200 protein-coding genes, 4 tRNA genes, 2 rRNA genes, 1 other RNA gene, 1 pseudogene and 1 riboswitch (2 of these 209 running past the window's edge) are annotated in these 230686 nt (G+C 55.4%); of the genes and pseudogenes, 80 read left to right on the top strand and 128 right to left on the bottom strand.

Going from position 1 to position 230686, the window contains the following annotated elements; genetic code table 11:
* Positions 1-3884 carry the 5' portion of a cadherin domain-containing protein gene (locus AC0J4F_RS08755; RefSeq protein WP_473025985.1) on the bottom strand. 5638 nt of this gene lie to the left of the window's left edge, so only the first 3884 of its 9522 coding nucleotides appear in the window; its start codon is at positions 3882-3884; its stop codon lies off the left edge, out of view.
* Between the two features lie 174 nt (positions 3885-4058).
* Between AC0J4F_RS08755 and AC0J4F_RS08750 the strand changes: the two genes are divergently transcribed.
* Genes AC0J4F_RS08750 through AC0J4F_RS08740 form a run of 3 tightly spaced genes read left to right on the top strand, consistent with a single transcriptional unit; the run spans position 4059 to position 9419 of the window.
* Positions 4059-5834, top strand: coding sequence for an ATP-binding cassette domain-containing protein (locus AC0J4F_RS08750; RefSeq protein ID WP_133951569.1), 1776 nt, complete (start codon positions 4059-4061; stop codon positions 5832-5834).
* 1 nt (position 5835) lies between these two features.
* Positions 5836-8022: an ATP-binding cassette domain-containing protein gene (locus tag AC0J4F_RS08745; RefSeq protein ID WP_133951567.1), complete on the top strand. Its 2187-nt coding sequence runs from the start codon at positions 5836-5838 to the stop codon at positions 8020-8022.
* Between the two features lie 56 nt (positions 8023-8078).
* The gene (locus AC0J4F_RS08740; protein WP_133951565.1) at positions 8079-9419 is read left to right on the top strand and encodes an HlyD family type I secretion periplasmic adaptor subunit; all 1341 of its coding nucleotides are present in this window, start codon (positions 8079-8081) and stop codon (positions 9417-9419) included.
* Positions 9420-9490: 71 nt separating this feature from the next.
* Here the strand turns inward: AC0J4F_RS08740 and AC0J4F_RS08735 are convergent, their stop codons facing one another.
* From AC0J4F_RS08735 to AC0J4F_RS08720, 4 genes are all read right to left on the bottom strand, one after another.
* Positions 9491-10522, bottom strand: a complete 1032-nt coding sequence (locus AC0J4F_RS08735; RefSeq protein ID WP_133951563.1) for a quaternary amine ABC transporter ATP-binding protein — start codon at positions 10520-10522, stop codon at positions 9491-9493.
* On the bottom strand, positions 10515-11402 hold the full coding sequence (locus AC0J4F_RS08730) for an ABC transporter permease (RefSeq protein WP_133951561.1): 888 nt from the start codon (positions 11400-11402) through the stop codon (positions 10515-10517). The genes AC0J4F_RS08735 and AC0J4F_RS08730 overlap by 8 nt, the downstream gene beginning before the upstream one ends.
* A gap of 74 nt (positions 11403-11476) precedes the next feature.
* Entirely contained in the window at positions 11477-12469 is a 993-nt protein-coding gene (locus AC0J4F_RS08725) for a glycine betaine ABC transporter substrate-binding protein (RefSeq protein ID WP_133951559.1), read from the bottom strand.
* A 461-nt stretch (positions 12470-12930) separates the two neighbouring features.
* Positions 12931-13827 carry a LysR family transcriptional regulator gene (locus tag AC0J4F_RS08720; protein WP_133951557.1) on the bottom strand — a complete coding sequence of 299 codons (897 nt, stop codon included), beginning with the start codon at positions 13825-13827 and terminating at the stop codon, positions 12931-12933.
* Positions 13828-13917: 90 nt separating this feature from the next.
* Here AC0J4F_RS08720 and AC0J4F_RS08715 point away from each other — a divergent pair, with 90 nt between their 5' ends.
* The 3 genes from AC0J4F_RS08715 (at position 13918) to AC0J4F_RS08705 (ending at position 16192) form a co-directional block, all read left to right on the top strand.
* A complete protein-coding gene (locus tag AC0J4F_RS08715) occupies positions 13918-14331 on the top strand; it encodes a VOC family protein (RefSeq protein ID WP_473025984.1) in 414 nt (137 codons plus the stop codon).
* On the top strand, positions 14328-15275 hold the full coding sequence (locus AC0J4F_RS08710; RefSeq protein ID WP_473025983.1) for a 2-hydroxyacid dehydrogenase: 948 nt from the start codon (positions 14328-14330) through the stop codon (positions 15273-15275). Before AC0J4F_RS08715 ends, AC0J4F_RS08710 begins: the two co-directional genes overlap by 4 nt.
* A gap of 98 nt (positions 15276-15373) precedes the next feature.
* Positions 15374-16192: a sugar phosphate isomerase/epimerase family protein gene (locus AC0J4F_RS08705; protein ID WP_473025982.1), complete on the top strand. Its 819-nt coding sequence runs from the start codon at positions 15374-15376 to the stop codon at positions 16190-16192.
* A gap of 12 nt (positions 16193-16204) precedes the next feature.
* Here AC0J4F_RS08705 and AC0J4F_RS08700 read toward each other — a convergent pair whose 3' ends face one another.
* Positions 16205-18871 carry a hypothetical protein gene (locus AC0J4F_RS08700; protein ID WP_473025981.1) on the bottom strand — a complete coding sequence of 889 codons (2667 nt, stop codon included), beginning with the start codon at positions 18869-18871 and terminating at the stop codon, positions 16205-16207.
* Between the two features lie 109 nt (positions 18872-18980).
* On the bottom strand, positions 18981-19601 hold the full coding sequence (locus AC0J4F_RS08695) for a TetR/AcrR family transcriptional regulator (protein WP_473025980.1): 621 nt from the start codon (positions 19599-19601) through the stop codon (positions 18981-18983).
* 133 nt (positions 19602-19734) lie between these two features.
* Here AC0J4F_RS08695 and AC0J4F_RS08690 point away from each other — a divergent pair, with 133 nt between their 5' ends.
* The gene (locus AC0J4F_RS08690; RefSeq protein ID WP_473025979.1) at positions 19735-20475 is read left to right on the top strand and encodes an SDR family oxidoreductase; all 741 of its coding nucleotides are present in this window, start codon (positions 19735-19737) and stop codon (positions 20473-20475) included.
* 75 nt (positions 20476-20550) lie between these two features.
* Here the strand turns inward: AC0J4F_RS08690 and gndA are convergent, their stop codons facing one another.
* On the bottom strand, positions 20551-21975 hold the full coding sequence (gene gndA / locus AC0J4F_RS08685; protein WP_473025978.1) for an NADP-dependent phosphogluconate dehydrogenase: 1425 nt from the start codon (positions 21973-21975) through the stop codon (positions 20551-20553).
* 241 nt (positions 21976-22216) lie between these two features.
* Here gndA and AC0J4F_RS08680 point away from each other — a divergent pair, with 241 nt between their 5' ends.
* Genes AC0J4F_RS08680 through AC0J4F_RS08670 form a run of 3 tightly spaced genes read left to right on the top strand, consistent with a single transcriptional unit; the run spans position 22217 to position 25459 of the window.
* Positions 22217-23197, top strand: a complete 981-nt coding sequence (locus AC0J4F_RS08680) for an ABC transporter substrate-binding protein (RefSeq protein ID WP_473025977.1) — start codon at positions 22217-22219, stop codon at positions 23195-23197.
* 6 nt (positions 23198-23203) lie between these two features.
* On the top strand, positions 23204-24919 hold the full coding sequence (locus AC0J4F_RS08675; protein ID WP_473025976.1) for an ABC transporter permease: 1716 nt from the start codon (positions 23204-23206) through the stop codon (positions 24917-24919).
* Positions 24920-24943: 24 nt separating this feature from the next.
* Positions 24944-25459, top strand: a complete 516-nt coding sequence (locus AC0J4F_RS08670; RefSeq protein WP_133951539.1) for a GNAT family N-acetyltransferase — start codon at positions 24944-24946, stop codon at positions 25457-25459.
* A 9-nt stretch (positions 25460-25468) separates the two neighbouring features.
* Here the strand turns inward: AC0J4F_RS08670 and AC0J4F_RS08665 are convergent, their stop codons facing one another.
* Together AC0J4F_RS08665 and AC0J4F_RS08660 are read right to left on the bottom strand one after the other, a co-directional pair.
* Positions 25469-26515 (bottom strand): ABC transporter ATP-binding protein, encoded by a 1047-nt coding sequence (locus AC0J4F_RS08665; protein ID WP_473025975.1) that lies wholly within the window; start codon positions 26513-26515, stop codon positions 25469-25471.
* Positions 26516-26574: 59 nt separating this feature from the next.
* A complete protein-coding gene (locus AC0J4F_RS08660) occupies positions 26575-27483 on the bottom strand; it encodes a phosphotransferase (protein ID WP_473025974.1) in 909 nt (302 codons plus the stop codon).
* A 265-nt stretch (positions 27484-27748) separates the two neighbouring features.
* Between AC0J4F_RS08660 and AC0J4F_RS08655 the strand changes: the two genes are divergently transcribed.
* From AC0J4F_RS08655 to AC0J4F_RS08645, 3 genes are all read left to right on the top strand, one after another.
* Positions 27749-29329, top strand: a complete 1581-nt coding sequence (locus AC0J4F_RS08655) for a trimethylamine methyltransferase family protein (protein ID WP_473025973.1) — start codon at positions 27749-27751, stop codon at positions 29327-29329.
* Positions 29330-29391: 62 nt separating this feature from the next.
* Positions 29392-31827, top strand: coding sequence for a GcvT family protein (locus AC0J4F_RS08650; protein ID WP_473025972.1), 2436 nt, complete (start codon positions 29392-29394; stop codon positions 31825-31827).
* A gap of 53 nt (positions 31828-31880) precedes the next feature.
* Positions 31881-33251 (top strand): M24 family metallopeptidase, encoded by a 1371-nt coding sequence (locus tag AC0J4F_RS08645; RefSeq protein WP_473025971.1) that lies wholly within the window; start codon positions 31881-31883, stop codon positions 33249-33251.
* 25 nt (positions 33252-33276) lie between these two features.
* Here AC0J4F_RS08645 and AC0J4F_RS08640 read toward each other — a convergent pair whose 3' ends face one another.
* Positions 33277-33573, bottom strand: coding sequence for a hypothetical protein (locus AC0J4F_RS08640; RefSeq protein ID WP_473025970.1), 297 nt, complete (start codon positions 33571-33573; stop codon positions 33277-33279).
* A 105-nt stretch (positions 33574-33678) separates the two neighbouring features.
* On the bottom strand, positions 33679-34590 hold the full coding sequence (locus AC0J4F_RS08635; protein WP_133951526.1) for a LysR substrate-binding domain-containing protein: 912 nt from the start codon (positions 34588-34590) through the stop codon (positions 33679-33681).
* 170 nt (positions 34591-34760) lie between these two features.
* On the opposite strand from AC0J4F_RS08635, the gene AC0J4F_RS08630 reads away from it, so the two are divergent.
* Complete coding sequence (locus AC0J4F_RS08630; protein WP_286183412.1) at positions 34761-34895, top strand: hypothetical protein; 135 nt, start codon at positions 34761-34763, stop codon at positions 34893-34895.
* 16 nt (positions 34896-34911) lie between these two features.
* On the opposite strand, the gene AC0J4F_RS08625 is transcribed toward AC0J4F_RS08630, so the two are convergent.
* A complete protein-coding gene (locus tag AC0J4F_RS08625) occupies positions 34912-35739 on the bottom strand; it encodes a phosphate/phosphite/phosphonate ABC transporter substrate-binding protein (protein ID WP_473025969.1) in 828 nt (275 codons plus the stop codon).
* The gene (locus tag AC0J4F_RS08620) at positions 35736-36593 is read right to left on the bottom strand and encodes a fatty acid desaturase (RefSeq protein ID WP_473025968.1); all 858 of its coding nucleotides are present in this window, start codon (positions 36591-36593) and stop codon (positions 35736-35738) included. The genes AC0J4F_RS08625 and AC0J4F_RS08620 overlap by 4 nt, the downstream gene beginning before the upstream one ends.
* A gap of 349 nt (positions 36594-36942) precedes the next feature.
* On the opposite strand from AC0J4F_RS08620, the gene AC0J4F_RS08615 reads away from it, so the two are divergent.
* The 3 genes from AC0J4F_RS08615 (at position 36943) to AC0J4F_RS08605 (ending at position 39475) form a co-directional block, all read left to right on the top strand.
* Entirely contained in the window at positions 36943-38103 is a 1161-nt protein-coding gene (locus AC0J4F_RS08615) for an NAD(P)/FAD-dependent oxidoreductase (RefSeq protein ID WP_473025967.1), read from the top strand.
* An 11-nt stretch (positions 38104-38114) separates the two neighbouring features.
* Positions 38115-38270, top strand: coding sequence for a hypothetical protein (locus AC0J4F_RS08610; protein ID WP_473025966.1), 156 nt, complete (start codon positions 38115-38117; stop codon positions 38268-38270).
* An 83-nt stretch (positions 38271-38353) separates the two neighbouring features.
* Positions 38354-39475: an ATP-dependent DNA helicase gene (locus tag AC0J4F_RS08605; RefSeq protein WP_409694288.1), complete on the top strand. Its 1122-nt coding sequence runs from the start codon at positions 38354-38356 to the stop codon at positions 39473-39475.
* Here the strand turns inward: AC0J4F_RS08605 and AC0J4F_RS08600 are convergent.
* A complete protein-coding gene (locus AC0J4F_RS08600; RefSeq protein WP_209002518.1) occupies positions 39459-40100 on the bottom strand; it encodes a TetR/AcrR family transcriptional regulator in 642 nt (213 codons plus the stop codon). The genes AC0J4F_RS08605 and AC0J4F_RS08600 overlap by 17 nt on opposite strands.
* Before the next feature lie 410 nt (positions 40101-40510).
* On the opposite strand from AC0J4F_RS08600, the gene AC0J4F_RS08595 reads away from it, so the two are divergent.
* Positions 40511-42940: a Tex family protein gene (locus AC0J4F_RS08595; RefSeq protein ID WP_473025965.1), complete on the top strand. Its 2430-nt coding sequence runs from the start codon at positions 40511-40513 to the stop codon at positions 42938-42940.
* 15 nt (positions 42941-42955) lie between these two features.
* On the opposite strand, the gene AC0J4F_RS08590 is transcribed toward AC0J4F_RS08595, so the two are convergent.
* From AC0J4F_RS08590 to AC0J4F_RS08555, 8 genes and pseudogenes are all read right to left on the bottom strand, one after another.
* Positions 42956-44197: an NAD(P)/FAD-dependent oxidoreductase gene (locus tag AC0J4F_RS08590; RefSeq protein WP_473025964.1), complete on the bottom strand. Its 1242-nt coding sequence runs from the start codon at positions 44195-44197 to the stop codon at positions 42956-42958.
* 68 nt (positions 44198-44265) lie between these two features.
* Positions 44266-44964 (bottom strand): MIP/aquaporin family protein, encoded by a 699-nt coding sequence (locus tag AC0J4F_RS08585; protein ID WP_133951513.1) that lies wholly within the window; start codon positions 44962-44964, stop codon positions 44266-44268.
* A gap of 11 nt (positions 44965-44975) precedes the next feature.
* The gene (locus AC0J4F_RS08580) at positions 44976-45467 is read right to left on the bottom strand and encodes an arsenate reductase ArsC (RefSeq protein WP_473025963.1); all 492 of its coding nucleotides are present in this window, start codon (positions 45465-45467) and stop codon (positions 44976-44978) included.
* 26 nt (positions 45468-45493) lie between these two features.
* Entirely contained in the window at positions 45494-45847 is a 354-nt protein-coding gene (locus AC0J4F_RS08575; RefSeq protein ID WP_209174773.1) for an ArsR/SmtB family transcription factor, read from the bottom strand.
* A 209-nt stretch (positions 45848-46056) separates the two neighbouring features.
* Positions 46057-47661 carry an ABC transporter substrate-binding protein gene (locus AC0J4F_RS08570; RefSeq protein ID WP_473025962.1) on the bottom strand — a complete coding sequence of 535 codons (1605 nt, stop codon included), beginning with the start codon at positions 47659-47661 and terminating at the stop codon, positions 46057-46059.
* A 179-nt stretch (positions 47662-47840) separates the two neighbouring features.
* Positions 47841-49335: pseudogene (gene glpK / locus AC0J4F_RS08565) on the bottom strand (glycerol kinase GlpK).
* An 82-nt stretch (positions 49336-49417) separates the two neighbouring features.
* Positions 49418-50938 (bottom strand): glycerol-3-phosphate dehydrogenase, encoded by a 1521-nt coding sequence (glpD, locus tag AC0J4F_RS08560; RefSeq protein WP_473025961.1) that lies wholly within the window; start codon positions 50936-50938, stop codon positions 49418-49420.
* Positions 50939-51098: 160 nt separating this feature from the next.
* Positions 51099-53369: a mechanosensitive ion channel domain-containing protein gene (locus tag AC0J4F_RS08555; RefSeq protein ID WP_473025960.1), complete on the bottom strand. Its 2271-nt coding sequence runs from the start codon at positions 53367-53369 to the stop codon at positions 51099-51101.
* Between the two features lie 274 nt (positions 53370-53643).
* Here AC0J4F_RS08555 and AC0J4F_RS08550 point away from each other — a divergent pair, with 274 nt between their 5' ends.
* Positions 53644-54759 (top strand): DUF2336 domain-containing protein, encoded by a 1116-nt coding sequence (locus AC0J4F_RS08550; protein ID WP_133951501.1) that lies wholly within the window; start codon positions 53644-53646, stop codon positions 54757-54759.
* Here AC0J4F_RS08550 and AC0J4F_RS08545 read toward each other — a convergent pair whose 3' ends face one another.
* From AC0J4F_RS08545 to fliI, 3 genes are all read right to left on the bottom strand, one after another.
* The gene (locus tag AC0J4F_RS08545) at positions 54760-55203 is read right to left on the bottom strand and encodes a paraquat-inducible protein A (protein ID WP_473025959.1); all 444 of its coding nucleotides are present in this window, start codon (positions 55201-55203) and stop codon (positions 54760-54762) included. It lies immediately after the preceding gene.
* Between the two features lie 171 nt (positions 55204-55374).
* Positions 55375-55785: a flagellar export protein FliJ gene (gene fliJ / locus AC0J4F_RS08540; RefSeq protein ID WP_008193062.1), complete on the bottom strand. Its 411-nt coding sequence runs from the start codon at positions 55783-55785 to the stop codon at positions 55375-55377.
* Positions 55786-55813: 28 nt separating this feature from the next.
* Complete coding sequence (gene fliI / locus AC0J4F_RS08535) at positions 55814-57139, bottom strand: flagellar protein export ATPase FliI (protein WP_473025958.1); 1326 nt, start codon at positions 57137-57139, stop codon at positions 55814-55816.
* Between the two features lie 373 nt (positions 57140-57512).
* Here fliI and ctrA point away from each other — a divergent pair, with 373 nt between their 5' ends.
* Positions 57513-58205, top strand: a complete 693-nt coding sequence (gene ctrA / locus AC0J4F_RS08530) for a response regulator transcription factor CtrA (RefSeq protein ID WP_008194123.1) — start codon at positions 57513-57515, stop codon at positions 58203-58205.
* Between the two features lie 131 nt (positions 58206-58336).
* On the opposite strand, the gene AC0J4F_RS08525 is transcribed toward ctrA, so the two are convergent.
* A complete protein-coding gene (locus tag AC0J4F_RS08525) occupies positions 58337-59308 on the bottom strand; it encodes an MBL fold metallo-hydrolase (RefSeq protein ID WP_473025957.1) in 972 nt (323 codons plus the stop codon).
* Between the two features lie 309 nt (positions 59309-59617).
* Here AC0J4F_RS08525 and AC0J4F_RS08520 point away from each other — a divergent pair, with 309 nt between their 5' ends.
* On the top strand, positions 59618-60460 hold the full coding sequence (locus AC0J4F_RS08520) for a LytTR family DNA-binding domain-containing protein (protein WP_166672792.1): 843 nt from the start codon (positions 59618-59620) through the stop codon (positions 60458-60460).
* Positions 60461-60547: 87 nt separating this feature from the next.
* On the opposite strand, the gene AC0J4F_RS08515 is transcribed toward AC0J4F_RS08520, so the two are convergent.
* The 8 genes from AC0J4F_RS08515 to AC0J4F_RS08480 all read right to left on the bottom strand — a co-directional run bounded on the left by AC0J4F_RS08515 (position 60548) and on the right by AC0J4F_RS08480 (position 69003).
* Entirely contained in the window at positions 60548-61483 is a 936-nt protein-coding gene (locus AC0J4F_RS08515; RefSeq protein WP_473025639.1) for an IS110 family RNA-guided transposase, read from the bottom strand.
* A 261-nt stretch (positions 61484-61744) separates the two neighbouring features.
* Positions 61745-62632 carry a CheR family methyltransferase gene (locus AC0J4F_RS08510; protein WP_133951493.1) on the bottom strand — a complete coding sequence of 296 codons (888 nt, stop codon included), beginning with the start codon at positions 62630-62632 and terminating at the stop codon, positions 61745-61747.
* Positions 62629-63858 (bottom strand): protein-glutamate methylesterase/protein-glutamine glutaminase, encoded by a 1230-nt coding sequence (locus AC0J4F_RS08505; protein ID WP_166672814.1) that lies wholly within the window; start codon positions 63856-63858, stop codon positions 62629-62631. The genes AC0J4F_RS08510 and AC0J4F_RS08505 overlap by 4 nt, the downstream gene beginning before the upstream one ends.
* 15 nt (positions 63859-63873) lie before the next feature.
* The gene (locus tag AC0J4F_RS08500) at positions 63874-64239 is read right to left on the bottom strand and encodes a response regulator (RefSeq protein ID WP_133951489.1); all 366 of its coding nucleotides are present in this window, start codon (positions 64237-64239) and stop codon (positions 63874-63876) included.
* Positions 64240-64277: 38 nt separating this feature from the next.
* On the bottom strand, positions 64278-64769 hold the full coding sequence (locus AC0J4F_RS08495) for a chemotaxis protein CheW (RefSeq protein ID WP_133951487.1): 492 nt from the start codon (positions 64767-64769) through the stop codon (positions 64278-64280).
* Positions 64766-67576 carry a chemotaxis protein CheW gene (locus AC0J4F_RS08490; protein WP_133951485.1) on the bottom strand — a complete coding sequence of 937 codons (2811 nt, stop codon included), beginning with the start codon at positions 67574-67576 and terminating at the stop codon, positions 64766-64768. The genes AC0J4F_RS08495 and AC0J4F_RS08490 overlap by 4 nt, the downstream gene beginning before the upstream one ends.
* A 132-nt stretch (positions 67577-67708) precedes the next feature.
* Positions 67709-68353 carry a histidine phosphotransferase ChpT gene (gene chpT, locus AC0J4F_RS08485; RefSeq protein WP_133951483.1) on the bottom strand — a complete coding sequence of 215 codons (645 nt, stop codon included), beginning with the start codon at positions 68351-68353 and terminating at the stop codon, positions 67709-67711.
* Between the two features lie 197 nt (positions 68354-68550).
* Positions 68551-69003: a YHS domain-containing (seleno)protein gene (locus AC0J4F_RS08480; protein WP_209002516.1), complete on the bottom strand. Its 453-nt coding sequence runs from the start codon at positions 69001-69003 to the stop codon at positions 68551-68553.
* Positions 69004-69159: 156 nt separating this feature from the next.
* Between AC0J4F_RS08480 and AC0J4F_RS08475 the strand changes: the two genes are divergently transcribed.
* The 3 genes from AC0J4F_RS08475 (at position 69160) to AC0J4F_RS08465 (ending at position 72047) form a co-directional block, all read left to right on the top strand.
* On the top strand, positions 69160-69765 hold the full coding sequence (locus AC0J4F_RS08475; RefSeq protein WP_473025956.1) for a DUF1134 domain-containing protein: 606 nt from the start codon (positions 69160-69162) through the stop codon (positions 69763-69765).
* 119 nt (positions 69766-69884) lie between these two features.
* Positions 69885-71192: a hypothetical protein gene (locus tag AC0J4F_RS08470; protein WP_473025955.1), complete on the top strand. Its 1308-nt coding sequence runs from the start codon at positions 69885-69887 to the stop codon at positions 71190-71192.
* An 81-nt stretch (positions 71193-71273) separates the two neighbouring features.
* Positions 71274-72047 (top strand): DeoR/GlpR family DNA-binding transcription regulator, encoded by a 774-nt coding sequence (locus AC0J4F_RS08465; RefSeq protein ID WP_008194524.1) that lies wholly within the window; start codon positions 71274-71276, stop codon positions 72045-72047.
* Between the two features lie 80 nt (positions 72048-72127).
* Here AC0J4F_RS08465 and AC0J4F_RS08460 read toward each other — a convergent pair.
* Both AC0J4F_RS08460 and AC0J4F_RS08455 read right to left on the bottom strand, forming a co-directional pair.
* Positions 72128-72203, bottom strand: a tRNA-Glu gene (locus AC0J4F_RS08460).
* 111 nt (positions 72204-72314) lie between these two features.
* Positions 72315-72671, bottom strand: coding sequence for a hypothetical protein (locus AC0J4F_RS08455; RefSeq protein ID WP_473025954.1), 357 nt, complete (start codon positions 72669-72671; stop codon positions 72315-72317).
* Here AC0J4F_RS08455 and AC0J4F_RS08450 point away from each other — a divergent pair.
* From AC0J4F_RS08450 to AC0J4F_RS08440, 3 genes are all read left to right on the top strand, one after another.
* Positions 72670-73695: an RluA family pseudouridine synthase gene (locus AC0J4F_RS08450; protein WP_473025953.1), complete on the top strand. Its 1026-nt coding sequence runs from the start codon at positions 72670-72672 to the stop codon at positions 73693-73695. The genes AC0J4F_RS08455 and AC0J4F_RS08450 overlap by 2 nt on opposite strands.
* A gap of 167 nt (positions 73696-73862) precedes the next feature.
* Positions 73863-74750: an RNA polymerase sigma factor RpoH gene (gene rpoH, locus AC0J4F_RS08445; protein WP_040451015.1), complete on the top strand. Its 888-nt coding sequence runs from the start codon at positions 73863-73865 to the stop codon at positions 74748-74750.
* 142 nt (positions 74751-74892) lie between these two features.
* Positions 74893-77112, top strand: coding sequence for a CHASE2 domain-containing protein (locus AC0J4F_RS08440; protein WP_473025952.1), 2220 nt, complete (start codon positions 74893-74895; stop codon positions 77110-77112).
* Positions 77113-77149: 37 nt separating this feature from the next.
* Here the strand turns inward: AC0J4F_RS08440 and AC0J4F_RS08435 are convergent, their stop codons facing one another.
* The 4 genes from AC0J4F_RS08435 to AC0J4F_RS08420 all read right to left on the bottom strand — a co-directional run bounded on the left by AC0J4F_RS08435 (position 77150) and on the right by AC0J4F_RS08420 (position 82481).
* The gene (locus AC0J4F_RS08435) at positions 77150-78091 is read right to left on the bottom strand and encodes an ABC transporter substrate-binding protein (protein WP_133951472.1); all 942 of its coding nucleotides are present in this window, start codon (positions 78089-78091) and stop codon (positions 77150-77152) included.
* A 23-nt stretch (positions 78092-78114) separates the two neighbouring features.
* Positions 78115-78867: an ABC transporter permease gene (locus tag AC0J4F_RS08430; RefSeq protein ID WP_422021096.1), complete on the bottom strand. Its 753-nt coding sequence runs from the start codon at positions 78865-78867 to the stop codon at positions 78115-78117.
* Positions 78868-79021: 154 nt separating this feature from the next.
* Positions 79022-79128: riboswitch (TPP riboswitch) on the bottom strand.
* A 78-nt stretch (positions 79129-79206) separates the two neighbouring features.
* The gene (locus AC0J4F_RS08425) at positions 79207-80949 is read right to left on the bottom strand and encodes a hypothetical protein (RefSeq protein WP_473025951.1); all 1743 of its coding nucleotides are present in this window, start codon (positions 80947-80949) and stop codon (positions 79207-79209) included.
* 239 nt (positions 80950-81188) lie between these two features.
* A complete protein-coding gene (locus AC0J4F_RS08420; RefSeq protein WP_133951466.1) occupies positions 81189-82481 on the bottom strand; it encodes an adenylosuccinate synthase in 1293 nt (430 codons plus the stop codon).
* A 302-nt stretch (positions 82482-82783) separates the two neighbouring features.
* Here AC0J4F_RS08420 and AC0J4F_RS08415 point away from each other — a divergent pair, with 302 nt between their 5' ends.
* Entirely contained in the window at positions 82784-83689 is a 906-nt protein-coding gene (locus tag AC0J4F_RS08415; protein WP_133951464.1) for a DMT family transporter, read from the top strand.
* Between the two features lie 39 nt (positions 83690-83728).
* Here AC0J4F_RS08415 and serA read toward each other — a convergent pair whose 3' ends face one another.
* The 18 genes from serA to ruvC form a co-directional block, all read right to left on the bottom strand.
* Positions 83729-85315 (bottom strand): phosphoglycerate dehydrogenase, encoded by a 1587-nt coding sequence (gene serA / locus AC0J4F_RS08410; RefSeq protein WP_133951462.1) that lies wholly within the window; start codon positions 85313-85315, stop codon positions 83729-83731.
* A gap of 78 nt (positions 85316-85393) precedes the next feature.
* The gene (locus AC0J4F_RS08405; RefSeq protein WP_473025950.1) at positions 85394-86572 is read right to left on the bottom strand and encodes a phosphoserine transaminase; all 1179 of its coding nucleotides are present in this window, start codon (positions 86570-86572) and stop codon (positions 85394-85396) included.
* Between the two features lie 156 nt (positions 86573-86728).
* On the bottom strand, positions 86729-87544 hold the full coding sequence (locus AC0J4F_RS08400; RefSeq protein ID WP_166672791.1) for an outer membrane protein: 816 nt from the start codon (positions 87542-87544) through the stop codon (positions 86729-86731).
* Positions 87545-87776: 232 nt separating this feature from the next.
* Positions 87777-89120, bottom strand: a complete 1344-nt coding sequence (gene glmM, locus AC0J4F_RS08395) for a phosphoglucosamine mutase (RefSeq protein WP_473025949.1) — start codon at positions 89118-89120, stop codon at positions 87777-87779.
* 172 nt (positions 89121-89292) lie between these two features.
* Positions 89293-91209, bottom strand: a complete 1917-nt coding sequence (gene ftsH / locus AC0J4F_RS08390) for an ATP-dependent zinc metalloprotease FtsH (RefSeq protein WP_133951456.1) — start codon at positions 91207-91209, stop codon at positions 89293-89295.
* Between the two features lie 181 nt (positions 91210-91390).
* Complete coding sequence (gene tilS / locus AC0J4F_RS08385) at positions 91391-92770, bottom strand: tRNA lysidine(34) synthetase TilS (protein WP_473025948.1); 1380 nt, start codon at positions 92768-92770, stop codon at positions 91391-91393.
* Positions 92742-93677: a tol-pal system protein YbgF gene (ybgF, locus tag AC0J4F_RS08380; RefSeq protein WP_473025947.1), complete on the bottom strand. Its 936-nt coding sequence runs from the start codon at positions 93675-93677 to the stop codon at positions 92742-92744. The genes tilS and ybgF overlap by 29 nt, the downstream gene beginning before the upstream one ends.
* A gap of 232 nt (positions 93678-93909) precedes the next feature.
* Complete coding sequence (gene pal, locus AC0J4F_RS08375; protein WP_473025946.1) at positions 93910-94395, bottom strand: peptidoglycan-associated lipoprotein Pal; 486 nt, start codon at positions 94393-94395, stop codon at positions 93910-93912.
* A 130-nt stretch (positions 94396-94525) separates the two neighbouring features.
* The gene (gene tolB, locus AC0J4F_RS08370) at positions 94526-95875 is read right to left on the bottom strand and encodes a Tol-Pal system beta propeller repeat protein TolB (protein WP_209174800.1); all 1350 of its coding nucleotides are present in this window, start codon (positions 95873-95875) and stop codon (positions 94526-94528) included.
* A 46-nt stretch (positions 95876-95921) separates the two neighbouring features.
* Positions 95922-96863 (bottom strand): cell envelope biogenesis protein TolA, encoded by a 942-nt coding sequence (locus AC0J4F_RS08365; protein WP_473025945.1) that lies wholly within the window; start codon positions 96861-96863, stop codon positions 95922-95924.
* 6 nt (positions 96864-96869) lie between these two features.
* Positions 96870-97322: an ExbD/TolR family protein gene (locus AC0J4F_RS08360; RefSeq protein ID WP_133951448.1), complete on the bottom strand. Its 453-nt coding sequence runs from the start codon at positions 97320-97322 to the stop codon at positions 96870-96872.
* Between the two features lie 3 nt (positions 97323-97325).
* On the bottom strand, positions 97326-98033 hold the full coding sequence (gene tolQ, locus AC0J4F_RS08355; protein WP_133952038.1) for a protein TolQ: 708 nt from the start codon (positions 98031-98033) through the stop codon (positions 97326-97328).
* Between the two features lie 270 nt (positions 98034-98303).
* Entirely contained in the window at positions 98304-98765 is a 462-nt protein-coding gene (gene ybgC / locus AC0J4F_RS08350; RefSeq protein ID WP_133951446.1) for a tol-pal system-associated acyl-CoA thioesterase, read from the bottom strand.
* Positions 98766-98846: 81 nt separating this feature from the next.
* On the bottom strand, positions 98847-100958 hold the full coding sequence (locus AC0J4F_RS08345) for a methyl-accepting chemotaxis protein (RefSeq protein WP_473025944.1): 2112 nt from the start codon (positions 100956-100958) through the stop codon (positions 98847-98849).
* Positions 100959-101112: 154 nt separating this feature from the next.
* Complete coding sequence (gene ruvB / locus AC0J4F_RS08340) at positions 101113-102156, bottom strand: Holliday junction branch migration DNA helicase RuvB (protein ID WP_473025943.1); 1044 nt, start codon at positions 102154-102156, stop codon at positions 101113-101115.
* Entirely contained in the window at positions 102146-102391 is a 246-nt protein-coding gene (locus AC0J4F_RS08335; protein WP_473025942.1) for an endonuclease, read from the bottom strand. The genes ruvB and AC0J4F_RS08335 overlap by 11 nt, the downstream gene beginning before the upstream one ends.
* Positions 102388-103005, bottom strand: a complete 618-nt coding sequence (ruvA, locus tag AC0J4F_RS08330) for a Holliday junction branch migration protein RuvA (protein WP_422021077.1) — start codon at positions 103003-103005, stop codon at positions 102388-102390. The genes AC0J4F_RS08335 and ruvA overlap by 4 nt, the downstream gene beginning before the upstream one ends.
* On the bottom strand, positions 103002-103517 hold the full coding sequence (gene ruvC, locus AC0J4F_RS08325) for a crossover junction endodeoxyribonuclease RuvC (protein ID WP_133951439.1): 516 nt from the start codon (positions 103515-103517) through the stop codon (positions 103002-103004). Before ruvC ends, ruvA begins: the two co-directional genes overlap by 4 nt.
* A 95-nt stretch (positions 103518-103612) precedes the next feature.
* Here ruvC and AC0J4F_RS08320 point away from each other — a divergent pair, with 95 nt between their 5' ends.
* Positions 103613-104374, top strand: coding sequence for a sulfite exporter TauE/SafE family protein (locus tag AC0J4F_RS08320; RefSeq protein WP_133951437.1), 762 nt, complete (start codon positions 103613-103615; stop codon positions 104372-104374).
* 364 nt (positions 104375-104738) lie between these two features.
* Here AC0J4F_RS08320 and AC0J4F_RS08315 read toward each other — a convergent pair whose 3' ends face one another.
* From AC0J4F_RS08315 to AC0J4F_RS08290, 6 genes are all read right to left on the bottom strand, one after another.
* Complete coding sequence (locus tag AC0J4F_RS08315) at positions 104739-105485, bottom strand: YebC/PmpR family DNA-binding transcriptional regulator (RefSeq protein ID WP_420339734.1); 747 nt, start codon at positions 105483-105485, stop codon at positions 104739-104741.
* Between the two features lie 96 nt (positions 105486-105581).
* The gene (locus tag AC0J4F_RS08310; protein WP_473025940.1) at positions 105582-106409 is read right to left on the bottom strand and encodes a TIGR00282 family metallophosphoesterase; all 828 of its coding nucleotides are present in this window, start codon (positions 106407-106409) and stop codon (positions 105582-105584) included.
* Between the two features lie 40 nt (positions 106410-106449).
* Positions 106450-107028 (bottom strand): 5-formyltetrahydrofolate cyclo-ligase, encoded by a 579-nt coding sequence (locus AC0J4F_RS08305; RefSeq protein ID WP_473025939.1) that lies wholly within the window; start codon positions 107026-107028, stop codon positions 106450-106452.
* 55 nt (positions 107029-107083) lie between these two features.
* A non-coding RNA gene (gene ssrS / locus AC0J4F_RS08300) (6S RNA) lies at positions 107084-107238 on the bottom strand.
* Between the two features lie 89 nt (positions 107239-107327).
* Positions 107328-107705: a cell division protein ZapA gene (locus tag AC0J4F_RS08295; protein ID WP_409694358.1), complete on the bottom strand. Its 378-nt coding sequence runs from the start codon at positions 107703-107705 to the stop codon at positions 107328-107330.
* 6 nt (positions 107706-107711) lie between these two features.
* On the bottom strand, positions 107712-107990 hold the full coding sequence (locus AC0J4F_RS08290) for a DUF4164 domain-containing protein (RefSeq protein WP_166672813.1): 279 nt from the start codon (positions 107988-107990) through the stop codon (positions 107712-107714).
* Positions 107991-108433: 443 nt separating this feature from the next.
* Here AC0J4F_RS08290 and tkt point away from each other — a divergent pair, with 443 nt between their 5' ends.
* The 13 genes from tkt (at position 108434) to AC0J4F_RS08225 (ending at position 121353) form a co-directional block, all read left to right on the top strand.
* The gene (gene tkt, locus AC0J4F_RS08285) at positions 108434-110422 is read left to right on the top strand and encodes a transketolase (protein ID WP_133951423.1); all 1989 of its coding nucleotides are present in this window, start codon (positions 108434-108436) and stop codon (positions 110420-110422) included.
* Positions 110423-110564: 142 nt separating this feature from the next.
* The gene (gene gap / locus AC0J4F_RS08280; protein ID WP_133951421.1) at positions 110565-111575 is read left to right on the top strand and encodes a type I glyceraldehyde-3-phosphate dehydrogenase; all 1011 of its coding nucleotides are present in this window, start codon (positions 110565-110567) and stop codon (positions 111573-111575) included.
* A gap of 102 nt (positions 111576-111677) precedes the next feature.
* Positions 111678-112301, top strand: coding sequence for a LysE family translocator (locus AC0J4F_RS08275; protein ID WP_133951419.1), 624 nt, complete (start codon positions 111678-111680; stop codon positions 112299-112301).
* Between the two features lie 16 nt (positions 112302-112317).
* Positions 112318-113511, top strand: coding sequence for a phosphoglycerate kinase (locus AC0J4F_RS08270; protein WP_473025938.1), 1194 nt, complete (start codon positions 112318-112320; stop codon positions 113509-113511).
* A 24-nt stretch (positions 113512-113535) separates the two neighbouring features.
* Positions 113536-113916, top strand: coding sequence for a VOC family protein (locus tag AC0J4F_RS08265; RefSeq protein ID WP_133951415.1), 381 nt, complete (start codon positions 113536-113538; stop codon positions 113914-113916).
* 215 nt (positions 113917-114131) lie between these two features.
* Positions 114132-115199: a class II fructose-bisphosphate aldolase gene (fba, locus tag AC0J4F_RS08260; protein WP_133951413.1), complete on the top strand. Its 1068-nt coding sequence runs from the start codon at positions 114132-114134 to the stop codon at positions 115197-115199.
* Between the two features lie 136 nt (positions 115200-115335).
* Entirely contained in the window at positions 115336-115974 is a 639-nt protein-coding gene (locus tag AC0J4F_RS08255) for a thiamine phosphate synthase (protein ID WP_473025937.1), read from the top strand.
* Between the two features lie 28 nt (positions 115975-116002).
* Complete coding sequence (locus AC0J4F_RS08250; RefSeq protein WP_133952032.1) at positions 116003-117115, top strand: tetratricopeptide repeat protein; 1113 nt, start codon at positions 116003-116005, stop codon at positions 117113-117115.
* 157 nt (positions 117116-117272) lie between these two features.
* A complete protein-coding gene (gene efp / locus AC0J4F_RS08245) occupies positions 117273-117836 on the top strand; it encodes an elongation factor P (RefSeq protein WP_008196321.1) in 564 nt (187 codons plus the stop codon).
* 66 nt (positions 117837-117902) lie between these two features.
* The gene (locus tag AC0J4F_RS08240; protein ID WP_008191746.1) at positions 117903-118709 is read left to right on the top strand and encodes an inositol monophosphatase family protein; all 807 of its coding nucleotides are present in this window, start codon (positions 117903-117905) and stop codon (positions 118707-118709) included.
* 168 nt (positions 118710-118877) lie between these two features.
* Positions 118878-119867, top strand: coding sequence for a flagellar motor protein MotA (locus tag AC0J4F_RS08235; protein ID WP_040451027.1), 990 nt, complete (start codon positions 118878-118880; stop codon positions 119865-119867).
* A gap of 6 nt (positions 119868-119873) precedes the next feature.
* Positions 119874-120908: a peptidoglycan -binding protein gene (locus tag AC0J4F_RS08230; RefSeq protein WP_133951411.1), complete on the top strand. Its 1035-nt coding sequence runs from the start codon at positions 119874-119876 to the stop codon at positions 120906-120908.
* A 61-nt stretch (positions 120909-120969) separates the two neighbouring features.
* Positions 120970-121353 carry a GFA family protein gene (locus AC0J4F_RS08225; RefSeq protein ID WP_133951409.1) on the top strand — a complete coding sequence of 128 codons (384 nt, stop codon included), beginning with the start codon at positions 120970-120972 and terminating at the stop codon, positions 121351-121353.
* A 139-nt stretch (positions 121354-121492) separates the two neighbouring features.
* Here the strand turns inward: AC0J4F_RS08225 and AC0J4F_RS08220 are convergent, their stop codons facing one another.
* On the bottom strand, positions 121493-122239 hold the full coding sequence (locus AC0J4F_RS08220) for a cell cycle transcriptional regulator TrcR (protein ID WP_133951407.1): 747 nt from the start codon (positions 122237-122239) through the stop codon (positions 121493-121495).
* A gap of 155 nt (positions 122240-122394) precedes the next feature.
* A complete protein-coding gene (locus AC0J4F_RS08215; protein ID WP_473025936.1) occupies positions 122395-123399 on the bottom strand; it encodes an NAD(P)H-quinone oxidoreductase in 1005 nt (334 codons plus the stop codon).
* Between the two features lie 139 nt (positions 123400-123538).
* On the opposite strand from AC0J4F_RS08215, the gene AC0J4F_RS08210 reads away from it, so the two are divergent.
* Both AC0J4F_RS08210 and rcdA read left to right on the top strand, forming a co-directional pair.
* The gene (locus tag AC0J4F_RS08210) at positions 123539-123736 is read left to right on the top strand and encodes a DUF1192 domain-containing protein (RefSeq protein WP_133951403.1); all 198 of its coding nucleotides are present in this window, start codon (positions 123539-123541) and stop codon (positions 123734-123736) included.
* Between the two features lie 403 nt (positions 123737-124139).
* The gene (rcdA, locus tag AC0J4F_RS08205; protein WP_473025934.1) at positions 124140-124682 is read left to right on the top strand and encodes a protease adaptor protein RcdA; all 543 of its coding nucleotides are present in this window, start codon (positions 124140-124142) and stop codon (positions 124680-124682) included.
* 128 nt (positions 124683-124810) lie between these two features.
* Here the strand turns inward: rcdA and rpmE are convergent, their stop codons facing one another.
* On the bottom strand, positions 124811-125035 hold the full coding sequence (gene rpmE / locus AC0J4F_RS08200; RefSeq protein ID WP_008196026.1) for a 50S ribosomal protein L31: 225 nt from the start codon (positions 125033-125035) through the stop codon (positions 124811-124813).
* 319 nt (positions 125036-125354) lie between these two features.
* On the opposite strand from rpmE, the gene AC0J4F_RS08195 reads away from it, so the two are divergent.
* Positions 125355-127148, top strand: a complete 1794-nt coding sequence (locus AC0J4F_RS08195) for an ABC transporter transmembrane domain-containing protein (RefSeq protein ID WP_473025932.1) — start codon at positions 125355-125357, stop codon at positions 127146-127148.
* A gap of 28 nt (positions 127149-127176) precedes the next feature.
* On the opposite strand, the gene AC0J4F_RS08190 is transcribed toward AC0J4F_RS08195, so the two are convergent.
* The 3 genes from AC0J4F_RS08190 to AC0J4F_RS08180 form a co-directional block, all read right to left on the bottom strand.
* On the bottom strand, positions 127177-127581 hold the full coding sequence (locus AC0J4F_RS08190) for a hypothetical protein (RefSeq protein ID WP_473025931.1): 405 nt from the start codon (positions 127579-127581) through the stop codon (positions 127177-127179).
* Between the two features lie 111 nt (positions 127582-127692).
* Entirely contained in the window at positions 127693-128484 is a 792-nt protein-coding gene (locus tag AC0J4F_RS08185) for an SDR family NAD(P)-dependent oxidoreductase (RefSeq protein ID WP_473025930.1), read from the bottom strand.
* A 135-nt stretch (positions 128485-128619) separates the two neighbouring features.
* Positions 128620-130527, bottom strand: a complete 1908-nt coding sequence (locus AC0J4F_RS08180) for a propionyl-CoA synthetase (RefSeq protein ID WP_133951393.1) — start codon at positions 130525-130527, stop codon at positions 128620-128622.
* 167 nt (positions 130528-130694) lie between these two features.
* On the opposite strand from AC0J4F_RS08180, the gene AC0J4F_RS08175 reads away from it, so the two are divergent.
* Both AC0J4F_RS08175 and AC0J4F_RS08170 read left to right on the top strand, forming a co-directional pair.
* Positions 130695-131459 carry a sulfite exporter TauE/SafE family protein gene (locus AC0J4F_RS08175; RefSeq protein WP_133951391.1) on the top strand — a complete coding sequence of 255 codons (765 nt, stop codon included), beginning with the start codon at positions 130695-130697 and terminating at the stop codon, positions 131457-131459.
* A gap of 87 nt (positions 131460-131546) precedes the next feature.
* Positions 131547-133178, top strand: coding sequence for an acyl-CoA synthetase (locus AC0J4F_RS08170; RefSeq protein ID WP_422021035.1), 1632 nt, complete (start codon positions 131547-131549; stop codon positions 133176-133178).
* 70 nt (positions 133179-133248) lie between these two features.
* On the opposite strand, the gene AC0J4F_RS08165 is transcribed toward AC0J4F_RS08170, so the two are convergent.
* Entirely contained in the window at positions 133249-133428 is a 180-nt protein-coding gene (locus AC0J4F_RS08165) for a YdcH family protein (RefSeq protein WP_133951387.1), read from the bottom strand.
* Positions 133429-133776: 348 nt separating this feature from the next.
* Here AC0J4F_RS08165 and AC0J4F_RS08160 point away from each other — a divergent pair, with 348 nt between their 5' ends.
* The 3 genes from AC0J4F_RS08160 (at position 133777) to AC0J4F_RS08150 (ending at position 135723) form a co-directional block, all read left to right on the top strand.
* Complete coding sequence (locus AC0J4F_RS08160; protein WP_133951385.1) at positions 133777-133974, top strand: YdcH family protein; 198 nt, start codon at positions 133777-133779, stop codon at positions 133972-133974.
* A 135-nt stretch (positions 133975-134109) separates the two neighbouring features.
* The gene (gene purE, locus AC0J4F_RS08155) at positions 134110-134604 is read left to right on the top strand and encodes a 5-(carboxyamino)imidazole ribonucleotide mutase (protein WP_209179864.1); all 495 of its coding nucleotides are present in this window, start codon (positions 134110-134112) and stop codon (positions 134602-134604) included.
* Between the two features lie 24 nt (positions 134605-134628).
* Entirely contained in the window at positions 134629-135723 is a 1095-nt protein-coding gene (locus AC0J4F_RS08150) for a 5-(carboxyamino)imidazole ribonucleotide synthase (protein ID WP_473025928.1), read from the top strand.
* Here AC0J4F_RS08150 and AC0J4F_RS08145 read toward each other — a convergent pair whose 3' ends face one another.
* Entirely contained in the window at positions 135724-137124 is a 1401-nt protein-coding gene (locus tag AC0J4F_RS08145) for an MATE family efflux transporter (protein ID WP_473025927.1), read from the bottom strand. It abuts the gene before it with no gap.
* A gap of 353 nt (positions 137125-137477) precedes the next feature.
* On the opposite strand from AC0J4F_RS08145, the gene rpsU reads away from it, so the two are divergent.
* From rpsU to AC0J4F_RS08130, 3 genes are all read left to right on the top strand, one after another.
* Positions 137478-137705 (top strand): 30S ribosomal protein S21, encoded by a 228-nt coding sequence (gene rpsU, locus AC0J4F_RS08140; protein WP_008188883.1) that lies wholly within the window; start codon positions 137478-137480, stop codon positions 137703-137705.
* Between the two features lie 161 nt (positions 137706-137866).
* Positions 137867-138730, top strand: coding sequence for a tetratricopeptide repeat protein (locus tag AC0J4F_RS08135; RefSeq protein WP_209002511.1), 864 nt, complete (start codon positions 137867-137869; stop codon positions 138728-138730).
* 102 nt (positions 138731-138832) lie between these two features.
* Positions 138833-139426, top strand: a complete 594-nt coding sequence (locus AC0J4F_RS08130; RefSeq protein ID WP_286190084.1) for an NAD(P)H-dependent oxidoreductase — start codon at positions 138833-138835, stop codon at positions 139424-139426.
* A 13-nt stretch (positions 139427-139439) separates the two neighbouring features.
* On the opposite strand, the gene AC0J4F_RS08125 is transcribed toward AC0J4F_RS08130, so the two are convergent.
* The 8 genes from AC0J4F_RS08125 to AC0J4F_RS08090 all read right to left on the bottom strand — a co-directional run bounded on the left by AC0J4F_RS08125 (position 139440) and on the right by AC0J4F_RS08090 (position 147979).
* A complete protein-coding gene (locus tag AC0J4F_RS08125) occupies positions 139440-140111 on the bottom strand; it encodes a pseudouridine synthase (protein WP_473025926.1) in 672 nt (223 codons plus the stop codon).
* A gap of 82 nt (positions 140112-140193) precedes the next feature.
* Positions 140194-141588 carry an NAD(P)(+) transhydrogenase (Re/Si-specific) subunit beta gene (locus AC0J4F_RS08120; RefSeq protein ID WP_473025925.1) on the bottom strand — a complete coding sequence of 465 codons (1395 nt, stop codon included), beginning with the start codon at positions 141586-141588 and terminating at the stop codon, positions 140194-140196.
* 12 nt (positions 141589-141600) lie between these two features.
* Positions 141601-142071 (bottom strand): proton-translocating transhydrogenase family protein, encoded by a 471-nt coding sequence (locus AC0J4F_RS08115; protein WP_008188999.1) that lies wholly within the window; start codon positions 142069-142071, stop codon positions 141601-141603.
* A gap of 11 nt (positions 142072-142082) precedes the next feature.
* The gene (locus AC0J4F_RS08110) at positions 142083-143222 is read right to left on the bottom strand and encodes a Re/Si-specific NAD(P)(+) transhydrogenase subunit alpha (protein WP_133951371.1); all 1140 of its coding nucleotides are present in this window, start codon (positions 143220-143222) and stop codon (positions 142083-142085) included.
* A 61-nt stretch (positions 143223-143283) separates the two neighbouring features.
* Positions 143284-143565: an aa3-type cytochrome c oxidase subunit IV gene (locus AC0J4F_RS08105; RefSeq protein WP_008190938.1), complete on the bottom strand. Its 282-nt coding sequence runs from the start codon at positions 143563-143565 to the stop codon at positions 143284-143286.
* Between the two features lie 177 nt (positions 143566-143742).
* Positions 143743-145122, bottom strand: a complete 1380-nt coding sequence (locus tag AC0J4F_RS08100; protein WP_473025923.1) for an ABC1 kinase family protein — start codon at positions 145120-145122, stop codon at positions 143743-143745.
* A gap of 99 nt (positions 145123-145221) precedes the next feature.
* Entirely contained in the window at positions 145222-146136 is a 915-nt protein-coding gene (locus AC0J4F_RS08095; RefSeq protein WP_133951367.1) for a heme-dependent oxidative N-demethylase family protein, read from the bottom strand.
* Between the two features lie 16 nt (positions 146137-146152).
* Complete coding sequence (locus tag AC0J4F_RS08090) at positions 146153-147979, bottom strand: M3 family oligoendopeptidase (protein WP_133951365.1); 1827 nt, start codon at positions 147977-147979, stop codon at positions 146153-146155.
* A gap of 189 nt (positions 147980-148168) precedes the next feature.
* Here AC0J4F_RS08090 and AC0J4F_RS08085 point away from each other — a divergent pair, with 189 nt between their 5' ends.
* On the top strand, positions 148169-149731 hold the full coding sequence (locus tag AC0J4F_RS08085) for a sigma-54-dependent transcriptional regulator (RefSeq protein ID WP_473025922.1): 1563 nt from the start codon (positions 148169-148171) through the stop codon (positions 149729-149731).
* 331 nt (positions 149732-150062) lie between these two features.
* Entirely contained in the window at positions 150063-151775 is a 1713-nt protein-coding gene (locus AC0J4F_RS08080) for a peptidoglycan L,D-endopeptidase MepK (protein ID WP_133952028.1), read from the top strand.
* Between the two features lie 74 nt (positions 151776-151849).
* Here the strand turns inward: AC0J4F_RS08080 and AC0J4F_RS08075 are convergent, their stop codons facing one another.
* The 3 genes from AC0J4F_RS08075 to AC0J4F_RS08065 form a co-directional block, all read right to left on the bottom strand.
* Complete coding sequence (locus AC0J4F_RS08075; protein ID WP_133951361.1) at positions 151850-152116, bottom strand: DUF2312 domain-containing protein; 267 nt, start codon at positions 152114-152116, stop codon at positions 151850-151852.
* A 139-nt stretch (positions 152117-152255) separates the two neighbouring features.
* Positions 152256-152552 carry a DUF1244 domain-containing protein gene (locus AC0J4F_RS08070; protein WP_133951359.1) on the bottom strand — a complete coding sequence of 99 codons (297 nt, stop codon included), beginning with the start codon at positions 152550-152552 and terminating at the stop codon, positions 152256-152258.
* 39 nt (positions 152553-152591) lie between these two features.
* Positions 152592-153401, bottom strand: coding sequence for an N-formylglutamate amidohydrolase (locus AC0J4F_RS08065; RefSeq protein ID WP_473025921.1), 810 nt, complete (start codon positions 153399-153401; stop codon positions 152592-152594).
* A 464-nt stretch (positions 153402-153865) separates the two neighbouring features.
* On the opposite strand from AC0J4F_RS08065, the gene AC0J4F_RS08060 reads away from it, so the two are divergent.
* Both AC0J4F_RS08060 and pyk read left to right on the top strand, forming a co-directional pair.
* Positions 153866-154309, top strand: a complete 444-nt coding sequence (locus AC0J4F_RS08060) for a DUF1036 domain-containing protein (RefSeq protein ID WP_133951355.1) — start codon at positions 153866-153868, stop codon at positions 154307-154309.
* Positions 154306-155742, top strand: a complete 1437-nt coding sequence (gene pyk, locus AC0J4F_RS08055; protein WP_133951353.1) for a pyruvate kinase — start codon at positions 154306-154308, stop codon at positions 155740-155742. Before AC0J4F_RS08060 ends, pyk begins: the two co-directional genes overlap by 4 nt.
* Positions 155743-155792: 50 nt before the next feature.
* Here pyk and AC0J4F_RS08050 read toward each other — a convergent pair whose 3' ends face one another.
* The 5 genes from AC0J4F_RS08050 to cpdR all read right to left on the bottom strand — a co-directional run bounded on the left by AC0J4F_RS08050 (position 155793) and on the right by cpdR (position 158511).
* Positions 155793-156671: an alpha/beta fold hydrolase gene (locus AC0J4F_RS08050; RefSeq protein WP_473025920.1), complete on the bottom strand. Its 879-nt coding sequence runs from the start codon at positions 156669-156671 to the stop codon at positions 155793-155795.
* A gap of 176 nt (positions 156672-156847) precedes the next feature.
* Positions 156848-157498 (bottom strand): tetratricopeptide repeat protein, encoded by a 651-nt coding sequence (locus tag AC0J4F_RS08045; protein WP_473025919.1) that lies wholly within the window; start codon positions 157496-157498, stop codon positions 156848-156850.
* 166 nt (positions 157499-157664) lie between these two features.
* Positions 157665-157790, bottom strand: a complete 126-nt coding sequence (gene ykgO, locus AC0J4F_RS08040) for a type B 50S ribosomal protein L36 (protein ID WP_008196524.1) — start codon at positions 157788-157790, stop codon at positions 157665-157667.
* 152 nt (positions 157791-157942) lie between these two features.
* Positions 157943-158017: transfer RNA gene (locus tag AC0J4F_RS08035), tRNA-Val, on the bottom strand.
* Positions 158018-158151: 134 nt separating this feature from the next.
* Entirely contained in the window at positions 158152-158511 is a 360-nt protein-coding gene (cpdR, locus tag AC0J4F_RS08030; protein WP_008196017.1) for a cell cycle two-component system response regulator CpdR, read from the bottom strand.
* Between the two features lie 247 nt (positions 158512-158758).
* On the opposite strand from cpdR, the gene AC0J4F_RS08025 reads away from it, so the two are divergent.
* Together AC0J4F_RS08025 and hisN are read left to right on the top strand one after the other, a co-directional pair.
* Positions 158759-159607: an N-formylglutamate amidohydrolase gene (locus AC0J4F_RS08025; protein ID WP_209002538.1), complete on the top strand. Its 849-nt coding sequence runs from the start codon at positions 158759-158761 to the stop codon at positions 159605-159607.
* Positions 159608-159886: 279 nt separating this feature from the next.
* Positions 159887-160693, top strand: coding sequence for a histidinol-phosphatase (gene hisN / locus AC0J4F_RS08020; RefSeq protein ID WP_133951347.1), 807 nt, complete (start codon positions 159887-159889; stop codon positions 160691-160693).
* A gap of 42 nt (positions 160694-160735) precedes the next feature.
* Here hisN and AC0J4F_RS08015 read toward each other — a convergent pair whose 3' ends face one another.
* Positions 160736-161815, bottom strand: coding sequence for an alpha/beta hydrolase (locus AC0J4F_RS08015; RefSeq protein ID WP_133951345.1), 1080 nt, complete (start codon positions 161813-161815; stop codon positions 160736-160738).
* A gap of 106 nt (positions 161816-161921) precedes the next feature.
* Entirely contained in the window at positions 161922-162347 is a 426-nt protein-coding gene (locus AC0J4F_RS08010) for a hypothetical protein (protein WP_133951343.1), read from the bottom strand.
* Positions 162348-162617: 270 nt separating this feature from the next.
* Between AC0J4F_RS08010 and AC0J4F_RS08005 the strand changes: the two genes are divergently transcribed.
* Positions 162618-163064, top strand: a complete 447-nt coding sequence (locus AC0J4F_RS08005) for an Hsp20 family protein (protein ID WP_133951341.1) — start codon at positions 162618-162620, stop codon at positions 163062-163064.
* Positions 163065-163142: 78 nt separating this feature from the next.
* Here AC0J4F_RS08005 and AC0J4F_RS08000 read toward each other — a convergent pair whose 3' ends face one another.
* The 5 genes from AC0J4F_RS08000 to AC0J4F_RS07980 form a co-directional block, all read right to left on the bottom strand.
* Entirely contained in the window at positions 163143-164201 is a 1059-nt protein-coding gene (locus AC0J4F_RS08000) for a threonine aldolase family protein (protein WP_133951339.1), read from the bottom strand.
* Between the two features lie 45 nt (positions 164202-164246).
* Positions 164247-164825 (bottom strand): DoxX family protein, encoded by a 579-nt coding sequence (locus tag AC0J4F_RS07995; RefSeq protein WP_133951337.1) that lies wholly within the window; start codon positions 164823-164825, stop codon positions 164247-164249.
* Between the two features lie 42 nt (positions 164826-164867).
* Positions 164868-165659 carry an HvfC/BufC N-terminal domain-containing protein gene (locus AC0J4F_RS07990; RefSeq protein WP_133951335.1) on the bottom strand — a complete coding sequence of 264 codons (792 nt, stop codon included), beginning with the start codon at positions 165657-165659 and terminating at the stop codon, positions 164868-164870.
* Position 165660: 1 nt separating this feature from the next.
* Positions 165661-166557 (bottom strand): MNIO family bufferin maturase, encoded by an 897-nt coding sequence (bufB, locus tag AC0J4F_RS07985; protein ID WP_473025918.1) that lies wholly within the window; start codon positions 166555-166557, stop codon positions 165661-165663.
* Positions 166558-166658: 101 nt separating this feature from the next.
* A complete protein-coding gene (locus tag AC0J4F_RS07980; RefSeq protein ID WP_133951331.1) occupies positions 166659-166964 on the bottom strand; it encodes a BufA1 family periplasmic bufferin-type metallophore in 306 nt (101 codons plus the stop codon).
* Between the two features lie 534 nt (positions 166965-167498).
* Between AC0J4F_RS07980 and gltB the strand changes: the two genes are divergently transcribed.
* Both gltB and AC0J4F_RS07970 read left to right on the top strand, forming a co-directional pair.
* Entirely contained in the window at positions 167499-172298 is a 4800-nt protein-coding gene (gene gltB, locus AC0J4F_RS07975) for a glutamate synthase large subunit (RefSeq protein WP_473025917.1), read from the top strand.
* 86 nt (positions 172299-172384) lie between these two features.
* Positions 172385-173818: a glutamate synthase subunit beta gene (locus tag AC0J4F_RS07970; protein WP_473025916.1), complete on the top strand. Its 1434-nt coding sequence runs from the start codon at positions 172385-172387 to the stop codon at positions 173816-173818.
* A 90-nt stretch (positions 173819-173908) separates the two neighbouring features.
* Here AC0J4F_RS07970 and AC0J4F_RS07965 read toward each other — a convergent pair whose 3' ends face one another.
* The 3 genes from AC0J4F_RS07965 to AC0J4F_RS07955 form a co-directional block, all read right to left on the bottom strand.
* Positions 173909-174967 (bottom strand): DUF459 domain-containing protein, encoded by a 1059-nt coding sequence (locus AC0J4F_RS07965; RefSeq protein WP_133951325.1) that lies wholly within the window; start codon positions 174965-174967, stop codon positions 173909-173911.
* Between the two features lie 163 nt (positions 174968-175130).
* On the bottom strand, positions 175131-176417 hold the full coding sequence (locus AC0J4F_RS07960) for a lytic murein transglycosylase (RefSeq protein WP_133951323.1): 1287 nt from the start codon (positions 176415-176417) through the stop codon (positions 175131-175133).
* Between the two features lie 73 nt (positions 176418-176490).
* The gene (locus tag AC0J4F_RS07955; RefSeq protein ID WP_133951321.1) at positions 176491-177963 is read right to left on the bottom strand and encodes an outer membrane beta-barrel protein; all 1473 of its coding nucleotides are present in this window, start codon (positions 177961-177963) and stop codon (positions 176491-176493) included.
* A gap of 192 nt (positions 177964-178155) precedes the next feature.
* Between AC0J4F_RS07955 and AC0J4F_RS07950 the strand changes: the two genes are divergently transcribed.
* The 3 genes from AC0J4F_RS07950 to AC0J4F_RS07940 all read left to right on the top strand — a co-directional run bounded on the left by AC0J4F_RS07950 (position 178156) and on the right by AC0J4F_RS07940 (position 180974).
* A complete protein-coding gene (locus AC0J4F_RS07950; RefSeq protein WP_133951319.1) occupies positions 178156-179169 on the top strand; it encodes a KpsF/GutQ family sugar-phosphate isomerase in 1014 nt (337 codons plus the stop codon).
* A gap of 156 nt (positions 179170-179325) precedes the next feature.
* Positions 179326-180093 carry a motility protein A gene (locus tag AC0J4F_RS07945; protein ID WP_133951317.1) on the top strand — a complete coding sequence of 256 codons (768 nt, stop codon included), beginning with the start codon at positions 179326-179328 and terminating at the stop codon, positions 180091-180093.
* A 26-nt stretch (positions 180094-180119) separates the two neighbouring features.
* Positions 180120-180974, top strand: a complete 855-nt coding sequence (locus tag AC0J4F_RS07940) for an OmpA/MotB family protein (protein ID WP_133951315.1) — start codon at positions 180120-180122, stop codon at positions 180972-180974.
* A gap of 25 nt (positions 180975-180999) precedes the next feature.
* On the opposite strand, the gene AC0J4F_RS07935 is transcribed toward AC0J4F_RS07940, so the two are convergent.
* The 10 genes from AC0J4F_RS07935 to AC0J4F_RS07890 all read right to left on the bottom strand — a co-directional run bounded on the left by AC0J4F_RS07935 (position 181000) and on the right by AC0J4F_RS07890 (position 192326).
* On the bottom strand, positions 181000-181470 hold the full coding sequence (locus tag AC0J4F_RS07935; protein ID WP_133951313.1) for an NfeD family protein: 471 nt from the start codon (positions 181468-181470) through the stop codon (positions 181000-181002).
* Positions 181467-182453, bottom strand: a complete 987-nt coding sequence (locus AC0J4F_RS07930; RefSeq protein WP_133951311.1) for an SPFH domain-containing protein — start codon at positions 182451-182453, stop codon at positions 181467-181469. The genes AC0J4F_RS07935 and AC0J4F_RS07930 overlap by 4 nt, the downstream gene beginning before the upstream one ends.
* A 198-nt stretch (positions 182454-182651) precedes the next feature.
* Complete coding sequence (gene hemH / locus AC0J4F_RS07925) at positions 182652-183728, bottom strand: ferrochelatase (RefSeq protein ID WP_473025915.1); 1077 nt, start codon at positions 183726-183728, stop codon at positions 182652-182654.
* A gap of 130 nt (positions 183729-183858) precedes the next feature.
* On the bottom strand, positions 183859-185097 hold the full coding sequence (locus tag AC0J4F_RS07920; RefSeq protein ID WP_473025914.1) for a phenylacetate--CoA ligase family protein: 1239 nt from the start codon (positions 185095-185097) through the stop codon (positions 183859-183861).
* Positions 185098-185123: 26 nt separating this feature from the next.
* Positions 185124-185978, bottom strand: coding sequence for an ABC transporter ATP-binding protein (locus AC0J4F_RS07915; protein ID WP_008196185.1), 855 nt, complete (start codon positions 185976-185978; stop codon positions 185124-185126).
* 54 nt (positions 185979-186032) lie between these two features.
* Positions 186033-187361 carry an ABC transporter substrate-binding protein gene (locus AC0J4F_RS07910; protein WP_133951305.1) on the bottom strand — a complete coding sequence of 443 codons (1329 nt, stop codon included), beginning with the start codon at positions 187359-187361 and terminating at the stop codon, positions 186033-186035.
* A 107-nt stretch (positions 187362-187468) separates the two neighbouring features.
* A complete protein-coding gene (locus tag AC0J4F_RS07905; RefSeq protein ID WP_209174853.1) occupies positions 187469-188545 on the bottom strand; it encodes a branched-chain amino acid ABC transporter permease in 1077 nt (358 codons plus the stop codon).
* Between the two features lie 4 nt (positions 188546-188549).
* On the bottom strand, positions 188550-189503 hold the full coding sequence (locus AC0J4F_RS07900; RefSeq protein WP_133951301.1) for a branched-chain amino acid ABC transporter permease: 954 nt from the start codon (positions 189501-189503) through the stop codon (positions 188550-188552).
* A 13-nt stretch (positions 189504-189516) separates the two neighbouring features.
* The gene (locus AC0J4F_RS07895) at positions 189517-190344 is read right to left on the bottom strand and encodes an ABC transporter ATP-binding protein (protein WP_133951299.1); all 828 of its coding nucleotides are present in this window, start codon (positions 190342-190344) and stop codon (positions 189517-189519) included.
* Positions 190341-192326: an AMP-dependent synthetase/ligase gene (locus tag AC0J4F_RS07890; protein ID WP_133951297.1), complete on the bottom strand. Its 1986-nt coding sequence runs from the start codon at positions 192324-192326 to the stop codon at positions 190341-190343. Before AC0J4F_RS07890 ends, AC0J4F_RS07895 begins: the two co-directional genes overlap by 4 nt.
* A 166-nt stretch (positions 192327-192492) precedes the next feature.
* Between AC0J4F_RS07890 and AC0J4F_RS07885 the strand changes: the two genes are divergently transcribed.
* Entirely contained in the window at positions 192493-194535 is a 2043-nt protein-coding gene (locus tag AC0J4F_RS07885; protein WP_133951295.1) for a PAS-domain containing protein, read from the top strand.
* Positions 194532-195275 (top strand): response regulator transcription factor, encoded by a 744-nt coding sequence (locus AC0J4F_RS07880; RefSeq protein WP_473025913.1) that lies wholly within the window; start codon positions 194532-194534, stop codon positions 195273-195275. The genes AC0J4F_RS07885 and AC0J4F_RS07880 overlap by 4 nt, the downstream gene beginning before the upstream one ends.
* A gap of 83 nt (positions 195276-195358) precedes the next feature.
* On the opposite strand, the gene AC0J4F_RS07875 is transcribed toward AC0J4F_RS07880, so the two are convergent.
* From AC0J4F_RS07875 to AC0J4F_RS07865, 3 genes are all read right to left on the bottom strand, one after another.
* Entirely contained in the window at positions 195359-198025 is a 2667-nt protein-coding gene (locus tag AC0J4F_RS07875) for a TRAP transporter large permease (RefSeq protein ID WP_473025912.1), read from the bottom strand.
* 21 nt (positions 198026-198046) lie between these two features.
* Positions 198047-199042, bottom strand: coding sequence for a TRAP transporter small permease subunit (locus AC0J4F_RS07870; protein WP_473025911.1), 996 nt, complete (start codon positions 199040-199042; stop codon positions 198047-198049).
* 118 nt (positions 199043-199160) lie between these two features.
* Positions 199161-200261: a TRAP transporter substrate-binding protein gene (locus AC0J4F_RS07865; RefSeq protein WP_055672577.1), complete on the bottom strand. Its 1101-nt coding sequence runs from the start codon at positions 200259-200261 to the stop codon at positions 199161-199163.
* 189 nt (positions 200262-200450) lie between these two features.
* Between AC0J4F_RS07865 and AC0J4F_RS07860 the strand changes: the two genes are divergently transcribed.
* The 3 genes from AC0J4F_RS07860 (at position 200451) to AC0J4F_RS07850 (ending at position 203315) form a co-directional block, all read left to right on the top strand.
* On the top strand, positions 200451-201812 hold the full coding sequence (locus tag AC0J4F_RS07860) for a cache domain-containing protein (RefSeq protein WP_166672788.1): 1362 nt from the start codon (positions 200451-200453) through the stop codon (positions 201810-201812).
* Positions 201813-201819: 7 nt separating this feature from the next.
* On the top strand, positions 201820-202488 hold the full coding sequence (locus tag AC0J4F_RS07855; RefSeq protein WP_040452569.1) for a response regulator: 669 nt from the start codon (positions 201820-201822) through the stop codon (positions 202486-202488).
* 68 nt (positions 202489-202556) lie between these two features.
* Positions 202557-203315, top strand: coding sequence for a gamma-glutamyl-gamma-aminobutyrate hydrolase family protein (locus tag AC0J4F_RS07850; protein ID WP_133951287.1), 759 nt, complete (start codon positions 202557-202559; stop codon positions 203313-203315).
* A gap of 41 nt (positions 203316-203356) precedes the next feature.
* Here the strand turns inward: AC0J4F_RS07850 and AC0J4F_RS07845 are convergent, their stop codons facing one another.
* A complete protein-coding gene (locus tag AC0J4F_RS07845) occupies positions 203357-205261 on the bottom strand; it encodes a HoxN/HupN/NixA family nickel/cobalt transporter (RefSeq protein ID WP_473025910.1) in 1905 nt (634 codons plus the stop codon).
* Positions 205262-205507: 246 nt separating this feature from the next.
* Here AC0J4F_RS07845 and AC0J4F_RS07840 point away from each other — a divergent pair, with 246 nt between their 5' ends.
* The gene (locus tag AC0J4F_RS07840; RefSeq protein ID WP_133951283.1) at positions 205508-206581 is read left to right on the top strand and encodes a Glu/Leu/Phe/Val dehydrogenase dimerization domain-containing protein; all 1074 of its coding nucleotides are present in this window, start codon (positions 205508-205510) and stop codon (positions 206579-206581) included.
* A 65-nt stretch (positions 206582-206646) separates the two neighbouring features.
* Here AC0J4F_RS07840 and AC0J4F_RS07835 read toward each other — a convergent pair whose 3' ends face one another.
* The 5 genes from AC0J4F_RS07835 to AC0J4F_RS07815 form a co-directional block, all read right to left on the bottom strand.
* Positions 206647-207186: a TetR/AcrR family transcriptional regulator gene (locus AC0J4F_RS07835; RefSeq protein ID WP_133951281.1), complete on the bottom strand. Its 540-nt coding sequence runs from the start codon at positions 207184-207186 to the stop codon at positions 206647-206649.
* Positions 207187-207286: 100 nt separating this feature from the next.
* Entirely contained in the window at positions 207287-208201 is a 915-nt protein-coding gene (locus tag AC0J4F_RS07830; RefSeq protein ID WP_133951279.1) for a LysR family transcriptional regulator, read from the bottom strand.
* A gap of 45 nt (positions 208202-208246) precedes the next feature.
* A complete protein-coding gene (locus tag AC0J4F_RS07825) occupies positions 208247-208741 on the bottom strand; it encodes a DUF2937 family protein (protein ID WP_209002508.1) in 495 nt (164 codons plus the stop codon).
* A gap of 63 nt (positions 208742-208804) precedes the next feature.
* Complete coding sequence (locus tag AC0J4F_RS07820; RefSeq protein ID WP_473025909.1) at positions 208805-209785, bottom strand: WD40 repeat domain-containing protein; 981 nt, start codon at positions 209783-209785, stop codon at positions 208805-208807.
* 9 nt (positions 209786-209794) lie between these two features.
* Positions 209795-210859, bottom strand: coding sequence for a CobW family GTP-binding protein (locus AC0J4F_RS07815; protein ID WP_473025908.1), 1065 nt, complete (start codon positions 210857-210859; stop codon positions 209795-209797).
* A 233-nt stretch (positions 210860-211092) separates the two neighbouring features.
* Between AC0J4F_RS07815 and AC0J4F_RS07810 the strand changes: the two genes are divergently transcribed.
* From AC0J4F_RS07810 to AC0J4F_RS07795, 4 genes are all read left to right on the top strand, one after another.
* Entirely contained in the window at positions 211093-212268 is a 1176-nt protein-coding gene (locus tag AC0J4F_RS07810; RefSeq protein ID WP_133951271.1) for a pyridoxal phosphate-dependent aminotransferase, read from the top strand.
* 149 nt (positions 212269-212417) lie between these two features.
* Complete coding sequence (locus tag AC0J4F_RS07805; RefSeq protein WP_473025907.1) at positions 212418-214586, top strand: sensor domain-containing diguanylate cyclase; 2169 nt, start codon at positions 212418-212420, stop codon at positions 214584-214586.
* A gap of 216 nt (positions 214587-214802) precedes the next feature.
* Positions 214803-215216 (top strand): universal stress protein, encoded by a 414-nt coding sequence (locus tag AC0J4F_RS07800; protein WP_473025906.1) that lies wholly within the window; start codon positions 214803-214805, stop codon positions 215214-215216.
* A 30-nt stretch (positions 215217-215246) separates the two neighbouring features.
* Positions 215247-216884: a BCCT family transporter gene (locus AC0J4F_RS07795; protein ID WP_473025905.1), complete on the top strand. Its 1638-nt coding sequence runs from the start codon at positions 215247-215249 to the stop codon at positions 216882-216884.
* Between the two features lie 59 nt (positions 216885-216943).
* Here AC0J4F_RS07795 and AC0J4F_RS07790 read toward each other — a convergent pair whose 3' ends face one another.
* From AC0J4F_RS07790 to AC0J4F_RS07775, 4 genes are all read right to left on the bottom strand, one after another.
* Positions 216944-218035 carry a LacI family DNA-binding transcriptional regulator gene (locus AC0J4F_RS07790; protein WP_473025904.1) on the bottom strand — a complete coding sequence of 364 codons (1092 nt, stop codon included), beginning with the start codon at positions 218033-218035 and terminating at the stop codon, positions 216944-216946.
* A gap of 84 nt (positions 218036-218119) precedes the next feature.
* Positions 218120-218692, bottom strand: a complete 573-nt coding sequence (locus AC0J4F_RS07785; RefSeq protein WP_473025903.1) for an OmpA family protein — start codon at positions 218690-218692, stop codon at positions 218120-218122.
* The gene (locus AC0J4F_RS07780) at positions 218689-219279 is read right to left on the bottom strand and encodes a L,D-transpeptidase (RefSeq protein ID WP_473026414.1); all 591 of its coding nucleotides are present in this window, start codon (positions 219277-219279) and stop codon (positions 218689-218691) included. The genes AC0J4F_RS07785 and AC0J4F_RS07780 overlap by 4 nt, the downstream gene beginning before the upstream one ends.
* Positions 219280-219443: 164 nt before the next feature.
* The gene (locus AC0J4F_RS07775; protein WP_473025902.1) at positions 219444-220355 is read right to left on the bottom strand and encodes a DMT family transporter; all 912 of its coding nucleotides are present in this window, start codon (positions 220353-220355) and stop codon (positions 219444-219446) included.
* A gap of 111 nt (positions 220356-220466) precedes the next feature.
* Here AC0J4F_RS07775 and AC0J4F_RS07770 point away from each other — a divergent pair, with 111 nt between their 5' ends.
* Together AC0J4F_RS07770 and chrA are read left to right on the top strand one after the other, a co-directional pair.
* The gene (locus AC0J4F_RS07770) at positions 220467-220922 is read left to right on the top strand and encodes a methylated-DNA--[protein]-cysteine S-methyltransferase (protein WP_133951257.1); all 456 of its coding nucleotides are present in this window, start codon (positions 220467-220469) and stop codon (positions 220920-220922) included.
* A 424-nt stretch (positions 220923-221346) separates the two neighbouring features.
* Complete coding sequence (gene chrA, locus AC0J4F_RS07765; protein ID WP_473025901.1) at positions 221347-222684, top strand: chromate efflux transporter; 1338 nt, start codon at positions 221347-221349, stop codon at positions 222682-222684.
* A 40-nt stretch (positions 222685-222724) separates the two neighbouring features.
* On the opposite strand, the gene AC0J4F_RS07760 is transcribed toward chrA, so the two are convergent.
* A complete protein-coding gene (locus tag AC0J4F_RS07760; RefSeq protein ID WP_473025900.1) occupies positions 222725-223243 on the bottom strand; it encodes a MarR family winged helix-turn-helix transcriptional regulator in 519 nt (172 codons plus the stop codon).
* 282 nt (positions 223244-223525) lie between these two features.
* Between AC0J4F_RS07760 and AC0J4F_RS07755 the strand changes: the two genes are divergently transcribed.
* A complete protein-coding gene (locus AC0J4F_RS07755; protein WP_473025899.1) occupies positions 223526-224212 on the top strand; it encodes a YEATS-associated helix-containing protein in 687 nt (228 codons plus the stop codon).
* 37 nt (positions 224213-224249) lie between these two features.
* Here AC0J4F_RS07755 and AC0J4F_RS07750 read toward each other — a convergent pair whose 3' ends face one another.
* Positions 224250-225284 (bottom strand): putative metalloprotease CJM1_0395 family protein, encoded by a 1035-nt coding sequence (locus AC0J4F_RS07750; RefSeq protein WP_473025897.1) that lies wholly within the window; start codon positions 225282-225284, stop codon positions 224250-224252.
* 153 nt (positions 225285-225437) lie between these two features.
* Here AC0J4F_RS07750 and AC0J4F_RS07745 point away from each other — a divergent pair, with 153 nt between their 5' ends.
* Together AC0J4F_RS07745 and AC0J4F_RS07740 are read left to right on the top strand one after the other, a co-directional pair.
* Entirely contained in the window at positions 225438-226235 is a 798-nt protein-coding gene (locus tag AC0J4F_RS07745) for a creatininase family protein (RefSeq protein WP_473025895.1), read from the top strand.
* Between the two features lie 174 nt (positions 226236-226409).
* Positions 226410-227348: a LysR family transcriptional regulator gene (locus tag AC0J4F_RS07740; protein ID WP_473025894.1), complete on the top strand. Its 939-nt coding sequence runs from the start codon at positions 226410-226412 to the stop codon at positions 227346-227348.
* A gap of 237 nt (positions 227349-227585) precedes the next feature.
* Here the strand turns inward: AC0J4F_RS07740 and AC0J4F_RS07735 are convergent.
* The 4 genes from AC0J4F_RS07735 to AC0J4F_RS07720 form a co-directional block, all read right to left on the bottom strand.
* Positions 227586-227662 (bottom strand) — tRNA-Met (locus AC0J4F_RS07735).
* Positions 227663-228028: 366 nt separating this feature from the next.
* Positions 228029-228105: transfer RNA gene (locus AC0J4F_RS07730), tRNA-Met, on the bottom strand.
* 118 nt (positions 228106-228223) lie between these two features.
* Positions 228224-228338, bottom strand: a 5S ribosomal RNA gene (gene rrf / locus AC0J4F_RS07725).
* Positions 228339-228692: 354 nt separating this feature from the next.
* Positions 228693-230686 (bottom strand): 23S ribosomal RNA (locus tag AC0J4F_RS07720); it runs 734 nt beyond the window's last position.

Raw genomic sequence — 230686 nt, 5'->3', positions numbered from 1 at the left:
CCATCCGCCTTGATCGACACGGTGTCGATGTAGGTTCCGTGGCTGTTGTCAGAGCCCTTCTCAACAAACGTCAGCGTGTTGGAGCCGTCACCAGATCCACCAACAATGTCATAGCTGTAGCTTTGCCAGCCGCCGCCGCCATCGGTTGGATCAAGGGTGTCGATGAGCTCACCGTTCCAATATACCTCGGCAACGCCTTCGCCAGACCGATTGCCACGCGAGTTCATATTGAACGACAGTGTGTAGACATGGCCGTCCAACTGACCTTCGATTGTTTGAGAGATCGTGCCGTTGTCGTCAGCTGTCAGGTCCAGGCGGTGCGCGCCATCTGTTGTGCCCTCGCCGTGACGCGCCGATTGATGGATGTCGACGTCATTGTAGGTCCAGCCTTCAATGGTGTCCGGTGTATCGTACCAGCCGGTGCCATCTGTGCCGCTCAAGGTTCCAGAGAAATTCTCGAAACCACCATTGATCACCAACTCGTTGGACGCATTCTCCAACTCAACGATCAGATCCGGCGGCTCGTTGCCGTCCGTCACGTCGATCGAGAAGGTTTTGCTGGATGAAGATCCGTCCGTGGAGGTCGCCTTGACAGTAACGTCAACGGTCGGCTCGGTCTCCGCATCAAACTGCGCACCGTCTTTTACCGTGATGGCACCCGAGGTCTCATCGATCTCGAAGCGATCGTTGCCACCTGTCAATTCGTAGGTGACGGTGTCGGTCGCATCCTCGTCCTCGGCAAAGGCCGTGATACCGGTGTCTTCGCCGCCATCAGAAGTCTCCGAAACGGTGTTGTCACTCGTATCAACATCGGAAACCGGACCGATGTCGAACTCATCCTCATCGCCAACTTCAACCGTGAAGGTCTTCGTTGTCGACGTCCCGTCCGTAGACGTTGCTTTGACCGTGACATCAATAGACGGGGTCGTCTCGCGATCAATGTCCGCGCCCGGTGCGACCGAGATCACACCAGAAGTCGGATCAATCACAAACGGAGAGTCTTGATCAACGATCTCATACGACACGGTGTCAATGGCATCAGGATCAGTCGCGAATGCCGTGACCCCCACCACTGTTCCGGCATCGGAATTCTCAGCTACGAGGTTGTCGCTCGTATCGCTGTCGGAGAGCGGCCCAATCGGCTCTTTGCTCTCATTGACATCGATAACGTCAATGATGATGGTTTCCGTGTCGGACAGTCCACCAGAGTCGGTGGCCGTTACCGTGACACTCACCTGTGTCTCGGTTTCGTAATCAAGCGCCTGATCATCTTTCAGTTTCAGGACATACTTGTCCCCTGCGACAACAACCTCGAACCGGTCATCGGACACGGTAAAGGTGTGTGTATCGCCCTCATCCGGGTCAATGACCGACAACGGAGCCGCTTCAGCACCTTCCACTTCCTCAACGATCGTTGTCCGGTAGTCAAAGTCAGTGTTTTGTGTATCGAAGACAAAATCATCGAAATCCTGATCGCCATTGTTGACCAGATCTTCGAAGCCGATCGTGACACCACTTTCAACTGTGTGATCCAATCCGTCCGGATTAAGGCTTGCGTCTCCGGAGAAGTAGGCATCAGCGCCTTGACCAGTCAGAGGTGTCCCATCCTGCGCAACAGCTTGCCAGTTTCCATCGCCGTCTTTTTGGAAAGTAACCATGTCGCCGGCGGCAATACCCGGGTTCTGGTCAGCGCCATCCGGGATAAGGAAATAACCGATATTGGCAGCATCAACGTTCGGGAACGCGACATTTACGGTATCGCCCGGCGTAAGCTCATTGCCGTTAGTCCAAACGATTTGACCAGCAACCGGATCACCGTTTGCATCCATCACGAACACACCCAGCGAACTGCTGTAGTTTGCACCTTCTGATACAAAAGTAAGAGTTGCACTCACGCCATCGACATCGCCGGTCTCAAAGGTAAGATCAGGCGCTTCGTTGACATCCAGAATATTGACAGTGAACGTTCCCGTTGAAGATGATCCATCCGACGAAGTCGCGGTGATTTCAACGTCAACGGCTTTGGTCTGCTCGTAGTCGAAGCTAACGCCTGGCTTTACGGTTAGAACACCGGTATCCGGATCGATATCGAACCGCGGATCATCGGTCGAATAGGTCACCGTGTCGGTTGCATCCGGATCCTCGGCGAAAGCCGTAATACCGACTTCTTCACCGCCAGTTCCGTTTTCAGCCACAGCGTTCAAGTCATTGTTTGACTTATCGATATCGACGACTGGGCCAATGTCGCCCTCGTTGTCATCGCCCACCTCAACACGGAAGGTTTCCTGAGACGTCGATCCATCAGTGGATGTCGCTTTGACGGTCACATCAATGAATGGAGTTGTCTCGCGGTCAATATCTGCGTTCGGGCCAACAGTGATAACACCACTGTTCGGATCAATCACAAACGGCGAGTCGCCGACAATTTCATACGTAACAATGTCGGTTGTATCCGGGTCTTCCGCAAAGGCAGTGAGACCAACGACAGTGCCTGGATCGGAACTTTCGAGAACAAGGTTTTGCTCAGAATTGGTATCGGTTACGGGACCAATCGAGAACTCGGTGTTATCGTCGCCTACGGTGATCCGGAACGTTTCCTGTGAAGTGGATCCATCCGTGGACGTGGCCTGAACCGTTACATCAAAGAACGGTGTGGTTTCGCGATCAATCTCGGCGCCGGGTGCGACACTGATAACGCCAGTAACCGGATCAATGACAAACGGCGTATCGCCTACGATTTCGTAAGTCACCGTATCGGTTGCATCCGGATCTTCGGCAAATGCCGTAACACCGACAAGCGTCCCCGGATCAGAGTTTTCAAGGATAAAGTTGTCGGTCGTGTCAGTGTCGACAACAGGTCCGATTTGAAATTCGGTGTTGTCATCGCCAACCTCGATGACAAAGGTCTCCACGACAAACGACCCATCACTCGAGGTTGCTTGTACTGTTACGCTGATGGTCGGCGTTTCTTCACGGTCGATAACTGCACCGGGACCAACCGATATCACGCCGGTTTCCGGGTCAATGACGAATGGCGTGTCACCCAAAATCGAATAGGTCACGTCGTCTCCATCCGGATCTTCCGCAAAGGCTACCACGCCGACAGTTGTTCCAAGGTCTGCGTTTTCTTCTACAAAATTTGTGTCGAGATTGGCATCAGTTAAGGGACCGATCGGTTCACCATCATCATCGTCATCATCGTCATCGCTTACATCATCGTCATCGTCGTCATCGCTTACATCATCGTCATCGTCGTCATCGCTTACATCGTCGTCATCGCTTACATCATCGCCGTCGTCATCGGCCAAGACAGTGGTACCACCGTCGCCATCGCCGCCGCCTCCACCGCCGCCAATGCCGTCACCGATGCCATCGTCACTTGTCGGAATGCCTTGGCCGCCGAGATTGAATTGAGAAAGCCCGGCATCAAGGCCGCGTGCTTCGGGAACATCCCCGCCTCCGAGACCACCAGCATCGCCCAAACCACCGTCAGATGTTTCCGCGACATCCTGAAGATCATCCGGAAGCGGCACGTTATCATTGCGGTCCAGACCCAAGCCGTTGCTAGGACCATCGTTGCCTGCTCCGCCATTCAAGCCGCCGTCACCGCCAAGACCGTCACCATCGTGAAGAGAGGAACCGCTTCCTTCGTATTCCAATGGCACCGCCTGGAAGAGGTTGGCAACCGTTGCCTCACCTGTGTCCTCTGGATTGATGGACAAGGAGTAGTCGTTGCCATCCGCTGGCTTGTACGGATCACCGGCCTGAGCTTCCGCGCGGGCAGCATTTGGCGAGTTCGCACCTGAATTGGTTCGTGCAGCCGCTTCTGCGCCCGCGCCTTCAGTCGGTTTGCCAGATGTTTTCGGTGTGTCGTTATCAGCCATGCTCGCACAAGCTCCATTAGATCATGAAGCCATTCGCGCAGGCTTGTCTTAACAAAAACCAACCAGAACCTGTGAAATACCACTATATCTTGATGTAAATTAGCGGGTTCCATAGTTCTTGGTAAACGCTTTTGAAACACTTGCGCGCCTTAATAGAGATAGGAGGCGCCAAGTATGGTCAGTTTTATCAGCAATGCTTTAGCTAACACTGCGTTACCTCAGCTGAAATTTCATTCATCTGAGACAGGAGAGCAAGTTAAAGCCCCAAATTTGCCGCGCTCGGTGGTAATGGCCTCGATACTTATAAATGTATTGGGCTTGGCGATGCCCCTGACAATTCTTCAGGTATATGACCGAATTCTTCCAAACCAGGCTATCGATACACTGGTCGTTCTAATTGTCGGGCTTGGGATCGTCCTGGCGGTCGATGCGGTATTGAAGATTGCTAGATCATTTGTTGTCGCCTGGTCAGCAGCTTCCTTTACACACAAAGCAAACATGGAAGCGACGCACCGTCTACTCTGCTCCCGTTCTGATGCCGTGACCGATGCCAGTGTTTCCAAGCATCTGGACTCTCTGAAGTCACTTCAGTCCCTGGGAGACCAGTACGGCGGACCGGCGCGACTTTTGGCGATCGACCTCCCGGCTAGCCTTATCTTTCTCGTTGTCCTGTTTCTCATCGGCGGCCCGATCGGTTTCATCCCGCCGATCTTGTTGTTGATTTTCGTGTTGCGGACTGCTCACCTGAATTCCAAACTCAATACGCTCGTTGAAAAACGCGCTGTCCAGGACCAGCGCAAATACGATTTCATTTTTGAAGTCCTGTCCGGGCTCAACACGATCAAGGCGATGGCGCTTGAACCCGTGATCCTCCGGCGATTTGAAAGACTACAGACCCAGGTCTCCCGCCTCGGTTACGACCAGATCGACCTGAACAACAATGCGCGCAACAGCAGCGGCTTTTTCACTGTCCTGACGACGGTATGCGTTGTATCGGCTGGTGCATTGCTGGTGATGGGAGGCTTCATAAGCATCGGTGCTGTTGCTGCATGTACGCTCCTTGCGGGCCAAGTCGTCCAGCCTCTTTTGCGAGGCATCAACCACTGGACGGAGATGCAGCGGGTCAAGCACGATTATCGTGCCGCTCAATCCCTATTTGATCTGCCAGTTCAAAACAGGCAACAATCGCGGAATATTCCGATCATCGGCAATGTACAGATCCAAAACGCCGGATACGATTCAAGGCATGACGTGATCGTCCCGATCCACGGACTGAACCTGTCCGTCAATGCTGGAGAAACGATAGCCTTTGAAGGCAAAGATGGTAGCGGACGATCAACACTCTCCCGATTGATTTCAGGCAGCCTGGAACCGACTTCGGGATCAGTCTTGCTTGATGGTCATGATCTGTACGGTGAAGATCATTGGAGCCTGAGGAAACACATTGCCTACGTGGGCAACGATTCCGAGATGTTCGCCGGAACAATCTTACAGAATCTGACTTTGTTTGGGTCTCAGTCGACGCCGCAGACCGCACGAATGGCCGCAGAGCTCATCGGCCTGGAAAAAGACATTCACTTGCTCCCGCTGGGTTACGACACACAATTGGGTAACACCATCGAGGAAAATCTCACGGACTCCATGATCCAGCGGATCGCGATTGCACGTGCCTTGGCCCGAGAACCAAAAATCTTGATCCTGGATGATGCAAACGGCGCCCTCGATCACCGCAGCGAAGCTGAGCTTGCGGAAGGACTTAAACGCATCAAAGGCCAGCTCACGATGATCATTGTCAGCCACCGCCCATCCTTCCGGGCGATTGCTGACAAGCAGTATCTGGTGGAGGACGGGAAACTGAAATCAGTACCGGTAAAACCCGCCACAACAAAAAAATACAAGCTTCAGCCGCGTATACGCAAAGAAGCGCCAAAAATGAGCCAAGGAGCCTGACATGTCCCTGGCAGCGTTTGAAAACACCTCCGCTTATATTCAGGGTTCAGACCCGTCTACCCGGCGCTTAAATCTGGCAAGCCGGGTCCGCCAGCAAGCAGGCACCCATATTGACCGAAACACGGCAGCTGAAGCATGCCTCTTGCCGGTGCTGGAAGCACTTGGGTGGGACGGAATGGAGCGGCACCTGTTTGAGGCTTTGCCACATCTTGAGGGCATCACCGAAATCTATGATTTGCGGGCCGTGCTTACCCGGCTCAATTACCGGGTCACCAGCTCATCAAGGCCGATCAAGCAACTCACAGCGGAGCAATTTCCCTGCCTGTTAAAGGTCGGACAAAATGTCTGTGTTGGCCTTGGACCAAGCGGGGACGGCCGGCTTCATGTTTTCAGCGGCGAAGCTCAGCAAACGGTGAATCTTGATTACTCTGCCCTGAAGGATGCAGAGCTGTTCCTGATCGCCGAAGATGATCCAACGGCCACTTCCGGCTTCAAACATTGGTCATCCAGATTGTTTCACAGATTTCGGGGTACGCTGACCTCGATTATGGCAATCGGCTTTCTTGCCAACCTGTTGGCGCTCGGCCTGCCTTTGTTTGTAATGAACGTCTACGACAAAGCGATTGGTGCAAAGTCCGTTTCCGTTCTCATTACACTCATGATCGGCATCGCGGTAATCTTGTGTATGGATTGGCTGGTCAAGGGAACCAAATCCCGCCTCCAGGCATACCTTGGCGCACGACTGGACGCTGTCGTTGCGAATACGACCTTCCGCCATTTCCTGCACCTGCCTTTGCCATTGACGACTTCAGCACCAATTGGCGCGCAGATCACCCGCCTGAAGCAGTTTGACGGTGTCCGGGAAATATTTCACGGCAACCTTGCTAATGCTCTGATTGACCTGCCATTTTCCGCTTTGTTCGTGGTGGTTCTTTCACTGATCGGCGGCCCGCTCGCGCTGCTTCCGCTCGGCTTGCTGGGTCTCTACATCGTTGCCGCTCTTCTCATCGTTCCGCGGATGAAACGTGCGATCAACCTTGCCGGTGAGGCCAAATCCCGCGTCCAGAACATCACGGTAGAAATCCTGTCAAAGCGCGATGCGATCCAGAATTTGTCCGCAGATGACGTTTGGATCGACAAGTTTCGTGCCCTGTCAGCAGATTTCGCGCAAAAGAACCTGAAAACAAAACACCTATCTCAAATCATGCAGGTCATCTCGCAAATGATGATGACTCTGTGCGGCATCGGTGTTTTGGGTTTTGGCGCCATCATGGTGATGAACCAAAGCCTCACACAAGGCGCCTTGATCGCGGTCATGGCTTTGTCCTGGCGCGCGCTGAACCCGATGCATCAGGCCTTCTTGAGCTTCTCACAGCTTGGCCAGGCCCAGCAAACGATCGAACGGATCAACGGTCTTTTGAAGATCGACATGGAACGGCAACCGGGCAAACTCCCGAGCTTGCATCGTCAATTCCAAGGTACTGTCCGCTACTCTAACGTGGTGCTTCGCTATCCGGCCCGCCAGGAACCCGCATTGCGGAATTTCTCTTTACAGGTCGAACAAGGCGCGGTCGCTGCGATCACAGGCCCAAGTGGATCAGGGAAAACTTCTCTGGTTCGTGCGACGCTGGGGCTTTACCGGCCACAGATGGGGGCGGTCTTGGTGGATGACCTCGATATCCGCCAGCTGGATCCGGGTGAATGGCGCCATGCAATTGGCTATGCGCCCGAACACTACGATTTCTTCTACGGGACCATCGCCCAGAACTTCCGGATGGCCAATCCGCAAGCTGACAATGATCAGGTCCGCGGCGCATTCGAAGACTTTGGCCTCAACAACTACGCAGAACTGCTTCCTCAGGGAGTTGAGACGCGTCTCACAGGCCAGCTTCTGCAAGTGCTTCCAGACAACGTGAAACAGCGGATCCTGCTTGCAAGGGCCTTCGTACGGCCGGCCTCAATCTACGTTCTGGATGATCCAGCCGGCAATCTAGATGTTGATGGCGACAAGCTGCTGATGAAAAAAATTGAACAGGTTCGCGGTAAATCAACCGTCATCCTGACCACTTATCGGCCAAGCCACATGCGGATCGCTGACCAGCTCGTCTACATGCAGAACGGAATGGTCACCATGGCAGGTCCGCCATCAGAGATTTTGGATGACGTCCTGAAACAGCAATCGAAGTAATTGGAGCGTGCGCTGAGAGAAGCCGCACCTCACGACAACCGCCGAGGAAGAAACCGATGGCAGCCAAAGATACCTCAGATCCGCTTCGCAAAGCCGTTTATGGCCGAGTAGGATTGCCACTCGAATTGGAGGACGGGGTTCCACCGGCCTTCTACACCCGGCTGTTGATCGGTCTCACGATTGCGACCCTGGCACTGCTGGTATGGGCAGCCATTGGTCAGATCCGTGAAGTCGCCAACACGATCGGTGAAATCACGCCTGCAGGTCAGATCCTTGCTGTCGAACACCTGGAGGGCGGTATTGTCAGTGAGATCCTCGTTGAAGAAGGCCAACTCATCATGGCAGGCGACCCGATCGCTCGCCTCGAGAAAGAAGACACTACTGCCGAACTTGGCCGCATTCAGAGCCGCCTGAGTTATCTGGAACTCGAAGAAGAGCGGCTAAGAGCCCAAGAGTTCAGTGATCCGAACACAGTTGGACTGCGGCTGGACCCGGCAGTCAGCGGTTTGAGCACCCAACAACGGGCGGCACTCACGGCAAACCGCAGAGCAGTAGCCGATGAACAGGATGCTTATACGGCTCGTGTCGCACAAAAACGTGCGGAAGTGGCCAGCCTGGAGGCCCAGGTTGTTCTGCAACGGTCACAAGTCGAGTTGGAAAGGGAAAAATTCCAGATTCAAGAAAACCTGCTGAAAGATGGCTACACATCCCGCCGCCGGTATCTTGAATCAAAAGGTGAATACCAACGTTCCCAGGTAACGCTGGAACAGCTCGTCGGCAATCTGGCGCAAGCCCGTGAAATGCTGACCGAAGCTCAGGCGAGCTTGAACCAGGCGGGCGCTGAGGTGAACCGGGATGTGGCCGATGAGCGCGCTCGAATTGCTCAAGAGCGGGCTGAGCTGGCACAGGAAATCGCCAAACTCGAAGACAGGCAGAATCGTTTGTTCGTAAGGGCTCCAGTTGATGGCTACATCAAAACACTGGGTCAAACCGGACGCGGTGCTGTTGTGAACCCGGGCGACATGATCGCGGAGATCGTTCCGCAGACCGAAAGCATGGTGGCTGAGGTTAAGGTCAATCCACGCGACATCGGCCACATCAATGTGGGCGACAAGGCTGAAATCACGATCACCAGCTATGACCCGAACATCTATGGGACGATCGTCGCGGAGGTGGAAACCATCTCAGCATCCAGTTTCCAGGATGAATATGGCGAGTACTATTTCAAGGCTGACCTTGGCTTTCCGGGCAACACGATCGGCACCGGTAATGTAACCAGCCCCGTCCGGCCGGGCATGCAGGTGAATGCCCAGATTGTAACAGGATCCAAATCAGTCCTTGCCTATCTGCTGAACCCAGTCACCCGCGCGATGCGCACGGTGTTCTCAGAACGCTAAGCGATTGGAACATCGCAAACAAAAAACCCCGGTGAACAGACCGGGGTTTCTTTTTGTCTGGTTTCCAGCCTTCAGTGGGATGCTGGCGTCACCATCGCACTGATGGTGTCTTGAACGTTCAAAACGCCCAAGGGCTTGCCGTCACCATTCACAACACAGCATTCGCCTTGACCGGTTTCAGCAAACTTCTTGGCTGCTTCTTCCAGCATAATCCCGCTCTGCACGGTCAAACCGCCTTCGAGGGTCTTCGTTTTGTCCATGACTGTGTCGACCAGGATTACTCGCCCACGGTTCACTTCCTTGACGAAGTCCGCGATGTACTCGTCCGCCGGGTTCAGCACGATTTCTTGACCGGTTCCCTGCTGAATAACGGCACCATCGCGCAAGATCGCAATTTTGTCGCCAAGCCGAAGAGCTTCATCCAGGTCGTGCGTGATGAAGACGATTGTCTTGTGCAGCTCTTCCTGAAGGTCGAGCAAAACGGTCTGCATATCCATACGGATCAACGGGTCAAGCGCGGAGAACGCTTCGTCCATCAGTAGGATATCGGCATCGTTCGTCAGCGCGCGCGCAAGGCCGACTCGCTGCTGCATACCGCCCGACAATTGGTTCGGATAATGGTCTTCAAACCCCTCCAAGCCAACGCGTGAGATCCAGCGTGAAGCCCGTTCTTCAGCCTCCTTCATGGAGACGCCCTGAATTTCCAAGCCGTAGACCGTGTTTTTCATCACGGTCCGGTGCGGCAGGAGCGCGAACTTCTGGAAGACCATCGCTGTTTTGTGACGACGGAACTGCCTCAACTCACCCTGAGACATTTTACACACGTCTTCATCACCGTAGAGGACCTCTCCGTCTGTCGGATCGATCAGCCGGTTTATGTGCCGGATCAAGGTGGATTTCCCAGAACCGGACAAACCCATCACCACCTCGATCTTGCCGCCAGGCATCGAGATGTTGATGTCGTTCAGGCCCAAGACGTGATTATGCTTTTCGTTTAGCTCGGCTTTGGACATGCCGTCCTTGACAAGCTGCACCATGTCTTTGCCGTTCGGACCAAAAATCTTGTAAAGATTCTTGATCTCAATGCCTGTCGCCTCACCCATGGATCACCTCGGAGTGTTTCTGAAGGCGCTTGCCGTAGGCCTGGGTCGCGCGGTCGAAAATAATGGCAATCGCAACGATCGCGAGACCATTCATGACGCCCATCGTCAAATACTGGTTCGCAATGGCGTTCAGAACCGGCTGACCGAGACCTTTCACGCCGATAAGAGCCGCGACAACAACCATCGCAAGTGCCATCATGATGGTCTGGTTCACGCCAGCCATGATCGTTGGCAACGCAAGTGGCAGCTGAACATTGGTCAACTTCTGCCAAGAACTGGACCCGAAGGCATCGGCGGCCTCAAGAACGTCTTGGTCAACAAGACGAATACCGAGGTTGGTCAGTCGGATCATCGGCGGAATGGCGTAGATAACCACCGCAATCATGCCCGGCACTTTGCCAAGGCCGAAAATCATGACCACCGGAATGAGATAAACGAAGCTGGGCATGGTCTGCATGAGGTCGAGCACCGGGTTGATGACGCTCTGAATTCGATCTGAACGCGCCATCAAAATTCCAAGCGGAATACCAAGCACGATCGCCATCATCGTACAAACGGTCACCATGGCGATTGTGCGCATGGTGTCTTCCCACATGCCGAGATAACCGATGACACAAAGTGCCACCAGGGAGCCGATTGTAATCCGAGCATTCCGGCTCATGAGGTAAACAATCCCGACAAGCACTGCCAGAATAATTGGCCAAGGCGAGTTGATGAGCAGTTGCTCCAAAAAGATCAGGAAGTCCTTGATCGGATCAAACGCACTTTCGATTGCGTCCCCGTAGGCACGCGTAAAATCCTTGAAGGCTCCGTCAATTGTTTGGCGCATTTCGCGCAAGCCACCCCGGCTCATAGCGGGGAATTCTTGTAACCACTCCATCACTCTCGTCCCGTTTTTTTGCCCCTCAATGAAGAGCCCGCATCGTGATGCGGGCTCCTTTTCGCTTCAACGGATTACAGAGAAGCTTTCACTTTTTCAGCGACTTCCGGGCTGACCCACTGGGTCCATACATCTTCAAAGTTTTCAAGGAAGTAGTATGCGCCGTCTTCGTTGGTCGCCTGATTGTCAGTCATCCATGCCAGGACCTTACCGGCTGTACGGTTGTCCCAAGTCCGGCCTTTCACGTAGTCCATGGTCGGACCAGCTTTTTTGGAAAACTCTTCAGTGACAACTGTGAACACTTCGGATTTAACCCAGGAGTTCGGCTTCGGATCAGGGCAATCCTCTACAACAGTACACTTGTCCCACTCTTCCTTGTCGTGTTCGACTTCAAAGTCGAGCAGCGTCATGTCGTACTTGCCGAGGATAGCTGTCGGAGCCCAGTAGTAACCGAGCCAACCTTCACCGCGCTCGTTGGCGCGTGCTATAGAACCATCAAGACCGGCAGCAGAACCCGGATCTACGAGTTCGAAACCAGCTTCGTCGAAACCGTTTGCGCGGAAGAGGTTACCTGTCGTGATGCGGCAGTTCCAACCGGTCGGGCAAGTGAAAAAGCCACCCTTGCTGTCGTCCTCGGCACCTTTGAAGATGTCTGGGCGCTCTTTAGCGGCAGCTACGGTGTAGATGTCATGCTCTTCAGCGATAGCGGTCGGCACCCAAAAGCCTTCCACACCGCCTTCGTTGAGGATTTCACCACCGATGATCAATGATCCTTCGGCGACGGCCTTATCAAGCGGCTCACGCACAGCATTAATCCAGAGTTCTGGAGCCATGTCCGGCTCGCCCTTCTCGTTCATGGACGTGAAGGTCGGCATCGTGTCGCCTGTGACCAGCTCAACATTGCAGCCGTATCCATTTTCAAGAATGATCTTGTCGATGTGCGCAATCGCGCCGGCAGATGCCCAGTTCATTTCCGCAACAGTGACTGTTCCGCATTCTTCGGCCATGGCGGAAGACGCCATCCCGACGAGCGCAGTCGCAGCGACTGTGACAAACAACTTTTTCATGGGGTACTCCTATGCAGTCTGTTTGTTGAGTTTTCCATTGGCGCATCGCGCGAATACTAAGGTTCTAGTATTCACCTCCCGGCGCATCAATTGGTCATGTAAATTGGGAATGTGGATCAAATCACACAAAAAGGCGGGAAGATCTAAGACCTCCTCGACTGCCTTTACTCGTAGCATTTACTTCGACCCTGCTCCCTAATCTTCAGCATGAACCCATTGGGCCGCACGAGGTCGAAACAGGTATTTCGACCAAGCTCTTGGGCTCACTCTCAATACCATTGCATTATGCGACAGTCAGCACAACAGTTGACCTGCACTTCTTTTGCCGATCATTTCTTTTATTTCCCAGACATGCCAAGCAGCGACATTTTCCTGCCAATAAACGCCGCGGAAGATAACATTATGACTTTTACGTGCATTTCTGAATACACTATTTTGGCTAGTTTCGGAATTAAAACACTTTATAGTTGTACATTTGCGCGATCTGGATTGGATTCACGGGGAGCGCTTAATGCTGTGTTTTGCAAAAGCAAATCTATTTTGGCGACGTGGGACATGGTCCGTTGCAGTAAGACAATAGAACGCTGTGGGATGGATAGAATTGGCACCGCCGAAGCACACAGGTCGGAGTGATGAATTTCGAGACCGGACCAACGAGGCACAGCCGCTTGCCCAAGGCCTTCCTGGACCATCGCAGCAATGGTCTCTGGAGAATCCAGTTCACACAAAACAGGCACATGCGAAAGTGCCTTATCGAGATAACGGCTCGCCAGCCCCCCTCCCCAAGATGACCGGTCATAGATAATCCAAGGTAGAACATCGTTCTTATCCTGCCGAAGGTGCGTTTCTGGGTGGATGTGTAGAAAGGGCTCCTCTGCAACCGGGAAACACCGGATCCCCTTCGGCAGCTGAAAGGGAGGTGCGACGCAAATCACGGCATCAACATTTTCAGCCAACAAATCTTCATAGAGCGATTGGGAGCTGCCAGGCTGTACAGTAAGTTGTACATCAGGAGCCGTTTTGCGAAACTCCCGCACAACCTTTGGCACAATATCGAGCAACGCCGTTGAAATAGCCCCAATGCGATAGGGCCCGCTCAACCGGTCCTCGGATATTCCTAACGACAACCGGCCTGCATCACGAACCAGCACGCTTGCTGCCGGGAGGAGGCGCTGACATTCCGGCGATGGACGCACTGTTTTGGCTGAACGGACCAGAAGCGTGCAATTCAACTCGGTTTCCAGCACCTTGATCCGCTGACTGATTGCAGCAGCGGTTAAGCCCTGCTGGCGTGCGGCCGCAGCAATGGATCCTGTCTCGACAACAGCAAGGAGACTTTCCAAAAATCGAGTATCCAAAATTTTTTCCTATCCTCAGAGAAGAAAAAACATAGTAATTGTTTTTCTCAGGCTCTGCTATGAAACAAAGACCTCAATTGGAGACGACATATGCAGCCCTGCTTTCACCTCGCTTTTCACGTGACCAATCTTGATGACGCCCGTGCCTTTTACGGTGACCTATTAGGCTGCAAGGAAGGACGCAGCACCGACACATGGGTCGATTACAATTTCTTTGGGCACCAGCTTTCGCTGCATATCGGGAAACCTTTCGAAACCACCAACACCGGAAAAGTTGGCGAGCACATGGTTCCGATGCCGCATATTGGCGCGGTGCTTGACATGGACACTTGGAAAAATGTGGCAGACCGGCTTACAAGCGCGGGCGTCGAATTTGTTATCCCGCCTACCACCCGTTTCGAAGGGCAACCAGGGGAGCAAAGCACCATGTTTTTTCGGGACCCTTCCGGCAATCCGATCGAGATCAAGGGATTTGCCGATGAAACGGGAGTTTTCGCTGCATGATGCCCGTAATACCTTTCGTTTCCGAAGTCGGCGGTGTGGAGCGGAAAGCCTGGAAAGATGCGCTGCCCGAAGCCCTGAGCGGGATTGCGCAAGTCAAGGCGTTCGATGATCTGACACAGGTTGAACGTGAGAAAGCCACCGTCGCTATCGTCGCAAATCCAGACCCGACAAAAGTGGCCTCACTTCACAACCTGGTTTGGGTTCAAAGCTTGTGGGCAGGCGTTGAGCGTCTGGTCGCCGAACTGCCGGACACGGGTCCCCAGATCGTACGCCTCGCGGATCCGCAAATGGCGGAAACCATGTCGGAAGCGGTCCTTGCCTGGTCTCTCTATCTCCACCGCGACATGCCGGCATATATGCGGCAGCAGCGGGACCATGTCTGGCAACACCATCTCCTGAAAACGCCTCAGGAGGTAACGATCGGTGTGCTGGGGATTGGAGAACTCGGATCAGCTTCGGCACTGCGCCTGAAAGCCAATGGCTTCAATGTGCTTGGGTGGAGCCGGTCCCGCAAAACGCTCAAAGGCATCGAGACATTTACCGGAGCAGAAGAACTCGACACGGTCCTGGCCCGATCCGACATCCTTGTGCTTTTGATGCCTTTGACAGGCGACACACGCGGTCTGATCGGCAAACAGGCACTGGCTGCGGTGAAACCGGGTGCAAAGCTGATCAACTTCGCCAGGGGGCCGATCGTAGACACCAACGCGCTCCTAGCCGCGCTGGACGATGGCCGCGTCGGGCATGCCGTGCTGGATGTTTTTGACCATGAGCCCTTGGACAAGGAGCATCCCTTCTGGTCCCACCCTGAAGTAACTGTCCTGCCTCATATCTCCGCGCCAACAATCACCAGCACTGCATCTGCGATTGTTGCTCAAAACATCAAACAGTATCTGGAAACTGGCAGCATCCCGCCAACCGTCGATCGCCAAAAGGGCTACTAGGCGGCTCCCTATCCAAACACCGTCAACGGCCGTCGCAAAACTGTCACCGGTTACCGCCTATGAGGCGGACATTGATGTTCATTTTTTCAGAGCGGTATATGTCCAGTCTTCCTATCCTTGGCGCTGCCATGTCGCTGTCGTCTTTCCAACGTCACCGGGATCTCATGCTTGAAAAGCAGCGGGACCTGGAACTACAGGATTTTGTAACCGGGGAAGTCCTGAATGGAGACTGGGCGTCGGTTGCAGACCACGCCAAGAAACTGCTGGATGGACATGAAGGTAGGGTTGGCATCCATGGCCCCTTCTGGGGCTTTGCAGTTGATGCAAAGGACCCTGACATACGAGAGATCGTCAAGAAACGTCTATTGCAGGGGCTTGAGGTTTGCGAAGCCATTGGTGGCACACACATGGTCGTGCACAGCCCTTACTCGACTTGGGATTACAACAATCTCGACAACTACGATACCGGCCGGGCAACAAAGATCGAACTCTGTCATCTCACGATGAAAGAAGCGGTCAAGCGCGCAGAAGAGATCGGTTGCGAACTGGTACTTGAAAACATTGAAGACAAGGATCCATATGCGCGCATCGAACTTGCCGAGAGTTTCGGTTCGCAAGCTGTGAAGATATCCATCGACACGGGTCATGCCCACTACGCCCACGGGTCCACAGGCGCACCGCCGGTAGACTATTTCATCAAGGCTGCCGGCAACACCCTGCGTCACATTCATCTTCAGGATGCCGATGGCTATGCGGACCGTCACTGGACGTTAGGAGAAGGCACCATCAACTGGCCTAGCGTGTTTGCAGAACTTGGAAAACTGGACAGCGACCCGCGGCTGATCGTTGAACTGCGGGACGTTTCCGGGCTACCCGCCTCAATTGCCAACATGGAAGCTCTAGGGCTCGCCCAATAGATAATCGGCGTTCTATTTTGGACCTGTGTTTTTGGGAATGACGCACGGGCGAGCGTCTTTGTCGATGGCGCCTGATCCGGAAAAGATGTGACCGAGGACATTGATAGGGAGTGACAAGACTTCTCCCATGGCTCGGCCAGCTCCACCGTCTTTCACAATGAGTTCCGGGTCCGAGAGGTTCCCCTTGATCTCAAATGGAGACACAATCTCAACAAGTTGCTTTTTCTTAGCGCGCGGCAAAAAGGCCAAGTCCAGATTGCCGTTTTTGAAATTGACCGAGCCGCCTCCGACAATCTGAACATTTTCGGTTTCGACAACCAGGGAGTTGCCTGACGCGTTACCGGACTTGAACCGGAGTGGCAGAACCGCACAGACCAGCTTGGCGCCCTGTTCTGAGTTGCTGGACATCAGCCAGGTGAAAACACTCAAACCGCTGAGCTCGATCAAACGGTCCGGAAAACGCCCTCCCCACAACGATGTTGTCACTTTGCCGTTCAACGTATCCAAAAAAGCATCAAGAGAGCCGGTCTCTCCGTGGAGATCGAGACTGGCGTAGACAGTGCTGCTGATCGGAGCCGTGAGGCCAAGCTCATTCATCAGGCTTTTCAGCGGAAACTTTTCCATCCGCCCGTTGATTGAGGCCACCGGCGGTTCTGTTTTGAAGTTAAAACCGAGATCACCGCTCACCCGTCCGCCGATATATGCCAATGCCAACTCTGCGATGCTCAAAACCTCGTCCTCGAATTGAACATGTGCCGAGATGTCACCTGCTTTCTTTTTGCCCGCGACCAGGCTTTTCGCCGCGACATGAATGCTTGCCGCAAACTGGGATGCGCCACTGTCAGTAATCTCAAGTCCGGTCTCCGGTCCTTCAAACCCAAGCTCGGCAAGCTGTGCCAGACCCGATAACTCCGAGAGGTTCAAAGCTTCAGAGCGAATATCACCGCTCAAGAGCCAGGTAGAAGTCTTGGGCTTTGGACCAACATTCAGAGCGGCCGAGATAGCGCTGCTGCCGGAAACAAACTCACCGGAAATCCCGAGTTCACCCGCTTGCAGGCTGCTTTGTCCTGAGAAAGTGATCTCTGGCAAGGCTTCTGAAGCTGCCCCCGACACCAGCTCCACTACTGCTGCAGGCTCCGGAATTACAAATTCGGTTGTGAAGTTAAGCTCATCAACGCGGCGCAACTCAGGCACGGTCAGGTCAAAACTGAAATCCAACAGGTCAGTGCCTTCCACCGCCCCCTTGAAGGTGTTGAGAGCAAACCAGCTATCGGAATCGCTAAGTTCAATCTGCCCGACAAGCGTTCCAAGATCCGGTTGTGGTTCTTTGTTCGAGTTGAGAAAAAAGGACACCGGATATTCAAAACGTCCGGCAAGCGTTATCCCGTCCAATGCGATCACATCATCTATCTGACCAGCCAGTGTGAGGTTTGGACCGCGATCGGTCCCATTGTTAATAGTGAGCTCTTGCAAACCTACCCGGCCGTCTTCGGACTTTACAATGTGACCCACGGAGATTGGACCGATCGTCTCAATATCCAAGATGGCGGCATTGGTTTTGACTTGCGCATTGCGGATTGCCAGATCATTCAACGGGCCGTAGATTTCGCCGGCCAGCGCCAAAATTTCAATTGCAAGTTCGCTTTCAGCTGACGCGAACGGCGCCAAAAGCGCGTTGAACGAAAGATCCAAAGACGGATCCAGGCTGGCGTTTTCAACCGCCCCCGTTATCGTCACCTTGTCGGAGTGCCGGCTTGTGAAGTTGATCTCGATGTTGGAAATCGATAACGACTCAAGCGTTCCGGAAAACTTCCAGGACGCATCGACTTGGCCATCGACTTCACTGGTCAATCCGCCAGAGGCCAATGCCTGAGCCAACGAGCCTGAAGACAATTCCAGCTCTCCGTCAACACCGGCGTAGGCTGTCGAGGTGTTGATCCTGCCGGAAATCTTGGAGTTTATGCCGGGAAACGTAAGGGCGAGTTCAAATGCGCCGTTTTGCAGTGGCCCATTTTGCGGTGGCCGGGCAATTTCACCCGAGATTTGAAGCGGAGTTCCGTTCAAGTCGGCATCCAGCTCAATATCGAGCGTGTCCGTTTCTTCAGACGAACCAACGGTGAGCGAACGGATAAACACACGCTCATTCCAACCGCTTTGGACGCCCAGATAACGTAAGGTAACTTCAGTCAGTTTCAGGGCTTCAAACACCGGCAGATTGATAAGTTCGGAAGGCAGCTGGTAGTAGGCCATTTCCGCCTCGGTGGTCTCCCCCGGGGACGCCAGCAATTCAATGTCAGCACCGGCCATTTCAAAATTTGAGATACCGGATAAGTCTCCAAGAAGAAGTCTGTAAGGTGCATCAAACCGGACATAATCAAAGAACCTTCCGGTGCCGCCTTTTGGCTGGCTGTACCGCTCGACGACGGCATTCTCCATCCGCACAACGATCTGAGACCCGAATTCGATCCGGACAGGACCTTGCACCTCCGCAGACCGATTGAGCTGCACCGTCAGAATGCGGCTTGCGATGGATTGCCGGAGAGGCTCGAAAATTCCAAGGGTTAGAGCCGAGACCACAAAAGCAGCCAATACCAACAGACCAACCACACAGCCGGCGAAGACACGCCGGACTATTCTGATGTTCGGCCGAACCGCCACTTTCGGGGTTTGTATTGCCATCTTGGAGACCGCTTGTCTTGCAGCCCCCCGCCGGGGGATCTGAGTGCACACGGCAATTACAGATCAAACAGGTATCGCTTTCAACCGAGAAGTCTCCAAAGCGTAGATTTTAACCTTGAGCGCCCCCACGCGGAGGGTCTTCTGGCAGCACCGACAAACTGACCTCGATCATCTTGTCCAGCTCAGTCAGCGAAAGCCCAGCTTGGGCCATGGACGAAATGGCAGCCGCTTGTCCCGCGAAGAAGTCTGCAAGTGCATTGATATCGGTGCTGTCCGGCAACTCGCCTTCGGTCTCGGCCCGCCTTAAGCGGAGAAGAAAGGCGTCCCGCCGCTCAAAATTGAGGTCTTTCAGCGCCTGTTTTAATTGCTGGCTTTGGGCCGAACAAGCGAAACTGTTGTTGACGATGAAACAGCCCTCGGGCAGTCCGCTCCCTTCTTTCGCGTGCAGAACACCCCTCAAAGCGGTTCGCAAGCTCTGTTTCAGAGGTTCAGGTGAGTTCACGAGATGGTTGACAAGAGCCGCGCCAATCTCTTCCTGGTAGAGCCGCAAAGCCTTTTGGAAAATCTCGTCCTTGTCACCAAGATTGGCATAAAGGCCCGGCTTGGCCATTCCCGTAGCGGACACAAGATCCGCCATGGACGTGCGTTCATAGCCCCGCTCCCACAAAGTGTGCATAGCGGTTTTAAGCGCATCCTTCGGATCGATTTTTCTCGGCCGGCCTCTCGGCATGTGCTGGTTGTCCTGCGCGATCGCAAATTAAAATACCAATCCGTATTTTATTGTCTTGAATCTCGCTTTCAAGCACTTATTAAAATACCGTATCGTATTTTATTCGATCTACTACCAGAGAGGACGTTTGCAAATGTCGAAAATTGAAGGAAAGGCCGTCTTGGTCACTGGCGCGAACCGGGGCATCGGACGGGCGTTTGTCACTGCGCTTCTGGAACGCGGTGCCGCAAAAGTCTACGCAGCCGCACGCCAACCAGAAACACTGAATGATGTTGTTGCGGAGAGCAATGGCAAGGTGGTTCCAGTCAAGCTCGACGTGACCAAATCGGAAGACATTGCGGCCGCGGCAAAACACAAGGACGTAGCACTTGTGATCAACAATGCGGGAACGGCTGGCTTCTCAAGCTTCACAAACCCTGATGCAGCAGATCGTGGGCGGTCCGAAATGGAGACCAACTATTTCGGAACCTTGAATGTGTCCCAAGCCTTTGCTTCGATCCTGAAAGCCAACGGCGGAGGCGCAATCATCAACCTCGGATCGATCGCTTCACACGTAAACTTCCCCGTCTTGGGGACCTATAGCGCCTCAAAAGCCGCCGTGCACTCGCTGACACAGGGCCTTCGAGCGGAGCTCGCAGCACAAGGAACGCTAGTCGTCGGCGTCTACCCTGGACCGGTGGATACCGACATGGCCGAGAAGTTTGAAACCGATAAAACCTCGCCTCAGGAGGTTGTCCGGCAGATCCTTGATGCCTTGGATAAGGGGGAAGAGAATGTCTTCCCAGACCCTACATCGACGCAATTGTATGAGCAATTTCTCGCAGCGCCCGATGCAACGGCACAGTTCGTCGGTCAGACATATCTGCCAGGCTAACAAGACGGAAAACTCTCGAGCGCGCCACTCGGCGCGCTCAAACTGCCCCGCTTGGTCTGGCTCTATGATCCGCCCTTAACCCATCGCCCAAGGACCGTGATACCCACCACCCTCCTTGTCCGTACGCGCAAATCCGTGGGCTCCAAAGAAGTCGCGCTGGCCTTGAAGCATGTTCGCGGTCGAACGTTTGGTCCGCATGATATCGAAATAGGACAAGGCTGCCGACAGGGCCGGAACGGGCAGGCCGTGAAGGGTGGCCTGCGCCACAACCTGGCGCAGGCTCGCCTCGGTTTCTTTGAGCTTCCCGGTGAAGAACGGGGCCAGCATCAGATTGCGGTTCGCATCGTCCGACAATGCGGACGACATGTCGTTCAACATGGCAGAGCGGATGATGCAGCCGTTTCGCCAGATCTTCGCGATCTTAGGCAGCGGCATGTCCCAGCCATACTGTTTTGCTGCTTCGAGAATGAGACCGAATCCCTGTGCGTAACAGATGATCTTTCCGGCAACGAGCGCAGATTCCAGAGCGTCAATTCCGATCAGGTCCTTGTCCATACGCTGAAGCGCAGCACCGAACACCTGCTCGCCCTTTTCACGCTCTCCAAGCCTTGCAGACATGTTGCGCGCGGCAACGGCAGCCTCGATTGCACTGGCAGGCGTGCCAAGCATCAACGCCTCGATCGCCGTCCAGCGGCCCGTGCCCTTCTGGCCCGCGGTGTCCAGAATGATATCCAGCATCGGCTTGCCGGTATCCGGATCCGCCGTCTTGGCGACCTTCCCGGAAATTTCGATCAGATAGGACTGGAGTATACCGCCATTCCAGCGTTCAAGTACCTCACCCACGTCGGCTGCGCTCATGCCGAAGCCATCGCGCATCACACCATAGACCTCGGCGATCATCTGCATGTCGGCATATTCAATACCATTGTGTACCGTCTTGACCAGGTGACCGGCACCGGCAGCACCGAGGAATGCGGCACACGGCTCGTCCTCATACTTGGCCGAAATCGCCTCCAGAATATGCCCGACGCGGTCCCAGGCGGATTTGTCGCCCCCACCCATGATGGACGGACCAAACCGGGCCCCTTCCTCACCGCCAGACACTCCGATGCCCATGAACCGCGGCCCCTTTTCATCGGCTTCTTCCGCCCGCCGATTGGTGTCGTGGTAGTTGGCGTTGCCCGCATCGATGATGAGATCATCCGCATCCAGAAGCGGACGAAGAGCTGCGATCTGCGCGTCAACGGCCTCCCCGGCCGGCACCATCAAAATGATTGCGCGCGGTAAAGCGATCGATGCAACGAATTCCTCAAGGGTCTTGCTTGGCACGAGTTTCTCAGCCAGCGGACCAGACTTTTCCATGAACTGATCAGTCTTTTCCGGAGTCCGGTTAAACACGGCAATCCGAAAACCGTTTTCGGCAATATTGAACGCCAGATTGCCACCCATCGTTCCAAGGCCGATCAGGCCGATTTCCGCTTTAGCGCCGTCAGTTGTCATGCAATGTGCCCGTAAGTTTTCTTTAAATCGATTTGACGTGGTGATAGCCGACCTCATGACAATCGGCAATTGCCTGGTGTCATCGTCAGTAGTGGGGGAGCGTGTTTTCTTTATCGTCCGCCAATAGGACGGAAGCCCCAATCACGTATTTTTACCTAACAGCCAAAAAAATCTGTCACACAAGCCTGATAGCCAAGGCCATCTGTTAACCACCAGTGGCCTTTCGCAAAGGATCCGTGACATGAAAAAGTTCCTGATGGCTGCCGGCATTCTTGCCGGTGCAACCGCATCCGCATTTGCCGGCGACGTTTCCGGCAAACTGGTTCTTTATACCTCCCAGCCCAACCAGGACGCCCAGGCAACGGTCGACGCGTTCACCGCAAAACACCCGGGCGTTGAAGTCGAATGGGTGCGCGACGGCACCACAAAAATGATGGCCAAGCTGCGCACGGAATTTGAAGCAGGCGCGCCGAAGCCGGACGTTCTCTTGATTGCAGACATGGTCACCATGGAAGGGCTGAAGCAGGAAGGCCGTTTGATGGCCCACGAAGGCGCTGATATGTCCGCCTATGATCCGGCTCTGATGGATGATGACAAAACCTACTTCTCCACCAAGCTGATCACCAGCGGCATCGTCTACAACACCAATGCGCCGATGAAGCCTTCCTCCTACAAGGATCTCCTGAAGCCGGAGGCCAAAGACAAATTGGCCATGCCGTCTCCGCTGACATCCGGTGCAGCCACCATCCACATGGCAGCTCTGACCTCCAACCCGGATCTCGGCTGGGCCTTTTACGAAGGCCTTGCTGATCAGGGCGCCAATCCGAAAGGTGGCAACGGTGGCACCTACAAGGCCATCGCCGGCGGTGAAAAACTCTATGGTTTCGTCGTGGATTTTCTTCCGATCCGCGAAAAGCTGAAAGGCGCTCCGGTCGAATTCGTGTTCCCGGAAGAAGGTGTTTCTGCTGTCACCGAACCGGTTGCGATACTCTCTACGGCCCAGAACCCGGATGCTGCCAAGGCTTTTGTTGACTTCCTTCTTTCCGAAGAAGGCCAGAAACTGGCGTCGTCTCAAGGATATCTGCCAGCCCATCCGGCTGTTGCAGCACCGGAAGGTTTCCCGGCTCGTGACCAGATCAAGCTGATGGACTTCGATCCAGCACAGGCCCTCGAGCAAGATCAAGCAAACAAGATCAAGTTCACCGAGATCTTCGGTGGCTAAGACTTGATGGCGCAAGCCCAGAATTCAAAACTGCTCAATGGCGAGAGGATCTCTCTCGCCATTTTGGTTCTCTGCGCGACGCTCCTGTGCGGGTTGCCGCTCCTCCTTTTGTTCAAGATCGGATTGACCCAGGACGGCGCGCTTGCTTTGACGCCGCTGGCAGAAGCCCTATCCAGCCGGTCTGTTCAAAGGGCGCTCTGGCACTCCATGGAAAGCAGCCTTTTGTCGGCGCTCGCGGCAACAGTCTTGGGAACAGTTCTGGCCCTGATTGTCGGACTGACAGATGTTCGCGCCAAGGGACTACTCGTCTTTTTGATCCTCCTACCGATGATGATTCCGCCGCATGTCACGGCAATTGCCTGGATCCAGGCACTGGGGCCGGCAAGTCCGGTGCTTCGATGGATTGGGCTGGCACCCGAAATCGGGTCGACGCATCCGCTTTATTCACGCGAGGGTCTTGTTCTTCTTCTGACACTCCAGCACAGCCCCTTGGTCTTCCTGCTGGTTCGAGCAGCGCTCCGGTCCTTTCCGAGGGAATTGTCTGATGCTGCGCGCGTGTCCGGCGCAGGGGCATTCCGTCTCTTGACAAGAATTACGCTGCCACTCCTCGCGCCGGCTTTGCTCGCCGGATTTGCTCTTGCATTTATCGCAGCGCTTGGAAACTTCGGCATCAACGCGCTGATCGGCGTTCCGGCACGCTACACGACGCTGCCGGTTCTGATTTGGCGAAGACTGGCGAGTTTCGGGCCGGATGTCCTCCCGAATGTCGCAATCATTTCGGTCATCCTGGCGCTGGTCGCTCTTGTAGCCCTCCTCATACAGGGGATGTTGCAACGACGTATGCGCGCCAGCCTCATTGGCCTGCCCCAGGACCCGCTTGCAATCTCGCTTGGCTCAAAACGCAAATGGGTAGAAGCAGGTCTGTGGAGTTTTGTTGGCCTGGTTTTGTTGCTTCCCGCTGCATCGCTTCTGGCGACTTCCTTGGTGAAGACATACGGGCTCCCGCTTTCAGCAAGCACCGTGAATCTGGACAACTTCGCAGAAGTTCTCTGGCGCCAGTCTGTGACGCTAAGAGCCTTTGCGAATTCGACGTTGATTGCTGCCATTGCAGCGGGCGTCATCGCGGTCATCAGCATCTTCTTGGGGTACTTCCTCAGTCACCGGCATAAAGCTTATCGCCGTGCGGGGACCGCAACGGCCGCACAAGCAGAGATCGCTTTTGCCGTGCCGGGTCTGGTCATATCCATCGCCTTTATTCTGGCGTTCATCCATCCCCTACCGTTCTTGAATATCTCGCTCTACAACACGCTTTGGATCATTTTGATTGCTTATATCTCCGCTTTTCTCGCGGTCGGATTAAAACCCGTTGCAGCTGCCTTTGTGCAGATGGACAGATCACTGGAAGACGCCGCCCGTGTATCCGGCGCGGGGTTTTTTCGGCGCATCAGGCGGGTATTTGCGCCGCTTGTTGCGCCGTCTGCAGCTTCCGGCGCCATTCTCGTGTTCCTCACTGCCTACAACGAGGTCACTGTCTCGGCACTTCTGTGGTCCACGGGAAACGAGACAATCGGAACCACCATTTTCAATTACGAAGATGGTGGTTACACAACGCTCGCAGCTGCCATGTCTGTGGTAGTTGTTCTGGCAACAATACTGGTCATGCTCGGCATGAATGGTCTGGCAAAACGCGTGCCCTCTGGAACGATCCCCTGGAAGGACTAGTATCAGTCTTAGAGAGTGTGAGATTTGAAGATCAGACAAACACGCAAAAGCGATATCTCAGTTCTTCAGGCCGTGGAGATTTCCGCGAGCAGAGCCTTTCTAGAAATCGAAGGATTGGAAACCTTCGCAGATGGCAGTTGCGCGACCGAGGAGCAGCATCTGTCTGCAATCGATCCCGGCACAAGCTGGACCGCGGAAACAGACGACGGACAACAGGTCGGCTTTCTGGCAGCGATCCCGGAAGACGACGCTCTCCATGTCTATGAGATTTCCGTTCATTCCGATTGCCAGAAACAAGGGATCGGCAAAGCGCTGATGGAATACGCTGAAGCCCATGCAAGAGCGCTCGGACTGTCGGAAATGACATTAACGACGTTCAGGCACGTACCCTGGAATGCGCCGTTTTATGAAAGACTGGGGTTCCAGATCCTGAAGTTGGAAGAATGTGATGCGCGGCTTGGAAGTATCCTTTCAAAAGAACTTGGCCGCGGATTGCCTATGCCCGAACACCGCTGCGCCATGCGCAAGATCCTGACTTGAGCAGACCGATTAATCCGGAAGGATCCATCCGCGAAGAATGTCCAGAAACAGAGTTTCACCGGTCACAGCCGGGCGATTGAGGGTCATCAACAACGGCATCGAGAGCCCATCGAGGGCCACAAAAACCTCCCAGAAACCGCCGCGGTAAATTGTTCTCTCAACGGTTGTTTTAAGACCGTGCCCACCAACAGATGGAACCAAGTGCTCGGGCCGCAGCATCAACATGGCCGACCCGGTTCTAGTACCAGCAGGGCAGTCCACATCGATCAGGTGCCCGGCAAGTGTAATATTCGCGTGCCCAGCTTCGACATGGTTGACCTCAACGCCAACCAGACTGCTGCGCCCGATAAAACTGGCAACCTTTCGCGATGTCGGCCTCCGGTAAAGCACATCAGGCTCGGCAACCTGCAAGATTTCTCCGTCCCACATAACCGCGACCTGGTCGGCGAGTGCCATCGCTTCACGCTGATCGTGGGTGATGAACAGGGTCGTTGCGCCACTGGCCTTGTGAAACGCAGCAAGCTCTTCCTCCATGGCACCGCGCAAGTGCGGATCGAGGTTTGCAAGCGGCTCGTCCATCAACACTGTTTTTGCGCCTTGCGCCAAACATCGGGCGAGCGCAACCCGCTGGCGCTGCCCGCCGGAAAGGTCGGCCGGTTTCCGGTCGCGAAACGCCGTCAATTCCACCGTGGCAAGGTGTTCATTGGTGCGTGTTTTGATGTCGGACTTTTTCAAGCCAGACGTTTCCATCGGAAAGGCGACATTTTCAGCAACACTCATGTGCGGCCAGAGAGCGTAGGACTGGAACACAACGCCAGTTTGCCTCCGTTCAGGCTCCATATGGTACCCGTCTCCAGCGACTGGTGTGCCGCCCAGCGCGATTTCTCCACTGTCGATGGACTCCAGTCCGGCGATCGTGCGCAACAGTGTAGACTTGCCGCAGCCGGAAGGACCAAGCACCACAAAAAATGTGCCCTCCGGGATCGAAAGAGATACGTCCTTCAGAGCCTTGTGTGCCCCGAACGACTTGGTAACAGACGCAATTTCAATAGACATATGACCCCGTTACCGGCTTCCTATGACAGCCGGATTACACTCGTTCATGGTCGCTTCGTTCACTTTCCGCGCAGTCTGAGGAGAAGGTCGACCTCTTCTTCCAGGGCACGTGCATAGGCACGTGAGGCCGGAGCGTTTTCGTGGGTCAGGGTTTCCTGCCGAAACAGACAATATGCGGCCAATCGCCAATGGTAGGCGGATCGTTCAGCCAAAAAACGATCAACAATCTCGCGGTCCGGATAATGCTCCAAAAACAGGTCCTCGGCATAAAGGACGAGTGGCTTTAGGCCATAAAGCGTGAGGAGACCAGGGGAGAGAAAACAAACGATGTCTTCAACGGGATCTCCGAGACCAGCATATTGCCAATCGATCAAAGTGGGTCCTGCCGCTGTCATTTGCACTGTGCCGAGGCAAAGAGACCTGTGAATCAGGATGTGTTGGGGTGCCGTAGATACCTCGATTGAACCATCGTGGGGCCGGAGACGTTTCAAATTAGCAGCCCGGCGGCTATCCGGAATTTTTTCCAGAATAGTATCAGAATGAGCGAGCACCTGGTGATACCCGGACGGCACCATTCTGACTTCCTCTGGCGCAAGCTCCAGAGCTGCAAAGCGCCCAAGCAGAAGAGCCGCATCACGCACATCAATTTCAGCTTCCGAGCCGCGTTCATATCCATAAATCACCAAGGGCGACCCAGCTGGACTGTCCAGAAAACACTCCAAACGCGGCGCCAATCGATGACGCTCCAACAAGGTCAGAGCAGTCGCTTCTTCCTGGGGCAGCGTCGGATAGAGCGGATTGTTCTCAAGGCCAGGAAAATACTCCTTGATGACATAATCCCGTTCGCGCGTCTGGAGGCGCCAAAACCGATGTGTGTAGGAACTCGGAAGAGGTCGTAGTCGCGCTCCGCCAAGATCCCCGAACGGATAGCGGCCTTGCAAAAAGTCCAGCAATTCAGCGTCGGTCATCCTGTCAGTCACGCAACACCTTCAAAATTCACTTCATTTTTTGAAGCCTTTGCAACGCAGACGTCAAGCTTCGTCAATAGCCGGGCAGACCCTATTGACCGCCGGATCTGGAAATGTCGCGAAAGTGGCAACCGCCGTCGTTCTGAGACGCCGTAGAAAAATGACCCTCTCGATTAAGGTTGAACGACAGGTTTGGGCAGAGATCTGCTCACGGCCCCAAAATCTTTCACGCTCTGCGTATACGGCCTCGGAAAGGTGTCTCGCCATGTCCAGTCAGCTCGATCTTGTTGAGACCACCGAAGCGGCGCCGGTGAGGCGTGGCCGCCGCCGGCGAGGCGGTGGAGACAAAGCGGGCCCGGAGCTTTTCCCTCAAAAGCCATTCAAACAACCCCGCCACATCTACAAGCCTGTGGAGGCTGTCTCAGCTGATGAGCTGGAGTCCATTCACGAAGCTTCCATGCGGGTGCTCGAAGACATAGGCATTGACTTCCTTCATGAGGAAGCAAAAGGTATTTTGAAAGCTGCTGGCGCGGATGTGACACCGGGATCAGACCGGGTTCGCATGGACCGGGCTATGGTTGAAGAGCTGGTCGGAAAAACACCGGACCAGTTTACGGTTCATGCCAGAAATCCGGCGCACAATTTGACCCTTGGCGGCGACCATATTGCCTTCTCCTGTGTCGCAAGTGCACCGAACGCTGTCGACCGCGAGGGCGGGCGCCGCCCCGGAAATCAGACGGACTATCGCAATTTCCTAAAGCTTGCGCAGTTCTTCAACATCATTCACTGCGTCATGGGGTATCCGGTCGAACCGGTCGACATTCACGCCTCTGTCCGGCATCTGGATTGTGTGTCCGACATGATCCGCCTGATGGACAAGGTGTTTCACATCTATTCGCTCGGCAAAGAGCGGAACCGCGACGGCCTGGAAATGACCCGCATCGCGATGGGATTATCGGAAGAAGAGTTCCGAAAGACCCCGAGCGTTATCACAATCATCAATTCTTCCTCCCCGCTTCGGCTCGATACGCCGATGCTCCAGGGCCTCATCGAAATGGCACGGGCCGGACAAGTGAGCGTTCTGACGCCGTTCACATTGGCGGGCGCAATGGCTCCTGTGACGGTCGCGGGAGCATTGACACTCCAAAATGCCGAAGCACTCGCCGGCATCGCCTTCACCCAGATGGTCAATCCCGGCGCGCCGATGGTCTATGGCGGTTTTACCTCGAACGTGGACATGAAATCCGGCGCACCGGCCTTCGGAACGCCGGAATACATCAAAGCCGCCCTCGTCAGCGGACAGCTTGCCCGGCGCTACGGTCTTCCCTTCCGAACCTCCGGCGTGTGCGCAGCCAATACGGTCGACTATCAAGCTGCACTTGAAACGACATTGTCAGAATGGGGTGCGATCAATGGCGGCGGCAACCTGATCAAGCATGCCGCTGGATGGCTTGAAGGGGGCCTATCGGCCGGGTTTGAGAAATTCATCACGGATATCGACCTCCTCCAGATGCTGGCCGAATATCTGACGCCCCTCGATGTGTCAGAAGAGGCGCTTGCAATCGAGGCTATCCGCGACGTGGGCCCGGCTGGGCATTTCTTTGGGACCGAGCACACTCAGGCGCGCTACAAGGATGCATTCTACGCTCCGATCGTGTCCGATTGGCGCAATTATGAGACTTGGCAAGAAGCTGGGAGCCCGGTCGCCTACGACAAGGCGAACACGCTCTACAAGAAGGCACTTGAGGCCTACGAAGCCCCGGCACTTGATCCTGCAATTGATGAAGAACTCTCTGCCTTTGTCGCAAAACGCAAGGAAGAAGGCGGCGCGCCAACCGACTTCTAACGAGCCAATTTTGACATGCCGCGCTTTAAGCGGATGAAACTGACTTTTTGGAGCAATTGAGAATGAAGTCCCATACTCAGGTCGTCGTGATTGGTGGCGGTGTCGTTGGCTGCAGTGTGCTCTATCACTTGACCAAGCTTGGCTGGAAGGACGTGGTCCTGGTCGAACGGAGCGAACTCACATCAGGTTCCTCTTGGCACGCGGCGGGCGGCTTTCACACCCTCAACGGTGACCCGAACGTCTCCCAGCTTCAAAGCTACACGGTCGATCTCTATAAGGAACTGGAAGAGATCTCGGGCCAGTCCTGCAGTTTGCATCTGACCGGTGGCGTGATGCTGGCAGACACTCCCGAGCGGATGGATTTTTTGCGCCTCGCCCAGGCCAAGGGCCGGTATCTCGGCATGGATCTGGAACTGATCTCGGTCTCTGAGGCCAAGAAGATGTTTCCGATCCTCGATGAGAAATACTTCATCGGCGCCTTATGGGATCCGATCGAAGGGCATCTCGATCCTTCGGGCACCACCCATGCCTATGCAAAGGCGGCGCGGATCAACGGCGCTGAGATCTATCGGCATACCAAGGTCGAGGAGATGGTGCAGACCCCGGAAGGTACCTGGGATGTCATCACGGACAAAGGCACCATCCGGGCTGAACATGTCGTCAACGCGGGCGGTCTCTGGGCCCGTGAATGCGGCCGCATGGTCGGGATCGAATTGCCGGTGCTCGCCATGGAGCACATGTACCTCCTCACCGATGAAATGCCCGAAGTCGTTGCGCACAACGAGGCGACCGGCAAGGAGCTGATTGGCGTCCTTGATTTTGGCGGTGAAATCTACACCCGACAAGAAGGCAAGGGCATGCTGCTTGGCACTTATGAGCAGAATTGCCGCCCCTGGAGCCCGAAGGAAACGCCTTGGAATTTCGGGCACGAGCTCTTGGCACCGGACCTTGACCGGATCTCTCCGGAACTCGAAGTCGGCTTTGAGCATTTCCCAGCCCTGCAAAACGTCGGCATCAAGCAGATCATCAACGGCCCGTTCACCTTTGCCCCGGACGGCAATCCATTGGTTGGCCCGGTGCGGGGCCTCAAGAACTACTGGGTTGCTTGCGGGGTCATGGCCGGCTTCAGTCAGGGCGGCGGCGTCGGGTTGACACTTGCCAACTGGATGATCGACGGCGATCCGGGCTACGACATCTGGGGCATGGATGTCGCCCGCTACGGCGACTGGGCGACACTTGCCTACACGAACAAGAAAGTTCAGGAGAACTACAGCCGCCGGTTCCGCATCCGCTTCCCGAATGAAGAATTGCCCGCCGGGCGTCCGCATCAGACAACACCGCTCTACGACAAGATGTTGGCGCAAGGGGCGGTCATGGGCGACAGTTGGGGGCTTGAAACTCCCCTCTGGTTTGCTCGAGATGGTGAGACAGCTGAAGATGTCGTCTCGTTCCGGCGATCAAACGACTTTGAAGCGATTGGAGCGGAATGCCGAGCGGTACGAACAGGGGTTGGCATTACCGAAATCGCTAACTTCGCCAAGTACAAGATCACCGGCGAAGGTGCTGAAGATTACCTGTCCTACTTGATGACCAACACTATGCCGAAGGTGGGACGGATTGTGCTGACGCCGATGCTGAACGAAGTCGGCAAGCTGATCGGTGACTTCACCATCGCCCGCGCCAGTGACGAGACGTTCTACATGTTCGGGTCAAGTCAGGCCGAAGTCTATCATATGCGGTGGTTCGAAAAGCATTTGCCGGATGATGGCAGCGTTGCAATTGAGGCCATCAACCTTGGCTGGGTGGGTCTTTCCATTGCAGGCCCTAAGGCCCGCGATGTCCTTGCCAAAGTTGCCGGTGACGATGTCTCCAATGACGCTTTCCGGTTCATGGACTTTCGTGAAATGGACGTCGCGAATGCGCCCTGCAAGGTCAACCGCATCAGCTACACCGGTGACCTCGGCTACGAGATCTGGATGACACCTGAATACGAGCGTCAGGTCTACATGGCTCTAATGGAAGCCGGGGCGGAATTCGGCATCCAAAACTTTGGCATGCGCGCGCTGCTCGCCATGCGCCTGGAAAAAAACTTCGGGACTTGGTTCCGGGAGTTCCGCCCGATTTATGGTCCATTCGAAGCCGATCTTGGGCGGTTCGTAAAACTTGGCAAAAACAATTTTATTGGCCAGGAAGCCGCGCGCAGGGAATACGAGGATGGACCGAAACGATCCCGGGTTGCCTTCGTCGTAGATGCACTCGATGCCGATGTAATGGGCGATGAACCGATCTGGCACGACAACGATGTGATCGGCTGGATCACGTCGGGCGGCTACGCACACCATGTCGAGAGGTCTTTGGCTCAGGGCTATGTCCCCAGTGAGTTTGCGGGAAACACGGATGACGGAGCCTTCGAGATCGAAATTCTCGGAGAGCGCCGCAAGGCCACCCTCATCACGGATCCATTGTTCGATCCCAAAGCGGAACGTATGCGGATGTAGGCGGGACACGGCATTTACGGGATTGACCAATTGGCGGAGGAGAGCAGGCGGTCATGAATACGGAACACTTTGGCCGGCACCGGCGAAAAATTATGCCGGCCGTCTTGCCCGATCATCCTGGCGATGCAGCTGGATACGAGGCGCTGTCGTCCTATGCGACTGAAAAAGCCTCAGCACTCAATCGTCATGCCCTTGGATATGGTGAGCTTGCAGAAACCGAGTGGTCAGCGCTTGGCCTTGCCGCACCTGACCTAAATGCCGTTCGCGAATACCGGCTTCAACGGATTCGCCAACAGCTCCAGGCCTTCGACTTGAGCGCAGCCATACTGTGTGACCCGCTGAACGTTCGGTATGCGACCGACAGCACCAACATGCAGGTTTGGAGCACTCACAATGCAGTGCGCTACACGCTCGTGCCGCTGAACGGCCCGGTCATCGCCTTTGACTTTCACAACTGCGAACACCTGTCCGCGCACAACATGCTCGTTGATGAAGTCCGCCACGGTGTGCCCTGGTTCTATTTCGAATCCGGACCGCGGTCTGCGGAACTTGCGCAGAAGTGGGCTGATGAGCTGGCCGATCTGATCAAGACTTATTGTGGCCCAAACGCCCGGATCGCCGTCGACAAATGCCGCCGGGAAGGCGTTGCAGCACTTCAACGCCATGGTTTGACGCTACATGACGGTGAAGAGGTTATGGAACTTGCCCGTGCCGTTAAAAGCTCCGACGAGATTAAAGCGATGCGCCGGTCCATTGCTGCCTGTGAAGCTGCAATGTCGGAAATGGAAGCGGCCCTCCGGCCAGGCATGACGGAATGGGATCTTTGGGCGCTGTTGCATGCAGGGAATATCCGACGCGGCGGCGAGTGGATTGAAACACATCTGCTCGCTTCCGGCCCACGCACAAATCCCTGGTTTCAGGAGGCCTCAGCGCGCGAAATCCAATTTGGCGAGTTAGTCGCCTTCGACACCGATCTTGTTGGGCCCTACGGCATGTGCTGCGACATTTCCCGCACGTGGCTGTGCGGGGACGGACAACCTACCAACGAGCAGAGATCGCTCTATCAAATGGCGGTGGATCAGATTGAAGCGAACATAGAAATGCTCGCGCCAGGGCGCAGTTTCTTCGAGCTTTCACACAGCGCCAAGAACCTACCGGATGACTATCAGGCGAACCGGTACTCGGTTCTGTTTCACGGTGTTGGCCTGTGTGATGAATACCCGGCAGTCCCCTACCCCGCAGACTGGGCGAGCGGTGGATACGATGGGGTACTGGTACCTGGAATGGTGGTCTGTGTGGAAAGCTATGTTGGCCGCCACGGCGGACATGAAGGCGTAAAGCTGGAGGAGCAACTGCTCATCACAGAAACTGGCTATGAACGCCTCAGCACGTATCCATACGATGACCGATTGATGGGCCGTTAGATCCGACGGCCTATTCCAACCAACACTATTTCAGACGGACAATCTTGGCACCAAGGCCACGCACGTAGTGATCTTGGCTCATGACGACCACGTTGGTCTCATTGATTTCTGTTTGCCGGAGCTCCAGTGGCGTCTTGCCGCCTGGATTGATGATCACCTTGCGGGTTGGCGGCAGACCACGGAAAACCAACACGCCCGCTTCCTTGGTCACAATGGCGCCGTACGGCTCGTCATGAAGGATACGGGTTGTGTCGCCCGCATAAGCCGATCCGGCAACAACGATCGCCGCCGCAGCGACAACAGTTTTTGTCAGGATATTCATTTGAGCGCCTCTTCGCTGAACACACTTTTGCAATTCGCGAAAGAGTAACTCTTTGTTAACCATGTGGCGATGTGTTTTTACGATCTGTTAACTTTATGGTTAACGTTATCCGGACGCGGGCGCACCGCCAAGCGTGATCTCCTTGAAGCATTCCTCAACATGCTCGGCGAATGCATGGGTCGCCCGCCCAGCCCGCGGACGCTGCTTCATGACGATATGATAGTCGCCAATCTTTGGCAGCCCGTGACGATCATCCAGCACTTGCAGAGGTGGCTCTACAACACTGGCCGGAAACGGTGCAACTGCGAGATCCGCCAACAAGGCCGCCTCCTGCCCTGCGCTGTGAAAGCTTGTGTATGAGATGCGATAGGGTTTCTGGGCCCCATCCAGCGCAATCCGGGCCGCACGCCGCCATGGACACCCAGGGGTCGACACGGCCAATGGAAGTGGATCCCGGTCGTAGGCAATCCCCCCCTCCAAACCCACCCAAACAAGCGGTTCGGAAAAGACAACATCCGTTCCCGTTGGCATCGGTGCTCCAGGACGGACCGTTGACAGTACAAGATCCAATTCGCCCTTGCGGATTTTTTCATCCAAGGCTGGACTGCCATCCAAATGCACGTCGACATTCACCCCGGGATGAGACCGGGCAAAGCGTGACAGGAAATTTGGCAAGAAGCGGGTCCCAAAATCCGCCGGTGCGCCGAACCGCACTTCACCCTCGACTGATGGCGAAACAAACAGACTCACAGCCTCTTCGTTCAACATCAATATCCGGCGAGCGTATCCCAGCAATGCCTCACCTTCTGAAGTTAACCGCACAGCGCGACCCTCCCTTGCAAAAACTGCAACGCCGAGAATGGTTTCCAACTTCTTAATCTGCATGGAAACGGCAGATGGCGTCCGGCCAATCAGGTCAGATGCTTTTGAAAAACTTGAGGTTTCAGCGATGACAAGGAACGTTCGATAAAGATCCATATCGATCAGTTCAGTTCCTGTCCCTGGCAATTTTTCCATAGGTGAATTCCGGATTTTCTGAGTTCAATTTTTTTGAACAAACCGATGAATACTATTCGATTGATTGAACCGCAAGTTATGCCCATATAGCAGTCAAGCGGCCCGTTATTTAAGCAGCGGACCGCACTTTCAAAATCAAACTTCGAACTGAACTCAGGATTGGGAAGACCATGACCTATCTTGCACAAGCCCTCGGCACCAACCTCATGGGTGTTGTCTCCGGCCGCTCCGCTGCTGAACTCGCCCGTATGAACCAGACCTTGCGTCTGGGCGAAGCTGCAAAAGCTCGTATCCTCGGCCGCTAATTGCCGAGTGGAAGCATCAAACAAGGACGCAGTAGTTTCGCGCCCTTGCATCAGCTTCCATATCCAGGATGACTTGATAGTCAGCCAAAGACAGTTTTGAAAAGCCGCAAATGCGAAGGCGTTTGCGGCTTTTTTCTGTCTGCGGATTTGAAAGAACACGCGTCACTGCGGCGGATATCTCCGCATGTGTTTCCGCGCCCAGATGCATTGAGGTTATGAACGGCAAACCCGGAACTTGCGCGGTTTGCGCTAAAGCCCGCAGTTGGTTGGCAAGCCCAGGCTTTTCTTGTTCAGCAAGGGCCCAGCACACCCCGTCAATGGCCGCAACATCAGCCCGCCCCTTGGCAACAGCGTCCATCGACGCCAAGTGACCACCACTTTCTACGACGCTTTCAAAAAAGCGCCCCCCATCCGACATCGGTGCGATGGTATCTCGAAACGCATTCATGCCAGATTGACTGTCCGGACCGTTGAAGACAGCGCGCGCTCCCTTCAGATCGGCCAACGATTGAAATGGGCTGTTTTTCTTGACCACGATCTGGCTGCAATACTTCGCACCAGTACAACCAGTGGCCCTGTAGTGCGGTGCCCCCAGAAGATAGACCTTGCCAGCCAGTTTGTGCGTGAGCGGATATCCGCAGGTCTGCGCGAAAAGCAAGGCTGGATAGGTCCACAAATCATAAAGACTGATCTCAGGATCCCAGGGTTCCAAAGCAGACGGAGCAATGGCCAGCGCGCTGCAGATCTCATCCGTCAGCGCTACTTCTAGTTCTTGTGTTTCACTAGCCACTTCCGGCCAATCGTACATCGGCAACCGAACCGGCCGGAATGATCTTTGGGTCATGATGGTGGCAGTGCGCGACCGGCGTCGGCATTCCGAACGAGAGGATGTGGAACAGGTTCCTTGACCTTGAAAAGGAAGGCTTTGGCCATTTGCAGATAACTCTTGAACACATACCCCTGATTGCGCGCCTGCCATTCGTCCCGAGCGTCGTGGTACAACTTTGGAAGCGTATACCAAGGCGCCCGTGGGTGCGAATGGTGCACGATATGAAGATTGTTGTTTAAGAAAAGCAGCGAAAACAGAGGGCAAAACTCTACGATCACAGATCGCGCCTCGGGATTTTCGTGAGCCCTGTGCTCTGCGTAAGTGCGCAACATCAACAAACTCATTCCAGGATAGGCTACTCCAAATAGGTAGAGCCAAAGGGGGATGCCGCCAACAACCGATACGAACGCCAGCACGAGACCCAGACCCGCCAGATGATGCGCCCATGCTCCTGCAACACCGCTGTCTCCGGACGCTACCGCGCGAATTTCCGATCCATAGAACCCGACCAAAGACACAGCCGGACCAATCAGCAAGCGGCCGGCAAGTGTGTTGTTCAAGGTCAATACAAGTTGCAAGACCCAAGGCAATTTCTGCCAGTCTCCCCAGGCGAGGTAAAAACTCTCAGGGTCATCGTAGGGATCCGTCAACCGGTCATCATTGTGGTGGCGCAAGTGCAGCGTCTTGAACCGGCGGTACGGGATAAACAGTCCGAAAGAACAATAAATCAGGGCTTCATTGAGCCCCGCATTTCGGGTCGGATGACCATGCAGGACTTCATGCTGAAGGGAAGATTGAAGCGTCACAAGCAGGGCAGCCAGCGGACAGACGATCCAGCCGCCCCAATCTGAATAGAACGAAATAACCATAGTCCAAGCCGCCGTCGTGGCCAAAATCAGCCCCAACGTCGGCCACTCGCAGGATTTCCCAAGCCGCACGCTTTCCCCCAAATAACTGATACATTTTGAAAAACCGAAATAGTTTGGGGAGGATGCGGAGTTGGTAATTTGCATTCAACGAGAGACTTGGGAACAAATTCTACAATGTGTAATTTTTAAAATAACTTGATGAATATTTTCTATATTGCTGAATAATTTCTGCAAGTTTGCCAACTCGACACGTCTGTGATGACCGAAAAGCGACAGTCGTGGCCGGATTTCTTTCTGGACAAATCAAGCCACAGGTCATGATCCTGTCATCGCTGTACTGGAGACCATCATGAACGCCCAATCAAACGCCGGCAAAGCTTTTCAGTTCGATGCCGTTATCATCGGAGCCGGGGTCATCGGTTGCGCAATCGCATTCAATCTCGCCAAACGTGGCTATCGTACGCTGAACATCGACAAATTACCCGCCGCTGGCTACGGATCGACATCCAGTTCTGCAGCCGTTATCCGGACGTATTATTCGACCCTTGATGGGTCTGCGATGGCCTATGAGGGCTACCACACCTGGAAAAACTGGACCGCTTATCTGGAAAGCGATGATGCCTCCGGCCTTGCCCGGTTTCTCGAAACCGGCACACTGGTCATGAAGACCGAAGCCAACGGATACTTGGCAAAGGTTCTCAAAAGCGCGGACCAGCTGGGCATTTCCTATGAGCATTGGACTGCTGATCAGATCCGAGACGCGATGCCGGGCTATGACCTTCGGCGCTTTGCGCCAGCCAAGTCTATGGAAGACGACACGTTCGGCCAACCAGCTAACGGCGAGATTTCAGGCGGAGTTTATTTCCCGTGTGGAGGGTATGTCGACGACCCGCAGCTCTCGGCCCGTAATCTGAAGGATGCGGCTGAAAAACACCGTGCAACCTTCATGTTCAAGACTGCCGTGACCGAGATATTGGTCGCAGATAATCGCGTGACTGGGGTTAAGCTGGAAACTGGACAACAAATCTCTGCGCCAATCGTCGTGAATGCTGCAGGCCCGCATTCCGGTAAGGTGAATTCCCTGCTGCCAATCGATCCCGGCATGACAATCCGGACCCGCCCCCTTCGGCAAGAAGTGGTTCAAATACCTCCACCTGACGATCTGGGCTATTCGCGGGAAGGTCTGATCGTATCCGACAACGACATTGCCTGTTACATAAAGCCTGGAAGCGGCGGCCAACTGATGATCGGCAGCGAAAATCCGGCCTGCGATGCACCTCATGAAGTCGATCCGGACGATTTCTCCAGAGACTTGAGCGACCGCGCACTCACATATGCTTACCGCTATTCCCAAAGACTGCCGAGCTTGGGTGTCTCACAACACCCGGTCGGCAATGCCGATCTGTACGACGCGACGGACGACTGGCTACCCATTTACGACTGCACCGATGTTGGGGCTACTATCTTGCGATCGGAACCAGTGGCAATCAATTCAAGAATGCCCCTGTAGCCGGTCAGCTGATGGCCGAACTGATCGGCTATTGCGAAACCGGCAATGCTCACGATGAGGCCCCTTTGCAGTTTCAATTGCCAAACATCGGTTACACGATCAACACGGCGACTTTCTCCAGAAAGCGTCCGGTCAATAAGGACAGTTCATTCTCGGTGCTCGGGTAATACATCATCGACCGCTTTCCCTTGGCGCGCACTGCCAAATCAGGTTATGGAGGCAGCTCGTTTGAAGATCCCGGAGATACGATTTGGCTTGGTCGCCTCAACAAGATACCGCCTTGAAGGACGCCGCAGCCTGGCTGAAACGCGGCGACAGGCAGGTATTCAGGCTGTTCGGGTTTGCAGGCACCGGAAAAACCACGCTAGCGCGGCATCTGGCTGAAGACATTGACGGAGACGTCTGCTTTGGTGCTTTCACAGGCAAAGCAGCACATGTTCTGCGCCAGAAAGGCTGTGAAGATGCCGGCACCATTCATTCCCTGATCTATCGCCCCCGTTCCGCCAAGGAAGAAGAAGCCGTCGATGACGATGAGGAAGACGCAGGCCCGCAGTTTGCCATCAAGCGGGACAGCGCGGCGGCCACAGCCCGGCTGATCGTTATCGATGAATGCTCTATGGTCGACGAGGAGCTTGGCCGCGATCTTCTATCGTTCGGCACACCCGTTCTGGTTCTGGGCGACCCGGCGCAGCTCCCACCGGTTAAGGGAGGAGGCTTCTTCACCGAGGCCGAGCCGGACATCATGTTGACGGAAGTTCACCGCCAGGCGCAGGACAATCCCATTGTTCGCATGTCGATGACCATCCGCGACGGCGGCAAGCTGGACTACGGGGATTTCGGCGAGAGCAAGGTGATCAATCGCCGCCAGATCGACAAGGATCAGATCCTTGCCGCCGATCAGGTTTTGGTCGGGACAAACAAGACGCGGCGGCTGTACAACAGCCGTATTCGTGAACTGAAGGACTTCACCACTCCGATGCCGGCCGTTGGTGACAAGCTTGTCTGCCTGCGCAACGACAAAACCAAAGGTTTGCTGAATGGTGGCCTCTGGACGGTGAAACGCCTACGGCAGCCGCGCGGAAACACATTGCGTTTTGATGTTGTTTCAGAAGACGAGCTCATCAAAACGGCGGTGAAAGTAAAGGTTCTCCCGGCCATGTTCGAAGACGGGGCTGAGAGCATTCCATATGCCATCCGGCGCAAGGCAGATGAGTTCGATTATGGCTACGCCTTGACGGTTCACAAGGCGCAAGGGTCCCAATGGGACGATGTCGTGCTGTTTGACGAAAGCTGGGCTTTCCGTGAGCACCGGGACCGCTGGCTTTACACGGCCGTGACCCGCGCGGCCGAACGGATCACTGTCGTAAAGTGAATTCTGGAAAATCGTCGAAATCAAACGGTGTTGCAGAGGGCAATGCCTTGACCGCCGTTTCGACAAACTGGTCTATCCGGACCTTATTTGCTCCGGTTCGAGCCAGAATGGACACGGCCCCAAGTTGACCATCGACGTAGGTCGCCAGGGCATCGATGTCAGCGTCTTCTCCCAACTCGCCAGAGTCGACGGCCTTCAACAAGCGGGTCCGGATACCCTCGTATCTGGTCTGCCCCAGATCCGACAACAGAACCTTGTGCTTTTCTGTTCCATAGGCGTTTTCAACCTGTGCGTTGAAAAGGAAACAGCCCAGCGGCGTGGCCTTGTCCGCGGCAAGATATCCGACGGTTTGAATAAGGTTCCGAATGTCGATGAGATAGTGTTTTTCAGCCCTCATCAAGGGGCCAAAAACCGTATCGCCGTAACAGTCGAAATAGTGCAGAAGCGATTTTTCAAACATCGCTTCCTTGTCACCGAAAGCGGCATAAAGACTGGGCTTCGCCATCCCCGAAGCATCGACAAGATCATTCATGGATGTCGCCTTGTAGCCGTTCTGCCAGAAGGCGCGCATGATGCCATGTAAAGCGTCTTGCGTTTCCGTTTTCCGCGGTCGGCCTCTTGTCACACCCACATCTCCACTTGCCAATGTTTGCTCACAACGTCAGCGCCCAAACCAACAATGAGCCCAAAGCAGCATTATTCGCTATTCAGCACTGTCGAAACTACCAAATAACAGCGGCGCAAGAATACGCAAAACTAAGCAAATCGTTCGATTGTTGAAATTTTAAGCAATATTACTGACCAATCGCCGAACAAAACTGCACTCTATACGCGATTTTTATCAAACATCCATCTTGAGTTTTCACCGTCCAGGTCTGTTGCTGGCCTTCAAAGTTTTCAAATTTGGAAGCGCATGGCGATCGACTCACCAGATATCGAGAATTGCCAGTGGATCATAGATCGGACCTCTTTTGCGCGGAGAGTGTCCGAATTATCGTCCCTGTCTCGTTTCCAGTCCTGAAAGTGTAGACCCAGATGACAAGCGTCGCTGCTCCAGACCCGACATCCCAGAAGTCAGCTAATTCCCTCCCCGCAGAAACGGCGCTGCGGATCGCAAGAAGAATTGCAGGCGAAATCGGCTGCCAGGCCGGTCAGGTGAATGCAACTGTTCAGCTACTGGACGAAGGATCGACAGTGCCGTTCATCGCCCGGTACCGGAAAGAGGCTACGGGCGGACTGGACGACAGCCAACTGCGCAAGCTCGAGGAGCGGCTGATTTACCTGCGCGAATTGGAAGACCGGCGCGGTGCGATTACCAAGTCCATCGATGAGCAGGGCAAGATGACCGAGGCCCTCGCTGCAAGCATTCAGGCAGCTGAGACCAAGTCGCAGCTCGAAGACATCTACCTGCCCTTTAAGAAGAAGCGCCGCACCAAGGCTCAGATTGCGCGGGAAGCGGGACTGGAACCGCTCGCGGACCTGCTGCTGGCTGATCCTGGAAAAACACCGGAAACGGAAGCTGCGGGTTTCATCGACGATGCCAAAGGCGTCGCGGATACGAAAGCGGCACTTGACGGCGCGCGTCAGATTCTCATGGAACGGTTTGCAGAAAATGCCGAGCTCGTCGGACGGCTGCGCCGGTATATGGAAGAGCGCGGCGTTGTACAGTCGAAGCTGATCGACGGCATGGGCGACAAGGGCGCAAAGTTCGCCGATTATTTCGACTATTCGGAGAGCTGGTCCAAAATCCCGAGCCACCGGGCGCTTGCCCTGTTCCGTGGCCGCAATGAAGGCATTCTGTCAGTCGATCTGACAGTCGACGCCGATGATCCGGCACCAATCCTGCCAGCTGTGAAGATGGTCTCAGACACCTACGGCATCGCCGATCGAGGCCGCCCGGCCGACAAATGGCTGATGGATGTCGCGCGCTTTGCCTGGAAGGTCAAACTGGCCCTTCATTTGGAACTCGACCTGATGGGTGTCCTTCGGGACAAGGCCGAAGAAGAAGCCATTCAGGTGTTTGCCAAGAACCTCAAGGATCTGCTGCTCGCGGCCCCTGCGGGATCGAAAGCAACGCTTGGTCTGGACCCAGGCATCCGGACCGGGGTCAAGGTTGCCGTGGTCGACGAAACCGGCAAGCTGATCGACACCGCAACGATCTATCCATTCCAACCGCGCAATGATCTTGCCGGATCCCGCAACACACTTCTGGCACTGATTGCAAAGCACAAGGTCGGCCTGATCGCCATCGGCAACGGCACAGCAAGCCGGGAGACCGACAAGCTGACCGGCGACGTCCTCGCCGATGTTCCGGCGGCACAACGGCCGGTAAAGGTGATCGTCAATGAGGCGGGCGCATCGGTCTATTCCGCTTCGGAATTGGCCGCCAAGGAAATGCCGGACGTTGATGTCTCCCTGCGCGGTGCCGCGTCGATTGCCCGGCGCCTCCAGGATCCTTTGGCAGAACTCGTCAAGATCGAGCCGAAGTCCATTGGTGTTGGGCAGTACCAGCATGACGTCAACCAGACGAAACTTGCCCGCGCCCTGGATGCAGTTGTCGAAGACGCGGTGAACGCGGTTGGTGTTGATCTCAACACCGCCTCCCCGGCCCTTCTGTCCCGGATTTCAGGTCTGTCCGATAGCCTTGCAAAAGCGGTCGTTGAACATCGCGATACAATCGGTCGGTTTGACAAGCGCTCGCAGTTGAAGGACGTACCGCGTCTGGGAGCAAAGGCGTTTGAACTCTGCGCCGGCTTCCTGCGCATCAACGACGGAACCGAACCTCTCGATTCGTCCTCGGTGCACCCGGAAGCCTATCCGCTCGCCAAGCGCATCGTGAAAGCCTGCGGCCGGGATGTCCGCCAATTGATGGGCGACAGCGGCATTCTCCAGAACCTGGAGCCCAAAGACTTCATCGACGAGAAATTCGGATTGCCGACGGTCAAAGACATCCTGTCCGAACTTGAAAAGCCAGGCCGTGATCCACGTCCCGAATTCAAGACCGCAGCCCTTCAGGATGGTGTCGAGGAAATCTCGGACCTGAAACCGGGCATGAAACTGGAAGGCACGGTGACCAACGTCACGAACTTCGGAGCCTTCGTGGACGTAGGTGTACACCAGGACGGCCTGGTGCATGTCTCCCAGCTTGCGGACAAGTTCGTTGATGATCCGCACACGGTCGTCAAAGCGGGTGACATCGTCAAGGTCACCATTCTGGAAGTCGACATTCCGCGCAAACGCATTTCAATGACAATGAAGTCACAGGCGGATTATCAGGGGCAAAAGGAGCGGAATGTGCAAAACCGGCCGGGTGGTGCTGGCGGGAAAGGATCAGGTGGTGGCCGGGGCCCGGCTAACGCCTCACGCGGTGGCAAGGGCGGTCCTCAAAAGTCCTCCGGCAATGACGGCGGAAACAACGCCATGGCCGCGGCTCTTGCGGCAGCCATGAACAAGAAGCGTAAGTAACTGTTTCGATTCTTGTCAAAACCGGTCGGCGCGAAATGGATTCGGGTCGACCGATGGCGTTGCGCCGTCGATCATGTCGGTGATCATCTCCCCGGTCACTGCGGCTTCCGTCAGACCATGATGGGCATGACCGAAGGCATAAAAGACCTCATCAGCCTGTAGCGCTGGACCAATGACTGGCAGACTGTCCGGAATGGAGGGGCGGAAGCCCATCCAGCGCTTCCCCCCTTCAGTTTTGAGATCAGGAAAGAAGCGCCGCGCCTTAGCAACCATGGCATCAACCCGCTTCCAGTTTTCCGGCAGGTCCAATCCGCCGAACTCGACGGCTCCGCCGACCCGCAATCCCGTGGACAGGGGCGACAGGACAAAGCCGTGTCCCGGCAACATGATGAACCGGTTGACGGCAACACCGGGCTCCGGGATCGTGATGTTGTAGCCCCGCTCTGTATCCAATGGAATCTTGTCACCAAGTTGTGCCGCAAGTTTTTTGGACCAGGCACCACAAGCGATGACCAACCGATCCGGATGAGCGGTTCGGCCATCTGTGAGCGTCAATTCCGGGCCTGAAGAGCCGGACTGAACGTTCACGACATCCCCGACATCGAAAGAAACGCCCTGGCTTTTCAACCAATCGGCCAGAGACAGGCACAACAGTTTCGGATCATCAACCTGCGCCCATTCTGGCACGAGAGCACCGCCCACAACGCGATCAGACAATGCCGGCTCCATGTCTCTGATCGCCGTAAGATCGAGCTCCTGAACATCAATGCCGAAGGCGCGCTGTTCCTCCCATCCCGAATGCGCATCTTTTAGTGAACTGACGGTATCGAACAGCTCCAGACAACCATCCTTGCGCACTTGATTGTGCGTTCCGGAAACCCGCCACAAACGCTCCCACGACGGCCAGGCTTCCGCATTGAGTGCGGCCAAAGCCTCGGTACTACGCTTCATCTGGCTGTGATTGGAGGCGGCCATAAAGCGAAGCATCCATGGCAAGATCTTGACGGCATAAGCCGGTCGAACTGTCAGCGGCCCAAGCGGATCCATCAACCACTTGATCGCCTGTTTCCAAAGGCCGGGACTCGCGAGTGGGGCCACATCAGTCCAGGCAATAGCACCCGCATTGCCCTGACTCGCGCCAGCCGCTGGTCCTTCGCGATCGATGATTGTGACACGATATCCGCGTTGCAGGAGATTTGCCGCCGTCGCCAGCCCAATGATGCCAGCTCCGACGATGGTGACGTCAGGTTTGCTCATGCATCCCTTCAATCAACCCGAACCAGATTTTGCAAGCCAAGTATCAGGTTTAAAGCGCGCGTCGCCGATTAAACCTCAGAGGGTTTCAGGGCTTCCTTCTCCGACGTTTTTGATTGCAGAAGCCAAGAGAAAACCGCAAGGGCAAGCGCCGCCCCGATAAGCTGGGCAACAATAAACCCAGGCACATCAACCGGCCGGATGCCTGCAAAGGTATCGGTAAACGCACGGGAGATCGCGACCGCCGGATTGGCGAAGGATGTGGAAGCGGTGAACCAGTAAGCTGCGGTGATGTAGAGCCCTACCAGCCACGGCACCGCATCAGCGCGGAACCGGATACCCGCCAGGATACTTGCAAGCAGGCCAAATGTGGCGACCACCTCTGCGACCCATTGGGCACCGCCGGTTCGAACTGTGGTCGATGCCTGCCAGACCGGCAATTCAAACATGACATGCGCGATCAGCGACCCGCAAATGCCGCCGAGGATCTGGACAACGACATAGGCCGCTGCCACCGGAATTGTCAGTTCACGCTTCAACCAGAACACAAACGTGACCGCCGGATTGAAGTGTGCTCCTGAGATTGGCCCGAACAAGGTGATCAGGACCACCAAGATCGCACCGGTCGGGATCGTGTTGCCCAGAAGGGAGACCGCAACATCCTCGGACAAATTGTCTGCCATGATGCCGGACCCGACAACGGTTCCAACCAGCATCGCGGTTCCAAGCGCTTCAGCGACGAGACGCCGTGAGAGAGAAAATTCTGACATGAGACGTAATCCTAGTCGTCGGCCGAGGCGCCGATAGCGGAGAGTTGGTGTTTTCCATCAGCTTCTGAGAAGACATCATCGCCAAGCGCGAGCATCGCAGCGATCCGGCGCTCAAGACGCTCATAAGCAAGGTCGAAAGCCTCAGCGCGGGTCGCAACATCGCCCTCAACGGAGGCCGGATCGGCAATACCCCAATGCACGACAAACGGATGCCCAGGCCAAACCGGGCAGGCCTCTCCGGCTGCACTGTCACAAACAGTGATGATCAGATCCATTTTAGGTGCATCAGCACCGGCAAACTGTTCCCAGCTCTTCGATCTAAAACCGTCTGTTGGCAGGTTCTTGCGCTCCAGGCAGGAGAGTGCGTCCGGATTGACCATGCCCCGCGGTGTCGAACCCGCTGAATAGGTGTTGAATTTGCCCTCGCCCATATGGCGTAGGATCGCTTCGCCTAAAACTGAGCGCGCAGAATTGGCCGTGCAAACAAACAAGGCGTTACGCATATTATGAAGCCCCACTTTTTCCGGTTCTAACACCGGTCCTTTTCAACGCTCACACTATCGCCGAGCATGGTCATGATCGGGGCGCACATTTCCGGATTTCCGCCGCAACAATCTTGCAGCAGATACGTTGTGAGCGCGCCCATGGCGGAGAGATCCGCGCGGTAATGGATTGAGCGCCCGTCCCGTTCGGCGTGCACAAGGCCGGAGCGGGACAGGGCGCTCAAGTGGGTCGATAGGGTATTCGGACGCACGCTGAGAGCATCTGAAATGGCGCCCGCTGCCATGCCTTCTTTTCCCGCTCTCACCAACAGGCGAAAGACGTCGAGGCGGGTTTCCTGACCCAAGGCCGCCAATGCTCTCAAGGCATCTTCTTTTTCCATATTTCGAGAATACTCGAATTATGGAAAAGTTCAACCCAAACTCCAGCCAAAAGAGAACCTCAAACGGAGAAAGCCGCCCACCATACCAATGGAAGATGTAAGAGTTTGGTTTGGAGACCAAACGCCAATAAAGAACTGATCAAAAACCGGCCCGCCGCCATGACTCCCCAAACCCTGATGGGGCCAACTGTCTTTAATGGCGTTTGCGCTTAATCGGTCAGGTCTACGCCCTTGAAAGAATGGCCACCGACCGGATCCATAACGTATCCGGTGACTTTCGCGGACATCGGAACATAAGCCATGGAATGCGCGATGGTCACCCAAGGGGCTTCTTCCTTGAAGATCCGCTGAGCCTCTTCATAGAGCCTTGCGCGTTCTGCCGTGTCAAATGTAGTCCGAGCCTTCTTGATCAGCTCTTCAAATGCGTTGTTACACCATTGCGCTCTGTTGGAACCCCCGACACGCTCACAACTCAAAAGTTCGCTCAAGAAGTTGTCCGGATCACCATTGCGACCGGTCCATCCGAACAGCACAGCACCCTGCCGATTAACGTCTTTCGACAACGACAGGTACTTGCCCCATTTGTGGGAAACGATCTCGACGCGCACACCAACCTTCTCCAAGTCAGCTTTGATGTATTCAGCCATCAAACGCGCATTCGGATTGTACGAGCGCGGAACCGGCATCGACCAGATCGTCAGGGAAAGATCTCCAATGCCGGCTGCGGCAAGCATCTCCCTCGCAAGATCCGGATTATAGGCATCGTCTTCGATCGCCGTGTTGTAGGACCAGACTGTCGGCGGGAACGGATTTTTCGCAACGTGACCAGCTCCCAAGTAAACTGCCTCAAGTATCTCTTGCTTGTTGATGGCGTGATACAGAGCCTTGCGAACCTCCTTGCGATCGAACGGAGGCACTTTGGTATTGTAGGCCAGATAGCCAATGTTCAAGCTCGGCTGCTCCATTAGAGTGAGATCGCCGTCTGAGCGAATATCATCGATATCCGTCGGAGCCGGGCGGGACATCACATGACACTCGCCCGCCTTGAGTTTTTGAAGCCGGACTGCTGCATTCGGGGTGATTGCGAAAGTCAGGTTGTCGATGGCTTGCTTGCCATCCCAGTAATCGGAATGCGCGGAGAAGCGAACGATCGCGTCTTCCTGGTAGCCAACAAAGACGAAAGGCCCCGTGCCAACCGGCTGGACATTCAACTGCTCTTTGGCACCCGCATCCTCAAGCTGATCAGCATATTCAGCTGACAAAATGGACGCGAAATCCATCGCAAAGTTTGCCAAAATCGGAGCTTCCGGGCTTGTCAGAACAAATTTCACTGTGTGGTCGTCGATCTTGACGATGTCCTTGATGAACTCCGGCATGGACATAGCATCGAAAAACTCCCAAGCAGTGCCAGGCATGTAGGCGTGCCAGGAATGGCTTTTCTTACGCTGGCGCTCGAGAGAGAACAGCACGTCGTCAGCATTCAACTCACGGCTCGGCGTAAAAAATGGGGTGCTGTGGAATGTAACGCCTTTGCGGAGATAGAACGTGACTTCCCGCCCATCATCAGACACGTCCCAGCTCTCAGCCAAACCAGGTTCGACTTCAGTCGTTCCGGGTTTGAATTCGACCAAACGATTGTAGAGGGGATTGGAAGACGCGTCGAAAGTGATCGTAGAGGTATGAAGAGCCGGGTCAAAACCTTCTGGTGAGCCTTCCGAGCAAAACACCAGCGTCTTTGCTTCCGATCCCGAAGCGGTGGCCACCACCAAGCAAACACCCAGGACCGCGTACTTCAAAGTTCCCGAAAAAGTCATCAAGCGCATCTCTTCTTTAGTCAAAAAGCATAGCCCTCAACCATTGGAACGTTCTCTTTGAGAAGAACTTGAGCCCTCAGGAAACAGGATGCAACGGCTCGAAAGATAACCAGATTCGATATGTTGGAAATGCGTAATTACAAAAAAGCCCCGGCAATGCCGGGGCTTTAACTGTCTAACTAGTCCAGATTGGAGCGCGTTCTTCTGACCGCGTCTTTCCAACCGGCCAGAAGCTGCTCCCGCCGATCCTGGTCAAGGTGGGGCTCAAACCGTTTTTCCAGTTTCCATTTGGCGGAGAATTCCTTCTGGCCAGGCCAAATCCCGGCCCGACTTCCTGCGAGCCAGGCGGCGCCGAGGGCTGTGGTCTCAGCTACGGTCGGACGATCCACTGGCGCACCAAGGATGTCGGACAGGAAACTGCATCGTCCAATCGGACGCTGTCATACCCCCGTCGACCCGCAATACGGGCGAATGTGCATCCGGCCAGTCAGACTGCATCGCAGAGATGAGGTCACTGGTCTGATAACCGACACTTTGCAGTACCGAACGGGCAATTTCCTTCGGCCCGGTGTTCCGGGTCAACCCGAACAATGCGCCACGCGCATCCGCGTCCCAGTATGGCGCACCAAGACCGACGAAGGCCGGGACCAGATAAACGTCCTGGTTCGGGTCGGCTTGCTCTGCAAGAGCCTGAGAGTCGGCGGCATTTTCAATGAGGCCGAGGCCATCACGGAGCCATTGGACCGCAGCACCTGCAACAAAGATCGACCCCTCGAGCGCGTATGTTGTTTCCCCATTCAGCCGGTACGCTATCGTCGTCAACATCCGGTTTGCAGAGGCGACCGGCTTCGCACCCGTATTCATCAAGGCAAAACAGCCTGTGCCGTAGGTCGACTTCACCATGCCCGGTTCAAAACACGCCTGTCCCACAGTGGCAGCCTGCTGGTCCCCAGCAACACCAAGGATCGGTAATTCCCGTCCGAACAGATCCGCCTTGGCAACACCGAAGTCATCCGCACTGTCTTTGACGTCAGGAAGTAGGCTCACAGGGATCTTCAAAAGCTCGCAAAGCTCGGCATCCCAGGTATTGTCATGGATGTTATAAATCAGTGTCCGGGATGCATTGGTGGCGTCAGTGGCGTGTACCTCGCCCTCGGTCAAATGCCATATCAGCCAGCTATCAACCGTTCCGAACGCAAGTTCGCCGCGTTCGGCTCGTGCACGAACGCCGTCGACATTGTCCAAGATCCAGGCGATTTTTGTCCCGGAGAAGTAAGGATCAAGCAGCAAGCCAGTCTTGGCTGTGAATTTTGCCTCAAGACCGTCTGCGCGAAGTTTTGCGCAAAAGTCGGCGGTCCGGCGGTCCTGCCACACAATCGCATTGTAGACCGGCTCGCCGGTTTTGCGATCCCAGACCAGCGTTGTTTCACGCTGGTTCGTAATCCCGATCGCTGCAACATCGGCACCGTTGCCCGGTGCATTTGCCATCGCCTCGCGGCAAACACGGAGCGTGCTGGTCCAAATATCGGATGGTGAGTGCTCAACCCAACCAGACTTTGGAAAGTGTTGCGGAAACTCCTGCTGCCCGACACTTACCGGCTGAAAATCCTCACCAAAGACAATGGCACGGCTTGACGTAGTGCCCTGGTCAATCGCCAACACACATCCGGCCATGGCGCTCCTCCCAAATTTCATGCTTGTTGTTTTTTAGAAAACCGCCGGCGGCTCCCGGCGGTTCGGTCAGGTTTTGACAGCACTATGCAGCAGTGCCAACCAACTCCGCAAGATGAGCAGAGAGGTAGTTGTCGAGCGCGGCTGTTTCCACTTCGCTCAAACGCAAACCCAATTTGGTCCGCCGCCACAAGACATCTTCTGCGGTCCGGGCCCATTCGCGGCTGACGAGCCATTTCACTTCGACTTCATAGAGATTGTAGCCAAACAGCTGACCAAGATCAGAAAGTTGCGCTGCCTTGCCTAGGATAGACCGGGCATCAGTGCCGTAAAGGCGGATCAGACGCGTGGCGAAGGTTTTGTCGAGGAAAGGATAATGGGCCTGTAGCGCCGAGACTTCTTCTTCAAAAGCCAGAACGTTGAAGTTTCCGCCTGGCAACACGTCCTGATCCGTCCACTCATCGCGTTTGAATGGCAGATGTGGTTTCAGTTTTTCCAGAACGTGTTCGGATAGCTTCCTGTACGTTGTGATTTTCCCGCCAAACACAGACAGAACGGCCGGTTTCTTGTCCCCGGCATCCAACTCCAGGACATAGTCGCGTGTGGCGGCCTTCGCATCTTTCGCGCCGTCATCATAAAGTGGGCGCACGCCCGAATAGGTATGGACGACATCATCCGGAGTAACCGGCGTCTCGAGATATTCGCTCACCGCTTTGCACAGATACTCAACCTCGTCTTGAGAGATTTGCACCTTGCCAAGGTCATCCTGGTAATCGACGTCGGTGGTCCCGATGAGCGTAAAGTCATTTTCATACGGGATCGCAAATACAATCCGGCCATCTCCGTTCTGGAAAATGAAGCACCGGTCGTGCTCGAATTGACGCGGCACGATGATGTGGCTGCCTTTAACGAGGCGGATGGCCGACGAATTGTTGGCTCCGACGACCCCGCGCAACATTTCCGCAACCCAAGGCCCTGCAGCGTTGACCAAAACGGAGGCTGTCACGGTGCGCTCAGCGCCGGTCGATAGATCTTTCAGGACAACTTGCCAATGATCTCCCTCCCGGCGGGCGCTGACGCATTTTGTGCGAGTGAGGACTTCAGCCCCGCGATCGGCAGCATCGCAGGCATTCAGAACCACCAGACGCGCATCGTCGACCCAGCAATCTGAGTACTCAAAACCCTTCTTGAAAAGCTTTTTCAAACCCTTGCTGTAGGCCCCTTGATCCAGGGGCACGGTCTTTGTCGCCGGAAGAAGTTTGCGGCCGCCAAGATGGTCATACATGAACAGGCCAAGGCGCAGCAGCCACGCCGGACGCAGATCTTTATGATGGGGCAGAATGAAACGCAGTGGCCAGGCGATATGCGGCGCCAGTTTCCAGAGGACCTCGCGTTCCTTAAGCGCTTTGCGCACCAAATCGAACTCGTAATACTCAAGGTAGCGCAAGCCGCCATGGATAAGCTTGGTCGATGCAGACGAGGTTGCTCCCGCAAGATCTCCCATCTCAACAAGCATGACCGACGCGCCCCGACCGACGGCATCGCGGGCGATTCCTGCACCATTGATCCCGCCACCAATTACCAAAAGATCGTAGTCCGCCGCCATGGTCCTCTAAGGCTCCGTATATTTCGCGCGATTTCTAAAACGAAAATAATTCGAAACCAGTCGAAAATCAATCACAATTCATTCACGCATAAGAAAAGCCCCTGCCAGAGGACAAGCCAGCCAGCAGAGGCTCCGAAAAATGCAAATGAGAAGTGTGCGGCTAGCGGTCGCCATCCTCCGCCGGCGCGTCGTCGGCGAGCGGTTTCGGTTTCTTGGTGGCCTTGGCTTGCGTGACCTTTGGCACATCGTCCTGCGCATAAGCTGGCGTTGCTGCATGATAGGTCACTTGTGGGAACGGAATTTCGATATTGCGCTCGTCAAAAACCTGTTTGACATACTCGTTATAAGCCCGGCCGACAGACCATTGATCACCTGGCGTGGTTTTGATCCGGGCACGAATGTCGATAGAACTTGCGCCGAAGTTTGTGACCCCGTGCATTTCAAGATCTTCATATATCTTGGAACCGTAGTCGGTCGCCTTGAGACGCCGGAATGCTTCCTGCATCGCCTCTTTTGCCTCGGCGATATCTGTATCGTAAGAAACCCCAATCAAGGCCACGTGATACGAGAAACCGCGCATGAAATTGGACACCATGTCCACAGATGAGAATGGAATGATGTGTGTCGTCCCATTCAGATCGCGAATCCGGACAGATCTCACGGTAATGCCCTCAACAGTGCCGGTGATGCCTGCCACGGTAACAACATCTCCCTGGTTGATTGCATTCTCAATCTGAATGAAGGCGCCCGTGATGATGTCTTTAACCAGGGTCTGCGCGCCAAATGAAATCGCAAGACCCACCACACCGGCACCGGCGATCAGCGGGCCGATATCAATGCCGATTTCCGACAGTCCGAGCAAAACGGTCATCACGAGAATGACGACGGTCGCGGCATTCCGAAACAGTTGGAAAAGTGTTCGCTCACGCGCGGTAACGATGTGCCCGCGCCGCGATTGCAGGCGCAGGTCAACCCAAGACATCAACGCCAACCAGATTGCGAAACCAACCAGAACAACAAGGAATGCGGACCCGTAGCTGCTGACGAGACGATTGCCGGTTTCAGACGACAACCAATCCAGAATGCTGAAGAGCCCCCAAACCTCAAAGAGTAGCAGGACCGTTGCGATAAAGACGAAGAAGCGAACCAGCTTAAGCAGTCTAGGAACGAAGGCATTTAGCCGGTGTTGGAGTGCTGGAAGCTTTGTGTTCAGGTCTTCGGGCAGTCGAATTCCGCCCTTGATGGCTCGGGTAACGATCAACGACAGCGCCATCCCTGCCATGATCGTGACAATCGACAGGACGGTGGCCCGCAAGATGATGGTTGTTGCATCAAACGGCCGGGTTACCCAGACGACAAAAATCGCGATGATGTAGCCAAGCGCGCCAACATGCCAAAGCTTTCCAAGGTTGGACAGTGCCCTTTGCGCAAGATTACTCTGCAGCGTTTCCGCATATCCTTGCGTTCCCTCCCGCACCCGGACGCGGTTCCGCACAATCAGCACCATCAAGTAGATCATGCCGCTGAGCACGATCAGAAAGCGAAGCGCATTCCCAAGAACAAACGAAACAGCAATGTTGGAAACGGGAACCAGCAGAAATATACCGAAGTTGTTCCAGTACATATACAGACGAAGCCTTGTGTACCAATAAAGGGCATTCTGGTCGTCGAAGGGAAGCAATCGCAACTCCGGACGGCGCGGCGCAAACACAAACCGAAGCGCGACATTGGCCATTCCAGTTATGAAAAACGCATTGAGCGCAAGACTTTCCTGAATGGTGACACCAGCTGCAAACCCGCCATACGCCAGAAGAGCAACAAAATAGCCAACGCCCAAACCGATTGCGACCGTGATGCCGTCAATCACGGTCGACAAGACCAGAATGGATGTCCGCATCAGCCCGCCACCATACCGCGCCTTGAGAGCGAGCCCGGCATACGCTTTTCGAGCAACCAACTGACCTGACCAGAAAGCCAAGTATGCGGCAATCAAGACCGCTGCAACTTGCACAAAAACCGTCTGAACCCGATCCCACTTGATCGGAATATCCCCTTTGAGGATCAAATACAGTCCGTTCAGCGAATGCCCGGCTCTATCGAGGAAGATGCCAACTTCATCTGCAAGCTTGCGGGTGTATTCCCCCACCCTCAGCACAAAGCTCTCATTGGCCTCAACAGGTGTCGCCGTAGCGGGCTCTGACTGCGCGCCAGTTTGATCACTGCCGTTATCCGACGACTGCTGGTCTTCGCTTAGTTGTTTGATGAGTGCCGCGCGGGTATCGGGATCCTCCAAAATCTTGATCAGGGCATCCCGCGCCTGGCTGATTTCGTCTGCTTGCTGGGTGGTGTCCGCAGCGTCTTGCGCAATTGCCGCACCTGGAGCAAACATAAGAAAAATGATCAGGCAAAGGCGACGCAAAAGGACGGTCATAAAGGCTTCCACCAGCACAGAATTATCGTTGGAAAGACAGTATGCTAGAGGTGACGTAGGCCCACGGCAATCCCGGCTTGATGTCTTTAGCGGTTCGCTCAACAGAAGTCATGTCTGCTCCCGGTCAGTCAATACATTGCGATTTATGACGATACACGTCGCAAAATATCAAGAAATATCCTAAATTTCCGCAAGGTCATCTTTGACTTTCGGGCTAAATGGTAACGTATTAATAACAGTATGAAGCTTTCCTTCCGTGTTAAGAGGAGGAAAGATGTCAGTCACGCTGTTAAAACTTGCCGAGGAAGGTACAGATTCCGCACGGGCGGCGCTGTTCGGTGAGCTTTGCAGGCTCGTTACTGATGATCTGGACCAGCGCACCACACCGGAACTCACAATATTTGCTGAGGTAACACTCAAGCTTTACAGCGACGCCACGGCCGACGACCGCGTACGCCTCGCGCAGAAATTGTCAAACTGCCCAGACGTACCCGATACGCTGGCCAAAAAAATCGCGGAAGATGATGCACCAATTGCATCCCCCCTCCTGGCATCCTCTCCTGTCTTTTCACAGGAAGATCTTCTTCAGTTCATTCAAGAACTGAGCAATGCGCATCTGCAAGCCATTGCTCACCGTCCGGACCTCAGTTCTGAAGTCTCCGACGCACTTGCGCAAAAGGGTGATACCCCGATCCATCGTATCCTTGCTGGAAACCGGGAAATTCGATTGTCCCGAGATGCCATGGTTTGCCTCGTACGGCTTGCTGCCGAAGACACCAAAGTTCGGGAAAGCTTGTCGCATAGATCGGATCTGACGCCCGCGATCTGTCAGCAATTGCTGCCAATGGTCAATGAAGACGCAAAGAAGCGTTTGACGTCAATCATTCAAGGCGCCCTGTCACAGGAACAGCTCGATCAGATTGCGAAGATCAAGAAACTGAGACGAGAACTTGGGCATGCTTTGGACAATCACGACATGAGCTTGTTGTGGCCCGATGCACAACGCGCTGGCGCAACACCAGATGAGCTGATCACGCTCTTGCTCCAGGACCAGCGGTTCAACCACGTCATTGAGCTCATGAGCTTGCGCGGACGGATCGCGCAAAAAGCCTTCAAGGACGCCGTTTTTAACGGAAAGCTGGAAACTGTTATGCGGACTGCTGCCCGTTGTGGCCTTCAACCTCAAACTTTCGCATTGTTTGTGAAAGCTCGGTGCGACCACCTTCGGATCCCTGCCAAGAAGGGCTCCAGCTGGATCGGCGCGTACGCTGCGCATCTCAAGGAGCTGGAAGCGTCCAAAGAGGGCCGGTGCTCCGACTTCCAGGCAAATCGCAAAGGCAAAAAATCAGACGCGGCTGCGACCGTTTCTAGCAGGCTCGCTTTTGCATAATCATCCTCCGGTCGCCCACCGGCACAAGGCTGCAGCAAGTGCGGTCGCAACAGTAGCGCTGGCATAAAACCATAACCCCGGCAGGATCGAGGCGGCCGCCAAACCGCTGGTTTTTGCCGCAAAGAGGACCAGCGCGACAAGCATCACATCCAGCATGGACCACTTACTGAGCGTCGACAGCAACGCGAGCGATCTCAGCCGTGCGCCTGTTATCACCGCGACATGTACTACGATGATCTTTGCAGCAGGAAACACGACGGAAAACAACGCGATGATCACCGCTAGCGCTCCATCCCCTTCCAGCCACAAACCATGAATGACCTCTAGCAGAGATGGCCGCTCCTCCAGAAAATAGAGTTTTTCAATACTCATCAGCGGGAGGGTAATGCCGAGTGTGAATGAAAAAGTTGCGATTGGCAGGAGTAGTGCAATCATCAACCGCATATTGGTTGCTCCTGCAGAATGTTTATTCAATTTCAAAAGACGGCTTCGTCCCGCAATTTATGTCGCGGGAATAGTATTCCAAATATATCTTTATAAAGGCGAGTGGGTCACACAATTTACACGCCGTGGCCAAAACCGCCGCGGCGCCTGTTTCACAAACCGTTCTTGATCTCAGTATCTGGACCGTCCACGCGCAGCAACTTCATCAAGTTGTTCCTGCTCTGCGGCTTCCTGAGCAGTGCGTTCGCGCTGCTGATCCCGCTCTTCCAGCTGTTCGAACTTCTTCAGATCTTCAATAGCCTCGCTGAGCTCGTCCTGAGCGCGCTGCAACTGATCGTCCAGTTCATGGGCCGAATTACGCAAGTTGTCTCTACGATCAGCAGCAGCCTTTGCGAATGTCGGGTAGGCGAAATGACTGACGTCGGTAATCCCTGTCCGCTCCTGCTCGGTGCGAATCTGATCATCAAGCTCGTCCGCCATCCGGTTGAACTCGGATATCATGCTCTCGATCTGGGCGAGCTGCCGCCGTTTTTCGTCAACCTGAAACCGCTTCAAACGGATCAAACTGTCTCGGGTTTTCATTACTCAATACTCCCCTTACACGGGTAGTCTATCCCTGAGTCATTTCCAAAAGGTTGGCAAGCTGCGCATAACCTTCAATAATTGTTGTCGATTCGTCTTTGCCCTGATTCAGGAAATCATCAATTGGCCCGAATCGAAAGACTGCCTCATCAACAGTCGGGTCCGATCCCCGCCTGTAGGCACCAAGCCGAATGAGTTCTTCCATATCCGTATAGGTGGAGAGAAGCTGCTTTGCCTTTCTCAAGACAGGTTGCTGCTCCGGAGGGACACAACGCGGCATGGTCCGCGATACGGATTTCAAGACATTAATTGCTGGATACCGTCCCCGTTCCGCGATCCCGCGCTCCATCACAACGTGCCCGTCCAGGATCCCGCGCACAGCATCAGCAACAGGTTCGTTGTGATTGTCGCCTTCCACAAGAACAGTAAAGAGCCCCGTAATCGAGCCTGATCCAATTTTTCCTGGGCCAGCCCGCTCCAGAAGGCGCGGCAATTCGGTAAAGACCGTCGGTGTATATCCTTTTGATGTCGGCGGTTCCCCGATGGAAAGGCCGATTTCGCGTTGCGCCATAGCGAATCGGGTTACCGAATCCATCATGCACAGGACTTTGTCGCCCTCGTCCCGGAAATATTCTGCGACCGTCATGGCAAGATAAGCTGCCTGCCGCCGCATCAACACACTCTCATCGGAAGTCGCGACCACAACCACCGACCGGGCCAAACCTTCTTCGCCAAGATCGTCTTCAATGAACTCTTGTACTTCCCGGCCACGTTCACCGATCAACCCGATCACGGCCGTGTCGCACTGGGTGTTTCGGGCCAGCATTGACATAAGCACAGATTTACCAACGCCCGAACCGGCGAAGATACCCATACGCTGACCTTCACAGCACGTAACGAAGGTATTGAGTGCCCGGACACCTAGATCCAGCGGCGGCCCGACCCGGGCCCGTTCAGAGGCTGGCGGAGGTGCGCTTCGCAATTTGCGAGGCAGACCGCCATTTGGAAGAGGTCCTTTACCATCAATCGGTTCACCAAGAGCATTAATCACTCGGCCAAGCCAGGCATTACTCGGATGAACAACGCTCTCCCGGGAGGTGATTACGGCCTTGCATCCCATCCGCACTCCTTCAAGACCGGAGAAAGGCATACACAAGGCGTGTCCTTCCCGGAACCCTACAACTTCTGCAGGAACCTGCGGGTTATCCTCACCACTGTCGATCAACAAACGGGATCCGACACTCATTTCGTGAATGGGTCCGGCAATCTCGACAAGCAGCCCCTGAACGGCGGCTACACGGCCATAAATTTCCGTAGCCATAAGCGAATCAATTTCCGCAAAAAGCGCCTTCACCTAAGAATCCTCTAACCATTAATGGTTTTGGTAACCGATCGTTTACGAGTCTGGTTAATCTTAACCTTTGAAAGGCAGACGAGCGAGGGTCATTTCTAAGTTAATCTGGCTTTGTTGAAAGGAATCTGAACGGAATCGGTTACGCCGGTTTCTTAACGCACCACTTTAAGAAAGATGAATCGGGATTCTTTCCGGGGATTCAATTAGTTGGGTGTTGTTCACAGAAACGTTCCAACGAGCCTTGCCGCTATGAAAGAGAATTTGTTAACCATTAACCGATAACAAATGAGTCGGGGTTAACAGCAGTCCTTCGTAGCAGGCGCCGACACAGCCGTTGCGACTTGCCCAGGAAAGGCAGAATAAGGGGATTGGCATGCGTGTATTGTTGATTGAGGATGATAACGCGACAGCGCAAAGCATCGAATTGATGCTGAAGTCCGAGAACTTCAACGTCTACACGACAGATCTTGGCGAGGAAGGTATCGACCTCGGCAAACTGTACGATTACGACATCATTATGCTGGATCTGAACCTGCCGGACATGTCCGGGTACGAGGTTCTCCGCACACTTCGGGTCTCTAAAGTTAAGACACCGATCTTGATCCTGTCCGGTAACGCCGGCATCGAGGACAAGGTTCGCGGCTTAGGCTTTGGCGCCGACGACTATATGACAAAGCCGTTCCACAAGGACGAGCTTGTGGCCCGCATCCACGCGATTGTGCGCCGCTCGAAAGGTCATGCACAGTCCGTCATCGTCACTGGCGATCTGAAGGTCAATCTGGACACCAAGACCGTTGAGGTCGGTGGACAGCGTGTGCATCTGACCGGCAAAGAATATCAGATGCTTGAACTTCTCTCTCTTCGGAAGGGCACGACCTTGACCAAGGAGATGTTCCTGAACCACCTGTATGGCGGCATGGACGAGCCCGAGCTGAAGATCATCGACGTCTTTATTTGTAAGCTGCGCAAGAAATTGGCCGCTGCGACGTCTGGAAAGAACTACATCGAAACGGTCTGGGGCCGTGGATATGTTCTGCGCGAACCGGATGTTGAGGCCGCCGCATAAACACGCGGCTCAATAAGATCGAGAAAAAACCCGGCTGAAATAGCCGGGTTTTTTTATTGTTCAATATAGAAGCGGCTGGAACGAGCTCCAGCCGCTTCCGCCTCTCTAGTTTCAGGGATGGGGCCTGTGCACTAGAGGCTAAGCTGATAGGACGCTGGTACGTAACGGAAGCCGTCACCGTCCGTTGCTACATATCCGACTGCTGGGAATGGCATATGGTAGCCGACAAATGGGATGCGATCGGATGCGAGCATGCCCAGGACAGATTTCCGGGTTGCTGCCGCAGCTTCCTTGTCCATATCAAACCGAACTTCCCAGTCAGGGCGCGCCAACGACCAGACATAGTGGTTTGCCAGGTCAGCAGCGAGAAGAAGCTGCTGACCACCATCTTCCAACATATAAAGTGTATGACCCGGTGTATGACCGTAGGCAGCCATTGCGGTGATCCCACCGGCAACGCTGCCACCTTCATCCAGGAAAGTCATCTTATCCGCGAGCGGCTTTACGTTTTTGGTCATCAGTTTGGTAACACCGTTCGATTCCGGATCCATGCCCGCCCAGAAATCATATTCTTTTTGAGCGATCACATACCGCGCATTCGGGAAAGCTGGCGCACCGCCTTCCATCAGGCCACCGATGTGGTCGGGATGCATATGGGTGATGACCACGACGTCGACCTGTTCCGGAGTGTAGCCTGCGCTTTCCAGGGCCGCACGCATGTTGCCCCGTGCTGGGCGTCCACCTTCGCCAACGCCGGTGTCAAAGAGAACCAACTCAGAGCCTGTGTTGACCAGAGTGGGTGTGAAAAACGCTTTGAAAGTGTCGGCAGGGATAAAGGACTCTGACGATTTTGCCGCAAATGTGTCCGCATCGACGTTCATGCCGAAGGTCTTTTGTGGCTCACCAACGGTCACGGCACCATCCAGCAACGTGTTGACCTCAAAAGAGCCAACATTGTAGCGCGCGACGGGTGCAGCCATAGGGCCTTGCTTCTCGGCAGCAGCATGCACTGCTCCAGAAGACAACACTCCAGCTCCTACTGCAGCAGCCCCTGCCCCGAGAAGCGCAGCGCGCCGCGTCAGTTGGACTTGGATATCACTCATGTGTATTTCCCCTGATTGATCAAACTGGGTCCAAGGCTTTTTTTAACTCGTCATACAACGAAGCCGTGAACGAACACATTTGGATAACTGGGACACAATAGCTGACGGGAAACCGCCTTAGACCAATTGAGCCCTCATTAATTCGTGAATTCTTAAGCGTAAAAATAATATCAAACTTTTCAGATGCTTATTGAAGTTTTCCATTCATGCATCATCAATGGTATGATGAATCCTGTCCGATGGAAGGAATTCTGAATGACGCGGCACGGGTCGCTAACACTGTTTGGGCTGACCCTCGCCGCAGCGGGATTGCTGGCTGCGAACCAACAGACGCGGCCAGAGGGATGGCCAGTCATCGGCGTCTATGGCTATTGGTTGGTACGGATCGGAATTGAATCCACGCTGTTTATAGCCTTTTTGCAGCTGCTCAGCTTGTTGCCCAGAATTGCCAAGCATACCCTTTGGGCAATCAGCCTCGCTGCACTCGCAAGCTACATTCCCTTTGTCCTATCTGTAACCGCACTGGATATAGTTCTTGGACTCCCAGAGCTAGACGCGCCAGCATTGGGTGAAGCCGGATCCGCAACTCGGCTTGGGGCGTTTCTGCAAGAGCTTGTCTATCTCTTGGACAACCATGTCGTTTTATGCGCGTTGCTGAGCATTCCCATGGTACTCCAGGCGTGTTGGATACCGGCACAGCTTCAGCCACTCAGCGGCAAAAAGACTGGCTCAACGCAGATGTCCGCTGCAGAACCATCCGGCCCGGCAATTACAGAACCAGAGAACACCTCGACAAAATCATCTTTGCTGGAAAGCCTGTCACCACCATTTACTGACCGCATTCTCCGCGCAGAAGCTCAAGAGCATTATGTAAAACTGGTCGGCTCGAATGACACACAAATGGTGCTCTACAGGTTCAGCGATATTCTCCGGGAGCTTCCGGAAAACACTGGCATGCAGGTTCACCGGAGCCATTGGATAGCCCACGAGGCCATTCAGCAGGTCCAGAAAGAGGGCAACAATACGCGGCTCGTGTTGAACGACGGAACTCAAATCCCGGTTAGCCGACGCTATGTCAGCACGGTAAGAGCCTGGGCAGAGCAAAATCTGCGACAACCGTCAGCTGATGATGGTTCTCAAATGGATAAATAGGACTTATGGCCGTCAGGACAAACTGGCGCGGACCTCCGCCGGCAATTGCATCGTTCCAGATCAAAAGAAAAGCAACGGTGTTGGTAGTCAAGCGGAGACCATCATCGTTTCTTTTAGCCTTGCATTGAGAATGATGATCATTTTTCGCATGACTGCGACGAGGGCGACCTTTGACGGTTTTCCATTTGTTTTGAGGCGTTTGTAGAAGGCCTTCATGACCGGATCAAAGCGGATGGCTGGCAGAGCTGCGACGTAGAGAGCATCTCGGATTTGCCGCCGTCCACCGGAGATCATGCGTTTGCCCCGCATGAGGCCGCTATCCTTGTTGAGCGGGGCCACGCCGACGAGCTTGGCGACCTGTCCTTTGGACAAGCTCCCCAGCTCCGGCAAGTCGGCCAGCAGGAAGCAAGCTGTTCTTAGACCGATGCCTTTGAGGCACATGAGAACATTGGCCCTTTGGGCAAGTGCCGGGTCCGACCTGATGCAAAGCTCCATGTCGTCGATAACAGCCTGGCGCTGATTGGTCAAAAAGCGCAGACTTTCTTCGATCCAGGCTATCGTCCTGCCGGTCTGCTTTTCCCTGCGGTTCTTTTCTTGAACGATCATATGGCTCAGTTGCCGGTATCTTTGAACCAGCTCCTTGAGCAGGGTCTGGGCCGCGGAGCTGGGAGTGAGGAGGCGTGTCTCCAGGCGTTGGCCATAGTCGGCCAGAATGAAGGCATCAATCTTGTCGGTCTTGGAGAGCTGGCCACAGGCCCGGGCAAATTGCCGGACTTGCTTGGCGTTCACCTTGGCAACTGGCCGGCCAACCGCCAGAAGGGCAGCCTCAACGGCACGCTCATAGCCGCCGGTCGGCTCCAGGATCAGCCGTTCTATCGAGTTGAACCGCATGAGAAAGGTCAGGAATGCATCGATCCCTTCCTCCGTGTTGGTGAAACTCGCACGCTGCTCATCGGGCAGAACGCAAACGTCAAACGTGGATTTTGATATGTCGATGCCGACAAAACGGCTAGCATAAGGCATGGCTTGGTCTCCCTTATACGCGAGCGCGAAGCTCTCTCAACGGTTCGACGAAGCCTCAAGTGTGTGAAGGGTTCTGCTTTTTTGCGAACGCAAGGTTCATGCCCGCAAGGGCTCAACCACTTCACACACCGTCATAAAGGTAAGGCCATACCTCAATGACAAAGAGGCCGGAGCATCAAACCATGCTCCGGCCTCATAATGTATAAGCCCGCTAAGTTTTCGGGAAAACCAGCGGGCGTTACAGAAATTTGGAGTGTCGCTTTAACGGAGCGTTGTTGCACCAACTGCCAGCCGTGATGTTGCCCCTGCCAAAGCAGGACGTGTCGCTGTCTGAGCAGCCTGCTTTTTCTGAAAAAGACCGCGTTTCCCAGGAACCGGTTTGAAAGCATCAGTCAAGCCAACCACCGTTTCAGCTGCGCCCAGAACCAGGAAACCATCGTCCGGGAGAGCCTTGGCGATCCGCTCTAGGATCTCAGTTTTTGTCGGTTGATCAAAGTAGATCAAGACGTTCCGGCAGAAGACGATATCGAACTCCCCGATATGAGAGAACTGCTCCAGAAGATTTAGTTTCTTCCATTCGATCATAGCCCGCAATCCGGCATTGATCTGCCACATATCGCCCTTTTGATCGAAGTATTTCAACAGCAGCTGGATCGGCAGTCCGCGTTGAACCTCGAACTGGCTATAAAGCCCGGTTTTCGCCTTTTCCAGCACTTCCTGCGAGAGGTCTGTGCCCAGGATGCGAATCCGCCAACCACCAACTTTTGCAGCCGCCTCTTTCAGGCAAATCGCAAGCGAATACGGTTCTTGGCCGGTCGATGCCGCCGCGCACCAGATTTTAATCTGTTTACGTGTTGCACGGTTTTGCAACATTGCCGGAAGCATCGTTTCTTTGAAATGCTCAAACGGAGTCTTGTCGCGGAAGAAGAACGACTCATTGGTCGTCATGGCTTCGACAACTTCCGTTTCCAAAGCCCGATTGCCACCTTTTTGCAGTGACTGAATCAACGCACTCAAGGTTTCCAACTTGGAACTACGGGCGATCGGCAACAGCCGGCTTTCCACCAGATATTGCTTGTCGTTTGACAGAACGAGACCGGAGCGCGTTTTCAAGAATGTCTTGAGAAAATCAAATTCCATAGGGGTCATCGTGTGCTCCCCTTCAAGACGCGGGACACCTTCGGTCCGATTGCCTTCAATGGCAGAACTTCAGAGCACATGCCGGTGTTGGCGGCTGCTCCAGGCATACCCCAAACAACACTTGTTTCTTCATCCTGAGTGATAATGCTACCGCCTCCTGCGGCAATTGTCCGGACGCCATTGGCCCCATCGGAGCCCATGCCGGTCAAAATCAAACCAAGGCAGGCCGACCCAAAGGCCTTCGACACGCTGTCAAAAAGCGGATCAACTGCTGGCTTACAGAAATTGACAGGCGGTCCGTCATTGAGCCGTATTTTTACAGCTCCACCCTCTTTTTCGACTGTCATGTGCTTGCCACCCGGAGCGACATAGATGTTTCCGGGTTTCAATACCTCGCCATCCTCACCTTCTTTTGACGGGCGCAGCGCGGCCTTCCCCATATGTTCAGCGAGAATCGCCGTAAACGTCGGCGGCATGTGCTGTGTAATGACCACCGGCACATCATTCATTGCCGTGCCAATTTCCTTCATGACTTCCTGCAAAGCCTGAGGTCCACCGGTCGATGACCCGATTGCCAGGATCCGCGGACGCGCTGAGGAATACGGCCGGAGTTTAAACTTCGGCGTCGCGGCTGCCCCTTGCGGACCAGCTCCGCGAAAGCTTGCACGCGTATCAACAGCTGGACGAGCAGCCGGAGACGTTGGTGCGGATGGCCGTGATGTCTGGCCGGCACGCGTCTCCGCACGCATCGTCCGCACTGGTGCACGCATCCGAATAGCACGGGCGCCAAGGGCTTTGACCTTGTCGATCAGTTCCCGGCGGAAATCGACAGATGTAGTGACTTCAGAAGTCGACTCCGGCTTAGGAACGTAATCGGCGGCGCCCAATGACAGGGCCTTAAGACTGACTTCCGCGTTTCGACGCGTCAGTGTGGATGCCATGATGACAACCAAGTCCCGTTTCTTTGCCAGCATGAGCGGCAAAGCGGTCATCCCGTCCATTTCCGGCATTTCAATATCGAGGACCACAACATCAGGGTTGCTTTTCTCGATATCCTCCACGGCCAACCTGCCGTTTCGGTGAGAGCCGACAACTTTAAGCGCCTTGTCCTCACCGAGCCACCTGGTCAAAAGCCCACGGATCACGACGGCATCATCCACCACCATGACCTTAATCGGGTCTGCACCCGGCGTGACCCCAGCCGTCACATTTCGTTGAGCAAATGCCATATTGATCGACCAACTCTGTACTTAGATAAGCCCAACTTCTTGAAACTTGGCTTCCACGATCTCACGATCAAACGGCTTCATAATGTATTCATTTGCACCCGCACGAATTGCCCGGGCGATATGAGCAACATCATTTTCCGTCGTACAAAACACGACCACAGGACTTTCGCCGCCTTCCTCTGCGCGCAGGCTGGTCAAGAACTCCAGCCCATCCATGACAGGCATGTTCCAGTCCAGAAGGATGGCATCCGGCATTGTCTTCCGGCATTCTTCAAGCGCCTTCTGACCGTCCTCTGCCTCGACAATCTCGAAGTTCATATCTTCAAGGATCCGGCGTGCGACCTTTCGAATGACGCTAGAGTCATCGACGACAAGGCACTGTTTCATCGGGCGTAACTCCACTATCGACCGTCTTGCAGGTCTTTTTATGCTGCTGCCATGGGTTCGGTGAACATTGCGCCAAGCAAGCGGTCCACGTCCAAAATTACCATCAATTGACCATCAAGCCGATGGACACCGCCTGCGATTTCCGCCCAGCGGCGGTCCAGGTTCGATGGGTTTGGTTCAGCTGAACTGGACGGCAGGGTCAAAACCTCACCGACCGTGTCGATAACCAATCCATAGCTCTCATGTTTGTACTCGATACCGACAGCCATCATCTGCTCATCCTGAAGCGGCGGCAGATGCAGCCGGCGCCGCATATTGATCGCAGTTACAATACGTCCACGCAGGTTTAATACACCTTGTACTTCCGGCGCGGACATCGGGACCCGTGTCACGCTCTCAGGAACAAACACATCGTGAACCTGAGAGATCGGCAATCCAAACAACTGACCGCCAATCACTACGGTCACATATTGGATCATGTCGTTGCCGGCATTTTTGTCTCCGGCAACCTTGTTCTCCAACATACTCATGCGGCAGCTCCCAAATCACCGGCAAAGATATCTTTCAACGCTGCTATCAGACCTGGACGGTCGAATTTTGCGACGTAATCATCAAATCCAGCCTGACGGCCACGCTCGATGGACGCGGGCGTCACGAGCGAAGACAGTGCTAGGATTGGCATCTGTCGGAAACGCGGATCACGACGGATTGCCTCGCAGAACTCGAAGCCGTTGATTTCAGGCATCTCGATATCGCTGACAATCGCATGGAACTTGTCACCGTTTTCCAACAGTTCGAACGCCTGCGATACACCAACACAAGTGGTTACATCGTAACCGGCCGCTTTCAGAACGGGTGTCAGCATATTGCGGAAGAAAGACGAGTCATCGACAAAGAGAACTTTCTTCGTCAGCGCCTCAATGTCCATTTCTTTCCGCATGAACCAGTCTTCGAACGCCTGCGGCAGATAGAAGCCAAGGTCGATGATCTCGGTCGCACGTTCTTTGACAATCGCGGAGCCGAGAACGCCCGGGCGCTCCGACCCGACTTCGATGTTCATCCGGTCCTCGACGATGTCGACGATTTCGTCGACCACAAGGCCCATGGATCGACCCGCATCGGAGAACACCAGCATCGGCTGGGTGCCTTCGGTCTTGTGGCTGTCGCCGTCGTTGACGTAAACGAGCGGCATGAGCGCACCGCGGTATTGCACCAGATCGCGACCATTGGAACGTTCGATCTTGGAAATGTCGAACTCTTCCAAACGCGTGACCAGCGACAGCGGAACTGCCTTCGGTTCTGGAGCACCGGCGCGGAAAAGAAGCAACGAAATCGCGTTCTGTCCCGTCATTGCCTTTTGCTGCAAGTCCTCTTGTTCGTCTTCGCTGTTCTCGGCGACAGCACTGGATGCATGGCTTGCCATTGCGCCCGCAATGCCGTTCGGGTCGATGATCATGATCACCGAACCATCGCCGAGGATGGTGTTGCCCGAGAACATGTCGAGATTACGCAGCATGGTGGACATCGGCTTGACCACGATTTCTTCCGTGTGGAAGACACCGTCTACGACAACACCGAATGTCTGGCTGCCGACCTGCATCACAACGATGAAGCCGTTGTCAGCATCAATCGCTTCGTCCGCGTTCTCACCCTCATAGATACCCAAAAGTTGGGACAAGTGGACGAGAGGAAGCAGCTTGTTGCGCAACCGAAGGACCGGCGTGTCCTTGATGCGTTCAATCCGATGCTCGGAGTTCTTCTGAACACGCACCAACTCCACGACAGAAAGCTGCGGAATTGCAAACCGGTCACCACCAGCCTCAACGATCAACGTGGAAACGATCGCGAGGGTCAGCGGGATCTTGATAATGAAGCTCGAACCCTTGCCCGTAACAGACCGCAGATCAACGGTTCCGCCGATCAATTCGATGTTGTTGCGGACAACGTCCATCCCGACACCGCGGCCGGAAACGCTGGTCACTGCCGCCGCTGTCGAGAAGCCTGCATGGAAGATGAACTTCTGAACCTGAGCATCCGTCATCTTCTCGACTTCAGCCTCGGTCGCAAGACCACGCTCGATGATCTTGGCCTTTACACGCTCAACGTCGATACCCTTACCATCATCACGAACTTCGATGATGATGTGGCCACCTTCGTGATAGGCAGCAAGGGTGATGATGCCCTTCTCCGGTTTGCCCGCTGCGCGGCGCTCTTCCGGACGCTCCAATCCGTGGTCGGCGGAGTTCCGAACCATGTGCGTCAACGGATCCTTGATCATCTCAAGAACCTGACGGTCAAGTTCGGTGTCAGCGCCGATCATTTCCAGTTCGATCGGCTTCTCCAGATCCTGGCTCAAATCGCGGACGATCCGAGGCAGTTTCTGCCAAGCATTGCCAATCGGCTGCATGCGGGTCGCCATCACGCCCTCTTGCAACTCGGCAGTCACGTTTGACAGGCGCTGAAGCGGAACCTTGAATTCACTATCTTCATGGCGGCGTACAATTTCCAGAAGCTGGTTCCGGGTCAGTACCAACTCGGACACCATCGTCATGAGGTGTTCAAGCGTATCGACCGCAACACGGATGCTCTGGTTGGAGACACCACCGCCGGATGCTTTCTTCTCGCCGCCCTCACCAGAAGGCTTGGCTTTTGCCGCTGGCTGCGCCTCTGCAGGCTTTTCAGGGGCTTTTGCTGCCGCTGGAGCCGGGGCCGGCGCCTCAATTTCTTCCGGCTGCTCGTCCGGAGCCTCATCTTCAGCGCTTTCGGCAACCTCGACTTCAATCTCGGTCTCACGGAAGGCACGCTCAAGCTCATCGAGCGAAACTTCGCCAGGTCGCAACGGCCGTTCAATGGTTTGTTCAGGCAGTGTAAAGTCGTCACTGTCGGTCGCAGCTTCGGCTTGCGGCTCAGCATCCGCCGCCGTTTCATCGGCTGCGCCGCCGCCGGCCATCGCGGCATCAGCCGCTGCAGACATCTCTTCCAGCTTGCCGATCAGCTCGCTGTCATCGCCTTGCGGTTCTTCGCCTTCAGCAGCTTCCAGCTCACCAAGAATGTCCTTGATCTGGTCAATGGAAACCAAGATCAATGACACCGCGTCTTGGGTGACCGGCGCACCGTCGCGGAACTTGCCCATAAGGGTTTCAGCCGCGTGTGCAATTCCTTCAAGCCGGGGAAGGCCCAAGAACCCACAGGTACCCTTAATCGTATGTACCAGACGGAATATGTTGTCTAGAATCGTAGCGTTGTTCGGTTCTTGCTCGAATTTTACGAGCTCCACGTCTACAACGTCGAGACTCTCATTGGTCTCGGTAATAAATTCCCTGAGGAGGTCGTCCATGGCCTGCTCTCACCCGACTTGTTACTGGTTCCGCACCCTGAAAAGGATGTCTGGACCGGGAAGTCCATGAGAGTAGATTGGCGTCAAAGCGTTAAGATACGCTGAAGCAAAAGGATTCTTTTCGGGCCTAAGTTATTCGGTCGGAAGAGCTGTTATTTTTACGCAGTCTTCATCTTTATCTATTGTTAACTCCATCCCGCACTCACGCGCCAGAAGCAACGAGTAAATCGGCTGAACAGAGTGTGCATCAACGCGCTCAGGCTCTTCTCCGCTCAAGGTTTCCTTCATTCCAAGTGGAATTCGCGGGTTCAAACCAGCCGCATTCAAAGTAAAGGACGGAGATTGTGGTGTCCCACTCATTTCAACCTTGATCTCGCCCCCACGCGGAACACACTGATTGGCGATCAGGATGAGATTGAGAAGCAACTTCACAAAATTTTTCGGCATCAAGTGCCGGTCCAGTTGCCAATTGAGGTTGGATTTTTCATTTTCCATAAACCCGGTGGCAACCACTTGGGCATCGCCAAGATCAATCTCTGCGCCGGCGGATCCGGCAGCACCAAAGGCAAGTCGTGCAAACTGCAGCTTGGCAGACGCCTGTCGCGCACTTTTCCGGATCAGATCCATGGCGAATTCGCGCATGTCCTCAGACCCTTCTTCATCCAGCACTTCCAGTCCATTGGTGATCGCACCAACCGGACTGATGATGTCATGACAGACCCGGCTTGCCACCAGGGCTGCAAGATCCATGGATGAAAGCTCTTTAAGTGCGGACATTGCTCGACGCTGCTCTTTGTAAAAAACCTGCCAAAACGACCTGATTCGCAAGCCGATATGCCAGCGTTACACATCCGCAAAGGCCCTGCCAAGGCGGCAAATCAGCCGATTTCCCGGTCATCCAAGCTATTTTTGGAGATAAGTCCGCCGAAACCGGCAAACCAAACTCAAATCCGTCCCAACGGCCACATCAACCGTCATTCCGGCAGGCAGCCGACAGTTTCAGCATGCGACCGAGCTTCGGTGAGCCTTTGGGTGCCATTCACAATGAATAGAAACCGGTTGACCACCGAATAGAAGAACATCAGCCGCCCTTCGACTATCGCATAGATAAACGGATTTCCGGCCGTCGCGAAGCCTTCCGACAGGCCATATCCGCCGCAAGCCGCAAACATCGGGGCATAGGCATTGGGGTGCAGCTTGAAGGCTTCCATATTGCCCTTGTTGACGAAAACCCACTCGGTGTTGCCCCATTTATATGTGTATTCCCGGCTTCCCTTCCGCGGGTATCCATCAACAAAATAGCTGACTGGGTCGTGCCCACCAATTGCGTACCCAGTAATCGGATCCGGCACAAAACTCCTGGGGCGGGCCTTTCCGTCGACGCTCCACAGGCAAATAGCCGCTGCAAGGATTGCAGAAAGACACATCCAGGTCTTTTTTGGGGGCCAACGTTTCATTGATTCGGCGGACACGTCTTTCATCAATTGAACTGCGAATCATCACTGTATTCGTTAAGTTTAACATCGAAGAGACGCAACGCAGCGAGAAAGACGTCGCCTGTCTGGCGACAAGGAGTTTACTGGATGGCACATATGTCACGGCTCATATTTTCAATTCTTCCAGCCGCCGCAGTCATTCTGCTTTTGTCCGTTGGCCCCAATGTTGCGTTCGCACAGACCACGACCAACACGCAGTCTCCTCCCGTCAACACTTATGGCCAAGATCAGATCCTGCAAACGGGGCATCAGTTTTTCGGATCTGTGTCTGGTGGGCTGGCCTCCGTTGTGGAGAGAGCTTTTGCAAGTTATGGCGAACCAAATGGGTATATCCTTGGGGAAGAAGGCTCTGGTGCATTCGTTGCAGGTGCCCGGTTTGGAGAAGGTCAGCTTTACACCCGCAATGCAGGCAACCACAAAATATTCTGGCAAGGACCGTCTATAGGTTTCGACTTTGGAGCTGACGGCGCACGCGTCATGATGCTGATCTACAATTTGCCGAGCATTGACCGGGTTTACGACCGGTTCAGCGGCGTAAATGGGTCCGCCTATCTGGTTGGCGGCGTCGGCATGACAGTCCTTGCAAAAGACTCAGTCTTCGTGGTCCCGATCAAGGCCGGGGTCGGCGCACGCCTCGGGTTGAATCTCGGTTACTTGAAATTCACAAGAGAACCGACTTGGAATCCTTTCTAGAGACCTGCAAAAACTATCAGGGTCCAGCCTCAACTGGAGCCCAGACTTGGCTATTAAACCGATGTCCTCTAATGATGATGTAACGTCTTGATGCTTTGAACGGCCACCGGGAGCCTGATGTGATAGAAGCGGCGATGTATGTGGCACTAGGGTTTTGCACGGCCGGGCTGATTTGCCTTGCGATCCTGCCAGCTTTCTATCGCCGTGCCGCGAGACTGACCGAAGAGGCTCTGCGGGCTGTCAATCCATCCAGTTACGCAGAGGTCCGAGCTGCGCAGGACCAGGCACGCGCACAACATGCCGTCGATCTACGCCGCGTTGAACAGTCTCTGAACGCCGAGCGGGAAAAGGCTGCAAAGTGGCACGTGGATGTGACACGGCTGAAGACAGAAATGGCTGCGTTGGAAAAACGCCACGAAGGCGAGATTTCCAAACTGAAAGAAGAGCTATCTGCGAAAGCCTCCGATGAGAAATCAGCTGACATGCTGTCCTCGGAAGTCGCACAACTAAAGCAAAAACTCGCCGAAGCTGAGAAGGCTCTAGCGGAAAGCTGGTCACAGAAACCGGAATCCGGCGAAGATGTGCCCGCAAAAGGCGCGCAAGGCGAAGAAACTTCCGATTGGCTGCCTGCCACAGACACGATGGCGCTTGCGACCATCACGGGGCTGGAAGCTGAAGTTGCGACCTTGAAAGCGCGCCTGGCCAAGGCGGAACCGTCTGTTGCCGGTGAACTCGACGCTGAACGAACAGAGACGGCGCGGGCCCGACTTGCAGAGCTGGAAGCCCAGCTTGTGGATACTGAGGCAAAGTTCATAACTGCTCAGGCGGAAGTGACCCGGCTTTCCCTGCAGCTGGACGCAGCCGACATCAAAGACAGCGATCTTCAGAAGCATTTGACCGAGCAGTTGGAAGCGCTGGCAACAGAAAACGCGCAAAGACTTTCTCAGCTAAAAAACAAGGACCGCACGGTCAATCGGCTAACCGGGGAGATCAAGAAGCTTCGGCAGGATCTCGCAGCAACATCTGCACTCACACAAGTCCGTCAGGACTTCCGGCAGCTGGTCAAACAAGTGTCAGCGGACCCTAACGATAAAAAGAAAGCCGCTTCCAAGCCCTCCCCCAAAGCAGCCGGCAAATCGGCACCTGTGTCAAATAGCGCTGGTGACATGAAGCCCAAGAGAAGAACACGCCGCGCTGCCACCGGTGCCGAAAAGCCAAACACAGCGCCTCCACCGGCTCCCAAAGCCGCAGAAAGCTCGTCTACCACAGATATCGCCAACGCGGCGGAAGCCCTTGTTAGCCGGATTGTTGCGTCGACCCGAAAAAACAAAGAGCCCTCGAGTGACAACGATCAAGTGCCCCCTGAAAAGACAGATCCGCCAACTGTGAAAAAGCCGAAACAACGGCGGACCGCCGGGGCTGCCTGACAAGAGTTCTGCTGCGACAGAAGGCGTCAGTTTGTGTGCGTTTTGAATTATTGAACTAACTTCCTACCGGACCAATACCTCATGCTTATCGAACGCCATAACGCCATTCTCGAACTGGCCCGCCAGATGGGTCGTGTCAGCGTGGACGACTTGGCAAAAAGATTCGAAGTCAGTCCGCAGACCATCCGTAAAGACTTGAATGAGCTGTGTGAGCGCCGACTACTCGCACGCACGCACGGCGGAGCCTTGCTCTCATCTGGTATTGAAAACGTCGGCTATGAAGCAAGACGCATCATTTCCAGCAAGGAAAAGGCTGACATTGGTTCCAGTGTCGCTGCACTCATTCCTGACAATGCGTCTATTTTCATCAATATCGGCACGACAACTGAGGCGGTCGCACAGGCGCTGTTGCAACACCACGGACTGATGGTGATCACCAACAACCTGAATGTCGCCAGCTTGATGCGGGGTTATTCCCAGATTGAAGTGGTTGTTGCCGGCGGGGTTTTAAGGCATGCGGACGGCGGAATTGTCGGCGAAGCCGCAGTTGATTTCATGCGCCAATTCAAGGTGGATTTTGCAGTGATAGGCGCATCTGCCATTGATCCGGACGGGTCTTTGCTCGACTACGATTATCGCGAAGTCAAAGTCACCAAAACGATCATGGAAAATGCTCGGCATGTGATCCTGGCAGCGGACAGCACCAAGTTTGAGCGCACCGCGCCCGTCCGGGTTGGCCACCTCTCGCAAGTTACGACGCTTGTAACCGACCGTTGCCCGAGCCCGGAATTCGCGACGATTGCAAAAGACTCAGATACGCAGCTTATCGAAACTGAAAACCTGCCGGCCATCTAGAAGCGGCCAAGTGGTAAGGCTTTTCGAAACCAGCCACTTTTGACCAGTTGAAAAATAGACCCTAGATATCGAGAGAAAGTTGGCACGCCCAACGGGACTCGAACCCGTGTTTCCGCCGTGAAAGGGCGGCGTCCTAGACCGCTAGACGATGGGCGCGCGGGGCTTGAAAGTTGTTTGTTTCAAGCCGAGGACCGTGCGTATAAAGGGGGTTAGAGCAGGACGCAAGCCCCCTTGGTCATTTTTTTGAAGTCAACCGGTCTATATCCACTACCGGCCGACGAAAACCGTCCGGCCCAATAATTTTCCATCTTGCGGATCAAACCGGAGCAAGGCGGTAGTGGTGCCTTCACGCACGAGAACGAGCATGATCCCTTCTGATATCGTTGCCTGCAGAACTTCGGCATCAGCACCGACATTTAGGGTTTCAACGATTGCGGCCTCAGATGGATCGGCCTCATAAGTGTTGATCTTGTAAAGGATTGCTGCAAAGACAGCGATAAACCCGGCAAACATGATCAGGGACGACCCGAGCAACAGGCGCTTCAGTTTTGCCTGAACGCGTTCGGTCGCAGGATCTAAAGGGGCTTCTTCCGGACCTTCATCCCGGAAATCAGGTTGAGACATGACAGACAATTCCCAAGACGATCCGGCCAGCTTTGACGCGGATTTCATTTTAACGGTTGATCCTGAGGACGCCGGGAAGCGGATAGACGCCGTCCTTGCATCGCATTTGGAAACATTGAGCCGGAACAGAATTCAGTCACTGATCAAGGCGGGCGACGTTTCCATCGGAGGCGCGAAAATAGGGGAGCCGAAATACCGGGTCAATGAAGGTGACGAGATTACTTTGCATCTTCCTGAACCGGAGGATCCGGATCCCAAAGGCGAAGACATTCCGCTGAATGTGGTTTTCGAAGATGCACATGTCATCGTAATCGACAAACCGGCTGGGCTGGTCGTTCACCCTGGTGCCGGCAACTGGACCGGCACACTTGTCAACGCCTTGATCCATCATTGCGGTGACAGCCTGTCGGGAATAGGCGGAGTGAAACGTCCCGGCATTGTTCACCGGATTGACAAAGACACGTCAGGTCTGCTGGTTGTCGCTAAAACAGATCAGGCACATCAAGGGCTAGCAGCACAATTTGCAGATCATGGCCGCACCGGACCACTGGAGCGCGCATATTCCGCGCTTGTGTGGGGCGCGCCGTCCAGCCTCAAGGGTACGATTGATGCCAACCTGGCCCGTTCCCAGGCAAACCGGCAGAAGATGGCGGTTGTGAAAACGAGCGGACGTCATGCAATCACGCATTGGCAGGTCAAGGAACGTTTCGGCGCCGCGGACCAGCCTCCACTTGCCTCACTCATGGAATGCAGACTCGAGACAGGCCGAACTCATCAGATCCGGGTCCACATGGCCCATATTGGCCATCCATTGCTTGGCGACGATGATTATGGCTCCGGCTTCAAGACGAAAATCAACCGGTTGGAAGAGCCATTAAAGAGCCTTGTCGGCGGTTTCACCCGGCAAGCTTTGCATGCTGGACTGTTGGCATTTGAGCATCCGGTTTCAGGCGAGACACTGCGCTTTGAGAGCCCATATCCCGATGATTTTGCAAATCTTTTATCCGGATTACAAAAATTTTAGAAAGCCAATTCGCATTGAAGCCATGCAATCGGCTAAATTCAACCTATATTAGCTGTTCGCGTGTGCCGATAGGACACGCATTGTAACTTGGTTGCCTCAGCCAAACGCCTGCGCTCTGCGGGGCAAAGTGGGGAACCGGGTGATTTCGACGAGAGGGGGTGCATTCAATGGCCCAGAACTTACCGACACTCACTGCAGGGGAAGGCGGACTTAGCCGCTACCTTGATGAGATTCGCAAGTTTCCGATGCTTCAGCCGCAGGAGGAGTACATGCTCGCCAAGCGGTACAAGGAGCACGAAGACCCGGAAGCTGCCGAGCGCCTTGTAAATTCACACCTGCGCCTCGTTGCCAAGATCGCCATGGGATACCGCGGGTATGGTCTCCCGATTGGCGAGGTCGTATCCGAAGGCAACGTTGGCCTCATGCAAGCCGTTAAACGTTTTGAGCCCGACAAAGGGTTCCGTTTGGCGACCTATGCCATGTGGTGGATCAAGGCCGCCATCCAGGAATACATTCTCCGTTCTTGGTCACTCGTCAAAATGGGGACGACAGCCAACCAGAAACGCCTGTTCTTCAATCTGCGCCGCCTGAAGGGCAAGATACAAGCGCTGGAAGAGGGCGATCTGAAGCCGCACCAGGTACAGGAAATCGCAACCCGTCTCGGCGTTTCGGAAGAAGAAGTCGTGTCGATGAACCGCCGCCTCGGCGGCGACGCGAGCCTGAACGCGCCGATCCGGGCGGAAGCAGATGCTGGCGAATGGCAGGATTGGCTCGTCGACGAAAGCGATAGCCAGGAAACCTTGCTTGCCAATCAGGAAGAACTCGACATGCGCCGCAAAATGCTCAGCGACGCGATGGACGTTCTAAATGATCGGGAACGCCGGATTTTCGAGGCCCGCCGTCTGTCGGAGGACCCAATGACGCTGGAAGATCTTTCCGGAGAGTTTGGTGTCAGCCGGGAGCGCGTGCGGCAAATCGAGGTCCGTGCTTTTGAAAAGGTTCAAAAAGCGGTCCGGAACAGTGCTCGCACGCTTGACCAACAACCAGCCGCGTAAGCGTCTGGAACATGGATTTACTGAAACGCCGGGCAAAACGCCCGGCGTTTTTTGTTTACGGGTCCGTCTGCGCTTGCTCCTTGGCGCCTTACCACCCTAGGGTCAGGGCCACTGCTGGTTAGTTTCAAGACATCAGGCACCAATGGCGTTTCGGATAGACCCTTTTTTTTCACGGCGCGGTTTTGTTGCGCTCACCGCAACCATCGTCCTGATTCTCATGACCGGGCTTCGGATTGCCAATCCGGACTTTCTCGTTGCCGTTCGGGAGCTCACATTCGATTACTATCAACGTTTCAGTCCGCGCGAGTATATGCCCGCCCCAGTTCGGATCGTTGACATTGACGAGACCTCCATCACCGAAATCGGGCAATGGCCGTGGCCACGCACCAAAGTTGCCGAGCTGGTCGAAACCCTGACTGAAATGGGCGCAGCCGCCATTGCATTCGACGTTGTTTTCGCTGAACCGGATCGAACGTCGCCAACGCAAATTCGTGCCTCCCTTCCCCCAGAGACGCCAGTGAGTGTTCAGGAAGCTCTGCAACAGCTGCCGGACAATGACGAACGTTTCGCCGCAACAATAGCCAGCGCACCGGTGATTCTCGGCTTCGCGATCTCGGATCAGTTAACCGGCCGATCGCCTCTGAAAAAAGCTGGCATTGCCTATGGGGGAGCAGATCCAGTTACGATCCTGCCGCCCTTCCCAGCCGCAGTCCCCAGCCTCGACTCACTTCAACAAGCAGCGAGCGGAATTGGATCGATTTCTGTTTCTCTCGATGACCGAGACGGCGTCATCCGCCGCATTCCGTTGATTACGAGCGACGGAACCAACGTTTATCCAGGCCTGATCACAGAGGCCCTTCGGGTGGCCCAGGGAGCCAGCGGCTTGATAGTCCGAACGACCAGTGCCAGCGGCGAAGTGGACAGTGGCACTCCAGCAATAACCGACCTTAAAATTGGTGCTTTTGAAGTTCCAACAACAGCTGCAGGGGAAATGTGGGTCCATTACACACCGGACCAATCAGATCGATATGTCCGGGCGATGGATTTTTTTAAACCAGAGCACTATGGCGTACTTGCGCCGTTGATCGAAGGGCAAATTGTGCTGGTCGGCACGTCTGCAGCAGGCCTCCGCGATATCCGCGCAACTGCGATCGGTGAACTGGTTCCAGGCGTGGCAGTACATGCTCAGGCGCTTGAGCAAATCATCAACGGTCAGTTCCTGACCCGGCCAGACTGGGCAAGTGGCCTTGAGACACTCACGACTTTTTTGGTCGGTGCAGTTTTCATTCTCATCTTGCCCATCATTGGCAGCCTTGGAACAGCCTTGCTTGGCGGTATTGTTGCCGCGGTGCTGATCGGCGGTTCTTTCTACCTCTTTTTGGACAAAGGGCTTCTCATCGACCCGATATACCCAAGCCTGTCTGTGTTTCTTGTCTTCGCGGCAGCAACGGTCATGCTCTATTTCCTGACCGAACGTGAAAAGCGTTTTGTCCGGCAGGCATTCAGCCAATACCTTTCTCCGGATCTCGTGACCCAGCTTGAAAAAGCGCCGGAGCAACTGACTTTGGGCGGTGAGATACGGCCAATGACCATACTGTTCATGGACATTCGCGGCTTCACGCCAATCTCCGAGCAACTGACGCCGACAGAGCTCGTTACCTTCCTCAATACTCTGCTCTCTCCTCTGTCCGATGCCATCCAGGCCGAAGGGGGAACGATCGACAAGTATATCGGTGACAGCATCATGGCGTTTTGGAATGCCCCAATACCCGTGCCGGACCACGCAGAAAAAGCAGGCCGGGCCAGTCTCGCTATGCTTAGAATTGTCGATGAACTGAATGAAAAAGACGCATTTGGTTTCAAGGCGCGCGGATTGAAAGCGCAGACGGTTCAGATCGGCATAGGTCTGAACAGTGGCGATGCCTGCGTTGGCAATATGGGCTCAGAGCACCGGTTCAATTATTCGGTGATCGGCGATGCGGTAAACGTAGCATCGAGGATTGAATCAAGTTGCAAGGCGGTGGGCGCAGATCTCCTCGTCTCGGAAGAGACAAGAAAGCAGGCACCGGAGCTGGCCTACCTGGAAGCCGGCGAGATTTCTCTCAAGGGTAAAAGCGAAACCGTTACACTGTTTGCGCTGTTGGGCGACGAGAACTACGCAAGATCCGAGGACTTTCAGAAGCTCGCTCAAACTCACGATTCACTTATAAGAGCGATCGAAGCAGGCAATGTAACTGCCGCACATGGTGCTCTCACTGCCGCCCAGCAGTCCGCCTCACGGCTCAGCAGCTTTTACACCCCGTTTGCCGCCCGGATTGCAGACCTCCCCTTGGCGCAAGACGAAAGCAGCGCGGCATCCTGAGACACCACGCTGCTGATTTCCGAGAAGTTAGTGATGATCAGCGAATCTCGACCGCATAGGTATCGACAGGAACCACTTTAGAGATCAGGTCATTTTCAGCCATGAACTCCGCAAAACGCTGATAACGGCCTTCATCAAGGGCTGCCGGGCGTTTTGCGAAACGCGGCAGCGTATCGGCCCAGGCGCGTTTGTTCAGCTCGTCATTCAGGTTCGGGTAGGCTTCGATGAACGCATTCCAGGCTTCGTCCGGATGGTTCGTCAGGAAAATCGTGGCCGCTTCGATGGCCGCCATGAATTTTGCGTAGCGCGGATCATCTGTCTTGTCCTTGTGAACAACGTAGATCAGCTCGTCAAAAATCGGCACACCATTCTCTTCCGGATAGAACGCCTTGCCTTCCTTGCCTTCAATCTCGATCTGAGTGAGCTCGAAATTCCGGTAAGCACCGATGACCGCATCGACTTGGCCGGACATCAGCGACGGTGACAGAGCAAAGTTGACGTTGATCAGCTCGACATCGTCGACACTGAGGTCGACAGACCGCAGCATCTGGCCGAGCATGGCGTCTTCAAATCCGGACACAGAAAAACCGATCTTCTTTCCCTTCAGGTCTTTCAATTCCTTGATCGGACCATCTTTGAGGACGATGAGAGAGTTCAATGGTGTCTCTACGAGCGTTCCGATCCACTTAAGCGGAAGTCCTTCCTCGATCTGGGCGTGCAAAGTCGGCTGATAGGAAATGGCAATGTCGCCCTGTCCTGCTGCAACCAGTTTCGGCGGCATCGCGGGGTCGGCAGGTTCTATCAATTCGACATCCAGACCTTCTGCCTCAAAGAATCCCATCGCTTGGGCGGTGATCAGCGGTGCGTGGTCGGGATTGGTGAACCAATCCATCAAGACCGTCAGTTTTTCGGCTGCTTGTACAGGTGCCGACGCAAACAGAGCGGCTGCGAAAGCGGCAGAGAGCAGTGTTTTTTTCATTCAATCCTCCAAGGAAAAGCAGATCAGTCTTCAACCTGCCAAGGAACAAGAAACCGGGTGAAATGGTCTACGGCGAACCGCAATGACAGAACCATGAGAGCGAGCAGGATCAGCGCGGCAAACATCACGTCCGTCTGCATCCGTGCGTTGCTTTGAAGCATGATGAAAGCGAGCCCGCCCTTCGCGCCGACCCACTCCCCAACAATCGCACCGATTGGCGCGAAAACAGCCGCGATCCTCAAGCCGGACGCCAAGGCAGGCATGGCAGACGGCAGCCGGAACACCCAAAGTTCCTTGAGGCGGGATACACGATAAAGGCGGCTGAGGTCCGAAAGCCCGGGATCAAGGCGGCGCAGCCCATCATAGAACGTGGAGGTCACGGCAAAGAAGATCACCAAAACCGCCATGACAATTTTGGAGGCTAGGCCAAATCCGAGCCACAAAACGAGGATCGGCGCGATCGCAAAAACGGGCAAGGCCTGGGTGACGAGGATCGTCGGCATAATCGCCCGTTTGGCCACGGGAAACACCCAAATCAGGATCGCCAAAAGGCACCCAGCAGCGACCCCAAAGACGAAGCCGAGAAGTGTCTCGGAAAAGGTGATGCTTGCATGGTGCAGGAGAAACAGGCCTTGGTTCTGAAACGCAACAAAAACGCGCTCAGGGCCAGGCAGCATATACGGCGGGATTTCAAAGAAACGGACCAAGGCCGCCCAAATGAAAACGGCGACCGCAACGCCGGCACAGCGTTTCAGCAGGAAAACCAAAACCATCATATATCGCCGCTCCCTACCGGGATGGCGTATGGTTTTGTGTTTCTATAAAGGGCTGAAAGCTGTTGTACAGCGTGTGCCCCGCGCTTTAGCGCATAAGCAGACATAAGGATCTCCTGTCTTCAGCAAAGCCGAAAATGACACTGGAGATCCGGGAAGAGGCTAAGGTTTCCGTCCCTTCGCCGGCATGACCCGGATCAGGTTCTAAGGGTTCGGCGCGATGCCATCTCAGTTCCGGAAACCGGAACACCCCTCGGACCAAGCGGGACAATGCCCCGCCAATTTACAAATTGCAAGAGAAACCGCGGAGCACCCGCTAAAAACGCAAGATGCTGAATCTGCTTACCCGGCTTGCCAGGCGGTGACTGCTTTTTCAACGGCATCTTCGCCGATCGGGCCCTTCTCGAGCGTGAGAATGCCGCGTTTGCCATTCTCATAAAGCATCGGGATGTCGATCCAGCCACGCTCACGCAAAAGTGCCAAATTGCGTTGTTGCTCATTGGGCAAGCTGGACAACGCAATCCAGAAAAAGCCGGGAGAGACCTTCACGGATGCCCCGATCAAGGCATCGCCGCGCGCTTCCTCGGTCGGCTTCATGACCAAGCCGGGAACATTGACGATATCGCCGCCGGAAAACCCTTCTGGAAGTTCATATTTGATCTCAACAAGATGGCTTGCCGGCAGGGACGTATCATCGTTGGGCTTGATACGGATATCGACTTTGATATCCCGCTCCGGAATTTCGACGGCAGCGGAGAGGACAGACTGCGCTTCACCGCCAAGATCGGTCTCTTCGCCAAGTGTCCAGATGACGGCTCCTTGTGCCGCAGTACCGGTAGAGCTGGCATCTGCCCCTTCCTCATAAAGGATGGAACGTTGCGCTCCGGAAGCCGGCACCTGGGCTGCCGGTGCCGGTTCGGATTGCTCTGGGCTCACTGCAGCAAGACTGTCCGGTTGAACGCCCTGACTTACTTCGGCGCTATCCGTCGCTGGCGTATCGACATCGGCAGATGGGGTACTTTCCACATTCGTCACGATCGACGGCTGAGCAACAGTTCCCGGTGCTGTTTCTTGCGGGTTGATGGTCGTCGTTGTCACTGCGCGCGCGTCAGGTGCAACCACATTTGCATCGGTCTCATTCAAAAGACGATCAGTGTTCTTGCTCGCCTCGTCTGCATCTTCCGAGGATGCGGCCACGGTGTCTTCGACGGGTGCCGCTGGTTCGGTAACAGCCGTTGTTTCCGGCTCTTGTGAAACAGCCGGTGCGGCGTCGGTCACAGCCTCATCAGACGGCCCGGACAAGAAGAAATAGGCAGCGGCTCCAAGAACCAGAACGGCAACCACAGCAGCAGCTGCAATCGGCACTGTCCGGCTTTTTTCGTCCGAACCGCGAAGCGCCGCTGAAGCAGACGATCTTGAACGGCTGGCGCGGGACGATACTGGGGCGTCTGTTAAGCCTGCTGTTCCGGTCTGCGGCTGAACCACCTCATCTTCAAAGAGCGGTTCTGTTTGAGAGACTTGATCATCCGAGACCGGAGCCGGTTCGAGTGAAACAGGGTCATAGGCCGGAGGTGTCTCAGGTGAGGATACTGGACCTTCGGGCTCAGCCAGACTTGAACCAGTCGTTCCTGATAGAGGCGCGGCTTGTGGCGGGCTGTCATATGAAGCATCGGACGAAGGAGCACTTGCGGGCTCTTCGACTGGATAGGCAGACGGCTCCGGAGATGTCACCTGCGGTGCAGGCGCCGCCGGGGTCTCAACTGGAGAGGTCGTTGTGGCCGCAGGGACAGACGGTGCCGGCTCCGGCTCGCGAACCGGCGGTGCAGCTGGGGTGGCAGGCGCCGGCGGTGCAGATGGCTGCAATCCCAGGCTTTCTCTGGCAGCTTCCGCCTCGACCTTCCGGATTGCCTCTTCCAGACGAAGTTGTTCTGCTGTGATTTCCGATGGCGACAGTGGCGGCTCATAGGCCTTGAGCTGATTCACGATGGCATTGCGCGCACGGCTGTAAACGCTGCGCCGCGCTGCACCGTTGCTTTCGGGCAAGGACGCGATTGTTTTCTTTAATATCGAATAGTAATCAGCCATCTTCCTGCCTACCGGCCAACTGCACTCCTGCGTCTCCTGGATCAGATTCGCGACTTCTTCGTGACTTATACCAAGCTTTCGAAGAGATTTTCGCCTATCAGATCGCGCGAGACGCGCACAATTGTCGCTCCATCTTGCTTCTGATGCCGGAGACCCCGGACTTCAAAAGCTGCCGAGTGCGTAGCGATTCGCAACGCACTCTAAGCATCTTTTATATTGTCTTGTTTACGTCAATTCGCTCAGTCTTGGAAAGGATTCTGCACAAGAATTGTGTCATCGCGTTCCGGACTGGTCGACAAGATCGCGACCGGTGCACCAATCAGCTCTTCAACATGCCGTACGTATTTGATCGCTTGCGCCGGAAGCTCAGCCCAAGTCCGCGCACCTTCAGTGGATTCTTTCCAACCCGGCATGCTCTCATAGATCGGCTTGACCCGTTCCTGGGCGCCTTGTGACGCTGGAAGATAGTCGATGCGCTCGCCGTCGAGTTCGTAGCCAACGCAGATCTTGATTTCCTCAAGACCATCCAGAACATCAAGCTTGGTCAGCGCGATCCCATTGATACCGGACGTACAAACGGTCTGACGCACAAGAACCGCATCAAACCAGCCACAACGGCGGCGGCGGCCGGTCACAGTGCCGAACTCATGACCACGGGTCCCTAGAAACTCACCAACCTCGTTTTCCTGCTCGGTCGGGAAAGGCCCCTCGCCCACACGCGTAGTGTACGCCTTTGTAATACCGAGAACATAGTCGACCGACCCAGGTCCAAGGCCGCAGCCAGTTGCAGCCTGCCCGGCCACTGTGTTGGACGATGTCACGAACGGGTATGTACCGTGGTCGATGTCGAGAAGAGCGCCTTGTGCCCCTTCGAACAGAATCCGTTTGCCCTGGCGGCGTTGTTCGTCGAGCAAATACCAAACCTTGTCCATGTAAGGCAGAACCTGATCTGCAACGCTGGACAGCTCTTCGAAAATGACATCCGCTGAGATTTCGTCCTGCCCAAGCCCCCGGCGCAAAGCGTTGTGGTGGGTCAAGAGCCGGTCGATTTTCGCCGGAAGCGTTGTAAGGTTTTTCAGATCCATCAGACGGATCGCACGGCGGCCGACCTTATCTTCGTATGCCGGACCGATACCGCGTTTTGTTGTGCCGATCTTGGTGCCGGTGTTGGAGTTTTCACGAAGAGCGTCCAGTTCCCGGTGCAAAGACAGGATCAAGGTTGCGTTCTCAGCCACCCGCAGGCTTTCAGGCGTAACAACAACGCCTTGCTCGCCGAGCCGTTTGACCTCTTCGGCCAACGCGTGTGGATCCAGCACAACACCATTGCCGATCACAGACAACTTGCCCGGCCGAGCCACACCGGATGGCAGCAAGGAGAGCTTGTAGCTCACACCGTCAATAACGAGTGTATGTCCAGCGTTGTGTCCGCCCTGGAACCTTACAATGACATCGGCTTGTTCCGACAACCAGTCGACAATCTTGCCTTTGCCTTCGTCACCCCATTGCGAACCGACAACAACCACATTCGCCATCTAGCTTTTGCTCTCCTAAAGCAGGTTCGTGACGTCCTTGACGCCAACACAACAAGCCCCGGACAAGGCCCCGGGGCAAACGGCGCGGACTATAGACAGGATTGGTTTGCCGCGCGAGTCTTCCCAGTCATTTAATTGAAGAATTGCGCAAGCTACCGAACAAACTCTCCCCAATTCCGGTTCTTGTTCGTTTTATCGCTGTGCAAGACAAGCCTGAAAGTCCAACATTCGCTCGGTTTTCGGGTGTCGGGAACCGAAAACACATGGTACCCGGGAGACATTCACCTGGTTGGAGCTCCCACATGAAATTGCAGCATTGGATCTTGCTGATTTGTCTCGGCGCGATTTGGGGCGGATCGTTTATCTTTGCCAAGGTTGCGGTTGCCGAGATCCCTCCGCTGACGTTAGTTTTTTTCCGCGTCGCCTCCGCCTGCCTCGCCCTTTGGCTTGTGCTCTGGGCCCAAGGCACCCTGAAGCAGTTTCCTATCAAGATGGCGGGCTCGTTTCTGGCAATGGGCCTATTGAACAACGTTATTCCGTTTTCGCTGCTCTTTGCAGGACAGACTGTGATCGGGGCAGGTCTTGCGTCTATCCTCAACGCAACGACACCGGTCTTCACCGTTTTGGTCGCCGGAGTCCTGTTCCGCCAGGAAACTCTCGGCATTCACAAGATCGCCGGGATTGTTCTCGGGGTCGCCGGCGTCGCAACGATGCTTTCCGGCAGTTTGTCCGGCATAGTCTCAGACCCCTTATGGGCTCAGGTGGCGTGTTTGGGAGCGGCGCTGTCCTATGCCTTTGCAGCAACCTTTGCAAAACGCTTCAAAGGCCTCCCGCCCCTCATCTCGGCAACCGGTCAATTGTCCGGATCAACCCTGATCATGGCCCCGATCGCTCTGTTCGCATCCGGTTCATGGAGCGTGGCGAATCCAAGCGTCATTGCCTGGCTCAATGTTCTCGCGCTCGGGATTTTCGCGACTGCACTCGCTTACCTGATGTACTTCCGGCTTCTGGCCGAAGCTGGCGCGACCAACGCGTCGCTGGTCACGCTTCTGGTGCCCGCCAGCGCCTTGTTTTTTGGATGGTTATTGTTGGGCGAAGAATTGTCGGCAATCCAACTGGCCGGCTTCGCACTCTTGTTAAGTGGGTTGGTCGTTCTTGATGGGCGGCTCTTCGCCAGTTTCAAACCAGTATCCACACCAACCAAATAGCAAGCGCCCGGATGACATCTCATCCGGGCGCCATTGGTGTCAAAAGCGAAGCGGCTTGACTTGCTTCACATGGGAGACCGTCTCCAATCTGGCCATGACCTCTTTTGAGACCGGAGCATCCACTTCAACGAGACATATCGCTTCCTCTCCCGGCGCTGTCCGGCCAAGGTTGAAAGTCGCAATATTTACCTCGTTGTTGCCCAATTCCATCCCAAGGTGACCGATAAAGCCCGGTTTGTCTTCGTTGGTGATGTAAAGCATGTGCTCGCCGAGCTCAGCTTCCATATTGATGCCCTTCACCTGGATGATCCGAGGCTTGCCGTCGGCGAACACCGTCCCGGCAACGGAGCGGCTTTGGCGCTCGGTTTCCACAGTCAGGCGGATGTAGGTCTCATACGCCCCTTGCTTGTCCCGCCGGACCTCTTCGATCTGCATGCCCCTTTCTTTCGCCAGGATGGGTGCAGAGACCATGTTGACGGTCTGCAAAAGCGGTGTCAGCAAACCAGTGAGTGCTGCCGACGTCAGCGCCTGAACGTTCATGTCGGCGACGGCACCGGCATATTCCAGGCGAACGCGCTCAATCCCGGTTTCAGTAAGCTGCCCAGCGAAAGACCCCAACTGCTCGGCCAACCGGACAAATGGCGCCAGTTTCGGCGCTTCTTCCGCCGTGATTGACGGCATGTTGAGCGCATTCCGGACAGCACCGCTCAAGAGGTAGTCGCACATTTGCTCGGCAACTTGCAGAGCAACGTTCTCTTGGGCTTCCTCCGTTGAGGCTCCAAGATGCGGTGTCGACACGAAGTTCGGCGCGCCGAAAAGCACATTTTCCTTGGCCGGTTCATCGACAAAGACGTCGAAAGCGGCGCCCGCAAGTTTCCCGCTATCAAGTGCATCACGGACAGCCTGTTCATCAGCAAGACCACCGCGGGCACAGTTGATGAGGTAAGCCCCGTCCCGCATTTGGGCGATCGCGGCCGCATCAATGATGTTCCGCGTCTTATCAGTGAGCGGTGTGTGCAACGTGATGAAGTCAGACCGGGAGAGAAGCCCTTCCAGTTCCACCTTCTCGACGCCGAGCGCAAGCGCCCGTTCCGGCGTCAGGAACGGGTCAAAGGCGATTACCTTCATCTTGAGACCGATACCCCGCTCGGCAACGATCGATCCAATGTTTCCACAACCGATCAGGCCCAAGGTTTTGCCGGTGATCTCACGCCCCATGAACCGGGACTTTTCCCACTTGCCGGCCTGGGTCGACGCATCAGCGGCCGGGATTTGACGGGCCACCGCCATCATCATGGAAATCGCGTGTTCGGCCGTCGTAATGGCATTGCCGAACGGCGTGTTCATCACGATGATGCCGCGTGCCGTGGCCTTGGGAATGTCGACATTGTCGACGCCAATCCCTGCGCGGCCGACAACCTTCAGGTTGTCCGCAGCTGCGATAATTTTTTCAGTCACCTTCGTGGCAGAGCGGATCGCCAGGCCATCATATTGACCGATGATCTCGCGCAGCTTTTCCTTGTCCTTGCCAACATCTGGCAGGAAATCCGCCTCCACACCGCGATCCTTGAAGATCTGCACGGCAGCTGGAGACAATTTGTCAGAAATCAATACTTTCGGGGCCATATGAGCCTCTCCTTGACATCAATACCTGACCGGGCAGCGTACCGCCCGGCATTGGACTTAGCTGTTCAAAGAACAGGCTCAGGCGGCCTGAGCGTGTTTCGCTTTTTCGGTTTGGAAGGCCCAATCCAGCCAAGACGTCAGCGCTTTCAGATCGCTGGTCTCAACGGTTGCCCCTGCCCAGATCCGAAGACCGGATGGTGCATCCCGGTAAGCGCCGATGTCATAGGCAACGCCTTCACTGTCGAGCAGGGAAACCATGCCCTTCGCGAAAGTGGCTTGCTGCTCATCTGACAGCGCCAGAATGTCCGGATCAACCACGGTCAGACAGACGGACGTGTTGGACCGGTTGGCAGGATCCTTCGGCAGAAAATCGACCCAAGACGTCTGATCAACCCAGTCAGCCAGAACCTGAAGGTTGCCGTCAGCGCGCGCCACAAGACCGGCCAAACCACCGAGATCGTCAGCCCATTTCAGAGCATCGAGATAGTCTTCAACGCACAGCATAGACGGGGTATTGATCGTCTCGCCGCGGAAAATCCCTTCAATCAGCTTCCCGCCTTTGGTCAGGCGGAAAATCTTCGGCAAGGGCCAAGCCGGAGAATAGGTTTCAAGGCGTTCGACAGCGCGCGGGCTGAGGATCAGCATGCCATGTGCGGCTTCACCGCCAAGCACCTTTTGCCAGGAAAACGTCACCACATCGAGCTTGGCAAAGTCCAGCTCCTGCGCGAATGCGGCCGAAGTCGCATCGCAGATTGTCAAACCTTCACGGTTCGCTGGAATCCAGTCTCCGTCCGGCACACGGACGCCGGATGTGGTCCCATTCCAGGTGAAGACGACATCATTCGAAAAGTCGACCGTCGAAAGGTCCGGCAGCTCGCCATAAGGCGCTTCTATCTTGCGGACATTTTCCAGCTTCAGCTGTTTGACCACATCGGTCACCCAACCAGATCCGAAGCTTTCCCAGGCAAGCATGTCGACGCCGCGGGCACCGAGCAGCGACCACATGGCCATTTCAACTGCGCCGGTATCGGAAGCCGGAACGATGCCAATGCGGTAATCGTCCGGCACGTTCAGCACCTTGCGTGTCAGCTCAATGGCTTCCGCAAGTTTGGCCTTGCCCGGCTTGGCGCGGTGCGACCGTCCAAGCGGCGCATCGGAAAGCGCTTCCAGCGACCAGCCGGGACGCTTGGAACAGGGACCAGAAGAAAAATTAGGATTGGCCGGACGCACGTCCGGCTTGGAGATTACTATGCTCATTTCAAGTCTACCCTCACAGATAGGAGCCCCTCGTTGGGGAGGGGTGGCCCACCTATGGGGATAAAGCTGAACGGCATTTACGTCAATTCAATTGCGAGAAAGACGACAAAAAGGGCTGGTCGATGACCAGCCCTTTCGTCAACGTATGCTGAATGATCAGAAATTACTCGTGATCGGCCCGGCTGGATAATATGCCGGAGCCGCTGCAGGTGCGTTGAATGTGTAGCGCGCACCAATGCGGAATTCGTGAGCGGTCAAGTCTTCCCACACTTCACGGGACTCACCCGTACCAACGTTATAAAGCTTCACGGTTTTTGCTTCGCCAAGGTCCTTATACCGGTAACCCGCATCAATGCTCCAATTCGGCGTCACAGCGTATTCTGCACCTGCCATCAAGGCCCAGGCAAAATTCCAATCGCCGTTGCTGCCGTCGTAGCTGGAGAACGTACCGTCCGGGTTGAGGGACGTTTTGTTGCTGGCGCTCACGTATGACGCACCGATACCGGCACCGACATAAGGTGTGATCCGGTTCCAGGTCGCAAGATCGACATAACCGTTCAGCATGACGGTCCAGACGTCGATATCGGCCTTCTCGGTTGAGAATTGGCCTGCAGCCGCACAGCCACCACACGGCGCGTAGCCGGTTGCAGTTGCCTTGGCTTCATAATCGACCGTAACATCACTTCTGAAGTAGCGGTTGAACTGATAACCGACACCTGCGCCAATCATCCAGGTGTTGTCGAGGCTTTCGCGCTCATAGCGCAGCCCACCGATCGCGGAGTCGCTGAAACTTCCACTGGGGTCGCCGTAGACTTTGTAGCCGATATCACCGCGCAAGTAGAAACCGCCAACGGCCGCAGGGGCGACCGGAACGTGTTCAATGACCGGCGTCGGCAAGTCTGCTGCAAAACCCGCAGTGGACAGCACAACAGCAAAGCCGGTCAAAGACAAACGTTTAAAAAATTTATCCATGTCTTCGTCCTCTTTCGATGTAGCGTCTGCATTTCATTGCCGACACACCAATCTCGAGGCCAAAGATGACGCGTATTCATTAAGGTTGACTTAACTGTGTTCTTTAACCGAGTTTTTTTACGTAAATGAATGGTAAATTCTACACCTTGCTTTTTACCAAACATTAAAAAAGCCAGCTGAATCAGCTGGCTTTATTGTTAAGAACGTAAGTGAATCTCAGAGGGGGCAGGCGCTACGCAGCGGAAGATGCAACAACCCCTGCAATATCGTTCACAACTTGTTTAACCAAATCCGCGTCATCGCCTTCAGCCATAACCCGAATCAAAGGTTCTGTACCAGAAGCCCTGATCACGAGACGGCCGGATGTACCCAGACGGGCTTCACCGTCCTCAATCGCAGATTTTACCTCGGAATGCTGGAGCGGCGCGCCGCCTTTGTAACGGACGTTTTTCAGGATTTGCGGAACAGGTTCAAACCGGCGGCAAACTTCTGACACGGGTTTATCCTGCTGCTTGATGCAAGCCATAATCTGTAGTGCCGCGATCAGCCCGTCACCCGTGGTCGCGAAGTCCGACAGAACAATATGGCCAGACTGCTCCCCGCCCACGTTGAAGCCATTGGCGCGCATATGTTCGACCACATAACGGTCGCCGACCTTCGTGCGCTCAAGTCCGAGCCCCAGATCCCCCAAATACCGTTCCAGGCCAAGATTGGACATAACAGTTGCAACGATGCCATTGCCTGCCAAGTGGCCATTGGCTTGCCAGGATTGGGCGACCACCGCCATCAACTGGTCACCGTCAACTACGTCCCCGTTTTCATCTACGATGATCACCCGGTCCGCATCGCCATCAAGAGCGATGCCGATGTCGGCGCGCACTTCATGAACCTTCTTGGACAATGCATCTGTGGAGGTCGACCCGCAGTCCTTGTTGATGTTGAACCCGTCCGGAGACACGCCCATCCGGATTACATCCGCACCGAGCTCAAAAAGAGCATCCGGTGCGACTTTGTAGGCGGCGCCATTGGCGCAATCGACGACGACCCGCAGGCCTTCAAGGCTCATCTTACGCGGCAAGGTACGCTTGGCCGTTTCAATGTAGCGCTCTTGAGCCCCGTCAATTCGTTTGGCCCGTCCAAGCTCCTGAGCGCTTGCAAGATGTGGTGTCAGATCACTTTCGACGAGTTCTTCGATGGACTTCTCGATATCGTCACTCAGCTTGAATCCGTCAGGCCCAAAGAACTTGATGCCATTGTCCTGGAAGGGATTGTGAGACGCGGAGATCATGACACCAAGATCGGTACGTAAAGAACGGGTCAGCATCGCAACGGCAGGGGTTGGAAGAGGCCCGAGCAGGAAAACATCCATACCGACCGACGTAAAACCTGCCACCAGAGCGTTTTCCAGCATGTAACCGGACAGTCTTGTGTCTTTTCCGATGACAACACGATGGCGATGACCGCCATTCTTAAACACCAGGCCCGCCGCCATGCCGATCTTAAGAGCCATTTCCGCGGTCATAGGATAGGCATTCGCCTGTCCGCGAATACCGTCGGTGCCAAAGAACTTGCGCATAAACCAAACCTTGTCGTTTTCGAATCTTTGTCGTTGTAACCGAGATTACCGGCGCCGTGTGTCACATCTTATGAGCAAATGTTACCACCGGCAGCCAATTGATATCTATCCAAACACATGAAAAATGCCCGGTGAGACACCGGGCACTTTAATTGTTCAATAGAGGAGCGTTTTAGGCCTGAGGCTGAGGCTCCATGCCGCCGCTCGGCTCATCGCCGCCGCGCTTTGCGCCCGCTTTCGGCACCGCAGACGACCGACCGATCGGCTGATCGTCATCGGTGTCGCGCACCGGCGGCTTGCCATCGAGAAGATCCTTGATCTCATCGCCTGAAAGCGTCTCGTATTCGAGTAGACCTTTCGCAATGCTGTGCAACTGGTCCTCGTGATCACCAAGGATCTTCTTCGCTGTCTCATATCCCTGATTAACGAAGGATTTGATTTCAGCGTCGACTATCTTCTGGGTCTCATCCGCAACGCTCTGGTTTTTCGCAACGGAATGACCGAGGAAAACCTCTTCCTGGTTTTCGCCGTAGAGCAACGGACCAAGCTTGTCCGACATACCGAATTGGGTTGCCATCGCACGGGCGAGTTTGGTCGCCATCTGGATATCGCCAGATGCACCTGAAGTCACCTTCTCATATCCGAAGATCATTTCTTCAGCCACACGACCACCCATAGCAACAGCGAGATCGGCCTTACACTTGGCACGTGTCAACGACACCTGATCTTTTTCCGGCAACCGCATAACCATACCAAGCGCGCGGCCGCGCGGGATGATCGTCGCCTTATGGATGGGATCAGAAGCTTCCTGATGAAGAGCAACCAGAGCATGGCCAGCTTCATGGTAGGCAGTGAGCTTCTTCTCTTCCTCAGTCATTACCAAGGTGCGGCGCTCTGCACCCATCATGACCTTGTCCTTGGCGTCCTCGAACTCGGCCATCGTGACCAAGCGCTTGGACCGGCGTGCTGCAAGTAGGGCAGCCTCGTTTACGAGGTTCATGAGATCTGCACCCGAGAAGCCCGGTGTGCCGCGTGCCAGTGTGCGCACATCGACATCCGGAGCCAGTGGTACTTTCCGCATGTGAACCTTGAGGATCTTTTCGCGGCCAGTCACGTCTGGGTTCGGAACGACAATCTGGCGGTCGAAACGACCAGGGCGCAAAAGCGCAGGATCAAGAACGTCCGGACGGTTGGTGGCCGCGATGATGATGATGCCCTCGTTCGGCTCAAAGCCGTCCATCTCTACGAGAAGCTGATTGAGCGTCTGCTCGCGCTCATCATTACCACCACCAAGGCCTGCACCGCGGTGACGGCCAACGGCGTCAATCTCATCGATAAAGATGATGCAGGGTGCGTTTTTCTTGGCCTGCTCGAACATGTCGCGGACGCGGCTTGCACCTACGCCAACAAACATCTCGACGAAGTCAGAGCCGGAAATCGTGAAGAACGGTACGTTTGCTTCACCTGCAACCGCTCGGGCGGTTAGGGTCTTACCAGTACCTGGAGGGCCGACCAGCAGCACGCCGCGCGGGATCCGACCGCCAAGCCTCTGGAATTTTTGCGGATCGCGCAAGAATTCGACGATTTCCTGCAAATCTTCCTTGGCTTCGTCGATGCCGGCAACGTCTTCGAATGTGACCCGGCCGTGCGCTTCGGTTAGCAGTTTCGCCTTGGACTTGCCAAAGCCCATGGCCTTGCCACCGGAGCCTTGCATCTGCCGCATCACGAAAATCCAGATGCCAAGAATGATCAGCATTGGAAGCCAAGAGAACAGCGCGCCGAGGAGCGGTGAACTTTCGGCCGGCGGACGCGCGTTGATCAACACGCCTTTGGTGCGGAGTTCTTCGACATATTGCGCACCTTCGGGCGCGTACGTCTGGAACGGACCCGTCGTCGAGCTGCCCGAGATCTTCTGTTCCTGAATGGTCACCGATCGCACGTCGCCGCGATCGACTTTATTCATGAACTCGGAGAAAGCGATCTCGTCCGTTGCACTGTTCTGTGTTGGGCTCTGAAACAGCTGGAACAAAGCGATCAGCAGAAGGGCGATTATCACCCAGAGCGCGAAGTTGCGAAAATGTGCGTTCATTTCTATCCCTTAACCGCCCGACGCGACTTTATTAGAATGCGCGCGGTTACATTTCTTTCAGCGAAGATAGGTCGCCCATAGCCCTATGCCAAGGTGGTGCGCCATATTGCGCATGCACACTGACTATTTTCTTAAGAGACACCCCTAACAGATGTTTGCGCCCGCGAAAACCGCGGAAATCCTAAGACCCCTCAAGATCGGTCCTATAGTTACCGGCCAATTTTGCCGGAACGGGGATCCGCTGAAGTGAAATTTCGCACCCTCCACTCCGCGCATCATGCCAAATCAAAGATGCCGCAGAGCGAACACCCACCGGCCCGTTTCCGATCCAGAACACCGGCGCGCTTTCAAACGCCTCCTTTGGCCACCCATTTGGCCAGGAAATTTGCCGCCGGTCGACCGGCGCATTGAACAGCGGGCCGAGGCTGACTGTCATACCGTTCGGCGGCGCCCCCTCGGCGGCTTGAACATCGAACAGATAGCGGGCGTCCCATTTCCCCTCTCCGCTGAGGTTCTCAAGAACCACAGGCGGTGATCGGCCGATTTCTTTCCAAACAAATAGAGTATCCCGTTTCATTTCCACAACGGCCCCACCCAGTGTTTGGCGCCCCACCTTGTTGTTCAAAATCCAGTGATCGAGGGCTTCGATCTTCCGCAACTTCGGCTGATACACCCGGCCAGTCACCCGCTCGATCATGAGTATGAGCAAACGCAGCCTGAATTCTTCTGACTGAGCGCGAAACATCTGCGTCGACGTCTTGACCGGTCCCGCCGGATGTTCCTCGACATGCTGACGAAAAAGCTCCGCTAGGACCGTTTCCAGAGCCTCGCGCGCACGCCTTAGCTGCCGTGCTGTTGTGGCAATCCGGCTCGGCGACAAACCCTCTTCGGCGAGACTGCTCGAAATCGACCGCAACCGGCTGCGCTTGTACTTCAAACTCTTATTTGAAGGATCTTCACACCATTTTTGACCTCGGTCTTCCAAGGTCGCCAAAAGACGGCCTTTGGGCACACCGAGAAACGGGCGTAGCAAACGAAGACCGGCGGGTCCGTCAGGTTCATCTGATGCCATGGCGCCAAGCCCGTTCAATCCGCTCCCACGGGTCAAACGATCGAGAAACGTTTCAGCCTGGTCATCTAGATGATGCGCGAGAAGAACGGCTTCAAAACCCGACACAGCTGTCTGTTTTGCGATCAGTTGGTACCGCGCGTCGCGCGCCGCCTCTTGGACGCCAGTTTCCGGTTTGTCATCCGTCCATTTCAAAATATGGCAGTGCAAACCATGTTGTTCGCTCAATTCCCGAACGAAGCACGCTTCTTCAGCGCTTTCTGGGCGCAGCTTGTGATCAACAACGACCACCTCGCAAGCTCCTTCCCAGTCTCGTCTCGATCGCCATTCACAAAAGGCGATCAGCAGGCAAACTGAGTCTCCACCGCCAGAGACAGCAAGAGCAATCTTTGAAAAGTTGTTTAATGAATGAAATAGTTGGTCAATTTCCCGGTCAGTGAGCCCGGAATAGGGATCCGGCTGGTTACGAACACTGGGCACTTTGGCGTTCATCCCGCGCTTGTGACAAAACCGCCGGCGCAGCATTTGGAAATTTGCTCAAGAGTTCGGAAAACGTCGCACAAGCAACATCGGTTTCGCCGAGCCCGCGCAACGAAACTCCGAGTTTCAGCAAACTGTCCGGACTTTTTGAATTGCCGGGATGATCCCGGTAGGTTTTCAAAAACGCGTCCGCAGCCTCGCGATAGTTCTGCTGGGCCAGGAGGCTTTCGCCGAGCCAATACTGCGCATTGGCCGCCAGCTGATTGTCTGGATAACTTTCCAGGAATGTGCGAAATCCGGCCTCAGCCGCTGCATAATCTCCATTCACTGCCATGGAATACGCGCGGTCGTAGTCCGTCCGCGGGTCACCACTTCCAATGATACCGGCAATCTGGTCATCGTCTGTCGAAAACTCAGGGCTGGGTGTGGAGTCTGAAGCTGCCCCGGGTGGCACGACTTGACCTTGTGCCAGAGACGATAAATCAATCGGTCCATTCAAAGGAGTACCTGTACCGCCTTCATATCCGCCCGATTGGGACCAATCACCGTCCCCAGAGCCATCAGCAGGAAGGGTCGCAAATCCGCCGCCGGATGCGACCAGGCTTCCAGACTGAGGTGTACCATCCGGCGCCAGCCCAGGTGAAGCGTCTGACCGTTTGCCGGGGGTCCCGCCTTCAAGCTGCTGAAAACGGTACTCGTTGTCTTCTTGCATCCGGCGCATTTGATCTTGCAATTCACGCATTTGAAACGCCATTTGCTCGAGTTGACCGGTCAAGACCCGAATTTGTTCTTCCAACTGACCGATACGGACACTGGAATCGTCATTCCGTTTTCCGAAAAGCTGCGCATGAGATGGCGTTGCCACTGAGATGAGCATTACGGCCAATACAGGGCATACCAGCCTGTAAAATTGTTTCATTCGTCCCTCCGCTGTGCAGCCACTTGTCATATACCAATACCGATAAATGGAAAGCCATCTGATTGGCAGGGAGAGGTTCTCACCCGTATGGCCACACGCTGAATTCTAGCGCAAATGGCGCTCCGAGTTCGGCCAAATTTTGACAAACAAACCGGGAAAGGGCGTGTTTTTGCTCCGGGCAAATAAAAACGCCGGGCTGAACCCGGCGTTTTTAGCGTTATTCGGACACTGATCAGTTGGTCGCGTTGTTCAGCACGGTGACCGCCCGCCGGTTCTGTGACCAGCAGCTGTTGTCGTTACAAACGGCGACCGGCCGCTCTTTGCCGTAGGAAATCGTTTTGATCCGCGACGCTGAGACACCCTGGGATACGAGGTAGTCCCGCGCGGCTTGGGCGCGCCTTGCACCAAGCGCAATGTTGTATTGGCGCGTACCACGCTCATCAGCATGACCTTCCACGGTAATCGTGTACTTCGAATACCGGTTAAGCCACTTTGCCTGGTTGGCAAGCGTGGCCTGCCCCTGCGAATTCAGGGTGGATTGGTCTTCTTCGAAGAACACCCGATCCCCGACATTCACCACGAAATCCTGCCCGGTCCCCGGCTTGACGTTGGTCGCCAACCCGTCCGGCTTGGTTTGCGCGCACGCTGCGGCAAATAGGACTGCAAAACAGACTGCAATCCAACGCGCCCCGCTGGAGGCACTCACCATATTGAACATTCCTGTCTCCTTACCCCAGCCCGCTAAACCGGCTTTCCAAATGCGCCCCCACATTTTGGTAAACGCTTTCTAGCCAAAGTCGGTTAATGCGCTCTCAATAAGGCTGGTAAACACTTCGTTATTCGTTGTCTCAGTCGATCAATGGCGACCAAGACGGATCTGATGCAAATGCCGGTGTTTCCAGCCTTTGTTCATTGTAGCCGGTCAAATCGACGGTCCAGACCTGCGGACCTCCGTTTGCGCCCGGCGTATCACGGAAGAACACCAGAACCCGGCCATTCGGAGCCCAGGCTGGTCCTTCGTTGTGATATCCCTCTGTCAGAATCCGCTCGCCTTTGCCATCCGGCCGCATCACACCGATCATGAACCGGCCTTGGTGCTGTTTGGTAAAGGCAATCAGGTCGCCCCGCGGAGACCAGACCGGTGTCGAGTAGCGTCCCGGGCCAAAGGAGATCCGCTGAGCCTGGCCGCCAGCTGCACTCATCACATAAAGCTGCTGTGAGCCCCCCCGATCGGATTCAAAAACGATACGGCCGCTATCCGGAGAGAAAGACGGGCTGGTATCAATGGCGGCTGTGTTGGTCAAGCGGGTCGTCTGCCGCGACCGCAAATCCATTTTGAAGATGTTTGCGTTGCCTCCCTGCTGCAAACTCATGACCACGCTCTGTCCATCGGGTGAAAACCGCGGCGCAAAGGTCATCCCCGGAAAATTGCCCACGATCTCGCGCTGCCCGGTCTCGATGTTCAAGAGGTACACACTTGGATCCGCACCTGCATAAGACATGTAGGTGATTTCCTGGCTCGTCGGCGAAAAACGCGGTGTCAAAACCAGATCATCACCCCGGGTGAGGTAACGAACATTGGCGCCGTCCTGATCCATTAGTGCCAAGCGTTTTACGCGCTTGTCTTTCGGCCCCGTCTCGTCGACAAACACGATGCGCGTGTCAAAATAGCCTTTTTCGCCGGTGAGACGCTCGTAAACGGCATCCGCAATGATATGGGCGAGCCGCCGCCAGTTTTCCGGTGTCGTATAGAACTGTTGCCCAAGCATCTGCTCTGCCGCAAAGACATCCCAAAGCCGGAATTCAGCGCGCAAGCGGCCATCCGCCTGCTTTGTCACGGTTCCCGTCACAAGCGCCTGTGCACTGATCGTGCGCCAATCCCCAAAGCGCGGGGTGGAATTCACGCTCATGTTCTTCTGTATGAAGCTCGCTGGATCGAGAGGATTAAAGAGACCGGACCGTTTGAGATCCGCCGCGATCACCGCGGTCATGTCAGCGGCCAGTTTGCTGTCGCCACCTTCTGCAGAGAACTGCGGCAAGGCAATCGGCAGCGGTTCGACATTCCCCTGAGTGATGTCGATTTCAACCAGCGCAGCAGCCGGGATCGGACTGAGTACTGCTAGGAGTGCAACAAACCCACCGCGGACGCGGGCCGAGGACCCGACGAACCCTAAAAAATGTTTCCAAATCTGACGCATGAGCAATACAGCTCCTTCACCTTTGGGTTCCGACTGCGAAATCGGCTTAGCCCCCGAGCATCTCTCTCGGGTCAAAATTGATAATCACTTCCTGCCAGGCATCATATTTCGCAATTGGCAGGCTGTATGGCTGGCAGCGCATCACAGCACGGACCGCACTGCTTGCTGCTGCGCGGAAGGCCGGATTTGCATTGGAATTCATGACTTCCGGACCATTGGACACTTCGCCGTTCTGCGACAGGTTGAAACGAACCCGCACATTCAGATCTTCCGCACCCACGGCCCCAACAGGAGGGCTCCAACACATAGCAACTTGGGAGCGTAACGCATCCAACTCCGATTGGGTCATGCGGATGTTCGGCGCACCTTGCCGTGTTCCCAGAGATGCAGGCGTATCAGGTTGTCCCCCGGCCTGGCCGGCTGGCTCCACCTTGTTGAGCAGGGCCGCAACGTCGTTGACGATAGATTCATCCCGCGGCTCCTGTCGCTGCGGCCGTGGCGGCGCCGGTTTTGTCCTTGGTGCAACGCTTGTCAGAATCGGCTGCACAGCCGGTGCGGCTTCCTGCTGAGGTACAGGCTCCGGTTCAGGAGCCGGCTCTGGCTCAGCAGCTGGTACCGGTTCGGGCGCAGGTGCAGGTTCCGGGGCATCTTCAGGCTCTGCGACTGGTTCCGGTTCAGGCGGCGTCGGAGTTGGCGCTGGTGCCGGCGTGGGAGGCGAGGGCTGCTGAACTTGACTGTCACCAGGTTTGTCGGCCGGTTGCGGGGTGTCTTCAGCCGGTGTATCGCTCGGCTGCAGCGCCGCCACGTCCCGGACTTCAGCCGTTTTCTCACCTAAGCGAAGCTGCGTAAATTCCTCGATTGGAACGAGATCCACCGGCAGCGTTTCGACTTGAGGAACGGAAAAACTCTTTGCGTCCGGAAAGGCTATCAAGCCCCAGACCAAAAAAACCGAGTGACCGGTCAAAGACGCAATGAGACCTGCGCGCATTCTGCGTTACGAGTCCCGTTCTTCCAGAGTGACAAGGCCGAGCCGTTTAAAGCCGGCCGCGTTGATCCGGCCCATGAGTTTCATCATGGTGCCGTAATCAGCATCCTGATCTCCACGCACGTAGATGCGTTCTTCGTACCCGTTGGCCGCAATTGCCTCCAATTTGGGAACGACCTCATCAATGAGGATCGGAGTATCCTGAATAAAAATTTCGCCTGCCGAATTGATGGAAATCGTTATCGGCTCGGTGTCCCCTTCCAGGGCCTTCGCACGTGTCTCCGGCAGGTCAATCGGCACACCGACCGTCAACAATGGCGCTGCGACCATAAAAATGATGAGCAACACCAGCATCACATCGACGAAGGGTGTGACGTTGATCTCACTTATCGGCAGACTGCGCCGCCGGCGCCGTCCGCGGCGGCTGCCACCTGCTTGTCCACCACCGGCCTGCATGCCCATGGATCAGGCCCTCTCGTCGATCTGCCGCGACAAGATCGCGGAGAACTCGTCAGCAAAGCCTTCCATACGAGCAACCGCCCGGCCGACATCCGAGGAGAATTTGTTGTATGCGATAACCGCAGGAATAGCGGCCAGAAGACCCAGAGCCGTCGCAAACAGAGCTTCCGCGATACCAGGAGCCACGACCGCAAGGTTCGTGCTCTCAGACGCCGCGATCGCCTGGAATGCAGTCATGATGCCCCAAACTGTTCCAAACAGTCCGATGAACGGAGCAGATGACCCAACGGTCGCCAGGATCAGCAACCGGTTTTCCAGCCGCTCCTGCTCGCGCTGGATTGTGACATCCATAACGCGGTCGATCCGTTGCTGAAGGCTTCCAATCGCCGGGCGCGCGCCCTCATGACTGCGCTTCCATTCCCGCATGGCCGCAACAAAAAGCGCCGCCATGGAATGGTTCACCCGATTGTGCAGCGTTCCGTAAAGCTCTTCCAAAGACTGACCGGACCAGAACACGGTTTCGAACCGGTTCATTTGCCGTTTTGTCTTTCCGAAAATCATGATCTTGTCGACAATGATTGCCCAGCACCAAACCGATGCAGCAAGCAGTCCCAACATTACGATCTGTACGACAATGTGCGCTTGCCAGAACAAGCCATAAAAAGAAAGGTCGCCTTTCGGCGCCGCCAATGTCGTTTCGACTAGTGTTTCCATAAACCCAATGACCTCTCGGCCGAATGATGCGTGTTGCATTCAGAGTACCGGCGCCCCGATTGCACCGATCACGGGGGAATTCGCCCCTATTCGCCGACCGCTTCTCTGACGTTTGATTTTGTCAAAACTGGGACTTATTACGCGCAATTGCGCGCTTTTCTAAAAGAATCAATTAAGGTTACTGCAAGATTAACGCGACCCGGTCGCACCGCTTATTTTTGCCGCTGGCGCGCTCAATTATGCGTCAGCGTTTGCCCGCAAACAGCGAAGTCAGTCTAGCTCGGAAGGCCTGTGTTTTAGCAGCTTTTCCGAAAGGGCTGACGGAAGACGGGTTGGCCGACCTTCAGATGAAATGACAGCAACGGTCACTGCCGCCGACACAAGCAGTTCATCACCTCTGTAAATGAGTTGATCAAGCTTGATCCTGGCGCCTTTATACTCAGCTAGAGACGTCTGCACTTCCAGGACATCATCGATCTTCGCAGGTTTCTGGAAATCCAAGGTCATTGTGCGCACGGCAAAAGCCAGCGATGTGCCATCGTCCCCTTCTGCCAACTCACTGTGGTGAATACCGATCAGCCTCAAAAAGTCGGATCGGGCCCGCTCAAAGAAACGGACATAGGCACCGTGGTAGACGATCCCTGTGAAATCGGTGTCCTCATAGTAGACGCGTACGGGCAGAACGTGACCGCTTTGGTCCAAACGGCCTGCGAGATCCGGCCAATCACTCACGATAGTGTCTCCACAAATCCAAAAAGGGCTTCCCGATCAAGAGACCGGAAAGCCCATAACTCAACTGATTTAGGAAGACGGTCAGGCTGCTGCAACCTCGTTGAGAAATTTTTCGACAGATCCTCTCAAGCGATCCGCCTGTTGTTTCATCTCAATCGTCGCAGACAACATGTCATCAACCGCGCGAGAATTCTCAGTTACACCGTCGTTGAGAGACGCAACCGTGGTGGCAACAGAACGGGTCCCGTCGGCAGCTTCGGCGACGTTTCTGGAAATTTCGTTCGTCGCAGCGCCCTGTTGCTGTACCGCATCCTGGATGGTGGATGTGTACTCATTGACTTCTCCAACGGACTCCGAAACACGCGCGATTTCCGCGACCGCCTCTGTGGTGGACGCCTGAATGGCTGCAATCTGCGTTGAAATCTCTTCGGTCGCCTTGGCCGTTTGCCCCGCAAGCGACTTCACTTCAGAAGCAACAACAGCAAACCCGCGGCCCGCCTCACCAGCGCGTGCGGCCTCAATCGTCGCATTGAGTGCCAGCAGATTGGTCTGTTCGGCAATCTCGGAGATCAGGGAGACAACGTCACCAATCCTGTTGGCAGCTTCAGCCAACCCAGAAATTTTACCGTTAGACACCTGCGCAGCAGTGGTTGTTTGAGCCACGATGCCGGCCGTGGTTTCGACCTGGCGGGAGATTTCTGAAATCGAAGCATTCAGCTCTTCTGTTGCAGAGGCAACAGCCTGCACATTTGCAGATGCGTTTTCGGACGACACCACGGCGGTTTGTCCTTCGTCTGCTGCAGCTCCAGATCGCTCACGTAATTCTGCCGTGACGGCTTCAACCCGGCCAATATTGGCTTCAACCAACTCCAGAACGCCTTGGGCTTCTGCGCGGAACCCATTGATCAACGCATCGATATGTTTCTCGCGCTTTTCGCGAGCAATATGGCCAACTTTCCGTTCAGCAGCCAACCTCTCGCGCTCAACCGAGTTGTCTTTGAAGACTTCAATACAGCGCGCCATCTCGCCGATCTCATCCGAGCGTTCGGTCGCATGCACAGGGACTTCAAGATCACCGTCTGCAATTTGCCGCGCTGCCGCAGATAGTCCTTGGAGCGGCGCAAACATTCGGCCCGTCACCCACCAGATGACACCAACGATTGGGACCAGGCACAAGAACCCGGAAATGACCGCGCCATAGGTAATCCGGTCGGCAGCAGCAGACAGCTTGGTCTGGAGAACAGCATCCACAATCCCGTAAGGCATGTTTGCGAATGAGGCGTCAGCTTCTGCATACCGATAGTCGTTCCCATCCAAAACAAGTGTTTCATTGCCCGCATAGACCGTTTGCTTGTCGTGGACAACTTCAGCAGCCCCTGCCGCGTCCAGACCGACCAACTGCCCGGCAGTGTCAATCAGGAATACCTTTTCGCCATCTTCAAGTTCACCAGATCCGCTGACCAGGTTTGCGAAGTTTGCCATGTTCACAGAGAAGGCCGCGGCACCAAAAAACCGGTCGAGATAGAAAACCGGCGTAGCGATGATCATGGAAACTTTGCCGTCTTCGCCGGTCGTGAACCCTGATGTAAAGATCTGACCCGCTTCGATCGTCTCATTCGCCACCGCATCGAACAGTGGGCTGAATGCGATTTGCACAGGGTGCCCGGAGATCTCAGCATCGCCGATGTGAAACGCGAACTCATCGCCTTTGGCATAAGTATAGGTAATTACACCATCCGGAGTTGCCAGCGCCACATCCGAGAACACGCCCTGGCTGACCAGATCCTGGAAGATCGGGTGCACCACTTTGTGGTTGTTCGTGTACTGGTTCCCTTCCGCGGGCTCAATCAGCAAGTGCCGCTCGTCCGGAGAATGCGGGTTGTTGGTGACGTAGATCCCGCGCAGGATCGCGTTCTGGCCTTCTTTGAGGTTCTTCCAGCCAACAAGCGTTTTCATCAGGCTGTTCTTGGCATCTTCGAGCGATGCAAAGAATTTGGCACTGTCAGCTGCCTGACCCAAGGCGAGTTCAGCGACTTTCAATTTCGCTTTGGTTCCGCTTTGCAAAGCGGCATCCGCCTGACCATTTGCTACATCGCGCGAAAGCGTCGATGTAACTGTGACAATCGCGATGCACATTGTGAGTGCACCGGCCAAGAACATAACAGCAAGTTTAGTTGAAAGCCGCTTACGCATAGGTCCCCCCAGAATTCGAGCGAACCCTAGGAAAGAATCGGAAATTATTGGTTAACTAGTAAAAATCCCTACCGTTAAAACTGCAGACATCTTTAGAAGCATTTGCTCCAGTGTAAATGTCTGCCGAAACCTCGAGGAACGCTCGGTTTAAGGGTCACTGATCAGAATCGAGGAACAAACCCATTTGCGGCCCATCCGGCCGCGACGGCACAGCAAGACCAAGATGCGAGAATGCGGTTGGCGTCAATATGCGTCCACGCGGCGTCCGCTGCAAAAATCCGTTTTGTATAAGGTAGGGTTCCACGATTTCCTCAATCGCGTCGCGCGGTTCCGATAGGGCGGCTGCAATCGTCTCAATCCCAACCGGGCCACCGCTGAAGTTGACGGCGATCTGATTGAGATAACGCCGATCCAGGCTATCGAGCCCGGCGCCATCGACCTCCAGCTGCCGCAAGGCCTTGTCCGCCAGGGCTCGGTCGACCTTCTCAGCACCTTCAAAAACTGCAAAGTCCCGAACCCGGCGCAGCAGGCGACCCGCGATCCGGGGCGTTCCGCGGGACCGTTTTGCGATCTCATGGGCGCCGTCTTCCGCCATACCAATCCCAAGGATGGACGCGCCACGTTTTACGATATGCTCCAGCTCCGGCACCGTATAGAACTCAAGACGCACCGGAATACCAAACCGGTCGCGCAGAGGCGTTGTGAGAAGTCCGAGACGCGTGGTGGCTGCAACCAGTGTGAATTTCGCAAGATCAATCTTCACTGAGCGCGCGGCTGGCCCCTCTCCGATGATCAGATCCAGCTGATAGTCTTCCATCGCAGGATAGAGGACTTCCTCAACGGCCGGATTGAGTCGATGGATCTCGTCAATAAAAAGAACGTCGCGCTCTTCCAGGTTTGTCAGAAGAGCTGCCAGGTCACCCGCCTTGGCAATGACCGGGCCGGAAGTCGCCCGGAAGTTCACGCCAAGTTCGCGCGCCATAATCTGGGCAAGGGTTGTTTTGCCGAGCCCGGGAGGCCCGACGAACAAGACGTGGTCCAGCGCTTCCCCACGCGCCTTGGCCGCACCAATGAAGACCTTCAGATTCGCTCGGGCTTGCGCCTGGCCGACAAAGTCATCAAGCGCTTGCGGGCGCATTGTGCTGTCGATCTCATCGCCCCGGATTTCCGGAGAGACGATGCGCTGGTCATCCGACATGGCTGACCACCACGAACAACAAGACGAGCAAGGACAGAGAGTAGGCGACTCGGATGGCATAGAATTTCCGGAACTGTTTCCGGACAAAAGGGTCATCGGTCTCAATCCGGCGCCCCTTGATCGCAAACGGCCGATCACCAACCGTCAGAGAAAACCGATGGTCCAGATACATGATCCCGCCGATCCCGAGCACGACGAAAGAAATCGCAATAACGGCATAGGTAAAAACAATCATCCCGCTAGCTCCTTCAGCCCAAGACGTATCAAGGTTTCCGTTGTCGCATCTTCACCCGCAGACTGCATCGCCTTGGCAACAGCGGCACTCGCCTGAGGTTGCCCATAACCAAGATTTGTCAAGGCCGATACGGCCTCTGCCACAGGACGAGCCGCCACATTGTCCGCCACCGTCTGAGAGACAGCTATCGTATCCTGATCAATGCTCGCAAGGCCGGGCGCCTTGTCTTTCAGCTCGCTGAGGATCCGCTCTGCAACCCGCTTGCCCACACCTGGCGCACGCGAGATCGTGGCCTTGTCGCCCAGCGCGATCGCATTGGCAACTTCGCTTGCCTTCAAAATCCCGAGTATGCCCAGCGCCACCTTTGCACCAACGCCCTGCACCGTCATCAGGATGCGGAACCATTCCCGTTCGGTTTCCGCTGCAAATCCATAAAGGCGAATCATGTCTTCGCGCACGATTGTCTCGATAAACAGAACGGCTGCTTCCCCAGCCCGCGGCAGCGCTTGCAAAATCCGGGACGGGCAATGCACCTGGTACCCGACGCCATGAACATCAAGGATCACGTGATCCTCTCCATAGCTGTCGATTGTTCCCTTCAGTTTCCCGATCATGCAGCCCCCAAGGCTTTGAGTTGCGCAGCTGTGCTCGCCCGGTGCTGGGCATGACAGATGGCAATCGCAAGTGCATCTGCTGCGTCATCTGAATTGAAGGTTGCCCGTGGCATCAAGACCTTCACCATAGCCCGGATCTGTTCTTTTTCCGCGTGCCCGGTCCCGACCACGGTTTTCTTCACCAGATTCGGAGCATATTCCGCGACCGATAGCCCGGCCAGCGAAGGAACAAGAAGCGCCACGCCGCGCGCTTGACCGAGCTTCAGAGTTGCCCCTGCATCCTTGTTGACAAAGGTGTGCTCGACGGCGGCCTCTGCCGGATTGTGCTGACGCACAACAGCGGTCAACCCGTCATGCAACTCGACCAGGCGCTCTGCAAGGCTCTTCTTGTTATCGGAAGTCACCGTCCCTGAGGCAATGAAGGAGAGCCGGTTTCCAGCCGCCTCGATCATGCCCCACCCGGTCCGCCGGAGGCCGGGGTCAATGCCCAGCAATCGAATCGCATGTGTCATGGAACAAATCGGTAACAAAACTTGCCCATTGACGCCAGCTAAAGCGCTGCTTACGAACATTTCCCACAGCGCCCTGCCGCAAATTGCGAGATTGCATGTTCGACACTCTGGCGTCTTTTTCCCCGCAGTTGCTGGTTTTTCTGGCGGTGATCCTGTTTGTTGCCGGGTATATCCGAGGCTTTGCAGGATTTGGCGCAGGAATGATTTTCATGCCGGTCGCCGCAAGTGTGATGCTCCCCTCAACGGCGGCCGCCACATTTCTCTTTATCGACAGCATCGTCTCCTTACCTCTGGTCCGCCGGGCGATCCATTTGTGTGACTGGTCGACGGTGCTTCCTGCAGTGATTGGATCTGTCCTATTTGTCCATGCCGGAGCGTGGCTTCTGGCGACTATGGATGTATTGACCTTGCGTTGGATAATAAGTGCTGTCGTCGCAGGCACCCTGGCGCTCGTGGTGTCCGGTTGGCGCTATCAGAAACACCCAACACCTCAGGTTTCATTTGGCGTTGGAGCAGTGTCCGGAGTTCTGGGCGGTGTCTCACAGGTATCTGCACCGCCGGTTGCTGCTTTCTGGCTTTCCGGCAGGAACGACACACCAGTCATCCGCGCCAACCTCATTATGTTTTTCCCGCTGGCAAGCATAGGAACTTTTGCCGCCTACATACTGAATGGATTTTTCACGGTTGAAGTCGCCCGGCTTCTCGTCCTCGCCATACCGGTATACGGAATTGCGCTTTATCTCGGGTCCAAAGGCTTTACCGGTTCAAATCAGCGGACATACAGATGGATCGCAAACCTGCTCATCGCCATTGCAGCCATTACCAGCCTGCCACTACTAGACCCCTTACTCCGTTAGTTTCGCCTGCCACTTGGTAGACTTTTCTCGCATCAAACGGTCAAGTTCTGCCGAAAACTCTTCCGAAGTTTCGCACGTTTGAGCCAAAACACTTAAGGCAACCAATGCCGCATCGGCCGCTTCCTCGCGCACATCGTGAAGGGTATGCACTTTGTAGGCACTTCCGGGCGCATCAGTGACAGACAGCACAGCTTCAGCCAATTCGCCGGTCTACTCGGACAGTTTCAAGGTGCGTTGAAGGAGAGACTTCGGATCCGCTTCGGTGAGTTCGAAAATTTGAAACATATCGTTGAGCCTTGGATTCAATGATCAAAATGAAAAACCCCGGAAAATCCGGGGTTTGACAATCGGTGTTTTAAAGATCTTAGGAAGCCAGTTGCGCCATGGTTTCTTCATCAACATCGAAGTTGGTGTAGACGTTCTGGACGTCATCATCATCTTCCAGCATGTCGATCAGTTTCATCAGCGTCTGGGCCTTGTCGGCATCAACGGGAGTCAGGTTCTGCGGCTTCCAGATGATTTTTGTGGAGTCTGCTTCGCCCAGCGCCTCTTCCAATGCCTTTGCGACATCGTTGAGATCTTCAAATGCTGTATAGATCGTGTGTCCGTTTTCATCGGATTGAACGTCTTCAGCACCAGCTTCGATGGCCGCTTCAAGAACAGCATCCGCCTCGCCAGCTTCCGGCTTGTAGATGATCTCGCCAACACGGTCGAACATGAAAGACACAGAACCGGTTTCGCCAAGAGACCCGCCACACTTGGTGAAGTAGGAGCGAATGTTGGACGCCGACCGATTGCGGTTATCTGTCAGGGCTTCAACGACAACAGCAACGCCAGCCGGACCATAACCCTCATAGCGAATTTCGTCATAACTTTCAGCATCACCAGCTTGCGACTTGTTAATCGCGCGCTGAATGTTGTCTTTCGGCATGGACTGAGCTTTGGCGTTGTTCACCGCCAGGCGCAAACGCGGATTGGAGTCCGGATCAGGGTCTCCCATCTTCGCTGCGACAGTAATTTCCTTGGACAGTTTAGAGAACATCTTGGAACGAACGGCGTCCTGACGTCCCTTGCGGTGCATGATGTTCTTGAATTTTGAATGGCCTGCCATGGCTCTTCTCGGCTCTCAGTCGGATTTGCTTTTAACGAAAACTGCGCCGCTTATATGCAAGTTGGCGCGGAAAATCCAGTTCCTGAAAATGCGGAACTAGCTTGCGGCCCAGAAAGGCGGCAGGACCGGCTCAAGACGCCCGCCGATTCTGACCGGCGCTATCGCTTGGGCCAGTCCGGTCCGATCATCTGTTTCGATCGCTACACCACAAATGGTCGGGGCACCTGTCGCCGGCGTGAATCTGGAGCCTGGGATCTTGCGCTGAAAGCGATTGACCGGCTCTTCCTTATCCATGCCCAGCACACTGTCATAAGCACCGCACATGCCGGCATCCGACATGTAGGCCGTGCCGTTTTCCAAAATCTGGTGATCTGCCGTCGGAACATGGGTATGCGTGCCAACCACCAGGCTGACCCGGCCGTCAAGGAAGTGGCCCATCGCCTGTTTCTCGCTGGTAGCTTCTGCATGAACATCAATAATAATGGCATCTGCGACATCTGCGAGCGGGCAATCGCCAACCACCTTGTCAATCGCCGCAAACGGATCATCGAGAGCATCCATGTAGACACGCCCCATGACGTTCGCGACCATGACCTGGGCGCCATTGCGCGCTGTAAAAAGATGCGCGCCCCGGCCAGGCGTCCCGGCCGGGTAGTTGACCGGCCGCAGCAAACGGTCCTGACGTTCGATGTAGACGAGTGTATCCCGCTGGTCCCAAACATGGTTGCCAGTGGTCACCACATCTGCACCAGCATCCAACACGTCTTGGAGGATCACTTCGGTGATGCCGAAACCGGATGCTGAGTTTTCACCGTTGACGATGACAAAATCGAGCTGCTGTTCTTCTACCAGGTCCGGCAGTTGTTCAATGACTGCCGTTCGGCCGACACGGCCCACCAAATCCCCCAGAAAAAGAATACGCATCAAACCTCACAGCACGCGGACTTTGCCAAACGGCCATCCATTAGCAGAACGATCGGTAGCCGTCTTCCGTTAATATCCCAGCGAGGGGTCTGTCGTGCTCTTCTGCCGGGACAAGCTCCACTTCCTGCAAGGCAAACGCAAGGCCAATGCAAAGAAGCGGCCCTGATTTCTCAAGAGCAGAAATCGCGGTGTCATAATGGCCTTTGCCGTACCCGATCCGATTGCCCTGCCGGTCGAACCCCGCAAGCGGCATCAACAGAACATCCGGGCGCAACTCTTCTGCATCTAGTCCGGGTGCCATTGTGCCAAAACCGGCATCTTCCATTGCACATCCACGGTCCAGCTTCCGGAAAATCAAATGAGGGTCTGCGACAACTGGCAAACACAAGGTATGGCCGCTTTGACGAAGACGGTCGAGCAGCGGACGCGGATCGATCTCGTCCCGGATCGGCCAAAAACCTGCAACGATTGCCCCAGCGGGGATCGGGAGATCAGAAACGTGATCGGCGAGCGCCAAGCTTTTCTCGATCCGCACGACCTCGGCCATGGCCTTGCGGCGCGCCAAAGCTTCTTTGCGGAGCTGATGTTTTTCGTCTGCGAGTGAAAGGTTTGAAGTCATGGGCGCTCATATCATCTAATTTGACCGGCCCGGCTTGAACGAGACATGCTCAAGCTGCGTAGCCACCCGACCGTTGGATGTGCAATCCCGGAGAACCTACAAAGTAGGTGGGCGCCGTATGCAACGGACCACGGCCCAAAGCAGGGACAGCTCCCTAAGGAATGCGTAAGGCCCCGGGGATAAGTGTCCTGACAAATCGGGCAGCCACGATTACCGCATATAGAGGCAAGCCCGCGCAATTACCAGTGCGGCGCCGCGTTGATCACAAACGAAGTCTTGGGAAGTGCGGATTTGGCCGCTCAGTCATTGGCCGTTCGCAGGCTCTTCGTAAGTCCGTCGGCAAGGCTTTCGATGCGCGCCGCAGCGGTGTTTACGGCTCTCGAAAGATCCTGTTCATTCTGGCTCATATTATTGAGGGCAGCCACTTGCTGATCTTTGGCAGCCGCCAATTCCTGCTCAAGCCGTGTGACTTTACGTTCCAGTTCCGACAACTGATCGGTTGCCATGATGCCGGCCATCACAGTCAGGCGCTGATCACCGATCTCACCAAAAGCCGATTTGAGCTCGCCAATCCAGCCATCGAACCGCGCAGCCAACCCTTCGAGGCGCTGCTCTTCGCCATCATCACACGCCATCCGAAAAGACTTGCCATTGATGGTTACGCTAATCTGAGCCAAACCGCATCAGCCTCCGTGGGTGTCCAAAACGCTGCGGATCGTTTCCATGGCCGTAACCAACCGGCGGGAAACATCTTTGTTGGCTTCTTCAAGCCGGGACGCGCGCGCTTCACTTTCGTCCAAAAAGGCAGCCAACTGAGACCTGTCCTCGCCCATACGCTGGAGGTCATCCTGAAGTGAGTTAAGAGAGCGATCAGCATCCAAACGGCGCTGGACGGCAGTCTCCAACTGGCCGAGGGCGGATTCAAGGCGCTTTACGGCATCGGACAGGCTCGTCTTTTCCATGACATCGACTTCCGCCATATAAAGCGTCACCTCAATCCCTCTTGGAGCGGTTTTTACCGCTTTGTGTTATGCCTTACCCTCAGCGTAGCTTTTCGCATAAAAAAAGCAGCGTCCGCAAACAACCAGCGGGTTTCGCGCTTTTCCTGGCAACCTGATAAATCAAAAAAGGTAAATCCGGCTCCGGCAGCTGAGATTAGGTGCACCATATTCTTCCCGTCAATGGCGCCATTGTTAGTTTCCTCAATTCGATAACCCCCAAATGCGGAATTTATTCCCTCTTTCGCTATTCAGGGCTTTATTGACTCGCTGACCGTTCCTGATATTTGTCTGGCGCCTGATCGGAACTGACAACAGTTGCCTTTAAAGAAACACCGCACCTTACAACTCCACGCCGGACGGTCCACGCTGGCGGCAGGGGCTCCAACGCAAGCGACGGGACACAGATGAGCGATCTTGAAAAACACCAGCGCATGGCGAATGCAATCCGCTTTCTTGCCATTGATGCCGTGGAACAGGCCAAATCCGGACACCCCGGATTGCCAATGGGCGCGGCCGATATCGCCACTGTCCTTTTTACAGAATTTCTGAAGTTTGACCCGACCGCGCCGAACTGGGCTGACCGCGACCGGTTTGTTCTGTCGGCGGGTCACGGATCCATGTTGCTTTACAGCCTGCTATATCTGCTCGGCTATGAAGACTTCCCGCTCGAAGAATTGAAAAACTTCCGTCAACTCGGCGCAAAGACCGCCGGTCACCCGGAGTTCGGTCATGGTGCGGGTATCGAAACGACCACAGGCCCGCTGGGTCAGGGGCTCGGCAATGCCGTCGGTATGGCGATCGCAGAGCGGTTACAAGAAGAGCGTTTCGGCAAGGAACTCGTCAATCACTATACCTACGTTCTGGCCGGCGACGGTTGCTTGATGGAAGGCATCAGTCAGGAGGCTCTGTCGCTGGCAGGTCACCTGAAACTGAACAAACTGATCGTAATCTGGGATGACAACGGCATCTCGATCGACGGCGCTGTCAGCATTACGGACTCCACGGATCAAGTTGCCCGTTTTGCTGCTTCTGGATGGAACACGCTGAATGTCGACGGGCATGACCCTGATGGCATCGCGGCTGCAATCCGGCAGGCACAGGCCAGCGACAAACCAACACTGATCGCAGCGAAAACAACCATCGGCTTCGGCGCCCCGACAAAGGCCGGTACGGCCAAGGTACACGGCGCTCCCCTCGGTGCTGAGGAAATCGCAGGTACCCGCGAAACACTGAACTGGCCGCATGAGCCGTTTGAGGTTCCAAGCGATATTCTGGACGCCTGGCGCATTGCCGGCCTTCGTTCAGCCCACGCTCACAAGAATTGGCAGAAACGCTTCAACGATGCGGACACCGAAACCCGCGCCGAATTTGAACGCCGCAATCGCGGTGATCTTCCGGCAGGATTTGAGCAGGCGGTCCTAGACTACAAGAAGAAGCTTGCCGAAGAACAGCCGACAATGGCAACGCGCAAAGCGTCCGAGGCTGTTCTTGGAGTCATCAACGGCGTTATCCCGGAAACGATCGGTGGTTCTGCCGATCTGACCGGGTCCAACAACACCAAAACGGCCCAGACCAACCCGGTCACCCCGGAGGACTTCTCAGGCCGCTACATCCACTACGGCATTCGCGAACACGGCATGGCAGCCGCGATGAACGGCATGGCCCTGCATGGCGGCCTGATCCCCTATTCCGGCGGGTTCCTGATTTTCTCCGACTACTGCCGTCCATCGATCCGCCTCGCAGCCCTGATGAACCAGCGCGTCATTCATGTCATGACGCACGATTCGATCGGTCTGGGGGAAGACGGCCCGACCCACCAGCCGGTTGAACACTTCGCAGCCCTTCGGGCGATCCCGAACCTAACGTTCTTCCGTCCCGCTGATATCACCGAGACACTGGAATGCTGGCAATTGTCGCTGGAGAACAAGGATGGACCGTCCGTTCTTGCCCTGACACGACAAAACCTGCCATCTCAGCGCAAAACTTATGAAGAGAAGAACCTAAGCGCAAACGGCGCCTACGTTCTGATCGAAAGCGAAGATGACGCTGCGGTCACGATCTTTGCCTCAGGTTCTGAGGTGGAGATCGCCGTTGACGCGCACAAGGAACTGACGGACTCAGGCGTTACCGCTCGCGTTGTTTCCGTGCCAAGCTTCGAGCTCTTCGAAGCACAGTCTGCAGATTACAAAGAGGCCGTCATCGGCTCCAGTCCGGTCAAGATTGCCGTCGAGGCCGGCATCCGCATGGGGTGGGACCGGTTTATCGGCAATGACGGTCTGTTCATCGGCATGACCGGATTTGGTGCCAGCGCGCCTTACAAGGAATTGTACGAGCACTTCGGCATCACAAAGGATGCCGTCGTTGCGGCGGCCAAGGAAAAGCTCAACGTTTAATGTATTGTGTCCCGGCAGTGTGCGGCGTCTCTTCACACTGCCGGGACTTTTTTGGCAATTATTTTGCCTTTTAAATCGATTAGATATAGTAACCTATTGATAGGCGCAGGGCCTAAGCTGGCCCCAAATGCGGGAGAAAACTATGGTAACCAAGGTAGCAATCAACGGCTTTGGCCGCATCGGCCGCAACGTTCTGCGTGCCATTATCGAATCTGGCCGCACTGATATTGAGGTCGTCGGCATCAACGATCTCGGCCCGGTCGAGACCAACGCGCACCTGCTGCGCTACGATTCCGTCCACGGCAAATTTCCGGCAACGGTCACAGTTGACGGGGACACGATTTCCATCGACGGCGGCAAACCGATCAAGGTAACCGCGATCCGCGACCCGAAAGATCTTCCCTGGGGAGAACTGGGTGTCGACATCACCATGGAATGCACAGGCATTTTCAATTCGAAGGACAAGGCTGCCGCGCACCTCGATGCTGGCGCAAAACGCGTCCTCGTATCTGCACCGGCGTCTGGCGCCGACAAGACAATTGTTTACGGCGTCAACCATGACACGCTGGCGGCTGAAGACCTTGTCGTTTCCAACGCATCCTGCACCACCAACTGTCTGGCACCGGTCGCCAAGGTCCTGCACGATTCCGTCGGCATCGAAAAAGGCATGATGACGACCATTCACTCCTACACCGGTGACCAGCCGACATTGGATACGATGCACAAGGATCTTTACCGTGCCCGTGCAGCGGCCATGTCCATGATCCCGACATCAACCGGTGCAGCGAAAGCTGTCGGCCTCGTCCTGCCGGAACTGAACGGCAAGCTGGACGGCTTCGCAATGCGCGTTCCAACCCCGAATGTTTCTGTGGTTGACCTCAAGTTCATCGCCAAACGCCAAACCACGGTTGAAGAAATCAATGCAGCTGTCAAAGCGGCAGCTGGCGGCGCACTCAAAGGCGTTCTCGGCTACACCGAAGACAAGAACGTATCCGTTGACTTCAACCACGACCCGCACTCCTCGATCTTCCATATGGATCAGACCAAGGTCATGGACGGTACGATGGTGTCGGTGCTGTCCTGGTATGACAACGAGTGGGGCTTCTCCAACCGGATGGCGGACACGGCCATCGCCATGGCAAAACTGATTTAAAACATGGTCTGGATGGACAGCCATCTGCTATGACATATAGGCGGATGCAGGTCTCCTGCATCCGCTTTTTGTTTGCTTAAAACATCCAACCTGGGGGCACGCTTGCTCGAGCTTTTCACTGTAATTTCACTGACGATTGTTGTTGCCATTGTTCCCGGCCCCGACTTCGCCGTTGTTCTTCGCAACGCGCTCATCGGTGGTCGTTTGGCCGGTATCATGACCGCACTTGGCATCGCCCTCGCCTTAGGCGTTCACGTTACCTACGCCCTCGCCGGAATTGGCCTCATCGTCTCGCAATCCATTTTTCTCTTTAATGCACTCAAGCTCATCGGCGCAGCATATCTGGTGTTTCTAGGTGTCACCATGTACCGGACAGCTTCAAGGGAAATGCCGGCAGACAGCGCGCTTGCTGGTATGCCCCCGCTAAAGGCTCTGCGCTGGGGTTTCTTCACCAACGTGACCAATCCCAAGGCGACAATGTTCGCTCTCAGCGTCTTTCTGCAGGTCACCTCCCCGGAAACACCGCTTTGGACCAAGGTCAGCTATGGCGTGATCATGGCAAGCGGCGTATTCCTTTGGTTCGTGCTCGTCACTTTCTTCTTCACGCTGCCGCCAGTGCGCCAGCAATTCATCCGCGCAAAACTCTGGATGGAACGGTCCTTCGGCGTTCTCTTGACCCTTTTCGGGATCGGTATCGCTGTTACAACCAGTTCAACCCGCCCCTGACAACTAGGTGGATCTCATGACTTTCAAGACACTCGACGACATCACCGATCTTGCTGGCAAACGTGTCCTCGTGCGCGTTGATCTCAACGTTCCGATGGACAACTACAAAGTCACCGACACAACCCGTATCGAACGGGTTCTGCCGACAATCAAAGAACTCTCCGAAAAAGGCGCCAAGGTCATTCTGCTCGCGCATTTTGGCCGACCGAAAGGTGAAAAGGTCAAGGAAATGTCCCTTGCGCCGGTCACACGAGCCGTTTCTGATTTGCTTGGCAAGACCGTTGGCTTCGTGGAAGACTGCATCGGCCCCTCGGCGGCCGGCGCGGTTGCGGTCATGCAAAACGGCCAGGTTCTTCTGATGGAAAACACGCGTTTCCACAAAGGCGAAGAAAAGAACGATCCGGAGTTTGCAAAAGCGCTCGCAGCCAATGGCGACATATATGTGAATGATGCGTTTTCCGCCGCTCACCGGGCGCATGGTTCGACGGAAGGCATCGCCCAGCTGCTTCCGGCATATGCAGGCCGCACGATGCAGGCAGAGCTAGTAGCACTCGGCTCCGCGCTTGGTGAACCCGTCCGCCCTGTTCTGGCTGTTGTAGGCGGCGCTAAGGTGTCGTCCAAAATCGACCTTCTGGAGAACCTCGTTGCCAAAGTGGACATGCTGGTGATTGGCGGTGGCATGGCCAACACTTTTCTGGCCGCCAAAGGCGTAGATGTCGGCAAGTCGCTGTGCGAACATGACCTCGCCGGCACGGCAACTAAGATCATGGCCGCTGCAGAAACAGCTGGCTGCGAAATCGTGCTGCCGGTCGATGCCGTTGTCGCCAAGGAGTTCAAGGCAGGCGCGGACAACGAGACCGTGTCGGTGGACGCTATACCAGCGGATGGCATGATCCTGGATGTTGGCGCGGCGTCCGTTGAGGTGGTGAAGTCGAAAATCGACGCTGCCAAGACCCTGGTCTGGAATGGCCCCCTCGGTGCCTTTGAAATCGCCCCGTTTGATATTGCGACTGTGGCGGCTGCCAAACACGCGGCCGAGAACACCAAATCCGGCAAACTGAATTCTGTTGCCGGTGGGGGTGATACGGTGGCAGCCCTCAATCATGCAGGAGCTGCAAGCGATTTCTCTTATGTATCGACCGCAGGCGGCGCGTTCCTTGAGTGGCTTGAAGGCAAGGAACTGCCGGGCGTAAAGGCTTTGGAGAGCTGATCTACAACGCTTTGGGAGATTGAAATGCAACGCGCCTTCACAAACATCCTGACAGAAGAGGTCGCGGTCACCGCGGCCTTTTATCAGCAGCTCTTTGGTTACACGGCGAAGTTCTCTTCTGACTGGTTTGTAAACTTGGAGGCCCCTGATCAAACGGGTTTGGAGCTCGGCATACTTCTCGCAAGCCATGAGATTGTGCCCGAGGCCGCTCGGCATCAACCCGCAGGCATCATCTTGACGTATGTCCTTGATGATTGTGATGCTGTTCACAACAGAGCATTGGAGTTGGGTGCAAACATCATCGAAGCGCCGCGCGACATGCCATATGGACAACGCCGGATGATCTTGAGCGATCCATCAGGAACAATCATTGATGTGAGCTCACTGATCCAGGCTGGCAGTTGAGTTCTTGAAAACACCTCAATTAATTCACAGGTCAAATTAATCACAACCGGGTAGAAACCGGCATCACCTTGAAATTAAATTGATTTAAGAAACCTCTCGCCCCTTTTCCTCTGCCGGATTCTTGATAGAACCACCGGAGATTGACGCACCGCAACACCCGGATCGTAAAACAACCCCAAAGTGGACGCTGCGATACCGGCTTCTGGGAGACATAAATGGCCCGCATTACACTCCGCCAGCTGCTTGATCACGCTGCCGAAAACGACTACGGCGTGCCGGCATTCAACATCAACAACATGGAACAGGCGCTGGCCATCATGTCCGCCGCTGACCAGACCGATTCTCCGGTGATTATTCAGGCCTCCCGCGGTGCCCGGGCCTACGCACATGATGTTATGCTGAAGCACATGATGGACGCGGTTGTCGAAATCTACCCGCACATCCCAGTTTGCGTTCACCTGGACCACGGCAATGCGGCCCAAACCTGCATGACGGCCATTCAGGCGGGCTTTACATCCGTCATGATGGACGGCTCTCTGGAAGCGGACGGCAAAACTCCTGCGTCATGGGATTACAACGTCGGCGTTACAAAAACCGTGACCGACATGGCGCATCTCGGCGGCATCTCGGTCGAAGGTGAATTGGGTGTCCTCGGCTCCCTTGAAACCGGCATGGGCGACAAGGAAGACGGTCACGGTGCAGAAGGCAAGCTGACAGAAGATCAGCTCCTGACCGATCCGGATGAAGCGGTAAAATTCGTCAAGGAAACTAAGGTGGACGCGCTGGCAATTGCCATGGGCACAAGCCACGGCGCCTACAAATTCACCCGCAAGCCAGACGGTGATATCCTTGCCATGCACGTGATCGAAGAGATCCACCGCCGCCTGCCGGACACACATCTTGTGATGCACGGGTCCTCTTCGGTACCCCAGGATCTTCAGGACATCATCAACCAGTATGGCGGGGAAATGCCGCAAACCTGGGGTGTGCCGGTTGAAGAAATCCAGCGTGGGATCAAAAACGGCGTGCGCAAGGTCAACATCGATACCGACAACCGCATGGCGATGACGGGCCAGATCCGCAAGATCTTGCAGGAAAACCCTGGCGAATTCGATCCTCGCAAATACTTGAAGCCGGCACGTGAGGCAATGCAAAAGCTCTGTGTGGCCCGTCTGGAAGCGTTCAACACCGCAGGCCAAGCATCCAAGATCAAGAAAATCGTTACGCTGTCCGACATGGCAGTCCGCTACGAGAACGGCAGCCTGGATCCGAAGATCGCCTAAGAACTGGCAGCATCTGGCAAGCTGGTCAGATCAAAATCTTGAAAGAGGGACCTTGCGTCCCTCTTTCGCCGTCTTTAGGGACAAGAAACAGCGACAATGAGTTGCCAGGTTTAAAGATACATCAGGACAGACATTCGTGAACCGACCCCGCCTATTCCTTGTGACACCGCCTGCGTTCGATACGGCAACGGTTGCAGATCAGCTGAAGCAAGCTTTCACGGGCGGAGATATCGCATGTGTGATGATCTACATGCCAGGTGCGTCAACAAAAGACATTCAGGCTGCGGCAGATATTCTTGTCCCGATCATCCAGGACGGCGGCGCAGCTGCTCTGGTCTATGGTGACACACAAGCGGCGGGTCGCTCGGGCGCCGATGGGGTCCATGTCGACAAGTCCCTTGAGGATGTGAGACTGGCAGTGGAGAGCTTTCAGCCAGACCGGGTCGTCGGAACAGGTGGAACCAAAACGAAACATGATGCCATGGAATGGGCAGAGACCGGCGTCGACTACCTGCTCTTCGGCAAGCTGGATCTGACGGAAAAAGAAACTGCCCACGACAAGACCCTGTCCGGTGCCAATTGGTGGGCGGAACTTTTCGAGACACCTTGTGTCGCCCTGGCGGGCAACACACTTGAAACACTTGCCGAGGTGGCGGCCACTGGCGCCGACTTCGTTGCCCTGAAGGACGCTGTCTGGCATTCTGAAGACATCGCCAAGACAATTTCAGATGCCAACACGGTGCTTGAAGCGCACCCGTTCCCGGAGGTTGACTGACAGCCGTATGAGAGGTCTCAAACCGGCCATGGATAAACTGACCACCACCCCCGTGGTTCGGCATACTGCAGCGGCAGCATTCGTGTCTGCAGCTTTGATTGGATTGCCCTTAGCCGCATCCGGACAAACGGAAACACCGGCGGCAGATATCTCGGCAGTTGAAGCTCCAGGCACTGCGAAACTTCCTGCACTTGTCGATGTCACGACACGGGACAAAACCATTGCCAGCCTGATCGATTCTGGGCCCCCGTCTCTGGCCGATGGGGAAACGGCTTCCTCGGACACAGCCTACAGCGCATTCCAGCGCGGCTGGCATTTGACCGCTTTGGCCCTGGCAACGCCGCTCGCGGAGAACGGCGACCGATCCGCGCAAGCGTTGTTGGGTGTTCTCCATGAGGCAGGGCTTGGCATCAAGCAGGACAAGGCAAAAGCTGCGGACTGGTATGGTCTTGCAGCGGCACAAGGCGACAATGGGTCTGCGCTTCAGCTCGCGCAACTATACCTGCTCGGCGATGCCATACCGCAGGACAAGGCCAAGGCAGCCGAACTCTTCGAACAAGCTGCCGAAGCGGACAACCCTTCCGCGCTCTATAATCTTGCGATCCTTTACAAGGAGGGCGAGGGGCGGCCTTACAATGAGGAAAAGGCACGGGAACTTCTCGAAGAAGCTGCTCAATTGAACGACCCAGAAGCGCAATACACGCTCGCATTGGCGTATCTTGAATCTGGTGACGGTCTCAATGATCCTGGCAAAGGTGCCTTCTGGATGGGGCGCGCTGCCCGCAGAGGTCATACCTTTGCGCAAGTCTACTACGGCATCCTCCGGTTTCAGGGCCGCGGCGTAGATCCAGATGAAAGCGAAGCTGCAGATTGGTTTGAACGCGCAGCAACTGCTGGAAACCCTGTTGCCATGAACCGGCTTGCCCGGATCTATGCGTATGGCCGCGGGCGCGAGCATAACAATGCTGCGGCTGCTGGATGGCATCTTATTGCCCGGACACTTGGAGTTTCCGACCCGACACTGGACGGCATCTTCGGGACCTTGGATGACGAGACGCTTGCTGCCGCAAGAAAGCTGGCTGAGCAGTATTCCGCGACCTTGATGGCACCATCGGACGAATCGTACCTGAACTCTCCGTAATCCTGGCAATTGCCCGACTGTTTGTGGCCGGAGCTCGCTTTTTTCCTTGAAAGAAGCGAGCATTTATGGTGGACAGGCGCAATCCATTGTTGGCGCGGTCTATTGAACTGATTTTTGCGCCGTACAAGATCCAGACAAATCAAAAATCGGTCGTTCCATGAAAATCAACGGTAACGAAATCAAGCCGGGCAACGTGCTTCAGCATCAGGAAACCCTGTGGGCCGTCGTCAAGGTTCAACACGTAAAGCCTGGAAAGGGCGGTGCGTTTGCGCAGGTCGAAATGAAAAACCTGCTCGACGGCCGCAAGCTCAATGAGCGCTTCCGGTCTGAAGATAAAGTCGAGCGCGTCCGTCTTGAGCAGAAGGACTTCCAGTACCTTTACACGCAAGACGACATGCTGATCTTCATGGACACAGAGACCTACGAACAGCTGGAATTGCAGACAGAGTTTGTCGGCGATCGTGCCGCCTTCCTGCAGGACGGCATGATGGTGACCGTGGAACTTCATGAAGAGCGCCCGATCGGTATCACTCTGCCGCAACACGTCACGCTGGAAATCAGCGAAGCCGATGCGGTCGTGAAAGGCCAGACCCAGTCTTCATCCTACAAGCCGGCGCTCATGGAAAATGGCGTTCGCGTGATGGTGCCGCCGTTCATCACCGCTGGCGAAAAAATTATCGTCGACACCGGTACGCTGGAATACGTGAAGCGCGCAGACTGACGCCTCAACCAGCTGAAAATCTGGCGCAGCGGATCTGCCGTTGCGCCCAACAACAAGTGAAACAACATGGCCCGCACAGCAATCCTCAACGTCATGGTTCAAGCCGCGACCAAAGCCGGTCGCAGCCTCGTCCGTGACTTCGGTGAAGTTGAAAACCTGCAGGTATCCCGAAAAGGTCCTGGAGATTTCGTTTCGGCTGCCGACCGGAAAGCTGAGGAAATTGTGCGGTCCGAGCTGACCAAGGCCCGTCCGACTTTTGGCCTCGTTATGGAAGAAAGCGGTGAAGTTGAGGGAACGGACGGTCAGCATCGTTGGCACATTGATCCTCTCGACGGCACGACCAACTTTCTGCACGGCATTCCGATTTTCGCAACATCCATTGCACTTGAGCGGAACGGCGAGATCGTTGCCGGTGTGATCTACAATCCGGTCATGGACGAGCTGTACACCGCCGAACGTGGCCGTGGCGCTTTTCTCAACGACCGCAGACTTCGTGTTGCGGGACGGACAGAGCTGCCGGAGATGGTGTTCGGGACCGGCCTGCCATTCATCGGACGCGGTGATCATGGCCGCACACTGCGCGAGCTGCGCCACATCATGCCGGAAGTCGCTGGCATTCGCCGGGCTGGCGCCGCAGCGCTCGATCTGGCCTGGACAGCATCCGGCCGGCTCGACGGCTATTGGGAGCGCGACCTCAATTCCTGGGACATTGCAGCCGGCCTGTTGATGGTCCGCGAAGCGGGCGGCTTCGTCAGCGATCTGGACGGCAAATCCAAGATGCTGGAGACCGGCGATGTTGTGGTCGGCAATGAGGATGCCCATAAGCACCTCCTGCGCTTGCTTAAGAAAGCAGCGGCCCCGCAACAAGCATAACACCCCACATTCGCCCGCAAATGTCATTTACCGGCAGCCCCATGAGGCCTGCCGGTTTTTGGGCTTTCCAAATTTAATTGGGGTTGCCGGGCCGATTCACGGTTTCCAAGACGTTAAAAATCACGCTATCAATCAATGACCTCTGCAGAATGGTGATTGACAGCAAACATGGCACGTGAATTTGACCCCTACAGCTTGTCGAGCCCGAGGGCCTATCTGACGTTCATGATCATCTTTCTGGTGATCGTCGCTTTCATTGCCTTCATTCTATTTCCGCAAGTCTCAACAGCTTTCATGAGCAACCCGGGCCTTAACGGCCTGATTGTGTTTGTTGGTGCCTTTGGAGTTCTCCTCCTATTTGGCCGTGTCATTCGTTTGTTTCCGGAAATTGCATGGGTCAACAGCTTCCGTATCGGAGATCCTGCACTCGACACCCGGTCTCCCGTTCTGCTCGCACCAATGGCTGCCCTCCTTGGTAACAAATCCGGCGACATGGCGCTGACCCCGACGATTGCTCGTTCCATTCTCGATTCCATTGGCATGCGCCTTGAAGAATCCCGGGAAATTTCCCGTTACCTAACCGGGCTGCTGGTTTTTCTCGGTCTGCTCGGGACGTTTTGGGGCCTCTTGCAGACAGTGAGTTCGGTTGGCGCGACGATCCAGTCCTTGGATGTCGGCTCTGGCGATGCGAATGTCATCTTTGAGGACCTAAAAGCCGGCTTGGAAGCCCCATTGTCCGGCATGGGCACTGCGTTTTCATCATCCCTCTTCGGTCTGACAGGGTCTTTGATCCTCGGCTTTTTAGATCTGCAAGCAGGTCAGGCACAAAACCGCTTCTACAACGAACTGGAAGACTGGCTATCAACCGTCACGGACATCGATCCGGAAGACGGTATGTTTGCCTCCGGAGATTCCCCGGGCGTCGAACAGATCCAGGCTTCGATCTCAGCCTTGCAAAAAAGCGTTGAAGAAGGCGGCAGTAAAACCGCCTCCCAGGCCATGGCAAACCTCGCTGAAGGTATTCAGGGACTGGTCAAACATGTGCGCTCTGAACAGCAGATGATGCGCGACTGGGCGGAATCACAAGGCGAACAGCAAAAGCGGATCGAGGGTCTACTGGCCTCGATCTCCGCCGCATTCGATCGGGCGAAGGAGTAATCGCGGATGGCTGGCAGCCTCAGGTCGCGCCGCCGCGCCCAACAGACCGACTACTGGCCCGGCTTCGTCGATGCGATGGCCACACTCCTGTTGGTTATCATCTTCCTTTTGTCAATATTCATGATCGCGCAGTTTTTTCTCTCGCAGCAACTGTCCGGGCGCGACACGGTTCTGAACCGGCTGAACGCCCAAATCAGTGAACTGACTGAGCTGCTTGCACTGGAACGGGCCTCCTCTGGCGAACTGGAAGACACCATTCTTGGACTTCAGGCCAGTCTCAGCAGCGCTGAAGCTGAACAGTCTCGCCTGCTGGGCCTTCTGGAAAGCAGCTCGGGAGATGCCGAGGCAGCCGGCGGCAGAGCAGCACAACTCGAGAACCTCCTCGATGATGAGCGGCAGGTCAGCCAGGAGGCCTTGGCGCAGGTCGAACTGCTCAACCAGCAGATTGCAGCTCTTCGCCGTCAAATCGCAGCAGCCAACGCTGCCCTAGAAGCCTCTGAAGCCAAGGAAGCCGAAAGCCAGGCGAAGATCGCGAGCCTTGGCAGACGGCTGAACGCCGCTCTGGTGCAGCGGGTTCAAGAACTCTCGCGCTACCGTTCAGACTTTTTCGGAAGGCTGCGGGAAATCCTTTCCCAACGCTCCGACATTTCGGTTGTCGGCGACCGCTTTGTCTTCCAGTCGGAGGTGCTCTTTGATTCCGGCTCTGAGGACATCAACCCGGAAGGCCAGCAGGAACTGGACAAGCTTGCGGAGGCAATCCTCGAACTAAGCGGACAGATCCCGGATGAGATCAACTGGGTCTTGCGTGTGGATGGTCATACCGATGCCCGGCCGCTGTCCGGTACTGGACGCCTGCGCAACAACTGGGAATTGTCGGCAGCCCGTGCCATCTCGGTTGTCCGGTATCTCATTGAGAAGGGTGTCGACCCAAAACGGCTGGTAGCTGCGGGCTTTGGCGAGTTCCAACCTCTGGAAGAAGGTGAAACGCCGGATGCTTTGGCGAAAAACCGCCGGATCGAGCTGAAACTAACCGAGCGCTAAACCGCCGGACCCATCTCGATCTATGAAATCCGTTCTTTAAGGATAATTTCAGGAGGCAGTATTGCTCAAAGGTCGCTGCGATTGCGGAAAAGTCCGGTTTGAAGTCCCGGAAGTTAGAAAAACAGTCACGATCTGCCATTGCGGGCAATGCCGCCGCTCAAGTGGGCACACTTGGGCGTCGACCCACGCGCCTTTCAAGGAATTGCAGTTTACAACTGACGAAGGCCTGACTTGGTATGAGTCATCTGATTTTGCCAAACGCGGCTTTTGCAAATTCTGCGGATCCAGCCTGTTTTACCGCATGAACACCGAAGAAGGCATCGGAATAGCTGCCGGTTGCCTGGAGAGCCCGACAGGGTTGGAGATTGGCAAGCACATCTTTGTCAAAGACAAAGGTGACTACTATGACATCACCGACGATGCCCCACAGATCCAGAAATTTTAGCCGGCGCCTCCACCTCTACGAAGGTTAGGAAGAGAGAGAGACTCCGGGCTGGTTTGATTTCCACCATTGACATGTGAAACAAAAAACCACCGGATGACATGTCCCCCGGTGGCTCCAGAACTGTTACTGTAACAGGCGTTTAGAGCTTAGTTGAGCTGTCGTCGTCTGTTTCGCCGTCGCCATCTGTGTCTTTCGGGGAGTTCAGATTGGCGAACACGGCGTCGACATCGATCTCTTCTTCTTCCTCGCGCTTCGGCGCGGTAGTCGGATCGAGCGAGAACGCTGCAGCAATTGCATCTTCGCTGGTGCTGTCATCAACCGACATCAGCGTTTCCGCCGGCTCGCCTGCCATCGGCTGCGGTGCATTCTTCGCAGCCTTTTCGACTTCAATGTCGAGCTCAAGCTGGCTGCAGAGACCGAGCGTCACCGGATCGGATGGCGTCAGGTTCGCCGAGTTCCAGTGGGTCCGGTCGCGAATGGCGGCAATCGTCGGCTTGGTGGTTCCAACAAGACGCATGATCTGCGCGTCTTTCAACTCCGGGTGATTGCGCACCAGCCAGAGAATTGCATTCGGGCGGTCCTGACGGCGCGAAACCGGCGTGTAGCGCGGGCCTTTGCGTTTGGTTTCCGGGACAACAACCTTTGAGCCTTGCAGTTTGAGTTGGTAGTTCGGATCGTTCTGAGCACGTTCGACTTCTTCACGCGTCAACTGGCCGGTCAGAACTGGATCCAAACCCTTGATACCCTGAGCCGCTTCACCATCTGCAATGGCTTTCACTTCAAGCGGATGCAGCTTGCAGAATGTCGCGATCTGCGTGAAGCTCAGCGCAGTGTTGTCCACGAGCCAGACGGCAGTTGCTTTCGGCATAAGCGGCGTGTTCGCCATCGGTCAAATTCCTCTTGTCTGCTCCCCCCGGCCGGCAGGTCGGAAGAGCGGTGTTCCATTTCAATTTAATGGGAATTGGCGCGAATATAGGCTGAACGCGGCGGAAACGCAAATGATCTTGCGAACCACCACAGCGCCCAGGTCCGGTCGGTCTTCTAGGATCCGACCGTCATGACGATTTTACCAATGTGGCCAGAGCTTTCCATGCGCCGATGAGCTTCGGCAGCCTCACTCAACGGAAAGGTGGAATCGATCAACGGCTTGATCTGACCCGATTCGATCAATGGCCAGACTTTGGATCGGAGACTATCGGCAATGGCAGTCTTGAACGCATCATCTCTTGGCCGCAGCGTCGTACCGGTGTGTGTTAGCCGCTTCACCATGAGGCGCGAGAAATTCACGTCATGGGAAACACCGTTCAGGGTCGCGATCTGGCATATCCGGCCTTCAATGGCCGCAGCTTTCCAGTTCCGCTCAACATAATCTCCGCCAACCATATCCAGGATAACATCAACACCCTGTCCGCCAGTGACCTCAAGGATGACCTTCTCGAACGCCTGTTCCCGGTAATTGATGACGTGATCCGCACCAAGGGCTTTCACCGCTTCGATCTTCTCTGATGAACCGACCGTGGTGAACACTTCAGCACCGAAGGCTTTGGCCAACTGAATCGCACATGTGCCAATTCCGGACGCTCCACCATGAACCAGAAAGCGCTCGCCCTCCTGTAGACCGCAACGGTCGAAAACATTGGTCCATACAGTGAAGAATGTTTCCGGCAGCGCAGCCGCTTCCAGCACACTCATACCCGCCGGCACCGGCAAGGCATGACCCGCTGGCACCTTACAATACTCCGCATAGCCTCCGCCCGGGCAAAGAGCTGTCACTTTGTCACCGACAGAGTGCCCATGAACCGCTGCTCCGACAGCAACCACTTCACCGGCAACCTCAAGGCCTGGAAGATCCGATGCGCCCTTCGGAGGCGGATAAGCGCCCATTCGCTGAAGGACATCGGGGCGGTTCACACCTGCGGCCTCAACCCGGATCAGGATATCTCCGTCGCCCACGTCCGGCAGTGCGCGCTGTTCCAAAATGAGAACCTCCGGTCCACCCGGTTCTGAAATCGCAACAACTGTCATGGTGTCCGGCAAATTCTGCATATGGAACTGTCCTTATGATCCAAATTGGGACATACGGCTGCGCTTGTCCCGGTTCTATGGTAAATAATGGCCGAGTTTATGAGGATCAAACACGGGTGAGCAAGATTGCCATTCGCGTAGATCCAGCAGGAGATATGACATGGGCCTCTTTGACGATGATATCCCCAAAAAGCAGGAACCGAATGTGGTTACCGTTGGCGAAGATCTGAGCCGCTTGTCAGAGGACGAACTCCAGGACCGGATCGAGGCATTAACCGCGGAAGTTAACCGTACAAGAGAGGCGCTTGAGCAACGCAGCACTATTCGCAATGCTGCAGACGCATTCTTTCAGAAGTAACCTTGTAACTATCTGCAAAAATTGTGAATTTATTCGAAATCGACAGCCTTTATCCTTAACGTCTTTAATAGATTTTTATTCATTTACCAATCATTAATCTTTCCAAATTATAAATTTATGCATCCAGTCATCTGGATAGGAGTGGTTCAGACCACTCTGTTTGACGCCTCCCTGTTAAAGACTTAGAGCCGCAACCGTGCGGCTCTTTTTTTTGCCGTTCGAGCGTAGTACTCTGCGGTAGTTCTGGTTAACGCGGCTCAAGTGACTGCATCTGGCACACGGATTGCTGTGTAAAGGGCACACGGGCTCGCACTGTTTCAAATGTGCACACCTGACCAGAGGTGACACAAACGGGACAACAACCGCGGGCAACCAGAATAAGTAACCGAGGCGTAGTAAGCTCATGACGGAAGATATCAAGACAACGGACCGCACTTCTGATGCCGTACACATCGCGCATCATCTGGCCAGCTCCGACAACTTCCAGACGCTTTTTCAGGAAGGCATGTCTCTGGTCGAAGAGACAGCACTTTATCTTGATGGCGATGGGCGTGAAGAAGCCAAGAAGCTTCCACGTCCAGCCTCGCTGGCTTATGCAACTGAATCCATGCGCCTGACAACGCGCCTTATGCAGCTGGCTTCCTGGCTGCTGCTGCAACGTGCCGTCAACGAAGGCGAGATGTCCCGCGAACAAGCCGGTAGCGACAAGAACAAGGTCCGCCTAGACAAACTCAGCAGCGCAATGGGCGGCCCGGCTTGGGACGACCTGCCGGAAAGCTTGCGCAATCTTGTAGAACGCTCGACCCGGCTGCAGGAGCGCGTCGTTCATCTCGACAAGATGCTCTACAGAGCCGGAGAAGCCGCACCGCAGGAAGAAGCGAACAACGACAACCCTGTGGCATCTCAGATCAACCAGCTGCACGCCGCCTTCGGCAAAATCGGCTGATAGATCGTCTTCACGTTTCTCTTCTTTTAAGCCGCCCCTCCGGGCGGCTTTTTTGTCACCAGAAAACAAGGCAACAAAAAACCCGGCCTTCCGGCCGGGTCTTAAACAGTCACGCTGTTGGCTTGGATTTAAGAACCCAGGAAACCAGCAAACTTGTTCTTGAAGCGGGACACGCGGCCGCCGCGGTCCATCAATTGACGGTCACCACCGGTCCAAGCCGGGTGAGACGTCGGGTCGATGTCGAGCTGCAGGGTGTCGCCTTCCGCGCCATAAGTGGAGCGGGTGGTGAATTCGGTGCCATCGGTCATTACGACCTTGATGGTGTGGTAGTCGGGATGGATATCCGCTTTCATGACCGGTCCTTTCCAGCGCCTTCAAGCCATCTTTGGTCAGAATGCTATGGAGCGCAAACAAGATAAAGGGCCGCCGATCCAGTTGCGGATGCCGCCCTTAGAAACATGAGGCGGGGGTATACCCCAAGGCAGCGCACAAGACAAGACCGAATTTCCCGCAATTCCGGACATTTCCGGGAATCAATTTCACTACAGCATTTCAGCGCATAACTGGCTTTAGAAACCGCCGGTTAGCCCAAAACGGGATTGGCATACTGCACCCGTCCAATTAAGTAGGCGGAGACATAGTTTTGGAAGACCGGTTTTCGCAAGGCAACACATGACAACAAATGCCCCCTCTGACACCAGAAGGTCTTTGCGCCCATTGACCCGGTTGCTGCCGTACCTGTTGAAGCACAAAGGCATGGTACTGGCCGCACTCGCTGCTCTTTTCTCCGCCGCGATCATCACATTGGTTCTTCCCGCTGCCGTCCGGCGCATGATCGACTTTGGCTTTGGTGCAGATGATCCAGCGCTGGTCAACTCCTACTTCGCTGTGCTGATCGGTGTGGTATGCGCCCTCGCCTGCGCCAGTTCTGTCCGATACTTTCTTGTCATGTGGCTGGGAGAACGGGTCGTGGCCGAAGTCAGGGCCGATGTGTTTGCTCACATGACCCGGCTGAGCCCTTCATTTTACGACAGCGCAAAGTCGGGCGAAATTCTGTCCCGGCTGACTGCAGACACAACCCAGATCAAAGCGGCCTTTGGCGCAAGCGCATCCCTGGCAATGCGGAACACAATCATGTTCACCGGCGCCTCGGTGATGATGGTGGTCACCAGTCCGCGCTTGTCGGTCATTGTGCTCGCAGCGATCCCGGTCATCCTCATCCCGATCATCGGGTTTGGCCGGAAGGTCAGAAAGCGCTCGCGTTTTGCGCAAGATATGCTGGCAGACGCTTCAGCCTATGCCGGGGAAATGCTCGGATCGGTTAGGACATTGCAAGCTTTCACGCACGAAAGCCGCAGCTCAGGGATCTACCGATCTGCTGTGGAAACGGCGTTTACCGCTGCGCGCCAGGCGATAACCGCCCGCGCCGCATTGACGGGATTTGCCATCCTCGTCATTGGCTCTTCCATCGTCGCGGTTCTCTGGATCGGCGCCAGTGACGTTTTTGCCGGACGCATGACCGGCGGTGAACTTAGCCAGTTCCTTTTGTATTCAATTCTTGCCGCGGGCTCATTGGCCGCTTTGTCCGAAGTCTGGGGCGAGCTGTCACAGGCAGCTGGTGCCGCTGAACGTCTCTCCGAACTTCTGGAGATCACGCCGGAGATCCGGGCCCCTCTCAATCCCATCCCCCTGCCGGACACACCACGGGGCGAAATTCGTTTCGAGGACATTTCATTCGCCTACCAAGCAGCAGGCAATCTACCCGTGGTGCAGGATCTGACCTTGACCATTGCTCCGGGAGAGAAAGTTGCGGTTGTTGGCCCCTCGGGCGCCGGCAAAAGTACGCTTTTCAGTCTGCTGATGCGGTTTTATGACCCGACATCCGGGGCCATTCGAATGAACGGCGTGGAACTGCGTGACCTCGACCCAGATGAACTTCGGCGCAACATCGCGCTGGTGCCGCAGGACACCGCTGTATTCGGCGCCAGCATCGCAGAGAACATTGCCTATGGTCTTCCTGATGCAAAACGTCAGGACATCATCAAAGCAGCCACGGCCGCCCTTGCCTCCCCTTTCATCGAAACTATGACAAATGGCTACGACACACTCGTCGGCGAACGCGGCATCACCTTGTCGGGCGGGCAACGCCAACGAATTGCAATTGCCCGTGCCGTGTTGAAACAGGCTCCTGTGCTGTTGCTTGACGAAGCAACCAGCGCCCTGGATGCCGAAAGCGAACAGCTCGTCCAAAAGGCTTTGGATCAATTGATGGAAGGGCGAACGACCCTGATCATTGCACACCGTTTGGCTACGGTGCTGAAAGCGGATCGTATCATCGTCATGGACGAGGGCCGGATCGTTGAAACCGGGACACATGAACAGTTGAGTGCGGCTCGCGGGCTTTATGCGAAACTCGCCAAATTGCAATTTGGCACCGTGAAGGAGCCGGAGCCGTCCGAACTCTGAGGGCGCACTTTACAATCTGCATTGCCCATTACTGAATAGATAGATCGAGATTGTAGCCAACAGTCTTGCCAGCATCCCGATCATTACCCATTAGATACACACGGATTGTGTAGACACCGGTTTCCGTCAAATCGACGGTCGCGCTGTTCCCATTGATTGAGCTGTTATAGACAGCTACGCCATCACTGCCCGGCGGCAGCACATTAAAATAAACGGTTCCGGTGCCGTTTGTGCCTGAAACCGTCAACTCTGCGAACATCTCCTGCCCGGCTGCAACATCAAGACGGTAATCGAAAAACTCATCACCGATGATTGTTCCGCTTACCATGGCGCCGTAATTGCCAGGGGCGAATTTCACATCAGAAGTGTTCTGTGCTGTCGCTGGCCACACAAGAAGCATGGACCAGACACACCACCAAAGAAGCTGTCTCATATTTGCCTCCCCTCTCAAAGCGCTGGCACTTCTGTCACGTCGAGCAAAGCGAACGCTCTCTTGACATGAAGACGCACCAACGCGGTGAAGTAAAGGCGGATGCTTCGATACTCAGTCGTCTTCTGGAACGGCCACGGTGTAATTCAGCGGCATCCGGCCACCATCTGCAAAAATTGTCTGACCCGTGACGTAACCAGCATCTTCAGAAGCAAGGAAGGCCGCCACACCTGCAATTTCTGATGGCTCCCCGATACGCAGCATTGGCGTGCGGGACATGATCCGGTTCTTCGCAGCCGGGTCGCTGTTCACGGAGGCAAGCATCTCGGTCATGATTGAGCCGGGCCCGATCGCATTGACGCGGATACCATACTTCGCAAGAGACAGAGCCGTCGTTTTGGTCAGCTGTGTCATCCCGCCTTTGGAGACGCAATATGGGATCTGGTTCGGGATTGCGACCACGGAGTTGATCGATGACATGTTGATGATACAGCCTGGATCGCCGCCATTGTCGACCTTTTCAACCATGTGCCGGGCAACAGCCTGCGAACACAGGAAGGCCCCTTTCAGGTTGATCGACAGGACCTTGTCAAAGTCGTCTTCTTCCAGGTCAAGGAATTCGGCGCCGACAACAATGCCGGCATTGTTGACCAGAACATCAATGTCGCCATAGGCGTTCAGCGTTTCGGCAACCATGTTACGGACGTCCAACCGCTCCGCAACATTGCAATGGATGTACATGGCAGAGCCGAGGCCACTGAGATCTTCAACAGCCGCTTCGCCAGCCTCATCATCAACGTCGGCAATCACAACCTTTGCGCCGTCCATGACAAAACGCTTGGCAACAGCAAAACCGATACCTCGGGCTGCGCCAGTTACGATGGCGACTTTATTTTCTAAAGACACGGAAAACCTCACGGCTGTGCTAACAAAAACACCGCCGCAAATGCGACGGGCCGCGTCGCGGCGGCCCGACCATAAGTCCGAAAATTACGTCTGTCGATGCCTCTGGAACACCTCCAGCTGCGTCACCTTTCCCGCTTATGCGGAAATCCCATGTGATTTCAGTGCGTCGGTGATTTCATCGAGGATTGCCGGGTCGTCAATCGTTGCCGGCATCTTGTACTCTTCCCCGTCAGCGATCTGACGCATCGTCCCGCGCAGGATCTTGCCAGACCGCGTCTTTGGCAATCGGTCAACCGTAATGGCGATCTTGAAGGCCGCAACAGGGCCGATTTTTTCGCGCACCAGCTTGATCAGTTCTTTTTCGATATCCGCATGCTCGCGATCGACACCCGCTTTCAGGACAACAAAGCCGCACGGCAACTGGCCTTTCAATTTGTCGGCAATCCCGATCACCGCACATTCAGCAACATCCTGATGGGTGGCAAGCACTTCTTCCATTCCGCCAGTCGACAAGCGGTGCCCGGCAACGTTGATGATGTCGTCCGTCCGCGCCATGATTGAAAGATACCCGTCATCATCAATCACGCCAGCATCCGCGGTCTTGTAGTACCCTGGGAATTCGGCCAGATACGCATCAAAGAAACGCTTGTCCGCATTCCAAAGAGTTGGCAGAGCGCCCGGAGGCAACGGCAGCTTTACAACGATATTGCCGAGGGTGTTTGCTTCCAGAGGGTGTCCCGCATCATCCAGGATCTGGACGTCATATCCAGGCATCGGAACCGTGGGTGACCCCGGCTTGACCGGAAGCGCCCCGAGCCCGAGCGGGTTGCCAACGATGCACCAACCCGTCTCTGTCTGCCACCAGTGGTCAATGACCGGCACCTGCAACTGATCAATCGCCCAGTTCACCGTCTCCGGATCGGCGCGCTCTCCTGCAAGGAACAAAGAGCGGTAGGTCGACAGATCGTATTTCTTGATCAGCTCACCGTTCGGGTCTTCCTTACGAATCGCCCGGAACGCAGTAGGTGCGGTGAAAAGGGACGCAACGCTGTGTTCGGAGATCACACGCCAGAAGGTACCTGCATCCGGCGTTCCCACAGGTTTGCCCTCAAAAACAATCGTGGTGCAGCCGTGAAGAAGCGGTGCGTACGCGATGTAACTGTGGCCCACGACCCACCCCACGTCTGATGCTGCCCAGAAAACTTCGCCGGGCTGAATGTCATAGAGGTTCGACATGGACCACTTGAGCGCGACCATATGGCCACCATTGTCACGAACCACGCCCTTCGGCTGCCCGGTGGTGCCTGAAGTGTAGAGGATATAGAGCGGATCGGTCGCCTTGACCGGCACCGGCGGCACACGGCGGCCAGCAGCAACCGCATCTTCCATCAGCTTGCCAAGATCATGGTCCCTGCCCTCTACCAGCGAAGCAATTTCTGCCTCACGTTGATAAACGAACACGCTGTCAGGCTTGTGTGTGGACAGCCCGATAGCGTCGTCAATCAGCGGCTTGTAGGAAATGACCCTTCCCGGCTCGATCCCGCAGGACGCTGCGATAATCGTTTTCGGGGTCGCATCATTGATCCGGGTGGCAAGTTCATTGGCCGCAAAGCCACCAAACACCACAGAGTGGATCACGCCAAGACGTGCGCAGGCCAGCATCGCCATGACCGCTTGCGGGATCATAGGCATGTAGATAATTGCCCGATCCCCCTTTTCCAGTCCGTTGTCCTGAAGGACCGCCGACAGCGCTTCAACCTCTTCCAGCAGCTCAGCGTATGTATAAGTTGCTTGAGCTCCAGTGATCGGGCTGTCGTATATCAGCGCCGGCTGGCCGGGCCGGCCGCGCTCCACATGACGGTCCAGGCAATTGTAGCAGGTATTGCATTCCCAATCCGGAAACCAGCGGCCAAATTGACCTTGATCGGGATCGAAGACCTTGTCTGTCGTGCTGATCCAGTCAATCTCGGAAGCGGCATTTTTCCAAAACCCCATCGGATCGGAATGCCAGCCTTGATAAACGTCATGATACCGGCTTGCCATCGTCTTCCTCCCAAACAGCAGCACTCATCGATTTTCGCGAGTGTGTTGCAAGTATGGTTTGAAAAGCAAGTGTCACTGACTTAGCAATTCGATGAGCGGACCTTTACGTAATCCCTCCGTCGTGCTTGTTTGCAGCGCCTTTTCCCACGTCATAACAGTGATTTTTGATGCTTCTCATCACCGACCCCTGGTTCTATGCAGCTGCTGTCCCTGCCGTCATCTGCGTCGGCTTGTCAAAGGGAGGGTTCGGTGGAACGTTCGCCATGCTTGGGGTTCCCATCATGTCGTTGGTGATTTCGCCGCTTCAGGCCGCCGGGATCATGTTGCCGATCCTGTTGGTGATGGATGCCGTTGCGTTGATGGCTTACAAAGGCAAAGCAGATTGGCGCAGCCTGGCTATTTTGCTCCCGGCAGCAATGGTCGGGATCGGTATCGGCTGGGGCACGGCTGCCTACGTGAATGATACATTCGTAACGCTGATGATCGGGGTGATCTCTCTGGCGTTTGTCGCCGACTATGTGTTCAAACGCAGAAAAGAGGCCGCAGCCCTTGGCCACAACATACCGAAAGGTTCTTTCTGGGGAGCAGTCGCCGGTTTTACCAGCTTCATCAGTCACACCGGTGGCCCGCCATTTCAGATGTATACGCTGCCTCTGAAACTCGCACCGATGTTGTTCGCTGGGACAGCGGTGATCTTCTTTGCCACCGTGAACGCGGTGAAGGTCATCCCTTATTTCTTTCTCGGGCAATTTGATACGACAAATTTAACCACATCAGCGGTTCTGTTCCCGGTCGCACTGGTTGCTACGCTGGCCGGTGTGCGTCTTGTCCGCATCATCAAGGCGGAAACGTTTTACACCATCATCTATGTTGTCATGGGTCTGATCGGCGCAAAATTGACGTATGACGGGCTCGCTGGACTGCTTGCCTGACCGCAGTACCACAAACGCCCTTTGTTGCATTGCTCCCAAAGACTTTTCCGGCTTTGATACCGGGCAAAGACGATTGGGAGGAAAATCATGGACGCGACAGTTAGCCCCTTTGCCAAAGGACTGGACAAGACTGACGCTAACTATGCAGCGCTGAGCCCCTTAAGCTTCTTGGCGCGGGCCGCAGATGTGTTTCCAGATCACACCGCGATCATTCATGGCAAACAGCGGACAGATTATCGGACATTCTACAAGCGCTCGAAACAACTGGCATCCGCACTGAGCAAACACGGCATTGGTAAAGAAGACACAGTCAGCGTGATGCTGTCGAATGTCCCGCCAATGCTTGAGGCTCACTATGGTGTGCCGATGACGAAAGCTGTCTTGCACTCCCTCAACACACGGCTTGATGCAGCGATCATCGCGTTCCAGCTCGATCACGCCAACTGCAAGGTGCTGATTACGGATCGCGAATATGCGCCCGTCATCAAGGAAGCGCTCGAACTGGCCACCGTCAAACCGACCGTGATCGATTATTCAGACCCCGAATTCCCGCAGGATGGCGAGCGTTTGGGGTCACTGGATTATGAGGATTTCCTTCAATCCGGGGACCCGGATTTCGCCTGGTCCCTCCCCGATGATGAATGGGATGCCATCACGCTGAACTACACGTCCGGCACCACAGGAAATCCCAAAGGTGTCGTGTACCACCATCGCGGAGCTTATCTGCTGGCCCAGGCGAACGTGATTACCGCTTCGATGGCCAAGCATCCTGTCTATCTTTGGACATTGCCCATGTTCCATTGCAATGGCTGGTGCTTTCCCTGGTCCCTATCCGTTGTCGCCGGAACGCATGTGTGTTTGCGTTGGGTCCGGCCAAAAGCCATGTGGGATCTGATCGCGGATGAAGGCGTGACCCACTTGTGCGGTGCGCCGATTATCATGTCGACACTCCTCAATGCCGGCGACGGCAAACGCGATCTGGACCGGGAGGTCGAGTTCTTCACCGCCGCAGCGCCCCCGCCTGAAAGCGTTCTGGCAGCGATGAAAACGGCCGGGTTCAACGTGACTCATCTCTATGGACTGACCGAGGTCTACGGCCCAGCGGTGGTCAATGACTGGAAAGGCGAATGGGATTCGCTGCCTCTTGAACAACAAGCTCAAAAGAAAGCGCGGCAAGGTGTTCGCTACGTTGCGCTGGAAGATCTGACGGTTCTCAACCCGGAGACCATGGAACCGGTTCCTGCCGATGGGCAGACCATTGGGGAGGTGATGTTCCGCGGCAATGTCGTGATGAAAGGGTATCTGAAAAACACGGAGGCAACGGATGAAGCCTTTAAGGGCGGCTGGTTCCATTCCGGCGATCTCGGTGTGATGCACCCGGACGGCTATATCCAATTGAAGGACCGGTCCAAGGACATCATTATTTCTGGCGGGGAAAACATCTCCTCTATCGAGGTCGAAGATGTCCTTTACAAACACCCGGACGTTCAGGCCGCGGCAGTCGTTGCCCGTCCGGACGAAAAATGGGGCGAGACCCCTTGCGCCTTCGTTGAGCTGAAACCGGGGTCAGACACGACAGAGACCGACCTGATGGCCTTTTGCAAAGAACATCTGGCAAGCTTCAAGTCTCCGAAGACGATTGTCTTCTGCGACCTGCCTAAAACATCGACCGGTAAAATCCAGAAGTTTGCACTCCGGGAGCAAGCCAAAGCCCTCTAAGAAGTTCATCTCCATGAATAAAAAACGCCGCGCAGATGGCGCGGCGTTGAATTTCCCGAAGTCCGTGCGATCAGTGGATCGTCACGTCTTTTCGTATTCGCTCAATCTCATCCTTGATCTTGAGTTTTTGCCGTTTCATGTCAGCCAATTTCAGGGAGTCCGTACTCGGATGTAACAGAGCGTCTTCGATCTTGCGTTCCATTTCCGCATGGCGGCGCTCAAGTTCTGCGAGATGTGACTGCATTGACATGGATAAACCTCCTGTCTGTTGGCTCAACGAAAGCATCGTGCCACACATTTTCAGGCGTTGTCGATTGCAGATTCTGCATACCGGAACCATTTTGCCGTCGTAGAACGGGTTCTCGCCACTATCCTTTAGAATTCCTAAATTCCGGCACATACTTAAGACACTAAAAACTATCGGTTTTTGATCATGACAGATTTGCCATCTCAGAAATTACGGCACACAAGAAAAAGTAGTCCGAAGGGCCCGGGCCCAATCCTTCGGTAAATAAACAGCAAAAACTGATGCTGTCTTGCCCGTACACCCAAAAATGGACTAGGACTAGGGACTGGTTCTGGGGGATTGAAGGCACGAATGGATACTGAGGCTTTGCGGGTGGAGCTTGCGCAGCTCCGTCAGGAACACAGGGATCTCGACGTCGCCGTAGAGGCATTGGCGGCCACGTCCAATCACGACGCTCTTCAACTTCAGCGCTTGAAGAAAAAGAAACTGATGATCAAGGACCGGATCATGGTTTTGGAAGATCAGCTGCGCCCCGACATTATTGCCTAATCTCGACACGTCAGTGCCAAACAGCCCTGCTTGACAGAGCTCCTTGATGTTTCGTCTGCATTGATGCTTGCGAAGCAGCGCTCCGTGCCTATACTCCGCGGCTCTTCCGGCCTCCCGCAACACTTGGAGTAGAGAATGGCGCAGGCAGACGTTGCAATTATTATGGGCAGTCAGTCCGACTGGCCGACCATGAAACACGCTGCCGACACGCTTGCCGAGCTTGGCATCTCCTTTGAAGCGCGCATTGTTTCCGCGCACCGGACGCCAGACCGCATGTATGAGTTTGCCAAGGGCGCCAAGGCCGAAGGTTTCAAGGTTATCATCGCTGGCGCCGGCGGAGCGGCTCACCTGCCCGGCATGACCGCAGCTTTGACACCTCTGCCCGTTTTCGGTGTTCCGGTCGAAAGCCGCGCGCTTTCCGGGGAGGATAGCCTCCTGTCGATCGTACAGATGCCCGGCGGCATCCCGGTTGGCACATTGGCAATCGGCAAGGCCGGAGCGACCAACGCGGCATTGTTGGCAGGCGCGGTCCTGGCCCTCAACAATTCTGATATCGAAGAAGCTCTCGACACGTACCGGGCCGGGCGTACTGCCGCAGTCGCAGAATACCCAGTCGACGACACCAATTAATCACCAGACGCAGGATAGGCTGCCATGAGCGCTTCCATTCGCCTTCAACCCGGTGACACGATCGGAATTCTTGGCGGCGGCCAGTTGGGCCGCATGCTGGCTCAGTCGGCTGCCAGCATGGGCCTCAAAACACACATTTTCTGTCCTGACCAGAACAGCCCTGCGTTTGATGTCAGCGCCCAACACACGATCGCAGCTTATGAGGACACAGCGGCGCTGGAAGCATTTGCTGACGTCGTGTCCGTCGTAACCTACGAGTTTGAAAATGTCCCTGGGCCCACCGCGCAGCATCTTGCGGGCAACGTCCCGGTTCGCCCCGGCGTCCGTGCTCTTGAAGTTTCCCAGGATCGCCTGTTTGAGAAAGAGTTTCTGAAAAATTCAGGTGTGGCGATTGCTGACTTTGCAGAAATCACCTCGCAAGCGGATGTCGAAACAGCCGTTCAAGACTTTGGCGGCCAAGGCGTCTTGAAAACCCGGCGGTTCGGATATGACGGTAAAGGCCAGACCATGATCCGTTCGCCTGAGGATATTGGCGGTGCATTCGAACGGATCGGCAACGCTCCTGCGGTTCTGGAAGCCCTCATTGGCTTTGACTGTGAAGTCTCGGTGATCGTCGCACGAGACTTGGACGGCAACAGCGCAAGTTATGACATTGCCCGAAACCATCACGAAAACCACATTCTGAAGACATCAACGGTTCCGGCTGGCGTTTCTGAGCAAACGCTGATGGCAGCCCGGCAAATGGCCGAACGGATCGTTTCAAGTCTCGACTATGTTGGCGTGATGGGCGTTGAGATGTTCCTTGTTCGCAACGGCGATACTGAAAAGCTGTTGGTAAACGAGATCGCGCCGCGCGTTCACAATTCAGGTCATTGGACCCAGGGCGCGTGTTTGACGTCCCAGTTTGATCAACACATTCGTGCGGTCGCCGGTTGGCCGCTTGGCCCTGTAGACCGTCATTCTGATGCCGTTATGGAAAATCTTATCGGGCGCGATGCCGAAGACTGGCATGGCATTCTCAAAGACCCGACGGCCCAACTGCACCTTTATGGCAAGGCCGAAATCAGGGATGGCCGCAAGATGGGGCATGTGAACCGGATCTCTCCAAAGACCCGCTGATCAATTGCGCTGAAGCAATCCGAGTCTTTCCCGGCGGGCAAAGCGGACGTTGGACAAGATCGCCACCGACAAGAGGCCGCCAGCAAGACCGCACCAGACCCCGACGCCACCCCAGCCGGCCAAAAATCCAAGGCCAAGCGAGAGGCTGATCCCGATGACCCAGTAGCCGAAGAGGGCGTAAAACAGCGGAATGGTCGTGTCTCCCAGCCCACGCAGATTGTTGACGCCGATAATCTGACCGCCGTCGGCTAGCTGAAAGAGTGCTGCAACCAGAATGAACGATACGCCGTAGGCGAGTACCTCTTGCGACTGCGGGTCGCTGAGATCCAGATAAAGTCCAACTAACGTCTCCGGCACCGTCCAGAACAGAACCGCGAACGCTCCCATAAAGGTCATCGTCACGCCGAGCGCCGTCCACCCGGCACGGCCAACACCTTCTTTGTCGCCGCGCCCATCAGCCAAGCTCACCCGGGTCATTGCAGCAACAGACAAGCCAACTGGGACCATGAACGTCAGGGAAGCGATCTGCAACGCGATGCCATGACCGGCAAGCGGAATCGTGCCCAACCATCCGATCATGATAGCAGATGCAGTGAACAATGATCCTTCAGCCACAATCGTGACCGCGATTGGCGTTCCCAACCGAACGATCTGGAAGAAAACGGGCCAGTCCGACCGCCAAATTCGGCCGAGGATGTGATACCGCCGCAGTCTCGGATGATAGAGCGCGTAAAAAAGCAGAAACAGGAACGTTGTCGTTGCGCTGAAAACGGAGGCAATACCCGCACCTATTAATTCCAAACGCGGAAAGCCGAACTCACCGAAGATCAGAACGTAATCAAGGGCGGCATTGACCAAGGCTCCGGCAATCGTTGCCCACAGGACGACCTGTGTACGTTCCATCACGGTCAAGAAGCCGCGAACAGCCATGATCAGAAGCGCCGGCAACATGGTCCATTGCAAGACGCCCATGTAAATGCCGGCGAGCCGGGCAAGTTCCGGATCCTGACCGAAGAGCAGGAGCAAGTCTTCAGTAAAAAAAAGAAGCACCCAGATCGGCAGGCAGTACAGAACCGAAACCCAAAACCCCATCCGGACCGCGCGGCGAAGATCCCGCGGTTGCCGCCGCCCACGGGCACGGGCTGCGAGGGGAATCACCGCCTGAAGGAGACCCATGCCGAAAAACCAGAGCAGCATGTAAAAATTGAAAGCCAATACCGACGCGGCCAGCTCTTCGGCGCCCAACCGGCCGATCATCAATACATCAGTTGTGTTGATAGCCATTTGCGCCAACTGCGCACCAGCCAAGGGCAACCCAAGCGAAAGGGTTGGCAGAATATCGCTCTGCCACAAAGATTGTTTTGTCGTCGAATCAGGAGCCCCTGCAGCGCGCTGCGCCATTCGTCACTCCAAAGTATGGGCGGGAATTGAAAAACCACCTCTACTCGTCTAACTCACCGGTGTCCACCACGTTTCCGCCCTTGCCGGAGCGCTTGGAAATGACCAAATCACGGATTTGAGCCATTTCTTTTTCAAATCACTGTGGACTCAATCCCCGGCCTCTGGTAAACACCCGGCTCAAAGTGAGCGACGCGTCAGCGGCGATCCGGTTTCTGTACACTAGTGGATGCACTCTTGCGTTGACTGCATGTTGTTCAGAGCAGTCTCAAGGTCGTTTGACGAAACCTCGCTTCAATCATGGTCTTAATTCGCTGCGGAATTGACCGTAGCATATTAAAAACGGGAAAAAACGCGTGCAGGTTCTGGTTCGCGACAACAATGTCGATCAAGCGCTGAAGGCGCTCAAGAAAAAGATGCAGCGCGAAGGCATCTTCCGTGAAATGAAGCTTCGCGGTCACTTCGAGAAACCGTCTGAGAAAAAAGCGCGTGAGAAAGCAGAAGCTATCCGCCGCGCTCGCAAGCTGGCTCGCAAGCGGGCGCAGCGCGAAGGTCTTCTGCCGGGCAAATCCGCTCGCCGCTAATCCCGGCTTGAGCGTGCTGCTGGCAGCGAGCTTTCTGCAAACCATATCTGCCGAGAGGCCGGCCGTAAGATCGGTCGGCTTTTTGGCGTTTGTCGGGGATACCCGCTCCGCCGTGGATGGCAGCGGACTTAAGAGCCATATTACCGCCTAATTGGAGGCAGATGAACGGCATGTCCATTGGCTTGACTAAGATGAGTTCCATGCGCCGGATCAGGAATTTTCTGCCACACGCCGCCCTTTTCGGGATGGTCACGCTCTTGGGTGCCTGCCAGGGCAGCGGGGTCTATCAAGGTGTGCCGGTCAACTCGTCTGCAGGGTCTTCGACGAACATCGCCTCCCTGACATCCGTGATTGAAGCCAACCCGTCTGATGCCAACGCTTACAGCACACGTGGCATTGCCTACGGCCAGGCGGGAAAACTCGACAACGCGATCGAAGACTTCAATCGGGCCCTGCAACTCAATCCGCAGTCTTTCCAGACATACGCCAACCGGGCTTTGGTCTACCGCCGGATGGGCCAAAACGATCTGGCCATTTCCGACTACACGCGGGCGATCAACATCAAGCCGGACTATGACGTCGCTTATGTCGGCCGCGGGAACATCTACCGTCAGCAGGGCAACTTTACAGCGGCTTTGAACGACTTCAACTCCGTGATTTCACGAGACAGCAGTGATGCTCGAGCGTTCTATAACCGCGGGCTAATCTATCAGGCACAGAACCAGAATCCGCGCGCCATCGAAGATTTCGCAACAGCGATCGGCCTTAACCCGAAAGCCAGCGCGCCTTACATTGCCCGGGGCATTTCCTATCTCGCTGTCAACGATCCGAATGCAGCGTTCTCTGACTTGTCCATGGCAGTCAATCTGGACCGCGATTCGTCCGTTGCCTGGGCAAACCGTGGGCTTGCTTTGGAAATGCTTGATAAGCCCAAAGACGCGCGGCGCAATTTTACCCGCGCGATGACCCTCGACAATTCGAACCAGATAGCACGAGACGGGTTGCGCCGGGTGGGCGGCGCATAACCGGCCGACGCATCTTAGCTCCTTTCTGATTGACCGGTCTCAAGGCGATCAATCGCAGAAACAATAGAGTGCCACCGTCTCCATTAGAATTCGGAGAGGTCAATGGCTATCGCAAAACGTATCGTGATTTTAGACGGGCACCCGGACCCTGTGCCTAACCATCTGTGCCACGCCCTTTCGGAAAGCTATCGAAACGGCGCTGTCGAAGCTGGTCACGATGCAACGTTAATTCGAATTGCCGATCTGGATTTCCCGATCCTCCAAACACCGTCCGACTTTCAAAACCAGCCAACGCCAGTCCCTTTGCATCCGGCCAGAGATCTCCTCCTGGCTGCGGACCATGTTGTGCTGGTGTATCCCCTTTGGCTCGGCACGTTGCCCGCCTACACGAAAGCCTTTCTGGAACAGATATTCCATTACGACACCGCCTTTGAGCGCGGTGCGGATGACGCTTGGCCTAAAGGGAAAATGAAGGGAAAGTCAGCACGAATTGTCGTGACGATGGGGATGCCCTCGCTCTTCTACCGCCTGTGGTACCGGGCCCATAGCCTGAAAAGCCTTGAGCGTAACATCTTTCGCTTCATCGGATTTTCGCACGTCAGGTCAACGCTATTCGGAATGGTTGAAGCTGCAGACGACACCAAAATCTCGAGCTGGAAACGAAAAATGAGTACCCTCGGACAAAAAGCTGCTTAGGGTATTTTGGAGTTCAAAACTCACAGAAAGCATCGAACGTGACGCGTTCTCCGCCGGTTGGGTGATGCAAGGTCAGACTTTCTGCATGCAAGCGCAAACGCGGCGAAACTGAAAGCGCGTCGCCAGTCGCATAAAACCGGTCACCAACAATCGGATGGCCGAGTGACAGCATGTGAACACGCAGCTGATGAGACCGGCCGGTAAACGGGAAAAGCCGAACACGCGTGGTCCGCTCGCTCCGCGCAATCACCTGCCATCTTGTCAAGGCCGGTTTGCCGTGTTCAAAGCTCACCATTTGCTTTGGGCGGTTCGGCCAGTCACAGATAAGCGGCAGATCGATTTCTCCAGCATCCTTCTTAATGTGACCCCAGACCTCTGCCACGTAGGTCTTTTCCGTTTTTCGCCGCTCAAACTGAAGACCAAGGTGTCGGTGAGCCTGAGCATTCATGGCCAGCACCATGACACCGGAGGTATCCATATCCAGCCGATGGACGACCCGCGCCTCTGCATAGGTTTGCTGCGCGCGGGCCTCGATGCAATCAGAATGCTCCAGGGCCTTACCTGGGACACTCAGCAGTCCGCTTGGCTTATCAACCACCAAAAGATCCGCATCCACGTGGAGAACGGTCAAAAACGGCTCTCTCGGCGGATCGTAGACAAAAGAAGCTGGGGCGGATTGGTTCATGCCCGGCTTATAGCGGGTTTTGCCAAAAACAAAAGGCGCGGCAAGTGCCGCGCCTTTCAGAACCCAAACCAGGTGGAACCGATCAAAGTGCCTTGACGATTTCCTCGGTCATTTTCTTGGCATCGCCGAACAGCATCATGGTCCGGTCGTTGAAGAACAGCTCGTTCTGAATGCCCGCATAACCGGAGGCCATGCCACGCTTGACGAAGAGGACGGTGCCCGCCTTGTCAACATCCAGGATCGGCATGCCATAAATCGGCGATTGCGGATCATCGCGAGCAGCCGGGTTGGTCACATCGTTCGCCCCGATCACGTAGACAACATCTGCCTGAGCAAATTCGGAGTTGATGTCTTCCAACTCGAACACTTCATCATACGGAACGTTCGCTTCGGCAAGAAGGACGTTCATGTGACCCGGCATACGGCCCGCAACGGGGTGGATGGCGTATTTGACTTCAACGCCCTCCTCCTTGAGCTGGTCGGCGAGCTCACGCAACGAGTGCTGTGCCTGAGCCACGGCCATACCGTAACCTGGAACAATGATCACCTTGGACGCGTTTTTCATGATGAAGGCCGCATCATCGGCAGCACCCTGTTTGACAGGACGCTCTTCGCCGTCATCGCCACCGGCGGCAGCTGTCTCGCCGCCGAAGCCGCCAAGGATAACGGAGATGAACGACCGGTTCATGCCCTTACACATGATGTAGGACAGGATCGCGCCTGAGGATCCGACCAGCGCACCGGTGATGATCAGCGCCATGTTCGACACCGTGAAACCAATGCCGGCCGCGGCCCACCCGGAGTAGGAGTTCAGCATGGACACGACCACCGGCATATCCGCGCCGCCGATCGGGATAATGATCAGGACACCGAAGATGAACGCTACGATCACCAAGGCCCAGAACACTGTCATGCTTTCCGAGCCGACCAGAATGATCGTCAGAACCACCATTCCAACTGCCAGTGCGATATTGATGGCATGCCGCATCGGCAACATGATCGGCTTGCCGGACATGCGGCCGTCGAGTTTCAAGAAGGCGATAACCGACCCGGTGAAGGTGATCGCACCAATTGCCGCGCCAATGGACGCTTCAACCATGGCCGAGGTGTAGATCTGACCCGGCGCGCCGATCCCGAATGCGCCGGGCGCATAGAGCGCACTGGCCGCAACGAACACCGCCGCAAGACCAACCAGCGAGTGAAAGGCTGCCACAAGCTGCGGCATGGCCGTCATCGGGATACGCTGCGCGATGTAGGCACCGAGGCCGCCACCGACACCGACACCGATCACGATCAGGAAGAACGATCCAGCGGTCAGGCCCGTTGCGAACAACGTTGTCAGAACCGCGATGGCCATCCCGACCATGCCGTAAGTGTTGCCCTGACGGGAGGTCTCCGGGCTGGACAGACCGCGAAGGGCCATGATGAACAAGACTGCGGATATGAGGTAGAGAACCGCCGTAAGATTAGCTGACATGGGTTCGGCCTCCTATCGCTGCTTTTTCTTGTACATTGCAAGCATTCGGCTGGTCACGAGGAACCCGCCAAATATGTTCACGCTAGCAAGGACAAGGGCCAGGAACCCAAAGACCCGCGCCATGTAGGCGCCATCGCTTTGGGTCAGGTCAACACCAACTGCCAGCAATGCACCAACGACGATAACCGATGAAATCGCGTTGGTGACCGCCATAAGCGGCGTGTGCAGAGCCGGTGTTACCGACCAAACCACGTAATATCCGACAAAGATCGCCAGGACGAAGACCGAAAACAGAAACACAAACGGTTCGATTGCACTCGTTGATGCTGCTTGAACGGCAACATCGGCAGCTCCGCCTGCGATCTGGTCCACATAACTTTGCGCTGCCGTTGCAGCTTCCTGCGCATTGGACGCGGCTTCCCTGGCTGCTTCCGCGGCCGCTTCTGCGCGTTCCAAGGCTTCGGTTTGAGACAAGTCGCTCATCACTCTCCCCCTTAGCTTTCCGCAGGAGCGAAGGCGGGATGAACCACCTTGCCATCGCGGGTCAATACGGTCGCCTGCAGCAGCTCGTCCTCGAAATCAGGTTTCAAGGCCTTGGCGTCCTTGTCGATCATGGTCTCAAGGAAAGCGATCAAGTTCTTGGCGTAAAGGGCAGAGGCGGATGCACCGATGCGGCCCGCCATGTTCAGGTGTCCGACCACCTTCACGCCCGCGACCGTTGCCACCTTGCCGGGTTTGGCGCCTTCCACGTTACCGCCGCGCTCAACTGCAAGATCGACAACGACAGCACCTGGACGCATGCTCTCCAGCATCGCCTTGCTGACCAGCTGCGGAGCCGGACGGCCCGGGATCAACGCTGTGGTGATCACGATGTCCTGCTTGGCGATATGGGCCGCGACGAGTTCAGCCTGCTTCTTCTGATATTCCTCAGACATCTGCTTGGCATATCCCCCAGCAGTTTCCGCCTGCTTGAACTCTTCGTCTTCAACGGCAACAAACTTTGCGCCGAGAGATTCAACCTGTTCCTTGGCAGCCGGCCGAACATCTGTTGCGGTGACAACCGCACCCAGCCGCCGCGCGGTCGCAATGGCCTGAAGACCGGCAACGCCAGCGCCCATAACGAAGACACGCGCCGCGGGAACAGTTCCTGCTGCGGTCATCATCATCGGCATGGCGCGATCATACTCGGCCGCTCCTTCAACGACAGCCTGATAACCTGCCAGGTTGGCTTGGGAGGAAAGGACGTCCATGACCTGCGCACGGGTGATGCGCGGCATGAATTCCATTGCGAAGGCGGTGATACCGGCTTTCGCCATGGCCTCAACATCCTTCTCGTTGCCATAAGGATCCATCGACGCCAGAACTAGCGCGCCTTTCTTCATGGCTCCGAGCTCATCTGCGGAAGGGCGGCGGACTTTCAACACCACGTCGGCGTCGCCAACCGTTGATGCATAGTCGGCCGCAATTTCCGCGCCAGCGTCTTTGTAATCCTGGTCGGGAATACGCGAAAGCTTGCCGGCGTCCTTCTCAACAACCACGGTTGCGCCGAAGCCGATCAGTTTCTTGATCGTGTCAGGCGTGGCGGACACACGTGTTTCAACCGCGTCGGTTTCGCGCGGTACAGCAATTTTCATATACCCCTCCCCAGGATTTGCGGCCCCGGGATCCGGGGCCAGAGCGTATGTCAGGTAAGGCTTAGACCAGCAGGATGCACAGAACGCCGGTCAGAGCAAATACGACTGTTGGCGGGACCCATCCCTTTTCGCCCAGCGCCATGCCGATGCCAGAGGCCACAAGCGTCGCGATGAGCATCAACCAACCGAAGACAACAGCAGAGGTGCCACCGAAGGCAAACAGGATCAGGCAAAGAACAATGTTCAAAACCGCGACGGTGCCGATCTTGGAGAAGTTGATGAACCCCTCGTAAGTGCTCTCGTGCGTTTCGTAGTCCATTGCCGGTGCAGTTTCGTCAGACATAAAGTCCCCCAAATAAATTCCTCATTCAGTGGTCTTCCTTACAATAAACCCTTGCCGCTCGGCAATCTTTTGCATTGCAAATTCGAAGGAAGCATAGCAGCAATTCCGTTTACGTAAACGGGATATATATCCGACTTTCGAGTTAAACCTGCAAGCCAACAACGATAGCGACCACTCCTAAGCAGCCCGTCCAGCCTCAAGAAGGCCCGCAGCTTCAAGCGCAGTTTCCTGCCGATTGCGAACTGTACTTGCTTCAAATCCGTCAATTTGCTCATTGAACAGTTGAAAGAAATTCAACTCTGCCCGCAGGTGCAAAAAGACACCACCCAGGCCGATTGCGGCCCTGTCCATGAAAACGAACTCCTGCGGCACTGTGACAGGGCCGAGTTCTTTCAGCGCAGAGTGCACTCGGAACGCTTCCTTCCGGCCGTATTCAGCCGCCGAAACGCCATCTGCGATCGACCGGACACGATCCGTGAGAAGCGGACCGTAAATGAAGCGGGCCCAGATGTTCAGGACCTCAATGACTTCCTTTTTTAGGTTTTGAAATCCCCAGCGTTCGTATGCGGCAACCACACGATCATTGTCCTCTTCCAAAAGCCCTTTGTAGAGTTCAACAACGCCCTCAACAAAAGCGTTCGGGAAGATCCGGATGCAGCCATAGTCCAGAAGGTTGATCCCGGAGGGCACGCCATCTTCCTCAAACACCGTGTAATTGCCCAAATGTGGATCACCATGGATCACACCGTAATGGCTGAAAGGATGCCACCATGCGTGAAACATCGTCTTTGCCAACCGATTTCGATCCTCTTGATCATGCTCTTTGAAATCAAGTAATGGCCGCCCGTGCAGCCAGTTCATCGTCAAGAGCCGCTTGGTGGACAGATCCGGTACAACGTCGGGAACACGGACATGCGGCGCATCCTCGAGGATTTGCTTGTAGAGCCCGATGTGGCCGGCCTCGCGGCCATAGTCGAGCTCCTCGCGAACGCGGGCACTGATTTCTTTCGCTATTTCGCTGGTATCAATTGCCGGCTTCATACGCCGGTGTAGTGAAAACAGCATTTGCAGTTGCTTGAGATCAGCCTCTACTGCGGATGCCATATCCGGATACTGAAGTTTACAGGCCAGAACACGGCCGTCGTGTCCAGCGGCGCGATGCACTTGGCCAAGCGATGCGGCAGCAGCCGGTTCGCGTTCAAAACTTTCAAAACGTTTTTCCCAGCCGGCCCCAAGCTCAGCCCGCATGCGCCGTTTGACAAATGCCCATCCCATAGGGGGCGCACTGGCCTGAAGCTTGGCAAGTTCGGTGGTGTATTCCGGCGGCAGTGCATCGGGTATCGTGGATAGAAGTTGCGCCACCTTCATCAGCGGACCTTTGAGCCCTCCCAAGGCAGCAGCCAGTTCGGAAGCGTTCTTGCCATTATCGAGATCCATGCCCAGCAGTTTCGCGCCGGCAACTTTGGCAGCAATGCCACCAACGTTGGTGCCGACCCGCGCATATCGGCCCATACGTGCGCTGAAGCGGTTGCTTTCCCGATCCTTGTCCTGAGGCATGTGCCCAGATGCTCCTTACCGAACGAAACGTTTCTATTGACCGGTACATATAAAATTGCCCGCCAACTTCCAGTCCAGAGGCTCAGAAACGACGATCTGTCACATCACTCCGGCTTCAGAAATGGAGAGTTCAGTGAGCGCGCGCGCCAGTTCATCCCGAGCATTGGCCAACCCTTTGTATCGCAGCTGGTCCGGATCCAGCGCCATCAACTGCGTTCTGAGTTGCCCGGCCAACTGCCCCCGTTCTGGATGTCCCTCCAGTGCGCGCAACGGATCATGATGGATCTTGATCGTGAAGATAATGTCCCCACTTCCCGGCAAGCGGCGCAGAGTTTGCCGTTCAACTCTAAGGAAGAGGCGCGACAGGGCCGGCTCGCCATCCCGCATATCGATGCGATGGGGCTTTGGATTGTAGAGCTCATCATCCGGGTAAATCGACCAGTTGAAGCGGCACACAAATTGGCCCACCTTCAGGTTCTCGAAGAGGCGAGCGACCATTAGGCCCATGCGCGCGCCATTAAAACGCGGGACCGTCTCGTGAATTGCACTCATGGATTTCGAGAACTTCTCGGCCAGTGACCAGGAAGACGGAAAACTCAGGCTGGCCGCCGCCAACCTGTAGCCGTCTGGCCCCTGACGCATCAGAACCAAGTCTTCTTGGACAAGGCGCGCGGCTGTCAGAAGGGCTGGCTCGTTGGAAAGGTCGACGACCGCCCCCCGATCCGCAATCACCACACGACCAGCCTCAAATTTGTGGGTCTTGCCGTGATACTGCTTCAGGTTTTCAACGATAAGCGCAAGCACTTCCCGCTGCGCCTCTTCCGTGCCGTCCTCAGCGCGGAAAACAGCATCACGGCGCTCGGATACCAAGCGGTCCTTCTCAGCCAGATGCGGAACAAGGAAAGCATCCGGCTCGAGCCATTCCCCTTCGTCGATCGGCTTTAGACCGACCGTGAATGGATGGCTGGAGCCGTCATAGGGAGTATGCTGAAACCGGAAATCTTCCTTGGACATCAAAGCAGACCGTTGCTCAGGCCTGATCCAGAGTTTCCAGCTCATCGATCAAACGTTCGATGACGGACAGACCTTTCTTCCAGAAATCAGGATCGGTTGCATCGAGACCAAATGGCTTCAACAATTCGGAATGATGCTTGGTGCCTCCAGCTTTCAGGAGATCGAAATACTTCTCCTGAAACCCAGTCTCAGCTTCCTCGTAAACCGCATAAAGCGAGTTCACGAGGCAATCCCCGAAGGCGTAGGCATAAACGTAGAAGGGTGAATGGATGAAATGAGGGATGTAAGTCCAGAAAGTCTCATAGCCGTCATTGAGCTTAATCGCAGGACCGAGGCTCTCCCCCTGCACCGACAACCAGAGTTCTCCGATCTTGTCCGCGGTCAGCTCACCATTACGCCGTTCCGTGTGAACCTTCCGCTCAAAAGTGTAAAACGCGATTTGCCGGACGACCGTGTTGATCATGTCTTCGGCCTTGGAGGCGAGCATGACTTTTTTGGTTTTCGGGTCTTCCGCTTTCGCAAGGAGAGACTTGAAGGTCAGCATTTCACCAAAGACGCTCGCTGTTTCCGCAAGTGTCAGCGGAGTGGGCGCCATGAGCGGACCATTCGGACCTGCGAGCACCTGGTGAACGCCATGCCCGAGTTCATGAGCCAGGGTCATGACATCCCGAACTTTGCCCTGGTAATTGACCAAAACATAGGGATGCGCGCTCGGCACAGTTGGATGGGCGAATGCACCTGGCGCCTTGCCGGACCGCGCCGGGGCATCGATCCAGCCTTTGTCGAAGAAGCGGCTCGCAATCTCCGCCATGTCCGGGGAGAAGGTGTTATAGGCAGAAAGCACGGTGTCCTTGGCCTCAGCCCACGGAATGATCCGCGTATCGGCATCGGGAAGCGGAGCGTTTCGGTCCCAGGTGTTGAGTTGATCAACACCAAGCCACTTTGCCTTGAGTTTGTAGTACCGGTGCGAAAGCCGCGGATAGGCCTCTCGGACTGCGGATACCATTGCGTCAACGACTTCACGCTCGACACGATTGGCCAGGTGCCGGCTATCGGCAATATCGGAGAAGTTCCGCCACCGGTCGGAAATCTCCTTGTCCTTGGCCAAGGTGTTTGTAATCAGTGCAAAGGTGCTGAGATTCTGGGAAAACGTCTCGGTGAGCGCCTTTGACGCTTCTTCCCGCCTTTCAGGTGAAGGGTCGGTCAACAAATTCAGGGTCTGCTCGACCGGCAGCTCTTCGCCTGCAACATTGAAGGTCAACCGCGCCATCGTCTCATCGAAAAGGCGGTTCCAGGCACTGCTGCCAGTGACCGACTTTTCATGAAAAAGCTGCTCGACCCGGTCTTCCAGCTGGTACGGCTTGTCCTTACGAAGATCCTCGATCCAGGGCCGGTAGTGGGAGAGATGTGCATCCTCTAAAGCGGCATCGACCACAGCATCCTCGATCCGGTTCAGTTCCAGGCTGAAAAACAGCAAATGCGAGCTTGCCGTCGTAATTTGCTCTTGAACATCACCGTAGAACTTTTGCGCAGCCGCATCTGTTGTGTTGCCCGCATAGACCAAACCGGCAAAAGAGATCAGGCGGCCCATGAGGTCTTCCAGATCTTCATATGCGCGGATGGCTGTCACCAAAGCCGCAACATTGTTTGCCGCCAAATCAGCAAGCCGCCCCTTGTAGGACGCCTCGAAAGTCTTTGCGCGATCGAGTGATTCCTTAAGATCAGAGGTGACTTTCGGTGCGTCGACGGACGGATAGAGGTCCGTCAGATCCCAAACGGGGAGATCGCCAAGCTCTGCTGTTCCTGAGGCGGCAGGCGCAAAATTTGGGCTCAAAATGGGCATTTCATACTCCGGAAAACGGCGGAACGATTGGTTGCTCCGATGGGATATTTAGAGAATTTGTAGGCCCTAGCCACATGCAGCTGCAATCGAAAAACAGCATCTTTTTTCAATTGGGCTGGAGAATTTGTTTACCGCTTTACGACCAGAATGGCCCGAAACGAGACACCTTGACGAGTTCGAAGGCACCTGATGCAAGCACTCAGCGGCAAAATTCTCATTGTTGACGACGATCCAATTCAGCGCCGGCTCCTGCAGGAAGCCGTGCACAAATTTGGTTACAGATCCAAAACTGCCGAAAACGGCGCGGAAGCTGTGCGGATCATGACCGGCCCAGAAGCCAGCGAAATCGATCTGATCATCCTCGATATGGTGATGCCGGAACTTGACGGTCTCGGCGTGCTGGAGCGCCTGCGCTCAGACAAGATTTCCACTCCCGTGATCGTTCAAACAGCTCATGGCGGCATCGACACGGTTGTTTCGGTGATGAATGCCGGTGCACAGGATTTTGCAGTAAAGCCGGTCGCACCTGAGCGGCTGAATGTCTCGATCCGAAACCTCCTGAAAACGTCCGCCCTGGAAGGTGAAATCACCCGGATCCAGAAGAAGGCTTCCGGGACCCTGACCTTTACCGACATCATCACCCATTCGCCGGCAATGGAGAGGGTGATTAATCTGGGCAAGCGGGCTGCTGCCTCCAACATCCCCATTCTAATCGAAGGGGAGAGCGGTGTTGGTAAGGAAATGATCGCAAGCGCGATCCAAGGATCCAGTGACCGCAAGTCAAAACCTTTGATCACGGTCAACTGCGGTGCCATCCCCGACAATTTGGTGGAATCAATCCTTTTCGGCCACGAGAAAGGCGCTTTCACGGGCGCGGTCGACAAGCATGTCGGCAAATTTCAGGAAGCACATGGCGGCACCCTTTTTTTAGATGAAGTGGGTGAATTGCCACAAGATGTGCAGGTCAAGCTGCTCCGCGCCATACAGGAAAACGAGATTGATCCGATCGGGTCCCGCCGGCCGGTCAAAGTGGATTTCAGACTCATCTCTGCAACGAATCGCAGACTCATTGACCAAGTCAAAGACGGTGCGTTCCGTGAAGACCTTTACTACCGCCTGAACGTTTTCCCCATTTGGATCCCGCCATTGCGAGACCGTCGGGAAGACATCCCAGCCCTCGTGCGGCATTTTTTGGCACGCTTTGCGGCTGAAGAAGGTAAGCCCCAAGTGTCTGGTGTTGCCCAAGACGCATTGGCCATGCTGCAGGAGTACGCTTGGCCCGGCAACATTCGGCAATTGCAGAACACCGTCTTCCGGGCCGTTGTCTTGTGTGATGGAGCTCAACTGACCATCGACGATTTTCCGCAAGTTGCAGCCGCAATCGAGCACCCTGGCAGCCAGTCCGGCGTTGTCCACCCAAGCGCTTCAGCCCCATTTGCCGCAGTTCCGCAAGACCCGGCTGCTAGTGCGCCACCGCCACCTGCCCAACAAGGTGCGCCGACAGCAACGACCACCTCAACACCGGCCGGATTTGAAGGCTCAGCACCCTTTGGCTTCATGCGGAACCTTGACCCAGAAGGACATGTCAGAAAACTGACTGATATTGAGGAAGAGCTGATCAGGGCCGCCATCAAACACTATTCCGGGCGTATGACAGAAGTTGCCAAGCGACTGGGCATTGGCCGCTCCACCCTCTATCGCAAGCTCAAAGAATACGGTTTGGACGATGGTGGCACGGATGCAGCTGCCTAATTTCAGGACACTTTAAGGCGCCCACTCGGCTTTGGCCGATTTTTGGACACATTCGGGCGGTACGGGATGCCCTTGGGTTATTGCGCGCAATCCGTTGCGGATAACCGCCCAACAAGTTGCAATATTACCACGATTTCTGCAGAACTGAGATTAGGGTAAAAACTTCTTAACCTGCGGCATGTAAAACTCGGGTTCTGCTGGGGAGCACGGGATGGGTGCAAGCCACCACAAAACGGCGGGATAGAAATTGCGTAAACGGTCTGTTGGTTTCGACGCCGTCGCCTGGATGAAACGCGCCGCGATTTCAGCGGCAGCGATCGTGGCGTTTGCCATGACATTTGCAGGCACGGTTCAAGCAGAAACCAGAACCTTGAAACTATATAACACGCATACCAAAGAGCGTGTTTCGATCACTTTCAAGAAGAACGGCCGGTATATTCCGTCCGGTCTGCGGGAAGCCAATCGGTTTCTGCGCGACTGGCGGCGCAACGAAATCACAAAAATTGATCCAGAACTGCTCGACCTTGTTTGGGAAGTCTACCAAAAGGTACGAGCCAGAGATTACATTCACGTTGTATCCAGCTACCGGTCGCCTGCAACGAACAACATGTTGCGCAAGCGCTCCAAGGGCGTTGCCAGAAACAGCCAGCACACGCTCGGCAAAGCCATGGATTTCTATATTCCAGGCGTGAACATCAGAAAGCTGCGTGAAACCGGCTTGCGCAAGCAAGTTGGCGGCGTCGGGTATTATCCGCGCTCGGGATCGCCATTTGTCCATCTGGATACAGGAAGCGTTCGCCATTGGCCGAAGATGAGCCGGTCGCAGCTTGCGCGGGTTTTCCCGAACGGCAAGACTTTGCATATCCCCTCCGACGGCAAGCCGATGAAGGGCTACAAGATCGCCCTTGCAGAATCCAAATCAGGCCGGCGGAGCTCAACACGGCCGACCATTGTCGCATCAAACGACACGTCTGCCGCGCGGAACATCAATGATCGGGATCAAGGCGCACGGACGCTTACGACCCGGAACCAGAGTGTCCGCAGCACGCCGGCACCAACACCTCCGGCAAATGTTACACGCGAAGCGCCTGAGGGCGGTGGTAATTTGTTTGCGAGCCTGTTTGGTGGCGGCGAGCGCACTGGAAACTCCGATGCAACCCGCCCCGGCGCGGTTGGCGGTCGCCAGACGGCATCACAGGCTGAGACAGTCTCTCCGGTCATAGCCAATCCTCCTGTGCCTACTCGCAAGATCGTAGACACGCCTGAGGAGGCTCCCGTCATTGCAGTGGCAAGTTCAGCTCCAGAGTTGAAGCCAATCGACGAGCAGCCGGTCCAAATTGCAAGCGCGGCATCTGTTCCAACACCCGCGCCCAACACGCTCGATGGTCAACGGGCAGCTTTGGATGCCGGCCAGCCTGCGGCTGCAAGCGAACCGCTCGACGCACGGTTCCAGATTGCAAGGGCTCCGGCGCAAAAGCCAGCAGCGAGCCTCCAAGCAGCTGCGCAAGCCGCAGCAGAGAAAATCAGTGGCTCTGAGGGAACAACGGTTGACGATCCGGTGGCGGCAATTGCTGCTGCAACGGGAACTGCAATCCCGTCACCAGCCCCTGCCCCGCGCTCAGATACCACACTTGCCTATGCATCGGCGGCACCGACACCGCCCGAGTTGACACGGTCACTACGGCCTGGAACCGCCACGAACCAACAAGCTGCAGCGCCACGTCCAACGGCTGCACCGGCAGCGGCCGCAACGCGGCCATCGGTATCCGGGCGCATTCCGAAAGACCAGATTGTTGATCCACTTGCTGGATTCGCGAGCCTGCCGGACCGGTCCGAACCGCTTCTGCTGACTGGCGCAGGCACTGCCCGCCACCAGACTTTTGCGTGGCTGAGCCATCCCAATCAACGGCAACTGAACAATGTGATGAAGCCGGGTAACAGGTTCGTAGCTGCAAGCTTTCAGCAAGATCCTTATGGCAATCTGCGCACCGACCGATTTGACGGACCTGCGATCGTGGTGCTGCCTGTCCGGTTTGCCAGATAGCGACATTTCAGAACGCAGTGATATCAAAAAAACGCCGGGCCAACTGCCCGGCGTTTTCAGTTTCGGTAATCAGCTCAGCCCTCGGAAGGCCCAGGCCCTGCCATGCCGAGCGCGTGCAGGTAGAGGTCGAGCACAGCTTCTTCTTCCTCGCGCTCATGCGGCTGCTTCTTGCGAAGAGAGACAACCTTGCGCAGAATTTTGACGTCATAGCCATTGCCCTTGGCTTCGGCGTAAACGTCCTTGATGTCATCCGAGATGACCTTCTTTTCTTCTTCCAGACGTTCAATACGTTCAATGAAGGCGCGCAGCTGGTCTGCGGCCACTCCACCCGGATCGGACATTCGAGTGTTTCTCCTTGGCTAGTTGTGTTCTTCTTCTGCGATCACGTTACGGACGGTGCCACAACACCAGTCCACGTTAATTCCGGCCGGTGCCGTGCCAGACTTCAAGACGCACGTCAAGCGGACCAGACCAAAGCCCTCAATGCTCAGGCTTGTTTTTGTCAAAAGCGGCTTTCTGCTCAGCTGTGGCCTCGGTTTGATACTTTGCCTTCCAGTCACCGTAGGGCATGCCGTAAACGATCTCGCGAGCTGCGTCCTTGTCCAGGTTCATGTCCTTTTCGGCAGCCGCATCCGCATACCAATTGGACAGGCAATTGCGGCAAAAGCCTGCAAGGTTCATCATGTCAATGTTCTGAACATCGGTCCGGCCACGCAGATGCTCGACCAACCGGCGGAAAACGGCAGCCTCCAGCTCAATTTTCGTTTGATCATCCATCAACTCATCTCCCTCAAGTCTGCTCCTGAAACCGAGCGGTCATTTGTTGTCACATCGCGAAACATAGTGCCGAACCTGACGGCATTCCGATGATTGTGCGAGTTCTTTCAGTATAGGCTCCAACCGATCGGCCCACTCCAACGCTCCCCGGGTATCTCCGATCAGGTCTTGCCGGATCTCCAGAAGAGCCTGAGACAGGCCCCGCTTGGTTGCGTGCCGATACATCGTGTCGTTTTCAAGGGCACCGTCGTAAGGCTCGTTATCTCCGACAACCAGATCGGCTTGTGCCCTCAAACCTGCCAGCATGGGATCGACAGCGCGCGGGTCGCTGTCCCAGAGCACCGTTACGTGCCAAGGTCTCGGGACGCCCCGCCAGACTGGCGTGAAACTATGGATCGATATGATCACAGGCGCCAACGCAACCGCCATCATTCGATCCAGCGTTGCATCGATCAGGTCATGATACGGCTTGTGAAAAAGATCAATCCGCCGCCGCCTCTCGATGGCATCAACTCCCGCATTCCCAGGGACAACGGCACCGTCCGACAAGCGCATGATTAGGGTCGGATCATCTTCGCCCCGATTGGGATCAATCAACAGTCTTGAGAATGTCGACAAGCAAGCCGGAGCATTGAGACGCCGGGCCAGTTCCAACGTGACCGCCCGAGCTCCGATATCGTAGCCGATGTGCCGCTCAAACTGAGCGGCAGGGACCCCAAGATCACCATACTCATCCGGGACCGTATTCCGCGCATGGTCACACAAGAGCAGGATGCCTGCGGTCTCGTCACCATGAACATATTCATACGGCTGAAAAGTCGTGTCCGGCATTGGGACAGGATCGGTCATCGTGGTCTTCTTGATTTCTAATGCGGCTGTGGAGGCAGGGCGCCAGATTTACGACAAAGGCTCAGCGGAACCAAGCCCAATTCCAATGACAGCCGCTTATATGGGCCCGAATCGTGAAAAATCAGCCCGCTAGAGGATCGCAGCTGCCAGCAATCAACAACCTAGGTTTTTGATGTGGATGAAAGTGTTTGGTTACCCTTTTTTGACGGCTAACGGCTACCCACGGAGGTACGGTCATGTTCCCGCCCCAATTATAACTTCATAGGGTAGCCTGGTTTCATCTGGGTGGGCCCAAGAGATGGAAGCGATGGATGTCAAGGGGTTTTCCTCCCGCACATATCTTGTTAACGACGTTGACAAGACACTTCTGTCCACGCAAAAAGCCAATGTCTGTAAAGCAGCAAAGTGAACGACTGCGTATGTTAGAGGTAGGGGAACGGCACCGGGGCTGGTCGCAAACGTGGATGCGTGCATCCATCCAGACCTTCTGCGCCTTAAGTCTGGCCGTCTTCCTGAACACCATTTTCAGCGACAACGCACACGCTGATCTCCGTCTATGCAACAAGACGGACAGCCAGGTTGGTGTGGCTATTGGATACAAGGACAAGTCCGACTGGATCACTGAAGGTTGGTGGAACCTTGCGTCCAACAGCTGTGAAACACTGGTCCCGGGCGCTTTGGTGTCACGCTACTATTACATCTATGCGGTGGATTACGATCAGTTCGGCGAATGGGGCGGTCGCGCATTCATGTGCACCCGGGAAAAAGAATTCACTATTCGCGGAATTGAAGATTGTGTTGCTCGGGGATTCGAGCGGACAGGCTTTTTTGAAATCGACACGGGAGAACAAAGCAGCTGGACAGTCCAGCTCACAGAACCCGTGCAACAAGGGACAGGTGGGCGATGAGGCGAAACCGACGAGTTAAAATTCTCGCAACTCTCGGACCCTCCTCCTCAGAACAAGACATCATCGAAAAATTGTATGTAGCTGGTGCTGATGTGTTTCGCATCAACATGAGCCATACCGATCATGATCGTCTCAAGATGCTGGTTAGCCGCATCCGTGCTGTGGAGGAAGTAACAGGAAGACCGATTGGGATTCTTGCCGACTTACAGGGACCAAAACTGCGCGTAGGCACATTCGGCGATGGCCCGGTGATGCTTGAAAACGGCGCAGTCTTTACATTGGACGCAGACACATCGGCAGGCGATGTCAATCGTGTCCACCTTCCTCACCCCGAAATCCTAAAGGCTCTGGAACCCGGCCACCGGCTGCTTCTTGACGATGGCAAGATCCAGCTGCGCGTGACAGAATCGTCTCCGACGAAAGCTCAGACCGAAGTTATCGTCGGCGGTAAGCTCTCTGACCGGAAAGGCGTTAGCGTCCCAGACTCTGAAATCGCGACCAGCGCGATGACGGAAAAGGACCACAAGGATCTGATTGCCGCGCTTGAGCAGAATGTAGACTGGGTTGCCCTGTCCTTCGTTCAACGCCCGGACGATCTTGCAGAAGTGCGCAAAATCACCCGCGGCCGCGCCGGTGTACTTGCAAAGATTGAAAAGCCGCAAGCGATTGGTCGCCTTGATGAAATCATCGAGCTGTCAGACGCGATCATGGTGGCTCGTGGCGATCTTGGCGTTGAAATGCCGCTGGAACAGGTTCCGGGTCTGCAAAAGCGGATCACACGCGCCTGCCGGCGCGCAGGCAAGCCCGTGGTCATCGCAACCCAAATGCTTGAGTCCATGATCACCGCACCGGTACCAACCCGTGCAGAGGTTTCTGACGTCGCGACTGCCGTCTTTGAAGGCGCTGACGCAGTCATGCTCTCCGCGGAATCGGCAGCGGGCGACTTTCCGATCGAGGCCGTGTCTACAATGGACCGGATCGCTCAACAGGTGGAACAGGATCCGAACTACCGGACCATCATCTACGCCCAGCGTACCGAACCGGAAGCGACCGGTTCTGATGCGATCTCTGCGGCGGCGCGCCAAATTGCGGAAACGCTTAATCTGGCTGCAGTGGTTTGCTACACGACATCCGGCGCCACGGGTTTGCGCGCTTCGCGGGAACGCCCGTCCAGCCCGATCATCGTATTGTCACCCGTCATGGCAACGGCCCGCCGGCTGTCGCTCGGTTGGGGTCTCCACTGTGTGGTCAGCGAAGACGCTGCCAACGAAGAGGATATGATCGATCGCGCCTGCCGGATTTCTCATTCTGAAGGATGGGCAAAACCGGGTCAGCGGATCATCATTACGGCCGGCGTCCCGTTCGGCACACCAGGATCCACTAATATGTTGCGGATTGCGTTTGTCGGCACAGACGGCCAGGGTGGCATTTGACGATCTAATCGGTTGAAATTTCCAGAAGGGCGGCAACTGGCCGCCCTTTTTTATGCGCTGCTCCGGCAATCCAATACGCCTGCCCTCCCGACACGGAGAACAAGCTGGTCCAAAGCCTCGACAATCGCATCCGTTCGGGTGTGATGCGGCATGTGCCCCGCCCCCTCCAAAACCACAAGCTCGGCATTTGGAAGATCGCGCAGCAAACCTTCGCTGTGAATAGATGGCCACACAACCGTGTCTTCCGTGCCGGTTAAGATGACAGTGGGCTGCTCTAGATCACCATAGTCCTTGGACTGCGCTATCACGTGAGGCTTCAAGCGAGCGATATCCGTTGCATTTGAGCGGAAAGCGTCCGGCAAAAAGAGCAATGGCAATCGTGTTGCCTGATTGTAGTTCTCTGGCTGCGGCTCCGGATGAAAAACGTGCTGGATGGACCGTGGCGCCAAATACTCGGCAACGGGAAGCGTCAAGATCCGGCAGAACAACCACCCGATTACCGGCGCCGCTGCCACATGATTGTACCATGCGACACCGCCAGGCCAAGGATGTGTTGCAGGCGCCAAAAACGCCAAACCGCATATCTGGTCCGGCGCCCTCAGACCAAGTGCGGCGGTAACGGACGCGCCGAGTGAGTGACCGATGGCAATACACCGATCAATGCCCAATTCACGAAGCAATCCGTCAATCAGCTCGGCCTGACGCGCGGGCGAGTTCTTTCCATCCGGGATCGTACCGGAAAAACCCAAACCCGGCCGGTCCAAAAAAAGCAGCGGATAACGCCCTTTCAGCGGCTTTAGAAACGCGAGTTGAGAATCATAGGCATTTCCGCTCGCACCATGCAGGAAGACCAAGGTCGGCGTATCGGGACACGCGTTTTCCGCTGAGAAAAAATGATAGTGGAGTTGGACACCGTCCACGGTGCACATTTCTCCATCAGGTCGGATCGAGCGTCTGATCTGATGAAACCGCAAGGCCGAGTAACCAGCAAGCGACGCGAGTACTACAAGGATTGCGAGCAGAACTGAGAGCATGTTGAGGGACTGAAACCGTAGAGTTGGAACGCGTCATACAGGTTAATTGGCGCAGGATTTGCGCGTTTCCATCAAACGGGTTCGCCCTCAGCTTCCTTTTCCAGAGATTCGACTGCATCACTTGCGTTTTCGAGACCTGGATGGATTTCCAATGCCCGCCGGAACGTGGACAGCGCTTGCTCTTCAAACCCCAATCGGCGCTGGATGATCGCAAGGCCTGAAAGTGCACCCCAATGCCGGGGTTCCAAGGCCAAGGTCCGCTCAATATCGACAAGTGACTTGCCGAAGTCTTCCTTCATGTAATGCACGGTCGCCCTGCGGTTCCACCCTTCAGCAAAAGACGGCTCAAGGACGACAACGACGTCGAGAAGATCAAGCGCAAGCCCGTGATCCTCGGCCTGGATGGCGCGCCCAGCGCGCGCCATTAACAGATCAACAGTATCAGAGCCTGAATCCATCCAAATGCGCCGGATGCCGCGTGCAACGCGCTGGCGCGCAGCCGGATCTTCAGCACCTGAGAGATCTTCATAAAGACTATCCAGCTTGGAAAGAGTTTCGCCAGGGTCGGTTTCGTCCACGACCACCTGCCCGCCTTCGTCCGGCTCAGCCTCCGGCAAGGCATCAAAATCATCAATAGAGGGCGTGTCCGTCTCTGGCCCGAGATCAGGCACCGGCTGGGCAAGACCCACAACCGGAGACAGAAAAAGAAAGGTGGCAAACACAAAAATCCGCATACAACGATTATGGGTCGTTGAATGCGGCGGTCAATCCCGAAAACTCACACGTTCACACAAACGCGAATTGAGCACATTGTGATCCAGCGCCTTTCTAAGGCGCGCACCTGCCAATGCCTGTTGCGTGACGCTGCCAAAAGCAGCGTCAGAACACTTAGCCCTGACGTGCCTTGAAGCGCGGGTTTTTCTTGTTGATGATGTAAACGCGGCCCTTACGGCGAACCATGCGGTTTTCCCGGTGACGGGTCATCAACGCTTTGAGCGAATTCTTGATCTTCATGTCATTGTCCCCGTGGGGTCGTCTGTTTAGCTTCAAACCAAATGAGCGCCCAAGGCGCCCATTCTTCTCAGTCATTTTTGCCGGAAGTCGCTGCAGATATCTGCGCCAGTCTTCCAAGCTAGAGCGCGTCACGAACTTGATCTGCGCAATAATGGTGGGCGTGACAGGGATTGAACCTGTGACCCCTTCGATGTCAACGAAGTGCTCTCCCGCTGAGCTACACGCCCGAATTTCTTCGGCCACCGGCGCCCCAACGCCGTGGTGGGGTGCGATATAGCGGGGATCCAAAGTCTGTGCAACCCCCTTTTCACCGAACTGTCAAAAATTCCTTTTTCGCTCTTCAGCCTGTTGAAAGTAACGATCAGGCAGCGAGCATGCGCTCCACTTCCTGCACCAAGTCCTTGAGGTGGAAGGGCTTTGAAAGAACCTTTGCATCCTTCGGCGCATCCGATTCAGGATTGAGCGCAACGGCTGCAAATCCGGTTATGAACATCACCTTCAGATCAGGGTCAAGCTGCGTTGCACGCCGCGCGAGCTCAATGCCGTCCATCTCCGGCATCACAATATCGGTCAGGAGCAGGGAAAACGGTTCTTCGCGCAGTCTCTCATACGCGCTTTTGCCGTTATCAAATGACACGACGTCATACCCGGCATTTTCCAGAGCCTTGGCCAGGAACCGGCGCATGTCGTTATCGTCTTCGGCAAGCAGGATACGCGGCATAGTTTGCAACCAATTTCCTTCGCATTACGGAGCGTTCAAGTCTTTCGCCGGTTATAGCTCGAAATCAACAGAAAGATAGGGTGAATTGGTTCTCCTAAGCTTTTGCGCGCTCGACTGTGGACTGCGTGTTGATTCCTTGGCACGATAGGCAATCGCCGCAAACGGGACACACATATTGACAAGTTCAACGCCCAGCGCCCCAAACAGCCAGTTCGAAGTCGACTTCAACGGCTTTCCTGCATTTGATGTGTTGTCCCCTGCTGATCAACGGCTGCCATTTGTTTTCAACTCTCCACATTCGGGCCGTCAATATCCAGAGAGTTTTCTGGCTGCCTCACGGCTTGATGCGCGCTCGATCCGGCGGTCCGAAGATGCTTATGTAGACGAGCTCTTTTCGCATGTGGTGCCACTTGGTGCCCCCATGCTTCGGGCACACTTTCCGCGCGCTTATCTGGATGTGAACCGGGAACCTTATGAGCTTGATCCGAAGATGTATGACGGCCGGCTGCCGTCTTACGCAAACATCCGCTCAATCCGGGTAGCGGGTGGCCTTGGAACCGTCGCGCGCATTGTCAGCGAAAACCACGAGATCTATCGGCACAGGCTGCCTGTTGAAGAAGCGCTCAACCGCATCGAGACGATCTATAAGCCCTACCACTCGACACTGAGGCGTTTGCTGGCGCAAACCCACGTGACATTTGGGCATGCAGTCTTGATTGACTGCCACTCAATGCCATCAACCGTAAAATGTCAGACCACAGATACACGGCCCGATTTCATTCTGGGTGATCGCTACGGCACCAGCTGCAACAGCGACCTCACCGATTTTGCGTTCGAAACACTGCGGAGCAAAGGTTACAGCGTGAGCCGCAATAAGCCGTATGCGGGCGGCTTCATAACGGAGCATTACGGGCGGCCATCAAGCGGACTGCATGCCCTTCAAATTGAAATCAATCGTGGCCTTTACATGGACGAAGCGACCCATGAGCCGACGGCCCATTTCGGACAATTGTTCCACGATCTGAAAGACTTCGTCCGGGAGTTGACCGCAATGCCGGACGCCGGTCTCGTCGCGGATCCAATCGCGGCCGAATAATCCCTGAATTAAATCGAATTAAAAAAAAGGCCGCACTCAAACGAGGCGGCCGAAGTCTAGGGAGGAAACGCCCAAGGAGGGCGGTACGACAGAAAGCTCTATCGCACCGCAATAAGATTGCACCGCACCGCACAAAATGCAACCCCGACAGCGGTTGTTTCATGCTCAAAATATGAGCATCAATTCAGGTATTCCGAATTCTTTTTTTGCAAATCAGGTTATAAGACAGCCACCTGCGGTCGTTCTGACCGAAAAGTGACACATCCGACTGGAGGCCATATGTCCATGCCGCTAGCTGCCAGCGCAAACCCGCTGGCTTCATTTCTCGATCGCCTGGCGGACGCTTCCAGCGCTGCAATCATGCCGCACTTCCGGCAAGGCTTCTCGGTCGACAACAAGTTGGAAAGCGGTTTCGACCCAGTCACAATCGCCGACAAGAACGGCGAAACAGCCATGCGGGCTCTGATCAACGAACATTACCCCGACCACGGCATCCTGGGGGAAGAACATGGACCAGAGAACCTTGATTCTGATCATGTTTGGGTCTTGGACCCGATTGATGGCACACGGGCCTTTATTACCGGTCTTCCAACTTGGGGATCGCTGATCGGCCTCCGGTCAAATGGCAAACCCAGCCTTGGCATGATGGTCCAGCCTTACATTGGCGAGCGCTACAGCGGGGATTGTGAACGCGCCTGGTATCATGGGCCTCTCGGCCAAAAAGATCTAGAAACGCGGGCCTGCGCATCGCTCGACAGCGCGACCTTATTTACGACAACACCCGCGCTTTTTAACGCCAGCGAACGGCCGGTCTTTGATCGACTGGAGGCAAAGGCACAGCTGACGAGATACGGAACGGATTGTTACGCCTATTGCATGGTTGCAGCGGGCCATGGCGACGCCGTCATAGAGTCCGGGCTGCAAGCCTATGACATCGTCGCATTGGTCCCGATAATTGAAGGTGCCGGCGGCGTTGTGACGACATGGACAGGCGGCTCACCGGCAGATGGCGGCCAGATCGTTGCATCCGGCGACAAACGCCTTCATGACATCCTGCTAACCGAACTGGCGATAGCTGCCGTGTGAGGTCTGTCTCAAAAATTCGGCCAGGCGCCGTATCACTGACACTCATACAGCACCCGCCTGGTCCAACACCAAATCTGCTTCCAATCCTGGCACAAACGCATCGAAGGCAGCCCAGACCTGGTCCCGGTATCTGTCGGCTTCCATAAGAAGCTCGTGTTCCGCGCCCGAGATTTCGATATACGATGCATTTTTTGTACGCGAGACAAACTCTTCAATTGCGGGCGTGGAAACAATTCTGTCCCGACCAGCGCCAAGTATAAGGCACGGCAAGCGCATTTCAGGTCCGGCGCGGCGCTGACGCATCGACTTCATGGCCGTGGCGGCTGCGTTCAGCCAGCTCATCGTCGGCGATCCAATACCGATTTCCGGGTGCTCTTCCACAACCTTGGAAAACCTGCGATAGCGCTGACGGTCAGTTGTCTGGCGGTTTTCTTCGAATGGGAGTGTAAGCTTCCCGTTTCCACCTGGAACGTAGAGGCGGCCCAAAAAGGTCCAGGCGCAAATTCGAGCAAGGCCAAAACCGAGTGTCTCGGTCAACCGGGAAGTGGAGTGGCGGGTCGCCCTGAGTTGCGGTCTTCCAAACAGCCCCAAAGTCAAAATGCGGAGCAGCTTTCGCAAACCGGCTGTCAGATCGCTCTCCCAATCCCTTGGTGCGATCGCCAGGAGCGGCGCCGTAATCACCGCACGGTCCAACATCGTCCGCAGCCGCTGTGAACATGACATCAAAATGAGGCCGCCCGTTGAGTGCGCCAGCGCAAAATGTGGCCCCGGGTAGGTTGCAAGGGAAACGTTTTTTAAGATCGCCAGCAGATCCTGCTGATATCTTTTGAAATTCGTGACGTGTCCCCGCGCCGGGCTTCGGGTCAAACGCGTCGAACCGCCCTGCCCGCGCCAATCGAACGCAACAACAGCATATCCTCGCGAACGCAAGTCGGAGACAACTTCATAGTATTTTTCGATAAACTCAGCGCGTCCCTGGAGGATGGTCACAGTGCCCCGACACGACTTGCCCGGCGCAGCAGGCCAATGCGCATAGCGCAGCTTGACCCGGCCATTCATCTCCAAAAACCCGGAAACAGCCCCATCCGGGATCGGATTATCCTTGGTGTCAATCAGGCTCATCTTGATCCGATTCGCTTGTCGCAGCGATCAGTGATAGCCGCCTGAGCCCCAGCTCTCAACATACTTTGAGCCGGCCCCGCAGGACCGGCTCCAAAAGTAACCAGAATTACCAACGGCTGTGCCAGTTGTACCGTGGGCCCAGAGGGCGGCTGCGCACGATATCTGCATTGCGAGAATCAACAACGAGTCTGACAGGAAAACCACGCCAGCCACGTGCTTTGATGATGTACATCGGGCCGCGGCGATCAATGATTTTGATCCGGTGAAACCCGCGATGGCGCAAGCTGCGGCGAATTTGCCTCGGCCCCAACTCGTATTGATGCCGACCGTGCCCACGGTCCCAACCGCGTCCTGGCCCTCCGCGGTGATCAACTGTCATCGTCATGCCGCTGGCTACCGGTGCCTTTGCCCCCAAACCTGAGACAGGAACAGCCTGCGCTTGCGTTGCTGCACCGGCGGCCAAGAGCAAAACCGCTCCTGCAATCGGGGCAGACGCTTTCGTGGAAATGCGCTTCATGAGTGACATAGACATTGTGTGATCTCCTTGTTCCGCCAGCCCCGTGCTGGCGATACCCGAAGAATGCCGAAGAGCGTTTGAACGGGACCGGAAGGCCTCATTCATCTTCAGTTCATCGCCGATGTTTCCGCTTACCCACGACCTCTTGAATTCAAAAATCAGAATTCCCATCTCGATCAGTGCAGGCGCCAAAACGGGTCTGCGCAGCGTTCCAGTCTCGCCAATGATGGGGGACAGGAGATCGCAAAAATCAGAAGTAACAGTTGCTCAAAGAGAGGACAGACTATGCGTCACTTCGACTTTACCCCACTTCACCGTTCCACAATCGGTTTTGACCGCCTTTTTTCCATGCTGGATGCAGCTGGCAATGAAGCTCCCAGCTATCCGCCGTATAACATCGAGCGGACCGGCGAAAACTCCTACCGGATCACCATGGCTGTTGCAGGCTTCAGCGATGCGGAACTCTCCGTTGAAGCAAAAGAACACGTTCTGACCATCAAGGGTGAAAAAGCAGAAGAAGCTGCTGATCGCGAAATCCTGTATCGCGGCATCGCATCCCGGACGTTCGAACGCCGCTTCCAGATCGCGGAATACGTCCGCGTTGACGGTGCGAGCCTCGAAAACGGTCTCCTTCACGTCGACCTGGTCCGTGAACTGCCCGAGGCCATGAAGCCCCGCAAGATCGAGATCACATCCGGCGGGACCAAACAGATTGAAAGCACCGCTCACTAACCGGCAGCTTCTCCCCTGAGCTGAAGCGGTGCGGAGGCGCCTGTCAAACAGGCGCCTCTCTTCGTATCTACCGCAGCCTCAAGATATCTCGGACAGCGCACCCAAGAACGCTGCCACGTCTTCTTCGGTCGTAGCGAAGCTGCAGACCATGCGTACGCATACCTCATCCTCCTGCGGAGCGTGGTCCTTTGGCAGATCCTTCGCCGGCCATTCGTAAATTTTTGCGCCTTTGGCTTCCAATTGCTCGAACTGTCGACGCTTCAGGATTGGAAACAGCTCATTGGCTTCAACAGGCCACGCTGTTCTTCCACCAGCGGACCGAATGCCTTCGGCAAGTTTTAGTGCCATCGCATTTGCGTGTGCTGCCGTATCCAGCCAGCTGTCTTCACTGAAATATCCATCAAACTGAGCAGCCACAAACCGGCTCTTGGAAAAAAGATGCCCGCCGCGCTTGCGGAAATACTCAAAGCCTTTGGCAGCTTCCAGGTCGAAGAAGACGACTGCTTCCGCGCACCAGCAGCCATTTTTGGTGGCACCAAAGGAAAGAATATCCACCCCGGACTTCCAGGTCATGTCGGCGGGTGAACATCCAAGCGTTACGAGCGCGTTTGCAAAACGAGCGCCGTCCATGTGCAAGGGAACGGACCGGGAAGCAGCGACGTTCTTGATCGCAGCAATCTCTTCCAGCGTGTAGACTGATCCGCTTTCGGTCGCTTGGCTGATCGAGACACTTGCGACCTGACCATGATGCACAACGCTATCGGGGAAAGCGGACATGGCCTCGATCAAGCCGCTTGCGTCAAATTTGCCATTTTGCCCAGAAACACTGACCAGCTTGCCGCCGCTGGTCATGAACTCCGGACAATTGCACTCATCGACCTGAATGTGCGAGTCGCGGTGGCAGAAAATGGCGCCACCCGGTTTCCCGTATGCTGCAAGGGCGAGCGAATTTGCAGCCGTCCCTGTTGCCACAAAAAAAACGGCAACTTCCCGTTCAAACAGCTCATTGAACTTGTTGGAGACGCTTTCGGTGAGGGGGTCACTGCCGTAAGCCGGCGCATGACCATTATTATGGCGGGTCAGCGCCGACATCACCGCCGGAGCTGCACCCGCCCAATTGTCACTGGCAAAATTCATGGGGCCGTTAAATCACCACGGCCCCAACCGGGCAACCGCTATTTCCTAATAGTACATTTCCCGCTTGCGGTACTGGACACCCAGTAGCGCATCGAGCGAAATCAAACCCGGTCCTTTCAAAGTCGGCACCAGAAGCAGGAAGATCCACAGCAGCCGATCATCTGCAATAATCGCATAAGGATCTCCGTCAAAGAGCGCCCCGATTGTCTTGGCATCGGCCCCATGACCCGTGATGTCGACATAGGTCATGACAATAATGAAGACGATCATGCCAAGGCTCGCCGCACGGGTGAAAAGGCCAACAACAACAAGCACCGGCAAGATGAACTCGCCCCACGTTCCGAGGAGGACAATCAGGCCATAAGGAAAAAACGCGATCTGGCTGGTGTCATAGCTGACCTGCTCCATCATAGCCGGCAGCATTTGGGCATATGCGCCAGCCGTCGGCGTGAAGATGTTCATGATGTTGCCGCCAATTTTTGTGAGCGCCGAGTTCCAGAAAAACTGGAACAGCACAGCAGCAAAAATAAGCCGGGAGGCAAGACCCAGAAACCAGCCCTCAGTCAGCCGCTCGATTGCGCCGAACACCAACGTGTAAAGCCTTACAAAAAAACCAATAACCATCCGCTTCATAGCCTCTTTTGTTGTTTCTAGCCGGATCCCCGCTTAAGCGAGTTCTTTAATCTGCAGACCGGCAAGAGCCCCATTTGATAGAAAGTTCGACAAACAATCAGCCAGTGTAAAACCGCTGTCTACTTCAAGTGCCGTTTCAGCCGCTTCCCCCAACGCCGCTCCGGAAAAAATTGCGCCCGCGAAGGCAGCATGGCTTGGTTCCAAAACCCGGACATCGACATCGAATTCTGGTCGGACGATCAGCACAGGCTGGGCAACAGAGAGATCGATCTGCGATTGCTCTCCATCTTTGAACCGATTGACCTTCACGAGGTCCCAGATCGGCCACTCTGAAGCCACGATTGTTGCCGCCGGGTGACGCTGAAATCTCACGCCTTCAAGATCTGCGGGCGGGATCGTCGCAAGCGCGGCCGGATCAAAAACTTCACAATCTTTTGCGTGGTAGGATTGAAGCCAAGCCCATTCCAGGCGCGCCACATCTTCCAGATAAGGATAGGCCTTCAGCGGCGGGAATGCGGCAAGAAAATTTGGAAACTCTTCTCCATACCAGATCAGGACAGGGTTTGACGGCTGATGTTCTGCGACAAACGCACGGGCCAAAGCCGCAAAATATTCGTCACCGAGGAGCGCTTTGATAGATGGATAAGTCTCGCCCAGCGCCTCACAAAGGCTGACGATGACATTGTTCCTATAAACATTGAAGCGTTTCAGGTCAGGCAGCCCATCGGGTCCGACAGCGCCTTCGGGTGTCCCGAGTTCCGGATTGATGAGAGCGTCGCCAAAGTCAGCTGCGGAGAGCCTTGGCAGTGCAAACACTTGCGCCATGTCAGCTGACCGCCTTCAGGTCTGCGTCTTCGGCACGACGCAGGATTTCCTGCGCAGCATCTGCTTCATGAAGCAAAACGGGCCATGCAGGAACATCATTGTCCCATTCAATCAATGTCGGCAGGGCGCCGTGCATTCCAATCACGTCTTTGTAGAGAGCCCAAACAGCATCATCGACGGCGCGGTCATGCGCATCAATCAACAGCGGACGGCCCGCCTCGTCCATATCCGGAGCATGGCCTCCAAGATGTATCTCACCTACATATTGCATGGGAAATTCGGCCAGGTAAGCGGCCGGCGACTGTTGCTGGTTAGTACAGGACACGTAGACGTTGTTGACGTCGAGCAGCAGACCACACCCTGTCCGGCGAGTGATCTCTTTAAGGAAATCCAACTCACTGAAGGTGCTCTGGGCATAGGCGATGTAAGTGGACGGGTTCTCCAAGAGCATCTGCCGCCCCATCACATCTTGAACTTCATCGATGTGATCGCACACGCGTATGAGAGTTGCCTGGTCGTATGGAACCGGCAAGAGGTCATTAAAGTAGGTCGTCTCGTGTGTAGACCAGGCCAGGTGTTCAGAGAACAGACCCGGCTCATAGCGTTTGTTCAGCTCCGCGAGCCGAGCCAGGTGATCTTTGTCGAGCGGGCTTTCGCCGCCAATGGAAAGACCAACACCGTGAAGCGATAGCGGATAGATGTCGCGAATTGCTGTGAGCTGTTGATGTGGCCGCCCTCCGGCGCCCATATAGTTTTCCGCGTGAACTTCGAAAAAACCGATGTCCGGGTGGCTTTGAAGAATGTCGGCGACATGCTCCGCTTTCAAACCAGCGCCGGGCCGGTTCGGAACGGCCGCCTGAGTACCAAAGGCAGAAACGGGTTGCTCGTCGGACCGCATGGCAAGCTCCAGACCTTGAACTACGGTGTTAGGCGGGCGGCGCAAACCGCCAGCCTGAGTTCGTATGATCGCCCGTTAATGGCCGATTCGAATTCTTCCAATTACGCTTCCGGAAGGTCGCGAGACAATTCCGTCAAGGATCCCTTGCGGCCGTCCGGCAGTTCCATGGACACGCATGTACCTTTCGGAACCAGCGTCCAAGCGTTGCCTTGGTAGTCAACGGTTGAAGAACCGGCACACGTCGTGCCCGGGCCGGCTTTACAATCGTTTTGGCCTTTCAGGGAAACACCATAGCATTTCTCTTTGGCTTGAGCATGGGCCGGTGTCGAAGTGGTCGCCGAAAGACCTGCAATTGCAGTGGCAACGGCGCCAGCAACAACTGCTGCAGACATAGCCTTGTTTTTCATATCAAACTCCTCTGGTCAAAAAATCAGCGCAGCAACCACGATGCCGGATAAGTGCTGCTACACCCGTTACATGGCCGGATTGGCGTTCAATGGGAAATCAAACGCCTGTGACACTGCTGCGAGCTGTCACCTACCTTAGACTATTAAACGAAAGATTCTTACTCAAACCCAACTCAACGCGACGTTTCCGGACGATTGGCACTTTACGTACGAAACAATTATAATAGCGACAAAGAAACACACTTGCTCCTTGCAATGAAATCTGTCATGTTCCGCCAGCTTGGAATAGGACAGGCATACTGTCCTTTTGAGGTAAAGGAAACACCACCGGACCGCCGGTCGTGATAAATGTAAGATCCAAGCAGCCGCTTGCTCGGTCCGGGGAGGGCCTCCAGCAAGATGAGGCAATTGTGTTTCAACAGCGCTAATTGGCGCTGCGGCAATGCGACGGTTTGCCAGAACAAGCCGCTGCAGTAAGTACATCGACAGAGCCGGGGCAAAAGCCAGGGTTCACCGAGCCGCACTCTTGATGGAATGCGACCCGAACGGAACCCGACGCTCCAAACCACGGCTAACACTGGGGTAACAGTGAGGGCGCACATGACGAAGACAGAGCTGACGACCAGCACAGCCATGCAAGCAGGCCAGACGGATACGAACACCGTGACAGCCACAACACTTGCCGATCGACTGGGCACGGCCGCCGACAAAGGGCTCTACAATCCGTCGCGCGAACACGATGCCTGCGGTGTTGGTTTTGTTGCGCACATGAAGGGCGCAAAATCCCACAAGATCGTTGCAGACGGACTGCAGGTTCTGGAGAACCTCACACACCGCGGCGCAGTTGGTGCAGACCCGCTCATGGGCGACGGCGCCGGCATGCTGGTTCAAATCCCGCACGCGTTCTTCGAAGCCGAGATGTCTGCCGCTGGCACACCGCTTCCGGAATTCGGCGGCTATGGCGTAGGCTTTATTTTCTTGCCACAGGACGATGTCCTGCGCGCCAAGTGCGAAGAAATCGTAGAGCGGGTCATCAAAGCCGAAGGACAAGAATTGATTGGCTGGCGCGATGTGCCGGTCGACAACGCGTCCCTTTCCAAAGCTCCAGACATTGCGGCTACTGAGCCGGTGTCCCGTCAGGTCTTCATCAAACGCTCGGATGGCGACGATCAGAATGCGTTCGAGCGCCGGCTTTATGTTCTGCGCAAGGTGATCTCCAACACGGTTCGCGCGGAAACAGATGCGGTCACGAAAGGCTTCTACATCGTCTCGCTGTCGAGCCAGACCATTGTCTACAAGGGCATGTTCCTCGCCTATCAGCTTGGTGCTTACTACAGCGACCTGAAGGATGAGCGGTTCACCTCTGCTCTCGCACTGGTTCACCAGCGTTTCTCGACCAACACGTTCCCGTCCTGGGACCTCTCCCACCCCTACCGGATGGTCGCCCATAACGGCGAAATCAACACGCTCCGCGGCAACGTCAACTGGATGGCGGCCCGCCAGGCATCTGTTTCATCCGCGCTGCTGGGAGACGACATTTCGAAGCTCTGGCCGATTTCCTATGAGGGACAATCAGACACAGCCTGTTTCGACAATGCGCTCGAATTCCTGGTGATGGGCGGTTACTCGCTCGCCCATGCTGCGATGATGCTGATCCCGGAGGCTTGGGCCGGCAACCCGCTGATGGACGACAATCGCCGTGCCTTTTACGAGTATCACGCGGCACTAATGGAGCCGTGGGACGGCCCGGCCGCCGTTGCTTTCACCGATGGCCGTCAGATCGGTGCGACGCTAGACCGGAACGGTCTGCGCCCAGCCCGGTACATTGTGACTGAGGACGACTTCGTCATCATGTCATCTGAAGTTGGCGTTCTTCCAGTTGAAGAAGAAAAGATCGTCCAGAAATGGCGCCTGCAACCGGGCAAGATGCTGCTTATCGACCTGGAAGAAGGCCGGATCGTCTCTGACGACGAAATCAAGCGCCAGCTTTCCACGGCCAACCCATATAAAGACTGGCTGCACAAGACACAAATCGTTCTGGAAGATCTGCCGGGCGTCCGCCAGATGGCCCCTGTCGCAGGTGAAAGCCTGCTCGACCGTCAGCAAGCCTTTGGCTACACCCAGGAAGACATAAAACTTTTGATGACCCCGATGGCAACAGTCGGTCAGGAAGCTATTGGCTCCATGGGCACCGACACGCCAATCTCGGCGTTGTCAGACAAATCAAAGCTGCTTTACACCTACTTCAAACAGAACTTCGCTCAGGTCACCAACCCGCCGATCGACCCGATCCGTGAGGAACTGGTGATGAGCCTGGTGTCGTTTATCGGGCCGCGCCCGAACTTGTTTGACCTGAAAGGTTTATCGACATCTAAACGCCTGGAAGTTCGTCAGCCAATTCTGACCAACGAAGATCTGGAAAAAATCCGGGTTATCGGCGACATCGCCGACAATCAGTTCTCGGCCAAAACTCTGGACATCACCTACAACGCCGACAAAGGCGCTGAAGGAATGGAAGGCGCATTGGCCGAACTCTGCGAGCGCGCCGAAAAAGCGGTGCTTGACGGATACAACATCATCATCTTGTCGGATCGCATGATTAACCGCTCGCGGATTGCGATCCCGGCCCTCTTGGCAACGGCTGCGGTCCATCATCACCTGATCCGCAAAGGCCTGCGTACATCTGTCGGCTTGGTCGTTGAAACCGGTGAAGCGCGCGAAGTGCATCACTTCTGCGTTCTGGCAGGATTTGGTGCCGAAGCGATCAACCCGTATCTCGCCTTCGAAACCCTTCTTTCCATGCACATGGAGATGGACTTCCCGGAGGAAGTTGACCAATACGAAGTCGTCGAGCGCTACATCAAGTCGATCGACAAAGGCATCTTGAAGGTCATGTCCAAGATGGGCATTTCGACCTACCAGTCCTATTGCGGCGCCCAGATCTTTGACGCGGTTGGCCTCTCCTCTGAATTCGTCGAGAAGTACTTCTTCGGCACGGCGACCATGATCGAAGGCATTGGCCTGAATGCAGTTGCCCAGGAGACCGTTCAGCGCCATTCCGAGGCGTTCGGCGATGTTGCAATTCTGCGCCGGTCGCTGGATGTTGGCGGCGAATACGCTTACCGGATCCGCGGCGAAAACCACATGTGGACGCCAGATGCCATTGCCAACCTGCAGCATGCTGTCCGCTCAAAGCTTCCGGACATGTACAGGACCTTCGCAAAAGAAGTGAATCAGGAAAGCGGACGCTTCGCGATCCGTGGCCATTTCCGCATCAAAAATGCAGAGGAAATCGGCCGCTCCGAAATCGACATCTCCAAGGTTGAGCCCGCTGAGAACATCGTCAAGCGGTTCGTCACCGGCGCAATGTCGTTCGGGTCGATTTCGAAAGAAGCCCATTCCAGCCTTGCCGTCGCCATGAACAAGATTGGCGGCAAGTCCAACACCGGTGAAGGTGGCGAAGAGCCAGAACGTTTCAATCCGCTCCCGGATGGCACCATGAACCCGCAACGGTCGGCCATCAAACAGGTCGCCTCGGGACGTTTCGGCGTGACAACCGAATATCTGGTCAACTCCGACATGATCCAGATTAAGGTTGCTCAGGGTGCAAAGCCTGGCGAAGGCGGTCAGCTGCCGGGCCACAAGGTTGACGCGGTCATCGCAAAGGTCCGCCACTCGACCCCGGGCGTTGGCCTCATCTCGCCTCCCCCGCACCACGACATCTATTCCATCGAAGATCTGGCACAGCTGATCTACGACCTGAAAAACGTAAATCCGATCGCGGACATCTCGGTGAAGCTTGTCTCCGAAGTGGGCGTCGGGACTGTGGCCGCAGGCGTTGCCAAGGCACGGGCAGACCACATCACCATTTCAGGTTTTGACGGCGGCACCGGTGCATCACCGCTGACCTCGCTCAAACATGCAGGCTCTCCGTGGGAAATTGGCCTTGCAGAGACCCAGCAGACCCTCGTTCTAAACGGCTTGCGCTCACGTGTTGCCCTGCAGGTTGACGGTGGGCTTCGTACAGGTCGTGACGTAATCATCGGCGCTCTTCTGGGCGCGGACGAGTTCGGATTCTCGACCGCACCTCTGATCGCGGCCGGCTGTCTGATGATGCGCAAGTGCCATTTGAACACCTGCCCGGTTGGGATTGCGACGCAGGATCCGGTTCTGCGCAAGCGCTTTAAGGGCACTCCGGAGCACGTCATCAACTACTTCTTCTTCGTTGCCGAAGAAGTCCGTGAACTAATGGCATCCCTCGGCGTTGAAAAACTCGATGACCTCATTGGCCGCTCCGACTTCCTCGACAAGGAAGCCGCGCTCGATCATTGGAAAGCCAACGGCCTTGATTTCTCCCGGATCTTCTTCCAGCCGGACGCAAAGCCGGAAGAAACCCGCTGGACGGAGCGCCAAGAGCACCCAATCGTCGACATTCTTGACCGCCGCTTGATTGCAGCTGCCCAACACACGCTGGACACCAAGGAACCGTCGACGATCGAAGAGACCATCTGTTCGGTGGACCGGTCGGTTGGTGCCATGCTGTCTGGCGAGATTGCCAAGCGCTACGGCAACAAAGGCCTCAAAAAACCGGACACACTGACAGTCAAGCTCAAGGGCACAGCGGGTCAGGCGTTTGGCGCGTTCGTCGCCAAAGGTGTCACAGTGGACCTGGAAGGCGATGCCAACGATTATGTCGGCAAAGGTCTGTCAGGCGGCAAGATCATTGTCCGCCCGCCGGAAAACACCCGGATCGTTGCCGAAGACTCCATCATTGTCGGCAACACCGTGCTTTATGGTGCAACCGAGGGCGAATGCTACTTCCGCGGCGTTGCAGGTGAGCGGTTCGCAGTCCGCAACTCCGGTGCGGTCGCAGTTGTTGAAGGCGTCGGCGATCACGGCTGTGAATACATGACCGGTGGTGTCGTCGTGGTCATCGGTCAGACAGGGCGGAACTTCGCAGCTGGCATGTCCGGCGGCATCGCCTATGTTCTCGATGAGGATGGAACCTTCGGATCCCGTTGTAATCTGGCAATGGTGGAACTTGAGCCAGTCACTGAAGAAGATGATCTGCTTGAGAAGCTGCATCACCATGGCGGTGACATTGAGCACAAGGGCCGTGTGGATCTTTCCTGCGACATGACCCGTCATGATGATGAACGCCTGCGGCAGATGCTGACCAAGCACAAGGAGCTGACCGGCTCGACCAAGGCAGCAGCGATCCTGGACGATTGGGCCACTTACCGGCCGAAATTCGTGAAGGTCATGCCGGTCGAGTACCGCCGTGCATTGCGGGAAATGGAAGAGCAACGCCTCGGCATGGTCGCGGCGGAGTAACCGGCACATTGAACAAAATGGCTCTCGGCCGCCGATAGCGGCCGATTGCAGCCACCTTGAGGACGCACAAATTTGAGGAGGTCGCCTTGGGCAAGGTAACCGGTTTTTTGGAAATCGATCGTCAGGAACAGAAGTACCAACCAGCTTCTGACCGCATCCGCCATTTCCGCGAATTCACGATCCCGCTCAACGATCAGGAAGTCGCCAACCAGGCGGCACGTTGTATGGACTGCGGCATCCCGTTCTGCCATGGACCAAGCGGGTGTCCGGTCAACAATCAGATCCCGGACTGGAATGATCTGGTCTTTCAGGGCGACTGGGACATCGCACTGCGCAACCTGCACTCGACCAACAACTTTCCGGAATTCACCGGACGTATCTGCCCCGCTCCTTGCGAAGAAGCCTGCACGCTCAACCTTGAAGACATTCCGGTCAACATCAAGAGCATTGAGCAGGCAATCGCCGACAAGGGCTGGGAAGAAGGTTGGATCGCACCGGAACCGTCCGCCACAAAGACAGGCAAGGCTGTTGCCATCATCGGTTCAGGCCCCGCAGGCATGGCCGCGGCCCAGCAACTCGCCCGGGCAGGCCATACGGTCCACGTCTATGAACGGGAGCCCAAGGCCGGCGGTCTGCTGCGCTACGGCATCCCGGACTTCAAGATGGAAAAGCACTTCATCGACCGCCGCGTCAAACAGATGGAGGGCGAGGGTGTCACCTTCCACTACAACGTCGATGTCGGCGTCACCGTCAGCATGGACGAGCTCGCCGAGCGCCACGATGCTGTAATCCTGTGCGCCGGTGCTGAGCGTCCGCGCGATCCCGGTGTTGAAGGCATGGACCTTCAGGGCTGCCATTGGGCAATGGACTACCTGGTTCAACAGAACCGCCGCGTCGGCGGCGAACCGGAAGGCGATGAAGCTCCGATCTGGGCCGGCGGCAAACATGTTGTCGTCATTGGCGGCGGTGATACCGCATCCGACTGTGTTGGAACTGCATTCCGTCAGGGTGCGCTGTCGGTTACTCAGCTGGACATTCGGCCGATCCCGCCTCTGAAAGAAGACAAGCTGACAATCTGGCCTTACTGGCCAACCAAGTTCCGCACATCCTCTTCTCAGGCAGAAGGCGCAGAGCGCGAGTTTTCTGCTGCAACGCTCGGTCTGGTCGCAGACGAGGATGGTGTTGTGACCGGCGTGAAATGCGCGCGTGTCGACGAGAAGCGCAAGCCGATCGAAGGCACGGAATTCATCCTGCGTGCCGATCTGGTCTTTGCAGCGATCGGTTTTTCCGGACCACGCCTGGACACCTACATCGCACAGGCCGGTGAGAAACTCGAACTGGATGGCCGCACCAACGTCAAGGCCAACACTGACGACTATAAAACGTCGATCGACAAGGTGTTTGCAGCGGGAGATGTTCGCAAAGGGCAGTCGCTGGTCGTCTGGGCAATCCGTGAAGGCCGCCAGGCAGCGCGCGCGGTAGACGAGTACTTGACCGGGTCAAGCGACCTGCCGCGCTGATCGAAATACGTCAAACGACATGCAAAAGCCGCCGGATCTCCGGCGGCTTTTTTGTTACGTTGAGATGTACATCTGACCCGGAACAGAAACTCATGTATCTCCGGCTTCCGCCTCTACCAAGGAAGACATGCTATCGTTCCCGATCATGCGCGGATCATCAACACGCCCGGACACCGGCGCAAGCGGCTCGCCTTCAACGAAGAACCGGTAGGCCGTGCTGCTGGTGTCAATTTCGGCATCGTCCTCACCGCCAAGCAAAAAACCTTCAGGTGATGTTGTCCGGCCCGTCAACACGATGAAATTGGGGTCATCCTCGACACCTTCAAACGCCAGTCCACCATAGCCGCCAAGAAGACGCGACAACTCGCGTTCGACAAAAAATGCAACTTTTCGGTACCCGGCCCAGGTAAATGCTATCCGGTCGTTGGTGCGAAGGCGGGTGTTCTTTCCGTCCACATCGGGCCCAAAGGATGTATAGGCGCCATCCTCTGAGAGAAAGATATCCCACAAATCAACATATCGGACACGGCGCTCTTCCGCTGCCCCGGCAAAGATAGAGTTCAGTTGCGTGAAATCGCCATTGAGAAGTTCATCATTGGTGGGCGGCAACCCTACCCAGACAATTGGAAGCTTCTCCTGCCGAACACTGCGAACCAGCGCCATGACCTTGTTGCGGTAGGATTCAAGCCATTCGGCGGTCATATATTCGATCGGTGGCTCGCCCGGAAATTCTTCGTCCCGGTCGCGCCATCCTATCATCACGACAACCGCTTTGACATCCGCGCCCCGAATACGGGAGAGCGTACGTGTCGCCCAGTCCGGCGGCTCTGCACCTGCAAAACCCTCCCGGTCTTCAGTGATTTCCTCAACCTTGATTTTTGGTTGTTGCGCCAGCGTAAATCGCAGACCGTCGGCCACACCCCGTGCCATCCGGTCTCCGACCACAAGGATCAGACCGGCGTCGGGGTCTTTTTCCACTTCCTCAAAACGCGGCGGGAGGCCGGCAGGACGAACCACTTTTGGAGCTTGCTGAACTGGAGCTTGCCGTTTTTTCTCGCGGCCACCACCAAACAAACGCTGAATTGGGGCGAACGGGTTGAAGCCCCGAAATCCATTATTCTGAGCAAGCACTATCGGCTCTTCAGCCATGGCCTCTCTTTGAATCCAGCCAGTTGGCTCAGCCGGACAAACAAGAAGTGCCAGGGCAATTGCGAACGGCAACGCAGATGGCCTAGCCATCTGCGTCCAACGACGAAGTGAAGATTTGAAAGCCACTGTTCGCGTCCCGACACCGATCCGTGTTCAGGTCAGTTTAGCGGCCTGTTTTCAGGTGCGCCAGCAAAACAACCGACGGATGCCCATCAGGCACCATCCCCTTTGACCGCTGATAGGCCCGGATACCGCGACGTGTGGCCGGGCCGACTTTGCCGTCGGCAGCCCCAACAGAAAAGCCCTTCTGGTTTAAAAGCGCCTGCAACTCGGTCGTTTCAGACCGTGTTAGTGGCAGATGTTCCTTCGACCAGTTTCCGGCCAGAGGTCCACCACCAATAATACGATCCGCCAGATGGCCAACTGCAAGGGCATAAGCCGTTGCGTTGTTGTACCGCTTGATTACGTAAAAATTGCGCAGCATCAAAAAGGCGGGGCCGGATGCGCCGGCAGGCAAGACAAGGATGCCGTTGTCGGATGGACGCGGAAACCCGCGGCCATTGACCCGGCGGATGCCATAACGCTGCCATTCACCAAGTGTGAGTGTCTTCTCACCATCGGCAAGATTATAGTCAAAACCGTTCGGGAGCTGGACTTCATAGCCCCAGGTTTTGCCCGTCTGCCAACCATGGCGTTTCAAATAGTAGGCGGTGGACGCTAGAGCATCTGGAATGGAGGTCCAGATATCCCGCTTTCCATCACCGTTGTAATCCGCCGAATAGGCTTTCCAGCTGGACGGCATGAATTGGGTATGGCCCATTGCTCCTGCCCAGGAGCCTTCCATCTCAGAGAATTTCACATGCCCGGCCTGAACAATCGCAAGTGCCGTTACGAGTTCTTTGCGCCAGAAGTCTGTCCGCCTCGGCGCGGCATAAGCCAGGGTCGCAAGCGCCTGAATAACGTTGTGGCGGCCCATGAAGCCGCCGTAGTTGGTTTCCATGCCCCAAATGGCGAGCACGGCCTCACGGTCAACACCGTAGCGGGCTTCGATTTGGCGCAGGACACCATCGTACTCGATCAGAAGCTCACGGCCCTTTTCGACACGGGTATCGGAAACTGCGCTATCGAGGTATTCCCAAATCGGCTTTACGAACTCCGACTGCTTGCTCATCAGGCGGATCGTATCGTTGTCGGGCTGCATGCCCGTGAAGACCGCATTGTAGGTCTGGGCGGTGATGCCAGCAGACCGGGCTGTCGGCCAGAAATCCTTGATAAAGCGGGTAAAACCGGGATCTGACGCCCCGCCGCTCGTAGCGAAGGCAGTACTGGCACTTAGACTGCCAACGGCAATAACAAGCGCTCGTAGGCTGTTACGCAGCACTGGTTTGAAGGAAAAAACCGAAGGCATTCCGCCGATCACACGTGTCGTTTGCCGAAAAATATCCCGCATACGGGCCTCCTAATGCCCTAACCGTAGTGTCGCCCCGCCTCGTCCAAATGATCTGTTTTTGGTTACTGTGTAGTTAATGCCGGAAACGAAGGCCGGCTTCAATGGCGTTTTCGGTGTAATCACCACCGTCTTGGGAACTCTCAAAGCGGCGATGAATGTAATTTGCAGTGAGCGCAACGTTTTGCGTCAACGCGTATGTCATTCCACCAAAGCCGGTCAGCGTGTTTTCCTCGATCGAAACACCTTCATATGTCCGATAGCTGTAACCAAGCCCAGCCTCGCCAACCCAGCGGTCGCTGAAGGCATGCGCAAGCCGAAGATCTCCAGAGTAGATAATGGAGCCGCTGGCATTGTCGATATCCGTCGCATCAAAACTCGTTCCAACGCCAGCTGTGACCGTTGTCAGGCGGCTGGGCGACCAGACCAGCGATCCGTCAATCACAAGCCCCGACAGATTTTTCAAACGGCTGTCTTCAATGTCTTCCAAACGCCAACCGGCGCTGACTTCACCGACGAGTTTCGGGCCAGCCGCAATGGCAAGACCGCCACGAAGCTCATACCCGTCTGCATCCCGGATTTCGCAAATATTGTCGCTGCAGGTTTGATCGAACCGGCGGAAAAGGAGCGAGCCTTGAGCAAACGGTGACAACAAGCCTCCGGCGTTGCTGCCGAGCCTCAAACTCGCTGAATAGACTGTGTTGTCACGCCCGCTCTCGATGGTGCTATCTGAATCATAGACCCTGCGATCTGCGCCAAGGGCTGCAGTCGCAGCAAGAAGACCGACATTGCGCGTGACACCGAGATCGATATTGCCTTCATGGATGAAAGTGTCATTCCCGAGCGACTCGGCGCTCCCATCTTCCTCCCGGCTAATGCCGTAGCTGATGTCCGCATCAACCCGTGTTGCCTCGGTTATATCGAGACGCAGGCCCGCCGCGGCGGACCCGAAAATGTCATCGTCGTCCGGATTTCCAGGATAACCGATGTAACTGCCGCGCAAGGAGGCATCAAACTGGTGCCGGACCCAATCCGAAGTCAGAGAAATGTCCGGGGCGATTCTGTAAAGACTGCCCGGACCACCTGTTGCTGATCTTGAGGTGTTGTCGGTATAGCCAGCGGTGACAGTCAATTGCGGTGTCAAAATGAACGAGCCGAGGCGAATCCCGTCTGGCGCATCGAACGTGGTGTCACCGCCAAAGACAGTATCGTCGATTCCGCCCTGAGCGAGAGGGACGGCACGCGTTACGGCAGTTATCCTGTCGGAGAATGGCCTCACCGGCTGAACACGTCCGGCTGCACCGAGTCCCGTTGATCCATCCTCTTCTTCCGCGATATTGACGGAAGGCCGCAGAGCAAAAACGTTTGATTGTGTCGGGTTCACACCTGCCGGCGTTTCTGCTTCTTCCCGGCCATCATCATCTGCAGCATTGACACGTCCAGGATCATCCGAACCACGCAGACCCGGCACCGCCGTCTGAGCGAACGACGGTTCCGCAAGCGCCAGGCTAAGCGCGAAACAGATGATGCATGTTAAAAAACGTGTCATTTACAGCCAGAAAGCGGTCAGATTATACCCGCCCAACCTGACGAAGGATGGTTAATGCTTCGTTTCCATATTGCAAAATGCCAACGCTGATTAACCATAGCTGCTGGATATGGACATAAAATAAACAGGTTCTTGAACGAAAGCCTGCGGTGGCCTAATTCTAGCGCCGAAAAGCAAGAAAGACCGCGATCCATGACCAGCCCAGCTCAAGACCCCAACACTTCGGAAAGCTCAGAGCTGCACATGGAGTATATCGTTTCCGCTGAGCGGGCCCTGGAAACCGAAATGGCAGGGCTGAGCGCATTGCGGGTGGCTCTGAAAGATGGGCTGGCGGCGCCTTTCCAGAAAGCCTGCAGCCTTATCCAAGGCATTTCCGGGCGTGTCATTGTCTCGGGCATCGGCAAGAGCGGCCATATTGGGACCAAGATCGCGGCAAGCCTTGCCTCAACAGGAACGCCTGCGTTCTTCGTCCATGCCACGGAGGCAAGCCACGGCGATCTCGGGATGATTACCCAAGACGACGTTGTCCTTGCATTGTCCTGGTCCGGTGAAACACAGGAACTTGCCAGCCTTGTGGCGTACACACGGCGCTTTAAAGTTCCATTGGTTGCCATCACATCACGGCAGGACAGCACGCTCGGCAATGCCGCGGACGTCGTTCTAAAGCTACCAAGCGTGGCTGAAGCTTGCCCTCACGGCCTGGCGCCAACAACATCTGCTCTGGTACAGCTTGCCCTCGGTGATGCTTTGACGGTGGCGCTTCTCGAGGGGCGCGGGTTTACCGTTCAGGACTATAAGGTCTTTCACCCTGGTGGCCGCCTTGGCGCCAGCCTCAAGACGGCAAAAGACATCATGCATCTTGGCGAGTCGCTTCCGCTTGTCCCGGCAGCTACACCCATGACCGACGGTATTGTTGTCATGTCACAAAAAGGCTTTGGCGTTCTCGGTGTTGTAGACGAGTTGAACCAGTTGATGGGCATCATCACCGATGGTGATTTGCGCCGCCATGTGACATCCAACCTTCTGGAAAAAACGGCTGGCGACATCATGACACGCGGGCCGAAGACTGTGCATCCGGGGACACTTTCAGCCTCAATCCTGGAACTCCTGAACAGTTCCTCGATCACAACTGTTTTTGTCGTAGAAGACGGCCGGCCAGTTGGAATTGTCCACATGCATGACCTTCTTCGAGCCGGTGCCGCTTAAACGATAGCTTTGCGTTCACAAGTAGGTCACGGATTCTGACATTTTCTAAGCGCTGCGAAATTTAAATGGCAGCATTAGCATTTGATTAGCCATAGCGAGCCTACACTGCCCCCAAGTTTGACTGGGCCTTTCGCCCGAGACCTTGGTGTGTTTCGTATGGATCTCGCGACCCTACTTGGAATTATCGGTGCGTTTGCCATCGTTATTACCGCTATTTTTCTTGGCGGCAGTTTTGGCCAATTCGTCGATGTTCCATCTATGCTGATCGTTATCGGTGGCGGCCTTGCCGCGACCCTTATCCGATTTCAGGTTTCCGATATCGCAGCGGCGTTCACGACCGCCTTCAAGGTTGCGTTGTCCGGGAAAAGCGCAAGCCCGCGCGACCTCATTTCTGAAATTACCAACCTCGGTGAAATAGTTCGCAAGTCCGGTCCGCTCGGTCTTGAGAACGTCGACGTTTCAGATCCTGTCCTTGCAAAAGGCGTGCAATACATCGCCGACGGATACGAATTGGAATTCATCAAGGAAGCCATGGAGCGCGAACGCGACCTTCAATTAAGCCGTTTGTCGGAGGGCAAACGTGTGATGAAAGCCCTTGGCGATTCAGCACCGGCCTTCGGCATGATCGGTACGCTGGTCGGTCTCGTCCAAATGCTTGCGAACATGGACGATCCGGCCGCGATCGGCCCGTCCATGGCGGTTGCTCTTTTGACAACGCTCTATGGCGCATTGATTTCCAACATCTTGTGCCTGCCGATGGTCGACAAGCTGGATGCAAAGTTTGATGTCGATGAATTGAACCAAACCCTGATCATCGATGGTGTTTGCCAAATCCGAGAATCCAAGAGCCCTGCCCTGATCAAGGAAATGCTGGTTGCATATCTGCCGGAAAAAGCCCGGGCTGATCTGGCAGAAGCTGCTTAAGTTGGCTTAGGGGCGAGTAACGCGTTATGGCAAGAAAGAAACCACAAGGGGGAGGCGGCGCACCGGATTGGCTGGTTACGTTCGCCGATTTGATGTCACTCCTCGTGTGTTTCTTCGTTCTGATCATCTCGTTTTCCATTCAAGATAAGGAAAAACTTCAGGTCGTCGCCGGTTCAATGCGCGAAGCCTTTGGCGTGAAAGAAAACTCTCGCCGTACCGGGATCATCGAAGTCGAAGGCATCCCGATCCGGGACTACATGAAAGATATCAGCCAGGTCGAGCAGGAACTGGACTCAGATTTTGCACAAGAGCGCCACGAGAAGCGCCGCAAACAAGGCCCGGAAGCCAACACGCACGACACGATGGAAGCGGAAATCGAAAAACCGCGTCAGTTTGCAACCGCCGCGGCCTCCCTTCGGCAAGCCTGGCAGGAAATGCCAGAAATCACGGAAGTTTCGACCAACATCATTTTGGAAGAGACCGAGGAAGGCCTGAACATCATGCTGGTTGATCAGGACGGCCGGTCCATGTTCCGAGAAGGGTCGAAGTATCCTTACGAGACCACACGCCGGCTGATCGCGAAGATGGCACCGGTGCTTGCGCGAATGCCCAACCGGATCGAGATCACCGGGCATACGACAGCTGGTGCAGCAACGGTAGACCCCAGCTACACCGGATGGGACCTGTCGACGGAGCGTGCCAATGTCGCCCGTCAGATCCTCTCAGAGTATGGTGTGCCGGACGGACAATTCTATTCAGTGGTTGGAAAGTCGGACACGGAACCTTTGTTCCCGAACGATCCTTATCTTGCGGCCAACCGGCGGGTTGGTATCCTATTGATGGCCGAAGAACCACCGATCCCGCCGGGCCACAAGCTCTAAGCCAGTGTTGCGATCTACAACGGGGCTAAGACGTGCTCTCCCCGTTAACATCGGAAACAACCAACCGAGCGCCGTCGACACCATCGACACGCACTTTTGTGCCTGCTGGCAAATCTGGGCCTGAAATCCGCCAAATCGTATCATCAATTGACAGCTTGCCGGCGCCTTCGCTTAACGGCGTCGTGAGGGTGAATTCACGTCCAATGTAACGGCTGCCGCGCTTGTTCAACCCCGGATCCCCGGTCTCAGAAGCCGCTTTCAGCATCAGCTTACGACCAATCAACAAGCTGACAATTGAGAGGACAACAAAGAGGCCGACATGAACCTGCCAGCTGAAATCGAAGAGCAGCGCAACAATCCCGACCACAATGGCAGACAGTCCAAACCATAGGAAGACCGTGCCAGGAGCCAGAATTTCCAGTCCCAGAAGGATCAACCCCAGGACGACCCAGCTCCACGAGCCGAGAGCCTGAATGATGCTCTCTGTAAGACTCATTGCTGTTCTCCGGTCGATGTACGTGTAACCGGCACCCCAGATGATGACCGTTGAGGTTTATCGCCATCACCAAAAGCTTCCTTCGCAATCTCGCCGATACCGCTCAACGAGCCAAGCAAGGAGGTTGCTTCCATTGGCAAAATCAGGGTCTTTTGGTTGCGGGACGTAGCCAGCGCCGTGAAGGCTTCAACGTATTTATTGGCAACGAAGTAGTTGATCGCCTGCACATCACCATTGGCGATGGCCTCACTGACCATTTGCGTTGCTTTGGCCTCGGCTTCCGCCTCACGCTCTCTGGCTTCCGCGTCCCGGAACGCTGATTCTCTGCGCCCTTCTGCCTCAAGGATGAGAGATTGCTTCTCGCCTTCTGCCTTTAAGATTTCGGACTGACGTTTGCCTTCCGCTTCAAGGATCGATGCCCGTTTTTCCCGCTCGGCCTTCATCTGCCGGCCCATAGCATCAACAAGATCACGCGGCGGATTGATGTCCTTGATCTCAATCCTGGTGATCTTGATACCCCACGGCTCAGCGGCGGCGTCCACAACCCTCAGGATTTGGGCGTTGATTTCGTCGCGGTTGGACAACAGACTATCAAGATCCATGGATCCCATGACCGACCTGATATTTGTCATTGTCAAATTGAGGATAGCGTTCTGTAGACCCAGAACTTCATAGGCTGCCCGGGCGGCATCAAGCACCTGATAAAACGTGACACCATCGGCCGTCACGGTCGCGTTGTCTCGGGTAATCACCTCTTGCGAGGGAACATCCAGCACCTGCTCCATCATGTTCAGCTTGTGACCGATCCGGTCGATGAACGGAATGATGAAGTTCAGTCCTGGGGTCAGTGTCTTACGGTACCGCCCAAAACGCTCAATCGTGTAATTGTATCCTTGCGGGACTGTTTTGACCCCGGCAAAGAACACAAGGATGACCAGCAAAAGTACGCCGATCAAAACAATATCAAATCCGGCAATAGGCATTTCAGCCTCCTAAAATCATTATCTGACAGCACACTACGACGTGAGATCGGGTTGTTCCAGACGAAACACCCAGCGTCAACGTGGTGTGACTGTTTTCAAAATGATATTAGGCGCTTGAGCCTGGCTGGATTATGACGGCCTCTATACACCGGGCATTGCTGTTCGCAACGCCCGATGAACTTCAACTTCCAATTCAGATCAAATCCAACCGCCGAGCTCGCGGCGAACGATCGTGTTCAGAACATCCATTCCCAGATCGCTGTCGTTGAGGCATGGGATATGAGTGAAGTTTTCGCCGCCGGCCTCTTCAAAGATCTCGCCAGCCTCGCCAGCGATTTCTTCGAGCGTTTCAAGGCAATCCGACACGAACCCAGGGTTCATGACAGCAATGTTCTTCATGCCGTCTTTGGCAAGTTGTTCTACGGTCTTATCGGTGTAGGGTTGAAGCCACTCTTCAGGCCCGAAACGGGACTGGAACGTGGTCCGCAATTTCGTTTCATCCATGCCCAGCACCTCACGCATCAGGCGCGTCGTTTTCATGCAGTGGCAATGGTAAGGATCGCCGCGCTTGAAATAGGACTGCGGGATACCGTGGTAGGACGTAAGGATCGTTTCCGGCTCGAAATCCAGGCTTTCCAGATGCCTCTCGACCGATTTCGCCAGGGCGTTCACGTAGATCGGATCATCATGATAGGGTGGCACAGTCCGGATTGCTGGCTGCCAGCGCATGTCAATCAGGGTTTTGCAGACAACGTCGTTCACAGTGGCCGTGGTTGTGGCCGAATACTGCGGGTAAAGCGGGAACACGAGAATTCTGTCGCAGCCGGCCTCTTTAAGCGCTTTCAGCTTATCGGGGATTGACGGCTGGCCGTAGCGCATCGCCCAATCCACTTTCAGCCGGCCATTGGCATCGCCCAGCATTTCAGTGAGCTTGTCCGACTGACTGCGGGTAATGGTGCGCAGGGGCGACTCATTCTTCTCGTGATTCCAGATTTCTTCATAGGCCTTGCCGGATTTCCCCGGGCGGGTCATTAGAACAATGCCATAGAGGATCGGATACCAAATCGCCTTAGGCCATTCGATCACGCGTTTGTCCGACAAGAACTCCCGAAGATACCGGCGCATTGGCCAGTAGTCCGTCGCATCCGGCGTGCCGAGATTGACAAGAAGGACGCCGACCTTTCCGGCTTTTACATCCGGGTGTCCCTCAGGCAGGCGGACTTTTTGAAACTCAGCCGCCTGATCGAGGATGGGAGCTGTCGGTTGAACGTTCATCTGCTTTCATTACCCTTACGCTTTGCGTCACTTTCGCCCATACATAGGACAACGACTGCGGAAGGCCAATGCGGCATCACCGGCGCAGATGATCTTTTCTTAACAGACACCGACCAGGCGACTGGCAGCCTTAGCCGTAGTCGCGTTCGTCAGCGATGACCTTCCCGTCGTTCGGCAGCGTCCCGGGAGACACAAGTTCTACATCTCCCTTTAATCGGGTTACATCCCGCAAGGTATCTGCAACACGCTCAGCAAGCCCGTTGCCCATGACCTCCGTCTCGACAGACAGCTTCATGGCATCACTGGCCCCGGCACGGCTGACAGACAAGCGCGCTTTCTTGACTTCCGGATGGCTGCTGAGGATCTGGGCGATTTGGGACGGGTCGACAAACATACCTTTAATTTTGGTCCGCTGATCGGCCCGTCCCATCCACCCGGCCAGCCGCATGTTGGTCCGCCCGCAGGGCGACTGACCGGGCATAACCATCGACAGGTCCCCGGTTCCAAACCGGATCAACGGGTAGAGGGGGTTGAAGTTGGTGACCACAAGCTCACCGACTTCGCCATCGGCAACCGGTTCTCCCGTTCCAGGGCGCACGATCTCAACAATATAGTCCTCATTGACCACCATGCCTTCGCGCGCTTCGGTCTCATAAGCAATGACACCGAGGTCGGCCGTCGCATAACACTGCGCAACGGATATGCCCTTGGATGCATATTCCTCGCGCAAGGCCGGGAACAAGGCACCGCCGGAGACCAGCGCAACCTTGATGGAGGACATGTCCCGGCCCTGCTCTGCCCCACGGTCGAGGAGAACCTTGAGGTAGTCTGGTGTTCCCGTGAAACCGGTCGGCTTTAACACTTCAACCGCTTCCACTTGCATATCCGTGTTGCCAACACCGGCAGGAAACACGGAGCAGCCCATCGCAATCGCAGCCTGATCCAGGATGAAGCCGCCAGGTGTCAAATGGTAAGAGAAGGCATTGAGAACGGTATCGCCCTTCCTGAAGCCTGCAGCGTGCAACGCCCGCGCCCCGTTCCACGGATCCAGACCGGGTGCTTGAGGTTCCCAGATCGGTCCAGGCGACATGAAAACGCGCGCGGCCGTAACACCGTTTTGCGATAGGAAGCCACCAAACGGAGGGGCCGCTTTCTGCTTCTCGAGCATCTCGGATTTGCGCAAGACCGGTAGTTTTGCAAGCGCCGCACGGTCTGTCACGGAATGCGCATCGATACCATCCAATTGCGCCGCCCACCCTGGGGCAGACTGCATGGCGCCACTCAGTTGCTCCGGTAGCCGGGCAAAGAGATCCTGTTCGCGCTGAGCAGGGTTTTGCTGCTCGCGCGCCTCATATGGTTGATTGCTCATGGTCGTCTCCGCCTGTAAGCCCTAGTTTAGGCCAGCCAGCGCTTTCTTCGTTTGTAGTGTTTGACGTCCTTAAAGGAGCGGCGTCCTTCGCCGCCGACACCAAGGTAGAATTCCTTCACGTCTTCGTTCTCCAGAAGGGATTTCCCAGCCCCATCAAGAACAATCCGTCCGGATTCCATAATATAGCCGTAGGTTGCGTATTTGAGCGCAACGTTGGTGTTCTGCTCAGCCAAGAGGAAGGAAACACCTTCGTTTTGGTTGAGCTTGCGAACAATTTCGAAAATCTCTTCCACCAGCTGCGGCGCAAGGCCCATGCTCGGTTCGTCCAGCAGGATCATCTTCGGCCGGCTCATCAGGGCCCGGCCAATCGCGCACATCTGTTGCTCACCGCCTGAGGTGTACCCCGCCTGGCTCTGGCGGCGTTCTCTCAAACGGGGGAAATAGTCATAAACCATCTCCAGATCTGCCTTTACCGCAGCGTGCCCGTCCTTGCGGGTGTAAGCACCTGTCAGCAGGTTTTCTTCAATTGAAAGGTGGCCAAAGCAGTGCCGGCCTTCCATGACCTGAATACACCCGCGGCGGACCAGATCATTTGGAGACAGCGCTTGAACTTCTTCCCCTTCAAACAGAATCTTGCCCTTTGTCACATCTCCGCGCTCAGCGCCGAGCAGATTGGATATGGCCTTCAAGGTGGTTGATTTGCCGGCGCCGTTCGCACCGAGCAAGGCCACGATCCCACCCTTCGGCACAGTCAGGGACACGCCCTTGAGCACCAGGATCACGTGGTCATAAATCACTTCGATATTGTTGACCGACAGGATCGTTTCAGCCGGCTCAGCGGCAGCTTCCGTGTTCGGCGTTTCTACATCCAATAAAGCCATTCCGTCCTCTCCTGAGAGGCTCCGCCGCTGTGGTGCGGCGGAGCGAGCTGCCAATCAGTTCGGGCAGGGTTCAGTCCGTGCGGGCCACGGAGCGTTTTTCTCTGCGTATTCTTTAGCCGCAGCTTCGATAAGCGGACGAACGACGTCGGTCATCGGTTCAATCCAGCCAGATGCCTGCTGCCACTTTGTGCCGTTCCACTCTTGAACGAACACAGGATGGCTGCCGGAGTGGTCTTCACAGGTCACCTTCATTGGATGTGCAAAGCCCTTCAGGCCCAGTTCTGCAAGACGAGCTTCGTCAAGGTTCAAGGCTTCCAGACCCATCCGCATGTCTTCACCGGTGATCACTTTCTTACCGGTCAGTTCCTGAGCGGTACGAATGCCTTCGGCAACGATTACGGAGTTCAAGACACCACGGTTGTAGAGCGTCTGACCCAGTGTCTCGCCGTCCGTGGAAGACAGACCAGCGTCAATGACATACTTCTGAATGTCATCCAGAGCCGGGAAGTCACGGCCAACGCCAGAGAAGTTCAGAGCCTTGTAGCCTTTAGCGTCCTGACCGCCTGCAGCCGCATCGTCATCGCCTGCGGACCACCACACACCAATGAACTTGTCCATCGGGTAGCGGATTTTGACGGCTTCCTTGATCGCGGTCGGGTTCATTGCGCCCCAGCCCCACATGATCATGTAGTCCGGACGGTCACGGCGCACGTTCAGCCACTGTGAGGACTGGTTCTGCATTTCCTTCAGACCAACCGGGTACTTCAGGAGCTCAAAGCCATGCTTTTCTGCGAGCTGTTCCAGAAGCGGGATCGGCTCACGGCCATAGCCGGCATCCAGGAAGATGTAACCAATCTTTTTGCCGTTCAGATTGTCCAGGCCACCTTCCTGTTCACCAATGTATTTGATGACCACGGAAGCACCGTCCCAGTATGTGTCCGGCACGTTGAAGACCCAAGGGAATGTGTTGCCGTCTGCGGCCGCAGACAGACCGTACCCCATGGAGAGCACCGGAATTTTATCAACGCTGGCCTTCGGGATCAGCTGGAGCGTGATGCCCGTTGAATACGGGTTATAGACCAGCGCGCCTTTGCCTTTGGTTGCTTCGTAGCACTCCACGCCTTTTTGCGCGTTGTAGCCGGTTTCGCACTCTTCGAGGGCCAGCTTGACACCGCCGATACCACCATCGCGCTCATTGAGCATTTTCAGATAGTCATGCATGCCGTTGGCGATGTGAATGCCTGAAGCTGCGAACGGACCGGTCCGGTAAGTCAGCAGCGGAACATAGTTGGTGTCTTCGGCCTGGGCGACAGGCGTCATAGCACCCGACAAGCCCACACCGACGGCAACAGCTGTTCCCAGAGCAAGTTGCTTGAAGTTCATTTTGTACTCCTCCCATGCGGACCGGACGATCCGGTACCGCCAGACCAGTGACGCCATTCCTCCCCGGACTGGTCCAAGTCCGGATGGCGGGTATAAGGCTGGCCGCCTTAGTACGGGAACGGCCAGACCCTGAGCTTTTGTTTCCCGATCTGCCACAGCCGAGCAAACCCGTGCGGCTCGACGATCAGGAAGAAGATGATCAATGCACCGACGATCATAAAGGTGACATGCTCGACGGCTTCTGCTGCCACGTCAAATCCGAGAACACCCGGAATGAACTTCAGGAAGACCGGCAGGATCCAGATGAATGCTGCGCCCATGAAGGCGCCTGCAAGGCTGCCCAAGCCGCCCAGAATCACCATGAACAGCACCTGAAAGGACAGCTGGATAGAGTAGGATGACGGTTCAGCCGCATTGAGCCAGAAGAACACCATCATCGCACCTGCAACACCGCAGATGTAGGACGACACGGCAAAGGCCAACAGCTTGGTTTGCAAGGGGCGGATGCCCATCAGTTCCGCGGCGATGTCCATGTCGCGGATCATCATCCAAGACCGTCCGATCCGGCCGCGCAAGACGTTCGCCATCAACATCGCAATGCCGACGGTGATTGTCAGAACGATGAAGTAACGCACCAGTGGAGACGATTCCGCGCCTGAGACAACGACACCGAATGCTTCACGATGCGGGATTTCGATCGCCCCGGACGCATTGTAGTTGTAGAGCCAGCCAATCCGGATGAAGCACCATTCCAGAAAGAACTGGGCCGCTAGTGTGGTCACAGCCAAGTAGAGGCCTTTGATGCGCAAGCTCGGAAGACCAAAGATTGCGCCAACTCCGGCGGAGAACACACCGGACAACAACACCATCAAGATAACGTTGGCGTCCGGGAAGATGGTTGTCAGTTTGTACGCCGCATAGGCGCCGACACCCATGAAGGCGCCGGTGCCGAGTGACAACTGCCCACAGAACCCTGTCAGTACGTTCAGCCCGATCGCCGCCAGCGAAAACACCAGGAACGGGATCATGATGGACGTCAGAAAGAAGTCGTTGGCAAAGAACGGAATGGCGACAAATGCGATCAGCAGGATTGCCGCAAGACCGATCCGGTCCTGACGGATCGGCATAAGTGCCTGGTCCGCCTGGTAGCTTGTTTTGAATTGGCCAGCTTCGCGATAAAACATGGTGTCAAACCCGCTCGATGATCTTTTCGCCGAACAGCCCTTGAGGCCGGAACAGCAGGAAAATGAGTGCGATGATGTAGGCGAGCCACGACTCAATGCCGCCGCCGACAAGACCACCCCAGTAAAGTTCACCGATCTTTTCGCCGAACCCGATGATAAGGCCGCCAACAATCGCGCCGGGGATCGAGGTAAAGCCCCCGAGGATCAAGACCGGCAAGGCCTTGAAGGCGACGATTTCAAGCGCGAAGGAGACGTCAGAGCGCGCGCCCCACATGATCCCCGTTGCAAGCGCAACCAGGCCTGCTGCGAACCAGACAATTGCCCAGATCTGATTAAGCGAAATGCCGACGGAAAGCGCTGCCTGGTGATCATCGGCAACAGCGCGCAAGGCTCGGCCAATACGCGTCTTGTTGAAGAAGATCCCGAGCGACGCCACCATGATGACCGCGATCACAGCCGCTGCAATATCAATATGTTGCAGGATAACCAGACCACGCTCACCGAATTCGAATGCCGTTGAACCGGTTGGCAGGCCAAGTTCTTGAGTGATCATTTGCTTGGGCTCACCACCGAAGACAAATTCACCAAACCCAATCAGGAAGTAAGTCAGTCCAATGGTCGCCATCAGCAAGATGATGTCTGGCTGATTGACCAGCGGACGCATCACAACCCGTTCCACGCTGTAGGCCAGCACACCCATGACACCGATGGTCAGCAGCAAGGCCAGATACGCCGGAACGCCATTTTCATGAAGGCCTACAAGCGTCAAGCCGGCAAACACCACCATGATGCCCTGGGCAAAGTTGAAGACACCGGAGGCCTTGAAGATAAGCACAAATCCAAGCGCAATGAGCGCGTACAGGATCCCGGCAACAAATCCTTCCCAAAGTACCTGCAGGAAAAAGTCCGGCATCTGGTACATTTGGACGAAGGGATCAATGAAAATATCGTAGAGCATTTGGTTCCCCCCGTTAGTGGCTCACACCGAGATAAGCGTCGATAACGGCCTGGCTGGCCTGAACTTCCTCGGGAGGACCGTCCGCAATCTTCTTGCCGTAGTCGAGCACGACGACACGGTCGGAGAGATCCATGACAACACCCATATCGTGTTCAATCAGAGCGATGGTGGTTCCAAACTCCTGATTCACGTCGATGATGAAGCGGCTCATGTCTTCTTTTTCTTCCAAGTTCATGCCGGCCATCGGCTCGTCAAGAAGTAGAAGATCCGGTTCCATGGCAAGCGCCCGGCCAAGCTCAACCCGCTTTTGAAGACCATATGGCAAACGGCCGACCGGGGTTTTGCGGATCGCCTGGATCTCGAGGAAATCGATGATGTCCTCGACCTTCTTGCGATGCTCGATTTCTTCCGCCTCTGCCGGACCTCGCCAAAGCATTTGCCAGAAGAAGTTCTTGTGCATCTTCAAGGACCGGCCGGACATGATGTTGTCCAGCGTCGTCATGCCTTTGAACAGCGCAACGTTTTGGAAGGTCCGGGCGATGCCATTGCTGGCCGCCTCATACGGTTTCATCTTCCGGCGCACTTTGCCTTGCCAGGTAATTGTGCCTTCCTGGGGATGGTAGAACCCATTGATAACGTTCAACATTGAGGTCTTGCCGGCCCCGTTCGGACCGATGATGGCGCGGATTTCCCCTTTCAGGATGTCGAAAGAGATGTTGGTGATCGCTTTCACGCCGCCGAACGACAAGGACACGTTGTCCACGCGCAGGAGCTCTTCACCCGCAGCAGGTGCTCCAGCGGCAGCCGGTGAAAGTTCTTTCTCTGATACTAGAGCGTTCATTCGGCTGCCTCCTGGAACCCAGCACCGGGCTCGTAGGTCTTCATGTCGCGAATTTCGACAGTCGCCTCGATGGCGCCCTTGCGCCCGTCTTCGAAGGTGACTTCCGTACGCACGTGTTTACTGGTCGACCCGTCATAGAGCGCCTCGATCAACGGGGCATACCGGTCTGCGATGAACGACCGACGAACCTTCTGCGTCCGTGTCAATTCGCCATCATCAGCGTCAAGTTCCTTGTGCAGGACCAGGAAGCGCTTGATCTGGGCACCCGCCATCATAGGTTCGCCGGCAAGGTCACGATTGACCTGATCTACGTGACTTTCGATCATCGCATAGACTTCAGGGTTGGACGCCAGTTCCTGGTAGGACGCATAGTTGACGTTGTTCCGTTCAGCCCAAGACCCGACCGATGTCAGGTCGATGTTGATGAACACCGTCACCATGTCCCGCTCATGACCAAAGGCAACCGCCTCTTTGATATTTGGGAAGAACTTCAGCTTGTTCTCGATGTATTTTGGAGCGAACAAAGCTCCGTCATTGAGTTTGCCGACGTCCTTGGCCCGATCGATGATCTTGAGATGTCCGTTGTCTGCAATAATGCCGGCGTCGCCCGTATGCACCCAGCCGTCTGGGGTCTTGGTGCTGGCTGTCGCCTCATCATTCTTGAAATAGCCGACGAATACGCCCGGTGAGCGGTACATGACTTCGCCGTTGTCGGCGATTTTAATCTCGACATCCGGTGCCGGTTTACCCACCGTGTCACCATAGATCTCGCCGTCCGGCTGAAGGGTGATGTAAACGCTGGCTTCGGTCTGACCATAAAGCTGCTTGAGGTTCAACCCCAGTGAGCGGAAGAACTGGAAGATCTCCGGACCAATCGCTTCGCCTGCAGTGTAGCCAACTTTCAAGCGTGTTAGACCCATACGGTTTTTGAGAGGGCCGTAAACGCAGAACTCGCCGATGTTATAAAGAAGACGGTCGCCAAACGAGACCTGCTCACCGTTCAAGATTTTTTCGCCGACTTTCCGGGCAACGCCCATGAAATAGTCAAACATCTTTTTCTTGAACTTACCGGCGTCTTCCATCTGGACCATGATCCGGGTCAGCAGATTTTCATAAACGCGCGGCGGGGCGAAGAAATATGTTGGCGCAATTTCGAGGCGATCTGTATCGATCGTGTCCATGCTTTCCGGGCAGTTCACGCAATATCCGGCCGTAAATGCCTGCGCGAGCGAAAACACGTGATCGCCTATCCAGGCCATCGGTAGATAGGCCAGAACCTCTTCCGTCTCATCGAGGTTGTCGAACGCATTTCCGTTGCGTGCCGATATTACCAAGTTGTCGAACGAAAGCATGACCCCCTTCGGACGCCCAGTGGTTCCGGAGGTGTACAACATCACTGCAATGTCGCTGCCTTGATACCCTGAGAACCCGTTGACCCATTCGGCTTCAAGGCCGGAGTTCTCAGACAACTGTTTCCGGCCGATTTCCTGAACCGTGTCGAAGAAGTGCAGATGATCCTGCTGATAGTCGCGCAAGCCACGAGGATCGTCATAAATGAGATGCTCCAGCGACGGAACTTCATCGCCCATGCTGAGCAGCTTATCGACTTGCTCCTGATCCTCGACCACCGCGAACCGTACTTCCGCGTGGCCGAGGACATATGCCATCTCTTCCGCAACAGAATCGGAATAGACCGGCACTGGCACCGCGCCGAGGGCCTGCGCGGCCACCATCGACCAGTACAGACGCGGCCTGTTGGCCCCGACAATAGCGATCTTGTCCTTGGGTTTCAGACCCAAAGACTGAAGTCCGATTGAAAAAGCACGGATTTCATCAAGCACCTCAGACCAGGTCCAGCTTTGCCAGATCCCCCGATCTTTTTCCCGGAACGCCGTCCGAGATCCGAATACCTTCCCATTGCTTAGAAGGATTTTCGGAAAGGTGTCCTCCGCGCGCTGTCCAGCGCTGGCCGACCCTACCATAGATGTTTCTTCCCTTAGAAGGCGCCCCGGTTATCCGAGGTCGTTCTCATGCTGGATATGAAACTACCTAGTGCCATCCCATTCAACCAGAATCTGGTTTGTCGAACGGACAAAGGCTCGATCCACTTCCAACGCCTTCACGCTAATTCGGGTGGTTTGCAGCAGTATGTTCAAATCTTATCGAAATGTTGCAAGTTCGCTGCGGGTGCGAAACAAGGCAGTAGCCAAAGCCTCCATCGCACCTTACTGTTCGGGTATGGAGGAGACCAAACAACTCAAAGCGCAGATCGACCTGCTACAGGCGGCTCTTGATCATATTAATCAGGGGTTTACCGTCTTTGACAGCGACCTTCGCCTGGTCGCTTGGAACCGCGGTTTGTACGACATGCTGGACATGCCGGAGAGCATTGTGCGGCGCGGTTCTCACCTGCAAGATTTTATTCGCGTAAATGCCGAACGGGGCGAATATGGCCCGGGAGACATCGAAACCAAGATTGAACGCCGGATCGAACGCGCCAAGCTTTTCGAGCCGCATTATTTCGAACGCATCCGCCCAAACGGTCAGATCATTGCGGTTTCCGGGACGCCCCTCCCCCAAGGCGGGTTCGTGACGATTTACTCGGATGTCACCGAAGAACGTCAGCGGCAGGAGAAACTCGAACGAACTGTCGAAGAAAGAACGCACGCCTTACAGCAGAGTGAGGACTGGCTGCGTCTCGTGACGGACAACATCCCGGCCCTCATTGCGTACCTCTCGCCAGGGCCGGTTTTCAGGTTTGCAAACCGCAGATATGCGGACTGGTTCGGCCATTCCATCGTTTCGATTGCCGGGCGTCCGGCGCGGGATATTGTGGGCGACGAGCTGTTTGCAGAGCTTGAACCGCATATCAATCGCGCCTTTGAAGGTAACGCGGTTAGCTATGAGTACCAAAGGGAACGCCTTGATGGGACGATGGCCTATATGCGATCGACGCTCATCCCCGACATGACTGTTGACGGGCGGACTCTCGGAATATTCGTTCTGTCCCTTGATGCAAGCGATCAAAAAGCAGCGGAAGCGGCGCTGGTCCAATCCCAGCGAATGGATGCCGTCGGCAAACTGACTGGGGGATTGGCGCACGACTTCAACAATCTCCTGGCCATTATGATGGGCAATCTTCTTACGCTTGGCCGGATGGAAACACCTGTTGGCAAGGAAGCGCTCGACAGTAAGGTCACCCCGATGCTGGAAGCCGCTAAACGAGGATCTGATCTGATCCAGCGCCTACTGGCCTTCAGCCGTGGCAAGCCGGTCGATCCGCAAAGGGTTCCGATCGCCGATGTGATTGGGTCAGCGGCACGATTGCTTGAAGGCTCTCTTCCGTCTTCCATCTCGCTCACCATAGATGCTGAAGATCGCAGCATTGGCGCATTGATCGATCCGACCCAGATGGAAACAACGTTCATCAACATGGCCTTCAACGCGCGGGATGCGATGCCGGATGGTGGCTCACTCTCCATCGGTTTGAAGGCAACTGATCTGGATTCTCAACAGGCCCAAGAATTGTCAGTGTCGGCGGGAGAATATGCCGCGATAACCGTTGCTGATACAGGCAGCGGTATGGATGAAGACAGCCAACTCAAAATCTTTGAACCCTTTTTTACGACCAAGGCTTTCGGCACGGGCAGCGGGTTGGGTCTGTCAATGGTTTATGGCTTCATTCAGCAATCGGGCGGCGCGATCCAGGTGCGCAGCAAGCTGGGAGAAGGCACGGCACTTACAATCTACTTGCCGCTTGTCAGGCTGCAAGACGCGGGTGACATCGGCGAAAGCGAAGACAAAGCATCCTTAAAATACGGCTCAGGAGAACTGCTTCTGCTGATCGAGGATGATCCGGATGTGAGCGAAACTATCGCTGATCAGCTGCAGAACCTCGGGTTCGCGATATTGAAGGCGGAAAACGCGGACGATGCCCGTCAACTCGCGCTGGACCTGCCGGAGCTGCGTGCAGTTTTGAGTGACATCATCATGCCAGGGCAAACCAACGGTTTGAAGCTTGCCCGTGAAATACGCCAGAACCGGCCAGAGTTGGGGATCGCTTTAATGACGGGTTACGCGGATTGGTCGGCACTCGCAGACAACAGCAGCAGCTGTGAATTTCCTGTTTTAGCTAAACCTTTTAACGACTACCAACTCGCGAAAACACTCCGCAAAATACTGCAACCATGACATCAGAACGCTCTTCGCACTCAAAGCCTTTGGCAACGGAAAAGACCCGCGCATTCATCGTGGATGACGAACCGGAAATCGGTCGTCTGTTGATCGAAGCGATGCAGCCCTTCGATATGGAAGGTGAGGTATTTTCAACTGCAGCGCAGATGCTCGCTGCTCTTGAGGCAGAAACACCAGACGCATGCATTGTCGATCTTGGCCTCCCGGACATGGAGGGCATGGCCTTGATCAATGAGATCCGTCGGCACTCTTCGGTACCAATCATCGTTCTATCTGCCCGAGCACATGCAACGGACCGGGTTCTTGGCCTGGAACTCGGCGCAGATGACTATGTTGTCAAACCCTTTGATCCGAGAGAAGTCGTGGCACGCATTCGGTCTATTCTTCGAAGATTGGGAGGCGAACCGGTCCGTGCTGCGAAAAGGGAAGAAGCCGCGCGCTTTGCAGACTGGAGTTACAAACCGTCTTCCCACTGCCTGACATCTCCGGAAGGGGAGGAAACCTTTTTGTCGACCGGAGAAGCAACACTCCTGGAGGCGCTGTTGCGAGCGCCAAAGCGGGTACTCACCCGGGATTACCTGCTTGAACACGGCGGCCGCGATGAAAGCCTCGACCGGTCCATCGACGTTCGCATTTCGCGTATCCGCAAAAAACTGAATAGGAAAGACGGCCCTGCGCATATCCGGACGATTTACGGGTCCGGTTACATGCTGACCTGCGATGTGAAGTGGGACTGAGCTCAGTCCCCAACGCAGTAACCGCCCATCCAAACAAAAAAGCGGGGAGATTTCTCTCCCCGCTTTTTTCGTTTCTGTTTAACCTAGAAGCTGAGCGAAATGTCTCTGTGATCGGAGAGACATCCGGCGACTTCCAGAGCCATTGCGTCCGGCAAGCGGTCCTGTTGGCGCAGACCGATATTGTTGCCAACCGCGGCGTCATACGCCTCCAGTTGCGGCAACAGCTCCGATGCCGCACGTTGACGCCAGGCAAGATCTGCTTGGACTGCAGCAATCGACTTGTCGATCTCCGCAATCGCCTCTTCCGCGTTGGGTGTCCGGCTCCGCATGATCTTGCGGGCTTCCGTAAGACCATCGCGAATATCACCTGTGCCTTCAGCTGACCCGACCTTCGACCGCATCTCGGCAATCGCGTCCACAGCGGCTTCTGGCTCTAACTGGGCAACCTGCTTTTTCAAAGCCTCAAGTTCAGCTTCGAAACCGGCGACAACGTCGACGTCGCGCAGGATTGCCTTCAGCTCGAGCACGGGCTCATAGGCTTGATCCGCATTGCGGCGGTACGTCAGACGTGCCGTATTTTCCGCTTTCTGGATCTGCGAGAAGGTCGCATATGTGTCGTTCCATTCCTCAGGGATCTGAGCCAGAAGCGCATCATGCTCGGCCTGAAGAGCGTCGATCCGTGCCTGAGCCCGTTCGCCTTGCTCCACCGTATAGATGCCTTCCGGACCAGACCGGCTGACGACCACTTTAAGCTCTTCGATCGTTTCGTCGATCCGGCGAGCATCCCGCTCCAGAGCCCGAACCAGGCCATGGATTGGACGGTAGTCGCCCGCAGCTGCCGCCACCGCCGCCTCTGCGTCCTTGATCTCCTGCATCAACGGAAGTGCGTTCTGCGCTTTTTCAAAGCCTTCGGCCAGGTCTTCACGCAGATCCTCCGGCAGGTAGCTCATGTCTACGTTTGCTGTCGACTGGATTGTAGACAGAATGCCATCGCCATTCTGCTGGAAGTCCTCATGAACGATTTTTTCCATGCAGTATTGAAGACGCGGGTTCTTCGGCGGCGGTGCGGTCTCCGACAACAGAGTCGAGCGGTTCGGAAGATAGTTCACGAGCTGCGGATTAAAGCCGACAATCGCGAGCGCAACGAGCTGCAGTGCAATGAACGCGATCACACCCTTGTACATATCGACCGTTTTCACGATCGCAGGCGCAACCCCGCGCAAGTAGAACAGCGCAAAGCCAAATGGTGGTGTCAGGAAGGAGGTCTGGATGTTCAGACCGATCATCACACCAAGCCAAACAGCCGTGACGTTTGCAGACGGGTCAGCAAGCAGGATCGGTGCAACAATCGGCACGACCACAACGGCAATCTCGATGAAGTCGAGGAAGAAGCCGAGGATGAAGATCACCAGCATCACGATGAGGAATTGCGCCCAGAAGCCGCCAGGCAGCCCCTGCAAGAAGTCCTTCACAAGGTCTTCACCACCGAAGGCCCGGAACGCGGATGTCAGCATCGCCGCACCAAGCAGGATGATAAAGACCAGCGACGTTGTTTTCGCGGTTTCGACCATCACACCACGGAGGGTGTCTTCCAACTTCAATGTGCGCCAACCGGACCAGAAAATCGCAATCAGCAGCAACGAGACGGCAATCAGAGCCAACACAAGTCCAAGAAGGTCCTGGCTTGTCTGGATCAACTTGATGTTCACGGCACCAATGAAGCTGATCACAATGGCAATCGCCAGCAACGCCACGATCGCGATGATCGCAGGGGTGTATGCCCCCTTCTCACCATCACGCAGCCTGTACCCAGCCATGATCATGGCGCCGACAGCACCGATCGCGCCAGCCTGGTTCACCGTTGCAATACCCGCAATGATCGAACCCAGAACCAGGAAGATCAAGGCCAGCGGCGGAACCAGAGTAATGAAAACCTTCACTGCGAACTGGCGTGTAAAGGTGCCTTCCTCATGCACTGCGGGCGCAGCACTTGGCTTCAGAAGTGCAAAGCCGAGGATGAACAGCATGTACAGCCCAACAAGGACGAGGCCTGGCAAGAACGCGCCAAGGAACATCTCGCCGGCACTGGTCGACACGACCGAGAAGTCGGACGGCATCGAAAGTTCGCCGGTGTTGTCCTTGTAAAGCGCCTGCCGGATGGACCCGGCTTGGTCGACCGCACTTGCGAGCTGGTCAGCCAAAATGATCAGAACGATGGACGGCGGAATGATCTGTCCGAGCGTACCTGAAGCCGCGATCGTACCCGTTGCCAGCGGCACCGAATAATTGTTCCGCAGCATTGCCGGCAAGGAGATCAGACCCATCGCCACAACGGTCGCACCAACGATGCCCGTCGTTGCCGCCAGCAGCGCGCCCACGAACACAACAGAAATGCCGAGACCGCCCGGAACCGGACCGAAAAGCCGCGCCATGGTCACGAGAAGATCCTCAGCGATCTTGGACCGCTGGAGCATGATGCCCATGAACACGAAAAGCGGAATCGCTATGAGCGTATCTCGTTCCGCTTCCCAGTAGATGCCCCGGAAGTTGGTAACACCGGCACTCAGCCACTGTGCGGCGCTGCCGGAGTGGAAGAACGCGTCCGCCCCACTGGCGAAGAGCGCGCCGGCACCGGCTGCAAGTCCGATTGTGATGATTGCCGCGCCTGGAAGGGCGAATGCCACCGGAAAACCGCAGCCAAGCGCAAACGCCATGATCACGACAAGAAGAAGAAGGAAGAAAAGTTCCATATCAAACGATCTCGTCTGGCTCTAGTTAACAGGGTGGTTTTCGTGATCCCGTCCGCCAGGTTCACCGCGAATGTCGGCAATGGCGTCCAGGAAATAGGCCACGAATTGGATCATCATGGAGGTGGCGAACACTCCCAGAAAACCGGCCATGAGGTATTTCACGTAAAGACCAAATCCTGCCTGTGTCACTTCGTAGGCCAGGATCGGGCTGTTGATGATGTTCTGTTTTCCGCCCATGCCGAGAACAAGGATCGTCGTGCAAAGGCTCATGCCCAGTACAACCGACCCGATCGCGTTGACATAGCCTTTGGTCTTCGGAGCCATACCGGCATAGAACACATCCACTCGAACGTGCCCTTCTTCAAGCAGCGTATAGGCACTCGCGAACAGGAAGAGTGCTGCGTACCAGAAGCGCACCAAGTCGGCGAGGAAGGCCTGCTCGTAGGAAAACACAAAACGGCCAATCACGATGGCCAGCTCGGCCACCACCACAAGCAGCGCGAGCCAGGTAAAGCCAAGTGTTCTTGTAAAGGCGGCGATCACGATCGACAGGGCAATCAACGGCATGTGGACGTAGGCGCCGCGGAACCGAGACTTGCCAAGCTCATCTGCGAGATCCTGCCCAACAATTCCCGGCAAGAGCTCTTCGATCCGCAGGAAGGAGATCGCACTGTCCACCAATCCAACGATCAAAACCGCAAAAAATGCGGCTCGGATTATGAAGGTGTTGATGTTGCTGATCCGCGCGCTGTCGACGCGCAGCGGTGTTGTACTCCGCATCACATAGACGAATACGGCCGCCAGAAAACCGGCGTAAACAGCCATTTGCAACCAAGACCAGACGATCGGCAGCGACCCGTTTGCAGCACCACCATAGATGGGCGCAATGCCGGGTAAGTCTTGCCAGTATGTCAGGTAATTGTTCAACAGATATGCGGCCATGATGGCCAGTACGCCCCAACCGAATAGGCGGAAAAGACGCGCGCTTTCTGGTATTGGTCCCGTGCCGGTATTCATGGCTGGAGATCCGTCTTGAACACTGTCCAAGGCAGTCATCGTGGCGGAGCCTTTTTTATCGTGTCAATAAAAAGAAGGGACGGGAAGTTTCCCGCCCCTATCCGTAGAAGAGCATCCCTTATGAAGGAATACCTAGAACGGCGTTCCGCTTGTTGCTGTATGCAACGTCGGAAATCGCCATCCAGCTGCCGATGTCCTTGCGGGCATTGATGAAGCTTTCGAAGATCTTCTTGGCCATCGGAGAATGGTCCATTGCCTCTTCAAGAACTTCCTGAGCTGCTTCACCGAACGCATCATAGATTTCGTCGTTGAATTCACGCAGCTCAACGCCGTGCTCGTTGATCAGACGGTTGAGGTAAACACCGTTGTTGGCGTTTGTCTCAGCCATGGTCAGGGCGTTTTCTTCGTTACAAGCTGCCGCGATGATCGCCTGATCGGTCGCGTCAAGTGTATCCCACCATGCCTTGTTGATGCCCATAGCCAGCTGTGCGCCCGGCTCGTGCATACCCGGATAGTAGTAGTACTTCGCAGCTTCGTAGAACTTCATGAAGTAGTCGTTGAACGGACCAACCCACTCTGTCGCATCGATCGCACCGGAAACCAGGTTTTCGTAGATCTGGCCACCCGGCAGAGAAACCGGAGAGGCACCGAGTTTCGCCATGACGTCACCGCCCTGGCCAGGAATACGCATCTTCAGGCCTTTAAGGTCGTCAGCTGTCTCGATTTCCTTGTTGAACCAGCCGCCCATCTGAACGCCTGTGTTACCCATGGCGAAGTTCTTCAGGCCGAATTCACCTGCAAGCTCATCCCACAGTTCCTGACCGCCGCCGAACTTAATCCAGGCGTCCATTTCAGTGTAGGTCAGACCGAACGGAACAGCAGTAAATGCAGCCCAACCCGGGTGCTTACCTTTCCAGTAGTAGTCTGCGCCGATGTAAGCTTGCGCGTTGCCGGAAGCAACTTCATCGAAGGAGTCGAAAGCACCAACGCGTTCGCCAGCGGCGAAGTACTGAACGTTGATGCGGCCTTCGGTCAGCTCTGCAATGCGAGCTGCGAGGCGCTGAGCCGGAATACCAAGACCCGGGAAGTCCCGCGGCCATGTTGACACGATGACCATGTCCTTGGTGCCCTGCGCGATGGCCGGAGCCGCAAGAGCAGAACCTGCAGCGATACCACCAGCACCAAGACCAGCTTTTTTGATAAACGAACGACGATCCATTAGTTTCCTCCCTAAACGGACCTGATATCGGACCGGAATACACCCTTGCACCGATCTCGCCGTATGTCTAGTTGACCAAGCGGCACTGATGCTATTCGTGGTTCTGCGCATCTTTTCAGTAGTACTACTGAATTCCACGCAAGAGAGTGCTGTTAGGGCGCCGGTTCGCGCAATATGAGGAACAAGTGGGTGACGTTTAAGACAAAATTGCTGCTGATCACGATCCTGCCACTGATCGCTGTTTCGTTGCTGATCGGCGGCGTCAGCTATTATCAGTCCAGCGCGCTGATTGACGCAGAGACCCGTTCCGTTGAAACGCGGATCCTTGCCGCAAAACGCCAGGAAATCCGAAATTACGTGAGCCTTGCGCTCACGTCGATTGAACAGATCTATGAAAACGAACCGGACGGAAGGCAGGCTGCTCAAGCTGAGGTCAAGGAGATCTTGAAGAATCTGACCTTTGATTATGACGGCTATTTTTTCGTCTACACGCTGGACGGCACCAACGTTGTGCACCCCAAATTACCGCAGCTCGTCGGTAACAATTGGTGGGACTTACAGGATAAGACGGGCGATTTTGTCATCCAGAATCTGATCAAGGCAGCGCAACAGGGCGGCGGCTTTCATCAATATGTCTGGCACAAGCCATCGACCGGAACGGTAGAAGAAAAGCTCGGCTACGCCATTCTGCTGGACAAATGGGGCTGGATGCTCGGAACCGGTCTCTATACCGACGATATTGCGAAAGAAATTGCTGCCATACGAGCCGATTTTGCCCGCAGCATCCGGCAAACCCTGTTTGTGATATTTTTGATCACGCTTGCCGCGATTGTTATAGTCGGCACCTTGATCGCAGCCGTACGGTTCTCTGAACAGCGCTTTGCTGACACGCGTTTGAAGGCCTTGACCAACCGGATCCTTGAAGTTCAGGAACAAGAACGCAAACGCGTTTCCACCGAACTTCATGACAGTATATCGCAGCTGCTGGTTTCCGTTCGGTATGGGCTTGAATTGATCCATAGCGAAGCCAATCAAAACGCGGATCTTCAGGCCCAAGCTGCCAAATGCCTGAACATCATCGACGGAACCATCACCGAGGTTCGCCGGATCTCCCGGGACCTTCGGCCAAGTGTTCTGGACGACATGGGTCTGGCTGCAGCGCTCGGGAGCCTTGGCAAAGAATTCCAGGCCCAATCGGGCATCACCGTCAACGTCGAGGCAGAACGATGCCACGCCCGCTTGTCAGAAGGCGCAAAGACATCACTTTATCGCGTTGTGCAGGAGTGCATGACAAATGTGGCCCGTCACGCTGAAGCCGGGGAAGTCAACATCTCCCTGACCGTCGGCGCGCGCACGCTCAAGCTGCGGGTTGAAGACGATGGGATTGGATTGCCGTATCCGCTGCCGAAAACTGGTGGTCTGGGTTTCCGGAACATGCGCGAGCGTATCGAAACATACGGCGGCAAATTATCCATGAGCCGCGGCAAGTTCGGCGGCACACAGATCGACGTTGAAATGCCTCTCGACAACGCCACTGCAATGGCTGCATGATATGAACATGACAGTTCACTCACCTAATCTTGAGCCAATGACCAAACCGATACGGGTTCTGCTGGCCGATGATCATGCCCTTGTCCGCGACGGGATAAGAGCCCGGTTGAACAAGGTTCCGGAAATCGAAGTTGTGGGCGAAGCAACGAACGGCCGGGAAGCTGTTAAACTGGCGCATGAACTCCGGCCGGATGTCCTCTTGATGGATGTCTCGATGCCGGTCATGAACGGCCTTGAAGCCGCTGCGGAAGTTCGCAAATCCTTCCCGGAAATCGCGGTGCTGATCCTGTCGATCTATGACAACTCTGAATATGTGCGCGGCGTTGTTCAAGCCGGTGCCCGCGGTTACATCCTGAAGGATATTTCGGCCCCTGAAATGATCACTGCGATCTCGAGTGTGGCGTCCGGCGGATACTATTTCTCCTCTGCGGTGGGGCCGACACTTGTTGGCACCGCAACCTCCGCTCCGATTGAGGATCCCTATGGATTGACTGACCGCGAGCGCCAGGTGCTCACAGCAATTGCCAAAGGCCTGCCGAACAAGGAAGTTGCCAAGAGCCTCGGGATCAGTGTGCGGACGGTTGAATCCCATCGCCTGAACTTGCGGGAGAAGGTCGGTAATAAGAACGCAGCGCAGCTCTACAAGGTTGCACAGGATCTTGGATTGCTCGATTGATCGGCAGGCAGTATCACTCTCTTCTGATCTCGTAACGTTCTGTCCAGACAACCTGATAAGGCAAGACCATGTCCAAACCGCTGGTTCTCGTGACCGCCGATGTCAAATCCATCGATGGCTTCAACTGGCATGCGACCATCTCCACCTATTTGCAGGCGGTTCTCAAAGGCGCAGACGCCATACCCATGATCCTGCCGGCTCTTGGAGCAGACCTGGATATCGATGCGGCTCTTGACAACGTTGATGGCGTTTTGGTGACCGGATCTCGGTCGAATGTAAATCCGCAGCTTTATGGACAAGAACCGACAGAAGCCAACGGGCCTTATGATCCGGACCGCGACGCGACCACATTGCCGCTAATCAAGAGGGCTGTGGAACGCGGCGTTCCGGTGTTCGCGATTTGCCGCGGTATGCAGGAGATGAATGTAGCCTTTGGCGGGACACTATTGACCGAGGTTCAGGAGATTGAAGGGCGTAAGGACCACCGGCCGCCGACATCAGACAGTCAGGACGAACGTTTCCGTATTGCTCATACCGTCGAGATCAACGCAGGCGGCCCGTTGGAAACCGTCCTGGGCGAGGAACCGTTTGAGGTGAACTCCCTCCACCGGCAAGCGGTCGGGGAACTCGGCAAAGGGCTTGTGATCGAAGCCAAAGCGGAAGACGGCACGATCGAAGCCATGACCATCAAGGATGCGCCTGGCTATGTGATGGCCACCCAATGGCACCCAGAGTATTGGGTGATGACCGACGGGCCCTCCAAGAAATTGTTTTCAGCTTTTGGAGACGCCGTTCGCACTTACAGGCAAAAAAGGCTGGCACTCTAAGCGCCAGCCCGAATTCTCTTTCTTTCGGAACAAGTCAGTCCCTATCCCCAGCCGACAGCGGCGATCAAAAGGGTAATCCCGAGCAAAAATACCACTGCGGCGCCCAGTATCTCGATTGTACGGTGCACTCTGATCGCCATGGGGCTGCCTTCGCCGAAGAGGCGGACGGCCAGATCCTTGGCCGAGACGGCAAGCCCCGCCAGAAGCGCAACGGTAATCCCCGTACCGACGGCCATCGCAAGCGTTGAGGCAATCCCGGCAGCGATCATGCCTTGGGACAAAGCAAAGACCAGCACGACAAGCGCACCGGTGCAGGGCCGCAAGCCTACTGCCAAAATGATGGACACGGCCTTGGACAACGTGATTTTGCCCTGAAGCATATCCGGTGTCGGTGCATGGGCATGTCCACAACTGGAGCACACACCATCCGGGCCAATATGATGGTCATGGTCATGATGATGGTGGTGATGATGATCGTGGCCATGATGCCCCCCAGCGTGGGCACCGGCAAAAGCAAGCCCCACGTGGGCCTGACGGTTCACCATGCTTGCCAGAACGGGTTTTCCCGCCTTTTGCCACAAGAGCCAGGCGCCCAGCGCTGTAATCAGCACATAAGACCCGATCTCGAACCAGCGCGCCGTATCCTGAATAGCGATACTCGTGAGATTGAACACAACGGCAAGCCCGCCCACCAGGACGATCGCGGTGACCGCTTGAGCGAACGCGGAGGCGAAGGAAAGTATAATACCTTTCTTCAAGGTTTCGTTGTTGGCGACGACATAAGAGGTGATGATCGCCTTCCCATGCCCCGGACCTGCCGCGTGGAAAATCCCATAGGCGAAGGAAAGACCGACGAGCAGCCAAAACGCATTCGGATTGGTCCGGAAGGACCGCAAGCTCGCGACCAGCTTTTGATAAAAGTCCTTCTGCATCTGGGCAATCGATCCGAAAATCTGATCCATCAAACCTGGCTCTATCGTGATCGTCTGCTGCGTGTTTTGCAGAACATCTGATGCCCGGGACATCGGCTCTGCACCCGGACCTTGCGCGATTGCACTTTCAATTGCCGCTACCGCAGTCTCGGGCGAAGCATTTCCTGCTGTTGATTGTTGTCCTGAAAGCTCTGAAGCTTTGGGAGCGGCGGCTACTTGAGCGGCAGCCCCACAGGTGACAATCATCTGGTTGACTTGTGTCGCGGCGGCAGATTGCAGCTCGGGCGGCAGGTCTCTCTGATCCGGTCCAATTTGAGCAAGAGCATAGGCCGTTGCATCATCAAGCGGCGGCGGTTCTTTGCGCGTGATTTGACACGCACCAGGCGCATTTACTGTTCCGAGTGCGCTATCCTCTTGGCCAAACCGGAAATCGACGTAATAAGTCGGGTCATAGACATCAAGCGTGATTGGTGCAGACGCATCACTTGGATCTTTGAGCGGCAACGTGAAATGCAGCTCCAGGAGCTTTACATCCTCCGGCATTTTGCCGCCGTTCATTTGAATATCTTCGGCGATCGCCTCAAAGTCCTCTGGCTTCATGACCCAGTAGTCTTCGAGTGCGACAGTCTTCACCTCAAGCCAGTAGTCGGTCGGCGTTGCGAAATCCAATTCGATGCGCGTGTTGTCGCCAAACGTGAAATAGCCGAAATCAGCCATACTCTCGACATTGACGTCAGCCAGTTCGGCAAGCTCTTCCCGAGAATAGATGCCGTCCTGATTGGTATCGAAGCCCTGAATGGCAAAGGCTGAAAACGCGTCATCGAAGCGGAAGATATGCCGGACGGCGACAGCATCACCGTTGTCATCGAACACAAGGGAAGAGCGCGCCTCCACGAAGACGTGCGGGTGCGCCTGAGCGCCGGTCGCGCCAAACATCGCAAAACCAAATACCGCAAAGAGCAAGATTGCCCTAGCGTTCATCAAGTTCCACGCGCGAACGATTTGCTGACGCACTTGTTGCTCCTGCTCGAATCCCTGACCCTTAATATAGCGCAATCGGGTTGTTGTCCCAGAAGGCGGCAACAAGATGACCCAAACTGTTCGCAGCCGCAAAAGCGAAATGAAAAATTTTTCACAATAGTTCTGAGAAGCAGGAAAGAACCTTCACCTATAAGCATTCAATTGAGTAAGAAAAGCAGCAAATTTCAGAATGTCTGAATAAAATATACTCAACAACAATCATTTTGAATTGAGCCAACCATGAACGCCATCCATACCACTGTCCATCACACCGCTGTCTTTGACCATCCGGAAATGGAAGACCACGAAAACATCGTGATCGTTCAAGATGCGAATACCGGTCTGAAAGCGATCATCGCCGTCCATGACACCCGGCTTGGCCCCGCTCTCGGTGGCTGCCGCATCTGGCCTTACGCCACGCCGTCCGAAGCTTTGAATGATGCGCTCCGGTTGTCCCGCGGCATGACTTACAAGAACTCGCTCGCAGGCCTTGAACTTGGCGGCGGTAAGGCGGTTATCATCGCTGATCCGCGCAAGGATAAATCAGAAGCTTTGATGGAAGCCTTTGGACGGCATGTGGAGCGGTTGTCCGGCACTTACATCACGGCTGAAGACGTCGGCGTCTCACCAGAAGATATGGAGGCGGTTGCGCGCCACACGGACCATGTGCGCGGCACCCAGGCAACAGGACTGGGAGACCCCTCACCCTACACCGCCCTGGGTGTCTTTGAGGGCATTAAAGCTTCCGTTGCGCATGTCTTCGGTGATCCGTCCTTGTCCGGTCGGACAGTCTCGGTTCAAGGTCTTGGACATGTCGGCTTCGATGTCGCCCGTCAACTTCATGAAGCCGGCGCCAACCTGATCGTTTCCGATATTCACAAGCCGGCCGTTGAGAAGGCTGTCGAAGCCTTTGGTGCAAAGAATGTTGATCCGGCGGACGCGCACAAGGTGGAGGCAGATGTGTTTGCACCGTGCGCTCTAGGCGCAGGCCTCAACGCCCGCACCATTCCGGAAATCAAGGCGCGGGTCGTGGCGGGCGCTGCGAATAACCAGCTACAGACACCGGCTGATGGCGTGGCTCTCAAAAACCGCGGCATTCTCTATGCACCGGACTACGCGATCAACGCAGGCGGCGTTATCTCGATCGCTCTGGCAAAACCAGGCGGCAACGACCAGGAAGTCCGGGAAAAAACAATCGCAATCGGCGATACGCTGACCCGGATCTACGACCGGGCAGTCCGCGAGAATGCGGCACCGGAACAGATTGCTGATAGAATGGCCGAAGAACGCCTCTCAGCCGCACGTCCGATCTAAGTCTCCTAAGACTAATCTTGGAATGGCGGGTTTAGTCCCGCCGTTTCTTAGACAAACTGCAGTCTTTAAGAGTATTTGCTCTCGTTCGCGCTCTTGAACATTTGACGCACCAGACGTTTGGCATCTTCTACAGCCTGCTCGCCCAGCTCCGCGTAAGAAGCTGTTACACCCTCGTGGAGAAGATAGAGCGTCGAAGCGAACTGCATCTGACCGCTGAGATTTCCAAAAAACGTCAGCAGCTCCGATTTATGCCGGTTCACGGTTTCGGCGATGTCCGTGCTGTCAGGGTTGGCCGCAAGAGCCTGCCGGAAAAAGCACTCTTTGCCTTCTGTCATCCGCATCCAGCCACCCAGTTTGTCGAACAACTGCTCGGCAGCACTCAGACCAGGCTCTTCAACACCATCTGTGACGTACCGCATGTACCGTTGATGCCGGAACTCCAGAGCGCCCAAGATCATCGCCTCACGAGAAGGAAAATACCGGTAGAGGGTCCGCATGCTGACACCGACGCCGGCGCGCAAGACGGGAACGCTCGGTTCCGCGAAACCCCGGCTCCAAAACACCTGTTCCAAGCCTGCGGCAATATCGTCCTTGGAGTCACTCATGTTCAGATTGTGAGCCTGTATTTTTTTTAATCAAGAAAAAATTGCGCTTATTTTCGCCACGCAGGGTCTTATTTACCCTAAGTCACTCAAATTCCTAGCGCTAAGCCCCCGTGTGCACTTCCGCTCTTGATCGGGCCGCATACCAGCTGACAAGGAAATCAACCAGCGCCCGGACTTTCACTGTCAAATGGCGCCGATGCGGGTAAACGGCATATATCCCGCGCATTGGCTCTTCATGTTCCGCCAGCACAATCTTGAGCCGGCCTTCATTGATGTATTCGGAAACGAAAAACAGTGGCATCCGGATGAAGCCAAGCCCCTGAAGTGCGGCCTCACAAACCGCCTCTGCGCTGTTGACCTCAACGGGCCCTTTTACAGTGACCATCTGGCGTTCGCCTTGGCTGCCAAACGCCCAGTTTTGCTTGTACCGGTAATTGGTGTCGATGATGCAGGGGCGATCCGCCAGGTCAGCCGGTGTGTTTGGGACACCAACTTTAGCCAGCAGGTCCGGACTGGCACAAATCACTGTCCGAAACGGCGCTATTTTTCTCGCAATCAGACTGGAGTCTTCGAGCTGCGTCACCCGCACCGCGATGTCGAACCCCTCCTCCACAAGGTCCACGAACCGGTCTTCAAGCCTGAGATCAAGAACGACATCAGGATGCTGCGCGAGAAACTCCATCATGGCTGCATTCAAGAGCTTGTCACCCATAGACCGCGGCGCCGACACACGCAGCCGCCCGCGGATCTCCTGATGGGATGACTGAACTGATGCCTGGAGGTCGTCAATGCGCTGGAGGATTTCAGAGGCTTCCTTGTAGTAAGACTCTCCAACTTCGGTCATGGAAACCTGGCGGGTTGTCCGGTTCAGCAACCGGACCCCCAGTTCATCTTCCAACTCGCTAACGTATTTGGAGACGAGCGCCTTGGACCGCCCCATGTCTCTGGCAGCGGCGGAAAACCCTTTGGAATCCACGACCTGAATAAAACAACGCATCCGCGTCAGCGCGTCCATAGGGCAAAGCCTCCACCGAATCTGAGGTGTTCACATCACCACAGTTCAAGCGGGGGCGCGACGGCGCGTCAAGCGGACAAGTCCCGACAAGCACCAAATGAGAATGAATCCACCCGCAGCGCCAACCCCAGCGCTCACCAGACCGACCGGGGTGACCGGAATAGCTGGCGCATAATCCTCCGCGGTAGCTTGCGCCAATTCGCGGTCCGGGCTTTGAACGAGAATGAAGATCCGTTCAAACGGACTGGCTATTTCAAAATCGGATTTTTGATCTTTGAGATGAACAAGACGCTGGCTCGCCCGCTCAATACTTGCGCCCCGCGCCTGAATGAACGGATCTGCTGATGCCTTTTGCCGGTCAATCGCCTCTGGAACAGTGAGACCATAATCCGCCGCATCTTGCCGGAAGTCCGCCATAACCTGCTCCAACGCATCGATCGCACCACCCAGGCGCTGCCGGTATTGTTGCGCGAACTCCGGAAGCTGTGATGTCAGCGTGCCGCTGGCTAGCATCGTCAAAACTGTGAAGATCCGCAGCATCCGCGCCACTCCATGAAATGATGCAAGCCTAATTCACAGCCAAGACAATCAGATCACAAAGATCTACCCGTCCTGAAGGGAGATAATGCCTGCTTCGTTCTTTTCGCTGCCGAAAGCGAGCCGAAGCCCGGCGTTATCCCAACCAAGGCTGGTGATTGGATGGCCTCCAGGACGCCGCAACAAGACTTCCGCGTTATCTTCAAACCGGCTCATCATGACCATGCCGTCCTGATAGCCCAGCGCGACGACCTCTTCCTTTGGATGGCAGGCAACCGCCGTAACCAAGACGTCGCTCCGTGTCCCAAGCTGCAATGGGGTTTGGCCCATCGGACCGGTTTTTCCAAAAAACGGCCAAACGATCGCGGCATTGGCTCCGGAGGTTGCAAGATACTTGCCTTTGACCGACCAGCTGAAAGACTTAACTTTTGCCGGATACCCGGTCATGCGCATGTCTTGATTGTCAGACAGACGCCAGCCATGCAGCGCGTTTTCCTGCATTGCCGTCACGAGGTATTTGCCGTCGGGTGAAAAACTTGTTCCAAGATGGGCACCTTCCCAGGTCAGGTTGACTGGCTTGCCTTCCGTGCCTGCCCACCACAATGTGGCACCGTCGTACCGCGAGACTGCCAACCGCAGCCCCTTGGGTGCAAATGCTATACCTCCAACGGCCCGATCGTGGGCAAACTCTTTTTCCCGGCCATCCGACAAACGAACCCACGCTGTCCGGCCGCTCGCAAAGGCCACAACTCCGTTGGGCCCACAGGCAATCAGATCAATCCACTTGCGGGGACGTTCTGCCATAAGCTCGCTCGATCCATCCGGCGACGAGGCATAAATCGCACCATCATTGCCCGAAGTGACCAGAGATGTGCCATCAAACGATGGCTCCGCGGCCAAAAGGCCGTTCTTGTGAGGCGCCAGGTGAGTTTCGCCTACTTCAACGAAATGTATGGCGCCCTCACCGGTCGCGACATACGCAGCATCACCCAAAAAACCGGCTCGGACGACGAAGCCGTCCACGTCCATAGGAGCAACAATTGGCACCCTGCGCTCCTATTCCGCGGCACAAGCCTTGAAGTTTGCTTTCAAGACATCCCAGTTCAGATCCCGGCCGATAAAGACCAGCCGGCTTTCGCGCGGTTCGTCGTTCTTCCAGTCCCGCTGATGATCTCCCTCGACGATCATGTGAACGCCCTGGATGACATAACGCTGTGGGTCATCCTTGAACGCGAGGATTCCCTTCATTCGGAGAATGTTCGGTCCCTGGATCTGGGTCACCTGATTGATCCAAGGGAAGAACATTTCGGGATCAAGATCACCCGCGGTCAGTGAGATGCTTTTGACGGAATGCGTCTCTTCGTGGCCATGATGGTGGTGACCATGATCATGGCTGTGGTCATGATGATGGTCGTGGTCATGATCACAGTCCGGGCTGCATTCGTGGGCGTGATGACCGTGTTCCAGGAAATGGGGATCGAGCGACAGGATCCGATCAAGATCGAAGGCCCCGCGATCAAGCACCTTAGCGATGTCTACACCGCATCGTTCGCTATGATGGAGAACCGCATACGGATTGATCGACCGGATACGCGCTTCGACTGCGCTCAATTCGTCAGCAGATACCAAGTCGGTCTTGTTGATCAGGATAACGTCTGCAAACGCAACCTGATCTTCAGCTTCCTGGGTATCTTCCAGACGTTGTAGTACATGGCGTGCATCCACGACCGCAACAACAGCGTCCAACTTCGCCGCGGCCCGCACATCGTCATCCATAAAGAAAGTCTGCGCGACGGGCGCAGGATCGGCAACACCTGTGGTCTCCACGATAATGGCATCGAAGGCGCCCTTGCGCTTCATCAGATTTTGTACGGTCCGGATCAGGTCGCCACGAACTGTGCAGCAAATACAGCCGTTGTTCATTTCGAAGATTTCTTCGTCCGACTCGACCAACAGGTCGTTGTCGATACCGACTTCTCCGAACTCATTGACGATGACGGCGTACCGCTGACCGTGGTTTTCGGTCAGGATCCGATTGAGCAAAGTGGTTTTTCCGGCGCCCAGATATCCTGTCAAAACGGTGACCGGAATCTGAGCCGGGGTCTCCTGGGTCGCAGACATTGCGTATCTTCCTGGAAAATTGAAAAAGGCGGGCTCATCTGAGCCCCGGTTAGCCGCCATATAATCATATCCTTGCCGAATTGGGAGAGCAGATCGCGATTTTTACAGCTGTTGGAGGTCAGTGCGCGAACTGCCGGACCCCGAACTGCTTTCAGCACAAGCGGCCTTTCAGGCGTCTCGCAGCGTGCTATCACTGGAGGGAAGTCAGATTTGCAACGCGGAACGAAGACGTCATGAAAACGATTTCTGGGTTTGATCGGATCGGTGAGGAAAATGCATTTGCCGTTCTTGCGCGCGCCACGCAGCTGGCGGGCGAAGGGCATGACATCATCAATCTGGGAATTGGCCAGCCGGATTTTCAAACGCCGGACCACATCGTCGAAGCGGCCATCAAGGCCCTTAAGGATGGCCACCATGGCTACACACCGGCCACCGGCATTGCCCCGTTGCGCGAAGCGGTATCAGCCGATCTTCATAAGCGTCACAACGTCGACAGCAATCCGGACAATGTCGTTATTGTGCCAGGTGGCAAGGTCACCATGTTTATGGCGATACTGATGTTTGGCGAACCCGGCGTGGACATTCTTTACCCGGACCCAGGTTTTCCCATTTACCGGTCAATGATTGAGTTCACAGGCGCACGCCCGGTTCCGGTGCCCATTCGCGAAGAAAACAATTTCGCGTTTTCCGCTGAAGAAACGTTATCTCTAATGACGGAAAAGACCCGTCTTCTGATCCTCAATTCACCAGCAAATCCAACCGGTGGTGTGACACCGAGATCGGAAATAGAAACACTGGTCGAAGGTCTGGCTGCCTTCCCCGAGGCAGCCGTTCTTTCTGACGAAATCTACTCTCAGATGACCTATGACGGCATGGAGCACGTGTCGTTGCTGTCGTTTCCGGAAATCCGCGACCGCCTGATTTTACTGGACGGATGGTCCAAAACCTATGCCATGACCGGATGGCGGCTCGGGTTTTCCTTGTGGCCAGATCAGCTGATCGACAAGGCACGCAAGCTTGCGGTCAATGCCTGGTCGTGCGTCAACGCCCCTGCACAATATGCTGCACTTGCCGCGCTGACCGGTCCGCAAGACGCCGTTCATGCGATGGTTCGCGAGTTTGATCAGCGCCGGAAGATCGTCGTCGAGGGTCTGAATGCAATAGAAGGGATTTCGTGCAAAACACCACTCGGTGCGTTCTATGCCTATCCAAACATCAAGCAGACCGGTTGGCCGGCTAAAAAGCTGGCGTCTGCACTCCTTGAAGAAACCAGCGTTGCCGTAATCGGAGGCCCAGACTTTGGTGTACTCGGAGAAGGTTACATCCGCCTCAGCTATGCGAACTCATCCGAAAACATCCAGAGAGCGCTTAACAGGATAGAAATTTTCCTATCCGGTCAAAAATCATAAGTCTTTATCCACACCCATCTTAAGATACTTCTGAATAAGACATAATTTACCTTAAGAAAATTCGAATTACGCTACGTATTGTTTTATTAAACCTTTAGGCCGTTCAATGCCGCTCAAGCTGAAAAAAGCGTGATGGTGGGAAACGAGAGATGGCGACAAATATTGCCTTGGATCTGGAGCAATCCTTTGGAGAGCTCAATGAGTGTGTTCTGGTCACGCAACCCGACCGCACGATCATCTTCGTCAACAAGGCGATGGAAAACTTGCTCAAGGAGGATCGTCAGGACCTGATCGGCACGACGACCGAGCGCTTTTTCGCAGACAAAAAGCATTTCGAAAATCTTGGCGAGATCTACGAAACGCCGACTGACCAGCGTCACCGCAAAGCGTATGCGTTCGACATCAAAATCGGTGACGGAAGTATTGTCCCGCTGGAAGTCGTGAGCGCTCCACTCTTTGACGCGGACCACAAACTGACAGGCATCCTGTTCATCTCACGCGACCAGTCTGAACGGATTGCGCTTGAGAAACGAGCTAAAAACATCGCGGAAACGCTGGACGATGCTCTGGATGCAATTTCGGAAGGCTTTGCAATCTACGACACGGATGACAAGCTGGTTGTCTGCAACAACACCTACCGCGAAATCTACGCGCCTTCAGCGCCCGCCATGCAGCCTGGCAACTCCTTCAAGGCCATCCTGAAATATGGTCTCGATAGAGATCAGTACGACACCAAAGGCCTGACGAAAGAGGAATGGCTCCAGGAACGCCTGAGTCATCATAAAGCTGCCGACGGCAAGGTGATTGAACAATCGCTGGCGGATGGCCGGTGGCTTCGGATTTCAGAGACCAAAACCCGGAGCGGCCGGAGAGCAGGTATCCGGGCAGATATCACAGAGATGAAAACGGCCAAAGCTGAGGCCGAATCCGCTTACCGGAACCTCTCTCTGATTGCCGATAACGTTTCTTGCTCCATTACTGAGGTTGATCTTGAAGGCCGGTGCGTCTTCATCAACAAGATCGGCTGCGAATGGTTCAATGGCACGCAGGAAGAACTCCTGGGAACCCGTCTTCGCGAACGCCTTCCGTGGAAAGAACGCGAGCAGGTTCGCCAGGTGTTTCAAAAAGCCTATGCCGGCGAGAAGTCTGCCGCAGACATCTCTTTCCACTTCCCGGACGGCATTTCCCGCGAATGCCAGTTTGAGGCAACACCAAGGTTTGACGAGGCGGGCGACGTCTCAGGCCTCGTGGTCATGATTGTCGACATCACGGACAAGAAAAAGACAGAGCGCACACTCGCAGAGCTTTATGCGATTACGTCAACCAACGAACTTACATACGAAGATAAGATTGCAGAGATCCTTCGGCTCGGATGTGAGCATCTCGACCTGCCATGCGGGATCATCAGTCACGTCATAGATGACCGCTATTCCATCAGCCATGCGCACAGCCCAGGATGTGTCATCGAACCAGGCACATCCTTCCCGCTGGAAGATACCTATTGCACCTTGACTCTGGATGCCGACGGCCCGATCGCAACGGCAGAGGCGTCAAAGTCTGAGTTCGCAAAACACCCTTGCTACCGGGTTTTCGGCCTGGAAACCTACATCGGTGCTCCTCTCCTGGTCGATGGGGAAATCCACGGGACGATCAACTTCACGTCCGAAGTAGTTAGAAAACGTCCGTTTACAGAAGCTGATGTTCAAATCGTTCGGCAGTTTGCGGATTGGGTGGGTCATGAGATCGCTCGCGACCGTGCCCACAAGGCTTTGATGCAAGCCAAGATCAACCTCGAGCGGATCGCAAGTATCGACGACCTGACCGGCATCATGAACAGGCGGGCTTTCCTCGAAGCCGCTAACACGGAAGTCGCTCGCTACCGTCGGACACAGCGCCCCTTCACGGCGGTTATGATCGACATCGATAACTTCAAGCGTATCAACGACCGATGCGGCCACGCTGTCGGCGATGAAGTGCTAAAAAAGTTTACCAGTATTATCGGCGGTGCTCTGCGCGCGGTTGACGTATTTGGACGCGTCGGCGGCGAAGAGTTCTGCATGATCCTGCACAACACCACTATGGAAGATGCCATGCTGGTGTCACAGCGGCTTCGCGAAAAAATCGTCGAAGAGTGCCAGTTCGACAATGTGGACCAGACGATCACCTGCAGCATGGGGCTTGCATCTATCGCGCGTGAAGACGTCGAGTTTTCGACGCTCATGCAGCGCGCCGATACGGCCCTTTATACCGCAAAAGAAACCGGCAGGAACCGCTGCGTCGAGTTCACACCCGCACTGGAGCCGGACGCTGCAGTTTAGGAACGACATCCGACTTTGCGACAGGGTGTCGCAGGTTAGCCGGAGCATGCCGTACATTTGACAGTCGAACATCACGGTGAGACCCTACCGTGGTGTTTGGCGCATGAGTACGTGAGCATAAACCAAGCCCATCACAGAATAATTTGGAACGCGACCGCGCCATTACGGTTTACCTCGACGACAACGTCTTGGTGAACGCAACCATGGGAGGTTCGCTTGTTCAAAAAAATACTAGTTCCAATTGACCTCAGACACCCTGATGCACTTGAGAAGGCGATCTCGGCTACGGCAGCAATCGCCAAGTCTGAAAACATTCCGGTTGTCTTCGCCGCAGTATCAACGGCAGCCCCGACTGCGCTCGCACACAATCCGGATGAACTCAAATCCAAGATGGCGGAGTTTGCCGAAGCACAAGGCAGGCAGCATGGGATTGATGCGACCGGACAGGCGTTTTTTTCGCATGACCCGTCGATTGATCTGGAAAACGCTCTCTTAAAGGCGATCGACGAAACCGGCGCGGATCTGGTGGTTATGGCAACGCACGTGCCGCACCTGTCCGATCGTTTCTGGCCGTCCAACGGCGGCCGAATTGCGTCCCACGCGGGCGTTTCGGTCTTCCTTGTCCGCTAGACCCGCCTCTCACGTTAGAAGGAACGCTCCATGAGCGACGATACAAGCAATCAGGGCATCCCGGATCCCGACGGCGCTGCCAACATGATCGATACCGACTATGAGATTGGCCAAGACAATATCGAAACACAGGTTGGACCATTTAATTTGGACATCCATAATCCTGTTTTTCTGGTGTCCGGCCTGACAATCGTAGCGTTTGTTTTTCTGACGCTCGCTTTCCAGACAGAAGTTGGACCTGTCTTTGACGCCCTGCGAAACTGGCTGACGTCCAACCTGGACTGGTTCTTCATCCTGTCTGGAAATGTTTTCGTATTGGTCTGCCTGCTCTTGATTGTGACCCCTTTGGGCAGTGTCCGCATTGGGGGCAAAGACGCAGAACCCGACTATACCTACTTCGGCTGGTTCGCGATGTTGTTCGCAGCAGGCATGGGCATCGGTCTGATGTTCTTCGGCGTGCTCGAACCTGTCTATCACATGGCGTTTTCATCGCCGCTCGGTGTACCGTCACCCTTTGATGCAGATGGCAACCTTATCGAGGAGAATGTTGCCGCGGCCAAGGCCATGGGCATGGCCGCCACCATCTACCATTGGGGCCTGCATCCCTGGGCGATCTACGCAGTGGTTGCGCTTTCGTTGGCCTTGTTCTCATACAATAAGGGCCTGCCGTTGACGATGCGCTCCGTCTTCTACCCAATTTTTGGAGAGAAGACTTGGGGCTGGCCGGGACACGTCATCGATATTCTCGCGGTTTTCGCAACACTCTTTGGCCTTGCAACATCCCTCGGTTTTGGCGCTCAGCAAGCCAATGCCGGACTGGAGTTTGTCTTCGGCATTCCGGTCAGCGATACGGCACAGGTCGTTCTCATCATCGGCATCACGGTTGTCGCTCTTGTGTCGGTGATGCGCGGCCTCGACGGCGGCGTGAAGGTGCTGTCAGAGATCAATATGATGATTGCGGCTTTGCTGCTGCTGTTCGTCATCATTGCCGGCCCAACCATGACGCTTGTCAGCGATTTCTTTGCGAACCTTGGCGCTTATGCCCGCGAGGTCGTGCCGCTTTCCATGCCCTTCGGCCGGGAAGATGACGGTTTCCGGCAGGGCTGGACTGCGTTTTATTGGGCGTGGTGGATTTCCTGGTCGCCGTTTGTCGGCATGTTTATCGCCCGGGTCAGCCGCGGCCGCACAGTGCGCGAGTTCGTAATCTGCGTTCTGATCATTCCGTCAATCGTTTCAGTTCTCTGGATGACCGCCTTCGGCGGCACCGCGATCGAGCAAGTACTGACGGATTCGGGAAGTCAGGTTCGAGAATATGTGATCGCGTCCTACAGTCCTGAGCTTTCCTTGTTCGGAATGCTTGCGGATCTGCCGTTCGCATCCATCACGTCGTTCATTGCCATCATCCTGGTCATTGTCTTCTTCGTGACCTCGTCGGACTCAGGATCCCTGGTCATTGATACGATCACTGCCGGTGGCAAGGTGGATGCGCCTGTTTCTCAACGGGTCTTCTGGTGCACGTTTGAGGGCTTGGTAGCGATTGCGCTCTTGCTGGGCGGCGGCCTCGGGGCCTTACAGGCCATGGCGGTCTCTACGGGCTTTCCCTTCACAATCGTCTTGTTGCTCGCGTGTTATGCGATCTTCAAGGGATTGAAAGATGAACCGCGTTAGGTGAATCGCCATTTAGAAAAGAGAATGGGCGGCCAGGCCGCCTATTTTTGTTGGCGTGTTTAGTCAGGGAGCTGCGGCGCCAACCGCACTCCGGGCGGCGGCGAGCTTTCGCGAACCCGCAGTTGGGGTTCGATAACGATCGGTGTGTTCGGAACACGATCACCCGCGATTTGCCGGAGCAGTGTCAATGCTGCCAGCCGCCCGATCTTGTCCGGTTGGGCGCCAACAGTTGTTAGGGCCGGTGTGCGGGCATCGGCACCATCAATGTCGTCATACCCGGTGATGGCCATTTCCGGTCCAGGTTCGACGCCCGCCCGCCGCAAGGTGGTCATCATGCCAAAGGCGACCAAGTCATTGAAACAGACAGCCGCTGTTGGCCGTTCAGCAGCTCCCAGGATCGCCGGTGCAGCCGAGCGCCCGTCTGCTTGGGTCATCAGCTCCGGCATATCAACTTGCGCATCCGGGTCTAGTCCAGCATCCAGCATGGCCTGCCGCCACCCTGTATGCCGGTATCTGCCGGTGGAACTGTCGCGGCGGCCACCCAGCATGGCGATCTGACTGTGCCCCTGATCAATGAGATGCTTTGTGATCTGGTACATGCCGGCTTCATCGTCGCCGCGCACGCACGGCGCCCAGACCCCCGCCACCTCCCGCGCCACCAAAGTCACAGGGATACCCTGATCAACGAGGCGATTTATCTCCTCAGCTGAAGTTCCAACCGAGGGACACAAGATCAGACCATCGGCACGGTGCTGGAGCAGGGTATTCACGAACGCCTTTTGCCGCTTTACGTCATCCCTGTGATTGCAGATAAAGATCATCTGCCCCTGCTCCTCCAGAACATCCTCAAGAGCTGAGAACACTTCGGCAAAGAACGGGTTCAAGATGTCATGGACCGCCACCCCGACAATTTGACTTCTCGAGGTGCGCAGAGAAGCGGCTGACCGGTTGTAGATATAGCCGATCTCTTCAGCTGTCTGCTTGACCTTTGCCCGGGTTTCTTCAGCGACCAGCGGACTGTCCCGCAAGGCCAAAGAGACTGTCGCTGTCGAGATCCCAAGTTGGTCGGCAATATGACCCAGCGTCAGGCGTTTTCCGGGTTTTTGCGTCCCTTCCGGTGTGCGGGACTTGTTATTTTCACTGTCGGGCATGCCGTACACTCAAAGTTCGGTTGCAGCGGGCGGCGGTTTGGAACACTGCGCCAGCTGGAACGATACCGCGTAACAATCCTCTGATCAGTTACTTTGGGGAGCGGAAGAGTCGAATTCTTCTCTCAAATTTACGACGACGCGGCGGTTTTGCGACTGACAGGTCACCGCATCGCAATCGGTTACAGGACGCTCCACGCCATAACCCTTGGTCCACATGCGTTTGGCATCGACACCCCGTGCAACAAGCGCGTTGTAAACCGCCGTTGCTCTTTGTGTCGACAATGTTTTTTGGGCCGCTTCACTGCCCGGATCATCGGCATGGCCCTGCACTTTCACCAACCAGGATTTGTTCTGCTTCAACCATTTTGCCTGGTTATCGAGGGTCATTTTCGCTTCATCAGAGATCGTCGCCGATCCTCTGTCGAAATAGATCCTTCTGCCCACATTGATGATGAACTCTTCTTCAGATCCTGGACGGATTTCGGCAAAACCGGCCGCCGGAGCATTCGTTACGTTCGGTGAAGCAAGGTTTGACGCCGTATTGCAGCTGGCAAGCCCCAGGCCAAAAACGACAGCCAAACAGATGCCGCCTGTCGTACGGCCAAATCGAATAGACAAAAACGCCCCCAATTGTTTTTCATTTATGACCGGGTTCAACCGGCATTTGCCCCAAGGTGCTCCAGCACCAGTACACCTGTGCCCTTCGGACAGCGCTGGTAGAGATCGATCACATCTTCCGGGAACATCCGGATACAGCCACTCGACACATCATGACCGATACTCCAAGGCTCCAGGGTGCTGTGCAAACGGTATCCAAGGTCAACGCCATCGCGGTAGAGATAAAGTGCCCGCGGCCCAAGCGGGTTGTTCGCCGCCCCACCTTCCACTTTGCGCGGCAATTCAGGCTGGCGTTTCAACATTTCGGGGGGCGGCACCCAGCGCGGCCATAAGGCCTTCCGATCAATTCGGGCACGCCCGTACCATTTGAAGCCTTCCCGGCCAACTCCGACCCCGTAACGGAGCGCAGTATTGTTTTCCCAGACCCAATAAAGGAAATGGTTGTTGGTGTCGATCACCACAGTGCCATGAGGCTCCGGGCTGAAGTACTTGACCATCTGACGGTGCCAGACCGGATCAATCTTTTTGAAGTTGGTCCGGCGATACCGATACCCGTTGTCATCCTGGTATCCGGTAAAATAGGCATTGGCTGCCGCACTTGCGCGCGCAGCTGTGGGCAATGCCATGCTTCCGGCAACAACCGCTGCACCCTTCAGCAGCGTTCGGCGATCAAATTCCATCCCGATCCTCCCAGGCAATCCAGCCAATTGAGACCTGACATTTCAAATCTGGGATTATTAAGCCGTCAACTCCAGCGCAGGGTCAACAGGGGAGGCACCGGAATTGCGGCTTACGCTGCCTTCACTTGCTCCCGGTAGAGGATGTAAAGCCCGGAAGCGACAACAATCGATGCTCCCAGGATCGTCGTCACGGTCGGAACATCGTCAAAAATCAGATAGCCAAGAACAATCATCCAAACGATCTGAACATAAATCAAAGGCGCAAGGACCGGAGCTGGGGCCATACGGTGTGCCAGAATGAAGAGAAAGTGACCTCCGCCGCCAAGTGCCCCAGTCGCAACCAGCAAGGTCCACTCCCACAGCCCATTGGGCGCCTGCCACACAGAAATGCCCACCGGCGCCATGGCAACCGCAGCAACGACACCTGAAATGATCAGCATTCCGGCAGAGCTGTCGGTCGCAGCCAGTTTCCGGGTAAGGAGCGCATAAACGGCATAGAAGGTCATAGCGGCCAGTGAATAGACGACGGCCCAATGGAGCCCTCCAAGCCCCGGCCGAGTCACCACGAGCACCCCAATGAACCCGACAACAATGGCAGCCCACCGTCGGATTCCGGCCCACTCCCCAAGAAACGGCCCGGCGAGAGCGGTAATGACAAACGGTGCTGCGAACATGATTGACATCGTTTCGGCAAGCTGCAGATAGCGAACCGCCAAGAAATTAAAGATCGTCGTCCCTAACAAACAGAAGGCACGCACGATTTGGAGCCCCCAGCGGTCTGTGCGCAAATACTGCGGTGACTTCCACACCTGGAACAGAACCAGGGCGAGAACCACGTGGCTGACAAACCGCACCCAAACAATTTGAAGCGTTGGCAGATTTGCGGACAGGTACTTTGCGGTCGCATCCAGAACGGAGAAACACAGGCAAGCAAGAATAATCAGCCCGATCCCGGCAATTGGAGCCGTGGTATTGGCGCCACCACTGCCATCATTTTGTCCTTGACCCGAGACTGCAGACATCGCCAGTTGACCTTTTTAAAATGCTGCAGTTGGTGTTGAAGAGAACCAAAAACGCAGATAACGACCCTGCCTCGGCCTAGGGACACAGGTGCAGGGCCACAAGGATACAAGATGCCAGTTGCAGGAATTGAAACATGGCTGGGCTGCCTCACCGTGACAGAAACCGATGGCGCCATCACCGACCTACAATGGAATGGTGCGCCAAGCCAAGCGGAAACGCCGCTTCTGCGAGAAACAATCCGGCAGTTGTCAGCCTATTTGGAGGGAGACTTGAAAAACTTCGATTTGCCTCTGAGCCCCAAAGGCGGTGATCTGCATCAGGCCGTATTCAAGGCTATGCTGGAGATCCCATACGGCGAGACACGAACATATGGCGACCTGGCCCGTGACTTGGACACTTATGGACAACCCATCGGCCAAGCCTGCGGCGCCAACCCGATCCCGGTCATCATCCCATGTCACAGGATTTTGTCTGCCAACGGGCTCGGTGGTTACTCCGGCTCTGGCGGCACTGAGACAAAAATTGCGCTCCTCAAACTCGAGGGCGGCTTTCCGTTTTTAGTTTAGCCCGCATTCTGAGGCTTACGCGTTAAAGGAAGAGCGTCGCGGACATGACCAGAAGTGCAAGGACAAGCCAAAATGCCAAGGCTTTGCTCTGAGGATTATACCGGGACGTATCTGAGCGCCGCCCAACTTTCATATTGAATGGATTTCGCGGTCCGCTGCGCCCAAGAGAAGCCGTCGAGACCTTATTGAACCGTTTGCGCAATTCCTCAGCACGTTTAGCGCCTCGTTCATTGTCGATTGTATGGCCGGACATAACCCCCTTCTCTTTCTCCTTGGAATTTAGACCGTTTGCTTTTGACGTGGGTCGGCTACAAGAAAATTCAAATGAGCGTTTTGTAATCTTTGGCACCACGAATTCTGTCTTGCTGGGGTCATACAGGCGCACTAGGAAACCGAAACACCAATGCGCGTGACCGGATCCCACATGTCAGTCAGTCCCGACACCAACAAAAATAACGAAAACCACAATGACAACTTGCCGTCACTTATGGAGGTGACGAAAGTCGCGTCGAAAGTCGGACTTCTATCTTTTGGTGGCCCTGCGGCGCAAATCTCGGTGATGCACCAGGAGTTTGTCGAAACCCGTAAATGGCTGTCCGAAGAGCGTTTTCTTCATGCCTTGAATTACTGCATGCTTCTGCCCGGTCCGGAAGCACAGCAATTGGCAACCTATTGTGGCTGGTTGACCGGCAAGACTTTGGGTGGGCTGATCGCCGGTTTGCTATTTATCTTACCCGGCGCTCTCACAATGGCTGTCGTGAGCTACATCTATGCGGCATATGGCGAAACCCAGATTATCAACGCGCTGTTCTACGGCATTAAAGCCGGAGTGCTGGCAATCGTACTGCAAGCGTTGTTGCGGATTGGCGTAAAGGCACTAAAGACCCGATTAAGCTGGCTACTATGCGGTCTTTCGTTTTGCGCTCTGTTTTTCTTTGCGATCCCATTTCCATTGGTCATCATATCGGCCGGAATGACCGGGCTTGTGTTTGGCAAGCGGGAAGAAGAAAAAGAGCGACCGGCAGACACATCGCAGTCTCATCCATCTGCCATCAAGACGCTCAAGACGCTCGCAATCGGAGGATTTGTTTGGCTGACGCCGCCGTTCCTTGCTGCTCTATTGCTGACACCCCAGTCCGTCCTCGTTGATGTTGCAGGGTTCTTTGCAACTCTTGCTGTGGTCAGTTTTGGGGGAGCCTATGCCCTCCTCAGTTACATGGCCCAAGTCGCTGTTGACACAAAAGGCTGGTTAACTGCGGGTCAAATGCTGGACGGCCTCGGCCTTGCCGAAACAACTCCTGGCCCGCTCATTCTGGTGACGCAATTCGTCGGGTTCCTGGGAGGCTGGCAGAACCCAGGACCGCTCACACCGATAACCATGGCGTTACTCGCAGCAGCAATGACCACCTGGGTAACGTTTGTGCCAAGCTTTTTGTTCGTTTTGGCCGGTGCCCCCTGGATGGAGCGGCTGTATGGGAATGCGTATTTGGCAAGCGCTCTGTCAGCGATCACTGCTGCCGTTGCGGGCACAGTCTTGAACCTTGCAGTATGGTTCGCAATCAATGTCTTGTTTACTGAAACAAAGACCGCGTCGATTGGTCCCGTGACAGTGATTGCACCGCCCCCCGGCAGCTTAGACACGATCCTTTTCGCGATCGCCGTTGCCGCCGCCGTCCTTGTTTTTTGGGCTAAGCGCGGAATGTTCACAGTGATCGGAACAACGGCCGCCCTCGGTCTGGCCGCAAAAATGCTGACAAGCTAAAAATCGCTTGGTTTTAGATTGTGGCGCTGAGCGCACCCTATCAAGCGGCAGTCAATTCCTTATCGGTTTTGCTCGCTGTGTCCGCTTCGTCGGGTTCCAGATCCTCTTCGTGATCCGGGTCATCATCAACCGAGACAGACAGATTTTTTTCAACCTGCCGCAAAAGCTTGCGCAGTTTCTTACGATCCTTGTCTTCGATGCCCGCCATCGCCTCACGTTCCAAGCGCTTCCAGGCTTTATCGACAGAGACAACTAGGTCCCGGCCAGTTTCTGTCAGATAGACACGTGCAAGGCGTCCATCTGAATCTGACACCTGACGGCGGACATATCCCTGACTGGAGAGCCGGGTAACCATTTTGGTGACCGTCGGCGGCTGAACCCCAAGGGCCAAAGCAAGCTGGCTCATCGTCCGGCCGTCGGCATCCGCCAAAACCTTCAAAACAAGCTCCTGCCCTGGATGCAAACCAATCCGCATAAGATGCGCACCTGACCGGGCGCGCTGTGCTTTGGCGGCCTGTAACAGCCGGAATGTAATGCTCTTTTTGTAGTTGAAAGGCATTAATGGATCCCCGAACGCAGATTCATTCAAATCGTTCATCTTGAACGGGGGGAAACCTAACCAAGTTATTTAACCGTCAAATGACAGTCTGAATTTCGACATCCCACAAGCGTGTTCTACGCAAAAAACTTGCCGCAGCTCAGAAGCCTGGGAAGGACAGTTTCACGTCAGCCCGCCTCAAGCGTCTCTACAGGTGAACGTGCGATCTCAAGGCAGCGGCAGCATTAACTGTCATTGAAACCCATGGCGGATATCATCTCATTCCTGGAAGCACTTTAACCATTGAGCCTGACGATCTTTATCGCAGGTGGGTTGGGTGGCATCGCTGCATTTCTAACCACATCAAAGACCGCTTCGACGCAGGTTCGGTTCGGTATGGCCGGTTTTGCGATAGTCGGCATCATCGCCGCTTTCACTGTTCCCCTTTTCCTTTCACTTCTACAATCGAACATCCTGAATGAAGTTAAGAACGGCGAAAACAGTGAGTCCTATCTCATTTTTGGAGGCTTCTGCATATTGGCCGGTTTCTCGGCAAAGGCCTTTCTGTCGACATTGTCGGATCGCGTCATCAACGAGCTGACTAACAAGATGGCCGACAGCCAACAGCGCGCGGAAGTTCAAATTCAGGAGCTAAAGGACAATCTCGCCTATAAACTACAAAAGGAAGAAGCCGCAGTTGCTGATCAAAACAATCCTCTTTCGCCGAAACTCAGCCAAACAGGTCGGTCGCTGAGCGATCTTGAGAAAACGGTCTTAAGCGCATTGGGCGATTTGGCTGTCCGGACAATAGACGGCATTTCCCAGGATTGCGGGATCACAAACGACCAGACAGAAGACGCCATCGCGAAACTGATCGACTGCAAACTTGCCACCCACCATTTGCCTTTCGGAACCCGCCGGAGGCTTGTTTCGCTCACACAAGATGGTCTCGAATTGTCAGCCCGTCTTGCAACCGGTGCAATACTCTAGCATCACGCTGGTATCATGAATGAAGCCGAAAGCGTCTTCAGGCAAAAAGCGATCCTGCTGCTTGTTGCAAGTCATTCGCCCGCTCCAAGGCTGCTTGGTATGCCTCTATTGCACTGGCGTCAGGTCGGTTACGCGAGGAGCTGCTACTATCATCCTCATTATCGGAATTGGCGTCGCCCGATGATTCTGCCTCGTTGGCGCTAGCGACATTTTCAGATGGGTTATTCCTGCTCGCCGAGCTGTTCTCAGCACCCGGGACTTCTGACGTTTCATCCGTTTCATCGCCGCGCAACTCTTCCAGTTTTTGCTGACGCAGCTCAGCCTGGGCCTCAGACAATTGTGAACGTGCCTGTTGCGCAACTCTCAGGTCTTGGCCAGACGGTTCGGCCGGGGCCAGAGCAGCGCTGATTACCACGCGCATTTTCCGGATCGTTGCCTCAGGTGTGCGTTCTGTTGACGTATCGATCTGTACCTCACCACCTACGGCATAACGCTTGCCGTCAGGGCCTTGCTGGAACGTGTAAGTCGGAGCACTTGCATAAGCGCCGCCCACCCGGGCATGAGCCTGTTCATGTGCCCGGACTTCACGGTCTCTTTGCTTCAGTTCCTGAACCTGTTTTTCTTCACCCTCCGTCAGCCCGTCTCCATCTGCATCGTCGTCCGGCTCTGTCTGCTGTGCCGCATCCTGACCAGAAGACGCAGGGTTAGCAGGCAATTGCGCGCCGGCTGATTGCGCTGCACCAGCACTCACTGTATCGCCGGACTTCTGAGATTGGTCCTGGCCACTTTCTTCAGATAATTGGCGCCCATCACCTAACGGTTCCGCCTGGGATTTTCGGCGCGCCGGGGCGTCCGATTCATCGGTTTCTTGCAAGGCAAGGATTGCTTGCGGCGTTAAAAGAGGCGCCGCCCCCGCCCGAACAGCAATAGCCCTTGGGCTCGCCTGACTGTCGCGCACAGCAGCACCGTCCCGGTTCTGAGCTATCTCCTCAGAACCGGGAGCCGCGTCACCAGCGACACCGCTGCTTCTCAATAGGTTCGCCGGCGTGTTGGATAAAAGTGCGCCGATCATCGGGCTATATATCCCCGAAAAACATCGCCAATTTGTTAATTTGTATTAAGAATTCGAGATCAAAACTTCGCGAGGATTATTCGGCGCCCATTTTCGTCAGACACCAGAAAATCGGGTATCAAGAAGGCGAGACTTAGAATCAGGATACCAAGAATGCTGCCCAAACGTTTCTGGCATGAGATGACAACAGAGGATTTCAAAGATGCCGACACCGAAGACTGGATCGCGGTCCTGCCTGTGGCGGCAATTGAGCAGCACGGGCCACACTTGCCTCTGTCGACGGACACCACACTCGCCGAGGGCCAGGTCCGACGGGTAATTGAGCTTCTTCCTAACCACCTTCCAGTGACATTCCTTCCTGTACAGACTGTCGGCAAATCAGACGAACATATCGATTATCCGGGGACCCTTACGTTCAGCTGGGACACCATCACCAATTGCTGGATCGAAATCGGTGAGTCCATCGCCCGTGCCGGAATACGGAAACTGGTTATCATCAATTCCCATGGCGGCAATGTTCCGGTGATCGATATCGTGAGCCGGGAACTGCGCGTTCGGCACGACATGTTTGTGCTGGGGACGAACTGGCTCCGCTTTGGACAGCCAGAAGGTCTTTTTCCGGACTGCGAATTTAACTACGGCATCCACGGTGGTGACATCGAAACGTCGCTCATGCTTGCTCTACGGCCAGAATTGGTGCGGATGGAACTTTCACAGGACTTCTCATCAGAACAACAGAGTTTTCTCAAAGAATTTAGGCATTTAAGAGGGCACGGGAAGGCCCAATTCGGCTGGAAAGCACAAGACCTCAACCCGCACGGCACTCAAGGCAACGCTTCTGCAGCAACAGTAGAAAAGGGGCGGCAATCACTGAACCACGCGGCGCAAGCCTTTATCGAACTCTTGGAAGATGTGCAAAGCTATGATCTTCACCGGCTTAAGCACCGTTAATGAATAAACCTCTTCCCAACGCATATTTCACAACGGAAAGTGTACTGAGTAGGGTTCGGAAAGCTCTACGCGATTGCAGCAATATGAATTTTTCCAACAACGACAAGCAGTTGACGGTGGTTAATTTCAGATCCACAGTGTGAGAGGATTTGCGGATTGTAACATAGAGCCTCTATGAACCTTTCAATCAGGCAGCTTGCGACCTTTCGGGAAGTCATGCGGTGCGGATCAATATCTGAAGCCGCCCGAACGCTTGGGCGAACGCAACCGGCCATTAGTTCAACCATATCCGGCTTGGAAACCGAACTCGAACTCAAACTTTTTGTTAGAGAACAGGGTCGGCTCGTGCCCACACCCGAAGCTGAATTCTTCCTTGAGGAAGCGGACGCTATTCTGAAGCGCCTCGAAATTTCCAAACGTACTTTGCGTGGACTTGCCAATCGAGAACAAGGTCAGCTGCGTATCGCTTGTATTCCGGAAGTCGCGGAGGATTTCTTGCCTGATGTGATATCGCGGTTTTTGTCCGATAAGACAAAAGTGAATATCGCGCTAGCCAGCAAGTCTTCTGCAGAAATTGAAGACCTGATCGCAGCGCAACACTTTGACCTCGGCATTGCTGAAACTCCGAGGATCAGAAGCTCTTTTGATCAGGTTGATTTCGAGTTGGAGTGCATGTGTGCACTTTCCTCTTCAGATCCACTGGCATCTGAAGAAGTGATCACACCGGCCGATCTCGATGGGTACCCGCTTGCCCTGCTGCATCCAGAACACCGCAGTCACAAGCAAACCTTGGATCGGTTTCGAGATACTGGCGTCCAATTAAATCAACGATTTGAACTCCAAACATCCAAACCTGGTCTAAAGTTCGTGGAAGCTGGCCTTTGTGCGCTCATTTGCGATATGGTAACAGCATTCAAAACTCAAGAAATATACAAGCATGGTTTTGGCCCTCCACTGATAGTCTTCAGACCCTTTCGGCCTCGGATCCAGAACAATCTGTCCATACTTACTCCGACCCATCGGCCGATATCTATCGTGGCTAAGGAATTTTCCGATACACTTGGCGGACGCATTTCCGAAATTCGGTCATCAATGATTAAATCTGTTTCTTGACGTGCATTTGTATTTCTGACCCGGCGCGGGTCATGCTGAATATGGTCGGCTTAAACCTATCAGTTCCGGAGATATCGGCTTTAGCGCATTTACCCTTTTGTTTTCGGGCGTATGCTTTGTCTTTTTTGCGTTTCTGCGTTGGGTGCCGCCCTGCTTGATGAGGCGGGCTGATGGTCTGACCAATATCCGCCGCCCGAATACACAAAAGGCCGCCCAAAAGGCGGCCATTTTTGTATTTGGTTGCGGGATTAGGTTTTGAACCTGCGACCTTCAGGTTATGAGCCTGACGAGCTACCGGGCTGCTCCATCCCGCGTTATTTTTTTGGGCAGAGGGTACCTTTGTATCCTCTAGAGGCTTTTGGCCGGCCCTTCATTTTTGTTTTGTTTGTCCTTTGGCCTTGCGGGCAAACTGGGCAGCTCCAAGTGGGCATGCCATAACTGTTTCTAGAGACCGGTGTATCGCGCGGATTTGGAACATGAGTTCCGTGCGCCGATTAAAACGCGCATATCCCCGCCAAAGAGCGAGGTTTTGATTTTTTTGGGGATTTGATTGCGGGAGCAGGATTTGAGTGTTTTCTGCCCCGTTGCGTCGGACGTTGTCCTCCTTCCGGGGACCCCGTCAGGTCAAAATCAGCGACCCCTTCCAACAAAAAAGCCGCCCAAAAGGCGGCTGTTTTTATTGGTTGCGGGAGCAGGATTTGAACCTGCGACCTTCAGGTTATGAGCCTGACGAGCTACCGGGCTGCTCCATCCCGCGTTAAGGTGGAGGCTATCGTTGAAGAGGTGTGCTGATGTGTTGGCACACTTTTGGAAGAGATGCACTCAAGCAGGCGTTAGCCGATAGTGCACTGAAGTTTCCAAATTGCGCTTTGCAGGCCTGGCAGCGACCTACTCTCCCACACCTTAAGATGCAGTACCATTAGCGCTGGGGAGTTTCACGGCCGAGTTCGGGATGGGATCGGGTGGGGGCTCCCCGCTAGAGCCACCAGGCCGGCGAAGGGCAATTTGGATGTAAAACTGGTCTTGTTGTTTAGCCCTCACGGCCGCACCGCGCATGACTGCGCTGGCCTGCGGGAACGCGGCCTGACCGGCCGGCGCGCGTTGCGCTTGCGAACCTTTCGGTTCGACGTCATTTCCCTTGAGAATCTAAACTGGTCTTATTTTGAAGTTGATTAGAGCACTTACCGAAGCCTTCAGGCTTCGCAAGGCCAAGTGGCCGCCGCGCACTTTTGCGCGCCCCCGCGGAGCTTAGCGCCACAGGCGCGCTCAAGCGTGAGCGCAAACCATCTAATCTTTTACAAAGCGCCTTTTGGCGCTTTTAAAAGATGAACATTGACTAATGAGAGGATCAAGCCGAACGAGCTATTAGTAAAGCTAAGCTTCATGCATTGCTGCACTTCCACACGCTTCCTATCGACGTGGTGGTCTTCCACGGCTCTTCAGGGAGAACTGGTTTTGAGGTGGGTTTCCCGCTTAGATGCTTTCAGCGGTTATCCCGTCCGTACATAGCTACCCTGCAATGCGGCTGGCGCCACAACAGGTCCACCAGAGGTACGTCCATCCCGGTCCTCTCGTACTAGGGACAGATCCTCTCAATTCTCCTACACCCACGGCAGATAGGGACCGAACTGTCTCGCGACGTTCTGAACCCAACTCACGTACCACTTTAATTGGCGAACAGCCAAACCCTTGGGACCTGCTCCAGCCCCAGGATGTGATGAGTCGACATCGAGGTGCCAAACAATGCCGTCGATATGGACTCTTGGGCATCATCAGCCTGTTATCCCCGGCGTACCTTTTATCCGTTGAGCGATGGCCCTTCCACGAGGGACCACCGGATCACTATGGCCGTCTTTCGACTCTGCTCGACTTGTCAGTCTCGCAGTCAGGCAGGCTTATGCCATTGCACTCAACGAGCGATTTCCGACCGCTCTGAGCCCACCTTCGCGCGCCTCCGTTACCATTTGGGAGGCGACCGCCCCAGTCAAACTACCCGCCACACACGGTCCCGGACGTTGTTGCGCCGCGGTTAGATATCCATAAGGACAAGGGTGGTATTTCAAGGATGACTCCACATCTGCTGGCGCAAATGCTTCAACGTCTACCACCTATCCTACACATGTCATTACGAATACCAGTGTGAAGCTGTAGTAAAGGTGCACGGGGTCTTTCCGTCTGACCGCAGGAACCCCGCATCTTCACGGGGAATTCAATTTCACTGAGTCTATGCTGGAGACAGCGGGGAAGTCGTTACGCCATTCGTGCAGGTCGGAACTTACCCGACAAGGAATTTCGCTACCTTAGGACCGTTATAGTTACGGCCGCCGTTTACTGGGGCTTCAATTCGGTGCTTGCACACCTCCTCTTAACCTTCCAGCACCGGGCAGGCGTCAGACCCTATACGTCGTCTTGCGACTTCGCAGAGCCCTGTGTTTTTGATAAACAGTCGCCACCCCCATTTCTGTGCCACCTATACCTGGTTGCCCAAGTACAGGTCTCCCTTCTCGCGAACTTACGGGAGCATTTTGCCGAGTTCCTTCAGCATAGTTCTCTCAAGCGCCTTGGTATTCTCTACCAGTCCACCTGTGTCGGTTTCGGGTACGGTTTATACGGTGGAGCTATTTCCTGGAACACCTTCGCTGCACCCCCAATCCAATAAGGAGATACAACACACGGCATCCGTCACTACCACCAAGTACAGGAATATTAACCTGTTTCCCATCGACTACGCCTTTCGGCCTCGCCTTAGGGGCCGACTAACCCTGCTCCGATTAGCGTTGAGCAGGAACCCTTGGACTTTCGGCGAGGGAGTCTCTCACTCCCTTTATCGTTACTCATGTCAGCATTCGCACTTCTGATATCTCCAGGAGCCCTCGCGGGTCTCCCTTCGCAGACTTACAGAACGCTCCGCTACCGCATGCACTTAAAGTGCACACCCGCAGTTTCGGTGTATGGCTTGAGCCCCGGTACATTTTCGGCGCGGAGACCCTTATTTAGACCAGTGAGCTGTTACGCTTTCTTTAAATGATGGCTGCTTCTAAGCCAACATCCTGGTTGTTTTGGGATCTCTACATCCTTTCCCACTTAGCCATAACTTAGGGACCTTAACTGGCGGTCAGGGTTGTTTCCCTCTCCACAATGGACGTTAGCACCCACTGTGTGTCTGCCGGATAGTACTTCTCGGTATTCGGAGTTTGGTTAGGATCAGTAAGGCGGTAAGCCCCCATAGCCCATCCAGTGCTCTACCCCCGAGAGTATTCATCCGACGCTCTACCTAAATAGATTTCGCGGAGAACCAGCTATTTCCGAGTTTGATTGGCCTTTCACCCCTAGCCACA

This window comes from Roseibium sp. R5, assembly GCF_055755305.1.
This window is presented reverse-complemented; position numbering and strand designations above follow the sequence as displayed.

Coding starts and splice junctions, on each gene's coding strand:
- AC0J4F_RS08660 (WP_473025974.1), bottom strand. CDS start 27,483: ATGACCGACGCTGAATTGCTGGACTTTTTGCAAGGCCGCTATCCGTTC.
- AC0J4F_RS07960 (WP_133951323.1), bottom strand. CDS start 176,417: ATGCGGGATATTTTTCGGCAAACGACACGTGTGATCGGCGGAATGCCT.
- AC0J4F_RS07795 (WP_473025905.1), top strand. CDS start 215,247: ATGAGCGACGATACAAGCAATCAGGGCATCCCGGATCCCGACGGCGCT.
- purE (WP_209179864.1), top strand. CDS start 134,110: ATGGCGCAGGCAGACGTTGCAATTATTATGGGCAGTCAGTCCGACTGG.
- AC0J4F_RS07950 (WP_133951319.1), top strand. CDS start 178,156: ATGACCAGCCCAGCTCAAGACCCCAACACTTCGGAAAGCTCAGAGCTG.
- AC0J4F_RS08065 (WP_473025921.1), bottom strand. CDS start 153,401: ATGACCGATCCTGTCCCAATGCCGGACACGACTTTTCAGCCGTATGAA.
- AC0J4F_RS08625 (WP_473025969.1), bottom strand. CDS start 35,739: ATGACCCAAAGATCATTCCGGCCGGTTCGGTTGCCGATGTACGATTGG.
- AC0J4F_RS08175 (WP_133951391.1), top strand. CDS start 130,695: ATGCTTCTCATCACCGACCCCTGGTTCTATGCAGCTGCTGTCCCTGCC.
- ruvB (WP_473025943.1), bottom strand. CDS start 102,156: ATGTCGGATGACCAGCGCATCGTCTCTCCGGAAATCCGGGGCGATGAG.
- AC0J4F_RS07920 (WP_473025914.1), bottom strand. CDS start 185,097: ATGAGCAATCAACCATATGAGGCGCGCGAGCAGCAAAACCCTGCTCAG.
- AC0J4F_RS08215 (WP_473025936.1), bottom strand. CDS start 123,399: ATGCAGAATTTGCCGGACACCATGACAGTTGTTGCGATTTCAGAACCG.
- AC0J4F_RS08570 (WP_473025962.1), bottom strand. CDS start 47,661: ATGACTTTTTCGGGAACTTTGAAGTACGCGGTCCTGGGTGTTTGCTTG.
- AC0J4F_RS08515 (WP_473025639.1), bottom strand. CDS start 61,483: ATGCCTTATGCTAGCCGTTTTGTCGGCATCGACATATCAAAATCCACG.
- AC0J4F_RS08240 (WP_008191746.1), top strand. CDS start 117,903: ATGGCCCGCACAGCAATCCTCAACGTCATGGTTCAAGCCGCGACCAAA.
- AC0J4F_RS08405 (WP_473025950.1), bottom strand. CDS start 86,572: ATGAGCATAGTAATCTCCAAGCCGGACGTGCGTCCGGCCAATCCTAAT.
- AC0J4F_RS08475 (WP_473025956.1), top strand. CDS start 69,160: ATGGCACATATGTCACGGCTCATATTTTCAATTCTTCCAGCCGCCGCA.
- chpT (WP_133951483.1), bottom strand. CDS start 68,353: ATGTCCGCACTTAAAGAGCTTTCATCCATGGATCTTGCAGCCCTGGTG.
- AC0J4F_RS08450 (WP_473025953.1), top strand. CDS start 72,670: ATGACAGACAATTCCCAAGACGATCCGGCCAGCTTTGACGCGGATTTC.
- fba (WP_133951413.1), top strand. CDS start 114,132: ATGGCCCGCATTACACTCCGCCAGCTGCTTGATCACGCTGCCGAAAAC.
- AC0J4F_RS08585 (WP_133951513.1), bottom strand. CDS start 44,964: ATGTCAGAATTTTCTCTCTCACGGCGTCTCGTCGCTGAAGCGCTTGGA.
- bufB (WP_473025918.1), bottom strand. CDS start 166,557: ATGCGGTCCGACGAGCAACCCGTTTCTGCCTTTGGTACTCAGGCGGCC.
- AC0J4F_RS07965 (WP_133951325.1), bottom strand. CDS start 174,967: ATGGCTGAAGAGCCGATAGTGCTTGCTCAGAATAATGGATTTCGGGGC.
- AC0J4F_RS08080 (WP_133952028.1), top strand. CDS start 150,063: ATGACATTTGCAGGCACGGTTCAAGCAGAAACCAGAACCTTGAAACTA.
- AC0J4F_RS08545 (WP_473025959.1), bottom strand. CDS start 55,203: ATGCGGTTGATGATTGCACTACTCCTGCCAATCGCAACTTTTTCATTC.
- AC0J4F_RS08135 (WP_209002511.1), top strand. CDS start 137,867: ATGAACGGCATGTCCATTGGCTTGACTAAGATGAGTTCCATGCGCCGG.
- AC0J4F_RS08250 (WP_133952032.1), top strand. CDS start 116,003: ATGGATAAACTGACCACCACCCCCGTGGTTCGGCATACTGCAGCGGCA.
- AC0J4F_RS07990 (WP_133951335.1), bottom strand. CDS start 165,659: ATGGCGCAAGTGTTTGCACTGCCAAGGCTCTCCGCAGCTGACTTTGGC.
- AC0J4F_RS08555 (WP_473025960.1), bottom strand. CDS start 53,369: ATGACCGTCCTTTTGCGTCGCCTTTGCCTGATCATTTTTCTTATGTTT.
- AC0J4F_RS07870 (WP_473025911.1), bottom strand. CDS start 199,042: ATGAATACCGGCACGGGACCAATACCAGAAAGCGCGCGTCTTTTCCGC.
- AC0J4F_RS08665 (WP_473025975.1), bottom strand. CDS start 26,515: ATGTCTATTGAAATTGCGTCTGTTACCAAGTCGTTCGGGGCACACAAG.
- AC0J4F_RS08335 (WP_473025942.1), bottom strand. CDS start 102,391: ATGATTGTTTTTACCTATGCCGTTATTGCGATTTCTTTCGTCGTGCTC.
- AC0J4F_RS08725 (WP_133951559.1), bottom strand. CDS start 12,469: ATGAAAAAGTTGTTTGTCACAGTCGCTGCGACTGCGCTCGTCGGGATG.
- AC0J4F_RS07865 (WP_055672577.1), bottom strand. CDS start 200,261: ATGGATCGTCGTTCGTTTATCAAAAAAGCTGGTCTTGGTGCTGGTGGT.
- AC0J4F_RS08270 (WP_473025938.1), top strand. CDS start 112,318: ATGACTTTCAAGACACTCGACGACATCACCGATCTTGCTGGCAAACGT.
- AC0J4F_RS08695 (WP_473025980.1), bottom strand. CDS start 19,601: ATGCCGAGAGGCCGGCCGAGAAAAATCGATCCGAAGGATGCGCTTAAA.
- AC0J4F_RS08650 (WP_473025972.1), top strand. CDS start 29,392: ATGAAGTCCCATACTCAGGTCGTCGTGATTGGTGGCGGTGTCGTTGGC.
- gltB (WP_473025917.1), top strand. CDS start 167,499: ATGCGACCCGAACGGAACCCGACGCTCCAAACCACGGCTAACACTGGG.
- AC0J4F_RS08230 (WP_133951411.1), top strand. CDS start 119,874: ATGGCTGGCAGCCTCAGGTCGCGCCGCCGCGCCCAACAGACCGACTAC.
- pal (WP_473025946.1), bottom strand. CDS start 94,395: ATGTTCAATATGGTGAGTGCCTCCAGCGGGGCGCGTTGGATTGCAGTC.
- AC0J4F_RS08000 (WP_133951339.1), bottom strand. CDS start 164,201: ATGAATTTTGCCAGTGACAATTGGGCGGGTGCAGCTCCGGCGGTGATG.
- AC0J4F_RS08735 (WP_133951563.1), bottom strand. CDS start 10,522: ATGGGTGAGGCGACAGGCATTGAGATCAAGAATCTTTACAAGATTTTT.
- AC0J4F_RS08615 (WP_473025967.1), top strand. CDS start 36,943: ATGAACGCCCAATCAAACGCCGGCAAAGCTTTTCAGTTCGATGCCGTT.
- AC0J4F_RS07805 (WP_473025907.1), top strand. CDS start 212,418: ATGGCGACAAATATTGCCTTGGATCTGGAGCAATCCTTTGGAGAGCTC.
- AC0J4F_RS08060 (WP_133951355.1), top strand. CDS start 153,866: ATGCGTGCATCCATCCAGACCTTCTGCGCCTTAAGTCTGGCCGTCTTC.
- AC0J4F_RS08495 (WP_133951487.1), bottom strand. CDS start 64,769: ATGAGTATGTTGGAGAACAAGGTTGCCGGAGACAAAAATGCCGGCAAC.
- AC0J4F_RS07790 (WP_473025904.1), bottom strand. CDS start 218,035: ATGCCCGACAGTGAAAATAACAAGTCCCGCACACCGGAAGGGACGCAA.
- AC0J4F_RS08675 (WP_473025976.1), top strand. CDS start 23,204: ATGGCGCAAGCCCAGAATTCAAAACTGCTCAATGGCGAGAGGATCTCT.
- AC0J4F_RS08550 (WP_133951501.1), top strand. CDS start 53,644: ATGTCAGTCACGCTGTTAAAACTTGCCGAGGAAGGTACAGATTCCGCA.
- AC0J4F_RS08525 (WP_473025957.1), bottom strand. CDS start 59,308: ATGAGTGATATCCAAGTCCAACTGACGCGGCGCGCTGCGCTTCTCGGG.
- pyk (WP_133951353.1), top strand. CDS start 154,306: ATGAGGCGAAACCGACGAGTTAAAATTCTCGCAACTCTCGGACCCTCC.
- AC0J4F_RS08580 (WP_473025963.1), bottom strand. CDS start 45,467: ATGCGTAACGCCTTGTTTGTTTGCACGGCCAATTCTGCGCGCTCAGTT.
- tilS (WP_473025948.1), bottom strand. CDS start 92,770: ATGAACGCCAAAGTGCCCAGTGTTCGTAACCAGCCGGATCCCTATTCC.
- ftsH (WP_133951456.1), bottom strand. CDS start 91,209: ATGAACGCACATTTTCGCAACTTCGCGCTCTGGGTGATAATCGCCCTT.
- AC0J4F_RS07775 (WP_473025902.1), bottom strand. CDS start 220,355: ATGTCTGCAGTCTCGGGTCAAGGACAAAATGATGGCAGTGGTGGCGCC.
- AC0J4F_RS08075 (WP_133951361.1), bottom strand. CDS start 152,116: ATGTCCGATCCGGGTGGAGTGGCCGCAGACCAGCTGCGCGCCTTCATT.
- AC0J4F_RS08085 (WP_473025922.1), top strand. CDS start 148,169: ATGCAAGCACTCAGCGGCAAAATTCTCATTGTTGACGACGATCCAATT.
- AC0J4F_RS08715 (WP_473025984.1), top strand. CDS start 13,918: ATGCAGCCCTGCTTTCACCTCGCTTTTCACGTGACCAATCTTGATGAC.
- AC0J4F_RS08455 (WP_473025954.1), bottom strand. CDS start 72,671: ATGTCTCAACCTGATTTCCGGGATGAAGGTCCGGAAGAAGCCCCTTTA.
- AC0J4F_RS08095 (WP_133951367.1), bottom strand. CDS start 146,136: ATGTCCAAGGAAGATTTCCGGTTTCAGCATACTCCCTATGACGGCTCC.
- AC0J4F_RS08630 (WP_286183412.1), top strand. CDS start 34,761: ATGACCTATCTTGCACAAGCCCTCGGCACCAACCTCATGGGTGTTGTC.
- AC0J4F_RS07810 (WP_133951271.1), top strand. CDS start 211,093: ATGAAAACGATTTCTGGGTTTGATCGGATCGGTGAGGAAAATGCATTT.
- AC0J4F_RS07815 (WP_473025908.1), bottom strand. CDS start 210,859: ATGTCTGCGACCCAGGAGACCCCGGCTCAGATTCCGGTCACCGTTTTG.
- serA (WP_133951462.1), bottom strand. CDS start 85,315: ATGGCCCCGAAAGTATTGATTTCTGACAAATTGTCTCCAGCTGCCGTG.
- AC0J4F_RS08705 (WP_473025982.1), top strand. CDS start 15,374: ATGTCCAGTCTTCCTATCCTTGGCGCTGCCATGTCGCTGTCGTCTTTC.
- AC0J4F_RS08100 (WP_473025923.1), bottom strand. CDS start 145,122: ATGCCTCAGGACAAGGATCGGGAAAGCAACCGCTTCAGCGCACGTATG.
- ruvC (WP_133951439.1), bottom strand. CDS start 103,517: ATGACACATGCGATTCGATTGCTGGGCATTGACCCCGGCCTCCGGCGG.
- efp (WP_008196321.1), top strand. CDS start 117,273: ATGAAAATCAACGGTAACGAAATCAAGCCGGGCAACGTGCTTCAGCAT.
- AC0J4F_RS08110 (WP_133951371.1), bottom strand. CDS start 143,222: ATGAAAATTGCTGTACCGCGCGAAACCGACGCGGTTGAAACACGTGTG.
- chrA (WP_473025901.1), top strand. CDS start 221,347: ATGTCAGTCAGTCCCGACACCAACAAAAATAACGAAAACCACAATGAC.
- tolQ (WP_133952038.1), bottom strand. CDS start 98,033: ATGGAAACACTAGTCGAAACGACATTGGCGGCGCCGAAAGGCGACCTT.
- AC0J4F_RS07770 (WP_133951257.1), top strand. CDS start 220,467: ATGCCAGTTGCAGGAATTGAAACATGGCTGGGCTGCCTCACCGTGACA.
- AC0J4F_RS08610 (WP_473025966.1), top strand. CDS start 38,115: ATGGCCGAACTGATCGGCTATTGCGAAACCGGCAATGCTCACGATGAG.
- fliJ (WP_008193062.1), bottom strand. CDS start 55,785: ATGAAAACCCGAGACAGTTTGATCCGTTTGAAGCGGTTTCAGGTTGAC.
- AC0J4F_RS08360 (WP_133951448.1), bottom strand. CDS start 97,322: ATGGGCATGCAGGCCGGTGGTGGACAAGCAGGTGGCAGCCGCCGCGGA.
- ykgO (WP_008196524.1), bottom strand. CDS start 157,790: ATGAAGATCAAGAATTCGCTCAAAGCGTTGATGACCCGTCACCGGGAA.
- hemH (WP_473025915.1), bottom strand. CDS start 183,728: ATGAACGTTCAACCGACAGCTCCCATCCTCGATCAGGCGGCTGAGTTT.
- AC0J4F_RS08105 (WP_008190938.1), bottom strand. CDS start 143,565: ATGTCTGACGAAACTGCACCGGCAATGGACTACGAAACGCACGAGAGC.
- AC0J4F_RS08575 (WP_209174773.1), bottom strand. CDS start 45,847: ATGGAAAAAGAAGATGCCTTGAGAGCATTGGCGGCCTTGGGTCAGGAA.
- AC0J4F_RS08440 (WP_473025952.1), top strand. CDS start 74,893: ATGGCGTTTCGGATAGACCCTTTTTTTTCACGGCGCGGTTTTGTTGCG.
- AC0J4F_RS08415 (WP_133951464.1), top strand. CDS start 82,784: ATGAAATTGCAGCATTGGATCTTGCTGATTTGTCTCGGCGCGATTTGG.
- AC0J4F_RS07955 (WP_133951321.1), bottom strand. CDS start 177,963: ATGACACGTTTTTTAACATGCATCATCTGTTTCGCGCTTAGCCTGGCG.
- gap (WP_133951421.1), top strand. CDS start 110,565: ATGGTAACCAAGGTAGCAATCAACGGCTTTGGCCGCATCGGCCGCAAC.
- AC0J4F_RS08510 (WP_133951493.1), bottom strand. CDS start 62,632: ATGACCCCTATGGAATTTGATTTTCTCAAGACATTCTTGAAAACGCGC.
- AC0J4F_RS08345 (WP_473025944.1), bottom strand. CDS start 100,958: ATGCGTAAGCGGCTTTCAACTAAACTTGCTGTTATGTTCTTGGCCGGT.
- AC0J4F_RS07945 (WP_133951317.1), top strand. CDS start 179,326: ATGGATCTCGCGACCCTACTTGGAATTATCGGTGCGTTTGCCATCGTT.
- AC0J4F_RS08165 (WP_133951387.1), bottom strand. CDS start 133,428: ATGTCAATGCAGTCACATCTCGCAGAACTTGAGCGCCGCCATGCGGAA.
- AC0J4F_RS08050 (WP_473025920.1), bottom strand. CDS start 156,671: ATGTGCACCGTGGACGGTGTCCAACTCCACTATCATTTTTTCTCAGCG.
- AC0J4F_RS07780 (WP_473026414.1), bottom strand. CDS start 219,279: ATGGCATTGCCCACAGCTGCGCGCGCAAGTGCGGCAGCCAATGCCTAT.
- AC0J4F_RS08190 (WP_473025931.1), bottom strand. CDS start 127,581: ATGAGACAGCTTCTTTGGTGGTGTGTCTGGTCCATGCTTCTTGTGTGG.
- AC0J4F_RS08700 (WP_473025981.1), bottom strand. CDS start 18,871: ATGGCAATACAAACCCCGAAAGTGGCGGTTCGGCCGAACATCAGAATA.
- AC0J4F_RS08180 (WP_133951393.1), bottom strand. CDS start 130,527: ATGGCAAGCCGGTATCATGACGTTTATCAAGGCTGGCATTCCGATCCG.
- ctrA (WP_008194123.1), top strand. CDS start 57,513: ATGCGTGTATTGTTGATTGAGGATGATAACGCGACAGCGCAAAGCATC.
- AC0J4F_RS08115 (WP_008188999.1), bottom strand. CDS start 142,071: ATGAGCGACTTGTCTCAAACCGAAGCCTTGGAACGCGCAGAAGCGGCC.
- AC0J4F_RS07935 (WP_133951313.1), bottom strand. CDS start 181,470: ATGAGTCTTACAGAGAGCATCATTCAGGCTCTCGGCTCGTGGAGCTGG.
- AC0J4F_RS08590 (WP_473025964.1), bottom strand. CDS start 44,197: ATGAGCAAACCTGACGTCACCATCGTCGGAGCTGGCATCATTGGGCTG.
- rpmE (WP_008196026.1), bottom strand. CDS start 125,035: ATGAAAGCGGATATCCATCCCGACTACCACACCATCAAGGTCGTAATG.
- AC0J4F_RS07995 (WP_133951337.1), bottom strand. CDS start 164,825: ATGGTTATTGGTTTTTTTGTAAGGCTTTACACGTTGGTGTTCGGCGCA.
- AC0J4F_RS08315 (WP_420339734.1), bottom strand. CDS start 105,485: ATGGCAGGCCATTCAAAATTCAAGAACATCATGCACCGCAAGGGACGT.
- hisN (WP_133951347.1), top strand. CDS start 159,887: ATGTCCATGCCGCTAGCTGCCAGCGCAAACCCGCTGGCTTCATTTCTC.
- ruvA (WP_422021077.1), bottom strand. CDS start 103,005: ATGATCGGGAAACTGAAGGGAACAATCGACAGCTATGGAGAGGATCAC.
- AC0J4F_RS08090 (WP_133951365.1), bottom strand. CDS start 147,979: ATGCCCATTTTGAGCCCAAATTTTGCGCCTGCCGCCTCAGGAACAGCA.
- AC0J4F_RS08480 (WP_209002516.1), bottom strand. CDS start 69,003: ATGTGTCTTTCTGCAATCCTTGCAGCGGCTATTTGCCTGTGGAGCGTC.
- AC0J4F_RS08120 (WP_473025925.1), bottom strand. CDS start 141,588: ATGTCAGCTAATCTTACGGCGGTTCTCTACCTCATATCCGCAGTCTTG.
- rcdA (WP_473025934.1), top strand. CDS start 124,140: ATGACGGAAGATATCAAGACAACGGACCGCACTTCTGATGCCGTACAC.
- AC0J4F_RS08265 (WP_133951415.1), top strand. CDS start 113,536: ATGCAACGCGCCTTCACAAACATCCTGACAGAAGAGGTCGCGGTCACC.
- AC0J4F_RS08005 (WP_133951341.1), top strand. CDS start 162,618: ATGCGTCACTTCGACTTTACCCCACTTCACCGTTCCACAATCGGTTTT.
- AC0J4F_RS07885 (WP_133951295.1), top strand. CDS start 192,493: ATGTTCAAATCTTATCGAAATGTTGCAAGTTCGCTGCGGGTGCGAAAC.
- AC0J4F_RS07835 (WP_133951281.1), bottom strand. CDS start 207,186: ATGAGTGACTCCAAGGACGATATTGCCGCAGGCTTGGAACAGGTGTTT.
- AC0J4F_RS08235 (WP_040451027.1), top strand. CDS start 118,878: ATGGCACGTGAATTTGACCCCTACAGCTTGTCGAGCCCGAGGGCCTAT.
- AC0J4F_RS08320 (WP_133951437.1), top strand. CDS start 103,613: ATGTTCGACACTCTGGCGTCTTTTTCCCCGCAGTTGCTGGTTTTTCTG.
- AC0J4F_RS08640 (WP_473025970.1), bottom strand. CDS start 33,573: ATGAATATCCTGACAAAAACTGTTGTCGCTGCGGCGGCGATCGTTGTT.
- AC0J4F_RS07840 (WP_133951283.1), top strand. CDS start 205,508: ATGAACGCCATCCATACCACTGTCCATCACACCGCTGTCTTTGACCAT.
- AC0J4F_RS07830 (WP_133951279.1), bottom strand. CDS start 208,201: ATGGACGCGCTGACGCGGATGCGTTGTTTTATTCAGGTCGTGGATTCC.
- AC0J4F_RS08220 (WP_133951407.1), bottom strand. CDS start 122,239: ATGGCGAACACGCCGCTTATGCCGAAAGCAACTGCCGTCTGGCTCGTG.
- AC0J4F_RS08160 (WP_133951385.1), top strand. CDS start 133,777: ATGGATACTGAGGCTTTGCGGGTGGAGCTTGCGCAGCTCCGTCAGGAA.
- AC0J4F_RS07850 (WP_133951287.1), top strand. CDS start 202,557: ATGTCCAAACCGCTGGTTCTCGTGACCGCCGATGTCAAATCCATCGAT.
- glmM (WP_473025949.1), bottom strand. CDS start 89,120: ATGCGCAAGTTCTTTGGCACCGACGGTATTCGCGGACAGGCGAATGCC.
- AC0J4F_RS07745 (WP_473025895.1), top strand. CDS start 225,438: ATGCTGCCCAAACGTTTCTGGCATGAGATGACAACAGAGGATTTCAAA.
- AC0J4F_RS07900 (WP_133951301.1), bottom strand. CDS start 189,503: ATGCTCTACGATATTTTCATTGATCCCTTCGTCCAAATGTACCAGATG.
- AC0J4F_RS08655 (WP_473025973.1), top strand. CDS start 27,749: ATGTCCAGTCAGCTCGATCTTGTTGAGACCACCGAAGCGGCGCCGGTG.
- AC0J4F_RS07905 (WP_209174853.1), bottom strand. CDS start 188,545: ATGTTTTATCGCGAAGCTGGCCAATTCAAAACAAGCTACCAGGCGGAC.
- cpdR (WP_008196017.1), bottom strand. CDS start 158,511: ATGCCGCGTATCCTGCTTGCCGAAGACGATAACGACATGCGCCGGTTC.
- AC0J4F_RS08500 (WP_133951489.1), bottom strand. CDS start 64,239: ATGAAACAGTGCCTTGTCGTCGATGACTCTAGCGTCATTCGAAAGGTC.
- AC0J4F_RS08680 (WP_473025977.1), top strand. CDS start 22,217: ATGAAAAAGTTCCTGATGGCTGCCGGCATTCTTGCCGGTGCAACCGCA.
- AC0J4F_RS08430 (WP_422021096.1), bottom strand. CDS start 78,867: ATGATGGTTTTGGTTTTCCTGCTGAAACGCTGTGCCGGCGTTGCGGTC.
- AC0J4F_RS08740 (WP_133951565.1), top strand. CDS start 8,079: ATGGCAGCCAAAGATACCTCAGATCCGCTTCGCAAAGCCGTTTATGGC.
- AC0J4F_RS07890 (WP_133951297.1), bottom strand. CDS start 192,326: ATGGTAGGGTCGGCCAGCGCTGGACAGCGCGCGGAGGACACCTTTCCG.
- AC0J4F_RS07760 (WP_473025900.1), bottom strand. CDS start 223,243: ATGCCTTTCAACTACAAAAAGAGCATTACATTCCGGCTGTTACAGGCC.
- AC0J4F_RS08305 (WP_473025939.1), bottom strand. CDS start 107,028: ATGACTTCAAACCTTTCACTCGCAGACGAAAAACATCAGCTCCGCAAA.
- AC0J4F_RS08435 (WP_133951472.1), bottom strand. CDS start 78,091: ATGAAAAAAACACTGCTCTCTGCCGCTTTCGCAGCCGCTCTGTTTGCG.
- AC0J4F_RS07740 (WP_473025894.1), top strand. CDS start 226,410: ATGAACCTTTCAATCAGGCAGCTTGCGACCTTTCGGGAAGTCATGCGG.
- gndA (WP_473025978.1), bottom strand. CDS start 21,975: ATGACAACTGACGGCGCTAAAGCGGAAATCGGCCTGATCGGCCTTGGA.
- AC0J4F_RS08595 (WP_473025965.1), top strand. CDS start 40,511: ATGACAAGCGTCGCTGCTCCAGACCCGACATCCCAGAAGTCAGCTAAT.
- rpoH (WP_040451015.1), top strand. CDS start 73,863: ATGGCCCAGAACTTACCGACACTCACTGCAGGGGAAGGCGGACTTAGC.
- AC0J4F_RS08150 (WP_473025928.1), top strand. CDS start 134,629: ATGAGCGCTTCCATTCGCCTTCAACCCGGTGACACGATCGGAATTCTT.
- AC0J4F_RS07895 (WP_133951299.1), bottom strand. CDS start 190,344: ATGAACGCTCTAGTATCAGAGAAAGAACTTTCACCGGCTGCCGCTGGA.
- AC0J4F_RS08465 (WP_008194524.1), top strand. CDS start 71,274: ATGCTTATCGAACGCCATAACGCCATTCTCGAACTGGCCCGCCAGATG.
- AC0J4F_RS07825 (WP_209002508.1), bottom strand. CDS start 208,741: ATGCTGCGGATCTTCACAGTTTTGACGATGCTAGCCAGCGGCACGCTG.
- AC0J4F_RS08365 (WP_473025945.1), bottom strand. CDS start 96,863: ATGCGCGCAGGTCTCATTGCGTCTTTGACCGGTCACTCGGTTTTTTTG.
- AC0J4F_RS07880 (WP_473025913.1), top strand. CDS start 194,532: ATGACATCAGAACGCTCTTCGCACTCAAAGCCTTTGGCAACGGAAAAG.
- AC0J4F_RS08010 (WP_133951343.1), bottom strand. CDS start 162,347: ATGTCTATGTCACTCATGAAGCGCATTTCCACGAAAGCGTCTGCCCCG.
- AC0J4F_RS08195 (WP_473025932.1), top strand. CDS start 125,355: ATGACAACAAATGCCCCCTCTGACACCAGAAGGTCTTTGCGCCCATTG.
- AC0J4F_RS08620 (WP_473025968.1), bottom strand. CDS start 36,593: ATGGTTATTTCGTTCTATTCAGATTGGGGCGGCTGGATCGTCTGTCCG.
- tkt (WP_133951423.1), top strand. CDS start 108,434: ATGAGCGATCTTGAAAAACACCAGCGCATGGCGAATGCAATCCGCTTT.
- AC0J4F_RS08730 (WP_133951561.1), bottom strand. CDS start 11,402: ATGGAGTGGTTACAAGAATTCCCCGCTATGAGCCGGGGTGGCTTGCGC.
- AC0J4F_RS07750 (WP_473025897.1), bottom strand. CDS start 225,284: ATGATCGGCGCACTTTTATCCAACACGCCGGCGAACCTATTGAGAAGC.
- AC0J4F_RS08645 (WP_473025971.1), top strand. CDS start 31,881: ATGAATACGGAACACTTTGGCCGGCACCGGCGAAAAATTATGCCGGCC.
- AC0J4F_RS08425 (WP_473025951.1), bottom strand. CDS start 80,949: ATGGCTGATTACTATTCGATATTAAAGAAAACAATCGCGTCCTTGCCC.
- AC0J4F_RS08750 (WP_133951569.1), top strand. CDS start 4,059: ATGGTCAGTTTTATCAGCAATGCTTTAGCTAACACTGCGTTACCTCAG.
- AC0J4F_RS08145 (WP_473025927.1), bottom strand. CDS start 137,124: ATGGCGCAGCGCGCTGCAGGGGCTCCTGATTCGACGACAAAACAATCT.
- AC0J4F_RS07940 (WP_133951315.1), top strand. CDS start 180,120: ATGGCAAGAAAGAAACCACAAGGGGGAGGCGGCGCACCGGATTGGCTG.
- AC0J4F_RS07910 (WP_133951305.1), bottom strand. CDS start 187,361: ATGAACTTCAAGCAACTTGCTCTGGGAACAGCTGTTGCCGTCGGTGTG.
- AC0J4F_RS08635 (WP_133951526.1), bottom strand. CDS start 34,590: ATGGAAAAATTGCCAGGGACAGGAACTGAACTGATCGATATGGATCTT.
- AC0J4F_RS08420 (WP_133951466.1), bottom strand. CDS start 82,481: ATGGCGAATGTGGTTGTTGTCGGTTCGCAATGGGGTGACGAAGGCAAA.
- AC0J4F_RS08710 (WP_473025983.1), top strand. CDS start 14,328: ATGATGCCCGTAATACCTTTCGTTTCCGAAGTCGGCGGTGTGGAGCGG.
- AC0J4F_RS08015 (WP_133951345.1), bottom strand. CDS start 161,815: ATGAGCCTGATTGACACCAAGGATAATCCGATCCCGGATGGGGCTGTT.
- AC0J4F_RS08170 (WP_422021035.1), top strand. CDS start 131,547: ATGGACGCGACAGTTAGCCCCTTTGCCAAAGGACTGGACAAGACTGAC.
- AC0J4F_RS08130 (WP_286190084.1), top strand. CDS start 138,833: ATGGCTATCGCAAAACGTATCGTGATTTTAGACGGGCACCCGGACCCT.
- AC0J4F_RS08310 (WP_473025940.1), bottom strand. CDS start 106,409: ATGCGTATTCTTTTTCTGGGGGATTTGGTGGGCCGTGTCGGCCGAACG.
- AC0J4F_RS07875 (WP_473025912.1), bottom strand. CDS start 198,025: ATGGAACTTTTCTTCCTTCTTCTTCTTGTCGTGATCATGGCGTTTGCG.
- AC0J4F_RS08070 (WP_133951359.1), bottom strand. CDS start 152,552: ATGGATGATCAAACGAAAATTGAGCTGGAGGCTGCCGTTTTCCGCCGG.
- AC0J4F_RS07915 (WP_008196185.1), bottom strand. CDS start 185,978: ATGGCTTTATTGGATGTAGAAACGCCGAACACGGAAGCTGCCGCTGAG.
- AC0J4F_RS08125 (WP_473025926.1), bottom strand. CDS start 140,111: ATGAACCAATCCGCCCCAGCTTCTTTTGTCTACGATCCGCCGAGAGAG.
- AC0J4F_RS07930 (WP_133951311.1), bottom strand. CDS start 182,453: ATGCCTATTGCCGGATTTGATATTGTTTTGATCGGCGTACTTTTGCTG.
- AC0J4F_RS08490 (WP_133951485.1), bottom strand. CDS start 67,576: ATGGACGACCTCCTCAGGGAATTTATTACCGAGACCAATGAGAGTCTC.
- AC0J4F_RS08690 (WP_473025979.1), top strand. CDS start 19,735: ATGTCGAAAATTGAAGGAAAGGCCGTCTTGGTCACTGGCGCGAACCGG.
- glpD (WP_473025961.1), bottom strand. CDS start 50,938: ATGGCGGCGGACTACGATCTTTTGGTAATTGGTGGCGGGATCAATGGT.
- AC0J4F_RS08745 (WP_133951567.1), top strand. CDS start 5,836: ATGTCCCTGGCAGCGTTTGAAAACACCTCCGCTTATATTCAGGGTTCA.
- AC0J4F_RS07855 (WP_040452569.1), top strand. CDS start 201,820: ATGACAGTTCACTCACCTAATCTTGAGCCAATGACCAAACCGATACGG.
- tolB (WP_209174800.1), bottom strand. CDS start 95,875: ATGCGTCAGATTTGGAAACATTTTTTAGGGTTCGTCGGGTCCTCGGCC.
- AC0J4F_RS08210 (WP_133951403.1), top strand. CDS start 123,539: ATGGGCCTCTTTGACGATGATATCCCCAAAAAGCAGGAACCGAATGTG.
- AC0J4F_RS08290 (WP_166672813.1), bottom strand. CDS start 107,990: ATGGAAAAGACGAGCCTGTCCGATGCCGTAAAGCGCCTTGAATCCGCC.
- AC0J4F_RS07980 (WP_133951331.1), bottom strand. CDS start 166,964: ATGAAAAACAAGGCTATGTCTGCAGCAGTTGTTGCTGGCGCCGTTGCC.
- AC0J4F_RS08400 (WP_166672791.1), bottom strand. CDS start 87,544: ATGGATAAATTTTTTAAACGTTTGTCTTTGACCGGCTTTGCTGTTGTG.
- ybgF (WP_473025947.1), bottom strand. CDS start 93,677: ATGAAACAATTTTACAGGCTGGTATGCCCTGTATTGGCCGTAATGCTC.